Origin of the sequence: Robertmurraya beringensis (assembly GCF_042433785.1) — a bacterium.
Classification (GTDB): domain Bacteria; phylum Bacillota; class Bacilli; order Bacillales; family Cytobacillaceae; genus Robertmurraya_A; species Robertmurraya_A beringensis.
Window position 1 is genome coordinate 1 of record NZ_JBHLUU010000128.1, and the last position, 186,314, is coordinate 186,314.

The 186,314-nt window shown below is 39.5% G+C and carries 190 protein-coding genes, 1 rRNA gene, 5 pseudogenes and 4 riboswitches; of the genes and pseudogenes, 136 read left to right on the forward strand and 60 right to left on the reverse strand.

The window, feature by feature from the left end; translation table 11 throughout:
* Window positions 1–7 precede the first annotated feature (7 nt).
* A 5S ribosomal RNA gene (gene rrf / locus ACFFHF_RS23780) occupies window positions 8–123 on the forward strand.
* Between the two features lie 60 nt (window positions 124–183).
* On the opposite strand, the gene ACFFHF_RS23785 is transcribed toward rrf, so the two are convergent.
* On the reverse strand, window positions 184–1,140 hold the full coding sequence (locus ACFFHF_RS23785) for a calcium/sodium antiporter (RefSeq protein ID WP_377059300.1): 957 nt from the start codon (window positions 1,138–1,140) through the stop codon (window positions 184–186).
* Window positions 1,141–1,420: 280 nt separating this feature from the next.
* Between ACFFHF_RS23785 and ACFFHF_RS23790 the strand changes: the two genes are divergently transcribed.
* Together ACFFHF_RS23790 and ACFFHF_RS23795 are read left to right on the forward strand one after the other, a co-directional pair.
* A complete protein-coding gene (locus ACFFHF_RS23790; protein ID WP_160549550.1) occupies window positions 1,421–1,795 on the forward strand; it encodes a hypothetical protein in 375 nt (124 codons plus the stop codon).
* Between the two features lie 62 nt (window positions 1,796–1,857).
* A complete protein-coding gene (locus tag ACFFHF_RS23795) occupies window positions 1,858–2,211 on the forward strand; it encodes a hypothetical protein (RefSeq protein WP_377059206.1) in 354 nt (117 codons plus the stop codon).
* Between the two features lie 56 nt (window positions 2,212–2,267).
* Here ACFFHF_RS23795 and ACFFHF_RS23800 read toward each other — a convergent pair whose 3' ends face one another.
* The gene (locus tag ACFFHF_RS23800; protein ID WP_160549551.1) at window positions 2,268–3,161 is read right to left on the reverse strand and encodes an AraC family transcriptional regulator; all 894 of its coding nucleotides are present in this window, start codon (window positions 3,159–3,161) and stop codon (window positions 2,268–2,270) included.
* Between the two features lie 139 nt (window positions 3,162–3,300).
* Window positions 3,301–4,056, reverse strand: a complete 756-nt coding sequence (locus ACFFHF_RS23805; RefSeq protein WP_160549552.1) for a MurR/RpiR family transcriptional regulator — start codon at window positions 4,054–4,056, stop codon at window positions 3,301–3,303.
* A gap of 196 nt (window positions 4,057–4,252) precedes the next feature.
* Here ACFFHF_RS23805 and ACFFHF_RS23810 point away from each other — a divergent pair, with 196 nt between their 5' ends.
* The 17 genes and pseudogenes from ACFFHF_RS23810 to ACFFHF_RS23890 all read left to right on the forward strand — a co-directional run bounded on the left by ACFFHF_RS23810 (window position 4,253) and on the right by ACFFHF_RS23890 (window position 23,318).
* Complete coding sequence (locus tag ACFFHF_RS23810; RefSeq protein WP_160549553.1) at window positions 4,253–5,581, forward strand: 6-phospho-beta-glucosidase; 1,329 nt, start codon at window positions 4,253–4,255, stop codon at window positions 5,579–5,581.
* 120 nt (window positions 5,582–5,701) lie between these two features.
* On the forward strand, window positions 5,702–6,304 hold the full coding sequence (locus tag ACFFHF_RS23815) for a YczE/YyaS/YitT family protein (RefSeq protein WP_160549554.1): 603 nt from the start codon (window positions 5,702–5,704) through the stop codon (window positions 6,302–6,304).
* Window positions 6,305–6,456: 152 nt separating this feature from the next.
* Window positions 6,457–7,647: an N-acetylglucosamine-6-phosphate deacetylase gene (nagA, locus tag ACFFHF_RS23820; protein WP_377059207.1), complete on the forward strand. Its 1,191-nt coding sequence runs from the start codon at window positions 6,457–6,459 to the stop codon at window positions 7,645–7,647.
* Window positions 7,648–7,650: 3 nt separating this feature from the next.
* A complete protein-coding gene (gene nagB, locus ACFFHF_RS23825) occupies window positions 7,651–8,400 on the forward strand; it encodes a glucosamine-6-phosphate deaminase (protein ID WP_377059301.1) in 750 nt (249 codons plus the stop codon).
* Window positions 8,393–9,115, forward strand: a complete 723-nt coding sequence (locus ACFFHF_RS23830) for a GntR family transcriptional regulator (protein ID WP_377059208.1) — start codon at window positions 8,393–8,395, stop codon at window positions 9,113–9,115. The genes nagB and ACFFHF_RS23830 overlap by 8 nt, the downstream gene beginning before the upstream one ends.
* An 18-nt stretch (window positions 9,116–9,133) precedes the next feature.
* Window positions 9,134–9,883, forward strand: a complete 750-nt coding sequence (locus ACFFHF_RS23835) for an SIS domain-containing protein (protein WP_377059209.1) — start codon at window positions 9,134–9,136, stop codon at window positions 9,881–9,883.
* Between the two features lie 33 nt (window positions 9,884–9,916).
* Window positions 9,917–11,362 carry an N-acetylglucosamine-specific PTS transporter subunit IIBC gene (gene nagE / locus ACFFHF_RS23840; RefSeq protein ID WP_340906345.1) on the forward strand — a complete coding sequence of 482 codons (1,446 nt, stop codon included), beginning with the start codon at window positions 9,917–9,919 and terminating at the stop codon, window positions 11,360–11,362.
* Window positions 11,363–11,556: 194 nt separating this feature from the next.
* Window positions 11,557–12,756, forward strand: a complete 1,200-nt coding sequence (locus ACFFHF_RS23845; RefSeq protein WP_340905333.1) for an MFS transporter — start codon at window positions 11,557–11,559, stop codon at window positions 12,754–12,756.
* Between the two features lie 252 nt (window positions 12,757–13,008).
* Window positions 13,009–13,728 carry a UTRA domain-containing protein gene (locus tag ACFFHF_RS23850; RefSeq protein WP_160549561.1) on the forward strand — a complete coding sequence of 240 codons (720 nt, stop codon included), beginning with the start codon at window positions 13,009–13,011 and terminating at the stop codon, window positions 13,726–13,728.
* A 22-nt stretch (window positions 13,729–13,750) separates the two neighbouring features.
* Complete coding sequence (locus ACFFHF_RS23855; protein ID WP_377059210.1) at window positions 13,751–14,713, forward strand: 2-hydroxyacid dehydrogenase; 963 nt, start codon at window positions 13,751–13,753, stop codon at window positions 14,711–14,713.
* Between the two features lie 38 nt (window positions 14,714–14,751).
* Window positions 14,752–16,002 carry a sugar efflux transporter gene (locus ACFFHF_RS23860; protein ID WP_377059211.1) on the forward strand — a complete coding sequence of 417 codons (1,251 nt, stop codon included), beginning with the start codon at window positions 14,752–14,754 and terminating at the stop codon, window positions 16,000–16,002.
* Window positions 16,003–16,181: 179 nt separating this feature from the next.
* Entirely contained in the window at window positions 16,182–17,501 is a 1,320-nt protein-coding gene (locus ACFFHF_RS23865; RefSeq protein WP_377059212.1) for an MFS transporter, read from the forward strand.
* A gap of 122 nt (window positions 17,502–17,623) precedes the next feature.
* A complete protein-coding gene (locus tag ACFFHF_RS23870) occupies window positions 17,624–17,992 on the forward strand; it encodes an ArsR/SmtB family transcription factor (RefSeq protein ID WP_160546315.1) in 369 nt (122 codons plus the stop codon).
* A pseudogene (locus tag ACFFHF_RS23875) lies at window positions 17,985–20,124 on the forward strand (heavy metal translocating P-type ATPase). Before ACFFHF_RS23870 ends, ACFFHF_RS23875 begins: the two are co-directional and overlap by 8 nt.
* 126 nt (window positions 20,125–20,250) lie before the next feature.
* On the forward strand, window positions 20,251–20,583 hold the full coding sequence (locus ACFFHF_RS23880; RefSeq protein ID WP_377059214.1) for a metal-sensitive transcriptional regulator: 333 nt from the start codon (window positions 20,251–20,253) through the stop codon (window positions 20,581–20,583).
* A gap of 13 nt (window positions 20,584–20,596) precedes the next feature.
* On the forward strand, window positions 20,597–20,803 hold the full coding sequence (gene copZ / locus ACFFHF_RS23885) for a copper chaperone CopZ (RefSeq protein ID WP_377059216.1): 207 nt from the start codon (window positions 20,597–20,599) through the stop codon (window positions 20,801–20,803).
* Between the two features lie 97 nt (window positions 20,804–20,900).
* Window positions 20,901–23,318: a heavy metal translocating P-type ATPase gene (locus tag ACFFHF_RS23890; protein ID WP_377059218.1), complete on the forward strand. Its 2,418-nt coding sequence runs from the start codon at window positions 20,901–20,903 to the stop codon at window positions 23,316–23,318.
* 854 nt (window positions 23,319–24,172) lie between these two features.
* Here the strand turns inward: ACFFHF_RS23890 and ACFFHF_RS23895 are convergent.
* From ACFFHF_RS23895 to ilvD, 6 genes are all read right to left on the reverse strand, one after another.
* Window positions 24,173–25,135: an NAD(P)H-dependent flavin oxidoreductase gene (locus tag ACFFHF_RS23895; RefSeq protein WP_377059219.1), complete on the reverse strand. Its 963-nt coding sequence runs from the start codon at window positions 25,133–25,135 to the stop codon at window positions 24,173–24,175.
* Between the two features lie 164 nt (window positions 25,136–25,299).
* A complete protein-coding gene (locus ACFFHF_RS23900) occupies window positions 25,300–26,391 on the reverse strand; it encodes an iron-containing alcohol dehydrogenase family protein (RefSeq protein ID WP_160546310.1) in 1,092 nt (363 codons plus the stop codon).
* 64 nt (window positions 26,392–26,455) lie between these two features.
* Entirely contained in the window at window positions 26,456–27,298 is an 843-nt protein-coding gene (locus tag ACFFHF_RS23905) for a MetQ/NlpA family ABC transporter substrate-binding protein (protein ID WP_160546309.1), read from the reverse strand.
* A gap of 98 nt (window positions 27,299–27,396) precedes the next feature.
* Window positions 27,397–28,062 (reverse strand): methionine ABC transporter permease, encoded by a 666-nt coding sequence (locus ACFFHF_RS23910; RefSeq protein WP_377059222.1) that lies wholly within the window; start codon window positions 28,060–28,062, stop codon window positions 27,397–27,399.
* Window positions 28,052–29,065: a methionine ABC transporter ATP-binding protein gene (locus tag ACFFHF_RS23915; RefSeq protein ID WP_377059224.1), complete on the reverse strand. Its 1,014-nt coding sequence runs from the start codon at window positions 29,063–29,065 to the stop codon at window positions 28,052–28,054. Before ACFFHF_RS23915 ends, ACFFHF_RS23910 begins: the two co-directional genes overlap by 11 nt.
* A 73-nt stretch (window positions 29,066–29,138) precedes the next feature.
* Window positions 29,139–29,245, reverse strand: a riboswitch (SAM riboswitch).
* 177 nt (window positions 29,246–29,422) lie between these two features.
* Complete coding sequence (gene ilvD / locus ACFFHF_RS23920) at window positions 29,423–31,096, reverse strand: dihydroxy-acid dehydratase (RefSeq protein ID WP_377059226.1); 1,674 nt, start codon at window positions 31,094–31,096, stop codon at window positions 29,423–29,425.
* Between the two features lie 270 nt (window positions 31,097–31,366).
* A riboswitch (cobalamin riboswitch) is annotated at window positions 31,367–31,552 on the forward strand.
* 159 nt (window positions 31,553–31,711) lie between these two features.
* On the opposite strand from ilvD, the gene cbiB reads away from it, so the two are divergent.
* The 13 genes from cbiB (at window position 31,712) to ACFFHF_RS23985 (ending at window position 44,070) form a co-directional block, all read left to right on the forward strand.
* Window positions 31,712–32,677, forward strand: coding sequence for an adenosylcobinamide-phosphate synthase CbiB (cbiB, locus tag ACFFHF_RS23925; RefSeq protein ID WP_377059228.1), 966 nt, complete (start codon window positions 31,712–31,714; stop codon window positions 32,675–32,677).
* Window positions 32,652–33,731 carry a threonine-phosphate decarboxylase CobD gene (cobD, locus tag ACFFHF_RS23930; RefSeq protein WP_377059230.1) on the forward strand — a complete coding sequence of 360 codons (1,080 nt, stop codon included), beginning with the start codon at window positions 32,652–32,654 and terminating at the stop codon, window positions 33,729–33,731. Before cbiB ends, cobD begins: the two co-directional genes overlap by 26 nt.
* Entirely contained in the window at window positions 33,710–34,318 is a 609-nt protein-coding gene (locus ACFFHF_RS23935; RefSeq protein ID WP_160546303.1) for a bifunctional adenosylcobinamide kinase/adenosylcobinamide-phosphate guanylyltransferase, read from the forward strand. The genes cobD and ACFFHF_RS23935 overlap by 22 nt, the downstream gene beginning before the upstream one ends.
* A complete protein-coding gene (locus ACFFHF_RS23940; RefSeq protein WP_377059302.1) occupies window positions 34,284–34,730 on the forward strand; it encodes a bifunctional adenosylcobinamide kinase/adenosylcobinamide-phosphate guanylyltransferase in 447 nt (148 codons plus the stop codon). Before ACFFHF_RS23935 ends, ACFFHF_RS23940 begins: the two co-directional genes overlap by 35 nt.
* Before the next feature lie 26 nt (window positions 34,731–34,756).
* A complete protein-coding gene (locus ACFFHF_RS23945) occupies window positions 34,757–35,248 on the forward strand; it encodes an ECF transporter S component (RefSeq protein ID WP_160546301.1) in 492 nt (163 codons plus the stop codon).
* Window positions 35,245–35,955, forward strand: coding sequence for an ATP-binding protein (locus ACFFHF_RS23950; protein WP_160546300.1), 711 nt, complete (start codon window positions 35,245–35,247; stop codon window positions 35,953–35,955). Before ACFFHF_RS23945 ends, ACFFHF_RS23950 begins: the two co-directional genes overlap by 4 nt.
* Before the next feature lie 18 nt (window positions 35,956–35,973).
* A complete protein-coding gene (locus ACFFHF_RS23955; RefSeq protein ID WP_377059231.1) occupies window positions 35,974–36,597 on the forward strand; it encodes a histidine phosphatase family protein in 624 nt (207 codons plus the stop codon).
* A 284-nt stretch (window positions 36,598–36,881) separates the two neighbouring features.
* Entirely contained in the window at window positions 36,882–38,426 is a 1,545-nt protein-coding gene (locus tag ACFFHF_RS23960) for a cobyric acid synthase (RefSeq protein ID WP_160546298.1), read from the forward strand.
* The gene (gene cobA, locus ACFFHF_RS23965; RefSeq protein ID WP_377059233.1) at window positions 38,423–39,205 is read left to right on the forward strand and encodes a uroporphyrinogen-III C-methyltransferase; all 783 of its coding nucleotides are present in this window, start codon (window positions 38,423–38,425) and stop codon (window positions 39,203–39,205) included. Before ACFFHF_RS23960 ends, cobA begins: the two co-directional genes overlap by 4 nt.
* A 128-nt stretch (window positions 39,206–39,333) precedes the next feature.
* On the forward strand, window positions 39,334–40,110 hold the full coding sequence (aroD, locus tag ACFFHF_RS23970) for a type I 3-dehydroquinate dehydratase (RefSeq protein WP_160546296.1): 777 nt from the start codon (window positions 39,334–39,336) through the stop codon (window positions 40,108–40,110).
* Between the two features lie 131 nt (window positions 40,111–40,241).
* On the forward strand, window positions 40,242–40,703 hold the full coding sequence (locus tag ACFFHF_RS23975) for a MarR family winged helix-turn-helix transcriptional regulator (protein WP_340906341.1): 462 nt from the start codon (window positions 40,242–40,244) through the stop codon (window positions 40,701–40,703).
* Window positions 40,704–40,706: 3 nt separating this feature from the next.
* The gene (locus tag ACFFHF_RS23980; RefSeq protein WP_340905317.1) at window positions 40,707–43,742 is read left to right on the forward strand and encodes an MMPL family transporter; all 3,036 of its coding nucleotides are present in this window, start codon (window positions 40,707–40,709) and stop codon (window positions 43,740–43,742) included.
* 103 nt (window positions 43,743–43,845) lie between these two features.
* A complete protein-coding gene (locus ACFFHF_RS23985) occupies window positions 43,846–44,070 on the forward strand; it encodes a hypothetical protein (RefSeq protein ID WP_377059234.1) in 225 nt (74 codons plus the stop codon).
* 35 nt (window positions 44,071–44,105) lie between these two features.
* On the opposite strand, the gene ACFFHF_RS23990 is transcribed toward ACFFHF_RS23985, so the two are convergent.
* Window positions 44,106–44,243, reverse strand: a complete 138-nt coding sequence (locus ACFFHF_RS23990) for a hypothetical protein (RefSeq protein WP_340905314.1) — start codon at window positions 44,241–44,243, stop codon at window positions 44,106–44,108.
* A 205-nt stretch (window positions 44,244–44,448) separates the two neighbouring features.
* On the opposite strand from ACFFHF_RS23990, the gene ACFFHF_RS23995 reads away from it, so the two are divergent.
* Window positions 44,449–45,309 (forward strand): GNAT family N-acetyltransferase, encoded by an 861-nt coding sequence (locus tag ACFFHF_RS23995; protein WP_160546292.1) that lies wholly within the window; start codon window positions 44,449–44,451, stop codon window positions 45,307–45,309.
* A 24-nt stretch (window positions 45,310–45,333) separates the two neighbouring features.
* On the opposite strand, the gene ACFFHF_RS24000 is transcribed toward ACFFHF_RS23995, so the two are convergent.
* The 3 genes from ACFFHF_RS24000 to spoIIP are packed head-to-tail and all read right to left on the reverse strand — an operon-like array spanning window position 45,334 to window position 47,448.
* Window positions 45,334–46,083 (reverse strand): (S)-benzoin forming benzil reductase, encoded by a 750-nt coding sequence (locus ACFFHF_RS24000; RefSeq protein WP_160546328.1) that lies wholly within the window; start codon window positions 46,081–46,083, stop codon window positions 45,334–45,336.
* A 59-nt stretch (window positions 46,084–46,142) separates the two neighbouring features.
* Window positions 46,143–46,331 carry a hypothetical protein gene (locus ACFFHF_RS24005; protein WP_340905310.1) on the reverse strand — a complete coding sequence of 63 codons (189 nt, stop codon included), beginning with the start codon at window positions 46,329–46,331 and terminating at the stop codon, window positions 46,143–46,145.
* Window positions 46,324–47,448 carry a stage II sporulation protein P gene (gene spoIIP, locus ACFFHF_RS24010; protein ID WP_340905308.1) on the reverse strand — a complete coding sequence of 375 codons (1,125 nt, stop codon included), beginning with the start codon at window positions 47,446–47,448 and terminating at the stop codon, window positions 46,324–46,326. Before spoIIP ends, ACFFHF_RS24005 begins: the two co-directional genes overlap by 8 nt.
* Before the next feature lie 237 nt (window positions 47,449–47,685).
* Between spoIIP and ACFFHF_RS24015 the strand changes: the two genes are divergently transcribed.
* Window positions 47,686–48,858, forward strand: coding sequence for an FtsW/RodA/SpoVE family cell cycle protein (locus tag ACFFHF_RS24015; protein ID WP_160546290.1), 1,173 nt, complete (start codon window positions 47,686–47,688; stop codon window positions 48,856–48,858).
* 104 nt (window positions 48,859–48,962) lie between these two features.
* On the opposite strand, the gene ACFFHF_RS24020 is transcribed toward ACFFHF_RS24015, so the two are convergent.
* Complete coding sequence (locus tag ACFFHF_RS24020; protein WP_160546289.1) at window positions 48,963–49,940, reverse strand: ABC transporter substrate-binding protein; 978 nt, start codon at window positions 49,938–49,940, stop codon at window positions 48,963–48,965.
* Window positions 49,941–50,178: 238 nt separating this feature from the next.
* On the opposite strand from ACFFHF_RS24020, the gene ACFFHF_RS24025 reads away from it, so the two are divergent.
* The 6 genes from ACFFHF_RS24025 to ACFFHF_RS24050 all read left to right on the forward strand — a co-directional run bounded on the left by ACFFHF_RS24025 (window position 50,179) and on the right by ACFFHF_RS24050 (window position 55,492).
* Window positions 50,179–51,183 carry a FecCD family ABC transporter permease gene (locus ACFFHF_RS24025; protein ID WP_340905306.1) on the forward strand — a complete coding sequence of 335 codons (1,005 nt, stop codon included), beginning with the start codon at window positions 50,179–50,181 and terminating at the stop codon, window positions 51,181–51,183.
* Window positions 51,180–52,235 carry a FecCD family ABC transporter permease gene (locus tag ACFFHF_RS24030; protein WP_340905304.1) on the forward strand — a complete coding sequence of 352 codons (1,056 nt, stop codon included), beginning with the start codon at window positions 51,180–51,182 and terminating at the stop codon, window positions 52,233–52,235. Before ACFFHF_RS24025 ends, ACFFHF_RS24030 begins: the two co-directional genes overlap by 4 nt.
* A 25-nt stretch (window positions 52,236–52,260) precedes the next feature.
* Window positions 52,261–53,082, forward strand: coding sequence for an ABC transporter ATP-binding protein (locus ACFFHF_RS24035; RefSeq protein WP_340905302.1), 822 nt, complete (start codon window positions 52,261–52,263; stop codon window positions 53,080–53,082).
* Window positions 53,075–53,872 (forward strand): IucA/IucC family C-terminal-domain containing protein, encoded by a 798-nt coding sequence (locus ACFFHF_RS24040; RefSeq protein ID WP_377059235.1) that lies wholly within the window; start codon window positions 53,075–53,077, stop codon window positions 53,870–53,872. The genes ACFFHF_RS24035 and ACFFHF_RS24040 overlap by 8 nt, the downstream gene beginning before the upstream one ends.
* Complete coding sequence (locus ACFFHF_RS24045) at window positions 53,869–54,117, forward strand: YusU family protein (RefSeq protein ID WP_340905299.1); 249 nt, start codon at window positions 53,869–53,871, stop codon at window positions 54,115–54,117. The genes ACFFHF_RS24040 and ACFFHF_RS24045 overlap by 4 nt, the downstream gene beginning before the upstream one ends.
* A gap of 457 nt (window positions 54,118–54,574) precedes the next feature.
* Window positions 54,575–55,492 (forward strand): proline dehydrogenase family protein, encoded by a 918-nt coding sequence (locus ACFFHF_RS24050; protein WP_377059236.1) that lies wholly within the window; start codon window positions 54,575–54,577, stop codon window positions 55,490–55,492.
* 543 nt (window positions 55,493–56,035) lie between these two features.
* Here ACFFHF_RS24050 and ACFFHF_RS24055 read toward each other — a convergent pair.
* Complete coding sequence (locus ACFFHF_RS24055) at window positions 56,036–56,167, reverse strand: YuzL family protein (RefSeq protein ID WP_160546284.1); 132 nt, start codon at window positions 56,165–56,167, stop codon at window positions 56,036–56,038.
* A gap of 223 nt (window positions 56,168–56,390) precedes the next feature.
* On the opposite strand from ACFFHF_RS24055, the gene ACFFHF_RS24060 reads away from it, so the two are divergent.
* The 27 genes from ACFFHF_RS24060 to ACFFHF_RS24190 all read left to right on the forward strand — a co-directional run bounded on the left by ACFFHF_RS24060 (window position 56,391) and on the right by ACFFHF_RS24190 (window position 82,265).
* Window positions 56,391–58,775 (forward strand): 3-hydroxyacyl-CoA dehydrogenase/enoyl-CoA hydratase family protein, encoded by a 2,385-nt coding sequence (locus ACFFHF_RS24060; protein ID WP_377059303.1) that lies wholly within the window; start codon window positions 56,391–56,393, stop codon window positions 58,773–58,775.
* Between the two features lie 44 nt (window positions 58,776–58,819).
* The gene (locus ACFFHF_RS24065) at window positions 58,820–59,995 is read left to right on the forward strand and encodes an acetyl-CoA C-acetyltransferase (protein ID WP_377059304.1); all 1,176 of its coding nucleotides are present in this window, start codon (window positions 58,820–58,822) and stop codon (window positions 59,993–59,995) included.
* Window positions 59,996–60,012: 17 nt separating this feature from the next.
* The gene (locus ACFFHF_RS24070; protein WP_377059237.1) at window positions 60,013–61,797 is read left to right on the forward strand and encodes an acyl-CoA dehydrogenase FadE; all 1,785 of its coding nucleotides are present in this window, start codon (window positions 60,013–60,015) and stop codon (window positions 61,795–61,797) included.
* Window positions 61,798–61,941: 144 nt separating this feature from the next.
* Window positions 61,942–62,304, forward strand: a complete 363-nt coding sequence (locus tag ACFFHF_RS24075; protein ID WP_160546280.1) for an arsenate reductase family protein — start codon at window positions 61,942–61,944, stop codon at window positions 62,302–62,304.
* Window positions 62,305–62,339: 35 nt separating this feature from the next.
* The gene (gene gcvH / locus ACFFHF_RS24080) at window positions 62,340–62,723 is read left to right on the forward strand and encodes a glycine cleavage system protein GcvH (protein ID WP_340905296.1); all 384 of its coding nucleotides are present in this window, start codon (window positions 62,340–62,342) and stop codon (window positions 62,721–62,723) included.
* 297 nt (window positions 62,724–63,020) lie between these two features.
* On the forward strand, window positions 63,021–63,260 hold the full coding sequence (locus tag ACFFHF_RS24085; protein ID WP_160546279.1) for a YusG family protein: 240 nt from the start codon (window positions 63,021–63,023) through the stop codon (window positions 63,258–63,260).
* Window positions 63,261–63,388: 128 nt separating this feature from the next.
* Window positions 63,389–63,745, forward strand: a complete 357-nt coding sequence (locus ACFFHF_RS24090) for a toprim domain-containing protein (protein ID WP_160546278.1) — start codon at window positions 63,389–63,391, stop codon at window positions 63,743–63,745.
* Between the two features lie 14 nt (window positions 63,746–63,759).
* Complete coding sequence (locus ACFFHF_RS24095; RefSeq protein WP_160546277.1) at window positions 63,760–64,065, forward strand: thioredoxin family protein; 306 nt, start codon at window positions 63,760–63,762, stop codon at window positions 64,063–64,065.
* A 244-nt stretch (window positions 64,066–64,309) separates the two neighbouring features.
* A complete protein-coding gene (locus ACFFHF_RS24100; RefSeq protein WP_160546276.1) occupies window positions 64,310–64,660 on the forward strand; it encodes a hypothetical protein in 351 nt (116 codons plus the stop codon).
* Between the two features lie 21 nt (window positions 64,661–64,681).
* Window positions 64,682–65,995: an O-acetylhomoserine aminocarboxypropyltransferase/cysteine synthase family protein gene (locus ACFFHF_RS24105; protein ID WP_377059238.1), complete on the forward strand. Its 1,314-nt coding sequence runs from the start codon at window positions 64,682–64,684 to the stop codon at window positions 65,993–65,995.
* A gap of 105 nt (window positions 65,996–66,100) precedes the next feature.
* A riboswitch (SAM riboswitch) is annotated at window positions 66,101–66,206 on the forward strand.
* 178 nt (window positions 66,207–66,384) lie between these two features.
* Window positions 66,385–67,410, forward strand: coding sequence for a methionine ABC transporter ATP-binding protein (locus ACFFHF_RS24110; protein ID WP_160546274.1), 1,026 nt, complete (start codon window positions 66,385–66,387; stop codon window positions 67,408–67,410).
* The gene (locus ACFFHF_RS24115) at window positions 67,403–68,071 is read left to right on the forward strand and encodes an ABC transporter permease subunit (protein ID WP_160546273.1); all 669 of its coding nucleotides are present in this window, start codon (window positions 67,403–67,405) and stop codon (window positions 68,069–68,071) included. The genes ACFFHF_RS24110 and ACFFHF_RS24115 overlap by 8 nt, the downstream gene beginning before the upstream one ends.
* Window positions 68,072–68,084: 13 nt before the next feature.
* Window positions 68,085–68,933, forward strand: coding sequence for a MetQ/NlpA family ABC transporter substrate-binding protein (locus ACFFHF_RS24120; RefSeq protein WP_377059239.1), 849 nt, complete (start codon window positions 68,085–68,087; stop codon window positions 68,931–68,933).
* A gap of 115 nt (window positions 68,934–69,048) precedes the next feature.
* On the forward strand, window positions 69,049–69,420 hold the full coding sequence (locus tag ACFFHF_RS24125; RefSeq protein ID WP_377059240.1) for a carboxymuconolactone decarboxylase family protein: 372 nt from the start codon (window positions 69,049–69,051) through the stop codon (window positions 69,418–69,420).
* 167 nt (window positions 69,421–69,587) lie between these two features.
* On the forward strand, window positions 69,588–69,800 hold the full coding sequence (locus ACFFHF_RS24130) for a YuzK family famiily protein (protein WP_377059241.1): 213 nt from the start codon (window positions 69,588–69,590) through the stop codon (window positions 69,798–69,800).
* Window positions 69,801–70,057: 257 nt separating this feature from the next.
* On the forward strand, window positions 70,058–70,843 hold the full coding sequence (gene sufC / locus ACFFHF_RS24135; protein WP_160546270.1) for a Fe-S cluster assembly ATPase SufC: 786 nt from the start codon (window positions 70,058–70,060) through the stop codon (window positions 70,841–70,843).
* A gap of 16 nt (window positions 70,844–70,859) precedes the next feature.
* Window positions 70,860–72,170, forward strand: coding sequence for a Fe-S cluster assembly protein SufD (gene sufD, locus ACFFHF_RS24140; RefSeq protein WP_160546269.1), 1,311 nt, complete (start codon window positions 70,860–70,862; stop codon window positions 72,168–72,170).
* Window positions 72,170–73,399, forward strand: coding sequence for a cysteine desulfurase (locus ACFFHF_RS24145; RefSeq protein WP_377059242.1), 1,230 nt, complete (start codon window positions 72,170–72,172; stop codon window positions 73,397–73,399). The genes sufD and ACFFHF_RS24145 overlap by 1 nt, the downstream gene beginning before the upstream one ends.
* A complete protein-coding gene (sufU, locus tag ACFFHF_RS24150) occupies window positions 73,389–73,826 on the forward strand; it encodes a Fe-S cluster assembly sulfur transfer protein SufU (protein ID WP_160546267.1) in 438 nt (145 codons plus the stop codon). The genes ACFFHF_RS24145 and sufU overlap by 11 nt, the downstream gene beginning before the upstream one ends.
* Before the next feature lie 44 nt (window positions 73,827–73,870).
* Window positions 73,871–75,268, forward strand: coding sequence for a Fe-S cluster assembly protein SufB (gene sufB, locus ACFFHF_RS24155; RefSeq protein ID WP_160546266.1), 1,398 nt, complete (start codon window positions 73,871–73,873; stop codon window positions 75,266–75,268).
* Between the two features lie 84 nt (window positions 75,269–75,352).
* Entirely contained in the window at window positions 75,353–76,195 is an 843-nt protein-coding gene (locus ACFFHF_RS24160; RefSeq protein WP_377059243.1) for a DUF72 domain-containing protein, read from the forward strand.
* A 27-nt stretch (window positions 76,196–76,222) separates the two neighbouring features.
* On the forward strand, window positions 76,223–77,587 hold the full coding sequence (locus ACFFHF_RS24165) for a bifunctional metallophosphatase/5'-nucleotidase (protein WP_340905285.1): 1,365 nt from the start codon (window positions 76,223–76,225) through the stop codon (window positions 77,585–77,587).
* Between the two features lie 70 nt (window positions 77,588–77,657).
* Window positions 77,658–77,960, forward strand: a complete 303-nt coding sequence (locus tag ACFFHF_RS24170; RefSeq protein ID WP_340905284.1) for a YunC family protein — start codon at window positions 77,658–77,660, stop codon at window positions 77,958–77,960.
* Window positions 77,961–78,187: 227 nt separating this feature from the next.
* On the forward strand, window positions 78,188–79,285 hold the full coding sequence (locus tag ACFFHF_RS24175) for an HD-GYP domain-containing protein (protein ID WP_340905282.1): 1,098 nt from the start codon (window positions 78,188–78,190) through the stop codon (window positions 79,283–79,285).
* Window positions 79,286–79,570: 285 nt separating this feature from the next.
* Window positions 79,571–80,311, forward strand: coding sequence for a sporulation protein YunB (gene yunB, locus ACFFHF_RS24180; protein ID WP_340905281.1), 741 nt, complete (start codon window positions 79,571–79,573; stop codon window positions 80,309–80,311).
* Between the two features lie 332 nt (window positions 80,312–80,643).
* Window positions 80,644–82,161, forward strand: a complete 1,518-nt coding sequence (locus ACFFHF_RS24185) for a sodium-dependent transporter (RefSeq protein WP_377059244.1) — start codon at window positions 80,644–80,646, stop codon at window positions 82,159–82,161.
* Window positions 82,161–82,265 (forward strand): methionine/alanine import family NSS transporter small subunit, encoded by a 105-nt coding sequence (locus ACFFHF_RS24190; RefSeq protein WP_160546260.1) that lies wholly within the window; start codon window positions 82,161–82,163, stop codon window positions 82,263–82,265. Before ACFFHF_RS24185 ends, ACFFHF_RS24190 begins: the two co-directional genes overlap by 1 nt.
* Window positions 82,266–82,322: 57 nt before the next feature.
* Here ACFFHF_RS24190 and ACFFHF_RS24195 read toward each other — a convergent pair whose 3' ends face one another.
* Window positions 82,323–83,237, reverse strand: coding sequence for a M23 family metallopeptidase (locus ACFFHF_RS24195; RefSeq protein WP_377059305.1), 915 nt, complete (start codon window positions 83,235–83,237; stop codon window positions 82,323–82,325).
* 275 nt (window positions 83,238–83,512) lie between these two features.
* Here ACFFHF_RS24195 and lipA point away from each other — a divergent pair, with 275 nt between their 5' ends.
* Entirely contained in the window at window positions 83,513–84,430 is a 918-nt protein-coding gene (gene lipA, locus ACFFHF_RS24200; protein ID WP_377059245.1) for a lipoyl synthase, read from the forward strand.
* 50 nt (window positions 84,431–84,480) lie between these two features.
* Here lipA and ACFFHF_RS24205 read toward each other — a convergent pair whose 3' ends face one another.
* Entirely contained in the window at window positions 84,481–85,131 is a 651-nt protein-coding gene (locus tag ACFFHF_RS24205) for a YhcN/YlaJ family sporulation lipoprotein (RefSeq protein WP_160546258.1), read from the reverse strand.
* Window positions 85,132–85,240: 109 nt separating this feature from the next.
* Between ACFFHF_RS24205 and ACFFHF_RS24210 the strand changes: the two genes are divergently transcribed.
* Window positions 85,241–85,540, forward strand: a complete 300-nt coding sequence (locus tag ACFFHF_RS24210; RefSeq protein ID WP_066055444.1) for a YutD family protein — start codon at window positions 85,241–85,243, stop codon at window positions 85,538–85,540.
* A 10-nt stretch (window positions 85,541–85,550) separates the two neighbouring features.
* Here the strand turns inward: ACFFHF_RS24210 and ACFFHF_RS24215 are convergent, their stop codons facing one another.
* The gene (locus ACFFHF_RS24215) at window positions 85,551–85,850 is read right to left on the reverse strand and encodes a cytosolic protein (protein WP_160546257.1); all 300 of its coding nucleotides are present in this window, start codon (window positions 85,848–85,850) and stop codon (window positions 85,551–85,553) included.
* A gap of 54 nt (window positions 85,851–85,904) precedes the next feature.
* A complete protein-coding gene (locus ACFFHF_RS24220; RefSeq protein WP_160546256.1) occupies window positions 85,905–86,171 on the reverse strand; it encodes a DUF3055 domain-containing protein in 267 nt (88 codons plus the stop codon).
* Between the two features lie 178 nt (window positions 86,172–86,349).
* Between ACFFHF_RS24220 and ACFFHF_RS24225 the strand changes: the two genes are divergently transcribed.
* The 3 genes from ACFFHF_RS24225 to nucF all read left to right on the forward strand — a co-directional run bounded on the left by ACFFHF_RS24225 (window position 86,350) and on the right by nucF (window position 88,980).
* Window positions 86,350–87,651, forward strand: coding sequence for an EAL domain-containing protein (locus tag ACFFHF_RS24225; RefSeq protein ID WP_377059246.1), 1,302 nt, complete (start codon window positions 86,350–86,352; stop codon window positions 87,649–87,651).
* A 38-nt stretch (window positions 87,652–87,689) separates the two neighbouring features.
* Window positions 87,690–88,127, forward strand: coding sequence for a type VII toxin-antitoxin system HepT family RNase toxin (gene hepT / locus ACFFHF_RS24230; protein ID WP_377059247.1), 438 nt, complete (start codon window positions 87,690–87,692; stop codon window positions 88,125–88,127).
* An 88-nt stretch (window positions 88,128–88,215) separates the two neighbouring features.
* Window positions 88,216–88,980, forward strand: coding sequence for a 5' nucleotidase NucF (nucF, locus tag ACFFHF_RS24235; protein WP_160546254.1), 765 nt, complete (start codon window positions 88,216–88,218; stop codon window positions 88,978–88,980).
* Between the two features lie 61 nt (window positions 88,981–89,041).
* Here nucF and ACFFHF_RS24240 read toward each other — a convergent pair whose 3' ends face one another.
* Window positions 89,042–89,542 carry a phosphatidylglycerophosphatase A family protein gene (locus tag ACFFHF_RS24240; protein WP_119709804.1) on the reverse strand — a complete coding sequence of 167 codons (501 nt, stop codon included), beginning with the start codon at window positions 89,540–89,542 and terminating at the stop codon, window positions 89,042–89,044.
* A 194-nt stretch (window positions 89,543–89,736) separates the two neighbouring features.
* Between ACFFHF_RS24240 and yutH the strand changes: the two genes are divergently transcribed.
* The 4 genes from yutH to thrB all read left to right on the forward strand — a co-directional run bounded on the left by yutH (window position 89,737) and on the right by thrB (window position 94,181).
* Window positions 89,737–90,738: a spore coat putative kinase YutH gene (gene yutH, locus ACFFHF_RS24245; protein ID WP_160546253.1), complete on the forward strand. Its 1,002-nt coding sequence runs from the start codon at window positions 89,737–89,739 to the stop codon at window positions 90,736–90,738.
* Window positions 90,739–90,906: 168 nt separating this feature from the next.
* Window positions 90,907–92,199 carry a homoserine dehydrogenase gene (locus tag ACFFHF_RS24250; protein WP_160546252.1) on the forward strand — a complete coding sequence of 431 codons (1,293 nt, stop codon included), beginning with the start codon at window positions 90,907–90,909 and terminating at the stop codon, window positions 92,197–92,199.
* Window positions 92,200–92,202: 3 nt separating this feature from the next.
* On the forward strand, window positions 92,203–93,264 hold the full coding sequence (gene thrC / locus ACFFHF_RS24255; protein ID WP_160546251.1) for a threonine synthase: 1,062 nt from the start codon (window positions 92,203–92,205) through the stop codon (window positions 93,262–93,264).
* On the forward strand, window positions 93,261–94,181 hold the full coding sequence (thrB, locus tag ACFFHF_RS24260; RefSeq protein WP_160546250.1) for a homoserine kinase: 921 nt from the start codon (window positions 93,261–93,263) through the stop codon (window positions 94,179–94,181). The genes thrC and thrB overlap by 4 nt, the downstream gene beginning before the upstream one ends.
* A gap of 41 nt (window positions 94,182–94,222) precedes the next feature.
* Here the strand turns inward: thrB and ACFFHF_RS24265 are convergent, their stop codons facing one another.
* Complete coding sequence (locus ACFFHF_RS24265) at window positions 94,223–94,459, reverse strand: NifU family protein (RefSeq protein ID WP_119709799.1); 237 nt, start codon at window positions 94,457–94,459, stop codon at window positions 94,223–94,225.
* A 146-nt stretch (window positions 94,460–94,605) separates the two neighbouring features.
* On the opposite strand from ACFFHF_RS24265, the gene ACFFHF_RS24270 reads away from it, so the two are divergent.
* Both ACFFHF_RS24270 and recQ read left to right on the forward strand, forming a co-directional pair.
* Window positions 94,606–94,923, forward strand: a complete 318-nt coding sequence (locus ACFFHF_RS24270; RefSeq protein WP_340905265.1) for a YuzD family protein — start codon at window positions 94,606–94,608, stop codon at window positions 94,921–94,923.
* Between the two features lie 16 nt (window positions 94,924–94,939).
* Window positions 94,940–96,712, forward strand: a pseudogene (gene recQ, locus ACFFHF_RS24275) (DNA helicase RecQ); the annotation flags it as partial.
* A 49-nt stretch (window positions 96,713–96,761) separates the two neighbouring features.
* Here the strand turns inward: recQ and ACFFHF_RS24280 are convergent.
* A complete protein-coding gene (locus ACFFHF_RS24280) occupies window positions 96,762–97,826 on the reverse strand; it encodes an NAD(P)/FAD-dependent oxidoreductase (RefSeq protein WP_377059248.1) in 1,065 nt (354 codons plus the stop codon).
* Between the two features lie 260 nt (window positions 97,827–98,086).
* On the opposite strand from ACFFHF_RS24280, the gene ACFFHF_RS24285 reads away from it, so the two are divergent.
* On the forward strand, window positions 98,087–98,326 hold the full coding sequence (locus tag ACFFHF_RS24285) for a YuzB family protein (protein WP_160546247.1): 240 nt from the start codon (window positions 98,087–98,089) through the stop codon (window positions 98,324–98,326).
* 235 nt (window positions 98,327–98,561) lie between these two features.
* Here the strand turns inward: ACFFHF_RS24285 and ACFFHF_RS24290 are convergent, their stop codons facing one another.
* Entirely contained in the window at window positions 98,562–99,254 is a 693-nt protein-coding gene (locus tag ACFFHF_RS24290; protein ID WP_377059249.1) for a DUF2225 domain-containing protein, read from the reverse strand.
* 226 nt (window positions 99,255–99,480) lie between these two features.
* Here ACFFHF_RS24290 and ACFFHF_RS24295 point away from each other — a divergent pair, with 226 nt between their 5' ends.
* Window positions 99,481–99,843 (forward strand): HesB/IscA family protein, encoded by a 363-nt coding sequence (locus tag ACFFHF_RS24295; RefSeq protein ID WP_377059306.1) that lies wholly within the window; start codon window positions 99,481–99,483, stop codon window positions 99,841–99,843.
* Between the two features lie 32 nt (window positions 99,844–99,875).
* Here the strand turns inward: ACFFHF_RS24295 and ACFFHF_RS24300 are convergent, their stop codons facing one another.
* Window positions 99,876–100,874 carry an NAD(P)/FAD-dependent oxidoreductase gene (locus tag ACFFHF_RS24300; protein ID WP_377059250.1) on the reverse strand — a complete coding sequence of 333 codons (999 nt, stop codon included), beginning with the start codon at window positions 100,872–100,874 and terminating at the stop codon, window positions 99,876–99,878.
* Window positions 100,875–101,248: 374 nt separating this feature from the next.
* Between ACFFHF_RS24300 and ACFFHF_RS24305 the strand changes: the two genes are divergently transcribed.
* The 5 genes from ACFFHF_RS24305 (at window position 101,249) to spsC (ending at window position 104,621) form a co-directional block, all read left to right on the forward strand.
* The gene (locus tag ACFFHF_RS24305) at window positions 101,249–102,466 is read left to right on the forward strand and encodes an NAD(P)/FAD-dependent oxidoreductase (protein ID WP_377059251.1); all 1,218 of its coding nucleotides are present in this window, start codon (window positions 101,249–101,251) and stop codon (window positions 102,464–102,466) included.
* Between the two features lie 89 nt (window positions 102,467–102,555).
* On the forward strand, window positions 102,556–103,047 hold the full coding sequence (locus ACFFHF_RS24310; RefSeq protein ID WP_377059252.1) for an NUDIX domain-containing protein: 492 nt from the start codon (window positions 102,556–102,558) through the stop codon (window positions 103,045–103,047).
* A gap of 152 nt (window positions 103,048–103,199) precedes the next feature.
* On the forward strand, window positions 103,200–103,331 hold the full coding sequence (locus ACFFHF_RS24315; RefSeq protein WP_160546242.1) for a YuiA family protein: 132 nt from the start codon (window positions 103,200–103,202) through the stop codon (window positions 103,329–103,331).
* A gap of 124 nt (window positions 103,332–103,455) precedes the next feature.
* Window positions 103,456–103,779, forward strand: coding sequence for a YuiB family protein (locus ACFFHF_RS24320; RefSeq protein ID WP_160546241.1), 324 nt, complete (start codon window positions 103,456–103,458; stop codon window positions 103,777–103,779).
* A 134-nt stretch (window positions 103,780–103,913) separates the two neighbouring features.
* Complete coding sequence (gene spsC, locus ACFFHF_RS24325; protein WP_377059253.1) at window positions 103,914–104,621, forward strand: stationary phase survival protein SpsC; 708 nt, start codon at window positions 103,914–103,916, stop codon at window positions 104,619–104,621.
* Between the two features lie 83 nt (window positions 104,622–104,704).
* Here spsC and ACFFHF_RS24330 read toward each other — a convergent pair whose 3' ends face one another.
* Window positions 104,705–105,181: a divergent PAP2 family protein gene (locus ACFFHF_RS24330; protein ID WP_160546239.1), complete on the reverse strand. Its 477-nt coding sequence runs from the start codon at window positions 105,179–105,181 to the stop codon at window positions 104,705–104,707.
* Between the two features lie 124 nt (window positions 105,182–105,305).
* On the opposite strand from ACFFHF_RS24330, the gene ACFFHF_RS24335 reads away from it, so the two are divergent.
* From ACFFHF_RS24335 to ACFFHF_RS24360, 6 genes are all read left to right on the forward strand, one after another.
* Window positions 105,306–105,689, forward strand: a complete 384-nt coding sequence (locus ACFFHF_RS24335; RefSeq protein ID WP_160546238.1) for a DUF309 domain-containing protein — start codon at window positions 105,306–105,308, stop codon at window positions 105,687–105,689.
* Between the two features lie 53 nt (window positions 105,690–105,742).
* Window positions 105,743–107,248, forward strand: coding sequence for a leucyl aminopeptidase (locus ACFFHF_RS24340; protein WP_377059254.1), 1,506 nt, complete (start codon window positions 105,743–105,745; stop codon window positions 107,246–107,248).
* A 519-nt stretch (window positions 107,249–107,767) separates the two neighbouring features.
* On the forward strand, window positions 107,768–109,081 hold the full coding sequence (locus ACFFHF_RS24345; protein WP_160546236.1) for a Na+/H+ antiporter NhaC family protein: 1,314 nt from the start codon (window positions 107,768–107,770) through the stop codon (window positions 109,079–109,081).
* Window positions 109,082–109,160: 79 nt separating this feature from the next.
* Entirely contained in the window at window positions 109,161–109,754 is a 594-nt protein-coding gene (locus ACFFHF_RS24350; RefSeq protein WP_160546235.1) for a molybdopterin-dependent oxidoreductase, read from the forward strand.
* Between the two features lie 123 nt (window positions 109,755–109,877).
* Window positions 109,878–110,489, forward strand: a complete 612-nt coding sequence (locus ACFFHF_RS24355) for a VTT domain-containing protein (protein ID WP_160546234.1) — start codon at window positions 109,878–109,880, stop codon at window positions 110,487–110,489.
* Window positions 110,490–110,535: 46 nt separating this feature from the next.
* Window positions 110,536–111,372, forward strand: coding sequence for an undecaprenyl-diphosphate phosphatase (locus tag ACFFHF_RS24360; protein ID WP_160546322.1), 837 nt, complete (start codon window positions 110,536–110,538; stop codon window positions 111,370–111,372).
* A 149-nt stretch (window positions 111,373–111,521) separates the two neighbouring features.
* Here the strand turns inward: ACFFHF_RS24360 and ACFFHF_RS24365 are convergent, their stop codons facing one another.
* Both ACFFHF_RS24365 and ACFFHF_RS24370 read right to left on the reverse strand, forming a co-directional pair.
* A complete protein-coding gene (locus ACFFHF_RS24365) occupies window positions 111,522–112,583 on the reverse strand; it encodes an alpha/beta fold hydrolase (protein ID WP_377059255.1) in 1,062 nt (353 codons plus the stop codon).
* A 1-nt stretch (window position 112,584) separates the two neighbouring features.
* A complete protein-coding gene (locus tag ACFFHF_RS24370) occupies window positions 112,585–113,058 on the reverse strand; it encodes a WASHC3/CCDC53 family protein (protein ID WP_160546232.1) in 474 nt (157 codons plus the stop codon).
* Window positions 113,059–113,261: 203 nt separating this feature from the next.
* On the opposite strand from ACFFHF_RS24370, the gene ACFFHF_RS24375 reads away from it, so the two are divergent.
* Both ACFFHF_RS24375 and ACFFHF_RS24380 read left to right on the forward strand, forming a co-directional pair.
* Window positions 113,262–113,453: a hypothetical protein gene (locus ACFFHF_RS24375; RefSeq protein ID WP_119709779.1), complete on the forward strand. Its 192-nt coding sequence runs from the start codon at window positions 113,262–113,264 to the stop codon at window positions 113,451–113,453.
* Between the two features lie 165 nt (window positions 113,454–113,618).
* Window positions 113,619–113,825, forward strand: a complete 207-nt coding sequence (locus ACFFHF_RS24380; RefSeq protein WP_160546231.1) for a hypothetical protein — start codon at window positions 113,619–113,621, stop codon at window positions 113,823–113,825.
* Between the two features lie 87 nt (window positions 113,826–113,912).
* Here the strand turns inward: ACFFHF_RS24380 and ACFFHF_RS24385 are convergent, their stop codons facing one another.
* On the reverse strand, window positions 113,913–114,338 hold the full coding sequence (locus tag ACFFHF_RS24385) for a YuzC family spore coat inner layer protein (RefSeq protein ID WP_377059256.1): 426 nt from the start codon (window positions 114,336–114,338) through the stop codon (window positions 113,913–113,915).
* 177 nt (window positions 114,339–114,515) lie between these two features.
* Here ACFFHF_RS24385 and ACFFHF_RS24390 point away from each other — a divergent pair, with 177 nt between their 5' ends.
* Together ACFFHF_RS24390 and ACFFHF_RS24395 are read left to right on the forward strand one after the other, a co-directional pair.
* A complete protein-coding gene (locus ACFFHF_RS24390) occupies window positions 114,516–115,130 on the forward strand; it encodes a DedA family protein (protein WP_340905260.1) in 615 nt (204 codons plus the stop codon).
* Window positions 115,130–115,507, forward strand: a complete 378-nt coding sequence (locus ACFFHF_RS24395; RefSeq protein ID WP_160546321.1) for a hotdog fold thioesterase — start codon at window positions 115,130–115,132, stop codon at window positions 115,505–115,507. The genes ACFFHF_RS24390 and ACFFHF_RS24395 overlap by 1 nt, the downstream gene beginning before the upstream one ends.
* Window positions 115,508–115,544: 37 nt before the next feature.
* Here ACFFHF_RS24395 and mnhG read toward each other — a convergent pair whose 3' ends face one another.
* Genes mnhG through ACFFHF_RS24430 form a run of 7 tightly spaced genes read right to left on the reverse strand, consistent with a single transcriptional unit; the run spans window position 115,545 to window position 121,290 of the window.
* The gene (mnhG, locus tag ACFFHF_RS24400; protein WP_340906335.1) at window positions 115,545–115,901 is read right to left on the reverse strand and encodes a monovalent cation/H(+) antiporter subunit G; all 357 of its coding nucleotides are present in this window, start codon (window positions 115,899–115,901) and stop codon (window positions 115,545–115,547) included.
* Window positions 115,885–116,121, reverse strand: coding sequence for a Na(+)/H(+) antiporter subunit F1 (locus ACFFHF_RS24405; protein ID WP_160546320.1), 237 nt, complete (start codon window positions 116,119–116,121; stop codon window positions 115,885–115,887). The genes mnhG and ACFFHF_RS24405 overlap by 17 nt, the downstream gene beginning before the upstream one ends.
* A 47-nt stretch (window positions 116,122–116,168) precedes the next feature.
* Window positions 116,169–116,645, reverse strand: a complete 477-nt coding sequence (locus ACFFHF_RS24410) for a Na+/H+ antiporter subunit E (protein ID WP_160546227.1) — start codon at window positions 116,643–116,645, stop codon at window positions 116,169–116,171.
* Window positions 116,646–116,650: 5 nt separating this feature from the next.
* The gene (locus tag ACFFHF_RS24415) at window positions 116,651–118,132 is read right to left on the reverse strand and encodes a Na+/H+ antiporter subunit D (RefSeq protein ID WP_160546226.1); all 1,482 of its coding nucleotides are present in this window, start codon (window positions 118,130–118,132) and stop codon (window positions 116,651–116,653) included.
* On the reverse strand, window positions 118,125–118,466 hold the full coding sequence (locus tag ACFFHF_RS24420; RefSeq protein ID WP_160546225.1) for a Na(+)/H(+) antiporter subunit C: 342 nt from the start codon (window positions 118,464–118,466) through the stop codon (window positions 118,125–118,127). The genes ACFFHF_RS24415 and ACFFHF_RS24420 overlap by 8 nt, the downstream gene beginning before the upstream one ends.
* The gene (locus tag ACFFHF_RS24425) at window positions 118,466–118,888 is read right to left on the reverse strand and encodes a Na(+)/H(+) antiporter subunit B (protein WP_160546224.1); all 423 of its coding nucleotides are present in this window, start codon (window positions 118,886–118,888) and stop codon (window positions 118,466–118,468) included. Before ACFFHF_RS24425 ends, ACFFHF_RS24420 begins: the two co-directional genes overlap by 1 nt.
* Window positions 118,885–121,290 (reverse strand): Na+/H+ antiporter subunit A, encoded by a 2,406-nt coding sequence (locus ACFFHF_RS24430; protein WP_160546223.1) that lies wholly within the window; start codon window positions 121,288–121,290, stop codon window positions 118,885–118,887. Before ACFFHF_RS24430 ends, ACFFHF_RS24425 begins: the two co-directional genes overlap by 4 nt.
* Window positions 121,291–121,584: 294 nt before the next feature.
* Between ACFFHF_RS24430 and ACFFHF_RS24435 the strand changes: the two genes are divergently transcribed.
* Both ACFFHF_RS24435 and ACFFHF_RS24440 read left to right on the forward strand, forming a co-directional pair.
* Complete coding sequence (locus tag ACFFHF_RS24435) at window positions 121,585–121,797, forward strand: hypothetical protein (RefSeq protein WP_340905259.1); 213 nt, start codon at window positions 121,585–121,587, stop codon at window positions 121,795–121,797.
* A gap of 65 nt (window positions 121,798–121,862) precedes the next feature.
* Window positions 121,863–122,420: a DUF5366 family protein gene (locus tag ACFFHF_RS24440; protein ID WP_377059257.1), complete on the forward strand. Its 558-nt coding sequence runs from the start codon at window positions 121,863–121,865 to the stop codon at window positions 122,418–122,420.
* 301 nt (window positions 122,421–122,721) lie between these two features.
* Here ACFFHF_RS24440 and ACFFHF_RS24445 read toward each other — a convergent pair whose 3' ends face one another.
* Together ACFFHF_RS24445 and ACFFHF_RS24450 are read right to left on the reverse strand one after the other, a co-directional pair.
* Window positions 122,722–124,539 (reverse strand): transglycosylase domain-containing protein, encoded by a 1,818-nt coding sequence (locus ACFFHF_RS24445; protein WP_377059258.1) that lies wholly within the window; start codon window positions 124,537–124,539, stop codon window positions 122,722–122,724.
* Between the two features lie 29 nt (window positions 124,540–124,568).
* Window positions 124,569–124,853: an MFS transporter gene (locus ACFFHF_RS24450; protein WP_377059259.1), complete on the reverse strand. Its 285-nt coding sequence runs from the start codon at window positions 124,851–124,853 to the stop codon at window positions 124,569–124,571.
* A 276-nt stretch (window positions 124,854–125,129) separates the two neighbouring features.
* Here ACFFHF_RS24450 and kapD point away from each other — a divergent pair, with 276 nt between their 5' ends.
* Window positions 125,130–125,753 (forward strand): 3'-5' exonuclease KapD, encoded by a 624-nt coding sequence (gene kapD, locus ACFFHF_RS24455; RefSeq protein WP_160546219.1) that lies wholly within the window; start codon window positions 125,130–125,132, stop codon window positions 125,751–125,753.
* Window positions 125,754–125,837: 84 nt separating this feature from the next.
* Here kapD and kapB read toward each other — a convergent pair whose 3' ends face one another.
* Window positions 125,838–126,215, reverse strand: a complete 378-nt coding sequence (gene kapB / locus ACFFHF_RS24460) for a kinase-associated lipoprotein KapB (protein ID WP_377059260.1) — start codon at window positions 126,213–126,215, stop codon at window positions 125,838–125,840.
* A gap of 95 nt (window positions 126,216–126,310) precedes the next feature.
* On the opposite strand from kapB, the gene ACFFHF_RS24465 reads away from it, so the two are divergent.
* Window positions 126,311–127,027: a peptidylprolyl isomerase gene (locus tag ACFFHF_RS24465; protein WP_377059261.1), complete on the forward strand. Its 717-nt coding sequence runs from the start codon at window positions 126,311–126,313 to the stop codon at window positions 127,025–127,027.
* Between the two features lie 76 nt (window positions 127,028–127,103).
* A complete protein-coding gene (locus ACFFHF_RS24470) occupies window positions 127,104–127,307 on the forward strand; it encodes a hypothetical protein (protein WP_160546216.1) in 204 nt (67 codons plus the stop codon).
* A gap of 70 nt (window positions 127,308–127,377) precedes the next feature.
* Here ACFFHF_RS24470 and ACFFHF_RS24475 read toward each other — a convergent pair whose 3' ends face one another.
* Complete coding sequence (locus ACFFHF_RS24475) at window positions 127,378–128,544, reverse strand: MalY/PatB family protein (protein ID WP_377059262.1); 1,167 nt, start codon at window positions 128,542–128,544, stop codon at window positions 127,378–127,380.
* A gap of 87 nt (window positions 128,545–128,631) precedes the next feature.
* On the opposite strand from ACFFHF_RS24475, the gene ACFFHF_RS24480 reads away from it, so the two are divergent.
* Window positions 128,632–128,892 (forward strand): DUF1871 family protein, encoded by a 261-nt coding sequence (locus ACFFHF_RS24480; RefSeq protein WP_377059263.1) that lies wholly within the window; start codon window positions 128,632–128,634, stop codon window positions 128,890–128,892.
* Window positions 128,893–128,934: 42 nt separating this feature from the next.
* On the opposite strand, the gene ACFFHF_RS24485 is transcribed toward ACFFHF_RS24480, so the two are convergent.
* A complete protein-coding gene (locus ACFFHF_RS24485) occupies window positions 128,935–129,759 on the reverse strand; it encodes an alpha/beta fold hydrolase (protein WP_377059307.1) in 825 nt (274 codons plus the stop codon).
* A 169-nt stretch (window positions 129,760–129,928) separates the two neighbouring features.
* Between ACFFHF_RS24485 and ACFFHF_RS24490 the strand changes: the two genes are divergently transcribed.
* Together ACFFHF_RS24490 and ACFFHF_RS24495 are read left to right on the forward strand one after the other, a co-directional pair.
* On the forward strand, window positions 129,929–130,432 hold the full coding sequence (locus ACFFHF_RS24490) for an Lrp/AsnC family transcriptional regulator (RefSeq protein WP_160546212.1): 504 nt from the start codon (window positions 129,929–129,931) through the stop codon (window positions 130,430–130,432).
* Window positions 130,432–131,595 (forward strand): aminotransferase, encoded by a 1,164-nt coding sequence (locus ACFFHF_RS24495; protein ID WP_377059264.1) that lies wholly within the window; start codon window positions 130,432–130,434, stop codon window positions 131,593–131,595. Before ACFFHF_RS24490 ends, ACFFHF_RS24495 begins: the two co-directional genes overlap by 1 nt.
* Before the next feature lie 444 nt (window positions 131,596–132,039).
* On the opposite strand, the gene ACFFHF_RS24500 is transcribed toward ACFFHF_RS24495, so the two are convergent.
* The 3 genes and pseudogenes from ACFFHF_RS24500 to ACFFHF_RS24510 all read right to left on the reverse strand — a co-directional run bounded on the left by ACFFHF_RS24500 (window position 132,040) and on the right by ACFFHF_RS24510 (window position 134,654).
* Window positions 132,040–132,897, reverse strand: a complete 858-nt coding sequence (locus tag ACFFHF_RS24500) for a fatty acid kinase binding subunit FakB (protein WP_160546210.1) — start codon at window positions 132,895–132,897, stop codon at window positions 132,040–132,042.
* A gap of 122 nt (window positions 132,898–133,019) precedes the next feature.
* A pseudogene (locus tag ACFFHF_RS24505) lies at window positions 133,020–133,211 on the reverse strand (helix-turn-helix domain-containing protein); the annotation flags it as partial.
* A gap of 96 nt (window positions 133,212–133,307) precedes the next feature.
* A complete protein-coding gene (locus ACFFHF_RS24510) occupies window positions 133,308–134,654 on the reverse strand; it encodes a sodium-dependent transporter (protein ID WP_377059265.1) in 1,347 nt (448 codons plus the stop codon).
* 155 nt (window positions 134,655–134,809) lie between these two features.
* Between ACFFHF_RS24510 and yugI the strand changes: the two genes are divergently transcribed.
* Both yugI and ACFFHF_RS24520 read left to right on the forward strand, forming a co-directional pair.
* Window positions 134,810–135,208: a S1 domain-containing post-transcriptional regulator GSP13 gene (gene yugI / locus ACFFHF_RS24515; protein WP_160546207.1), complete on the forward strand. Its 399-nt coding sequence runs from the start codon at window positions 134,810–134,812 to the stop codon at window positions 135,206–135,208.
* Between the two features lie 139 nt (window positions 135,209–135,347).
* A complete protein-coding gene (locus tag ACFFHF_RS24520; protein ID WP_377059266.1) occupies window positions 135,348–136,544 on the forward strand; it encodes an ornithine--oxo-acid transaminase in 1,197 nt (398 codons plus the stop codon).
* Between the two features lie 40 nt (window positions 136,545–136,584).
* Here ACFFHF_RS24520 and ACFFHF_RS24525 read toward each other — a convergent pair whose 3' ends face one another.
* Window positions 136,585–136,818, reverse strand: coding sequence for a DUF378 domain-containing protein (locus ACFFHF_RS24525; protein ID WP_160546205.1), 234 nt, complete (start codon window positions 136,816–136,818; stop codon window positions 136,585–136,587).
* A 176-nt stretch (window positions 136,819–136,994) separates the two neighbouring features.
* Between ACFFHF_RS24525 and ACFFHF_RS24530 the strand changes: the two genes are divergently transcribed.
* The 3 genes from ACFFHF_RS24530 to ACFFHF_RS24540 all read left to right on the forward strand — a co-directional run bounded on the left by ACFFHF_RS24530 (window position 136,995) and on the right by ACFFHF_RS24540 (window position 140,208).
* Entirely contained in the window at window positions 136,995–138,158 is a 1,164-nt protein-coding gene (locus ACFFHF_RS24530; protein ID WP_377059267.1) for an iron-containing alcohol dehydrogenase, read from the forward strand.
* A 210-nt stretch (window positions 138,159–138,368) separates the two neighbouring features.
* Window positions 138,369–139,715 (forward strand): glucose-6-phosphate isomerase, encoded by a 1,347-nt coding sequence (locus ACFFHF_RS24535; RefSeq protein WP_119709749.1) that lies wholly within the window; start codon window positions 138,369–138,371, stop codon window positions 139,713–139,715.
* Window positions 139,716–139,803: 88 nt separating this feature from the next.
* Window positions 139,804–140,208: a YugN family protein gene (locus tag ACFFHF_RS24540; protein WP_160546202.1), complete on the forward strand. Its 405-nt coding sequence runs from the start codon at window positions 139,804–139,806 to the stop codon at window positions 140,206–140,208.
* On the opposite strand, the gene ACFFHF_RS24545 is transcribed toward ACFFHF_RS24540, so the two are convergent.
* Window positions 140,198–141,238 (reverse strand): potassium channel family protein, encoded by a 1,041-nt coding sequence (locus ACFFHF_RS24545; protein WP_377059308.1) that lies wholly within the window; start codon window positions 141,236–141,238, stop codon window positions 140,198–140,200. The genes ACFFHF_RS24540 and ACFFHF_RS24545 overlap by 11 nt on opposite strands.
* 50 nt (window positions 141,239–141,288) lie before the next feature.
* On the reverse strand, window positions 141,289–142,647 hold the full coding sequence (locus tag ACFFHF_RS24550; RefSeq protein WP_377059268.1) for a S8 family peptidase: 1,359 nt from the start codon (window positions 142,645–142,647) through the stop codon (window positions 141,289–141,291).
* Between the two features lie 149 nt (window positions 142,648–142,796).
* Here ACFFHF_RS24550 and ACFFHF_RS24555 point away from each other — a divergent pair, with 149 nt between their 5' ends.
* Window positions 142,797–143,048 carry a sigma-G-dependent sporulation-specific acid-soluble spore protein CsgA gene (locus tag ACFFHF_RS24555; RefSeq protein WP_377059269.1) on the forward strand — a complete coding sequence of 84 codons (252 nt, stop codon included), beginning with the start codon at window positions 142,797–142,799 and terminating at the stop codon, window positions 143,046–143,048.
* A gap of 23 nt (window positions 143,049–143,071) precedes the next feature.
* Here ACFFHF_RS24555 and ACFFHF_RS24560 read toward each other — a convergent pair whose 3' ends face one another.
* Complete coding sequence (locus tag ACFFHF_RS24560; RefSeq protein ID WP_377059270.1) at window positions 143,072–143,845, reverse strand: TraR/DksA C4-type zinc finger protein; 774 nt, start codon at window positions 143,843–143,845, stop codon at window positions 143,072–143,074.
* Window positions 143,846–144,006: 161 nt separating this feature from the next.
* Between ACFFHF_RS24560 and ACFFHF_RS24565 the strand changes: the two genes are divergently transcribed.
* From ACFFHF_RS24565 to ACFFHF_RS24575, 3 genes are all read left to right on the forward strand, one after another.
* Complete coding sequence (locus ACFFHF_RS24565) at window positions 144,007–146,091, forward strand: peptidoglycan D,D-transpeptidase FtsI family protein (RefSeq protein WP_377059271.1); 2,085 nt, start codon at window positions 144,007–144,009, stop codon at window positions 146,089–146,091.
* Window positions 146,092–146,250: 159 nt separating this feature from the next.
* Window positions 146,251–148,428 (forward strand): malate synthase G, encoded by a 2,178-nt coding sequence (locus tag ACFFHF_RS24570; protein ID WP_377059272.1) that lies wholly within the window; start codon window positions 146,251–146,253, stop codon window positions 148,426–148,428.
* Window positions 148,429–148,457: 29 nt separating this feature from the next.
* Window positions 148,458–149,222 carry an IclR family transcriptional regulator gene (locus tag ACFFHF_RS24575; RefSeq protein WP_377059273.1) on the forward strand — a complete coding sequence of 255 codons (765 nt, stop codon included), beginning with the start codon at window positions 148,458–148,460 and terminating at the stop codon, window positions 149,220–149,222.
* Window positions 149,223–149,570: 348 nt separating this feature from the next.
* On the opposite strand, the gene ACFFHF_RS24580 is transcribed toward ACFFHF_RS24575, so the two are convergent.
* From ACFFHF_RS24580 to ACFFHF_RS24595, 4 genes and pseudogenes are all read right to left on the reverse strand, one after another.
* A complete protein-coding gene (locus ACFFHF_RS24580) occupies window positions 149,571–150,104 on the reverse strand; it encodes a YceI family protein (protein WP_160546194.1) in 534 nt (177 codons plus the stop codon).
* Between the two features lie 135 nt (window positions 150,105–150,239).
* Window positions 150,240–151,364, reverse strand: a pseudogene (locus ACFFHF_RS24585) (metallophosphoesterase).
* Window positions 151,365–151,376: 12 nt separating this feature from the next.
* Window positions 151,377–151,520 carry a hypothetical protein gene (locus ACFFHF_RS24590; RefSeq protein ID WP_377059274.1) on the reverse strand — a complete coding sequence of 48 codons (144 nt, stop codon included), beginning with the start codon at window positions 151,518–151,520 and terminating at the stop codon, window positions 151,377–151,379.
* A gap of 99 nt (window positions 151,521–151,619) precedes the next feature.
* Window positions 151,620–152,471 (reverse strand): TetR/AcrR family transcriptional regulator, encoded by an 852-nt coding sequence (locus ACFFHF_RS24595; RefSeq protein WP_377059275.1) that lies wholly within the window; start codon window positions 152,469–152,471, stop codon window positions 151,620–151,622.
* A gap of 220 nt (window positions 152,472–152,691) precedes the next feature.
* Here ACFFHF_RS24595 and ACFFHF_RS24600 point away from each other — a divergent pair, with 220 nt between their 5' ends.
* A complete protein-coding gene (locus tag ACFFHF_RS24600) occupies window positions 152,692–155,778 on the forward strand; it encodes an efflux RND transporter permease subunit (protein ID WP_377059276.1) in 3,087 nt (1,028 codons plus the stop codon).
* Window positions 155,779–155,917: 139 nt separating this feature from the next.
* Window positions 155,918–156,358, forward strand: a complete 441-nt coding sequence (locus ACFFHF_RS24605; protein WP_377059277.1) for a hypothetical protein — start codon at window positions 155,918–155,920, stop codon at window positions 156,356–156,358.
* A gap of 51 nt (window positions 156,359–156,409) precedes the next feature.
* Here ACFFHF_RS24605 and ACFFHF_RS24610 read toward each other — a convergent pair whose 3' ends face one another.
* The 5 genes from ACFFHF_RS24610 to ACFFHF_RS24630 form a co-directional block, all read right to left on the reverse strand.
* Window positions 156,410–157,495 carry a DNA alkylation repair protein gene (locus tag ACFFHF_RS24610; RefSeq protein ID WP_377059278.1) on the reverse strand — a complete coding sequence of 362 codons (1,086 nt, stop codon included), beginning with the start codon at window positions 157,493–157,495 and terminating at the stop codon, window positions 156,410–156,412.
* Between the two features lie 81 nt (window positions 157,496–157,576).
* On the reverse strand, window positions 157,577–158,884 hold the full coding sequence (locus tag ACFFHF_RS24615) for a nucleobase:cation symporter-2 family protein (protein WP_340905229.1): 1,308 nt from the start codon (window positions 158,882–158,884) through the stop codon (window positions 157,577–157,579).
* Window positions 158,884–159,477 (reverse strand): xanthine phosphoribosyltransferase, encoded by a 594-nt coding sequence (locus ACFFHF_RS24620; RefSeq protein ID WP_377059279.1) that lies wholly within the window; start codon window positions 159,475–159,477, stop codon window positions 158,884–158,886. The genes ACFFHF_RS24615 and ACFFHF_RS24620 overlap by 1 nt, the downstream gene beginning before the upstream one ends.
* A gap of 121 nt (window positions 159,478–159,598) precedes the next feature.
* Window positions 159,599–159,700, reverse strand: a riboswitch (purine riboswitch).
* A gap of 184 nt (window positions 159,701–159,884) precedes the next feature.
* Complete coding sequence (locus tag ACFFHF_RS24625; RefSeq protein WP_377059309.1) at window positions 159,885–161,096, reverse strand: MFS transporter; 1,212 nt, start codon at window positions 161,094–161,096, stop codon at window positions 159,885–159,887.
* 148 nt (window positions 161,097–161,244) lie between these two features.
* Window positions 161,245–161,571 carry a UTRA domain-containing protein gene (locus ACFFHF_RS24630; protein WP_160546187.1) on the reverse strand — a complete coding sequence of 109 codons (327 nt, stop codon included), beginning with the start codon at window positions 161,569–161,571 and terminating at the stop codon, window positions 161,245–161,247.
* Here ACFFHF_RS24630 and ACFFHF_RS24635 point away from each other — a divergent pair.
* From ACFFHF_RS24635 to ACFFHF_RS24650, 4 genes and pseudogenes are all read left to right on the forward strand, one after another.
* Window positions 161,498–162,187: a PTS transporter subunit EIIC gene (locus tag ACFFHF_RS24635; RefSeq protein WP_160546186.1), complete on the forward strand. Its 690-nt coding sequence runs from the start codon at window positions 161,498–161,500 to the stop codon at window positions 162,185–162,187. The two genes, ACFFHF_RS24630 and ACFFHF_RS24635, sit on opposite strands and share 74 nt — an antisense overlap.
* 72 nt (window positions 162,188–162,259) lie before the next feature.
* A pseudogene (locus tag ACFFHF_RS24640) lies at window positions 162,260–163,064 on the forward strand (family 4 glycosyl hydrolase).
* A gap of 11 nt (window positions 163,065–163,075) precedes the next feature.
* On the forward strand, window positions 163,076–163,786 hold the full coding sequence (gene chbG, locus ACFFHF_RS24645; protein ID WP_377059280.1) for a chitin disaccharide deacetylase: 711 nt from the start codon (window positions 163,076–163,078) through the stop codon (window positions 163,784–163,786).
* 310 nt (window positions 163,787–164,096) lie between these two features.
* A complete protein-coding gene (locus tag ACFFHF_RS24650) occupies window positions 164,097–164,801 on the forward strand; it encodes a TerC family protein (RefSeq protein ID WP_377059281.1) in 705 nt (234 codons plus the stop codon).
* Window positions 164,802–164,843: 42 nt separating this feature from the next.
* On the opposite strand, the gene ACFFHF_RS24655 is transcribed toward ACFFHF_RS24650, so the two are convergent.
* Window positions 164,844–165,806, reverse strand: coding sequence for a cation diffusion facilitator family transporter (locus tag ACFFHF_RS24655; protein ID WP_377059282.1), 963 nt, complete (start codon window positions 165,804–165,806; stop codon window positions 164,844–164,846).
* Window positions 165,807–165,817: 11 nt separating this feature from the next.
* Window positions 165,818–166,126 (reverse strand): ArsR/SmtB family transcription factor, encoded by a 309-nt coding sequence (locus ACFFHF_RS24660; protein WP_119709725.1) that lies wholly within the window; start codon window positions 166,124–166,126, stop codon window positions 165,818–165,820.
* A gap of 201 nt (window positions 166,127–166,327) precedes the next feature.
* On the opposite strand from ACFFHF_RS24660, the gene ACFFHF_RS24665 reads away from it, so the two are divergent.
* The 4 genes from ACFFHF_RS24665 (at window position 166,328) to ACFFHF_RS24680 (ending at window position 170,689) form a co-directional block, all read left to right on the forward strand.
* The gene (locus ACFFHF_RS24665) at window positions 166,328–166,882 is read left to right on the forward strand and encodes a shikimate kinase (RefSeq protein ID WP_377059283.1); all 555 of its coding nucleotides are present in this window, start codon (window positions 166,328–166,330) and stop codon (window positions 166,880–166,882) included.
* 222 nt (window positions 166,883–167,104) lie between these two features.
* Window positions 167,105–167,986 (forward strand): shikimate dehydrogenase, encoded by an 882-nt coding sequence (locus ACFFHF_RS24670; protein WP_377059284.1) that lies wholly within the window; start codon window positions 167,105–167,107, stop codon window positions 167,984–167,986.
* Window positions 167,987–168,077: 91 nt separating this feature from the next.
* Window positions 168,078–169,304 carry an MFS transporter gene (locus ACFFHF_RS24675; protein WP_377059285.1) on the forward strand — a complete coding sequence of 409 codons (1,227 nt, stop codon included), beginning with the start codon at window positions 168,078–168,080 and terminating at the stop codon, window positions 169,302–169,304.
* Between the two features lie 179 nt (window positions 169,305–169,483).
* Window positions 169,484–170,689, forward strand: coding sequence for an MFS transporter (locus ACFFHF_RS24680; protein WP_377059286.1), 1,206 nt, complete (start codon window positions 169,484–169,486; stop codon window positions 170,687–170,689).
* A 37-nt stretch (window positions 170,690–170,726) separates the two neighbouring features.
* On the opposite strand, the gene ACFFHF_RS24685 is transcribed toward ACFFHF_RS24680, so the two are convergent.
* A complete protein-coding gene (locus ACFFHF_RS24685; protein WP_377059287.1) occupies window positions 170,727–171,011 on the reverse strand; it encodes a hypothetical protein in 285 nt (94 codons plus the stop codon).
* A 273-nt stretch (window positions 171,012–171,284) separates the two neighbouring features.
* On the reverse strand, window positions 171,285–172,931 hold the full coding sequence (locus ACFFHF_RS24690; protein ID WP_377059288.1) for a catalase: 1,647 nt from the start codon (window positions 172,929–172,931) through the stop codon (window positions 171,285–171,287).
* A gap of 208 nt (window positions 172,932–173,139) precedes the next feature.
* Between ACFFHF_RS24690 and asnA the strand changes: the two genes are divergently transcribed.
* From asnA to ACFFHF_RS24755, 13 genes are all read left to right on the forward strand, one after another.
* A complete protein-coding gene (asnA, locus tag ACFFHF_RS24695; protein WP_377059310.1) occupies window positions 173,140–174,144 on the forward strand; it encodes an aspartate--ammonia ligase in 1,005 nt (334 codons plus the stop codon).
* Window positions 174,145–174,342: 198 nt separating this feature from the next.
* Window positions 174,343–175,203, forward strand: a complete 861-nt coding sequence (locus ACFFHF_RS24700; RefSeq protein ID WP_377059289.1) for an EamA family transporter — start codon at window positions 174,343–174,345, stop codon at window positions 175,201–175,203.
* Window positions 175,204–175,431: 228 nt separating this feature from the next.
* A complete protein-coding gene (locus tag ACFFHF_RS24705; protein ID WP_377059290.1) occupies window positions 175,432–177,372 on the forward strand; it encodes an asparagine synthase-related protein in 1,941 nt (646 codons plus the stop codon).
* Between the two features lie 14 nt (window positions 177,373–177,386).
* Window positions 177,387–177,518 (forward strand): paeninodin family lasso peptide, encoded by a 132-nt coding sequence (locus ACFFHF_RS24710; RefSeq protein WP_377059291.1) that lies wholly within the window; start codon window positions 177,387–177,389, stop codon window positions 177,516–177,518.
* A gap of 121 nt (window positions 177,519–177,639) precedes the next feature.
* Window positions 177,640–178,596: an aldolase gene (locus ACFFHF_RS24715; RefSeq protein WP_377059292.1), complete on the forward strand. Its 957-nt coding sequence runs from the start codon at window positions 177,640–177,642 to the stop codon at window positions 178,594–178,596.
* Entirely contained in the window at window positions 178,583–178,885 is a 303-nt protein-coding gene (locus ACFFHF_RS24720; RefSeq protein WP_377059293.1) for a lasso peptide biosynthesis PqqD family chaperone, read from the forward strand. The genes ACFFHF_RS24715 and ACFFHF_RS24720 overlap by 14 nt, the downstream gene beginning before the upstream one ends.
* A 19-nt stretch (window positions 178,886–178,904) precedes the next feature.
* Window positions 178,905–179,357, forward strand: a complete 453-nt coding sequence (locus ACFFHF_RS24725) for a lasso peptide biosynthesis B2 protein (RefSeq protein ID WP_377059294.1) — start codon at window positions 178,905–178,907, stop codon at window positions 179,355–179,357.
* A gap of 20 nt (window positions 179,358–179,377) precedes the next feature.
* Complete coding sequence (locus ACFFHF_RS24730) at window positions 179,378–180,574, forward strand: nucleotidyltransferase domain-containing protein (protein ID WP_377059295.1); 1,197 nt, start codon at window positions 179,378–179,380, stop codon at window positions 180,572–180,574.
* 2 nt (window positions 180,575–180,576) lie between these two features.
* Window positions 180,577–182,379, forward strand: a complete 1,803-nt coding sequence (locus ACFFHF_RS24735; protein ID WP_377059296.1) for an ABC transporter ATP-binding protein — start codon at window positions 180,577–180,579, stop codon at window positions 182,377–182,379.
* A gap of 174 nt (window positions 182,380–182,553) precedes the next feature.
* Complete coding sequence (locus tag ACFFHF_RS24740) at window positions 182,554–183,273, forward strand: YveK family protein (protein ID WP_377059297.1); 720 nt, start codon at window positions 182,554–182,556, stop codon at window positions 183,271–183,273.
* Window positions 183,263–183,925 carry a CpsD/CapB family tyrosine-protein kinase gene (locus ACFFHF_RS24745; RefSeq protein WP_377059298.1) on the forward strand — a complete coding sequence of 221 codons (663 nt, stop codon included), beginning with the start codon at window positions 183,263–183,265 and terminating at the stop codon, window positions 183,923–183,925. Before ACFFHF_RS24740 ends, ACFFHF_RS24745 begins: the two co-directional genes overlap by 11 nt.
* Window positions 183,926–184,186: 261 nt before the next feature.
* Window positions 184,187–184,330 (forward strand): hypothetical protein, encoded by a 144-nt coding sequence (locus tag ACFFHF_RS24750; RefSeq protein WP_157077395.1) that lies wholly within the window; start codon window positions 184,187–184,189, stop codon window positions 184,328–184,330.
* A 28-nt stretch (window positions 184,331–184,358) separates the two neighbouring features.
* Window positions 184,359–186,191 (forward strand): polysaccharide biosynthesis protein, encoded by a 1,833-nt coding sequence (locus ACFFHF_RS24755; RefSeq protein ID WP_377059299.1) that lies wholly within the window; start codon window positions 184,359–184,361, stop codon window positions 186,189–186,191.
* The last annotated feature ends 123 nt before the right edge of the window (window positions 186,192–186,314 follow it).

Here is a 186,314-nt window from a genome sequence, read left to right on the forward strand (position 1 = left end):
TTTATAGTCTGGTGGCGATAGCGAAAAGGTCACACCCGTTCCCATACCGAACACGGAAGTTAAGCTTTTCAGCGCCAATGGTAGTTGAGGGTTTCCCTCTGTGAGAGTAGGACGTCGCCAGGCACCTGACAAAAAAGAGTAGTTAAATGACTACTCTTTTTTGTCATATATAAGAATATTTATTTAATTCCTTAAAATGATAAAAATCATATATATGATATAAGCAGCAGCTAGAATGATTCCTTCGATTTTTCCAATTTGTGAGTTTGACCTAGAGAAAATAAGAAGTACTATTGTTAAGATAATCATAAGTACTACATCAACAACGATTTTGGGATCAACTGCTAACGGAGAAATAACTGATGCAGCTCCGAGAACAAATAGGATGTTAAAGATATTACTTCCAACAATGTTTCCAAGTGCAATTTCGCTTTGTTTTTTTAAGGCTGCTGTTACAGAAGTAATAAGTTCCGGTAATGATGTTCCAACTGCAACGATAGTTAATCCAACTAATGTTTCACTCATCCCAAAGGAGTAAGCAATTTTAGTTGAACTGTTAACGGTTAAATCACCACCAAAAATAATGGCTGCTAGTCCTCCGAGTGTAAATAAAATGTTCTTTCCCCAAGAAGGTTCCTCAACTGCTGCACTTTCTTGCTTTATTCTATCTCGACTATGTCTAGCCACCTCAAAGATATAGTACAAGAAGATAGCGAAGAAAAGTAAGAAGATAAATCCGTCCCCTCTTGTAATAAAATTAGAGCTTAACGATTGAAGACTGATATCACTTATTAAGATTAAAAGGGAAGTACTTGCTAATAAAGTAAAGGGAATTTCTTTCCGAATGGTTTCACTTTCAACTTTTAATGGAGACAAAAGTGCGGTTAAGCCTACAACAAAAGTAATGTTGAAAATATTACTTCCGACTACGTTCCCAATAGCCACTCCAGCATTTTCCTCAAGGGCTGCAACAATACTCACGGTCGCTTCCGGTGAGCTTGTTCCAAATGCGACAATAGTTAGACCAATTAATAAAGGAGAAACGTGAAGTGCCTGTGCGATTTTTGATGCACCATCAACAAAGAAGTCTGCCCCTTTGATCAATAATGCAAAACCGATAATTAATAATAGATACGTTATCCTTTTCACCCTCTTTTTAAAATAGATATAAGAATAGTATATTACATAAATTTAGTATTACTCAATTAGATGTCTAGAAAAAAGGTACCAGATGTAAACACATGATAATGTTGGGTAGTTCTGGCTCTGTTTATCCTCCATCTCAACTTATTTATCTAATTATTAAACAAAAAATACTTCAAATCAGTTTTTTTCCACGCTTGTCCTATGATGCTTGTCCATGCAACTTTGAGATTAATTAATATATTAATCATGAGAAAACTATAAGGAGGAATTTGTAATGGGTAATGTTTGGTTTCCAGGCCGTGGGAGAAACAATGAAGAAAACAGGGGGGCGAATAGTAACAGTAAAAGTAAAAGTCGTTCTGACAGCGAAAGCAGATCTAATTCAAATGTAGAATTTGATTCTGACATCGATAATGAATTAAGAACAGATGTACAAAACGAAAATGATGTACAAAATGTTGATAAAAATACGAACATTGCTAAAATCAATAATTCAGGAAATGCAAGAATTGATCTGAACATTGACGTTGACTCTGATTCTAATGCGCGTGTTCGCTCACGTTCTAGAGCGAATGCAGATTCAGAACAAGATCAAGATCAAGATCAAGACAACAATCAAGATGTTGAACAGGATGTAGAACAAGATTAATTGTAAAATACGACAAGATTGGAAACGCCAATCTTGTCTATTTTTACAAAGGAGGGTAGACAATGATTGAAAATCCGGAACGGAATAGCAAGAAGAATGTCTACCAGTTTCGTAATAATGGGAGTTCCGATTTAGATAGTAATCAGGCTAGCATTGGACATAGTGGTAATTCAGATGTCGATGTACATGTGAATATTGAGGTAGATACAAGGCCAATTGCTTACGCCGTATTATGTTCCCTTCTTGCAACAAAACAACTGTCCCAAATAGAATTTGAAACAGCAGTAAAAAAATTGGAGGAGCTTACTGGTGGCAGTAAGAAAAGAAAAAACTTAAATGATCATTCAAATCCCCGTGAACAGGTTCGTAAAAAGGGAGCTTCACAATTACGATTGTTTGGACCTAACGTCTTCTAGCTATCTAATTAGTTTAATGAAATGATAAGAACTGTAGAGGATGTCTCTACGGTTTTTTATGCATTAACCGTCTGTTGATTAACCGGAATATAGATATCCATTACCTTGTTCTCGGTTCCATGGCATCTCTCATCATATAACTCAAAATCTAGAACCCCAGCATGTTCATAACCAGATTGCGGGAACCATTCTGTGAACACGTAATTCCATGTCGACTGAATAGAAGTGGTAAATGTTGCATCATCTGATTTCGGCGTTGTAAACACTGCATATTGCATTTCTGGAAAGCTTCTGTATACTAACCCCTCAGGTACAGGAGTTCCTTCTGCTACTTCCATGCCTATTAAATACGAAAACTCACCTGTCTCAGGAAGGAAATCAGTGCAGATGCCAAGCTCTTCTTTACAGTTTAGGGGATTTGGAATGTTTTTGTATAATTTTTCTTGAAGGTACAACTGCCAAAATTCAGGAATGTCTTTATTGTTTTGCTCGTCAATATTTTTTGTTTTCAATTCATATCCAATGAAGTGAAATTTAGGTTTGGTGAGTAACATTGGTTCCATAATATGTCCTCCTTGGACGATGATTTTATTGATATAAGCTTTTCCACGTAAGGGACCAGATAATGCATTGGCGGTTCGATATTGATAAGGTGAAACGCCATAGAACTTTTTAAAAGCCCGATTGAATGACTCATGGTATTGGAAACCGACATTCATTGCAATATCAATCACCTTTGCATCCGAATAGAAAAGTCGTTCTGCTGCACATGTAAGACGCCTTTTTCTCACATAATCCATGACTGATTCTCCGACGAGGGCTTGAAATACCCGATGATAATGAAAAGGAGAAAAGCATGCAATTTCTGCTAATGTTTCGAGTGCAATCGTTTCTTGCAGGTTTTCTTCAATGTAATCGAGCGTTCTTCCGATACAAAATACATAATCCATTCCTTTTCACCTCCCTATAGCTAATATATCAATACACAATTAGTGATTCTTAACATTTTTTGCTATCTTTAATTTAACAGAAAAAACGCTCAGAGCTTTCCCTCCGAACGTCTTCTCTGTTAAGTATTTAAACCCCTATTCACTGCATAGGAGGGGTTTCATTGTAGTTCTTCTTCCTACCCAACTCATATACGAGTCGAGCAGTTTCTTCTAATATATAGATTACGGGAATTTGTGTTGTTACATTTGAGTGATCTACAAATTCTTCAGAAACATAATAAGAAATATTCACATCAGCTAATTTCGCGATTGTGGATTGACGATTGTTGGTAATGCTTATTATTTTGCTTCCTTTTTCTTTTAACTGGTGGATATGAGAAATGGTGTAGTTCCCTTCACCTGAAACAGAAAGGGCAATGGTGATACTATTATTCAAGTTTGCGTGAATCGGCATAAATGGATCTTTAATATACATGGAGAACTTACCTAAGCTTGAAAAATATCTTGCTCCGTACTCGGCAAGAATCCCTGAACTACCTATCCCGATAAAAATAACACTATCTGCTTCGGCAATTACCTCTGCAGCTTCTTCTAATTTCGAAGTAAATTTTTCATTTTGCGTTCGTTCAAAAAACTCTGCTAACACATGCTGGCTGCTTTTTATGCTTGGCTCGTTTTTTTCATCAATTAATAGCTTGAGTTTTACTTTAAACTCGGAAAACCCTTCGCAATTTAATTTCCTGCAAAAACGCATGATCGTTGAGGTGGATACATGGGTTTCATCTGCTAGATCGCGGATTCGCATGTAGACCACTTTCTCTTTATTTTGTGTTATGTAGTTGTAAAGTAGCATCTCTAGTTCGTTGAATGTTGCAATTACTTCATTCGTAAACAAAGCCTTCTCTCCCTTACATGTTCCCGCTTTTCTTCACTTTTATTATTATACACTAAGAGAGAAACACAGTGTTATTTTTATGGAACAAATGCCTTTTCGTGTGAAACAAATCAAACGCTTCCAAAACTATATCCAAAAGTTCAATTCCCCTCTAAAATAGGTGTTAGTTAATCAGTACTTATTAGGAGGATGAACAATGAGTAAAGGTATTAAGATCGTCACTATTGGCGGAGGTTCAAGTTACACTCCAGAATTAATCGAAGGATTTATTAAGAGATATGATGAGCTACCGGTTAGAGAACTTTGGTTAGTTGATATAGAAGCTGGGAAAGAAAAGTTAGAAATCGTAGGAAATCTTGCTAAGCGTATGGTTGCTAAAGCAGGTGTTCCAATGGAAATTCATCTTACTCTAGATAGAAGAGAAGCTTTAAAAGGTGCAGATTTCGTAACGACTCAATTCCGTGTAGGTCTACTTGACGCTCGTGCGAAAGACGAAAGAATTCCTTTAAAGTATAACGTAATTGGTCAAGAAACAAACGGTCCTGGTGGACTATTCAAAGGTCTTCGTACGATTCCTATCATCCTTGATATTTGTAAGGATATTGAAGAGCTTTGCCCGAACGCATGGTTAATCAACTTCACAAATCCAGCTGGTATGGTAACAGAAGCTGTTCTACGCCACAGCAATATTAAAAAAGTAGTTGGATTATGTAATGTTCCAATCGGTATGAGAATGGGAATTGCAAAAGCATTGAAAGTTGAGCCTGAGCGCGTACATGTTGACTTTGCTGGTCTAAACCACATGGTGTATGGACTAAATGTATACCTTGACGGTGTAAGTGTAATGGATCAAGTAATTGAAGCAATGGCTGATCCAGAAAATGCAATGACAATGAAGAACATTTCAGGTCTATCATGGGAGCCTGACTTCATCAAGGGTGTAGGGGTTATTCCATGTGGATACCACCGTTATTACTACAAAACAGGTGAAATGCTTGAAGAAGAACATGAAAAAGCAGCAGCAGAAGGTACACGTGCAGAAGTAGTTCAAGCTCTTGAAAAAGATCTATTCGAGCTTTACAAAGATCCTAACCTAGACATCAAGCCACCACAATTAGAAAAGCGTGGAGGAGCATACTACAGTGACGCAGCTTGTAACTTAATAAACTCAATCTATAATGACAAGCGTGATATCCAACCAGTAAACACTCGTAACAACGGAGCGATCGCTAGCATTGAAGATGACTCAGCTGTAGAAGTAAACTGTATCATTACAAAAGAAGGTCCTAAGCCAATCGCTGTAGGAGATCTTCCAGTAGCAGTAAGAGGACTTGTACAACAAATCAAGTCTTTCGAAAGAGTGGCAGCAGAAGCAGCAGTAACAGGAGACTACAAGAAAGCCGTTCTTGCATTAACGATTAACCCGCTTGTGCAATCTGATAAGCTTGCTAAGCAAATCGTTGATGAAATGTTAGAAGCTCACAAAGAACATTTACCACAATTCTTCAAGAAAGTTGAAGCATAAAAGCACGATATGAAATGCTCTGGGGCATATCGTTCCAGAGCTTTTCCTATGGAAAAAATCAATTTACCTCTTTCTACATCGGCTAATGACGGATGAGAGTAGGTTATGGAGGAACCAGTGATGTTCAAGAAAACATCCTTCTTTTTTATGGGGTTAGTGATCGCGTGTTTAGGAGTAGGATTAATTATTAAGTCAGGTGTAGGAGCAGGACCTTGGGACGCATTTTTTGTAGGTATTGTGAATAAATTAGGCCTTACCGTTGGAATTTGGGTTATGCTAATCCAGGCCTTTTATTTAGTGTTTAATTCCATCTTAGCAAAGAAACGAATACAGTTTGAATCAGTGATTACGGTATTTTTATGGGGAATAATTATTGATTTTCAAATGGGTGTTACTTTAAAGAATGTCCAACTTGATGAGGCTGTATGGACCATGCAATGGGGTGCCTTCCTAGCTGGAATCGTTCTTACGGGAATTGGAATCGGAATCTACTTGACCTCTAAATTTCCAACCATGCCATATGATGGCACGATGCTTATTATAAGTGAGCGATTTCATATTACGCTAAATGTATCTCGAACGATTTTAGAGGGGATTGGCTTAGCTTTTGCGTGGATTGTTGGTGGTCCGATTGGTTTAGGAACTGTGATTATTATGTTGATGATTGGGCCACTCATTCAAATCTGTACGCGCTACTCAACTCTCATCTATGAAAAAATATAATTAGATTGCTAGGAGCTCCTACTATGTTTTAGGGCTCCTTTCTTATGTCGGCAGCTGTTTTTATTTGGCATAAAAATTGGTCTAGACAACTATATGTATAGAGTGATATGATAATCATGCAAAAAGGTCACAAAAGAAAGAAGGTAGAGAGGATGAGTTCTTCTCGTTCACCCCTTTTATTAAAAGGGATGAGAGTTTTTTCAGAACAGGGAATTATTGAAAGCGGTTATATTAAGACTTGTAATCAGAAAATAGTAGAAGTAGGATCACTCGAGATGCTACCTGACGAAAGTGGATTTGAAGTAATTGAACTTCCTCCTCACTTTAATCTTCTGCCTGGCTTTATCGATGTGCATATTCACGGAGCCAACGGTGCAGATGTAATGGATGCTACCGAGGATGCCTTATATACGATGGCAAATTCTCTTCCACGTGAAGGAACAACAAGCTTCTTGGCCACAACCATGACACAGTCTCATGAAAAAATTGAGAGTGCCATAGAAGCCGCTGGTAAATATATCAGAAAAAATCAAGCAACACCCCAAGCAGAGATTCTAGGTATCCATCTCGAAGGGCCATTTGTGAATCCTGATAAAGCGGGAGCGCAGCCAATGGAACATATGATGCATCCAAATACCGAGCTGTTTCAAAAATGGCAAACCCTTTCAAGAGATACGATAAAGCTTGTTACCCTTGCGTCCGAGCTTCCTGGTGGATTGGAGCTTATCAAATATTTAAGTGACCAACATATTATTGCCTCTATTGGTCATTCAGATGCAACCTTTGAAGAAGTAAAGCAAGCAGTAGAAGCAGGTTCCACTCATGTTACCCATCTTTTTAATCAAATGAGAGGGTTGCATCATCGGGAGCCTGGTGTAGCCGGTGCTGCACTTTTATTAGAAGAGTTAAAGGCTGAGTTGATTGTGGATGGTATTCATGTTCACCCAGAAATGGTCCGTTTTGCATTTCAGCAAAAGAAAAAGGATGGTCTAATCTTAATCACAGATTCGATGAGAGCAAAGTGCCTGAAAAATGGCGTGTACGAACTCGGTGGTCAAGACGTGTATGTGAACAATGAAATGGCGACGCTTTCAGATGGAACGCTTGCAGGCAGTATATTAGAAACCAAACGTGCTGTGAAAAATATGATTAAATACACAAATTGTACGCTTGAGGATGTTGTGCATATGGCATCGATTAACCCTGCCAAGCAATTAAACGTATACGACAGAAAAGGAAGCATTACTGTTGGAAAGGATGCCGACTTGGTTATTTTAGATGGAAACCTGGAAGTGGAATTGACAGTTTGTCGTGGATCGATTGCATTTCAGAGAAAGGAATAGATGATGAAACTAATTGAAGTAAAAAACTATGAGCATATGTGTGAACTAGCTGCAAGCTATATCAGTAAAAAGGTTCAAGGTAATCCAAACATTAGGCTTGGATTAGCAACAGGGGGAACACCTCTAGGGACGTATGAAAAGCTGATTGAGGATTATAAGAATGGAAAAACATCTTACAAACAAGTTGTGAGCTTTAACTTGGACGAATATATTGGGTTAACAGGACAGAATCCAAATAGCTACCGTTTCTATATGAATGATCATTTTTTTAACCATATTGATATTGATCTGGAAAATACCTTTGTGCCAAACGGAACGGCGGTAGATCTAGAGCAAGAATGTCGAAATTACGACGAGCAAATTTTAGAAAAAGGCGGAATTGATCTTCAGTTATTGGGAATCGGGTCTAACGGTCATATCGGTTTTAACGAACCGGGTGCTTCTTTTGGGTCGTATACGCATGTGGTGGAGCTAGCCGAGTCAACGAGAGAAGCAAACTCCATTTATTTTGAGAACATGGAGGACGTGCCGAAAAAGGCCGTCACTATGGGGATTGCTTCGATTATGAAGAGCAAGGAAATTCTTTTACTAGTGTCAGGAGAGCATAAGCATGATGCGTTAGCGAAGCTATTAACGGGAGATTTGACCGAGCAGTTTCCAGCTTCTATCTTAAAGCAACATCCTTCTGTCACTATTATGGCGGATGAAGCGGCCATTGGAAATTTGAAGAAAAAGGAAGTTACTTATGATTAATAAAAACTCGCCTATTCCTATCTATTATCAGCTGGAGGAGCTGATAAAGGATCAAATTGAAAAAGGGGATTTGAAGCCTGGAGATTCCCTTCCACCGGAGCGGGAATATGCGGAGACCTACCAAATTAGTCGAATGACCGTTCGCCAAGCGTTCACAAAGCTAGTGAATGACGGGTACTTATATCGCCTCCAAGGGAAGGGGACCTTTGTAGCAGAAAGGAAAGTCGAGCAAGGTCTTCAAGGGCTAACAAGCTTTACGGAAGATATGAGAGCCAGGGGCTTGGAACCAGGTAGTCAGCTTATCAATTTCGAAGTCATTCCAGCACCTGTTCGTATCGCAAAATCTCTAGCAATTGATGAAAGTAGTCCTGTGTACGAAATTAAACGAATCCGTCTCGCTGACCAAGTGCCAATGGCGCTTGAAACTACCTATATATCCGTAGACAAGATAAAGGGCCTCACAAAAGAGATTGTGAATCGATCGTTGTATGAGTATATCGAGGGTACGTTAGGCTTTCGAATAGATCATGCAAGACAAATCATTGAATCATCGGTGGCGAATCAAATTGAATCAGAGTTTTTAAGCATTAAAGAAGGTGCCCCAATTATGCTGATTCAGAGAAACACATACCTTGAAGATGAAACGCCTATTGAAGTGGTGAAGTCCTCTTACCGTGCCGATCGCTACAAGTTTATGATCGATATGAAGAGATAGAAGGGGAGGTGGGAGAACATGATGAAAGAGTATTTTCAAAAACTGAGAGACTTACTCGATGAGGTCGAAAATGAGGAACAGGGAAAAATGAGAGAAGCGGCTCATAAGATTGCTCGATGTATTCAAGATGATGGCATCATCCATGTATTTGGCTCTGGACACTCCCATATGCTCGCAGAAGAGCTCTTTTACCGTGCTGGTGGACTCGCTCCGATCAGCCCGATTCTCATAGAAGAGTTGATGCTCCATAAAGGAGCGGTTGAATCATCCAATCTAGAAAAAAAGAGTGGTCTAGCAAATAAGCATCTTTCTTCTAGCAATATTCTAGCAGGTGATATCGTCATCGTGGCTTCTACTTCTGGAAGAAATCCCGTTCCGATTGAAGTGGCTGAAATTGCGAGAGAGAGGGGCGCGTATGTCATTGCAATTACTTCCCCTCGTTATGCGGCAACACAAGCTTCTAGGCATGAAAGTGGAAAGTACTTGTTTGAGATGGCTCACTTAATTATTGATAATCACATAGAGATTGGCGACACCCTTTTGCAGCATCCTAAGAGTGCAAGTGGGTTTAGCTCCGGTTCTTCTATTATCGGTATGACAATCGTGAATGCGATCATGGCTGAAACCATACAGCTGATGCTTGAAGAGGGAAAAGAGCCACCCGTGTTTTTGAGCAATAATGCCAACAATGCGGGTTCCCATAATCAACAATTAGTTGATCGCTACAAAGAAAGAATCCCTATGTTAGTAACAAACTTATATAAATAACTTTTTGAGGAGAAAGAGGAGGGAAACGAAATGGTGATGAAGTATTTACAAAAAATTGGTCGTTCACTTATGCTTCCTGTGGCCGTTTTACCAGCAGCAGCCATTCTGATGGGGATTGGTTATTGGATAGATCCATCTGGCTGGGGAGCAGGTAGTCCAGTCGCGGCGTTCCTGATTAAAGCAGGAGGATCCATTATTGATAATATGGCGATTCTCTTCGCGGTCGGAGTTGCCCTAGGAATGTCCAAGGATAAAGATGGATCTGCAGCCCTAAGTGGTCTCGTTGCGTATTTGGTGGTTACCACCTTACTTTCAACGAACGCTGTAGCAATGCTTCAAGGGATTGATCCAGAAGATGTAAATGCGGCATTTGGAAAAATTGGCAATCAATTTATTGGTATTTTATCAGGGTTAGTCGCAGCATTCGCATACAATCGTTTTAGTCATGTAAAGCTGCCAGATGCCCTTGCCTTTTTTAGTGGAAAACGTCTCGTACCAATTATGACGGCTGTGTCTATGTTAGTGGTATCATTAGTTCTTTTCTTTGCATGGCCAGTTATATTCACTGGATTGGTTTCATTTGGTACAGCATTCAGTAAGCTTGATTTTATCGGAGCAGGGTTGTATGGATTCTTTAACCGTTTATTAATTCCAACAGGGTTACACCACGCACTCAATTCTGTATTCTGGTTTGATGTAGCTGGCATTAACGATATCGGTAACTTCTGGTCTGGAAATGGAACAAAAGGAACAACAGGTATGTACCAAGCTGGTTTCTTCCCTGTCATGATGTTTGGTTTACCGGCAGCAGCACTTGCCATGTATCATTCAGCAAAAACGGCTCGTAAAAAGCAAGTGGCTTCCTTAATGCTTGCGGCAGGATTTGCTTCATTCTTTACGGGGGTAACAGAACCGTTAGAATTTGCCTTCATGTTCGTGGCACCCATGTTATATGTCGTTCACGCCGTGTTAACAGGAATTTCTTTAGCTGTGGCAGCATTTTTCCACTGGACAGCTGGATTTGGCTTTAGTGCAGGTTTCGTAGACTTTGTATTAAGTTCAAGATTGCCACTCGCTAACCAACCATATATGCTTCTTGTGCAAGGTTTATTATTTGCCGTTATTTATTATTTCTTGTTCCGTTTCCTAATTAAAAAGTTCAATTTAATGACTCCTGGTCGTGAAGAAGAAACAGAGGAATCAGGAGAAGCTGCTTCAACTGGTCGTGACAAGTTCGCACAAATGGCAGCTGTCATTTATGAAGGCTTAGGTGGAGATGTTAACGTCACATCTGTAGACAATTGCGTCACTCGTCTCCGCGTAGAGGTAAAGGATATGGGAGCTGTTGACCAAGCGAAAATCAAATCAACTGGCATTCCAGGAATCAATATTGTTGGGCAAAACAGTATTCAGGTCATCGTCGGAACACAAGTGCAGTTTGTTGCTGATGAGGTCGAAAAAATTCGTAAGAACAAGTAATTGGTAAACTAACTTAAATAAATATGCTTTTGAAAACTGTAAACAGCGCGAATGTTTACAGTTTTTTTGGTTAAATTTTAGTAAAGTAGGTTTTTATCGTACATCTTAAAGAATGTTTGGTGGTATACTTAGGTGTATTTGAGGCGAGTGATAAAAGGTTTACCTATTTCTCGCAGGGGGATGGAGGTGCGCACGTGAGCGCAGAACAAAGGAAAAAATTAATTGTCCTTATGATTAATATGTTTATAGCCATTGGGAGCTTCGGTATTATAATCCCGATTTTACCTGCATATTTGCAATCGATTGGACAGGGAGGAACAGCAGCCGGTCTAATGATAGCGATTTTTGCTGGAGCACAGCTTATTTTCTCACCGATTGCCGGAAAATGGACGGATCAATACGGTCGAAGAAAAATGATTATTTATGGACTAGTAGGATTAACGGCATCAATGTTTATTTTTTATGCTGTTGACACCATTTGGTGGTTATATTTTTCACGGGTAATTGGTGGAATTGGGGCAGCCCTCCTTGTACCTGCTATATTTGCTTATGTGGCAGACATTACAACGATGGAGCAGCGTGCCAAAGGAAACAGTTTGATCTCAGCTGCTATGTCACTTGGAATTGTAATTGGACCGGGGATCGGTGGCTTTTTAACAGATTACGGATTAAAAGTACCGTTCCTAATCTCAGCGATTGTTTCGCTAGTAGCAGTTATATTTTCAATCATTGTTTTAAAAGAAAGCCAACAGGAACAAGCAGAAGGAGTTCATTATGATGATGAGTCGATGGTGAAGAAGCTTGTTCGATCAGTGAAAATGCCTTATTTTATTCCTTTAGTGATTACCCTTGTAATGAGCTTTGGGTTAATGGCTTATGAATCCGTACTAGGATTGTTTGTTGATAATGAGTTCGGTGCTACTCCTCAAGAAATTGCCTTGATGATAACAGCGACAGGAATCATCAGTACCATTGTTCAATTGTTTGTTGTTGATCGATTGGTGGTAAACCTTGGGGAAGAGAAAGTCCTAAATATCTTTTTAGGAGTTGCTACAGTAGGATTTCTGTTATCCATCTTTGCTTCAAGCTATGTGCTGTTCTTTGGTATTACTTTAATCATTTTCTTAGCAACATCTATTCTACGCCCTGTGTTAAACACCCTTATTTCAAAGCTTGCTGGACATGAACAAGGTTTTGCAATGGGGATGAACAATGCGTATATGAGTATCGGGAATATTCTTGGGCCAACGCTTGCTGGGCTACTTTATGATGTGAATATCATTTATCCATTTGTATTAGGGTTAATATTATTATTGTTCACATTGATGACCACAATGATTTGGGTGAAACGCTCACCGAAACAACCGAAACTGGGCACACCTGAAAAGGTTTAAAACCATGAGGTATTAAATTAAGATTTCAACTCGCTTCCCTGTTGGTGATGCGAGTTTTTTCGTGTTTTAAAACAGATAATGAAAGTGATTAGGAAAGTGGAAATAAGTGAACGATGAAGTAGTACTTCTTCTAAGAATAATTGTATATACATTTATCGGTATATGTTTATAATTATAGTGATAGAGGGAAAGGTGGTCGCATGGGCCATCTTTTCTTTGAAAGATGTAAGAGAAGATATGGTGGTGAACAGAATGATTAAATATCAACAAATATCAGATGAAATGAGAAAAAGACTGTTAGATGAATATTATCCAACCGATCAGCCGATTCCTGATGAGATATCGTTAGCTAAACAGTTCGGTTGCAGCCGGATGACGATGAAAAGAGCGTTAGATATTTTAGTAATGGAAGGTTATTTATATAGAAAGCGTGGTCACGGGACATTTATCGTTAAGTCAGCTATTCAAAAAAATAAAGTGAATGTTGTTGGAAATGACACTCTAGGATTGTCGCATTTGTTAAAAGGAAAAGGGCAAGAGATTAAAAGTAAGGTATTACAATTTGAGGTGAAGTTTCCGACACAAGAAATCGCGTCTCATCTTTCCATTGATTTAGATACACCCATATATGATATTATCCGTCTTAGGATTGTGGAAAATGAACCGTACGTTATCGAGCAAACCTATATGCCAACCACTATTATCCCAGGAATCAATGAAAAAATATTACATTCATCCATATATAACTACATCACAACCACGTTAGAGCTAACCATTGCGGGTACTCATAAAAAAATAAGAGCTTGTAAACCGAATCAAATGGATCAAACTCATCTTGATTGTCGAGAAGATGATCCCATCTTAGAAGTAGAGCAGGTCGTTTATTTAAATAACGGAATGCCGTTTGAGTACTCGTTTTCAAGACATCGTTATGACAAGTTTGAATTTACAACCGTTAATATTAGACGATAGTTCTGGAAGGGAGAGACGGAAATTGAAGCCGACGGTTTATATTACAAGGAAAGTCCCTGATGAGATCATTCAAAGGATAGAAGAGCATTGCGTGATTCTAATGTGGGAGAAAGAAGATATGGCTGTACCAAGAGATGAGTTAGAAAAAGAAATACAGGAAGTAGATGGTCTATTTTGCTTGTTAACCGACAGTATTGATCACTCTCTATTGGAAAAGGCGAAAAGATTAAAGGTAATCAGTAATATGGCGGTAGGCTATAACAATATAGATATTGAAGCAGCAAAGTTAAAAGGAATTACAGTTACTAATACACCTGGAGTATTAACAGAAACAACCGCTGATTTAACATTTGCATTATTAATGGCAACCGCACGTAGATTAATAGAGTCCTCGAGGTATTTGAGTAATGGGGAGTGGCAAACATGGTCTCCTATGCAATTGACTGGTCAAGATGTGTACGGGGCAACAATAGGTATTATTGGCATGGGGAGAATTGGAGCGGCTTTGTTAAAAAGAGCACAAGGCTTTGACATGAAAATCCTCTATCATAATCGGTCTCGAAAGTTGGACTTAGAAAAAAATTTCTCCATGACGTATGTTGAATTGGATCAGTTATTAAAGGAATCTGATTATGTATGTATCATGACTCCTTATACTCCAGATACAAAGAATTTAATTGGAGCAAAAGAATTAGCTTTAATGAAAAGCAATGCCATTTTAATCAATACTGCACGCGGTGGAATTGTAAATGAGGATGCCTTGTATAGTGCTTTACAGTCAGGTCAGATTTGGGCTGCTGGATTGGATGTATTTGAGGAAGAACCCGTTGCGCTGAATCATCCGTTATTAACATTGCCAAATGTAGTGACTCTTCCTCATATAGGGAGCGCGAGCATCAAAACACGACTTCAAATGGCCCATCTAGCAACAGATAATTTATTATTAGCATTAAATAATCAAACACCGAAGCATGTAGTTGTATAAAAGTTATAGCTTCATAGTCCAACAGAAGGATTGATGATATGAAAAAAAATGTGATTACGGCAACAAAGGAAAAGGTTTTATTTATTTGGAGAATTCCATCCTTAAAAGTCCTATTCTTAATTAACACCATCCTTGGTTTTTCAACCTCCTTCTTTATTCCTTACTCATCTCTTTTCGGAATTGATGAAGTCGGAATGAGTAACGCAGCATTTGGTATTTTTATGACCGTGCTGGCGTTAGGTGGGGTAACCATCAGCAGTTCATTGGCAAAGTTATCAGATACAAAGCTTAGTCGGAGATACTTGCTGATCCTCACAACCTTCGCTGGAGTGATTGGGTATATATTATTTGCTTACTTACGAAATTATTTTGCTTTGTCTGTAACCGCCTTCTTTCTATTAGGGGCATCAGCAGCTGCTGTTCCTCAATTATGGGCATATGCAAGAGATGCTTTAAAAGAGGCTGCTATCCCAGCGGAGGATACTCCGTTTATTATGAATATCTTTCGAATGTTTTTTGCCTTGGCTTGGACGGTGGGACCTGCTCTCGGGGCATGGCTCTTAATATTGGTTGACTTCAAGGGGCTGTTTTTATTCGTAGCTGCAGGGTACTTGCTTGCCTTTCTAACCGTTTTGTTTTTATTAAAGGAAGTATCAAAACAGAAGATTGTGAATCAAGAGGCATTGTCAGTAAAAAAATCGATCATCAAACCGCATATTTTTGCCAATCTAGCTGCGGCACTATTGCTTTCGACCGCTACTTCTATTCATATGTTAAATGTGCCTCAATTTGTTACGAAGGTACTTCATGGAACGGAAATGGATGTTGGTTTGATTTTTAGTGTGCCACCGATTTTTGAGGTTCCAATGATGATTGGGCTTGGTTTACTAGCTACAAGGATGGATGTTGCACTGCTTGTGAAAATTGGATTTGTTACTGCCTTTACGTATTTTCTCTTATTTAATTTTGTTACCGAGCCTTGGCAAATCTATCCCTTGCAAATCTTAAGTGCCGCACAGGTTTCCATTACGTCTGGGATTGCTATTTCGTATTTTCAGGATTTTATGCCAGAAGCACCGGGTACGGCAACGACTCTTTACATGAACACGACACAGATTGGATCTACGGTAGGGTATTTGTTGTTCGGTCTTATTTCAGAGTTCATCAATTATGACCATATGATTGCGGTCTATACTCTTTCTGCAGGCTTGGCATGTGTATTTATCGTTCTTTATGGAAAAGAAAGAAGAATTCAAACTACAGCACAAACAAATGCACCAGGTTTATAAAAAATAATGTTAATTTAAAAGAGAACGAATAGAAGAAATCTGAAAAAGTTAATGCCTGAAAGCCTGTTGCACCCATCCTAACGATCGGGGCAGCAGGCTTTTTTCATAAATAGAATGTAATGGGGAAAAGTAGGGAAAGAAACGTTGAACGCTGGAAGGGTGTATTCAAAGTGGGATTAATGGAATACAGAAAACTTGATCGTCCGTTGCAAATTCTTCTGTTAGGAGTATTGCTTGCCCACTTAGGGTCCTATCTTGTGATGCCAATGCTTCCTATTATACTAACCACTGAAACAGAACTAACCTTGGTACAAATTGGGACAATCTTAGCAACGATAGCGATTACTTTTCAATTTGGAAGTATTACAGGAGGAGTACTTGCGGATCGAATAGGGAGACGTTTTATCATCGGCTTGGGTGCCTTGATTACGGCAGGTGGAGTGATGTGCTTTGGCATATTTTCCGATTACCTGTTTCTTCTTGGTTCGGCAGCTATCATGGGTCTTGGAAATGGATTGAATGCTCCCTCCACGAAGGCAGCGATTGCAGCATTCGCTTCTTCAAGTGGAAACCAAACAACTGCCTTTTCTCTTCGTGGGATTGCGGCCAATGTAGGGACAGGTACCAGTGGATTTGTGATTTTTTTCCTTTTAGCTGAAGCCTCAAGAACCATCTTTTTTATCGCAGCTGCTATTTATGTAGGGCTGGCTTTAGTGAGTTGGGTCTTACTTCCGAAAAACTGCGGCGACATCCCTTGTCCATCACTGCCATTAGGAGCATATGGGGAAGCGTTAAAGCATCGGCCATTTATCATTTTTAGTGTGGTGACCGTTCTGATATGGGCACTTTATGCACAGTTCTCACTTGCACTGCCACTACGGGCAACGGTGGTACTAGATAATCCGAAAAATATCTCTTTAATTTGGACGGTCAACAGTTTTATCGTTATCACCCTGCAAGGCTTGATCACCAAGCGGTTTATTACAAAAATGAATCCGATCTCGGCATTAGGAGTGGGCGTACTATTTGTTTCGGCAGGGATATCCATGTTATTTTTCTCAAATGGGTTTGTCCTATTTATTGTTAGTGGAGCCATCTTTGTGATTGGGGAAATGATGATTTTGCCCACGGTAGATAGTACGATTTCTCAGCTTTCCAAACCAGAGCTCATCAGTTTATTTTTTGCGTTATCAAATGTGGTGTATGGATTGGGGGAAGCAGGAGGAAAAACAATAGGTGGGCGCCTGTTGGATGTAGGTGGTGTAAACAATGCCTTTCCTTCGATCGTCTTTGCGATTGCCGGACTTGTTATCTTTTTTCTAGTGATGATGTTAAAAAGGTGGGGACCGTTAACCGAGTCTTTAACAAGGGCAGCAAAGGATCCGAGAAGGCCGGAGGAGGCTCCTAGGATTTCAGCAGAACCAGCGCAGAATCGAACCCATCCGCTACACCGCTTTGAACCTGAAATCTTTTTCCGAAAAAAACCTACGACGGATTAATAGGTGAGGGGACAACGAAATTGTCCTCTTTTTATCATTATTTCTATCTTTGTCACAACTACCATTTGAATTTCATATGTTATAATATTCAAAAGAACGTTTGAATGAAATGGGGAAGTGTAATGGCGAAAGAGGATGTATGTGAGGTCACCTGTTTTGATGAGGAGAAGGTTACAAAAGTAAAAAATGAGCTTAATATGCAAAACACGATGGAGGTCTCTAAGCTTTTTAAAGCATTAGCGGATGACACGCGTGTAAAAATTGCTTATTCGCTAAGTGTGGAAGAGGAGCTTTGCGTATGCGATGTGGCTAATATTGTTGGTTGCACCGTAGCTACTGCTTCGCATCATCTCCGTCTCCTTCGAAACCTGGGTCTTGCCACCTACCGAAAAGAAGGAAAGCTGGTTTACTATTCCTTAGACGATGAGCATGTCAAACAACTCGTTAACATTGCCTTTACTCATCAAAAGGAGGTGGCATTACGTGGATAATTCAACTGGATTGACGAATAGTAAGCAAGTGTACCGCGTTCAAGGGCTTTCTTGAGCCCAGCTGTGCCAAAAAGTTCGAAACGAACGTAAAGCACCTGGATGGTGTTTTTGATGCGAATATAAACTTTGGTGCTGCCAAACTAACTGTGTTTGGTGAAGCAACGATAGAAGAAATTGAAAAAGCTGGAGCATTTGACGGTATTAAGGTTCAAGCCGAAAAGGCTCGTATTCAAGAAGTGAAGGTGCCGTTTTTTCAAAAGTATGCAATGGTTCTTGCATCCTTTGTGCTTTTGCTTATAGGATGGGCCATGGGTGAGGTCCGTGGGGAAGAATCCTTTGCATCGATGGCAGCTTATGCATCGTCCATGATCTTAGGAGGTTACCGCCTGTTCCAGACAGGATTCAAAAATCTCTTCCGCCTTGAGTTTGATATGAAAACACTCATGACCATAGCTGTTATTGGAGCTGCCATTATCGGTGAATGGGGCGAAGGGGCAACAGTTGTGATCTTGTTTGCGATTAGTGAAGTGCTTGAATCGTACTCGATGGATAAAGCTCGCCAATCGATTCGCTCACTGATGGATATTGCTCCAAAAGAAGCTATGATACGGCGTGGCACGAAAGAAATGATTGTTAATGTAGAAGACATCCAAATGAATGATGTTCTACTTGTAAAGCCTGGACAAAAATTAGCGATGGATGGGATCATCGTAAAAGGCCTGTCATCCATCAATCAGGCAGCCATTACCGGGGAATCTGTACCTGTTGCAAAGGGAGTGAACGATGAAGTTTACGCCGGGACCCTAAATGAAGAAGGTTTTCTTGAGGTAAAGGTAACAAAGCATGTGGAAGATACGACGATTGCGAAAATCATCCACTTGGTTGAAGAAGCGCAAGCGGAAAGAGCTCCATCACAGGCATTTGTTGACCGCTTTGCAAAGTATTACACACCTATCATTATGTTATTCGCTCTTGGAGTTGCAGTTGTCCCGCCGTTATTGTTCGGCGCTGAGTGGAATGAGTGGGTATATCAAGGTTTGGCTGTGTTAGTGGTTGGTTGTCCATGTGCTTTAGTTATTTCCACACCTGTTGCTATCGTAACAGCCATTGGAAATGCAGCAAAAAGAGGCGTTTTAATCAAAGGTGGTATTCATTTAGAAGAAATGGGAGCCATAAAGGCGATTGCGTTTGATAAAACCGGCACGTTAACTAAGGGCATCCCGGTCGTCACCGACTATCAAACCGCTCCGAATATTCCTGCCAACGAGACTTTTGCCATTATAGCAGCACTAGAAAAGGTCTCTCAGCATCCACTTGCCACGGCTATTTTAAAAAAGGCTGAACAATGGGAAATGAATTACGACCATTTAGAACTGGAGGATTTTACATCTGTCACGGGAAAAGGGATCGTTGGAAAAATTGCTGGAACGAACTACTATGTAGGAAGTCCAAGTTTTATTCATGAACAGTTGGAGGATGGCTTGGCAACAGTTTATCGTGAGAAAATTACTGTGCTCGAGGAACAAGGAAAAACGGTGATGGCTGTTTGTTCATCCCAACAGTTCCTAGCACTAGTGGCAGTGGCCGATGAGATTCGAGAAGAAACAAAATACGTGGTACAACAGCTTCACTCACTCGGACTGCAAAAGACTATTATGCTTACAGGAGATAATGAAGGTACGGCAAAGGCAATTGGACAAAAGGCAGGAGTAAACGAGGTAAAAGCCAATCTTCTTCCTCAAGAAAAGCTCTCTTTTATTAAAGAATTGCGTGCTACTTATCAGCGGGTAGCTATGGTTGGTGATGGTGTAAATGATGCACCGGCCTTAGCAGCTTCCTCCGTTGGCATTGCGATGGGAGGAGCAGGTACTGATACGGCCCTAGAAACAGCGGATATTGCGCTTATGGCTGATGATTTGAGAAAGCTTCCATTCACGGTGAAGTTAAGTAGAAAGGCATTAACTATCATTAAACAGAATATCACCTTTTCACTTGGTATCAAGCTATTGGCGTTATTACTTGTGGTCCCAGGTTGGCTCACATTATGGATTGCTATCTTTGCGGATATGGGAGCCACGCTAATTGTGACGCTGAATAGCCTTCGATTGCTGCGGGTAAAAGATGAATCATAGGGCTTCCTTTTGGGGAGCCTTTTCTTATAGAATCTTGTTCAAAAATTATCCATATATTTCTTTTGTTCTTTATTTACATACTATACAGGGGTATGCTATTATAAGCTCATAAAAGGAGGGAGTCATATGAATCAAGATGATTCTTTGCTAAATGAAGAGGAAATCTGCCATAGCAGTGATCGAAAAAGTCACCATTCAGATAAAGTGAAAAGCAATCTTGTCACACGACTAAATCGCATTGAAGGTCAAATTCGAGGGATTAAGGGATTAATTGAAAAAGACACCTATTGTGATGATGTTATTACACAAATCTCCGCCACTCAATCGGCTTTAAATAGTGTTGCGAAAATATTGCTTGAGGGCCATCTAAAGGGCTGTGTCGTAGATCGACTACAAGAAGGCGACATGGAAGTTTTAGATGAAGTATTGGTTACCATTCAAAAATTAATGAAAAAATAAGGAGTTGTTAGTCATGGAGAAAGTTACATTACAAGTAGAAGGTATGTCATGTGGACACTGCGTAAAAGCAGTAGAAGGTAGTGTTGGGGAATTAGCAGGAGTAGCAGCTGTAAAGGTTAATTTAGAAAATAAATCCGTTGCTGTAGAATTTGATGCTGACAAAGTATCATTGGATACAATCAAAGAAACAATTGATGATCAAGGTTATGATGTAAAGTAAATAGAAAAGCGGAGCTAGACAAAAAGACAGCGTGCTAGAAATAGCACGTTCTCTTTTCAAAAAAACATACCCTATATAGGTATAAGGAGTTTTTCATATGAGTGAAAAAGTACTAGAAAACCAATTTCAAATTACCGGTATGACTTGTGCTGCATGTTCTACTCGCATTGAAAAAGGTCTGAAAAAAATGGACGGAGTTACGGATGCCAATGTAAATTTAGCTCTCGAAAAAGCGACGGTAAAGTTTGATGCCTCTGTGACAGGACCAGCTAACATTCAAGAGAAAATTCGTGCGCTTGGATATGACGTGATTACTGAAAAAGCCGAGCTAAATGTGACTGGCATGACATGTGCAGCATGTTCCACACGTATTGAAAAAGGGTTAAACAAACTTGACGGTGTCGTCGGTGCCAACGTGAACCTCGCTCTAGAAAAAGCAGCTGTTGAATACAATCCAGCGGCTGTGTCTGTTACGGATTTGATTCAAAAAATAGAAAAGCTTGGATACGGGGCAACTGTAAAATCCGACGAAAATGAAAAGGAATCAGTCGACCATCGTTTACAGGAAATCCAAAAGCAGCAAAGAAAGTTTCTCTTCTCTTTAATCTTATCTCTTCCACTTTTGTGGGCAATGGCCGGGCATTTTTCATTTACCTCCTTTTTATATGTTCCCGAAGCGTTTATGAATCCATGGGTACAAATGGCATTAGCGACACCTGTCCAATTTTTCATCGGTAAGCAGTTTTATGTGGGTGCCTATAAAGCACTTCGTAACAAAAGTGCGAACATGGATGTGCTCGTGGCACTAGGAACATCTGCTGCATATTTCTACAGTGTGTATCTTGCCATTGGAACGATTGGCCACAACGGACACGGAGTCGGATTGTATTTTGAAACAAGTGCGGTATTAATCACATTAATCATATTAGGAAAATTGTTTGAAGTGAAAGCAAAAGGGCGATCCTCGGAAGCAATTAAAAAGCTCATGGGGCTTCAAGCAAAAACAGCTCTTGTTGTTCGTGATGGAGCGGAAGTAGAAATTCCGTTAGAGCAGGTAGTAGCTGGCGATGTGTTGCTGGTTAAGCCTGGGGAAAAGATTCCAGTGGATGGCGTTATTTTAGAAGGACAGTCTGCCCTTGATGAGAGCATGCTGACAGGTGAAAGTGTTCCAGTTGATAAAACAGTTGGTGATCTGGTTATTGGAGCCACTCTGAATAAAAATGGATTCTTAAAGGTGCAAGCAACGAAAGTCGGGAAGGACACAGCTCTTGCGCAAATTATTAAGGTGGTAGAAGAAGCGCAAGGATCAAAAGCGCCGATTCAACGCTTGGCGGATTCGATTTCAGGCATTTTTGTCCCTATCGTAGTCGGTATTGCCGTTCTAACCTTCCTTGTTTGGTTTTTCTGGGTCGCACCAGGGGACTTCCCAGAAGCATTAGAAAAGTTAATTGCCGTGTTAGTGATCGCTTGTCCTTGTGCGCTTGGTCTCGCCACACCAACTTCAATCATGGCAGGATCTGGTCGTGCAGCAGAATACGGTATTCTTTTTAAAGGCGGAGAGCACTTAGAAATGACGCACCGTATTCAAACGGTCATTCTTGATAAAACAGGTACGATTACCAATGGAAAGCCGGTATTAACGGATGTAGTAACTACCATGAATGAAGACGAATTCTTATCTTTGGTCGGTTCGGCTGAGAAGCAATCTGAGCACCCTCTTGCGCAAGCGATTGTGGAAGGAATTAAGGAAAAAGGAAGTGCGCTCGTCGATGTGTCACAATTTGAAGCAATACCTGGTTTCGGAATTAAGGCCATGGTGGCTGAAAAAAATGTGTTAGTCGGTACACGCCGTTTGATGAAGAAATACGAAATTGATGTATCAGAATCCGCTCTCGAAAAGATGGTCTTTTTTGAGAAAGAAGGGAAAACCGCGATGCTAGTAGCGGTTGATGGTGCTTTTGCTGGTATCGTTGCCGTTGCTGATACAATTAAAGAAACGTCACGTTCAGCCATTGCACGCTTGAAGGATATGGGACTTGAAGTCATCATGATTACTGGTGACAATGAGCAAACGGCTCAAGCAATCGCAAAAGAAGCAGGAGTGGATCGCGTCATTGCCGAAGTGCTTCCAGAAGGAAAGGCTGAGGAAGTGAAAAAGCTGCAGGAAGCTGGAAAGAAAGTGGCGATGGTTGGTGATGGAATCAATGATGCTCCAGCTTTGGCAATTGCTGATATTGGTATGGCGATTGGAACAGGTACCGATGTGGCGATGGAGGCTGCGGACATTACGCTCATCAGAGGTGACTTAAACAGCATAGCAGACGCCATTTTTATGAGTAAAAAGACGATCACAAATATTAAGCAAAATCTATTTTGGGCATTCGCCTACAACACATTAGGCATTCCGATTGCCGCACTGGGCTTCTTAGCTCCATGGCTTGCTGGAGCAGCCATGGCCTTCAGCTCCGTTTCAGTTGTGTTAAATGCATTACGGTTACAGCGAATGAAGCTTTAAAAATAAAGAGTGTGTGCTCCGACAACGGTCGGGGCATTTTTAATTGGTTTGGTACTTATGACACTTTGTGGAATGAAAAAGAGGGTCCTCAGGTCATAAAGTAACTTTTATGACGTGTGAGGCTAAGGAAAAGGAAGGGGAGAAGTTATAAAGTGAATGTTATGACCTCTGAAGCATGAAAAAGGGAGAGCATCTGTTATAAAAAATATAAATAGTGGAGTCTAGGTTTGATTCCCATGAACGCAGAAATCACAAGCTAGCGGTAACCAAAGAGGCAGTTTGATTCCCGTAAACGCAGAAATCACAAGCTAGCGGTAACCAAAGAGGCAGTTAGATTCCCATGAACGTAGAAATCACAAGCCAGCGGTAACCAAAGAGGCAGTTAGATTCCCGTGAAAGCAGAAATCACAAGCCAACGGTAACCAAAGAAGCAGTTAGATTCCCATGAACGCAGAAAACACAAGCTAGCGGTAACTAAAGAGGCAGTTAGATTCCCGTGAACGCAGAAAACACAAGCCAGCGGTAACCAAAGAGGCAGTTAGATTCCCGTGAACGCAGAAATCACAAGCTAGCGGTAACTAAAGAGGCAGTTAGATTCCCGTGCACGCAGAAATCACAAGCCAGCGGTAACTAAAGAGGCAGTTAGATTCCCGTGCACGCAGAAATCAAAAGCCAACGGTAACCAAAGTGACTGTTTGTTTCCCTCTAACCAAAAAAAATGGTCCCAGTGGCAACCAACCCTATCTATCAAAGCTATTAACAAAAGCCAGCTACCAAAACCCATCCCCTCAAGACAGATAAGTAGAACAAAAAAACTAAGAGGGTTAACCACTTGAGCTAACCCTCTTAGTTTTTTATTTACTGATGGCTACACGATACTCGTTTGTTAGATTTTCAAAGATTTTTTTCACAGGAAGTATCTCTTTAATTTCATGAACTCTGGCTCCTGCAAACACAAGACCATTTTCGACATCGCCAGCCATTGATTTTAAAAGGGAGTCAAGGGTACAAAATCTATACGAGCAATTTTTCAAGCAATCCAGGCATTTCGTAATTTTTAGCTTTTCAGAAGTTGTGATTAAGTCTGTAAAGTGATTAGCAATCGCACGACCGTGAAGACCAACTGTTGTTTTAACGAGCAGTGTATCTTCCTTCGTCGCTTCGACGTATTTCTGTTTAAAGGAAAGTGGGGCATCACATTCCTCGCTCGCAACAAACCGAGTTCCCATTTGTACTCCAGAAGCTCCCATGCTGATCGCTTTAGCAATGTCTGCTCCTGTCATGATTCCTCCCGCTGCAATAACCGGAATCGATACGGCCTCCACCACTTCAGGAAGAATCTCAAATAATGGACGTTCGGTCCCGAGGTGGCCACCCGCTTCATGTCCTTCAACCACGACTGCGGCAGCACCAAGGCGCTCCGACATTTTCGCTAGCTTCGCAGAAGACACAATTGAAAGAACGGGAATACCCGCTTTCTTACCCCATGCATACATATCCCGTGAAATCCCTGCACCTGAAATAATAAAATCGACCTTTTCTTCAAGTGCCGCCTTCATTTTCTCAGCAAAGTCATTCATTGCAAATAACACATTAACACCAATATATCCTGCATCCTTTTTCACAAGCGCTTTAGCTTGACGAATATGGTTTCTCATTTCTTCAACGGAAATCCCTGTGCCCGAAATTATGCCAATTCCACCTGCATTTGCAACAGCAGAGGCAAGCTTGCTAAGGGAAATGCCTACACCCATGCCACCTTGTATGATGGGAGCTTTCGGAAGCATATGTCCAATTTTTAACTGAGGAAAATTCATGATCATCACCCATTTCTTTTAATCTCCATTAGATTCTAGCATGTAGTATGGGAGAAGGATGTGATATATATTACTAGGTACTAAAATTTGATAATAATAGTTGATAACATTTTGTGAACATTGAATAAAAAAAACTCCATTTGAATAAAAAACCCCTTGTTCTGTTAGACAAGGGGATCAACAAATGTTTCCAGTGATAGAATTGCGGTTAATATATCGTCTGAAGTAAAGTCTTTCTCCAAGTAATGAATGGACTCACTAGAAGCTACCGTTCTCTCGGCAATTGCTTTGAGTTTTTCGAGATTATCGCGGTTCAGCTCTAGATCTCTTAATTGTATTGGAAGCTCTAAAGCTCTGTAAAAAGGAAGAAGGGAGGCAACCTCTTCTAAATTTTCCTCGAGCACTAGCTGAACAAGTATACCGTACGCTACTTTTTCACCGTGCAATAGATGATGGGTTTCATGAGCTACCGTTAATCCATTATGAACCGAGTGGGCAGCAGCAATTCTCCCGTACCGGTCTCCGAAACCGCCAACCATGCCACCAGCCACAATGATCGTTTCAATAACTTGAAGAAAAGCAGGTGAAGAAGTTTTTGCTTCCATCGCGTTCAGTGCAGTTTGACTATGTTCAAGTAAAACAATCTGGCAAAGCCTCGCACTTTGATGGGCGATTTTTACAGGCAACGGAAGATCTTGTAAGTCGCGTACTAACACATCAGCTTCGTACCATTTGGCCAATGTGTCTGCAATCCCTGCTCGAACATACTTAATTGGTGAATGAAGAATGATACGCGGTTCTATTAAGACGATTAATGTACTTTTCGGAAAAATGGTGTAATGCGTGAATTCGCCTTCTTCTGTATAAAACACACTTAACGGAGTCCAAGCAGCGCAGGTGGAGGCAAGAGTTGGGATAAGAATGGCTTCTTTGTTTGTTTCATTTGCCACTGCCTTTGCCAGATCAAGTACTTTTCCTCCGCCGATGCCGATGATGGCGTCGATATTTGTACCACTAACGATCGTAGAGATTCTCTGCACTTCAATTAATGAGCACTCCCCCTGATAGGAAACGAAGGTGAGTTTTACATGTGACATATTTGGAAAATAGGGTGCTGCTGCTTTCCAAGATTGTTCTCCGTGAATGACTAAGCAGTGATTAATTGAATTCAAGAGAAGTAGATTTTCAAGGTCATTTAACGAACCCTCATGACATGCATAATAGGAGGGAGCGCCACGCACTTCGAGTTTGGTCATTGTCTTCATTCCTTTCTAGTAAAAACAACGCCGGTAAGGGCGTTGTTTTTTACTAGTTTATCAATTAGCGATTTACCATCCATTCAGGTTTACCAAAGCCTTGGAAGTCCTCGTCGATGATGGTTTCAAATTCTTCTGATTCAACAACTTCTTTCAGATCTTTTGCAAATTGGCTGTCAATATTCTTTGTATCTACCGCCACACGGTTACGGTATTGATCTGGCATATTTTCAAGCTGTAATGCGTCTAGTAAGTCCATTTTTGCTGCTAAAGCGAAGTTTCCTGGTACTGCAGCAAGGTCCACGCTGTCAACCGCACGTGGAAGCTGAGCTGCTTCAATTGGTTGGAATACTAGATTTTTTACGTTCTTTTCTACGTCTTTTTCTGAAACCGTTAATGGGTCAGCATCTGCGTTTAATGAGATTAACCCAAGATCTTCTAAAATTAAGAAAGCACGTGCTGCATTTGTTGGGTCATTTGGGATAGCAATATCAGCTCCATCCGAAATTTCATCTACAGAAGTAAACGTCTTAGAGTAGATCCCCATTGGTGCAGTTGGTACGGAAATAACGTCAGATAGTTCAATCTTATTTTCTTTTGCGAAGTTTTCCATGTAGATTTTGTGCTGGAATAGGTTTGCGTCAATGTCTCCCTTGGAAAGAGCGAGATTTGGTTGAACATAGTCACTGAATTCAACTACTTCTACTTCATAGCCTTTTTCCTCTAATAAAGGCTTAATTGCGTTTGAAACCATGTCACTGTATGGACCAGACGTTGCTCCAATTTTCACTTCTTTTTTCTCAGTCGCCTTTTCCTCAGAAGAAGATGCCTCCTCAGAACTTCCACCGCAAGCTGCAAGCACGGCGATTGCAATTAAAACTACAAAACTCAAAAATAACTTTCTCATCGTAAATACTCCCCCAATAATTTTTATGGTGTCTGTCACCCTTCGTGGACAGTTGGTGCGTTTTTGTCCTTCTGGGATGGACAGTGGTTAAATGTGATTTATTTTTTATTTACTGCTTTTGCAAGTCGGTCACCGAAAAATTGGATGAGCTGGACTAAACAAATTAAGATGATAACGGTGGTAATCATGATGGTATTGTCGTATCGGTAGTACCCAAAGCGGATGGCAAGGTCTCCGACACCGCCTCCACCGACAATTCCAGCCATCGCGGAGTAAGCAACTAAGCTAATAATTGTAATGGTCACACCTTGGATAATCCCTGGTTTTGCCTCTGGAAGAAGAACTTCCTTGATGATCATCCACGGAGAAGCCCCAACAGCAACCGCTGCTTCAATCACACCTTTATCGATCTCTCGCAGTGACTGTTCTACCAATCTAGCAAAGAAAGGAATGGCAGCGACCGAGAGTGAGACGGATGCTGCTGTTGGTCCAATTGTTGAACCAGCAATCAAATCTGCTAAAGGCAAAAGTGCAATGAGCAAAATGATAAACGGAATCGAACGGATCATGTTCACTAAAAATCCAACAATTTGATTAAATAGGGAATTCTCTAAAAACAATCCGCGGTCGGTAACAAACAACAGTACTCCTACTGGCAATCCGATAATCATAGCTACTGCAATTGATATACCGACCATATAAATCGTTTCAAAAAAGGCTTTGTTCAAATCAGGTAGTAATTCTATCAAACTATCAAGCGGCATCTCGGATCACCTCCAAGCTTTCTGTGCGAGATGTGATGTATTGTATTGCTTTTTCTACTTCGGCCATATCACCTGTGAGTTCCATGATGAAGATTCCAAGTGGAGTTTCTTTTATGTACTCGATCTTGCCGTGTAAAATATTGCCCTTTACTTGGAACTTCTGAAGCGCGTCTGAAATTACTGATTCCTCTGCAATTGCCCCGCGGAAATGAATCTTTACAATTTTTCCTTTGCTTGAAGTTAGCAAGTGATCTGGTAAATCAAATTGAAGAATGGTATTAATGAATTCTTTCGTCAGTTCATTCGCTGGATTTGCGAACAAATCATAGACTGGACCTTCCTCAACAATTCGCCCGTCCTGCATAACTGCCATTCGATCACAAATCTCTTTTACAACTTCCATCTCATGTGTGATCAGTACAATCGTTAATCCTAGCTCCTGGTTAATCTTTTTTAACAAAGATAAAATCGATTTCGTCGTGCTTGGGTCCAGGGCAGAGGTGGCTTCATCACAAAGCAGAACGGAAGGGTTATTCGCTAACGCTCTTGCAATCCCCACACGTTGCTTTTGTCCACCACTTAACTGAGAGGGATACACATCACGCTTATCTGACAAGCCGACCATTTCAAGTAGATCGGTGACTCGAGTATCAATTTCTGTTTTTGATTTATATGCAGCCTTTAAGGCAAAAGCTACGTTTTCAAAAACCGTCTTCGAGCTTACGAGATAGAAGTGTTGGAAGATCATCCCGATTTTTTGACGAGCTGTCCGAAGCTCCTTTTTCCCAAGAGCGGTAAGGGACACCCCATCTATTTTAATTTCTCCTGAGGTCGGAGCCTCCAATAAATTCAAACAACGTAGTAATGAACTTTTCCCAGCACCACTATAACCAACGATTCCAAAGATTTCCCCTTTGTTCACCGTTAATGACACATGGTCCACACCCGTTACTTCACCTTTTTTTGTTTGGTAGACTTTCACCAAATCTGTTACTTCAATCATATCTGTCACCCCTTAAGCTATGAAAATACAAAAAAACCTCTTTCCAGTCAGAAAGAGGCATCGTTATATATACGACTTATCTTTCAGAATGGAATCATTCTGTAGGAAGTGGCACCGTTCCATGAAATGGAGGTTGCCGGACGTCATAGGGCCTAATCCCTCAGTCACTCTTGATAAGTAAAAGGTCTTATTAAATTTGTTACATGAATCATAAATCTAATAGGGGAGAAGTGTCAACAGCTATTTTTGGTAGAAGGAAGTAGGGGAAACGCTTACACACCTGAGGCTGTAAGTGGGGAAAAATTTATAAAAATAAAACACCCATCACAAAAAAAGTGAATGGGTGCCAAATTAAAATTAGATTTTCATAACTCCACCGGTGCTAGCAGATGTTACAAGCTTCGAATAACGAGCTAGATAACCCTTTTTCACCTTAGGTTCAAAGCCTTTCCAGTTGGCTTTACGCTCTGCCCATTCTTCATCAGAAAGAACAACGTCCATGGAACGAGCGTCAACATCGATCACAATTTGATCTCCATTTTGGATAAATGCTAATGGTCCGCCTTCAGCAGCTTCTGGTGAAGCGTGACCGATAGACAATCCGCGTGAAGCGCCAGAGAAGCGGCCATCGGTTACAAGAGCAACCTTCGCGCCAAGTCCCATTCCCATGATTTGAGAAGTTGGAGCAAGCATTTCAGGCATACCAGGTCCACCTTTTGGTCCTTCGTAACGGATTACTACAACGTCGCCTTCTTTTACTTTTCCATTAGCAATGCCGTGAAGAGCTTCGTCTTGTGAATCAAATACAACCGCAGGTCCTTCATGGCGGTTTCCACCTGTGATTCCACCAGTTTTAATGATCGCACCATCTGGAGCAAGGTTACCAAACAATACAGCTAGGCCACCCTTTTCACTATGTGGGTTATCAATGGAATGAATTACATCATGGTTCTTAACGTCACAGCCGGCAATATTTTCACCAAGTGTTTTCCCTGTAACCGTTAATGTATCTAAGTGAAGGGCTCCTTCTTTCTTAGATAATTCGTTTAGAACGGCAGAAACTCCGCCCGCTTCATGCAAATCTTCAATAAATACATCAGAAGCAGGTGCAAGCTTAGACAGGTGAGGAACACGTGCCGCTACTTCGTTGATTCTTCCGATTGGATAATCAATTTCTGCTTCATGAGCTAATGCCAATGTGTGAAGAACCGTATTGGAAGATCCACCTAATGCCATATCAAGGGCAAACGCGTTATCGATTGCTTTTTCTGTAACGATATCACGAGGCTTAATATCCTTTTCAATCAGTTCCATTAACTGTGTTGCTGATTTCCTAACGAAATCTCTACGCTCAGGCGCTACAGCTAAAATCGTTCCATTACCAGGAAGAGCCAATCCAAGCGCTTCTGCTAAACAGTTCATCGAGTTTGCTGTGAACATACCTGAACAAGATCCACATGTCGGACAGCCAAACTGTTCTAATTCTAATAGTCCCTTGTCATCAAGTTTTCCAGCTTGGTATGCACCAACGCCTTCGAATACAGAAGAAAGTGAGATCTTTTTGCCATCGCTAGTTACTCCAGCCTTCATTGGTCCACCGCTTACAAAAACAGTAGGGATATTTAAACGAAGTGATGCCATTAACATACCTGGAGTAATCTTGTCACAGTTCGGGATACAAACCATTCCATCAAACCAGTGAGCAGCGACAACCGTTTCAACCGAGTCAGCAATGATTTCACGGCTTGGTAGCGAGTAGCGCATGCCGATATGACCCATTGCAATTCCATCATCGACACCGATTGTGTTCATTTCAAATGGAACTCCACCTGCTTCACGGATAGCGTCTTTGACAATTTTCCCGAACTCTTGTAAGTGCACATGTCCTGGCACGATATCAATGTAGGAGTTAACTACTGCGATAAATGGCTTACCAAAATCCTCTTCTTTTACCCCAGCCGCACGCAAAAGGCTTCGGTGTGGTGCACGATCAAATCCCTTTTTTATCATATTACTTCTTAATTCTGCCAAAATAATTCCCTCCCAATCTATTAAAAACCAATGGTGTTAATGTTTTAAATTATTAAAAAATTTTAACAAATAGAAGGAGAATTGTAAAGAAAGATGACAAAAGATTCATTTGGTAGATTTTAAAAGTTGTCTTCATTTGTCCTATTTTGTCGCTTTTAATATTTTTATGGTGGCAGTGAATGGCGGTTCCGATTTGTCACAATGAAAAAAATATGTCAGCGATTGCCTTGTCATTCCTTTGTTACAAGATTAGTATTAAGATATGAAAAGTAAATATGAGCAAGAATAGGTGTACTTCTTTTTAGAAGTCTAGGGAAGTTGGTGAAAGTCCAACGCGGTCCCGCCACTGTAAATGGGAGCATACTGTAAAAACCACTGTGCAATAAGGAATTGCATGGGAAGGTGCAGAAAGCAATGACCATCAGCCAGGAAACCTGACTATATCTTGACACCGTGTACCTACGAGGATAGGTGGTGTGGTCGGTTTCTTACATAAGGAAGAAGCTTATTCCAACATCTCCATATCTATGTGGAGATGTTTTTTTATGGGCTACGCAACAAAGGCTTTCTTCGGGTGGAAACTGCCCAACTTGTTATTAAAAAGGAGGGTTAACCATGTTTTTTCAACATTTATTGACCATGACGATTGCTTATTTTATTGATTTACTTCTCGGTGATCCGATCGATTGGCCACATCCAGTGAAATGGATCGGATCGCTGATCTATAAGTTCGATAATAAGTGGAATAAAGGGACGCGGAAAAAATGGAAGGGAGTGGCTATGGTAGTTACGCTTCTCCTGCTCGTTGTGGGAATTACGCTCTTGATTACGATGCTAGCTTATCAAGTTCATCTCATGGTCGGCATTGTGGTTGAAGCGGTGATCATCTGGACGACGATTGCTCAAAAAAGCTTAAAGGAGGCAGCGATGACGGTGTACGGTCCGTTAAAAAAGGGAGATCTCGTGGAATCTCGCCATAAGTTATCGTATATCGTGGGCCGTGACACCGACCAGCTCGATGAACAGGGGGTGGTTCGCGCGACGATTGAAACGGTTGCCGAAAACACAAGTGACGGAGTAACTGCTCCCTTATTTTGGGCGTTTCTTGGTGGTGCACCCCTTGCGATGCTGTACCGTGCAGTCAATACTTGCGATTCGATGGTTGGGTATAAAAATGATAAATATATGGAGTTTGGCTGGGCGTCGGCGAAGCTTGATGATTGGTTAAATTTGATACCGAGTCGCCTAACCTCCATTTGTATGCTCTTAAGCAATAAGCCGGTCCGATCCTCGGTAAAAGAGTCAGCGAAAATTGTCCTTCGTGATGCAAAGAAACATCCGAGCCCAAACAGTGGATGGGGAGAGGCTGCTGTGGCTGCAATACTTGGGATTCAGCTCGGAGGAATCAACTATTATAAGGGCATTCGCTCCGATCGAGCCAAAATGGGAGAACCTTATTTTCCTGTCACTGCGGAGCATATTTTGCAAGCCAAAGGTATTTTAACTCGAACGGTACTCTCATTTTTACTTTTATTATGGATTGGAGGGATGATCGTTGAAGTGGCCTACGCACGGAGCTAATCCACAATTTTTATATAAAGCACTACATCTTGACATGCCTGAAACAGTGATTGATTTTAGCGCCAATATTAATCCGATCGGTCCACCGGCCACAGTAAAGAACAGGTGGAATGAGCTGTTTTCTCTTGTATCTGATTATCCGGATCCAACGGCAGAAAGGCTTACAGGTTTGCTTTCAAAGCAAGAAGGAGTAAGGAAAGAGCAAATCTTAGTGGGGAACGGCGGGGCGGAGCTTATTTCTTTGGTCGGACGACTGCTCACTGGTAAAAAAGTGCTCATCGTACAACCAGCCTTTTCCGAATACGAAGAAGCGTGCCGAGTGAATCAATGTGAGGTACGCTACCACTTGATGGATGTAGACAGATGGGAATTACGCATTGATGAATTACTAGTGAGCTTACGAGAAGTAGACGCTGTATTTCTGTGCAATCCAAACAATCCAACGGGAATGTTTTTTCCGAAACATACGATTGAGGTTCTTGCCCGTGAATGTGCCCGATACGGAACCTTGCTTATCGTCGACGAAGCCTTTTACGACTTTATTGAAGAGTACGAATCTATCGTTTCCTGTCTCCAACATTGCGAGAACATGATCATTCTTCGTTCCATGACCAAAATGTTCAGCATTCCAGGAATCCGCTTAGGATACTTAATGGCCAATGAAGCCCTGCTAGCAAAAATTAGGGAAAGCAAACCGCATTGGAGTGTGAATGCGATAGCTATGAAGGTGGGGGAATGGTGTTTGTCAGAAAGTGACTATATAGAACAAACCATTCAATTGATAAAAAAGGAGCGGGAGAGGCTACAGTCTTTTTATCGTGATCAGGAATTCTCTTATTCCCCTTCAAACGTAAATTTTTATTTGCTAAAAGATACGAAAGTCTCCGATCCATTTCCGTTTTTCCGTTTTTTGATGGAAAAGGGGATGATTCCACGGCATACGATGAATTTCCCAGGACTTGACGGAAAGTGGCTACGATTGGCGATTAAGGGAGAAAACGAGCATGAAAGGTTATTAGAGGTGATGAGTGCATGGCGGAGGCTGGACAGCTGATATTTATTAGTGGTGGGGTTAGAAGTGGAAAAAGCAGTTTTGCTGAGAAAACAGCCATGGAGCTAACAAAGAAAACTCAAGGAAATCTCCACTATATTGCTTCAGGAGTTGCTTTTGATGAGGAAATGAAGGACCGAATTAAAAGGCATCAACAGCAAAGAAATGAAGGCGAGCACCAGTGGGTAACTTGGGAGGAACCCTATTTTTTACATAACCTCTCCACTGTTTTTCAACCGAATGATATTGTGCTCTTTGACTGCTTAACGAATCTATTAAACAACCGTTTGTTTCAAACCGAGGAGAGGCTGATGGACCCGTCTTTTCATAAGGAAATCAGGATATCAATCATAGAGGGGATCCTTTCGGTACAGAAAAGTTGTCACACCCTCATCGTCGTTAGTAATGAAATCTTGAATGAACCGATTCACTCTAGTGACCTTGTTCTTGTGTATGCAAAGATCCTTGGAAGGTTAAATCAACAGGTCGTTGCAAGGGCAAAGGAAGCGTATCTCGTGGAAGCAGGAATTCCAATTTGCATGAAAAAGGAGGATGATGACGTTGTATTTCGTGATGGGAGGAGCATGTAACGGAAAAGCCGAGTGGGTACGTAGCCATTTTTGTTTGGGTCAGTATCCACGAGTAAGTTGGATAAAAGCTTATGAATGCTCATATTATGACTGGATTAGTGAAGATTCTACTGACTCCTTAGTGGTGGTTGAAGGAATCGAGTATTGGATCAGGGATTTATCGCTGCAACACGAATCAGATAAAGTAAGACAAATATGGAAAGAGACACTATTGAATTGGGATCAATGGGAAAAGGATGGTTGCAAGAGAAAACTCGTCATCATTGGGTCAGATATTACTAGAGGAATTGTACCTGTTGAAAAAGCAGATCGGAAATGGCGTGATGATGCAGGATGGACATTTCAGGATACGGTCCAACTATGTGATCGAGTGGATAATATTTGGTACGGAATTGGGCAACGCATGAAGTAATTGCAAATCAAAAGGAGGAAGAAAAAATGAAGGTGGAAAAAGTAACTTGGATGGCTGTGTTTATCGCTTTAACAGTTGTAGGTGGCATGTTGAAAATTCCAGCAATCATCGGAAGTGTCGCGCTTGATTCGTTTCCAGCAATCGTTGCTGCCGCGCTTTTAGGAGGAATCCCAGGGGCGATCGTCGGTGGAATAGGCCATATGGTATCAGCATTAATCGGAGGAATGCCTCTTGGACCTATGCATTTCTTAATCGCTATCGAAATGGCAATACTTACATGGATATTTGCTTATTTTTATCAAAAAGGCAGCAAGTGGACGGCGTCTATTTTATTCGTGCTAGGTAATACCTTTGCAGCTCCCCTCCCATTTATCTTTTTAATCTCAAAAGCATTTTATATTAGTCTGGTTCCCTCTTTACTCATTGCATCTATCTTTAATACCGTTTTAGCTGTGATCGTTGCTCCACGATTAGCTAGCATCATGAAACCAGCAGTAGCGGGGAAATTTCAAAAATGAGAGATGTTCAATTACTTAAAATGGGAAAAGAAACCCTTGTGGTAGCTTCTGATAATAGCGGGGCGATCGGGTTAAAGAAGCTCGATGCGGTACAGGTTCCTTACGATATCGTTGGTTATTATACTTTTCGTGTGGCAGCTATGGAATGCTACTCGGCGGGGGCTATTCCTGAAGCAGTGATTCTTCAAAACTTCTGCGGAGATGGATCTTGGGAAGAACTCGTAAAGGGAATTACGAAAGGTCTGCTTGAGCTAGATGTACCAAACGTTCCGATCAGTGGAAGCACCGAAAGTAACTTCTTGCTTGTTCAATCTGCCGTCGGATTAACGGTATTAGGAAATAGAACGAGCCATGCTCCTTTGAGTGCCATTCCCTTTCTTGAAAATACGAAAGTGGCGGTTATTGGTCTTCCTCTTGTTGGAAATGAAGTGATTGAGCAGGAAGCAGAAGTAGCTCCGTTACGATTAGTGAAGGAGCTCTCACAACTAGATGGCACTGTCTTATTGCCTGTGGGGTCCAAAGGGATCCTTTATGAATTGAATCGTCTTTTTTCAAACCGAACGTTTTTAAAAAGTGAGGTAAACTCTGTGGTTAATTTAGAAAAAACATCTGGTCCATCTACCTGCTTCCTGATTGCTTTTCCAGTTGATAAAGAGCATGAGGTGAAGGAACTCTCTGGTTATTACTATCATGAATTAACTTTTTAAATCGTAAAGGGAGTGACCATGATGATTGATTTATATATTGTTAGGCATGGACAAACCACATGGAATGTACAAAAGCGAATGCAAGGTAGATTGGATTCCGCCCTTACAAAAAAAGGAGTGGAGGATGCTAAACGATTAAGAGACTACTTAGCTACTACCCCATTTGATGAAGTGATCTCTTCTCCAAGTGGAAGGGCTTATACCACCGCGAAGCTTATCCGGCCAAATGAAACAAATATGAAAACAGACCCGAGGTTAATGGAAATTCACCTAGGAAAATGGCAGGGAAAAACGGATGACGAAATTTATCATGAGTTTCCATCAGAGTATGATCATTATTGGAATGCTCCAGAGCGATATTACAACGATGGAGGAGAAACCTTTACAGATGTGATGACAAGAGTGGAAGACTTTCTACAAGAAATAGAGAGAATGCACGGTGGCGGGAGAGTGCTAATGGTCACTCATGGAGTAACCATTATGGCATTCTTATCTATCGTGAAAAAGCATTCACTAAATAATTTTTGGTCTGCTCCTATCAGTGAGGGAACAAGTTTAACCTTGATACGGCTGGATAAAGGGGAAAGAAAACTCCTGGTTGAGGCGAGTGTAGAACATCTCTCACTAGTATCCGTTTATTAATCATATATGAAGTATTTGTGAAAAATTTATAGGCACTAGGATTTTAATAAGGAAATCCTGGTGCCGTTTTTATCGACGAGTAAATGGAATATGGAAGATATTCTTACAACTTGCTGTACTCAATTAAAGGAAAATGGAAGAATGGGTTAAGCGTTACAAGCGAAATTCTTAACAGGAACCACATTTGAAGGTTATTAGAATGGCAAGTTCGTAGGCGATATAAGTTCTTAGGAGCTGTTCTTCATTTATAGAAACTTTTTATTTCACGGTGTAGGGGGAACATCATGCGTAGAGCACAGTCCATTATGATTCAAGGAACACATTCAGATGCAGGAAAAAGCGTGATATCAACAGCGCTTTGCCGAATTTTTTCAGATATGGGCTATAAAACAGCCCCATTTAAATCTCAAAATATGGCATTAAACTCTTATATCACGTTGGATGGTAAGGAGATTGGAAGAGCTCAAGGCGTTCAAGCTGAAGCCGCACGAACAATAGCAACTACAGATATGAATCCGATTTTAATTAAACCATCGAGGGACTATGAGGCACAGATCGTTGTTCATGGGAAGCCATATAAAAATATGCAAGCAGGAGCTTATCGTCAAGATTTCTTCCAACAAGGACTAACCTTAATTAAAGAAGCGTACGAGCGACTCGATCAACAGTTTGAGCGCATTGTGATTGAGGGGGCAGGAAGTCCAGCCGAAATTAATCTAAATGATCGTGAATTAGTAAATATGAGGGTCGCGAACATGACGGAATCACCTGTCATCCTAGTAGGTGACATTGAACGTGGTGGTGTGTTTGCAAGCTTAGTCGGAACGCTTCAGTTAATTGAAGCGAGTGATCGAGACCGAGTGATAGGGGTGATTATCAATAAGTTCAGGGGAGATGTAAGCTTACTCGAACCAGGTCTTGATTGGTTTACGGAGTATACAGGGGTGCCAGTTCTAGGTGTCGTTCCTTATACGAACGTGAAGGTGGATGCAGAGGACTCCGTTGCCTTAAAGCTATACAGCACAGAAAGAGATTCAGAGAAAGAAATAGATATCGCAGTCATTCAATTTCCTAAAATATCAAATTTTACAGATATTGACCCGTTCTTATCAGAAGAAGACTGCCATGTACGCCTTGTCAGCAGCAAGGAACAGCTTCAAGATCCTGATCTGCTTATCTTGCCTGGCAGTAAAAATACCATCGAGGATTTGATATTTCTTAAGCAATCCGGATTGTATGATGAAATTCAGAGGCTCACGAAAAATGGGAAAACTTTTGTGTATGGAATATGTGGAGGCTACCAAATGCTTGGAGCAACCGTCGAGGATCCAGAGGGTATTGAATCCAAGGTATCAATCGAAGCCGGTTTAAACCTATTACCAATCTATACAATCATTACATCTGAGAAAACGACGACCCTATCAAAAGGGACCATTCAGACAAATGGCCAAACTCATTATGTGGAAGGTTATGAAATTCATATGGGAGTCACGACGTTTCTAAAGCCATGTACACCATTAATAACTCAAGGTACCACCACCGATGGAGTCATAAGTGAAAATCAACAAATAATCGGAACGTACTTTCATGGAATCTTTGATAATGATTCGTATCGTGCAGCCCTTATTAATCAGATACGGAAAGTTAAGGGGCTAGAAGAAAAACATGACCGAGTAGCGTTTCGCTCTCAACGTGAGGAAGCGTATAACCAGCTAGCGGAACATGTAAAAGAACATATCAATCTTTCATTTATAGAAGAGAAGATGCGAGAGTATTACGATAAGAAGATACGTTTAGGAATGGAAACAACGATGGAGGGATCTCAATGAAAAAAGGGAAGGTATATCTCGTTGGAGCAGGTCCTGGTGACCCGAAATTACTAACATTGTATGGGCTGGAGTGCATTCAAAAAGCGGATGTTATTTCTTATGATCGGTTAGTGAATAAAGAATTACTGAAACATGCGAAAGAAGACTGTGAACTGATTTATAGCTGGAAAAGACCGGGGAAACACCATTTGATTCAAGATGAAATCAATCACCTGCTTGTGGATCAGGCGATGAAAGGAAAGATTGTAACAAGGTTGAAGGGCGGAGATCCGTTTGTATTTGGTCGAGGGGGAGAGGAAGCGGAGTTTTTAGCAAGACATGGAATCTCTTTTGAAGTGGTCCCTGGAGTAACAGCAGGAATCGCCGCTTCAGCTTATGCGGGTATTCCTGTCACACACCGAGATTATGCCACCTCTTTTGCGATGGTAACGGGACATGGGTGTGTGGAAAAGGGAAGTGAATTTTTAAATTGGGAGGCTCTTGCTAAAGGGATTGATACGATTGCTTTTTATATGGGTGTAAACAATCTTTCAAATATTTGTAAGAACCTAATATCTCATGGGAAAAAGGCAACAACACCGGTAGCAGTCATTCATTGGGGGACGACCTCAGTTCAAAGAACCGTAACAGGAACGTTGGAAACAATTGAAGAGATTGTGAGTAAGCACCAAATCTCTCACCCTTCTATCATTCTAGTAGGAGAGGTTGTTCAAATGAGAGAAAAGATTCATTGGTTTGAAGAAAATCACGCTGAAGCGCTAGTTAAGGCAATGGCGTAAGGAATGCAAGAAAAGGGAACGGCAGGATGGAAAAAAGGGTACTCTTTTTTGTAGAGTATCCTATTTTTTTGTGGTCATAAAGAGCAGTTGTAGGATAAAGTAGAGGATAAGAATGGAGGGATCGTAACTTGGCGAATTTCATTGCGGTAAAAAATATTCGTATTGGGGTAGGAACACCTAAGATTTGTGTACCTATGACAGGGAATACAGTGGAAGACCTTTTAGCGGAGGCAGAACTTATTCAATTGAATAAGAATTTTGTCGATATGGTTGAATGGAGAGTAGATTTTTTCAATGATAGTGAAGATCTTAGTAAGGTGATGACTGCACTTTCAACGATCCATCAGCGTTTGAAAGAGCTTCCTCTTGTTTTTACATTTCGAAGCCTTGAAGAGGGTGGGGAAAAGGAAATTCATCCTTCTTATTATTTCGACTTGAATGAAGCGGCAGCAAAGTCAGGTATGGTGGATTTAGTAGATATTGAGCTACGTCATCGAGATGAGGATATTAGTCAGATTCTCTCCATCATTCATGAGAACGGCCGATTAGGGATCCTTTCTAGCCATAATTTTGCCAAAACGCCTTCAAAGGATAAAATGGTGGAAATTCTTGAACGTGGAAAGAAGCTAGGAGGCGATATTCCCAAAATAGCAGTGATGCCGACCTCTGCTAGAGATGTGCTAGCATTGTTGGAAGCCACTGTTGAAATGCAAGAAAAACATCCAGATACTCCGATTATCACCATGTCAATGGCAGGGCAAGGCGCCATTAGTCGCCTATCTGGTGAGGTGTTTGGATCAAGTGTTACATTCGGAGCGTTAAAGAAAGCGTCAGCACCAGGACAAGTTCAAGTAAGTGATCTTAGACGTACATTAGAAATCCTTCATCATAGCTTACAAAAGTAGCGAGCCAATTTGATTGGTTCGTTTTTTTTTGTTTGACAGAAAAATGTGACTCCATTATGATAATCGAGTAGATAGTTAAACAGTTGAACAATTAAATAATGAAACTATTTTCTGGAGGTGACATGCTACAGATGCCAGACCAGCATATTAAAGAGGTTGTGAATAAATATATCTCTCTATCTTTTTCCGTTAACAAGATAGGGGAAGCGCTTGTTAAGGAGCAGTTAGATTGTGATCTAACAAGTGAGCAGCATTATATGTTGCGCTATATCTATCAAAATCATTCTTGTACATCGTCAGAGCTTGCCGACGTATTTTCTGTAAAAAAAAGTGCGATTACAGCCATCATTACCCGATTATGGACGAAGGGCTTTATTCAAAGAACAAGAGATGAAAATGACCGTCGAGTGGTGTACTTAACGTTGACGGATAAAGGCAATGAGCTTTATTTAGAAACGGAAGCTAGAATTCATAAACTGGTGGAATCGATTATCACAAAATTCGACCAAAACGAAATCGAAATGTTTATCCAGTCATACGAAAAATTGTATAGCGTACTTTTAGAAACAAAGAAGAATCAACTGGAGGATTAGCCCATGTATGCGATTATTAAAAATAAGTGGTTAGTACTAGTCGCATGGATAGCTCTCATTGTGGGACTATTTATGCTGGCTCCGAACATGGCCGATCTTGTGCGTGAAAAGGGGCAAATTGATGTTCCGGAAGGATATTCCTCTACACTAGCCTCTGACATTATGGAAAACGTCCAAGAACAGGAAGGCGGAGGGGATGATACGCAGGTCGCCCTCGTGTTTCATAGTGAGGAAAAACTAACGGAAAAAGAAATACAAGAAGCTGAAAAAGCGATTCGGGCACTTGAAAACAAGAAAGAAGAGCTGGGGATTGCAGAAATTCTGACTCATTTTAATGAAGAGGTTTTAGAAGAACAGCTTGTTTCAAAGGATGGAAAAGCGATTCTGACGTCGTTAACCATTGAGTGGAAGGACCGTGAACCGAAAGAATTAAGTGAAGCCCTTTATGAAACGATCGAAGACGTGAAGATCGACCATGATTACACGAGTAATTGGTTAATTAATGAAGACTTGATGACAAGTTCTCAAGAAGGATTGAAAAAGACAGAAGGAATAACTGTTGTTTTCATCTTAGTGGTATTGTTACTCGTATTCCGTTCGGTAGTAGCACCGGTCATCCCATTGTTAACGGTTGGATTCTCGTATTTAGCCGCTCAATCGATTGTTTCGATTTTAGTAGATAAATTAGATTTTCCCGTTTCGAGTTATACGCAAATCTTTCTTGTGGCGATATTATTTGGAATAGGAACGGACTATTGTATCCTTTTACTAAGCCGTTATAAAGAAGAACTTACACATTACGAACATCGTGCAGATGCGATCGTAGCGACGTATCGTAATGCCGGCCGTACGGTATTTTTCAGTGGATTAGCCGTAATGATTGGTTTTGCTGCAATCGGGTTTTCAAAATTTGTGCTTTATCAATCAGCAGCAGCTGTTGCGGTTGGAGTAGGACTTTTGTTGATTGCCTTGTTTACGATTGTTCCATTTTTTATGGCTGTACTTGGCGGGAAAATCTTCTGGCCTTCAAAGAGTACGGCGGAGCACGGAGAAAGCAAATTCTGGGGTGTAGTTGGTCAATTTTCTCTGAAGCGCCCAGTAATTGCACTTCTTATAGTAGCAGCTGTTTGTGTACCGTTCTTGGTCACATACGATGGAAAACTTTCTTATAATTCTCTGGAAGAAATCAGTGGAGATGTCCATTCTATTCGTGCCTTTAATGCTATTGCTGATAGCTTTGGACCGGGCGAATCGATGCCAACCCAAATCGTTTTAAAAAATGATGAGGCAATGGATTCGATAGAATATATTAATTTAGTGGAAGAAATTAGTAAGCAGTTAGCACGCGTTCCACTAGTAGACACCGTTCGTTCGGTGACACGACCAACGGGTGAACCGATTGAAGACTTTTTAATCGCGAAACAAGCTGATACCTTACAAGAAGGGCTTGGGGAAGGAAAAGAAGGACTTGATCAAATTAGCTCAGGTCTAAAGGAAGCAAGCGATGGTCTTGAGAGTTCAGCACCACAACTTGAACAGGCAACAGCGGGTATCGGGGAACTCGTAACCGGAACATCGCAGGTTCAGTCAGGATTAACCGAAATTCAAACAAATTTAGCAAAAATAGAAGATGGTATTCGCCAAGGAGCAGCAGGTTCTGCTCAAATCAAAACAGAGCTTGGAAATATGAAGTCTGGTGCTGAGCAGCTGTTAGCGGAGTATAAAAAGCTTGCTGGTGCTTATGGACAAATGGGTGCTGGGTTAAACGAGCTTTCTGCGGCACTTGCTTCTACTGAACAGTATTTTGCCGCTTTAGAAACCAGTTATCCAGCGTTACAAATGGATGAATCTTATCAAAGATTAAAGGGAACGGTTCAAACGGTCCAGCCGCAATTAGCTGGAGTAGCTAGTGGCATGGCGGAGGCTAATGCTGGATTTTCAGTCATTAATGAGAACCAGCAGAAAATTGTTTCTGGTTTAGAACAGTTTATCGTGGGAATTGACAAACAGCTTGCCGGCCTTAACCAGCTTGCAAATGGTCAAGGTCAAATTGTTGATAATATGCCAAAGCTAACTTCCGGATTAGCCGGAATTCGTGACGGTCAACAGCAGCTTGCAGATGGATTTGGTGAATTAGGCGGTCAATTGGGCCAACTAACAGATGGCTTGAACCAAAGTGTGGATGGCTTAAATCAAATCTCAGATGGATTAGGCTCGGCTCAAGACTATATTAAAGGTCTTTCTGAAAATGAGAATGGTGCGTTCTATCTACCACCTGAGGTTCTTGAAAGTGAAGATTTCGTACAGGTGTTAGACACCTATATGTCTGAAGATCGTAAAGTAATGACGATCGATGTCATTCTTGAAGCCAATCCTTACTCCAATGAAGCCATCAATCAAGTGGATAAACTCAATGAAGCAGTAAAGAGTGCCACCGCGAATACGAAGCTTGAAAATGCCGTGGTTGCTGTGGGTGGAGTAACAAGAACAAATGCTGACCTTGATGCGATTTCAGGAGAAGATTACTCTCGAACGGTTGTCTTGATGTTAGTGGGGATAACCATCATCTTAGTTATTCTATTCCGATCAATGATCATGCCAGCCTATATCATTGCATCGTTGATACTAACGTTCTACACATCTATGGGAATAAATGAAGCGATATTTGTTAACCTCCTAGGCTATACAGGAATAAGCTGGGCCGTACCATTTTTCGGCTTTGTAATCTTAATCGCACTGGGAGTTGACTATAGTATCTTCTTAATGGACCGTTTTAATGAGTATAAAGATCTCACCATTCGCGAAGCTATGCTTGAATCCATGAAAAAAATGGGTACAGTTATCATTTCAGCAGCTGTCATCTTAGGTGGGACCTTTGCTGCGATGATGCCTTCAGGAATGCTATCCTTACTACAAATTGCATCCATCGTGTTAGTAGGATTATTCCTATATGCCCTAGTGATTCTTCCATTATTTATCCCGGTCATGGTCAGAACCTTTGGGAAAGCCAACTGGTGGCCATTCTTACGGGAAAAATAATTAGATTGTGGGAACCCCGCCATGGTTGGCGGGGTTTTTAGTTGGAAATAAATCAACGGATAAGAAAAAGGAGTAGAAAGATACTATACAAGAGGTGAGTGAATTGCAAAATAAAGAAAATGAAGTGGCGGCCATTAATGATGCCAATATTGAGCTAACTGAAAGACTTGAGGATAGTGAAGTTCATTCTTCAAGCCCTGGTGATACAGAAGCAACGAAAGCCAATTTAGAAATTGACAAGGCGTTCTCTCATGATCAAACGGCGGATCCTCTTCCCACGTATGTGATGTACAACACACCAGCGATTAAGATTAATCCAAAAAGATAGGTGCTGAAGAAATTCAGCACCTTTTTTCATTTTCATTAATCAAGATCGGTCTTATCGGTTTTAGCCTTATTATTACGCTTGTTACCTTTACTATTGTCTCCACTTCCATTCAAGACGCCATGGTTTTTAGGAGAATTTTGGTTTTTACTGCCTTTATTATACTTTTTAGTCATGTTATGAGCTCCTTTCAAAATACCTTCGATGATAGTTTGGCTCACAACGGGTTTCTTCAACCGTGAAAAAGAAAAAGACCTCCACTATTGGGAGGTCAAAGAAAAAGGGGGAATTACACTTGTACTATTATATTCGCCAATGTGTTACCATTTTATACATGTATAGGGAAAAAATTATATAAAAATTTGATAATGGAGAAAGTATATGGAGTTCGTAAAGAATTACAAAGACCAATTGACGCTTCGGCAAAGTTTTAATGACCTTGCATCATCGACCTTTGGTATTCAATTTGAAAAATGGTATAAAAGAGGCTACTGGAATGAACGGTATATTCCGTATTCATTTGTAGTGAATAACAAGGTAATTGCCAATGTGTCCGTAAATGTATTAACTCTTCTTATAAATGGGGAATCGAAAAAAGCTGTCCAAATTGGAACGGTAATGACGGATGACCAATATAGAAACAAAGGGTTATCAAAGGCTCTTTTACAAAAAGTGTTTGAGGATTATGACAAACAGGTAGACCTCTATTATTTATTTGCGAACCATACTGTTCTTGATTTTTATCCGAAATTCGGATTTAGTCGAAGAAAAGAACATCTTTTCAGCAAAAAACTCCCAACAAAACAACATGACAAAACGCTCAGAAAGATAAACCTAGAAAAAGACATCTATTTACTTGAAGACTACAGTACCAATAGAAAGCCACTATCACAAACATTTTCAAGTTTGCATACAGAAGGAATTAACTTTTTCCATTTTCTTCATGTGTTTTCAAACGATCTTTATTATGATGAATCATGTGAATCGATTCTTATCTATAAAGTGATCGACAGCGAGATTCATTTATTTGATTGTATTAGTAAAAGGGAAGTAGCCTTGGACGAGCAAATTCAAGCATTATCAGCATTAGGGGAAAACATGTATATACATTTTACACCTGATCAACCTGAGAATTACAGAGTTCATCCAATCGATTCGACTGATGATGTACTGTTTGTAAAAACCACTTCGCCATGTGAGTTTCCCCATTATTTTAAGCACCCAGTTACCAGTCAAGCATAAAAAAGTAGCTTCAGGAAATGGAAGCTACTTTAGTAGATTATTTACGCTATAAATTTTTCCGTTTTCAATCTCTTCAGTAAGAAGCAAGTCAATGAGTGCATCGGCAACAATTTTCGTGCTTCTTAGCATCCCATTTTCTTTATAAGCAATAAATTTATTCACCTCTTGGAAGGCATGCTCCGTTGAAGAGCGTATGACACCTTGCATATCAGTATCCATAATTCCTGGACTATAACCAATAATCGTCGCATTGTCGGAATGGTCTTGTTCTACTGCCACGGTTTTAGTAAACATATTTAAGGCTGCCTTTGTACTACAATACACACTCCATCCTTGAACCGGTCTTTCGGCAGCACCAGATGTAACATTGACAACGGTTAGCTTTGTTCCGTTTGCCTTTTGTAAGAAAAGGTTCGTCGCGAACATCGGAGCAGCAACATTGAGTTGAAGGGATATTTCAATTGCCTCATGATCTAAACTTCCAACTCGGTCAATCGGTTCAACCACACCTGCGTTATTAACGAGTAAAACTTCATTTTCTGTGCTGGAAAAAATAATCTCGGTAACTGCAGAAAATGCTTGCTCGGTCTCCATTCTATTCGTCAAATCGCACGTTACATGCTTATAAAACAATCCATTTTCCTGAGCAAGCTGTTTTAGTGCAGGATTTTCATTTCTAGAAATAGTAATGAGCCCGAATTGTTCCTGTAGAACTCTTTCGGCAATCGAGGCACCAAGTCCTTTGGAAGCCCCAGTAACAACTGCATATTTCATCACAACACGTCCTCTCATCATATGAAATATTTTACCATACGAGATAAAAAATCAGCACATCATAAGTCTTTTTCAGATTGCTGAAATTTAAGGAGCTGATCCTCAATCAGAATGTAAATCGAGGTAATAATCCCTGCTGCAAGCCAAGCAATTGTAATTAAGTGGTAGCCTAAAATGAGATACAGTAAAAAGGAAGAAATAAAAGTGAAAAATAAATAGTGGTGAGGGAGAACATGTACTTTATCCATTTACCTTCTCTGCCTTCCAATAGTATTCACTAAAGATCTCTGCAAAGGCCTCAACCGTGTTATACAGTTCGGTTAAGTCATTATCCACTCCGCCAAACTCTACGAGAATCGACCCAGATGATAAATCTTGATTGTAGACTCCATTTCCTTCCGTTAGTCCTTTTGCTAAAACCCCACGGCTCAGGTTCGGATATTTCTCATCTATCATTGCATTTAATTCTGTTGCCACTTGTAGATTCTGTTCGTAATTTTTATTTGCTTTACCGACAACAAAGAATAGCCTCGCATAAGACTTGCCATTAATCACCTGTGTTGTTTTTTCTTTTCGAAGCGCGTCTCGGTGGATATCAATGACGTAATCAATAGCATCATTGCCTCCAAGTGCTTCTTGGACGAGTTGTCGGGAAAGATCGTAGGAATGATCAGTTGTTAGATTATTTTCTTTTAATAGGTTAGGCATGCTGGTTGTATCGTGAAGAACACTAATGCCATTTGTATTTAATTCCTCTGTAAGCTTTTTCCCGACCGCAATAATGTTTGCGGATTCATTGTTACTCGTCGCTTCTTCAGGTTCCTTAGCATCTTTTAATAATGGTAAAAATGATTCCCAGCTATGTGTATGATAGATAAATACACTTTTTTTCCCTGCCACAACTGGGGTGTTACCGCCTTCCGCCTCTTTAAGCATTTCCTTTGCTATTTCTCTTTCTTGTAATAAAATTTCTACCGGTGGAGCGGATTCGATCGGAAGGTTAGTGAAATTCGTACCGCTACCAGCAACGACGATATTTGTATCAAACACGGAAAATCCAGGGAGTTCTCTGCCAAGAAACGTTCTTGTATCCTCCGGTTGGATATTGGTTGCTAGTTTTAGAGCGAGCTTTGATAAGGAGGAAACCGTTATACTCGCTTTTTCGTTGTATATATGATGGTTCTCTGACTTTACGAAATAAACAAGCCATTCATGGGTGTCAATATTCGAAATCCACTTCTTGACGGTTTCAGATGCAAAGGTATTTGTGTAGGTGGTTGTTATTCCTGCAAGTAAGAACGTAGCTAGCATGATAGCCAACCAGCCTTGAAAAAAGGTCCATAATGATAGTTTTGAAGACTTCATGTCAACACCTCCTTAGCTACTATATGAGCCTTTCCACCTTTTCAGAAGAGAAAAAAGAAACAAGCAGGTCCTTTACAGTCTTAGAAATATCAATTTCTCACTTTTTTCACATTTGTAATGTACATTAGGTAGAACCGATATGTAATCATTCCCAAACAAGAAAGAAGAGTTGTGCTTTACAAGAATTAAAAATATAATGGAGAATTGAATACCATGTTTTCAGATGGGAGTATTACTATGTCTTCAAATCAACAGCCTTCGTCTAAAATAGACTTTCATTTAATATTTATCTTAATTCTTTTGTTTCTATCGAGCTGTATTGCTATTTACAGCGCGCAATCAACAGGACAGTATGATTCAAACTTTTTATTAAAACAGATCATTTGGTATGGAATTGGAATAGGGATTATTGTTGCAGTCATCACCCTTGATTCGGACCAGCTTAAAAAGCTCTCATGGTATGCCTATGGATTTGGGGTATTTCTATTGGCCTTTCTCATTATTGCTCCATCTAGTATTGCGCCTGTAATCAATGGGGCAAAGAGTTGGTATAAGGCACCGTTTATCGGATCGCTTCAGCCAGCTGAGCTGATGAAGGTTTTTATTATCCTCGCACTTGCCAGAGCAATAGGAGATCATCATGAAAAATACCGAATCAAAACGATTCAAACGGATTTTATTTTATTAGGAAAAATTGTTCTTATTACGATGGTGCCGTTACTGCTCGTCATGCAGCAACCGGATTTAGGGACTTCTCTTGTGATGATAGCGATAATGATAGGGATGATCTTTATTTCGGGGGTATCATGGAAGATTCTTCTGCCGATCTTTTCGTCAGGAATCACTTTGATCGGAGTCATTTTCTACTTAGTACTATGGAAACCTGAAATACTTGAAAAGTATCTTGGAGTAAAGGAATATCAGTTTGGAAGAATTTACTCCTGGATTGATCCTTACAATTATCAAAGTTCTACCGGCTTCCAGCTTACCCGTTCGTTGCTAGCTATTGGTTCAGGAGAAACGACAGGGAAGGGCTACGGTACGAGAGAAGTATACTTGCCAGAAAGTCATACGGATTTTATCTTTAGTATTGTAGGAGAAGAATTTGGTTTTGTTGGAGCTAGCGTTATTATTAGTTTGTTTTTCTTACTGATCTACCATATTACAAAGGTTGGTATGGAAACGAAAAATGAGTTTTATACGTATATTTGTGTCGGAATTATTAGCATGATAACCTTCCACGTGTTTCAAAACATTGGAATGACGATTGGTCTATTACCAATCACAGGAATTCCGCTTCCGTTCATTAGTTATGGGGGAAGCTCAATAATGGGGAATTTCCTAGCAATTAGCTTAATTTTCTCGATACGATATCATCATAAAAAGTATATGTTTTCAAGTGACGATTAAAAAACCTCGCCGTTATGGCGAGGTTTTTTAGGGGAGTGCTCGATTTCCGTTGAGGGGGGTAAGAAATCAGAGCTAGTCATATATATCAAATTTAAGAAGTTAACTTATTGTAAGAAATACTTTTCGATGTCATCAAGCATCAGGTTCGCTGCGATAACTCCGCCAGCTGTATTCCAGATGGCATCGTCAATTTCATGAACATTTCCTTGCTTGGCTACTTCTAGGTTTTTAAATAATGGATCTTCAATCCATTCTTTCGCTACTTGAGTTGCTGCTCCGTCACCTGTTTCATAAGTGAAATAGAATAGAATGTCTCCATCCATCAATGGAATCTGTTCTTTTGTTGCACCTTTGATCGCGAATTCATTCACATCTTGACTTTCAGGACGTGCAAAACCTAATTGATCTAATACCACACCAGAGAATGAATCCTTTTGATAAATACGAACATCAGCTGCTAAGAAACGAACAATAGATACTTTTTTCTGAAGTTGGTCTCCAAGCTCTGTTTTCAAATCAGATACACGAGTATCGTAATCAGAAATTACTTTGTTTCCTTCATCTACTTTATTTAACGCTTTTGCGTAAAGCTCAAAGTTTTCCTTCCAATCTCCACGTAATGTTTCAGAGAATACAGTAGGAGCAATGGCACTTAATTGATCGTAAATCGATTCTTGACGCATTTTGTTTCCAATAATTAGATCCGGTTGTAATGCAGCAATGGCTTCAAGATTTACTTGTGTATCTGTTTCAAATCCAACCACTTGAACATCCTTCATATCATCAGCAATATGTTCATACCAAGGGTCTCCATTTGCTGTCCAAGATTGAACCGCTCCAACAGGTGTTACTCCTAATGCTAATAAGGCTTCAGTTCCTTCATTTGTTAAAATAACAACCTTTTTAGGTGTATCAGGAATAGTGGTTGTCCCCATTGCATGCTCAACGGTATAGCTTGTATTTTCCGTCTTTGCATCCTCATTTTTAGTACCTGTGGACGCTTCTTCGTTGCTTCCGCATGCTGCTAGAAGACTAAGAATCAAAATGGTTAACATAGTGAAAGAAAATTTAATAAGTTTCATAAGTTCCTCCTACAATGAATGTATGTAATTGTTAATGATAATCATTTTCACTTACGGTTATTATCATAAAATGAATTGTAAAGGGTGTCAATAGGTAATTGAGATTTATTTTCAATTAGATAATAAAAAACAGTTGTTTACATCATTGAAAATGATTCTCAAAATCATTGACAGTGTGTTTGGCATCCAATAGACTAAAACTTGTAAGCAGTAATTATATAGGAAAAGGATAAGAAGGATGCTGTTAAAAAATAGTTTTCAAAGAATCGCTGGACTCATTTTTATCGTTTTATTATTTCTCTATTTAATAGGTGCAAGCATTGTATATGGTTATACCGATACATCGTGGAAAATGGCATGGGAAGCATTTCAAAACAATAATGGATCAAACGAGCATTTAGTGATTGAAACCGTTCGATTGCCAAGAGCATTGATTGCAGCGGCAGTGGGGAGTAGTCTCGCCATTGCTGGTGCTTTAATGCAAACATTAACAAAGAACCCATTGGCGTCACCTAGCATTTTCGGTATCAATGCTGGAGCAGGTTTTGCTGTGGTCATAGCCGTATCGCTTTTTCAAATCAGTCATTTACAAGCTTTTGCGTGGATTGCTTTTCTAGGTGCAGCGGTTGCTGCCATCAGCGTCTATTTCATCGGGTCGCTCGGACGAGAAGGACTCACTCCGATGAAACTAACATTGGCAGGTGCAGCCATTGCTGCGATGTTTTCTTCCTTTACACAAGGTTTTCTTGTATTGAGTGAAGTTGCACTGGAACAAGTATTGTTTTGGTTAGCTGGTTCTATTCAAGGGAGAAAACTTGAAATTCTTGTGTCTGTTATCCCTTATCTCGTTGTTGGTTGGTTGGGTGCATTACTTCTTGCCTCCAAGCTTAACGTTTTATCGATGGGAGAAGATGTCGCTAAAGGACTTGGTATTCGTACCGGTTTATTAAAAATCGGAATCGGGACCATTGTCATTTTATTAGCTGGAGGGTCAGTAGCGGTAGCGGGTCCTGTCGGATTTATTGGTATTGTGATACCGCATATAACTAGAAGTATTGTAGGAATTGATCATAAATGGGTCATTCCTTATTCCGCATTTTTAGGAGCCATTCTTTTGCTATTGGCTGATATTCTTGCAAGGTATGTCATTATGCCTGAGGAAGTACCAGTCGGTGTGATGACAGCTATCATTGGGACTCCTTTCTTTATCTATATTGCTAGAAGGGGGTTTAAAGCAAAGTGAAGCAGTATCAAAATCTTCGATGGTTTCAAGGAAAAGTGTCTATATTAATAGATAGAAAAGCAAGCTTTGTGATGCTTTGCTTGCTGCTAGTGACAATGGCTATTTTTATTATTAGTACCGGATTAGGTGATATGAAAATAAACCCAGTCACGGTTGTCTCGGTATTCTTTGGCGGGGGAACGGAAATGGAACAGCTCGTGATTCAATCCTTTCGTTTGCCAAGGATCATTGTTGCTTTAGTTGTCGGAATGTCACTGGCTGTGGCTGGGGGCATTTTGCAAGGAATGATTAGAAACCCATTAGCTTCACCAGATGTTCTGGGAATTACTGGTGGAGCATCAGCTGCCGTTGTGTTATTTTTGGCCATTTTTAGTAATGAAAGTAATGCGTTAACGGTTAGCATACAATGGATGCCGCTTGCCGCTTTTATTGGTTCGGCTGTTGCTGGATTACTCGTCTATTTCTTTGCTTGGAAAAACGGAGTGTCCCCAGTTCGCCTTGTATTAATAGGAATCGGTTTATCAGCCCTTTTTCAAGCACTAACTACGATGATGATGCTCCTTGGCCCGATTTACCGGGCAAGCCAAGCGAATATTTGGATTACAGGAACGGTCCATGGCTCAACTTGGACCAATGTGTTTACGATCGTTCCATGGGCATTCGCTCTCATGTTGGTGGCCTTTTTTATGGCTAGAAAAGTGAATGTGCTCGGGTTAGGTGATGATGTAGCCACCAGTGTAGGGACTTCTGTGCAAAGACTAAGATTCGTGCTGTTGCTTATAAGTACAGCTTTAATAGGTAGTTCTGTTGCTTTTGCCGGAGGAATTGGATTTGTGGGCTTAATGGCGCCACATATGGCTCGCCGTCTTGTTGGCTCAGTCTACGGGGCATTACTCCCGGTCTCTGCTTTGATCGGTGCCATTTTAGTGATGGTGGCCGATTTGATTGGTCGAACCTTGTTCTCTCCATTAGAAATTCCAGCAGGCGTATTTACAGCAGGCATCGGTGCACCGTACTTTATTTATCTTCTTTTTAAAACTAGAAATGGATAATGTCAGGGAAGGAGTGCGAATAAAGATGAAAAAAGCCATTGAAACGAAACAATTAACGCTATCATATGGTGACTCCATCATTATAGATGAATTAAATTTGAAGATCCCGAAAGGCGAAATTACTGTATTTATCGGTGGCAATGGATGTGGAAAATCCACTCTTTTACGGTCGATTGCTCGGTTATTAAAGCCCAAAAGCGGAGAAATCGTATTAAATGGAAAAGAGATTGTAAAAATGTCCTCCAAGGAAGTGGCAAAGCAAATGGCCGTGTTGCCGCAAGGACCGGTGTCACCTGAAGGTTTGACGGTTCTTCAACTGGTGAAGCAAGGGCGCTATCCTTACCAAACATGGCTTAAGCAATGGTCTAGTGAGGATGAAGAGAAGGTCTATAAGGCACTTGAAGCAACCGGGTTGCTCGATTTAAAGGAACGGTCTGTGGATTCACTTTCAGGTGGTCAACGTCAAAGAGCATGGATTGCGATGACATTAGCACAGGATACGGACTTTATTCTTCTGGATGAACCAACCACCTATTTAGATATGACCCATCAAATTGACATACTTGATTTATTATTTGAGCTGAATGAGAGGGAAAATCGTACGATCGTGATGGTCCTTCATGATTTGAACCTAGCTTGTCGTTATGCGCATAATATCGTGGCAGTTAAGGACAAGAAAATCGCAGCAATGGGAAAGCCAGAGGATGTCGTGACAAGAGGGCTTGTGAAGAAGGTATTCGAAATGGATTGCGAAATTTCCATTGACCCACTATTCGGGACACCGCTTTGCATCCCCTATGGAAAGGGAAGAACGGTATTTAGACATGCAGGAGCAGTCAATGGATAAATTTTTTTCAGAAACAGAATTAAGTCAACTGAAGAATTACCGATTTACATTAGAAAAAGTTCATGGGGAATCTGATCTATCGATTACGTTAAATGAGCTTCTTCAAAAAGATCAGCTTCGGACCTTTATCAGTCGTGCTTCCGAGCATATTGGGTCGCCCAATGTAAAAGTAACAGCTTCCATGTTTATTAAGAGATACGCTTTTTTATCCGCCATTTATTTGTATGCAATGACCGCTTTTAACAAACGATTTCATATACAGCTCGAACATATGCATCTTCAAACAGACGAACAAGATCCACTTTGGCTACCTACGTTCTATTTTTCAAAGTGGAGAATCAGTGAACCCACTGGTGATAGAGACCAATGGAGATATGAAGCCATAGCTGACTTTTTTTCCAATATCGTAACTCCTATTGTGGAGAGTGTGAAGACGGAGTCCAAACAATCTAAACTCGTATTATGGGAAAATATTGCGATCTATATTTTTTGGCTGTATGAATCGGTGTTAGCTGAACATGAAGATGAAGAGGTTTGTGGACGTGCTGTGGAAGATTTACAGTTCATTGCTCAACTTGCACCTGGATCATTGTTTGGACATTATCATGAAAACCCCATTAAAAGACATTTTCATGATAAACGTTATATTCCTGAGCTTGGAGAAGAAGTTCGTGTACGAACCACATGCTGCTTCTTTTATGCCTTAACAGGAACACCGGACCGCTGTAGAATTTGTCCACAAACTTGTAATCGACCAAAAAATGCACTAAAGAACGGAGGGAACTCGTGAGCAATCAACTAGATGAAAAGATCAATGGATTACTAACCAAATATACCGAATTGCTACTAGGTGAGGCAGATGCTGATCATGTGGAAAAAGTAAAAGCGTGGATCCTTTACTCTCATATGAGCAAATCAATGCCTGCTCTCGTTAAGCATTGGAACGACACATATCCTGATGCGAAAAATGAGGTTAAGGAAACAATTAATGAAATCAAACAATTAAATGAAGCGCACCGACAAGCGAAAAAATAAAGATAACGGGTTCTATTACCTATCACAAAAAAACCAAAACGTATATTAAAATGACCATCAATTTGTTTGTGAATTTGATGGTCATTTATTTTGATATAACGTGAATATTTATAAAAATAGGCTTGAAACTGTAGTCCAATTTGTAAATCAAATCATAGATGATTTCGTATAGGTAAAAGAATTAATAGGCGGAGAATTTCCGGCTAATTATGTAGAGGAAGCTTAAAAAGCAGATATAAGCGGAGGAATTCCGGTTAACTGCTCTAAATAAGCCAAAATTCAAAGATTTTGATCATATAAACGGAAAAACTCCGCTTATACTTAAGAAAATATGGGGATTTCCAAATTTAACCGGAATTTCTACGGTTATTTTTTAAACATAGTGAATCCCATCAGTAAACGCTTAGCCTTTCCCATTCATATAGCTATAGTAAACGCTTGCAGGGGGGATATCAAAATGGAACAATTGATGAGAGATTTCTTTTTATTCCTTTCTAAAAATCGAGCATTAACGAAACTAGCCAAGCGATATGGATTACGATTCGGTGCGTCACGGTTTGTTGCTGGGGAAACCATTGAACTCGCAACACGCGTTATTCAAGACCTTAATAAACAAGGGCTCCTCGTTACCATCGACTATTTAGGTGAATTTGTCGACAATGAGAAAGAAGCAAATGAAATGGCCGATAACTCAATACTAGCGATAGAGACAATCGGCCGGGAAAAACTTCAATCACAATTATCATTAAAAATGACTTCGATGGGATTAGATATTTCAGACAACGTCGTTCTACACAATATGAGAAGAATACTAGAAGCAGCGAAAAAGAACGATGTGTTCGTCACAATAGATATGGAAGACTACTCACGTGCGCAGAAAACATTAGATATTTTTAAGAAATTAAAAAGGGAATACGAAAATGTAGGTACAGTTATTCAAGCCTATTTATATCGAACGGAAAAGGATATCAAGGAGCTTAATGAGTACCAACCCAATTTACGGCTTGTGAAGGGGGCATACAAAGAATCTCCGGAAGTAGCATTTCCAGTAAAAAGAGACGTGGATGAAAATTTTAAAAAGATTATTAAGATGCATATGTTAAACGGAAATTACACGGCCGTTGCCACACACGATGATGCAATCATTGAATATACAAAACAACTAGCTATTGAGCATCGTATCAACAACGCCCAATTTGAGTTCCAAATGCTCTACGGTATACGCCCGGAAAAGCAAATTGAGCTAGTTGAAGAAGGATATAAGATGAGAGTATATGTCCCGTATGGGACCGACTGGTACGGATACTTCATGCGCCGCCTAGCCGAGCGCCCAGCGAATGTAGCATTTGTCCTGAAGGGAATGTTTAAAAAGTAAGTGAGGAACTACCCATTCGTTTGAGTGGGTAGTTTTTTATGTCCTTCGAAGGATGAAGGGAGTTAAAAACTTTAAAATGAACAACATTTTGCAGCTACTTAAAGGGGGAAACGTCTTTCATCAGGTGAATGAAGAACGTTAGGAAGGCTTGGAAAGGGGGGAACGTCTTTCATCAGTTGAATGAAGAACGTTAGGAAGGCTTGAAAAGGGGGAAACGTCTTTCATCAGTTGAATGAAGAACGTTAGAAAGGTTTGAAAAGGGGGAAACGTCCTTCATCAGTTGAATGAAGAACGTTAGGAAGGCTTGAAAAGGGGGAAACGTCTTTCATCAGTTGAATGAAGAACGTTAGGAAGACTTGAAAAGAGGGAAACGTCCTTCATCAGTTGAATGAAGAACGTTAGGAAGGCTTGAAAAGGGGGAAACGTCTTTCAACAGGTGAATGAAGAACGTTAGGAAGGTTTGAAAAGGGGGAAACGTCTTTCAACTACGGCCCCAACTAAAAAAACGTACCCGACACCAATTCAGTGCGGGTACACTCCTCATTATCTCTTATACTGGTTGTTCTGGCTGTTTCTTTTTCCACCACCATCATTTTCAACAGTTGGGCCAGCATCACCCTTAACGCTAGCGGCACTTACGCCAGCCTTTGATGGGTTTTTCTTCATCTTTGCCATAGGTACACCCCCAAACTTTTTTCCTCGTGTATAACATATCCACAATCATAGGATTCTATTGGTCGCATAAAATAATGTAACTTTCAAAAAATTTTTAAATTTCAACGACAAAGGATTGCGTAAAATATTTAAATATCTTATGATAAAAGTAACCAAAAATGAATGAGTGTTCATTCAAAGTATCGAATCCACTCAAAAACGTTAAAGGGGGAGACTGAAGTTGATCCAACAAATTAAAAAAGCTGCCGTATTAGGCTCGGGGGTAATGGGGTCTGGTATTGCCGCACACCTTGCCAATATTGGGATTCCAACCTTGCTATTAGATATCGTTCCGCGCGAGCTAACTGATGACGAGAAGAAAAAGGGGTTAACTCTAGAAGATAAAGCGGTAAGAAATCGAATTAGCCAAACAGCTCTTCAAAAGCTGTTAAAACAAAAACCTGCACCATTAACCTCAAAAAATAATTTAGCCCTCATCGAAGCAGGAAATTTTGAAGATGATCTATCGCGACTAAGTGAAGTTGACTGGATCATTGAAGTGGTAGTAGAAAACCTAGCCATTAAGCAGCAGATTTTCGAAAAGGTTGATCATTATCGAAAGCCTGGCAGCTTTGTAACTTCCAATACATCGGGTATTTCTGTAGAGGCGATGGCAGAAGGCCGCTCTGAAGACTTTCAAAAGCATTTCCTTGGTACACACTTTTTTAATCCTCCTAGATACTTAAAGCTTTTAGAAATCATTCCAACTCAACATACTTCACCTGATGTACTTCATTTTATGAAGCAGTACGGGGAAGATATTCTCGGAAAAGGTGTGGTTGTGGCTAAGGACACGCCAAATTTTATCGCCAACCGAATTGGTACGTACGGTCTCTTAGTAACAGTAAGGGAAATGTTAAAAGGTGGATACAGCGTTGGGGAAGTGGATTCTGTAACGGGACCGCTAATCGGACGACCAAAGAGTGCCACTTTCCGTACGTTGGATGTGGTGGGACTAGATACATTTGCGCATGTAGCAAAAAACGTGTATGACCAAGTGGATGGTGAAGAGAAAGAAGTATTTGAGGTTCCTGCCTTCATGAATCAAATGCTTGAAAAAGGTTGGCTTGGCAGCAAATCTGGTCAAGGATTCTTCCTGAAAAAAGGAAAAGAAATACTTGAATTAGATCCGGCTACTCTTGAATATGTGGAACGAAAAAAATTAAAAACGGCCTCTATTGAAATGAGCAAACAGGAAAAAGGCTTAGCAAATAAATTGAAAGCGCTTGTATATGCGAATGACCGTACTGGAGAACTACTTTGGAATATTTTTAGTCCGGTACTTGTGTATTCTGCGAATCTACTTGGTACGATTGCCGATGATATTGTCGCGATTGACCGTGCCATGAAATGGGGCTTCGGTTGGGAGCAAGGACCTTTTGAAGTATGGGATGCGATTGGGCTAGAAAAATCGATTGCCAAAATGGAGAAAGACGGTCTCGCTATTCCAAGTTGGGTAAAGGAAATGCTAGCAAATGGTCAAACAAGCTTTTATAAGGAAGAAGACAACGGGGATGTTTTCTTCTATACCAATGGTGATTACAAGCTAGTAGAAGAAAACCCAAAGGTGATCAACCTGAAAAAAATCAAAAAACAGCGTGGTGTTATCAAGAAAAATAGTGGTGCCAGTTTGATTGATCTTGGAGATGGAGTAGCCCTTCTAGAATTCCATTCACAAAGTAATGCGATTGGGCTTGATATTGTGCAAATGATTAATTTTGCTGTTGAAGAAGTGGAAAAGAACTTCAAGGGCTTGGTCATTGGGAATCAAGGTAAGAACTTCTGCGTCGGTGCAAACCTTGCCATGATTCTTATGGAAGCACAGGATGATAATATTTTTGAAATTGATATGGTCGTTCGTCACTTCCAACAAGCGATGATGAAAATTAAGTACAGCACAAAGCCAGTCGTTGCTGCACCTTTTGCGATGACCCTTGGTGGTGGAGCAGAGGTTTGCCTACCAGCTACCCATATTCAAGCCACAATGGAAACATATATGGGACTCGTGGAAGTTGGGGTTGGTCTTATCCCTGGAGGTGGCGGTAACAAAGAGCTATACATGAAGTTTTTAAACAGCCTGCCAAACGGAGTTCCATTTGACCTTCAAAACGTGGCGAATAAAGTGTTTGAAACCATTGCAATGGCAAAGGTTTCCACATCGGGAGAGGAAGCACGTGAAAACAACTTCTTGAATAAAGCAGATGGTGTCAGTGTAAACGGAGACCACCAACTGTATGATGCGAAGCAGACGGTTCTAACTCTTTATGACAAAGGATATAAGCCGCCCATCCGAAAGAAGATTCCCGTCGTCGGTGAAACGGGCTACGCCACCTTACTTCTTGGAGCACAAACAATGCATTACTCTGGATATATTTCTGAGCACGACTTGAAGATTGCAAAGAAACTAGCTTATGTGATTGCGGGCGGAAAAGTGCCATTTGGAACGGAAGTCGATGAGCAATACTTGCTTGACCTTGAAAAAGAGGCCTTCTTGAGCTTAATTGCAGAGCCAAAATCGCAAGCAAGAATGCAGCATATGCTTTTAAAAGGAAAACCATTACGTAATTAATAGGTTAATAGACTTGTAGCATAAATAGGAAGCGAGGGAACGTGATGAGAGAAGCGGTGATCGTTGCTGGAGCACGAACTCCAGTGGGAAAATCAAAAAAAGGATCGCTTGCCAGTGTTAGACCTGATGATCTAGGTGCACTGGTTGTAAAAGAGACCTTAAAGCGGGCAGGAAATTACGATGGAAATATTGATGACTTAATTATTGGCTGTGCGATGCCGGAAGCAGAGCAAGGGTTAAATATGGCAAGAAATATTGGGGCGCTTGCAGGACTTCCTGACACAGTGCCTGCCATTACCATCAACCGCTATTGTTCATCAGGGCTTCAGTCAATTGCCTATGCGGCAGAAAAGATCATGATTGGTCATGCCGACACGATCATTGCTGGTGGAGCAGAATCCATGAGCTTAGTACCGATGATGGGTCATGTGGTAAGGCCCAATGCCAAACTGGCTGAGTCAGCACCACAATACTATATGGGGATGGGACACACAGCAGAAGAGGTAGCAAGGAAATTTGGAATATCTCGTGAAGATCAAGATGCTTTTGCGGTAAGAAGTCACCAAAAAGCAGCAAAAGCTCTCCAAGAAGGAAAGTTTGTTGATGAAATTGTTCCAGTAGACGTTATTCTACGCTCGGTTGGAAGAGACCATAAATTAGTTGAAAAACCATTCGTTTTTAGCCAAGACGAGGGAGTGCGTCCTGAGTCAACGGTAGAAACATTGGCAAAGCTTCGTCCGGCCTTTTCCGTAACAGGAACTGTTACAGCAGGAAATTCCTCACAAACAAGTGACGGAGCGGCGGCCGTCATGGTTATGGATCGTGAAAAGGCAGAGGCTGGGGGACTCACGCCACTTGTCAAATTCCGATCATTCGCCGTTGGAGGCGTGCCACCTGAAATTATGGGAATCGGTCCAGTTGTAGCCATTCCTAAAGCATTAAAACTTGCTGGATTAGAGCTATCGGATATCGGATTATTTGAACTAAATGAAGCCTTCGCATCTCAATCGATCCAAGTGATTCGTGAGCTAGGAATTGATGAGGAAAAGGTGAATGTGAATGGAGGAGCCATTGCACTAGGTCACCCACTTGGCTGTACCGGTGCGAAGCTAACCCTTTCTCTTATCCATGAAATGAAGCGCCGCAATCAACAATTCGGAGTGGTCACGATGTGTATCGGTGGCGGCATGGGTGCGGCCGGTGTATTCGAACTTTTATAAAAAATGGAGGAAAAAAGATGACTAATCACACAGATAAATTAATTAAGGGTGGAAGCTTTTTAATCGAAGATGTTTCCTATGATCGAGTCTTTACTCCAGAGGATTATACTGATGAGCAAAAAATGATTGCAAAAATGACGGAGGATTTCGTCACGAATGAAGTTCTCCCACAAGTGGAGCATATCGAAAACCATGAATTTGATCGTTCAGTAAAGCTATTAAAAGAAGCAGGTGAACTCGGTCTTCTTGGGGCTGATGTTCCGGAAGAGTATGGCGGTTTGGCTCTTGATAAAATCAGCTCTGCACTAATCGCTGAAAAAATGTCTCGTGCAGGTGGATTCTCGATCTCACACGGTGCTCATGTGGGGATTGGATCATTGCCAATCGTATTGTTCGGAAACGAAGACCAAAAGCAAAAATACTTACCTACACTAGCCACTGGTGAAAAGTTGGCTGCCTATGCATTAACTGAACCTGGCTCAGGGTCAGATGCATTGGGGGCAAGAACAACGGCTGTTTTAAATGCAGAAGGAACGCATTATGTTCTTAACGGAGAAAAGCAATGGATTACAAATGCAGGTTTTGCCGATGTGTTTGTTGTTTATGCAAAAATCGATGGCGAGCACTTCTCTGCTTTTATCGTTGAAAGAGAGTTTTCGGGAGTGTCTGTTGGTCCAGAAGAGAAGAAGATGGGAATTAAGAGTTCTTCCACTCGTACGTTGATTTTAGAAGATGCTCAAGTACCGGTTGAAAACCTATTAGGAGAGTACGGAAAAGGTCATATTATCGCCTTTAACATTTTAAATATTGGTCGTTATAAGCTTGGGGTGGGAGCCGTCGGAGGTTCAAAAGCTGCATTTGAAATTACGACGAAGTACACGAATCAGCGCCAACAATTTAAAACAAAGCTATCTCAATTCAATTTAACAAAAGAAAAACTAGCAACAATGGCTTCCAAAATCTATGCGGCTGAAAGCTCTGTCTACCGTACTGTCGGACTTTTTGAAGAGCGCATGAGCAAGCTATCGGACGAAGAAGTGAAAAATGGGAAAGCGGTAGCAGCATCCATTGCTGAATATGCAATCGAATGTTCACTAAATAAATTCTTCGCGACGGAAGTGTTGGATTATGTTGCGGACGAAGGGGTACAGCTTCACGGTGGTTACGGCTTTATGAGCGAGTATGAAATTGAACGAGTGTACCGTGACTCTCGAATTAACCGAATTTTTGAAGGTACAAACGAAATCAATCGCCTTTTAGTACCTGGCACGTATTTAAGAAAAGCATTTAAAGGAGAACTTCCTTTATTCCAAAAAGCACAAGCCCTTCAAGAAGAGCTTATGATGCTTATGCCAGAAGAGCCAGGCGATGAGCCACTTGCTCAAGAGAAGTATTTAGTGAAAAATGCGAAGAAAATCGGCCTTCTTGCAGCAGGGCTAGCGGCGCAAAAGTTTGGCAAAGCACTAGAGAGCGAGCAGGAAATCTTAGTGAACATCGCCGATATCGTATCCAATGCTTATGCGATGGAATCAGCCGTGCTACGAACAGAAAAAGCAATCGCTAAGGACGGGGTAGAAAAGAGCAAGCAAAAGCTTTTATACACACAAATCTTCTGTCAGGAAGCATTCAACGAAATCGAGCAGCATGCAAAAGAAACACTTGTCGCAACAGAAACAGGTGACGCATTGCGCATGATGATCTCCGCTCTTCGCAAATTTACAAGACACACACCAATCAACGTCATTGCGAAAAAGCGTGAAGCTTCAGAAAAACTAATCGAAGCTGAAAAATTTGTCCTATAACTAGAGCGAATCCCCCCTTCATCTATTTGAAGGGGGGATTTATTCGCAAACGAGTAAATTCGCCAAAAAATTCGTAGTCAAAGTTATGAATTTGTATCTAATTATGTTAATATGCAATTGAAAGTATAAAAGGATGGTGGTAACATGGCATTGACCTTCTATTGGTATCCGAAATGTGGAACCTGTCGAAATGCGAAAAAATGGCTGGATTCTCACAATCTTGAGTATCAAGAGGTACATATCGTAGAGCAGCCTCCTTCAAAAGCGGAACTTGAATCCTACTATAAGGCAAGTGGACTTGAATTGAAAAAATTCTTCAACACGAGCGGACAAAAATATCGTGAGCTTGGTGTGAAAGATAAAATAGCAACTTCTTCAGAGGACGAGCTTCTTGAGCTTCTTGCCTCGGACGGGATGTTAATCAAGCGCCCACTGTTAACAGATGGAGAGAAAGTAACGCTTGGCTTTAAGGAAGCAGACTATGAAAAAGTATGGCTTACAAAGTAACCAACAATTAATACATATTATGGAGGGGTTTTATCGTGAGTACACCAAAGGATCTACGTTATTCTGAAGAACATGAATGGGTAAAAACAGAAGGAAATACCGTTCGTATCGGTATTACACATTTCGCTCAATCGGAGCTTGGTGACATCGTTTTTGTTGAACTTCCAGAAGTAGGTGACACTGTAACAGCTGATGAGCCATTCGGTAGCGTTGAATCTGTTAAAACGGTTTCTGAACTTTATGCTCCAGTAAGTGGAAAAGTAGTAGAGGTAAATGAAGATTTAAACGACAGCCCAGAGTTCGTAAATGAGTCACCATATGAAAAAGCTTGGATGATTGTTGTTGAGCCATCTGACGCTAGTGAAGTGGATAACTTAATGACAGCTGAGCAGTATGAAGAAATGATTAACGAAGACTAAAACATGAGGCACCTTTCTAGGTGTCTTTTATTGTGGCTCTTTTCTAAAACATTGTTGCTATATAACACTTTTTCGGAAATAAACTATATGTTTCAACAGCCAGTCAGGATTTTATCATCCTTAGAAAAGAGCTACTTTCCAAAAAGACCAATAAACCCAGCGTTATGCGGGGGAAAATCCGGCTTCTGGGATTTTTCCAAAACAACCTTTACGAAAACAGCCTTTATTGTCTCTTTTTTTTCTAGCAAACATGGGCATGCTACACGTATAACAGAAAAGAAAGGGATGGCTAACAACATGACTTTGCAGCAAGGAAAATTAGATATTACAGACCGTGTTGTCGGAAAGCTTCAAAATGGTGAAATCGTGCTTTATCTAGAAAATGAACAAATCGGAAAGGTCCCTTTACCGAGTGGAAGTGATATTCAGCTTGAACATCATTTTGAAAGTGCTGGAGAGAAGATTTTTCAGCTGGTATCCACTCCATCTCGTGACGAACCAAGATATACAGATTGTGATGAAGGTGGATGGTGTTAATCCATGGACAGCGGGTTTCTTTCCGCTGTTTATTTTTTTATAATCGTAAATAGTTAGAGGAATTGTACACCTCTTTCGAGAATAATGAATAAAGTAAAGAAAATACAACATGTTCACAGGTGATGCATATGACTGAAGTGAGACCTGAAAAAGTAATTATTGTAGAAGGTACGTCAGACAAAAAGAAGGTGCAAAAGGTTATTAAGGAGCCTGTAGACATTATTTGTACGAATGGAACGATATCTCTTTCGAAGCTTGATGAAATCATTGATGAATTGTTTGGAAAGGATGTCTATATTCTTGTTGATGCTGATGAAGCTGGAGAAAAGCTTCGAAGACTTTTTAAACGCGAGTTTCCTGAAGCAGATCATTTATACATCGATCGAACCTACAGGGAGGTAGCTACCGCACCAGAACATCATTTAGCTACTGTACTGCTTGGGGCAAACATCGATGTCTTTACGCAATTTTTAGACAAAGTGTAAGAAGGAGTAACAACATGCAAGAATTGCTTGAAAATAACAGGGAAATACTCTTCTCGGCGGAGGAAACAAATTTTCTCTACTTGTACACACCGTTATGTGGTACATGCCAGGTAGCAGGAAAAATGCTCTCAGTCGTTGAACAGCTTTTACCACAATATAACTGGTTAAAGGCTGATCTGAATTTTGTGCCAGCATTAGCTGAGCAATATTCGATCGAGTCTGTTCCCTGTTTACTTGTTATAAGGAAAAACAAATTAGTTAAGAAAATTTATGCTTTTCAATCGGTACCATTTTTATATGAAAGCTTAAAGTCCTTATAGGAATCAGACGTTTTTTGTCTGATTTTTTTTATTTGTCGATTTCCGAATCCCTTCGACAGCAAAAGTAACTTCATTTTAAAAAGTGACATATTTCTCGGGAAATGAACTCTAATTACAGCATTCGATATAAAGCTTGTTAGGTACCCCTGACAAATGTTCGAAAATTTGTCGAAGAAATATTAAAGGTAAGGATTCTCTCCAAGTGGAATATATATATAGTTAGATGTTGAGAGGGGGAAGACCGTTGCTTTTTCATTTACAAAAAACAGTGAATGAATGGAATAGCCGAAGCCATTTACTGCCTTTTTTAAGAAAGGCATCAGTCGTTATTTGTATTCAATCCGAAGATGATACCTTCTTTATCCATATAAACAAAGGGAACGTTGAACTGTTAATCGAAGAAAATCATCATCATATTGACGCATATCTCCAAGGACAGAAGGAACATATCATCTCCTTACTCAGTGGGGAGATCAAGCTAAGGCAAGCAACCGTATCAAATGTAATTACCTTACAGGCAACCTTTAGAACAGCTCTTTACTTAGAAACCTTATTCTATCTAGTAAAACCATATAAGTATGTAAATAATATTTGAAGTTTTATGGGAGGGAATGGAATGTCAGAACAGAAGAAGTATCGGTTAGAAACGCTTGGTGTACATGGTGGATTAAGCCCAGATCCTGTTACAGGAGCTAGAGCGGTACCAATTTATCAAAATAATGCTTATCAATTTAAAGACACAGAGCATGCGGCTAATCTGTTTGCACTTGCTGAGCCTGGATATATTTATACACGTATTCATAATCCAACGACTACGGTATTCGAAGAAAGAGTGGCCCTATTAGAAGGTGGAGTCGGAGCGCTTGCCGTTTCGAGTGGAATGGCAGCAATTACACTGGCCATACTCAACTTGGCAGAAGCAGGAGATGAAATTGTTGCGGCTTCTAATTTATATGGTGGTACATATAATTTATTTGCAGTAACTCTCCCTAAATATGGGATTCAAGTGAAGTTTGTGGATTCAACTAATCCAGAGAACTTTAAACAAGCTATTACAGATAAAACAAAGGCGGTATTTGCCGAGACCATCGGAAACCCAAGTTTGCGTATCTTGGATATCGAAAAGGTTGCAAAGATTGCACATGATGCAGGTATTCCGCTTGTAATCGATAATACCTTTGCCACTCCTTATTTATGCCGACCAATCGAACATGGTGCAGATATTGTCATTCATTCGGCAACCAAGTGGTTATTAGGGAATGGGACTACTCTTGGTGGTATCATCGTGGATGGCGGAAAGTTTGATTGGAATTCGTCTAAATTCCCTGGTTTTACAACTCCTGATGTAAGTTATCATGATATTGTATATAGTGAGGCAATTGGTGCTGCAGCTTATATTGTAAAAGCTAGAGTGCAATTGCTACGTGATTTAGGTCCAGCATTAAGCCCTCAAAATGCCTTTCAATTCACACTTGGTTTAGAAACTTTGCATGTGAGAATGAAGGAGCATGTGGCAAATACTGAAAAGGTAGTAGAGTATTTAGAGGCGCATCCAGGTGTTAATTGGGTGATGTATCCAGGAAATCAAAAGCATCCAGACTTTGAGCTTGCAAAGAAATACTTACCTAAAGGAGCAGGTTCTATCGTTGTCTTTGGAATTGATGGAGGCCGTGTGTCAGGAGCAACGTTTATAAATAGTCTAAAGCTTTGGGCTCATGTTGCTAATGTTGGCGATGCAAAAAGCTTAGTCATTCATCCTGCAAGCACTACTCATCAACAGCTAGACACAGAGGGGTTAAAAGCGGCAGGAGTTCCAGAGGATTTAATTCGTCTATCGATCGGAATTGAAAATGTGGAGGATTTAGTTGAAGACTTAGAGCAAGCGATTACATTGGCAACAGGGAAAACCTCACTTACAAGCAATGTGTAATCAATAAGATTTTTGTCGAATTTTATCGTTGACACTCCAATTTTTCCATGATACGATAGCACTCGTGATTAAGACTACAAAATAAATTTCATATAGATTGATAAGCTCTTATCGAGAGAGGTGGAGGGATGTGCCCTATGAAGCCCGGCAACCGTCAAATTATTGAAATGGTGCCAATTCACACAAAGCGTATTGCTTTGATAGATGAGAGAAAGGTAACTGTTTCTGCCTTTCTGCTCATGCAGGAAGGTTTTTTTTGTTCATCTAAAAAGCTCTCATTCGAATAGGAATGGTACGGATGATGGAACCTAAGTTGTAATGGAGCTTTCTTGATGCATGATACCATGTAGTTTTATCAGAATAATCGGAAATGGAAGGAGGAGAAACCTTTGATCTCGATAAAAGATGTGAAAAAGATTTATTCTTCAAGACAAGGAAAAGTAACGGCTGTAGATAATGTAAACCTAGAAATTACTGAAGGAGAGATCTTCGGGGTAATCGGTTATAGTGGAGCAGGAAAAAGTACGCTTATTCGTATGCTCAACGGGTTAGAAATTCCTACTGTGGGATCCGTTATCGTAGCAAATAATGAAGTATCGAAAATTAAAGGTAGTAGCCTTCGAAAAGCTAGACAGGAAATAAGCATGATTTTCCAACATTTTAATCTGTTATGGTCTCGTACCGTTAGAGAAAATATTGCATTTCCACTTGAAATTGCAGGAGTTCCTAAAGCTCAAAGAATGAAAAGAGTGGACGAGCTTATTCGTTTAGTTGGATTAGAAGGAAGAGAAGACGCTTACCCATCTCAATTGAGTGGAGGGCAAAAACAAAGAGTAGGAATTGCAAGAGCACTTGCTAATAATCCAAAGGTTCTTCTTTGTGATGAGGCAACATCTGCACTTGATCCGCAAACAACCGATTCGATTCTAGAGCTATTAGTTGATATTAATAAGCGTTTAGGATTAACCATTGTCCTTATCACACATGAAATGCACGTAATCCGAAAGATTTGTCATCGTGTAGCTGTGATGGAAGGTGGAAAGGTCGTTGAACTCGGTCCTGTTCTTGATGTATTTAAGAACCCTAAGGAAGAAATTACGAAACGATTTGTTCAGCAGGTAACAGAGCCTGAAGAAACGAAGGAAACGATTGAACATTTATTAGAACTTTACCCGCACGGTACGGTTGTTCAATTAGGCTTTGTTGGAGAAGCAGCAGAGCAACCGCTGATTACCAATCTTATTCGTCATTACCATGTGACTGTTAATATCCTGCAAGGGAAAATATCACAAACACAAAATGGATCTTACGGAACGCTTTTCATCCACTTAGATGGGGAAAAAGAAGAGCTTTCAAAGGCCATTGCGTATATCGAGTCACAACAGGTTGGAGTGGAGGTGATTTCGAATGCTTGAGACACTTTTACCAAACGTAAACTGGGAAAAAATGATTGAGGCAACGAATGAAACTCTTTATATGACAGCTATATCAGTTGTTATTACATTTGTTCTTGGATTAATTTTGGGACTTTTATTATTTTTAACAGCTAAAGGTAATATTTGGGAAAATGCAATTGTAAATAAAGTGATCAGTTCTGTAGTGAACGTCTTCCGCTCGATTCCCTTTATTATATTGATCGTTCTTCTTATCCCTTTTACAAAGCTTATACTAGATACGATGATTGGTGAAAATGCCGCTTTACCGGCATTAATTATAGGTGCGGCTCCTTTTTACGCGAGAATGGTGGAAATCGGATTGCGTGAGATTGATAAAGGAGTTATTGAAGCGGCTAAATCCATGGGAGCTAAAACAAGCACGATTATCTTTAAGGTGCTTATTCCTGAATCACTGCCAGCTTTAGTATCTGGTATTACGGTTACGGCTATTGCTTTGGTGAGTTATACAGCAATGGCTGGTGTGATTGGTGCGGGTGGTTTAGGTAACCTTGCGTATTTGGAAGGGTTCCAAAGAAGTCGTAGCGACGTCACCTTGGTAGCAACAGTCATCATTTTAATTATTGTGTTTATTATCCAATTTATTGGAGATTCTATAACATCAAAACTAGACAAAAGATAGGAGAGAGACAAAAATGAAGAAATTTTTAAGCTTATTTTTATCATTAGCAGTTGCTCTAGTTCTTGCAGCTTGCGGTACAGCAAAAGAAGATGAGTCTAACGCTGGTGAAGGCGAAGAAACAGCAGAAACTACTGAGTTAGTAGTTGGAGCTTCTAACGTACCACATGCGGAAATTTTAGAAGAAGCAAAGTCACTTTTAGCGGAAAAAGGAATTGAATTAAAGATTGAAACATTCCAAGATTATATCCTACCTAACCAAGCGTTAGAGTCTGGTGATCTTGATGCAAACTATTTCCAACATATTCCTTACCTTGAGTCTCAAATGGCTGAACATGGCTATGATTTTGCTAATGCGGGTGGAATCCATATCGAACCAATGGGTGTGTACTCTAAAAAGTACAAGAGCTTAGAAGAGCTTCCAGAAGGAGCACATATCATCATGAGCAGCTCAGTTGCAGACCACGGTCGTATTTTAACTATGCTTGAAAAAGAGGGATTAATCACTCTTAAAGAAGGCGTTAATAACGTAGAAGCAACAGTTGAAGATATCGCAGAAAATCCTAAAAATCTTCACTTTGACACAGAGTACGAAGCATCATTATTACCACAAATCTTTAACAATGATGAAGGTGATGCAGTACTTATCAACTCGAACTATGCGATCGATGCAGGTCTAAACCCAATTGAAGATTCAATTGCAATCGAAGACAAAGAGTCTCCGTACGTGAACGTAATCGCGGTTCGTAAAGGTGACGAAAACTCTGAAGCAATCAAAGCTTTAGTCGAAGTACTACACTCACAAGAAATCCAAGACTTTATCCTTGAAAAATACGAAGGTGCTGTAGTACCAGTATCTGAATAATAGAAAAAACAGGTGTCTCTTATAGGGGCATCTGTTTTTTTGTGTAATAATTTGTTTCAATTCAAGGATACTAACATAAGTGATACTACATAACTTAAAGACTGGAGTGGGACAAATGGATCAAGGATTTATTGCAAGAAATCCGAGTGAAGAAGCTCTACATGATTATAAACAAGGACTTGGTACGTTTACTCAAAAAATGCCAGATATCGCTAGCCATTTTAATGCATTCACAGAAGCATGCTTCAAAGAGGGAGTCTTAACTCAAAAACAAAAGCAACTAATTGCTCTGGGAATTAGCCTGTATTCTCAGGATGAATATTGCATCATCTACCATGTGAAAGGATGCTTGGACCAAGGCGCAACCGAACAAGAGATTCTTGAAGCGATTGGTGTAACTGCAGCCTTTGGTGGAGGCGGTGCCATGAGCCAGGCTGTTACCCTTGTACAAAATACGATGGATGATTTTAATCAATTAAAACAGTGAGTTAAGCTCTTATCGAGAGGATTTAGCAAGAAAAGAATGGAAACCACAAGGTGAGTTTTTCTAACAAAGTCTTATTCGTACTCATCCTTAAATATCGTGTTTTTTCGGCTTTGTTCCAAAGATTTAACCTGTGTTACGATAGATGTGACCAAAGAAGTCGAAAAAAAGTGATAGTTGGAAGGGATGGATTCATTATTAGTCAACTAAGGTTGAACTACACGTGTGAGATGGAAAAGGCGATGTATGCAGCTCATGGAGTGGGATATGAAACCTACGGTCGGAAACATAAGGTTAGAATGAAAATTGAAAAAGTAAGGCAACAAGATTATTTGCAAAGTCAAAGGATGATTGCAGATTTGGATCGTAGGGTTCATGCCTAGTAACATATATATTTATAGAAGAAATTCGTGAGCCAGTGGAGAATTCCACTGGTTTTTCTGTTGAGCAAATGGTATCGTACATAGAAAAGATAGTCGAAGAAAAAAATAGGTAAGTAATAGCTCGATAACAGGTTCTTAAGAGTTGATATCACATTTCATTTGTTATAAGATTGTAATGAGAATAAAATGAGAATGAAAATAAAGTTTTTATAGTTAAGAGATAACTAATTTTCTTTCAAATTATGGAGGTAATAGATATGTCAGGATCAACTTTATCCATTAAGGATTTACATGTGTCAATCGATGAAAAGGAAATTCTAAAAGGGGTAACTCTTGAAATTAAAGGTGGAGAAATCCACGCAATCATGGGACCTAACGGAACAGGTAAATCTACTTTGTCTTCTGCTATTATGGGACATCCTAAATATGAAGTAACTTCGGGTTCAATCTCTCTTGATGGAGAAGATGTACTTGAAATGGAAGTAGATGAGCGCGCTCGTGCAGGTCTATTTTTAGCAATGCAGTACCCAAGCGAAATTAGCGGGGTAACAAATGCGGACTTCTTACGTTCAGCTATTAACAGCCGTCGTGAAGAAGGAGACGAAGTTTCTTTAATGAAATTCATCCGTCAAATGGACAAAAACATGGAGTTTTTAGAAATGGATCCAGATATGGCTCAACGTTACTTAAACGAAGGGTTCTCTGGTGGAGAAAAGAAGCGTAACGAAATTCTACAATTAATGATGATTCAGCCAAAGATTGCCATCCTTGACGAAATCGACTCTGGATTAGATATCGACGCGTTAAAGGTTGTTTCAAGAGGAATTAACGAAATGCGTAGCTCTGAGTTTGGTTGCTTAATGATCACTCACTACCAACGTTTATTAAACTACATTACACCTGATTTTGTTCATGTAATGATGCAGGGACGTATTGTAAAATCTGGTGGCCCTGAGCTTGCTCAACGTTTAGAAGCTGAAGGATATGATTGGATTAAAAAAGAGCTTGGCATTGAGGACGAAACTGTCGGGCAAGAAGCGTAAGTTAGGGGGACCAGACATGACTACAGAAACCGTATTACCATTCGATAAGGAATATGTGACTTCTTTTTCAAAAGAGATGGGTGAACCAGCTTGGTTAACGGAACTTCGCGTAAATGCGTTAGCCTCAGCTGAAAACCTATCCCTTCCAAGACCAGATAAAACAAATATTACAAAATGGAACTTTACTCAATTCGATAAGCATATCGTTAAGAGTGAAGATTATGCTTCACTAGCTGACCTTCCTGACGAAGTAAAATCATTGATCGGTACAGAAGAAGGCGAGAAAACCTTATACATTCAACGCAATAACCGCCCGACAATTCTTTCTGTTTCAGAAGAATTGAAAAATCAAGGTGTGGTGTTTGTAGATATCTTTACAGCAGCTCGTGAGCATGGAGATCTTTTACAAAAGTACTTCATGAAAGACGGTGTAAAGGTTGATGAGCACAAGCTTACAGCTCTTCATGCGGCATTTATGAACGGTGGAGTATTCTTATATGTTCCTAAAAATGTTGAAGTTTCAACACCGGTTCAGGCTGTATTTATCCACGATGATAAAGAAGCAACTGTATTTAACCATGTTCTTGTAGTGGCTGAAGACAATAGCTCTGTCACATACGTTGAGAACTATATTTCAACTGTGGAAGAAGCTAATTCAATCTTCAATATCATTACAGAAGTAGTTACAGGGACAAACGCAACGGTTCAATACGGTGCAGTTGATACATTAGCAAAAGGTGTAACGACATACGTGAATCGTCGTGGAGTAACTGGACGTGATGCTCGTATTGAGTGGGCACTTGGTTTAATGAATGATGGCAACACTATTTCTGATAACGTAACAAACCTTGTTGGAGATGGCTCTGTTGGCGATATGAAAATGGTAACTGTTGGACGTGGCGAGCAAACACAAAACTTCACAACAAGTGTTGTTCACTGGGGTAAACACACGGATGGCCAAATCCTTAAGCATGGTGTAACGAAAGACAGTGCCACTTCTATCTTTAACGGAATTGGAAAAATCGAGTATGGTGCAACCAAGTCAAATGCGGAGCAAGAATCACGCGTGTTGATGTTGAGTGAAAAAGCACGTGGAGATGCTAACCCAATTCTTCTTATTGATGAAGATGATGTAACGGCAGGACACGCAGCTTCAGTAGGACGTGTGGATCCACTTCAGCTTTACTACCTAATGAGCCGTGGAATTCCTAAAACAGAAGCAGAACGCCTTGTCATTCATGGCTTCTTAGCTCCTGTTGTTAATGAGCTTCCAATCGAAGGCGTGAAAAAGCAATTAGTTGAAGTTATCGAAAGGAAAGTAAGATAATGAATATCCAAGATATTCGCAGTCACTTTCCGATTCTTCATCAAGAAGTGAACGGCAAACCATTAGTGTATCTTGATAGCGCCGCAACTTCTCAAAAGCCCGTTTCGGTTATCGAAACGCTTGAAAAGTATTATAAAGAATACAATTCAAATGTGCACCGAGGTGTTCATACACTTGGTACAAAAGCAACCGATGCTTACGAAGGGGCACGTGAAAAGGTTAGAAGGTTTATTAATGCAAAATCTACCGAAGAAATTATCTTCACTCGTGGAGCGACTACCGCATTAAACATGGTCGCCCACAGCTATGGTTTAGATAATCTTCGTGAGGGTGATGAAATTGTGATCACCTTTATGGAGCATCATGCGAATATTATTCCTTGGCAGCAAGTAGCTAAGAAAACCGGTGCAACACTTAAATACATTCCTCTTCAAGTGGATGGAACCATTAGTCTAGAAGATGTAAGAGCAACCGTTACCTCTAATACAAAAATTGTGTCCGTGATGAAGGTTTCAAATGTTTTAGGTGTTATGAACCCGATTAAAGAAATTGCCAAGATCGCTCATGAAAATGGGGCAATTATGGTGGTGGATGGTGCCCAAGCTGCTCCCCATATGAAGATTGATGTACAGGATCTAGACTGTGACTTCCTTGCTTTTTCAGGCCATAAAATGTGTGGACCAACTGGAATTGGAGTTCTTTATGGAAAGAAGCAGCATCTAGAAAAAATGGAGCCAGTTGAAACAGGTGGAGAAATGATCGACTTTGTAGATTTATACGAATCTACATGGAAAGAGCTTCCTTGGAAGTTTGAAGCAGGTACTCCAATTATAGCGGGAGCTGTTGGACTTGGGGCTGCGATTGATTTCCTAGAGCAAATTGGTTTAGAAAATATAGAAGCACACGAGCATAAGTTAGCTGCTTATGCGATGGATAAGTTATCACAAATTGAAGGAATGACGATATACGGCCCGAAAGACCCAGGTCTTCGTGCTGGAGTAGTTACTTTCAATATTGAAGATGTTCATCCGCATGATGTGGCAACCGTGCTTGATGCAGAGGGGATAGCTGTTCGTGCTGGGCATCATTGTGCACAACCACTAATGAAATGGCTAAAGGCTTCTGCAACGGCTCGTGCCAGCTTTTACCTGTATAACACCGAAGAAGAGATTGATAAGCTTGTGGAAGGGCTTATCAAAACAAAGGAGTATTTTAGCGATGTCTTCTAATCATTTAGATACCCTCTATAGACAGGTAATTATGGATCATTACAAAAACCCTCGTAATAAAGGGGTTTTAGAAAACGATAGCCTAACCATCAACATGAATAATCCTACATGTGGAGACCGGATTCAGCTTACACTTAAGCTCGAGGAAGGTGTCGTAAGGGACGCGAAATTTGAAGGAGAAGGCTGCTCCATCTCTATGTCATCTGCTTCCATGATGACGCAAGCCATCAAAGGAAAAAAACTTGACGAAGCATTACAGTTATCGGAAGTGTTTTCCCAAATGATGCAAGGCAAGGAATACGATGATAGCCTAGACTTAGGTGATATAGAAGCGTTACAAGGCGTTTCCAAGTTTCCAGCGCGAATTAAGTGTGCGACACTAGCATGGAAAGCAATGGAAAAGGGCATTAAAGAAGAACAACAATAAGGGGTAGCATAAACGCATGCTCCTACGAATGGAGGAACACGACAATGGCTAAAAAAGCGCCTGAAATCGGTGATTACAAATATGGCTTTGCCGATAAAGATGTGTCTATCTTCCGCTCGAAGCGTGGATTAACACGTGAAATCGTGGAAGAAATCTCAAAAATGAAGCAAGAGCCACAATGGATGCTTGATTTCCGTTTGAAATCACTTGAGCATTTTTACAATATGCCAATGCCACAATGGGGTGGAGATTTAGCGGCATTAAATTTTGATGAAATTACGTACTACGTAAAACCATCTGAAAAGACAGAACGTTCTTGGGATGAAGTTCCTGAAGAAATTAAACAAACATTTGATAAGCTAGGTATTCCTGAAGCTGAACAAAAATACTTAGCAGGTGTATCTGCTCAGTACGAGTCAGAGGTTGTCTATCACAACATGCAGGAAGATCTTGAAAACTTAGGAATTGTGTTTAAGGACACGGATTCTGCCCTTCGTGAAAATGAAGACATCTTCCGTGAGCACTGGGCAAAAGTGATTCCTCCAACGGATAACAAATTTGCTGCATTAAACTCGGCTGTATGGTCAGGTGGATCATTCATCTATGTACCAAAAGGTATAAAGGTAGAAACTCCACTTCAAGCCTATTTCCGTATCAACTCTGAAAACATGGGGCAGTTCGAGCGTACACTAATCATTGTTGATGAAGGCGCACACGTACACTATGTAGAAGGTTGTACAGCACCTGTTTACACTACGAACTCCCTTCATAGTGCGGTTGTTGAAATTATTATCAAAAAAGATGCTTACTGCCGTTATACAACGATCCAGAACTGGGCAAATAACGTGTTTAACCTAGTTACAAAGCGTGCGGTTTGTGAAGCAAACGCAACAATGGAATGGATTGACGGAAACATCGGTTCTAAGTTGACAATGAAATACCCAGCAGTAATCCTGAAGGGTGAAGGTGCTCGTGGAATGACATTATCTATTGCACTTGCTGGTAAAGGTCAACACCAAGACGCTGGAGCGAAGATGATTCACTTAGCTCCTAACACGTCTTCTACGATCGTTTCGAAGTCGATTTCGAAGCAAGGTGGAAAAGTAACGTACCGTGGAATCGTTCATTTTGGACGTAAAGCGGACGGAGCACGTGCGAATATTGAGTGTGACACACTAATCATGGATAACCAGTCTACTTCAGATACGATTCCTTACAACGAAATCTTAAACGACAACATCTCTTTAGAGCATGAAGCGAAGGTTTCAAAGGTTTCTGAGGAGCAATTGTTCTATCTAATGAGCCGTGGTATTTCAGAAGAAGAAGCAACAGAAATGATCGTAATGGGCTTTATTGAACCATTTACGAAAGAACTTCCGATGGAATACGCAGTTGAAATGAACCGTCTAATCAAGTTCGAAATGGAAGGTTCAATCGGTTAAGAAATAAAGGAAACGTTCACCTTAGAAGGTGAGCGTTTTTTCATACATATGATATGATGATGACACATACTTGGAGGGGTGGAATTGATCTATATTGGAGTGACTGGTTGGGGCGACCAGGATCGATTGTACGGTCCACATACCTCACCCAGAAATAAGTTAAAAGAGTATGCCGGCTTTTTTCCAACTGTCGAAGTCGATTCCTCCTTTTATGCGATACAGCCTATAAAAAATGCGCAAAGATGGGTCGAGGACACCCCACCTTCCTTTCAATTTATTGTAAAAGCATATCAAGGGATGACGGGGCATTCGAGAGGAGACATCCCTTTTGAAACCAAAGAGCATATGTTTCAAGCGTTTAGGGATTCTCTTACACCATACATAGTGAGCAATAAATTAGCTATGGTCTTGTTTCAGTTTCCGCCCTGGTTTGATTGTAAAAGGGAACATGTGGAATACTTGCGTTGGTGCAAGAAACAGATGGGTGATATCCCGTGCGCTCTCGAATTTCGTCATCAGTCGTGGTTCCGTTCTTCCTTTTATGATCGTACGATTCAATTTATGAACAAAGAAGAATGGATACATAGCATTTGCGATGAACCGCAATCAGGAGAGGGCTCTGTCCCTATTGTACTTGAATCATTGGGAAAAAAGAGTGTGTTGATTCGTTTTCATGGAAGAAACGTACATGGATGGCAAAAACGTACAGAAAATTGGCGGGAAGTCAGATACTTGTATCGATATAATCAGAAGGAATTGCGACAATGGGTAGAGCATATAAAAAAGCTAGAAAAAGAAACGGAACATCTATATATTGTATTTAATAATAATTCTGGTGGAGATGCCGCAGATAACGCACTTGATTTGATTGATCTTCTTGGAATCGAGTATGAAAACTTAGCTCCTCGCCAGCTTGATTTGTTTTAGCATTTTGGTGATGAGGGGAGAAACAGTATGACCTTAGAAGATATTCATATTTATCACACAAATGACCTACATAGTCATTTTGAGCACTGGACCAGAATCAGCTCGTTCTTACAGAGAAGGAAATACCTTCATCAAAGTGCAAATGAAGAAGTTCTTCTTTTTGACATAGGTGACCATATGGACCGTTGGCATCCTCTGACAGATGCTACACGAGGAAAACGGAACACCGAGTTATTAAATGAAGTGGGATACACGGCGGTAACGATTGGAAATAACGAAGGAATTACTCTCTCCTTCGAAGACTTAGACACTCTCTATCAAAGAAGAAGATTTGATGTGGTTGTAGCAAATTTCTTTACGGCTAATGGCACACGTCCTCAGTGGGTAAAACCATACCAAATATATGAGTTGAAAAATAAAGCACGTGTGGCTGTTATCGGTTTGACCGCCTATTTCTCACATTTTTATAAACAGCTTGGCTGGACATTATCCGAGCCATTGGAAGAATTGAAGCACCAGTTAGCAGAAATAAAAGAAAAAGCAGACATGATCATTCTGCTCTCTCACCTAGGCATACATGATGATGAAGCCATTGCTGAACAATTTCCGGAAATAGATGTGATTTTAGGGGCGCACACTCATCATGTGTTTCATGAAGGAAAAGAAATAAATGGGGTCATTCTTGGGGCAGCAGGAAAGTATGGGATGTTTGTTGGCCATATCACACTGACGATTGATAGTGAAACACTTCACGTGAGGAAAAAGCGAGCCATAGCGTATGATTCCAATCAACTACCATATGTTGAAGGTGAAAAGGAAGAGGAGAATCAGCTGTATGAGGAAGGAAAGGCATTGCTACTTACCGAGGTTGCTAGAATAGGAGAACCTTATCGCTCAAGGGAGGTGCTAGCTCGCCTTCTTTGTGAAACTCTTCGCAGCTGGTGTAACGTAGATAGTGCCTTCTTAAACGAAGGGTTAATACTAAGGGATTTACCGAATGAAACAGTTACGGAATATGATTTATTATCGATTTGTCCGCATCCCATAAATCCTACGGTGGTTGACCTCTCAGGAGCTGAATATCAAGAAGTTATCAGGCTGGCATTAGAAGAGAAGTGGAGAAATATGATGATCAAGGGGCTAGGCTTTCGTGGCACGTTCATGGGGCAAATGATCTTTGAGGGTGTTGAGGTGAAGCATGGGAAAAATGGACTCTCTTTCTATATTAATGGTAAGCAAATTGAAAGAGAAGCACGCTATAAAGTAGCGATACCAGACATGTTTACTTTTGGACAGTTGTTTCCTGAAATTAGAAGAGCGGAGTATAAAGTATACTTCTTCCCAGAGTTTATGCGTGATTTATTACGCTGGAAGCTCCAAAACTTGCAATAGCTAGGCAAATGAAACTCACATTTTTCTTCCTACTACATAAGTTGATAAGGAAGAAAGGAGAGTGTAGCAAGTGATTGAGCTTTCACCAATTGAAATCAATGGTCACACTTTTTTAAGTGTATCAGTAAAACTCCCAAAAACAAATTTGCTCGTCGTGAGTAATGATAAAGGATACATCATGTGTGGTGCTCTTGATGTGGCACTTCTCAATGAAAAGCTAAAGGATAGAAAAGTCATTGCCGGTAGAGCCGTTGGTGTTAAAACCATTGAGCAACTTTTAGAGGCACCTTTAGAATCCGTTACGTATGAAGCAGAAAATTTAGGGATTACAAAGGGTATGCTTGGAAAAGATGCGATGTTAAAAATGATTTAAAAAGGTGCTGAATAGGCGCCTTTTTTATTTTCACTAGGAATAGTGGGAATAGGAAAGGGTTTGTTCTTATTTGTAAGCAAATAAAGTCATTTGACCTATTTATTTTTTCAATTAGGTACTAAAGTATGTTGAAATTAAGTCGATAATAGAGTTATCTTAGAAGATAAAGTAGGATTTTGTCAGAACTTGTTGAATAATCTCAGTCAGACGAATACAGGAGAACTATAATGAGACTAGTAGCTACCGCTAATGTAGAATCTGGAACAATACTAGGAAAAACGGTTAGAAATGATAAGGGACAGATTTTACTAAGCGAGGGAGTAGAGTTAAACGAAAAAATGCTTAGGCGATTACTTTTGCTTGGCATTACTTACATATATATAAAAGATTCTGTAACAGAAGGGATTGAGTATATCGAGGTTCTGCCGGATTCGGTTCGAAGAAAGGCTGTACAAACGATTGAAACGACCTTCCAAGAGCTTCAGAATGATAGTAAATTTGATACGTCATTTGTTATTGAAAAAGCGTCCAAAAGATTTAAAGATCTGATAAGACAGCTTTTATTTGAGTTGAAAAATAACGAAAATTTGCTAACCATGTTAGCTGACGTTTATACATATGATAACTATATCTTTACTCACTCCTTACATGTGACGATGTATTCTCTTGCGATCGGGATGAAATTGAAACTTACTCCAAAAGAACTTGAAATACTAGGGATGGGAGCCATACTTCACGATGTGGGGAAAATGAAAGTACCATTTGACATTCTACAGAAACCTGGTAAATTAACAGATCAAGAATACGATGAAATTAAAAGGCATCCTGAAGAAGGATTCCAAATGCTTCGTAATGTTCCAGCGATGTCACTTATTGTTGCTCATTGTGCGTATCAGCACCATGAACGGCTAAATGGGACTGGCTATCCACGCGGTATCGAAGGTGAAGATATACATCAGCTTGCGAAAATTATTGCGGTAGCTGATGTGTTTGATGCGGTCACCTCCAATCGAGTGTATCGGGATGCTATGCTGCCCCATCATGGTCTGGAAATATTATTTGCCGGCTCAGGAACTCTTTTTGATCCAAAAATAATAGAGGCATTTCGTAAGGGAGTAGCTATATACCCTGTTGGGATTACGGTCATACTTGATGATGGTCGAAAAGGCGTTGTGTCTAAACAAAACATGGGAGTCAGCGACCGACCGATTGTAAGGATTATTGAAGAAAATGGCAAAGACACGGATCCCTATGAATTAGACCTGAGTGTAAGTTTGTCCACAATGATTGTTGAATGTGACACGACCTTTCCAAAAAACGTGTAACTGGACAAAAGATAGGCTGTTTTCGTAAAGTTTGTTGTTTTGGAAAAATCCCAGAAGCCGGATTTTTCCCCGTATAACACTGGGTTTATTGGTCTATTTTGAGAGTAGCTCTTTTCTAAGGATGATAATATCCTGAATACCTGTTGAAACATATAGTTTATTTCCGAAAAACTGTGTATATAGCAACAATGTTTTAGAAAAGAGTCTAAAGATAAAAAAATTCATATTTTTGCGCTAGTTCCCCCCTTTATAGCATACATATAGCTTGTAAAGGGGGGATTTGTCTTGCGTAAATTTCGCGGTCGTCTGCCGCGGAGAGGTCCATTGCCGTTCAGATATGTATTTTTACTTACCTTTGTGTTTTTCATCTTCTCAACAGCAGCTGGTCTTTGGATAATAAATGAGGGGCTAAAGCCTACACTTGTTAGCTATGCAAATTCACAAACTCGAAAAATTGCTTCACTCGTCATAAATAACGCAGTAAGTAAAAAAATAACAAACGTTATGGATATAAAATTCGAAGAAACCGGTAATGGTGATGTGGTGTTTCTAAACGCAGAACATCTAAACCGTGTAAAAGCAGAAGTAACTGAGTTGGTACAGGACAATATTAAAAAGGCTGAAAAAGGAGACCTTTCAGAGCTTGAATCCTTCACCGATATTGAGATCAATACGGATAAAAAGGAAAACGGTATTGTTTATTATGTTCCATTGGGGCAGGCTACCAACAATGCCCTATTAGGTAACTTAGGACCAAAAATACCAATAAAATTTAACTCCATTGGTTCAGTAACCTCCACCTTTAGGACAGTAAAAGAAGAAATGGGAATTAATAATACTTGGGTGGAAATTCATGTTCAAGTAGAAGTGAAAGTACAGATCATCATTCCATTTGCTACGGAAATTATTACCGTTAGAGAGGATGTTCCGGTTGCGACTGGTTTAATAAAAGGTGAAGTTCCACAGTTTTATAACGGTGGCGGCGGGGATTCTGGTGCATCTATTGAGCTACCTATAGACAACTAATCAGTGAGTGAAAAGTCAGAGGATATCTGTTTTCTTCTGGCTTTTTTTCTAAAGAAAAATAGGAAGTGAGGGTGGATGAAAGGGAGAGAGGAGGAGGAATCAATATGCGAGAATAATATTCTGAAATGTTAGTTTTTTCGCATTTATCACATCTTCTACTATATTAACGTGATAAAATTTATTATTATTCTGAAAATAATGTTTTGACAGACGGACAAAAAGTAGCTATACTAACTTTAGATTAAATTAAATAATCAGAAAATATAAAAAGTTCCAATTATTTACTAAAATAAGGAAATAAGGCTGGGACACAGTAGGAGGTCATTTTTACTATGGATAATCGTCCACAATGGGGGACTCGTGCAGGTTTTATCATGGCAGCAGTTGGATCAGCTGTAGGACTAGGAAACATCTGGCGTTTTCCCGCAGTAGCATATGAAAATGGAGGAGGAGCATTCTTTTTACCGTACTTATTCGCTATCTTAACTGCTGGTATTCCGCTTCTCGTTCTTGAATTTACACTAGGTCATAAATATCGCGGATCAGCTCCGTTGACATTCGCTCGTCTGAACAAAAAAACTGAATGGCTTGGCTGGTGGCAAGTTGCGATTTCATTTGTTATCTCAACATATTATGCTGTTATTATCGCTTGGGCCATGTCATTCGCTTACTTCTCTTTCGGAGAAAAATGGGGCAAGGATCCAGGAGCTTTCCTATTCGGAGACTATTTAAAGCTTGTTGAAGCACCAGGTCAAGTTGGAAGCATCGTTCCTAGCGTTTTTATTCCATTAGTACTTGTTTGGGTAATTGCACTCGGTGTTCTTTTCAAAGGTGTTAAAAAGGGTATTGAAGCAGCGAACAAGATCTTTATTCCGGCACTTGTTATTTTATTCCTTGTAATCGTCGTTCGCGCTGTAACATTAGATGGTGCGGCTCAAGGTTTGGATGCATTCTTCAAACCGAACTGGAGCTTAATTGCAGAACCTAAGGTTTGGGTTGCTGCATACGGTCAAATCTTCTTCAGCTTATCTATTGGTTTTGCGATCATGGTTACGTATTCTAGTTATCTACCAAAGAAGACAGATTTAACAAACAATGCATTTATCACAGCTTTTGCTAACTCTGGTTTTGAATTATTAGCAGGTATTGGAGTATTTGCTGCACTTGGTTTTATGGCCCAGCAGCAAGGTGTGGGTGTTAGTGAGGTAGTTACTGGTGGAGTAGGGTTAGCTTTCGTTGTTTTCCCGCAAATCATTAGTGAATTCCCTGCATTTAATGGTTTATTAGGATCAATTTTCTTCATATGTTTAGTGTTAGCAGGGTTAACATCATTAATTTCAATCATTGAAACATATGTAGCCGGTATTCAAGACAAATTTAAAGTGTCTCGTAACAAAGCGGTAGCGATTGGTGGAGGAATTTCTGCAGTTATTTCGATTTTATTTGCTACTCAAGGTGGATTATACTTCCTTGATGCTGCTGACTATTTCATCAACCAATTTGGTATTGTAGTGGCTGGATTTGCTGAGGTAGTAATAGTTGCTTGGGTACTACGTGAAATGAAGGTTCTTCAACAGCACGCTGATAGCATGTCCGATATGCTTTTAGGTGCTTGGTGGAAAATCTGCTTAGGAGTTATTACACCATTTGTCTTAGGATATATGATGATTCAAAACTTCATCAATAACTTAAAAGAAAACTACGAAGGATATCCTACAAGCTTCCTATTATACACAGGCTGGGGAGTTGCACTAGCTGCGATTGTAGTTGGATTTGTATTCGCTGCATTCAAGTGGCAAAAAGGGTCATTAGACTTACCTTCAGCAGATAACAAGGGGGTTTCAAAATAATGTCAACAAGTGCGATTGTTATGATGGTTGTTGGTATGGTTATTCTATGGGGTGGATTAGCAGCTAGTATTGCTAATGCTTATAAAAAATCTAAAAATGCTTAATCGAAAGTAATAATAAAAGAGGACTAACCGGTTCGAACCGTTAGTCCTCTTTTTATGTTATTTCCGTCGAGCGCGTTCTTGGCGTTCCCAAAGTTTTAAATGTGGAAAAGGATCATAGCTCCATTCTGTATATCCATTATCACGATACATTCCATAATGAAGATGTGGCGGGAACTTACCTGACGTACCTGGAGGTCCATAACCAGAACTTCCGACTCCTCCAATGATCATTCCTGGTTCAACGATTTGTCCAACCTTTAAGTCCTTACTAAACCCACTTAAATGGGCAAAATAATGATAGTTATTGTTAATATCACGTATCCCAATTCGCCAGCCACCAAAACGGTTCCAACCTTTCATCTCGACAATACCATATGAGGTTGCACGAACAGGAACTCCATAATGGGCAAAAATATCTGTTCCTTCATGCATGCGTCGTCCACCCCAGCCACGAGCGTCTCCCCATGTGTTTCGATAACTATAATCGGATCTAAGTGGTACGGGAAAGGCATGACTATCAAGATCTAGTCGACCATATTTTTTGTAAATCTCGGACTTTCCAATAATAATACCTACTGTTTTGTCCCGTTTATAATAATCCCAAAGACCAATTTTTATATTATCGTGATCCGTCCCGTAAGAGAGGATGAAGTTGGCAAAGGCAAAGAGAACATCTTTGTCATCTTTCAAACTTGCCTTGCCATCTCCGTTCCCGTCTACTCCAAAACCGTTAAAGTACTTAATCGACAGCGGATTTTCATCTTCAAGATTTGGGTTTAGCGTTCCTACCCATTCCTCTGGTTTGTAGTAAATGCCAGTTAGACCCTCTGCTTTCGGCAAATCTCGTCGAGACTGCCTAAGACTTCTTTCATATTGGTCAACAGCGGCCATATAGTACCAAGGAATATTGGTAGCAGCTTCCACTTCTTTATATAGCTCAAGTCGCTTTGCATAAATGGTCTGTTGATCCATTTCAGCATGTGCGTGTCGAACAGAAGGTAATAAAGCAATAATAACATGAAAAATAAAGATTCCTTTTAGCAGTTTCCGCACGATGATCCTCCTTCAAAAGAATTAACATGCTTTAGTTTGTCTTAAAACATTTAAAACAATATATATCAATTACTGGTAATAGTAACTCTCTTGCTTGTCGTATAATCTTCGTTATGTTAAAGTGATTCAGGAGTAGTCTGAAATAGCTACATAGTGTAAAAAAACACTTATCATATAAGGATGGTGTGGGAAAGTTGAGCAAAAACCAAGAACATTTACGTAAACCCGAGTGGTTGAAAATTAAATTAAACACGAACGAAAATTATACTGGCTTGAAGAAGATGATGAGAGAGAAAAAGCTTCATACCGTATGTGAAGAAGCAAAATGCCCTAATATTCATGAATGTTGGGCTGTTAGACGTACCGCTACATTTATGATCCTAGGAGATATTTGTACTCGTGCTTGCCGTTTCTGTGCGGTTAAAACGGGTCTTCCGACAGAACTTGACCTTCAAGAACCAGAACGTGTCGCTGATTCTGTTGTGTTAATGAACCTTAAGCATGTGGTTGTTACTGCTGTAGCTCGTGACGATTTAAAAGACGGTGGTGCAGCTGTATTTGCAGAAACCGTTCGTGCCATCCGTAGAAAGAGTCCGTTCACAAGTATTGAAGTGCTCCCATCAGACATGGGTGGAGTAGAAGAGAATCTTCGTATGTTAATGGATGCACGTCCAGACATCCTGAATCATAATATTGAAACGGTAAAACGTTTATCAGATCGTGTGAGAGCACGAGCCAAGTATGATCGTTCACTTGAGTTCTTAAGAAGAGCGAAAGAAATGCAGCCGGATATTCCTACAAAGTCTTCTATTATGATTGGTCTTGGTGAAACGAAGGAAGACCTACTTGAAGCTATGGATGATTTACGAGCTAATAACGTAGATATTTTAACCATTGGACAGTACCTGCAGCCATCTAAAAAGCATTTAAAAGTTGAAAAATACTACCGCCCTGAAGAATTTGCTGAACTAAAGGAAATTGCTCTAAGCAAAGGCTTTAGCCACTGTGAAGCGGGTCCCCTTGTACGTTCTTCTTACCATGCAGACGAACAGGTAAATGCTGCTGCTAAGCACAAGCAATTATTAGGTGAAAAAGAAGCGAAAGAAGCATAATATAAAGAAAGAGGCATTACGAAGTTCGTAAGCCTCTTTTTCTTATTGGTTCATTTTCGCCCCATCTGTTGGCTTATATCATCTTTGTCCATGTCTTCATTAAGCTCTCCCTGAGCTTCACCATTCGCATTTTCACCTGTGCTCATGCTTTTTCCTTGAGGAGAAGCTAACATTTGTTTAATAAGCTGTTTGATTCCCGTTTCCGTATTTGCACTTTTTGGACCAAGGTTGGAAAAATTCTCTACATTCGGTCGTAGAGCTTCATTATCACTAACATACACATGGTACCATCGTGGCACAACGGACATGGCCATTCGCTTTACTTGGTCAGCTGTTAAATTGCGATCACTAGAATCGGTATGGTACACTATGAGAACTTCCTCATCAGTTACTAATGTGGAGATATCGTCTACATTAGGAACATCTGTGCAATATTCTCCGATGATATCGGCCACTTTTTCACGATCAATGGCAGCATAGTGATTTTGGGACTGTGTACGAGCCATTTCGTCCTTTTTATGTCTTACATAGCCAAAATCCTCAGAACCATCTTTGTCTCGATTGTATATATCCCCTGTAGGGTCATTCACGCTTAGAGCATTGCTTCGCTCATTTTGAAAATCATCACGCCCTAGATTATTTTGACAAGCAGTAAGAGTGGTCATTGCACAAATTCCAAGGATTATCATTGAGTTTTTCAAAATTTACACCCCCTCTTTTATAGAATGACCACGATAATTCTTTTTTCCTCTTAGTAATTCATGGAGAATCAGTTATAATTTAAAATAGATGAGTGAGTGAGGTGGACAAATGATCTGTATCGGGAATATATGTTACGAAGTTGTAGAAGAACGATCAAATGGATTTAATGAAGATGCCTTTAAGGCTCGTTACAGCGATATATTGACGAAGTATGATTATATCGTGGGTGATTGGGGTTACGGTCAACTCCGTCTCCGAGGGTTCTTTGAGGATAGCAATCATAAAGCAACATTTGACACGAAAATCAGTACATTAACAGAATATCTGTATGAATACTGTAACTTTGGGTGTCCTTACTTTGTAGCTAAGCGTGTAAAAAATACCAATACGATAAAAAATGACGTGTAGCGGATACACGTCATTTTTCGTCCATGAATGGATCATTCTTATAAGGAGCTTGAGTATCCCTTGTTGGATCATCATGTGTTGGGTGTGCTCCGTCCATTTGCCTAGGGAGCCCTTCGTGGAGCGTCTTATTTTCATAGTTGAATGCACTATAAGAACGCTGTTCCGTTGCCTCTGCAAGTTCCTGTTTGCCTTGTAAAGGTTCGTCTGCATTATAAGGAGAGCCATATGGACCTTCAGGTGTTTGTTGAGGAGGAATATAACTTCTCCCCACCTCTACATTTGAAAAATCTGTATAATTCTCATTACTCATGCTCTTTCCCCCTCTCTCGTTAGTATGTGAGAGGTTAAGGAAAGAATTCAAATCTTAAACCAATTCCATTAAAAAGGAACGCAATTCTTCCGCATCTTCTTCTGAAAGCTGGAAAGCATACTCTAAATATCCTTCTTCTTTTAAATCATCCGGACCAATGATCGCAAAGCGACTACCTTGAATATCTAGAACGATATGTTTGCCATAATATCTATCTGATTGAATAATGGCCAAGTCAAATCGAGTGTTTTCACCCATAAAACTTATAAAACGTGTTTTTGTATTTACTAATTCATCGTATAAAAAGAAACGATCTCCCATCCTAGTCACCCCTATGTCTCAATGTCCCACCTACTATCATCTTAACAGAACAAACAAGCCCATACTAGATGCTTGCTCCTGAAGAGAAATATCGAATGGGAAAAGCCTCTCGCACTTCCTAATTTATGTTACAATGGAAATAGTTTTCACCGTGAACTTCTGAGAGGAATGAAACGAAATGGCATGGACCACGAAGTCATTTAACAACTTATTACAGTGGAGAAAAGTAGTCTGGCCTTTAAGGTCCATTCGAATGTATCCTCCACAATTCGTCATAAGAGATCCGATTATTCAAGCGGTACAAAAATCCTTCAATCAAGGCCATGAAGTGGCTGTTATTGTGTTTAACATCTCTAATATGAAAGATATTTATGAGCAGTTAAGTGAGATGCAATATATAGATTTTATTAAGGAAATGAAAATGAGTTTTCAACAGATTATTCAAGAGCAAATTGAGGATGATGATCTGCTTTTGTTGCATGATTACAACAGTGATGGAGTTACTTTATTTATTAAGGTCGATCATGAACAACACTGTATTTCTGAAATCGATCAGGTGATGAAGAAGGTCTTACGGAATACAGAAAATAGGATTTGCGACCAATTTCCATGCTTATTCATTCAATTCGAGTCTGGATATATGTTTGTTGAAAAGAAGCAATACTCCATTCAGGAAGCGATCTTAAAAGCTGGGCAGCAAGCGTTGGCGATGGCGGAAAAGCGAGTGCAGTCAGAGTTTAATGAGCTTCTTTATAGCTTGAGCAGAATTGTCGCACAAAAGAATATTTTACTTCTTGCCCAACCAATATTTGATGTAGCCACCAAGGAAATTCGTGCCTGGGAGATGCTGACAAGAGGGCCTAAGGGAACGGAATATGAAAATCCATTACACCTATTTTCGGTTGCACGCCAAACAGGAATGTTATATGACTTAGAGCTAATCGTTCTAGAGAAAGCACTGGAACAAATTAATGATACAGGTTGTACCCATGATATTTTTATTAACTTTACCCCGATCACAGTGGGAAATCAAAAGTTTATTCGTGATCTAAAGAAGCTGATGGGGAAATATAAAAATATCTCGCCGACTCAAATTACGATTGAAATTACAGAGAGAGATTCGATCGATGGTATGGAATACTTTATTATTAATATCAACCAGCTAAGGAATTTAGGATTCCGCATTGCGGTGGATGATACGGGTGCAGGTTATGCATCCTTAAACACCATTAGTGAAATTATGCCTGATATTATTAAAATTGACCGTTCCGTCATTCAGGATATCGACAAAAACTCATTGAAAGAATCTATGCTCAAAGGTCTTCTTCTTGTTGCGCGTGAAGCAGGATCCCTCGTTGTCGCTGAAGGAATCGAGAGCGAAGAGGAAGCCTCTGTCTTATCCAGAAATCGTGTCGATTTAGCACAAGGATACTTATTTGCTAGACCAGCTTCGTTAATTCATGGACTAGCATCTGTATAAACTGATTTTTGCTCGATTAGAAAAGGAGCTGAAGATACGTGTACTTTGTTGATAGAGAATTAATTGAAGAAAGACTAATATATTTAGAAAAGCAAATACAGCAGTTTGAGGGAAAGAAAGAGTGGAATACAGCTCTTGAACAGGCTGCACTTGAGCGCCTTACACAAATGATGATTGAATCGATCCTTGATGTTGGCAACGCGATGATCGATGGATTTATCATGCGTGATCCGGGTAGTTATGAGGATATTATCGATATACTTGAGGACGAGTTGGTCATTTCGACGGATATGAGTCGGGACTTGAAAGTAATGGTCCAATATCGCAAAACACTCGTTCAGGATTATACAAGGATTGATCATGAAGATGTGAAGAATACTTTTTCACGGATCCTTCCATCGATTAAGCTTGTTACTGAATCTGTGAGACAGTACTTAACAAACGAACTCGGTCCAGTCACCGCATTTAAAAACTAAGTGAAGCCTCTGTTGTTGAGGCTTTTTTGTGCTTTCTATCAGTTTTGTGCAGAATAATAAAAAAATAAAAGATACAGGAGCGAAAAAGATGAAAAAATATAAAGGCTACCTAATTGACCTTGACGGGACAATGTATAGAGGAACTGAGTTAATTCAAGAAGCAGCAGATTTCGTAAAGCAGTTAGTGGAGCAAAACATCCCGTATTTATTTGTAACCAACAATTCCTCAAGAACACCTAGTCAAGTAGCAACCAAATTACGTGATTTCGGCATTCCAACGACCGATGATCAAGTATTTACAACTAGCATGGCAACGGCAAACTATATTGCTAAGCAAAAACCTGACGCAACCGTGTATTGTATAGGAGAAGAGGGACTTCAAACCGCATTAGCTGAAAAGGGATTTCAGCAAGCTGAGACAGATGTTGACTATGTGGTATGTGGAATTGACCGTGACATTACATATGAGAAGCTTGCAACTGCTTGTTTAGCGGTTCGAGCGGGAGCAACCTTTATTTCAACGAATGCAGATATTGCGATTCCAACGGAGCGTGGATTGTTGCCAGGGAATGGATCACTTACATCGGTGATTGCTGTCTCAACAGCAACAAAACCAATTTTTATTGGAAAGCCAGAGGCCATAATAATGGAACAAGCGCTTGAGGTTCTCGGGACAGGAAAGGAAGACACCATCATGGTAGGAGACTATTATGACACGGACATTCTCGCTGGAATGAACGCAGGACTGGACACATTATTGGTTCACACAGGCGTTACGACGAAGGAGTTGCTACAAGGGTACGAAAAGCAACCAACTTATGTTCTTGACTCGTTGGATCAGTGGGAAGTTTAAGTGAAAAGAAAGGGATGAACAAACTTGTTCATCCCTTTCTTTTGTCTAGCTTTTTCGGGTCTCATTCCGTATTCTGAGCACGATGTGCTAACCGGCTAGAAGCAGCAGCGGCAACTGCACCAACGATGTCATCTAAGAAAGTGTGGCATTTTCCTGAAGACTTGTCATTGAGGTCTTTTAGTATCCCAGGTTTTAACTTATCAATGTATCCGTAATTCGTAAAACCGATGGAACCGTACACATTGACGATCGAGAAAGCCAGAACCTCGTCAACTCCATAAAGACCTTCATCCACCTCAATAATGGACTGCAATGGCTCTTCCATCAATTTTTTTTCAGCCATAATGTCTAACTGTATCCCGGTTAAAATGGCATTTTGAACTTCTCTTTTAGAAAGAACTCGTTCTACATTTTCGATGCAGTCTTTCATCTGTAAATCAGGATGATACTTTTCCTGTAGAAAATAGACAAGGTCAGCAATGTCTTGAACTTCCACGCCTCGCTCGTGTAGCCATTTACGTGCTGTTTCTTCTGATAGACTCATCTTCTTCTCTTCAGCCATTCGCTTCACCTTTTCTCTCTCATTTTCACTATATATATAACTATATCATTAAAATTATGCACGGAACCAACTTTGGGTGCACGGTCTACCTTTGAAGCATTTGTCACTTCGTTCGCTCTTATACAACAAAACACAAGTTTTCTTTAATATGAACATATACATAGGTAGTAAATCAAACAAAAGTGGGTGAACGTATGCTTCCAGAAATATTAAATGAACATTTTCAACTCCAAATTGAAGAGCCACTCTCGGTAGGGCGTTATGAGTCCGGAAGAATAAAAAACCAAATGTATATGCTCGTACCTGTAAGCTCCATGGCAGAGGATCATTTATCTGAGCTCATGCAGCTTTCTACACATGTCATAAATCAAGGCGATCGGAGCACTTGTCAGTTTTTGCAAAAAGAATCAGGAGAATCGGTAATTGAAAGTCAGCAGGGAAAGTATGTGGTCCTTGTTTGTCAGATGTCTACAAATAGAATTCAGCAACATATAGGTCGCAAACTGTCTAAATTTCATTACAGGGGAAGAACAGTAAATTTTCAAACAAACAAAATCAATCGGATCGGGAAATGGAAGCAGTACTGGGAACAACGGTTAGATCAAATGGAACGGGTATGGAATGAAATGCTTTATAAGCAGCCAGACCATGAATTTGAACGATTGTTTTTAGAAGCATTTCCTTATTATATGGGCCTTGCGGAAAATGCAATTCAATATTTAGTTGATACAGAGCTTGATGATGATCCACAAGCAGTTGATAGTGGAACAGTCTGTCATGTTCGATTTACAAAACATACATGGGGAAATCAAATCTATATGAAAAATCCATTTGATTGGGTGTTTGACCACTGTAGTCGGGATTTAGCTGAATGGACAAGAGAACGATATTTTGCCAATATTAAGTTATATGAGCCAGAGGTAAGTCAGTTCTTCCAGGATTATCAAACCGTGTTGCCTCTATCCTCTTTCTCATGGAGACTGTTGTACGCTAGATTGCTATTCCCCCTTCATTTTTTTGATAATGTTGAGAATTATTATATCACCAGCTCAGAACAGGAGAAAAATAGGCTTCAGGATCAGTTCGTCAAAAGTCTGGATCAAACAAAGGAGCACGAAGAATTTTTATCGTCCTTTTATCAACTGGCCGAGGTGCCAGTCCGTAGAATGAAGATACCAAAGTTGGATTGGTTATAATATAGAAAAAATATATTTCTCGAAATAATCAAATAATACAAAGGGTGAAGCGTTTGCAAACAAATTATCCCTACAATTACCCCTTGTAATATTGTGCCCCTCCATCTATAATGTCTACTATACACAAACAACTGTTCATTCCAGAAATACACATAGGAGGGGAAAAGGATGAAAGCTATCTCAATTGGATTATTAGGATTAGGCACGGTCGGTACGGGTGTAGTGAAAATTATTGAAAATCATCAAGACAAACTCATGCACCAAGTTGGCTGTCCTGTTCAAATAAAAAAAGTGTTAGTAAAAGATATCGACAAACAAAGAGATGTAAGTTTAAATAGAGAAATGTTAACAACAAATCCTAATGATATACTACAAGATCCGGAAATCGATGTAGTTATTGAAGTAATGGGTGGGGTAGAAGACACGAGACAACATCTGCTATCAGCTCTAAATAACAAAAAACATGTGGTAACAGCAAACAAGGATTTAATGGCACTCTATGGTTCGGAACTACTCACTGCAGCTTCTGATAATGGCTGCGACTTATTTTATGAAGCAAGTGTAGCAGGTGGAATTCCTATTTTAAGAGGTCTAGTAGATGGTCTAGCATCTGATCGAATTACGAAAATGATGGGAATTGTAAATGGAACAACCAACTTCATACTAACGAAGATGGCACAGGATGGAAGTGCGTATGAAGAGGTACTAAAAGAAGCGCAAGACCTTGGTTTTGCTGAAAGTGATCCAACGGCTGATGTAGAAGGGCTTGATGCTGCAAGAAAGATGGCCATCCTTTCAACACTAGGTTTTTCAATGAAAATTGATTTAGATGATGTAAAAGTAAAAGGAATTACCGATATTACTGAAGAAGACTTAGAATACGGAAAGCAGCTTGGATATACAATGAAGCTGATTGGTATTGCCGATCTTGACGATGATAAAGTTGAGGTAAGTGTTCAGCCAACGTTCCTAGTAGAGTCGCATCCGTTAGCATCTGTTCATAACGAATATAATGCAGTGTACGTATACGGGGAAGCAGTAGGAGAAACGATGTTTTACGGACCAGGAGCTGGGAGCCTTCCAACTGCGACAGCTATCGTATCAGATCTAGTTGGAGTGATGAAAAACATGCGTCTTGGTGTAAATGGTACAAGCGCGGTTACTCCACAATACCCAAAAAAGCTGAAAGAAGCTCATGAAATCAGATCGAAGTACTTCTTACGTCTACTAGTGAGAGATGAAGTAGGGGTATTTGCAAACATCACTTCAATTTTCTCAGAGCATCATGTTAGTTTTGAGAAAATTCTTCAGCTTCCAGTGAAGGAAAAGGGTTTAGCTGAAATTGTGTTAGTTACACACCATGCTTCTTTACAGGATTACGAGGATATTTTAGTAAAATTAAGAGACCTAGAAACAACAAAGCAAATCAAGAGCTCGTATCGAGTGGAAGGGAGCAAGTAGAACATGAGGTGGCAAGGGCTAATTCAAGAATATAAAGAGTTTCTTCCTGTAAGTGAGAATACTCCGAAATTAACATTAAACGAAGGAAATACTCCATTAATTTATCTTGAGAATCTTTCAAAAGAGTGGGGAGTAGAACTTTACGTTAAGACAGAGGGAACAAATCCAACTGGTTCTTTTAAAGACCGTGGAATGGTTATGGCAGTTGCTAAGGCGAAGGAAGAAGGCAGCGATACAGTTATCTGTGCATCTACAGGAAATACGTCTGCAGCAGCAGCGGCATACGCAGCAAGAGCGGGAATGCGTTGTATAGTTGTCATTCCTGAAGGTAAGATTGCCATGGGTAAACTTGCGCAAGCGATCATGTACGGAGCAGAGATTATCTCTATCGAAGGGAACTTTGACCAAGCTTTAACAATGGTACGTAAAATCAGTGAAACGGAGCCTGTTGCATTAGTTAACTCGGTGAATCCATACCGACTTGAAGGGCAAAAAACAGCTGCGTTTGAAGTGTGTGACCAGTTAGGTGGAGCTCCAGATATTTTAGCTATTCCTGTTGGGAATGCGGGAAATATCAGTGCGTATTGGAAAGGCTTTAAGGAATACCATGAGGCAAAGGGAACGGCCCTACCAAAGATGCATGGTTTCGAAGCAGAAGGGGCAGCAGCAATCGTTCATAACCGTGTGTTTGAAAATCCGGAAACCATTGCAACTGCCATTCGTATCGGAAATCCAGCAAGCTGGCATTTAGCTTCTGCTGCTGTCGAGGAATCAGCAGGAAAAATTGACGAAGTGAGCGATGAAGAAATTCTTGCTGCTTATCAAAAGCTTGCATCTACAGAAGGTGTATTTGCAGAGCCTGCATCATGTGCGTCAATTGCTGGTGTGTATAAGCAATTACAAAATGGTACTATCGCTAAGGGCAGTAAAATTGTTGCCATTCTAACTGGAAATGGATTGAAGGATCCTAATACAGCGATCGAATGCAGCCCAATAAAACCTGTTTTATTACCAAATGATGAAGAAGCCGTTGCTAACCATATCCGAGGGGTTGTTCATCAATGAGTGAGGAAGCTGTACTTATCATCGATGTACCAGCAAGTACGGCCAATCTAGGACCTGGTTTTGATTCTGTCGGGTTAGCCTTAAATCTTTATTTATCACTTGAAGTGGAAAAAGCAGACAAATGGCAAGTTGAAATGCTATCAGAAGAGCTTGAGGTATTTCCGAAGGATGAAACAAACTTTGTTGTTTCAACCGCTATTAAAATTGCTGACACATATGGAAAGAGTTTATCTCCATGTTTGATTAAGATGAAAAGTGATATTCCATTAGCGAGAGGTCTTGGTTCAAGTGCTGCAGCGATTGTTGCAGCGATTGAACTCGCTGACCAAGTAGCTGAGCTAGGTTTATCAAAAGAAGAAAAGATGAAGCTTGCTTCTGTTATGGAGGGGCATCCAGATAATGCTGGTGCAGCCCTATACGGAGGTTTGATCGTAGGTACGCAAATCGGGGAAGAGGTTGATTTTTTAACCTATACAAACCTTGCTTTTGATATAGTCATGGTCGTTCCAAAAGAAGAATTGCTAACAAAAGCCTCCCGAGGTGTCTTGCCTTCAGAGCTTTCATATTCTACTGCTGTACGTGCTAGTTCTGTATCGAATGTGCTAGTGGCAGCCCTTTTACAAGGGAATTTGACTTTAGCAGGTAAAATGATGAGCAAGGACTTGTTTCATCAGCCTTACCGAAAAGCGATCGTACCTGAACTCGAGCAAGTTGAAGACTTAGCCCTTCAATACGGTGCGTTTGGAGTTGCACTAAGCGGTGCTGGCCCAAGTGTCATCTGTTTTGTAGAAAAAGGGCTTGGACAAGAGGTAATTGGTCGTATGGAGCCGTATTTGCCTCACGTATCGTTTTACTCTTTGCAAATAGACAAAGATGGAAGCCGTGTGCAAAAAAAGGTTAAAAGATTAGAAAAATAAGAAAAAGCGATTTCCTGCGAAATCGCTTTTTCTTTAAATCATTAAAAGACTTGTTCTACTTCTACTACACCTGGAACCTCCTCTAATAAAGCACGCTCAATTCCAGCTTTTAAAGTAATTGTTGAGCTTGGGCAGCTACCGCATGCGCCTAACAAACGAAGCTTAACAATGCCATCCTCAACGTCTACTAATTCACAGTCCCCACCATCACGAAGAAGGAATGGACGTAATTTATTTAGTACCTCTTGAACTTGTTCAAACATTTCTTGCTCTGCCATCTAAATCGCTCCCTTCATACCCCTTATTATAATCATTTTAATTAAAAAAATCTATTGGTAAAACTCAAATCCAAAAATCGTCAAACTAGTGTGTCTGTTCCTTTTATCATGTAAAATAGACATAGTGAATAGAAGGGGGAAGGAACATGATTGAGCTTGTAGTGTACGGGGCAGAAGTACTTTGCCCAAGCTGTGTGAATTTACCATCATCAAAAGAAACCTACGAATGGTTAGAAGCGGCAATTGGAAGAAAATATCCGAACCAACCATTTCAAATAACATATGTAGATATTTACCAACCACCAAACGATGAAAAAAAGCAAGCCTTTGCTGAACGTGTCATTGAGGAAGATATGTTTTATCCGGTTGTTGTTCTAGAAGATGAAGTGGTAGGGGAAGGAAACCCGAAGCTTAAAACGATCTATGCAGCAATGGAAAGACATGGGTATAAGACAAGTGAATAGAAAGGAGATTTGAGTTTTGATCGATCAAGCAGTACATTTGCTCCAATCTTATTTTGGATATTCTAGCTTTCGAAAGGGCCAAGAACAAATTATTCAAACCGTCCTAAACGGAAATGATGGAATTTGTATTATGCCAACAGGTGGAGGGAAATCACTTTGTTATCAGATACCGGCGCTACTGTTTGAAGGAACAACCATCGTTATTTCTCCATTGATTTCTTTAATGAAAGATCAAGTAGACACGCTTCTACAAGCCGGTGTTTCAGCGACTTATATAAACAGTTCGTTATCGAACAAAGAGATACAAGAAAGATTAACCGGAGCGAAGGAAGGGAAATATAAACTTTTGTATCTTGCACCAGAACGACTGGAGTCAAGTGAGTTTCGACAAAGTCTTCAAATGATTACCATTCCGTTTATCGCGATTGACGAGGCACACTGTATCTCGCAATGGGGGCACGATTTCCGTCCGAGTTATTTACAAATTCAAAAGTTTATTCGAAGCTTACAAGAAAAACCAGTCGTATTAGCATTAACAGCGACTGCAACTCCACAAGTAAGAGAAGACATCTGCAAAACCTTACAGATTAACGATGCTAACAGTGTGATTACCGGATTTGAACGTGAGAATCTAACCTTTTCGGTTGTCAAAGGCCAAGATCGGAATGCTTATATAAAGAGTTATGTTAAGAAAAATAATAAAGAAAGTGGCATCATCTATGCGGCCACAAGAAAAATGGTCGATCAGTTGTATGAACGATTAAAGAAAGAAAAAATTGCCGTTACACGATACCATGCGGGCATGAGTGACGAGGAACGGAATTCAGAACAGGAATTATTTTTAAATGACGAAAGTACGGTTATGATTGCTACCTCTGCTTTTGGAATGGGAATCGATAAATCCAATATTCGATATGTGCTGCACTTTCAGCTTCCGAAAAATATGGAAAGCTATTATCAAGAAGCAGGACGTGCGGGTAGAGATGGTCTTAAAAGTGAATGTGTCGTTTTATATTCGCCTCAAGATGTTCAGATTCAGCGCTTTTTAATAGATCAATCTGCTGATCGCAGCCGCATAAGTCAAGAGCTCGAAAAGCTTCAATCAATGATCGACTATTGCCATACAGAATCATGCCTGCACTCACATATATTAGAGTACTTTGGTGAAGAAGAGGCAACCGATTGTGGACGCTGTGGCAACTGTAAAGATACGAGAACGAGCGTGGATGTTACAAAGGAAGCTCAAATGATTTTATCGTGTATCATTCGTATGGGGCAGAAATATGGAAAAAACCTTGTAGCTCAAGTTCTAACCGGTTCAAAAAATAAAAAGGTTTTTGACTTTCGTTTTAATCAGCTCAGCACGTACGGAATATTAAAGACCAAAAGTGCGAAAGAGGTTAGCGAAGAAATTGAGTTCCTCATTACCCGTGAATTGATTGGTGTCGAGCATGGATCTTATCCAACGATATATGTCACACCTGCTGGAAGAGAAGTATTAGTTGGGAATGAGATAGTACTGAGAAAAGAAGCCGTAAAGACGAGTAGTATTACGGAGGTGGACAACCCTCTTTTCGAAGAGCTTCGTGCCAAAAGAAGAAGCCTGGCCGAGAAAGAAAAAGTTCCACCGTTTGTTGTTTTCTCGGATGCTACCTTAAAGGACATGTGTGCAAAAATGCCGCAAACACCGGATGAATTTCTAAACGTTAACGGTGTTGGTCAAAATAAACTGAACAAGTATGGAGAAGAGTTTATAGAGGTAATTCGTAGCTTTTCTAGTAAAGTACCTGTTCAATAATAGAAAGCTCTCCTACTAAGGTAGGAGAGCTACTTTATTATTAGCCATTATGATATTTATACATCCATAGAATACCTGATTTTAATAGTCTTGCCACTCGTCCTGTGATCGGGCGTTCTGCTACTAGCCCAAAGCCATGCTTTTTACCTAGAGAGCCTAGGACTCCCTTTAATTTAATAACTGGCATAGTTTCAGGCAGCGGTTCATTTGCCCATCTTTTTAAAAGAATTTGAACAATCTGTTCCGCTTGTCCTTCAGCTAATTGAGCGCTAGGTGCGTGCGGTAGACTTGCACAGTCACCCACGACATACACATGTTCATCATCAGGTAAATTGTGATGAACCGTTAGGACCACTCGACCTTGATGGTCCTTTTCGACATCAAGGTTTCGTATAATTTCTACGGGCTGTATCCCTGCAGTCCAAACAATCGCATCCGAGTGTAATGGCTCATCGTGATTGTATAGAGTATTTTCTTCTACCTTTGTGATATGTGAATTGTTAACAATTTCTACTCCGTGATTATCAAACCAATTTTCCACATACGTTCCTAAACGAACAGGGAAGGCAGATAAGATATGATTTCCGCGGTCGAATAACTTTACCTTTAAATCCGGTCTGCTTTCATTTAATTCACTTGCTAGTTCTACACCGCTCAAACCAGCCCCAACAATGCTGACAACAGAGCCAGGGGCTAGGTTATTCAATGCTTGATACGTTGTTCTGGACTTCTCAATCGATTGAATGCTATACGTATAACGGTCAGCACCTGGGACATTGTGGTATTTGTCTTCACAACCTAATCCAATAACTAAATCATCGTAAGTGATAACATCATTATTCACGAGAACGGTTTTCTCTTGAAGATTAATATCTTTAACCTCTCCGTATTTGATGGTAAGCCTAGAGTGCTCAGGGAAAGCTACCCTTACATGCTGATCGGAAATGGTACCAGCTGCAAGAGCGTAATATTCTGTTTTTAAACAGTGGTAAGGAATTTTATCAACTAGCGTGATGGTCACATCGTCTGGAAGTTGAGAGGGTAATAAGCGTGCGAGTATTCTCATTCCCCCGTAGCCTCCGCCGAGAATAACGAGATTCTTCATAATCAATTTCCCCTTTTTCTCTACAGTTGAGTTGCTATTCTCTCTTATAAAAACGTTTTCAATATGATGACATATTATAATGATAAATCAATAGATAAACATGATATATGTTTCAAAACACCATAAAAAGTATAACGAAATTGTGACAAAATCACAACACATTCAGTACAATTTCTTGACAATGAAAATTTTTGGAAGGAAACTCCCTACTTGAACTTTTTGGTTGGACAAGGTACATTTACTTAGTAGAGGTGGGAGAAATGATAAAACCAATTATAGAGTTTTGTATAAGCAATTTAGCAAGCGGCGCTCAAAAAGCATTTGAACAGCTAGAAAAGGATTATGACTTAGATATCATTGAATATGGGTGCCTTGGCTATTGTGGCAAATGCGCATCAACACTGTATGCACTAGTAAATGGAGAAGTTGTTACTGGGGATACACCTGATGAACTAGTAGAAAATATTTATCAGTATTTAGAAGAAAATCCGATGTTTTAACAGGGCTCTTTTCTAAAACATTGTTGCTATATACACACTTTATAGGAAATAAAGAATATGTTTCAACAGCCAATCAGCATATTATCATCCTTAGAAAAGAGCTGCTCTTCAAATAGATCAATAAATCCAGCGTTATGCGGGGAAAAATCCGGCATTTGGGATTTTTCAAAACAACAAACTTTACGAAAATAGCCTTTACCATTCAAAAAAAGGGTCACCATACAGGTAGACCCTTTTATATTTTAGTTTTTTGCTTTTCACGAATTTCCTGCCAACGATCTCTGGCCATTTCAACGATCTTTGCCTCATTAAAGCTGCCTTGTTTTTCGATGACTTTTGAAAAATATTTTACCGATTGGTCAATCTGACCTGTTCGTTTAGAAAGTTCCGCAATCATATAGAGAAGTCGAAGCTCGGTCATTTGTGTTCCTCGATAATCATCGGTAATATACGCTTCCATATACTCGTCCACAGCAAGCTTCATAAATCGTTGTTCCTGCTCGTGATCTAGCAATGCTCTGTAAATCCAAGCCAGTCTCAAATACAAACCCGCAATGGATACATGCTTTTCCTTTTTCAATGTGCCACAGTAGGCGGCAAGTTTAATGGTTTTTGCAGCCTCTAGATACGTCCTTACTTCACCAAAACTGCGGGGCAACCACTGTTGGGCTATTTTAGAATCGATGATTTCCTTGCTGCCTGGTGGAAAATAAGGAGCAAAGTCATCTGTAAAAGAAAACCCACATTTCGGACATACTGCAACAAAATAAAGATTAGGATCATTCTCTATATTTTCATATGTAGGGGCAAAGTCAGTGTCATAGGACTTTACTACCACAAAACGGGAGCGAAGTTTCTTAGTCGTAAACTTAGTTTTACACATCATACACTCACATTTTTTATCATAAAGTGGCTGTAGTTCAATCATACTCTCACACCCCTTTTATTTTTCGTGACGGTTTATATAATACTATTGTACCTTATTGTTTGTGATAAAAGAACTATAAAAACATAATATTTAAAAAGAAGTAGGTTTAGTTTCAAGTGAGATGAGGGAACTAAAACAATTCCATTTTTATAAGTCCGTTCAGTTGAGTATAAAGACATTGCTGTATATACTAAAAGTAAGATGTTCGAGGGAGGAATGAATGATCATGAAAGATATTATTATTGTGACAGAATCAGCTGCACTTCAAATAAAAGATATGATGAAAGAAAACGAAGAGGAAAATGCGTACTTACGCGTATCGATTAAAGGTGGCGGCTGCAGTGGCCTATCATACGGTCTTGGATTTGCGCATGAGGTGGAAGAAGGGGACACGGAGCTTGTTCAACATGGAATTACGTTCTTAGTTGATAAGGAAAGTGCACCTGCGTTAGTAGGAACCGTTATCGATTATAAGCAATCCCTGATGGGTGGAGGCTTTACCATCGAAAACCCTAATGCTATCGCTTCATGTGGATGTGGGTCCTCTTTCCGTACAGCAACGAACCAAGGTACACCAGAAGAATGCTAAAAAGTGCAAGGATCACCCTTGCACTTTTTTCTTTATTTAAACATGGAAGAGCTATGAAGCGGCTGTGCCTTTGCCTTTGGATCAATAAATGTTTTGGCGTTGTTCACGGCTGTTGGTGCTTCACCAAAGCCGCAGGCAATCAGCTTTACTTTTCCTTCATACGTACAGATATCGCCCGCTGCATAAATGCCTGGAATATTGGTTTCCATCTTTGAATTCACAACGATGGAGTTTTTTGAAATCTCAAGTCCCCATTCTTTGATAGGGCCAAGGGAGGATACGAATCCGTAGTTACAAATGACAGCATCTACTTCAACGGTCTCTTCTGTTTTATCATTCACATTCTTTAATACGACTTGAGCAATGTCTCCTTTGCTGTTTGAAAGTAGATCAGCAGGGACGTAGGGAGTTTTTATCTCTACCTTGGAATGTTGAAGGTTTTGTACGCTGTGCTCGTGAGCCCGGAACTTATCACGACGATGAACAATCGTTACTTTTTCGGCAATTGGTTCGAGCATTAAAGCCCAATCAACCGCTGAATCTCCTCCTCCGAATATAACCACCTTTTGACCAACAAATTGGTGTAGATCATCAATAAAATAGTATAAGTTTTTTCCTTCGTATTGGGAGGAGTTTTTTAACTCTAATCGTCGGGGTTGAAAGGCTCCATTGCCGGCGGTGATGATGATTGTTTTTGAAAAATGGACTTCTTTATTGGTGGTTAGTTTGAAGATACCGTTCGTTTGTTTCTCAATTTTCTCAACGGATTGCTCCAAGCAAATGTTTTGATTAAACGTAGCCATTTGTTCCTTTAAGTTATTAACTAACTGCTGTGCTCGGACCTTTGGAAATCCAGCAACATCATAAATATATTTTTCAGGGTATAAAGCAGACAACTGTCCACCTAACTGGGGCAAGCTTTCAATCAATTTAACAGTAGCATGCCTCATTCCTCCATAGAAGGCAGTAAATAGTCCAGTAGGTCCTCCGCCAATAATGGTAATGTCGTAAACTGTCTGGTCCTCTTTCATTCTATGTCCTCCTAACTATGTGTAGGATTTATCATGTCATACTACCAAAAGTATTAAAATTAGCTAGGAGTTATGACTAAATATTGATACTCCCACTGGAATAAGTCACTAATAGCGAGAGGATTGTCAGAAAAATTTACTATTTATATGATCGATTTTTGTTAGATTTTCTGCTTGAAAAAGTGAATGAAAAGGAATATGATGATATGTAGACATATTGTTAACTTTTTGTGTCTTTTTTTCAACATTTTCTTGTCTTCTTTCGTGAAAAACATCACAAACTTTTCGTTGTTATTATAAAATAAATTCCTTCATAGAAGCGGAAGATAAAAAAAACACAAAAACTATATATAAAAAAGGTGGGTTTGAACGTCTTGAGAAAACCAAAAATCGTAGTATTAGGTGCCGGATACGGTGGATTAATGACAGTAACAAGATTACAAAAGCAAGTCGGAGTAAATGAAGCGGATATCGTTCTTATTAATAAAAATGATTACCACTATGAAACAACATGGTTACACGAAGCATCAGCTGGTACATTGCACCATGACCGTGTTCGTTACAATGTGACGGATGTTATTGACACGAACAAAGTGGAGTTTATCAAAGGTACGGTTCTTTCTATCAACTCGGAAGAAAAGAAAGTGGTTCTTGAAAAAGGTGAGGTAGAGTACGATTACCTTGTTGTATCACTAGGTGCAGAGCCAGAAACGTTCGGAATTAAAGGATTAAAAGAGCATGCATTTGCGATTGCTAATATCAATGCTGCACGTCAACTTCGTGAACATATTGAATACCAATTCGCTACGTACAACATGGAAGAAGAAAAGAAAGATGAAAGATTAACCATCGTTGTTGGTGGTGCAGGATTTACAGGAATTGAGTTCTTAGGTGAATTAACAAACCGTGTACCTGAACTTTGCCGCGAGTACGATATTGATTTCGGTAAAGTGAAATTAATTTGTGTTGAGGCAGCTCCAATGGTACTTCCTGGATTTGATCCAGAGCTAGTGAGCTACGCAACTGCTCAATTAGAGCGCAAAGGTGTAACATTCATGATCGGTACGGCTATTAAAGAAGCAACTGAAAATGGTATTGTTGTTGGTAAAGGCGAAGATGAAGTAGAAGAAATTAAGGCTGCAACAGTGGTTTGGGCTGCGGGAGTTCGCGGTAGCTCAATCATTGAAAACTCTGGTTTTGAAGCAATGAGAGGTCGTGTAAAGGTTCAACCTGACCTACGTGTTCCAGGACACGACAACGTATTTATTATCGGTGATTGCTCACTAATCATCGATGAGAAGGTAAATCGTCCATATCCTCCAACTGCTCAAATTGCGATGCAACAAGGGGAACTTTGTGCAAGCAATCTTGTCGCTCTTATTCGTGACAAAGGTGAGTTAGGTCACTTTACTTTCGATAATAAAGGAACAGTGTGCTCACTTGGACATGACGATGCAATCGGAGTAGCCTTTGGTAAAAAGATGACTGGTGGAACAGCTTCATTCATGAAGAAGATGGTTGATAACCGTGCATTATATATGATCGGCGGACCTTCACTAGTCCTGAAAAAAGGTAAATTCAACGTTCTATAATAGACGAGAAAGAACAAGCTGCTTAAAACAGCTTGTTCTTTTTTTGTTGTTATCGGTGATATAATTATTGTATAAGTGGGGTGTGGAATGTGAAGAAAGCGGAAAGAGGAAAGGTCTGGCTAGCAGTGGCTGGTTTGGTTATAAATGAACATGGTGAATGGCTTGTGGTAAAAAAGAAGTATGGGGGATTGAAGGGGAAGTGGTCCTTACCCGCAGGATTTGTAGATGAAGGGGAAACAGCAGACGAGGCTGTTATTCGGGAGGTAAAAGAGGAAACAGGCTTAACCTGCCGTGTGGACCAGTTGCTTGGAGTACGAACAGGGGTCATCAAGCATGAAATTAGTGACAATATGATTATGTTTCTTTTGCAGCAAACAGTCCTTGAGGAAAGTATTGTCATTCAAGAAAATGAGCTGTATGAGGCTGCTTTTATCCTTCCAGACCAGTTGCTCGATGAGAATACAGCTTCCATCATGCTCGCATATATGGTTGAAGCGATGAGATCTCAAGAGAGGATGAATGTCGATAGCATTGATCCAGGACAGCAGTTCGGATACACATCATACAAATTGTTTTTGTAATATTAAAATATTTAGAAATAGCATGAAAAACAGAGAAAAGAACACTTGTATGCGTTTCCACCATTTGTTTTTGGTAGATTTTCTTACTTTCCCTTTTTGTTTTTTCATGATATATTATCTGAAAATTCAGTCGTTTGGAAAGGTTGAGGAAAATGAGTGCAGTGAAGGTTGAAACAAAGGAATGTCTTTATTGCTCAGGTAAGGGCTATTTCCAGCTATTACTTGGTGGTTCAGAAACATGCCCAAGCTGTGGGGGAACTGGAAAACAGAAAGAATCAAAATAACCAAACTTCCTCCGTGTATGATGCGGAGTATTTTTTTGTCCATCTTTCCTCCGGTCATTTTATTGACGAAAAACGTTTGCTTTTAGTACACTAAAAGTTGATGTGTGAAGGGGGAAACAACCAAATGCCAATGACGATATTTGTTCTACCAATATCCATGCTTTTGTTCTTTGTTTTATTTTTTGGAATCGGATTCATCTTAAATATGCTACTAAGAATGTCGTGGATTATGGCAATCATTTATCCAATCGTTTCAATCCTCATTGTGGATGTAGTTAGCTTCAGTGAGTATTTTACAAATAGCGCTGCTGCATTTCAAGACTTGGGAAACCGATTTATGAATCTAGCACTTGCAGACATTCTCATTTTAAGCAGTGGAATGGCAGGAGCCATACTTGCAGGAATAACGATAAAAATGTTAAGAAACAGGGGATATCGCATGTTTTAGCCTTCACATCAGTGGAGGTTTTTTTATTTTATATGCCTACTTGTTAAAATATACCAAACTCTACTAATTCACTAAAATATGAATACTTCTCTCGGAAATGGGAAATGACTATTTTTGGGAGGAGTGAACAAAAGATGAAAATAGTGAAATTGTTTATAAGGCGTGCCATGTTGATGGTGTTATTTTTGGGAGCTATAGGTGCAACATTTCAAAGTATCTCAGGTGTAAAAGCTGAATCTCTACTGGCAAATACAAATTTTGGTGACGAAGTGGACGATGAGGATTCTGTCATTGATCACACCGTAAAAAAGATCGGATTGGCATTTAAATTTTTAAATAATATAGCTAGTGAAAAAACATTAATCTCATCAAGTGAAGAAGTAATGGGTGCTCCGCCAAAGCTTGAAGAAGCATTTGATTGGGGACAATACCCGAAAGCGACGGTAACAGCTACTGGCTACACTGCAGGTGTTGAATCGACTGGGAAGAATCCTGGGCATCCAGAGTTTGGAATTACATATTCAGGTGTGAAGGTAACAAGAGACTTATTTTCAACAGTAGCTGCGGATTTAAATGTTTTTCCAATCGGAACCATTCTCTTTATTCCTGGTTACGGATACGGAGTTGTAGCCGATAAAGGTGGAGCGATCAAAGGCAATAAAGTAGACCTTTACTATGAAACAGTTGAAGATGTGTACAACAACTGGGGTAAGAAAACAATAGAAGTGTATGTGCTTGAAAAAGGCGATGGTAAGCTGACAGAAGAAGACCTTCGTGCCTTAAATGAGGACAAGGCATTACAAGTGTTTCGTCAGCAATATACGAGTTCAGAAAGTAAGTAAGTAAAAAGGCGAGTTTCCCATAGGAGGAACTTGCCTTTTTAGTTTTCCAATCAATCTTAAAAAGTTAAGTGGAAATATTATGTTTATGAAGTGATGAACCGAAGGAAGAACGCAACGAGCACACCGGTGATTCCTCCAAAGAATACTTCAATTGGTTTGTGCCCAAGAAGCTCCTTTAACTCTTTTCGTTTCTCTTGTTCAGGTTTATTTGGCCACCCTTTTGCTTCATCTAAAAATTTGTGAAAATCATGTACAAGCTGATTTAGTACAATAGCCTGTTCTCCCGCTTGCCTTCGCACACCTGTCGCATCAAACATGGTTATTATAGCAAACACAGCTGATACAGCGAATATAGGGGAGTCAATTCCAGTTTCGAAAGCGACACCGGTAGACAATGCGGTTACAGCAGCTGAATGGGAGCTGGGCATTCCTCCTGTACTTGTAAGCAGGGACCAATCAATCTTCCGTGTAGCGAGATACTGAATAGGAACCTTCACAAATTGAGCAAAAAAGATGGCAATCAAGGAAGCGATAAATGGGAAGTTAAATAAAAAGTCCATATAGTATATACCTCTTTTCTCCATCATGAATCCATACCACAAAATTTTCTAGTTTATCACATGATTTTCCCATTTTCCTTTGCTAAGATAGTGGTAAATGAAGCACCGTTTAGGGGGGAAGTCATTGTCACACTATCCAGCTGAATATTATGAGTTTTTTATTTCTTTTAATGAAGGTGATTATTATACATGTCACGATTTACTGGAAGAATTGTGGATGACTGATAAAGGAAATTATTTTTTAAAAGGCTTATTACAAATGAGTGTAGCGATTTATCATTATGAATACGGTAATGTTGTTGGTGCAAGATTGATGATGAAGGTGGCTTATGAGTATTTAGACTCGTATCGTCCCAAGCACTGGGGTTTAGACGTGGAAAAGCTCCATGCATTTATTTACCAGTGTCTTACTATTATACCACAACATATCGATCGAATTCCGTTTGAAAAAGTAGGGACACTCCCACGCCTACCCCAGTACTATTTATTTTTAGAAGAAGATAATTAGATATTCGAAATATTTTTTTATATAATAGTTTTATAAATGTTGGAGGTGACGGTATGTTTTCCGTACATAATAAAATGGATTTATCCGCGAAGTTGGACGCACTAGTCGTAGGCTTTTTTGATAAGCCAGTAAAGTTTGACGGTGAATTAAAAGAGCTAGATAATCAATTCGAAGGCTATTTAACTGAATTAGTAAAAAGCGGTGATTTATCCGCGAAAAAGAAGAGCATAACGAAAATACATACATTTGGAAAAATTGGTGCAAGAAATTTATATATCGTTGGTCTTGGAAAAGAGAATCAAGCTACTTTTGCGACTATACGTGAAGCATTTGGAGCAGCGTGTAAACAAATTCAATCCGCAAAGCTTGTTGAGATGGCTGTTCACTTAGATTCTTTCATTGGGAAAGAACTAGACGCGTTGGATGTGGCTCATGCAGCCGGAGAAGCACTTGCTTTAGCTACGTATGAGTTTAAAGGCTATAAGCAAAAATCGAATGAGCCAGAAAAAAGGATTGAACATGTCCATGTGTACAGTGAGCAGTTAGAAAAAGAAGACAATCAGGCAGCGTTAACCGTAGGATATGTATACGGAAAAGGAACAAATTCTGCCCGAACACTAGTAAACTTACCTGGAAATATGCTGACGGCTACCGATATGGCTAAATACGCAATGGAGTTAGGTGAAAAATACGAATTTGAAATAGAAATTCTTGAAAAGGAGGATATGCTAAAGCTTGGTATGGGTGCGATGTTAGCCGTTAACCAAGGTTCAATCGAGCCGCCAAAAATGATTGTTCTGAAGTATCAGGGGAAAGAGGAATGGACAGATGTAATCGGTTTAGTTGGAAAGGGGATTACCTTTGATACGGGCGGATACTCGATCAAGCCAAAGGATGGCATTGTTGGGATGAAAACCGATATGGGAGGTGCCGCGGCGGTCCTTGGAGCAATGGAAATCATCGGTGAATTACGTCCTGAGCAAAATGTCGTTGCTGTCATTCCTTCGACAGATAACATGATTAGTGGTACAGCCTTTAAGCCAGACGATGTGATTACGTCTATGAGTGGAAAAACGATTGAAGTATTAAATACGGATGCGGAAGGCAGATTAGTATTGGCAGATGCTCTCACATATGCCAAGTTCCATGGAGCACAGTATTTGGTTGACGTAGCAACTCTTACTGGTGGAGTGATCATCGCGCTTGGTACAGATACAACTGGTGCAATAACAAATCATGAAGGATTATTTGAGCAAGTACTTGAAGCCTCTTCTGAAGCGGGTGAACCTATGTGGCGACTTCCTCTTTTTGAAAAGGATAAAGAACGAGTAAGAAATAGTAAAATTGCTGATCTGAACAATTCACCTGGCCGAGAAGGTCATGCGATCATGGGTGGAGCCTTTGTCGGTGAGTTTGCCGAAAATACTCCATGGGTACATTTAGATATTGCAGGAACAGCTACCACTTCTAAAGCATCCGACTTAGGCCCAGACGGAGCAACCGGTGTCATGACAAGAACACTCGCCCTTTTTGTCGAGCGATTTGAAGCAATTAAATAGTGGGTAGCAGTCCAATTCACAACTGAATTGGACTGCATTTTTTTGTTGAAAATCAAGGCTTTATAGGCGGAGAAATTCCGGTTAATGTGCATAGTAGGGGCTCAAGAAGCAGATATAAGCGGAAATTTTCCGATTAACTTCTTTATTTATACCTAAATCTAAAGATTTGGTTCATATAAGCGGAAAAACTCCGCTTGTTTTTCGGGAAATGTCGGTATTTCCCGGAATAAACGGAATTTCTCCTTTTATTTTTCAAGCTGAGTGAAAACAGTCTAAAAAATGCTTGGAGACACAATGTCCCAAGCATTTTTGCTTATCAAATGGCACTGTTACTTAAAGTGTGAATTACCGGTTGAATAACAAGGTTAGTTCTAATTTTGAACTTCAAGTAAACGTCCATAGAGTTTTTTATTTCCTTGACAGGCTATAAAATTCTATGCTATTTTAATTCTTGTGTTTTATCACTCTACCAATTTACCAAACTAAAGTATTGAATATAGAAAGGAGCACATAAACAACATGAATGCAGTCATCCTTGCCGTGCTTGTTATGCTACTATTAAGCTTATTTCGCGTAAATGTCGTGTTATCCCTCATTATCGGAGCGATTGTCGGTGGACTAACCGGAGGATTATCGATCGAAGAAACAATTGAAATTTTCTCTGGAGGATTAGGAGGAAGTGCGGAGGTTGCCTTAAGTTACGCTTTATTAGGTGGCTTTGCGATTGCCATCTCAAAGACTGGTCTACCGAATGTATTGGTCGATGCCGTCTTAAAAATGGTTCAAAAGAATGGGGATTCCAAAGCTAAGATTTATTCAAAAGCGTTGATCGTATTTGCTATTTTATTAATGGCCTGCTTCTCGCAAAATCTAATTCCCATCCATATTGCGTTTATTCCCATTCTAATTCCACCTCTATTAAACGTGATGAATGAGTTGAAAATAGATAGAAGATTAATAGCGTCTGTATTAACATTTGGGTTAACAGCCCCTTATATCCTTTTACCAGCAGGTTTTGGTAAAATTTTTCACGATATACTAGCTACTAATATGTCTGATAGTGGATTAACCATTGACCCTACTGATATTCCGACAGCCATGCTCATTCCGACAGCGGGTCTTTTAGTAGGATTATTAATTGCTATTTTCTTTTCTTACCGTAAAGGAAGAAACTATGAAACACATGATTTAATTAAAGTTGAAAAGCAGGAACAAAGTAAGTTTGCCATTATTTTTGCCGTTCTAGCTATCATTGGTGCATTGATCGTGCAAATTCTCCTCGATTCTATGATTATTGGTGCTCTTACAGGAATCATCATTATCTACTTGAGCGGTTCCGTGAAATGGCGTGAGGCGGACGAGCTTTTAACAGATGGAATGAAAATGATGGCCTTTATCGGATTTGTGATGTTATCGGCCTTTGGATTTGCCGAAGTATTAAAAGCCACGGGAGCTGTGGATGAACTTGTTCAACAGTCTGCGAATGTGATTGGTGGAAACCAGGGGCTGGCTGCTTTATTGATGCTAGTAGTAGGTTTGCTAGTTACTATGGGAATTGGTTCTTCATTTTCTACCATCCCTATCATTGCTACCATTTTCGTGCCACTTTGTATGGAACTAGGCTTTAGTCCGATGGCTACGATCGCATTAGTAGGGACAGCCGCAGCGCTAGGGGATGCTGGCTCTCCAGCTTCTGATAGTACACTCGGTCCTACAGCAGGATTGAATGCAGATGGTCAGCATAATCATATTTGGGATACATGTGTGCCAACCTTTGTTCATTACAATATCCCACTTGTCATTTTCGGTTGGATTGCCGCTATGGTATTATAATAGATGAAAGTGCAGCTTTCTTTATGAAGGCTGCATTTTTTGATAGGCTCTTACATATTAACAATAGGGGAGTGCTTGTATGTATTTTGGAAAAATAAGCAAGAAGACGAATGATCGTGTTCCTCCTAATCAAAATGTAACCACCACTTTTCCTGTGTTGCATCACGGGAATGTTCCATATTATAAAAACTTAAATGAATGGACTCTCCGTCTTTTTGGTGAAGTAAAAAACGAAGCAATTTTCACTTTTTCTGAACTCATGACCCTGCCACAAACCGAATATCAAAACGATATTCACTGTGTGACAGGGTGGTCGAAGCTTGATACTACTTGGAGTGGAATAAGTACGCGTGCTGTGCTGAATACCGTCGAATTGTTAGAGGGTGTGGAACATGTCATTTTTCATGCGGAAGAAGGCTGGTCAGCTAATATTCCTTTTGAAGACTTTGCAAAAGAGACAAGTCTGCTCGCACACAGCTTTAATGGAGTGCCTCTGACAGCTGAGCATGGATATCCGCTTCGCGCGGTGATCCCACATTTGTATTTTTGGAAAAGTGCCAAATGGCTTCGGGCCATCGAGTTTTCCAAAAATGATAAACCGGGTTTTTGGGAGAAAAATGGCTATCACAACTATGGGAACCCATGGAAGGAAGAACGTTTTACTTGGGATTAGAAGAGGGAAATTCAACCATATTTTAAAAAGAAGGTAGACAGGGCATTGCACAAATGATTACAATTATGAAGTTGAAGACAGAACTGATTGATTTGAAAAGGGCTGTTTGGCAAGGAGGATATTATGGAAGAATGGATTTTTAATATTATTGAGAACTATGGGTATCTTGGTGTATTTTTAATTATTGTCATAGAAAATGTGTTCCCACCCATTCCATCTGAACTTGTTTTACCGTTTAGCGGATTTATGACAACCAAAACTGAATTGTCGGTAGCGATGATGATTGTTGCGTCAACGGCCGGATCAGTGGTTGGTGGAACGATTTTATACTATATTGGTACGATTTTGGATGTTGAACGTTTGGAAAAAATTGTGGATCGTTGGGGTAAATATCTTCAACTAAAAAGAGCAGATGTATACAAAGCGGATGCGTGGTTTGACCGTTACGGAATTTGGACAGTATTCTTCTGCCGAATGGTTCCGTTATTAAGAAGTCTTATTTCTGTTCCTGCCGGGATGTCTAATATGAAAATGCCATTGTTCCTACTGTTCACACTGTTAGGAACAGCGATTTGGAACACACTTCTAATTGTTATTGGTGCAAAGCTCGGAGAAAATTGGACGCAGATTTTAAGTTACACTGAAGTGTACTCCGATATTATATATGCAGTAGGTGCGATTGCGATTTTAGCGGTACTTATCTTTTTCGGAAGAAGAATTTTTTATAAAAAGTAAGAGTTTATACATGGAACACATTAATAGAAACAGAGGTATGTAATTGATGAATGTATGGGATATATTTGTTGCGATTATTTTAGGCCTTGTAGAAGGGTTAACGGAATTTGCTCCAGTTTCCTCAACCGGTCATATGATTATTGTGGATGATATGCTTTTTAAATCAAAAGAATTGTTTGGTAGTGAAGTGGCAAACACGTTCAAGGTTGTTATTCAGCTTGGTTCCATTTTGGCAGTTGTCATTGTGTTCAAAGACCGTTTTATTCAGTTATTGGGGCTTTCATCAAGAAAAGCTAAACAAGAGTATGGTGGGAAAAAGCTAAGACTTTCTCAAGTTATCGTCGGTCTTCTTCCAGCAGGTATTCTAGGTGTGTTATTTGATGACTATATTGATGAGCATCTTTTTACAACCGAAACGGTATTAATCGGACTTGTTGCTGGTGCGGTTCTCATGATTATTGCCGATCTAATGCCAAAGGATAAAAAGCCAAAGGTGGAAACGGTCGATCAGATTACGTACAAGCAAGCCATTATTATTGGTTTATTCCAATGTATCGCACTATGGCCAGGATTTTCTCGCTCAGGCTCGACGATGTCTGGTGGAGTCATTTTAGGATTAAGTCACCGTGCAGCAGCTGATTTTACATTCATTATGGCTGTTCCGATCATGGCTGGTGCAAGTATGATTTCTCTATTAAATAGCTGGGAATACTTCACTATGGATGCACTGCCATTCTTTATTGCAGGCTTTATTAGTGCGTTTGTGTTTGCGCTTATCAGCATTCGTTTTTTCCTGGCGTTAATCAATAAAGTTCAATTAATTCCATTTGCCATTTATCGAATTGTTTTGGCAACGATTATTTTTGTTGTATTTATTCTATAAAAGTGAAAGGCCTCCATTTGGGGGCCTTTTCCTATTAGTCGAAAAAGTCGAAATAAAATACATCGTATCCTCTTTCAAAAAACAATTGGAATACAATATAAGCAAATCCTAAATATTCATAAACTCCTTCATACATTCCAATTTCCAATTTAAATTAACTCCTCGCTTTCTATGTGTACTGGATGAGAACGGCTAGATAGCCAATGAAAAAGATTGGTGGGTAAACCTGCTCCGGATGCTATACCGGTATGTCCATTTGGCAATTGAATGAGCTCCTTATCTTTGCTGCCTGATAATGTGATCATAGGCAAAGCTTGCTCTAGTGGTACAAGTTCATCATTTGTTGATGCAATGACTAAAAGGTTAGCAGATATTTGTTGCAATCGAGCTGGTTCTCCTCCAATTTTAAACTTTCCTGTCATTAACTTATTGTGAATGATTAAGTCATTCACGATTTGCTTAAGAGCGGCACCTGGAAAGGCGATATGCTCCTTTGTCCATTTATTGAATAGTGACCATTTATGTGCATATTCCTGGTTATGACCTTTTTCTAATAACGATAAATACGGAGAAATATAAACAGGGGAAGTGATCAGGCGAACTCCGTAATTGATAAAGGCTGCTGGAATTATTCCTAGCGCATCAGTAAGAGGTGATAGGTCGATTCTTTCATCCTTGATCGCTTGGTGCAGCAGATCAAACTTTGGAAAATACGAAAAGTCGACAGGAGTAACAAAGAGAATAAGATTCTCGATTGGTTCCTTGGCCATAGCTGCGTAAATAGCAGCGAGTGTTCCTCCAAGGCAAAATCCCATGACAGTAATGCTATTGCTATTAGAGTGTTTCAATGCGTGTCTTGCACCTGGTTGAATATACTTGAGAACATAATCATCAATGGTCATGTCGCGATCCTCGTATCTTGGAATACCGAAGTCGATTAAATACACCTCATAGCCAGCCTTTGTAAGAGCACCGATTAAACTTGTATTTGGCATTAAATCTAATATCGTGGGCTGATTCACTAAGGAGTAGACTAAATATAGAGGTGTATGATATTTTTTTACTGGGGCAGGGTAGTACCATAATGTGGCTTTGTTTCTTTTCCAGAGTGCTTGTCTATGTGTGGATGCTGTGATGGAAGCTCCGTCGGTAAACGCACGGAACAGTGAACTCCATCGAGTTTTCTCTAGGGAAAATCGTTCTGCTTCCATATTACTCACCAAGCTTTGACTGATTTAATAAAGCATCTGAGAGCCTAGCAAGGTTTTCTTGAACAAGCTTTGCTCGTTCTTTGCGGTCAAGAGGTCTTCTGCTTGCTTTTTGTAAGGGCGCTTTTTTAGAAGATGAAGGGGTTGTGCCTATTGCAGCTTCTAAACGCTGTAGAGTTGTTTCTATTTGTGTTAATCTTTGCTGAATATCCTCGAGCCGATCTTCGTTTTGAATCGTCAGTTTTGCCACACTTGCCACATCTCTTTTGGTAGGAATGTTCAATGGAACCGAGGCCGTTTCCACAGCGTCTTGAATTTCTTTAATCAGTTTCCCATACCATTGAGTTCTTCTGCCTAGTAGTCCGACGATGTCCTCTTTATTTACTCGGTTTTTTATCCATTCGTTTACTAAAGTCTCCGCTTTTGATCCAGTCAATTTAATTTGGCTATATAAATCATCAAGCTGTTCGCTGCGCAATGATCTCAGCTCCCTTTTTTAAAAGTACAAAAAATATCACTATATATTATAGACAGGCATTAAGGGAAGGTGCCAAAAAATAGATATTTGCCTTTGCCTTATTTTTCAACGGTCAAGAAAATGTCAATACTTTGAGGGTTGGAAAAGCATATTCTACTGCAAACGGTAAATAATATCTCCGTACCATATTTAAGGAGGTTTTTTTGCAGAAAAATGCTAGAGGATATGTTCAAGATTCAGTAAGTGCTTTATCAGAAGCAAAGGATTGCTTACAAAATGCATTAAATACAGTGGAAAAAGGATCGAACCGTGACCGCATCGAGCAAACTTTGCAACAAGTAAACTCAGCCCTACAATCATGTGACCAAACAGCTGGAGTATTAGGTCAGGAGTAAAAGGGTACAGGCGTGAATTCTTATGGAATTCACGTTTTTTTTGTATAAAGTAGCTTATGTTTTTAGGATATATTTCCATATGATGGACATTTGCCTATCCCAACTAGGTGTTTGTTGCATATGAAGTAGTGTAGGGAAGTACAGACACGAAAAGGAGGTATACGAATGCAACATCATTACGTTGGACCGTATCATCGTGGAGATAATAGATTCTTCTTTGGCGCACCGTTTGCGGCTAGTTTATTAGGTGGTTTTGCTGGGGGGTTGCTAGGTACCGCGTTTTTTCGGCCAAGGCCATTCTACCCATATCCATGCCCATACTATCCACCAGTATATGGCTATGGATACGGATACGGATACCCATACTACTAAAAATAAATTATGTTAGAAAACTAAAATCACGACGAAAAGGTTGAAATCACAATGAATGATTTCAACCTTTTTATGGTGCAAACACCCTTACATCCACCTGACTGTAAGAGTCAAGTTGCAACAATTCATTGTATCTATATCTCTGCTGAAGACTAGTTTTAACCCATCAGGTGTATAGCTCACAACGGGGATGTTCTGAATTCCCGTATGCTTGATTTGATCCTCGACAAGCTTCTGCTTTGATTCTTGTGCGTTACTCATAAGCTGTTTGGCAAACTCCTTTGAATCGGCCATTCTTTCAAGAAGCATACTTGCATCTTTCATCAGTGATTGCATATATTTAGCTGAAGTCATAAATACCTGTGGATTTACCTCTTGAAAAGGCCTGAGGTAATAAGGTTGGTAATAGAAAGGTGACTGACGTGTACCTACGGAGTAATAGAGCGAATAGTGTGGATAGGCTTGAAAGGGTAAGGCATAGTATGGAAAGCTTCTAGGATCGTAGCAGTACAACCATTTCACATCCTTTATAAGAAAATAGGGTAGATTTCCAACATAATATATGCGTCCGAAAGAATGTCTAATGATAACATTACAAAAATGTTAAAATAACCTAGTTGGTTCTATATTTTGCTATAATGAATTTACTTAGTTACTAATGTTGTTAAAGTGGTTTTGGGAGGTGAAAGAATGGAGTTAGATTTTATTCTTGATTTAATTGAGGAAAATGGATATATAGGGCTGTTCCTTTGGCTTTGGTTTGGAGTTGTAGGCATGCCAGTACCTAATGAAATCATAGCCATGACGGTGGGGTTAGCGGCATCCCTAGGTACCTTAAATCCAGTATGCATCTTTCTTTCTACGTATCTAGGAATAGTCGCTGCACTAACGACAAGCTACCTCGCAGGAAAGTACATAGGTGTTAGACTCCTTCCATTCTTTCAAAAAAGCAAACGGATCGCTCGAACCATTGACCGTTCCTTCCAATCCATTGAGAAGTACCATGCTTTTTCCCTTCTGTTTAGTTACTTTATCCCTGGATTACGAAACTTTGTCCCATTTATTTATGGACTAAGCAAACTGTCCTATAAAGTTTTTGCTCTGTTTGCCTATAGTGGGGCTTTTATTTGGCTGAGTATCGTTTTTTCAATAGGATATTGGTTTGGTGATCAGAAGGAGATTCTCGTCGAGTATGAAACCGAATTACTCTTCATGGGAAGTATCGTTTTTGTATGTGTGTTTCTTTTATTAAAAGTAATCAATCGAAAAAAAATAAAAAAGCTTAGGAGGTCTTCCACTCTATGATGGGAAACTCATTAATTCAAACGCTAGGAATTGAATTTAAACAGATTGAAAAAGGAAGAGTCGTCGCTACGATGCCTGTAGATGACCGCACACGCCAACCGTTCGGCCTTCTCCACGGCGGTGCTTCTGTTGCACTGGCAGAAAGTGTTGCTTCAATCGGTGCGTACGAATTGGTTAATAAGGAAAAGGAAGTTGTTGTTGGCTTAGAGATTAATGCCAATCATATCAAAGGTAAGAGAGAAGGTATCGTTACCGCTACTGGAACGGTACTTCATCAAGGTCGAACAACCATGGTGTGGGATATTAAAATAACAGACGAACAAGACCAGCTTATAAGTGTCTCACGCTGTACAATAGCTGTTATCGAAAAAAGATAAAAAAATCCATGTGTGAAGTTCACACATGGATTTTTTACTATTCCCTAGCACGTTCTTTTTTTACTGTAGCTAAATCGTCCTGAACACTGTTTTCCCAAAGCTTCCCATTTGTATTGTACGCAGCTCTAGCGATCAGATGGCCCGCCACTGGCGAGGTCATAAAAATAAACACAATTCCAAGAATCAGTCGAGAATTCATATGGCCCTCTAATAGATAGAAGTAGAGAAAGGTACCTGCTAAAACAAACATAACTCCTAATGTAGCGGCTTTAGACGCAGCATGTGTGCGTGTATACACATCTGGCAATCGGATAAGACCGACAGCTGTAACAACGGTTAGGAGTGCTCCAAGTGCGATGAATATCCCGATAATAACCTTAACTATTTCGATCACGTTCAAGGATGACCCCCTTTTCTAAATACTTGGAGAAAGCAACTGTCCCAATAAAGGCTAATATTCCGATCAACAAGATAACCTCTAGGAAAGCATTCGATTTTAACATGATGGAAACAAGTGCAATGATGGCAACTAAGCAGATTCCTAGAGCATCAAGTGCAACCACCCGGTCTGGTGTTGTAGGACCTTTAATGACCCGGTACACCATAGCAAGCATGGATAGGGTAATACAAACTAAAGAAATGGTTATGACCCACTGTAACACTACCTGCTCACCTCCATGATGGCTTTTTCAAATGTATTTTTGATACTAGAAATGGCAGCCTCCACATCTGAAGCGTCCATTGCATGGATATAAAGAGTTCGATTATCATCTGAAATATCCACCACTAATGTCCCGGGTGTTAATGTAATCAGATTGGCTAACAAAGTGATTTCCCAATCATTTTTTAATTCCGTAGGAAGAGCGAAAATTCCTGGCTGAATATCAAGCTTGGGTTTAATGATTACCTTTAAAACAGCAATATTTGAAAGAAGAAGCTCTTTTATAAAAATGGCAATCAGATTGACCACCGCTACTACTCTTAATAAGTAAAAGCGGGAAGGGAAAAAACGTCGAAACGTAAAGACGAGCAATAACCCGAAAAAGTAGCCAACAAAGAAATCGATCGGTTCATTTGAGACCTTTAAAAACATCCAGACAAGAGCTAGAAAAACATTTAATAAAATTTGAAATGCCATGGTTATCACTCCTTCATGACGGCATTGATGTAGGTGGAAGGATTAGCCAATGTTTCCGCAGCTTCTAAAATATACGGGTAAACAAGCTCCGCTCCAACTCCATACAACACAGAAATAATCACTAAAATAGCGGGAGAGATAAGCAACCAGCTAACAGGAGCTTTTTCTTCCTTTTCGTAAGTGCGATGAATGCCCCAAAATCCATTAATGAAAATTTTCATAACAGAAAATAGAACAAGGAGACTCGACATTAACACAATTCCAGCACCCCAATAGGCTTCTGCGCCAAAACCACTCTTAATGATCAACAGCTTACCGACAAAGCCACTGAGCGGGGGAATTCCAGCTAAAGCAAGGGCAGATAGTAAGAACATCCATCCTAGTAATGGATAATTTTTAATCAATCCACTGATTTTCTTTAAGTTGCTTGTTCCTGTGATCGCAATAACGACTCCAACAAGCAGGAATAATGCGGCTTTTATCAGCATGTCATGAATTAAATAAAAAATCGCACCTGTCAAAGATTCGGTTGTATTTACCGAAACCCCAAACAAAATTACACCAACGGCAACGATAATGTTATATATAATAATCTTTTTAATATCCCAGTACGCTAAGGCTCCTATAATGCCGACAATTATCGTAATGACGGCAAGTACCCCTAACAGCTCATGAGTATAGCCAGGGTCATGAGGGAAAAAGAGTGTATACGTCCTCATGATAGAGTAGACCCCAACCTTGGTTAAAAGGGCACCGAACAACGCCAAAACAGGTGCAGGAGGAGCGTAATACGAACCAGGTAGCCAGAAATAAAGAGGGAAAATGGCTCCTTTTAAGCCGAAAACGATTAAAAATAACACGGCAATGACTGTTAAAATACCAGGCTGTCCCACTTCTGCAATTCTTGTGGAGATATGTGCCATATTTAGCGTTCCAACCACTGAATATAGGTAAGCAACGGTAATAACAAACAACGAAGAAGAGATAATATTCACTAATATATATTTCACCGATTCGCGAAGCTGCGCCTTTGTTCCCCCCAAGACCAATAGCACATAGGAGCTCATTAGCATCACTTCAAAGAAGACGAAAAGGTTGAAAATATCTCCTGTTGTAAATGCACCATTAATCCCGACAATTAGGAATTGCAAAATAGAATAATAGTAGAACTTTTCTCTTTCCTCTCCAATTGCTCGGAAGGAATAGAGACAACAAGCGAATGCAATCACACTTGTTGTCAAAACAAGAAGGGCAGATAGCATATCAGATACTAACGTAATCCCAAAAGGTGCTTCCCAGTTTCCTAAGTTCAATGTTTGAATTCCATCTGCTCGTACCTTTTGAAAAAGGAGAACCGACACAAATACGGTGGATAATAGTGATAGAGCCGACACCCACCTAGAGGCGATCGTAAAGCGATTCAGAAAGATTAGTATAACCGCTGTTAAAAGCGGAATCAGTATAGGTAATAAAAGCAAATTATTCATTGATCTTCGTCCCTCTCAAGCGATCCATGTTGTCCGTTCCTAGCTCCTGGTACGCACGATAAGCTAATACTAGAAAAAAGGAAGTAACACCAAAGGCAATAACGATAGCCGTTAATATTAATGCCTGAGGCAATGGATCATTGTACTGGGCAGCATGTTCTCCAAGTAAGGGAGCAGCACCATTCTTTAGGCCTCCCATCGTTAAAACCAATAAATGTGTGCCATGACTTAATAGTCCCGTTCCGATAATAATTCGAAGTAAACTTTTAGAAAGCATTAAATAAGTGGCTGCCATAAAAATAATACCAACTACAAACGCCATAACGATTTCCATTATTCGTCCTCCCCTATTGTTTGAATAATGGTCATTGTGACACCGATAACGACAAGATACACACCGATATCAAACAACACTGCTGTATGCAAAGATGTTTTGCCAAGGAGAGGCAAGTAGACATCACTAAATGCATGAGTTAAAAATGGAACATTAAACAGCAATGCACCAGCTCCAGTTCCAATGGAAAAAAGAAGCCCAATTGCTGTCATAATACGGTAGTTGACGGGTAATATATTAGCTACCGTCTTCATATCAAACGCTAGGAGCAAGAGTACTAGAGCCCCTGCGGTCATCAATCCTCCAATGAATCCTCCACCCGGATAATAATGTCCAGCAAAGAAAAGATGAATAGAGAAGAGGAGAATGATGAACAAAATCACTTTTGTTACGGTTTGTAGAATGAGGTCATTCGTTCTCATCCTTCTTTCCCCCTTGTTAGACGTAGTTTAATCATTGCAAAAATACCAAGTGAGGCAATCGCAAGTACACAAATTTCAAATAGTGTATCAAAGCCACGGAAGTCAACGAGAATGACGTTAACCATATTTTTTCCTGCAGCTCGGATATACGTATTGTCTACGTAAAATTGAGAGATAGAGTCAAAAAGCTTTGTACTATTGGCGGAAAGGGCGATGGCTGTGACAATCGCACCCACTCCGATAGAAATAATAGCATTTGTAAGTTTAAAAGGAATTTTTGATTCTTCCTTTTTGAATTTCGGTAAATGATAGAAACAAAGTAGAAACAGTGCGACTGACACCGTTTCAATCACCAGCTGAGTAAGTGCTAAATCAGGCGCACGGAAAACGACAAAGAAAAGGGCAACCGTATACCCAACTGCTCCAAGTAAAATAATAGAGGTGAGTCTTGATTTAGCAAACAAAATGGTAATGGTGGCTACGACGATAAGCAAGGAAAGAACCAGCTCATAAAAGCCAATGCTAGATACATTTGCGGTATCGATCACAAACGCGTCTTTCTTATAAAGTGTGTAGCCTAAAATCAGAATGAAAAAGGCGAAAATATAAACCAAGTACGTCCGGATATAGCCATTCATATAAAATCTGGTCAGCTTAAACGACCCAGACTGAATCGCTTCTAGTCCCTTGTCATACAGCTTGTTTAAGGTTAATTTTTCAGGAAGTAAGTCATAGGTTCTTTCCCATTTCGGTAACGTCAAATACAGAATGATCCCCAGAACCACAACCCCAATGGTCATAAATAATTCGATGGTTGGTCCATGCCAGAAATAGATATGAACGTCAAAAATATCTCCTGGAGAAAGCAGGCTAGGTAAGATAGAAGCCATCGCCGGTGAAATTAAATTATGCGAAAGGATATTCGGAAATAATCCAAAAATGATGACTAAAGAGCCGAGTACAACTGGTGAAATGAGCATCCCAAGTGGTGCCTCATGCGGCTTCTTCTTTAATCCTTCCGGTTTGTATTTGCCAGTAAACGTTCTAAAGACGAGCTTCATGCTATATATGAACGTAAATACACTGGCGATCCAAGCGAGGACAGGAAATAATAATCCCCAAGTGCTTAAAGAGAAAAGGTCCAATTTTAAAATATTCACCATGCCGGTAAAGAACATTTCTTTACTTAAAAATCCGTTAAATGGTGGCAAGCCAGCCATAGAAAACGCACCGATAATTGCCAGCGTAAAGGTAATTGGCATCAAATGCATCAATCCGCCAAGCTTCCGAATATCACGTGTTCCCGTTTCATGATCAACAATTCCTACAACCATGAACAAGCTTCCTTTGAAGGTAGCATGATTAATTAAGTGGAAAACAGCGGCTGTTGTTGCCACGGTAAACACATTATCGTCTATTCCATCATAGTGTAGAGCAGCAGCACCAACACCTAATAAAGACATAATCAAACCTAATTGGCTTACGGTAGAGAAGGCAAGTATGCTCTTTAAATCTGTCTGTTTGACAGCTGAAAAAGAACCCCAGAACAATGTGACAATACCGAACCCTGCAACAAGCCAGAGCCAAACAGGTGATTCAGCAAACACAGGACTCATTCTAGCAACAAGATAAATACCCGCCTTAACCATGGTAGCCGAATGAAGATAGGCACTAACAGGCGTTGGTGCTTCCATTGCATCAGGTAGCCAAATATGGAATGGAAACTGAGCTGATTTAGTAAAAGCACCAAGTAAAAAGCAGAGTATGGCTGGAATAAGCAAGTTGTGATCTAACACAACGTCCGATTGCGCAACAATTTCTGAAATGCTAAAGGTTCCTGTCATGAGGTATAGGAGGATGATGCCTCCTAGCATGGCAAGTCCACCGAAAACGGTGATTAACATAGACTTTTGTGCACCATATCTCGACTTTTCACGGTGATACCAGTAACCGATAAGTAAAAAGGAAGAAATACTAGTGAGCTCCCAAAAACCGTACATAACGATTAAATTATCGGATAAGACCACACCAAGCATAGCTCCCATAAATAAAAGAAGATACACATAGAAGCTGCCGAGCTGTTCCTTATCCTTTGCTAAATAATAGATCGAATAAAGAACAACTAAAGCCCCAATTCCTGAAATAAGCAAGGCAAAGAGCAGTCCAAGTCCATCTACTTTAGCAGCAAAATTAATGCCAAGAGAAGGAATCCACTCGAAGCTTTCATATACCGTACCTTGGTGCGAAGTGGTACCGATAAACGAAAGAAAATAGATAAATAATACAACTGGTAAGGGTAGTACAAACCACCCCGTATGAATCTGTCTAATGCTTTTGGAAAAGGTAGGTATGATGACCGCAAGCAATAGAGGTGAAACAATGGCCAAGTGTAGCAAAGACAAAACAAAACCCCCTCTTTATATGTAAGTAATAACTGTTTTATGAAAGTAATACTGCCTATTACTATTTCCATAATTTTCTCCGAACATGCTTCCTCTTTCTTTTACCGAAACAGCCATATAAAAAAGTATAACGTAAAAAAACCGACCTTGCATGCCTCAAGCGCACAACATCCCTTACTTGAAGCAAAACTAATAAATAGGTAGAAACGCAGATCAAAAGGTGAAAATTTTTTTATTTTTTTTGAATAAAATCAGACTTTTATCCTCAAAATAATTTTAAAGTGAGGTGTGAGGATGAAAAAGAAAATACTAGCATCATTGTCCATTTTTCTCCTCTTAGTGTCCTTAGCATGGGCATTAGATAAAAAAGATAAGCGTGAATTTTATAGTCCTGATGAGGAGGGCGAAGTGGTGCAAATCTATACCACTGACCCAGGATTGGATATTCAGAAAAAGAAGTATCGTATGTTTAAGGCAAGAGAGTATGTAAGAATTGAAAGACCATAAAGACTTGTAATCTGTTCTCCTATCTTTCATAATAATGGAAGACAAAATCATATGTGGAGAATTCAATGAAAAATACGTATTTAACTAGTTACTTTCCTTTGGTATCAATTTTATTATTTAGCTTGTCCTTTGCGATGCTAGTTGAGGTGCATCTTTTTAAATTTTTAAATGCTACCGGCATTTATGTAGGAATGCTAGAATTCTTTTCTAGAAGTGGAATTAAGCTGGCGTTACTTATCTTATTGATGGTTGTCTTTTTTATGGTTTTTGCGGCATTAAAGTTAATTGTAGATACCATCAATCAGCTTTCTTTGCTTTTCTTCTCGAAGGATTTTAATGGGGAAAGCTTAAAGGATGTCCGTGCGGGGGCGATTATTTATTTTTCTGGCTCAGTACTATCTCTTTTAGGCTCTGCCCATGTAACGATACTGGCTTTCGTTTTTGTTGTAACAACGATAAGCTATTTTGTGTTTTTTGTGTATAAGGTAAGCTCGAAGCTTTCGCTGTCTGGTATTATTGGGCTGATTTTCTTTCAGGTGCTAACCTGGTCAACGCTCGTGTTAGGTGTCGTATTTATTGCGTTAAAAGTTTACAACAGCATTGTTGCTAGTTTACCAGTATAAAGAGCCCCGGATGTAGAAAGTCATCCGGGGTTTCTTGTGAGGTGCATGCTGCTAAAGCGGGTTTGAAAAAATAAGAGGAGAATTTCCTCTTAAATAGAAAATTACACTGAAAATAGTCAAAATAGACGGAAGGATTCCGTCTATTAACTCGAAAAACGTTAAAATGGGCTATTTTGGTTTGCTTAACCGGAAAACCTCCGCTTATTTCCTCTGAATCAGCTCTAATCTGGAGTTTAACCGAAAAATCTCCGCTTATTTTTGTCATGTAAACCCATTTGAAGGAGCTTATCCGTGATTTTTGTTACTGCGACATAATCGCTTTCCATATATAAAGATGTGGAGAGTACTGCTCAATATTTTCAATGCTGGATGGCATGTCTCTTCCGACCCAAACCCCAACCGTTAGCGTATCTGTTAAACCAACAAACCAGTAGTCTTGGTAATTATTTGTTGTTCCTGTTTTTCCGCCTTGGTATGTTACTCGTGATATGTGGGCTTTACGGGCGGTTCCAGAGGAAATCGTTTCAGATAAAAGACTGCGCATGGTGTTGACGGTTTCAGCTGACCAGACTTGTTTTTTCTCTTCCTTCCACTCGTAAAGAACGTTTCCTTGTAAGTCGGTTACCTTACGAATCGCACGAGGCTGTTGGTACCCTCCATCATAAAAGGAAGTGTAAGCTCCTGTTAGCTCTAATGGTGACATTCCGTACGTAAAACCACCAACGGCAGCTGGTAATACATGATCCTCTGCTACTAATTTCTTAAAAGGGAAGGATGTAAGATATCGAAAGCCCGTTTCTACACCAATTTCGTTTAACAGTCTTACAGCAGGTGTATTGTATGAGTTGGCAAACGCACGTTCAAGCGTTACATTTCCATATACTTTTCCACCGTAGTTTTCAGGGCAATAGTTACCAATGCAAAGCTCTCCTGCATTTACTGTTTTAGATAAAGAGGATTGTGTCTCTTGTAAATAAGGAGCGTAAACGAGTAATGGTTTAATTGATGAACCAGGCTGACGATAAGCTTGGAATGATCGATTGAATTCACCCTTTTGATAGTTTTTTCCGCCAACAAGTGCGAGGATCTGTGCATTAGTATGGTCAATGACGGCTACAGATCCTTCCACGTCAATAAATGGTAGGTTATCACTAACCGCTGTTTTTGCTCGATTTTGTAGACTTTGGTCTAATGACGTTTCAATACTAATTCCGGAAGCTAGCACTTCTTTTACTCGATTGTCAATCTGTTCCTCGTCAGTTAATCCTTCGGAAAGGGCAATTAACTGTGATAATTCATTTTGAACATAGGTCATGTAATCTGGTGCTTGATCAACTCGTTCATGCACAGTCAGATTGATAGGTGAATTTTTTATTTCTGTTGCTTCTGAAGCGGTCAGCTTGTCTTTTTTCACTAATAAATCGATGAGACGTTCTTGACGCGCTTTTGTACGATCGAAATGTGTTAATGGATCATAATAAGTCGGATTGTTCGGAACAGCAGCGAGAAAAAGTAACTCTGCTTTTGAGAGTTCTAGTGTTCCACGGCTAAAGTAATGCGTAGCCGCCGCTTCAATTCCGTAGGCCCCATTTTGAAAATAAATAGAATTAATATATAAATCTATGATTTCCTTTTTTGAGTAAGTTTTCTCTAGCTTGTAGGCATAAAGAATTTCACTAAGCTTTCGATTGTAGGATTGCTCATGAGTTAAATATAAATTTCGAGCAAGTTGCTGTGTAATCGTACTTGCTCCCTGCTCAATCCCGTTTGACTGAATATTGATCGTAAGGGCACGGCCCATGGCTGTTAAGTCAAAGCCAATATGCTCATAAAAATGCTGATCCTCTGATAGAACAAACACCTCACGCAATAGCTCCGGAATGTCCTCAGATGGTAAGATGATCCGATTTACCGTGCTATACCATTCTAGAACGGTTTCCCCATTGCGATCTTTGACCAAGCTTGTTTGTGATAGATTGGTTTTATCTAACTGAATCTGTTTTTCTATCACATGATCGAAAGTATCAAAAGAGCGCACTTCTTTGCTAGAAAAGTAGGCAAGTAGGAAAAAGACGGGGAGAAGCAGGATAATAAACAAATAACCAGTTGCTGCTTTCATGTAGGACCGATTCCCTTTCTATGAAAAAATTATGATGAAGATAGAAGTGTTTCTGTTTTTCTCACACTCCACCATAATAAGGCAAAAGCAGCAAGGAATAAAGCACTAGTGACAAAAAAGACAGTTGAGATATTATACCACCCCGAAATAAGTCCACCCATTACAGGTCCAATGACGTTTCCTAAAAATCGAAAGCTTACGTTATAGCCTAATACTTCCCCTTGCATGGAGAGGGGAGCGACTTGTCGGATATAAGCAGTCATACAAGGAATGATTCCCCCAACCACCATTCCAAACATAAAACGGAACAACACAAGCTGCCATAACTGGGTAGCAAATTTCTTTTTTGATACAAAGCAAAAACACCTTCTTATGGTTATTATTTCGTTTTACTAAATATTAGCTTATGGAAATTATAGCATATTTTTGGGCTGATATTCCTTTTCGTACTTTATTTGAATGAATTAAACAGAAAAATGAAAAAATTATCAAAAAACATGATATAATAAAAAAACATTCATGTTCATTTTTTGGAATGGTTATTTCATATAATGGTAGTGATAGTCAAAGGAGGAAAGAGGGTACGTAAGATGAGGAAGGAGCATCAGTATTTATTTATTGATTTTGAGTTTACGATGCCTGAGAGATCTGAGAGGTTTAAAGGTTTTTATCCAGAAATCATTGAGGCTGGCATTGTGTCGGTTGTAAATGACCAAATCTGCGAGAAATTTTCTTCGTATGTCACTCCTAACCGTTTCCCTATGCTATCGGACCGCTGTAAATCATTTTTGAAAATTTCACAGGAGCAAGTCAATTCTGGCATTAGTTTTACAGATCTTGTGAAAAAGTTTGAGCAGTTAAGTTCCCCATCATTAGACCTTACCATCGTTACGTGGGGGAATATGGACATGAGGGTTCTTCGCAATAACTGCGAACAAGCCGGTCTACCTTTTCCTTTAAAAGGCGAAGAACTCGATTTATCGATGGAGTACAAGCGATTCTTCGGAGACCAAAATCAAACGGGCTTATGGAAAGCGGTGCAAGAGTATGGCAAAGAAGGAACGGGCAAGCACCACAAAGCACTGGATGATGCATTAACCACATACAATATTTTTCGTCTAGTTGAGAAGGATAAAAAGTACCTTCAAGGACATGCACCAACCACGATTGGTGACCGCATTGATTTCTCCCAAGTACTTAATAAGTTCGCATAAAAAGCCAAATCCCTCATATTGGATTTGGCTTTTATGTGTTAAGGCTGTTTTCGTAAAGTTTGTTGTTTTGGAAAAGAGCCTTTGTTAAAAATATTCTTTCTCAAGTGTTGAAATATTTTCAAGGCTCTTTTTAGCCCACAGGGAGTCATCGCCAGATAATTGGTCTCTTAATTTTTGAATCGCATCTTTTAATGACTCTTTGTATTCAGGAATTTCGTCTGAATAGGGTTTTACCATTTTGGCAGGGATGTTGGCTTGTTCTCGGTAAGCAAGTGCTCGTCTTTCATGAAAAAGAGGAACATCTGCATCCTTATGGCTATGTAAATCTCCTTGTGTCGGATGAGTTACAACAGCGAGGACCCGGACAAGAATAGTCTCTGGGCGGAGGTTGGTTACTTCACCAATATACTTTCCGGTTTTATAAATAGCTGTGACTTTGTCACCGATTTGAATGTCGGACATTTTATGTTTCTCCTTTCAAATTGGGCTAGAACTGTATATGATAATAATTATGACGTAAGCATTATGAAAAACAAAGTATTTTGGAGGGTGATGACATGAAGAAATTCTTAGCGAGTTTACTATTCGTTGTTTTCCTAGTTGCTGGATGTGGGACAAGCGATGAAGAAGGTACGGAAAATTCGAACGGCAATGCAGGCAATAATGAAACCGCTAACCAAGAAAATATTGAGCTTCCACAGGCAACTACAGAGGTTGGCGAAAAGGAAAGACTAGTTGAAATGGAAACATCCATGGGGAATATCAAAATCAAGCTCTTCCCAGAACAAGCTCCAAAGGCTGTAGAAAACTTTATTACACATAGTGAAGAGGGATATTACGAAGGAGTGATTTTCCACCGCGTGATCAATGACTTTATGATTCAAGGTGGAGATCCCGATGGAACAGGGATGGGTGGAGAAAGCATTTATGGAGATCCATTTGAAGATGAGTTCTCTAATCAGCTTTATAATTTTAGAGGCGCCTTATCGATGGCTAACTCAGGTGCGGACACGAATGGAAGTCAGTTTTTTATCGTTCAAAATAAAACCCTCGATCCTGGCTTAGTAGACCAAATGAAGCAGGCTGGTTACAACGATAAAGTGATCAAGCAGTATGAAGATGGTGGTACTCCATGGCTGGATCAAGCACATACTGTGTTTGGTCAGGTGATTGAAGGAATGGATGTGGTGGATAAAATAGCGACCACTCCAGTTGGTGAAGGGGATAAGCCAGAAGAAGAGGTTGTCATCAAGAAGATTACAGTGTTGAAGTAATCGTCCTTGGACGATCGGTAAGAACCTTGATATAATAGGCATGAATGACTGCTTGTTTGCAGAAAGGAAGATCGTTATGATCGATGGGTTTATTTTATCATTGTTTCTATATTTCCCTGAAGATAAGTCTGAATATATTCCAGCGGCTATTTCTTTTACCATCTTCTTAATCCTTTGTATTTTCACGATGCGATTTATCGTGAGAATTTCACGAAAAGAAGAAGCGAAAGCAAAAGAACTAGAGAACCAAATTATGAGTGAGCAGCAAAACAAAGGATAACGTACACTTTTTTCGAAAAGTGTGCGTTTTTTAATAAAAAGACGGAAGAGCTCACTCTTCCGTCACACTTTTAAGATAATGCTGCTTTCAGTCGCTTCAACCCTTCTGTCACATGTTCCTTTGAACACGCAATATTCATGCGGACAAAGCCTTCTCCACCAGTACCGTACTTTGGTCCAGGCTCGAGTCCTATTTTTCCTTTTTCAATTAGCGCTTTCTTTAACTCATCATCGGAAAGTCCAAGCTCCCGACAATCCATCCAGATTAAGTACGTCCCTTCTGGCTGCATCATCTTTATTTGTGGAAGCTCAGCTTCTAGGTACTCCTGAACATAGCGAATATTTTCTGCCATATAGGCAAGTGCTTCGGTTAACCACGTTTCCCCGTGAAGATAAGCGGCCTCCATTCCGACGATGCCAAACGTATTTAAGGTGTGAAACCCTTGCTTTTGCTGTTCGGCTTGGAATAAGTCTCGAAGTTCCTGATTGCTAGTAATAACTGCAGAAGCCTGTAACCCTGCTAAATTAAAGGTTTTACTAGGAGCGATACAAGTGACGACGAAATCAGCAAAGTCCCCTAAGCTTGCAATCGGGACATGTATATTTCCCTCAAATACAAGATCTGAATGAATTTCATCTGCTAAAATTAAGCAATTGTACTTTTTGCAAAGTTCACCGATTTGAAGGAGCTCTTCTTTTTCCCACACTCTTCCGCTCGGATTGTGAGGATTACATAATAAAAACAGTTTTACTCCTTCTTTCAGCTTTGCTTCAAAATCCTCAAAGTCAATTTCGTAACGGTTATTTACATTTTTTAATGGAGAGTTCACGACCACACGCTCATTTTTTTCAACCATGGAAAAGAACGGAGTGTACACAGGAGATTGAAGCATCACCTTGTCTCCAACAGAAGTAAACGCTCGAACGGCCGTACTGATCGTTGGGACGACTCCTGAACTGTATGTAATCCATGCCTGACGAATTTCCCAATGATGCCTTGTTTTTACCCAAGCCTGAATGGCTTTTCCAACAGAAGGGGGAACAAAAGTATAGCCGAAGATTTCATGCTCCAATCGATTTCGAATGGCAGTTGTTACTTCAGCAGGTGGGGGGAAGTCCATATCTGCCACCCACATCGGATGAAGATCACTGCTTCCGAACACATCGTGGAGGAGCCCCCATTTGACAGATCCAGTATTATTTCGGTCAATCACTTTATCAAAATCATACGTAGTCATAAAGCACCTCGCCTTTTACCATTTTATTTGATCTATGTAATATGATAAGATATGTGAAAGAAAAGATAAAATAAAAGGTGATTTTACATGGAAATGCTCGAAATGAATTTAAGTTTGTTACAGCGTCTAATGGAGTGGGATCCACTCGGATATGGGGAAGACAGCTATGATCCAGAAATTGCAGATACGATTCAAGCGGTACATGTTTTGTCATCTCCAAAAGAGCTAGCACGAAAAATCCAAAGCATATATGAGTTTTCTTTTGAAGAAATCATTCCTTTATCTGAATGTACAATCATGGCCGAAGAATTGTTAGCCATCAAAAACGAAAGCTCTTGCTCGTTGTAATCTTAAAAAGCTTCAAGCGAAGACTTCGCTTGAAGCTTTTATTTATACAAGAAACTCTTTAATATACTTGTGAACAATTTCAGGTCGTTCTTCAGGTACTAGATGTCCTGTCTCTTTTAACACAATGAGCTCTGAGTTCTTTAGATCTTGCTTTAATCGTTTTCCAACTCTGAGTGGGACGACTCTGTCATGCTCGCCCCAAATGAGCAGACATGGAGTCTCAATTTTCTTTAGATCGTATTCATCCAGCTCGTCCTCTCTATGCCGTATCATCCGAGTTAAGGCTGGGAAAATATCTCCTTTTAAAAAAGGGACTAAATATCCGTTCAACATATCATCATCAATCATTGAATGGTCATGCACGACATTGACCAGATTTTTCATGACTCCTGACTTAGCTAGATGTCTTTTCACATACAAGTGGAAAAAGGGAAGATAACTAGATAAAACAAGAGGGAGTTTCATTCGCTTTAAGTAACCAGAGCTGCATAATAAAACCGTCCGTGCCACCAAATCAGGACGGAGATGGGCGATTTTTAACGCAATCTGCCCTCCCATAGAGTGTCCAATTATGGATAGATTTTTGATCTGTAAATGCTCAACAAAGGAGATAATGGAACGGGCTATGTTCTCATACGAGTACATGAATTTCTTTGATTTCCCGCTTTTACCGAATGGTGGGAAATCAATGGCGATGACGTTAAATTCCTCACGAAGAAGAGGTATCAGCCTACGGAAACTAAAGGTAGACGAGAGAAACCCATGAATAAGCAAGAGTGTATCTGTTGCTTGAGAATGTTTATAATGTTCATAATACAGGTCGTTTCCGTTAATATTGATTGTACCGGTGATGCTTGCGTCATCCATAATCGTAATCACTCCCTTATTGGCATTTTGTTTTTTCATAGAATACCCATCTATGACAAAAACAATCATAAAAAAAGAGATGATAAAATTTGAAAATTAAATTATTTTTCACGCATTTTTGTTATAATGTAACTATTTTAAGCGATAAACCAGAAAAGGATGTTAACGCATGAAACTTTCGGAAAAAGAACTCGAAGTTGTAGAAATTCTTGAAAAGGATGCCCGAATTTCCTCTGAGGATGTAGCGAAAATGATCGGTCTAAGCTTGCAAGAAACAGACGAGCTTATTAAGAAGCTTGAAAAAGAGAAAGTTCTTGTTCATTACACAACTGTAGTAGATTGGTCAAAAATTGATGGTCATGAAGGCGTTACGGCTATGATCGATGTGAAGGTCACACCGAAGCGAGGAGTAGGCTTTGATGAAGTAGCTGAGCGCATATACCGATTCAAGGAAGTAAAGTCCGTCTATCTTATGTCAGGAGCTTATGATCTTAGCGTGATTATTGAAGGGAAATCGATGAATGAAGTAGCTAGATTTGTCTCCAATAAGCTATCAACTCTCGATTCTGTCTTATCAACAACTACCCATTTTATTCTGAAGAAATATAAGCATGATGGGACCATATTTGAACCATTAGCAGACGATGATAAGAGAATTGTGGTGTCACCATAATGAAACAGACAAAATCTTATTTGGCAAAAACGGTAGAAGACCTTAAGCCATCTGGTATTCGAAAGTTTTTTGATCTTGCCGCTGGAATGGAAGGGGTTATTTCCTTAGGGGTCGGTGAGCCTGACTTTGTCACCTCTTGGTCAGCAAGAGAAGCAGCCATTCTTTCCCTTGAACAAGGTTATACCTCTTATACAGCCAATGCTGGATTATTAGAGCTTCGTAACGAAGTGTCCTCGTATATGAAAAAACAATTTCATGTGGATTACAATCCGAAAAGCGAGATCATCATTACGGTTGGAGCGAGTCAAGCATTAGACATTGCCTTACGTGCGATCCTTGACCCAGGTGATGAAGTCATTGTCATCGAACCAAGCTTCGTCTCCTATGCACCCCTAGTGTCACTTGCAGGTGGAAAGCCGGTTGCGGTTCAGGCAACAGAAGAGTACGATTTTAAAATTCAAACTCATCAGTTAGAAAAAGCGGTTACTGACCGAACGAAGGCAATTATGCTTTGTTCTCCGAATAATCCAACCGGCACGATGTTGGGTGAAAATGAATTAATTGAGCTTGCAACATTCATTGAGAAACATGACCTTCTCGTGTTATCGGATGAAATTTACGCAGAGCTTGCTTATGATGAACCATACGTAAGTTTTGCTGCGATTGAAGGCATGAGACATAGAACAATTCTGATTAATGGTTTCTCGAAAGGTTTTGCGATGACAGGTTGGAGACTTGGTTTTGTTTGTGCGAACGAAGAACTAACGGCAGCAATGTTAAAAATTCATCAGTATGCCATGATGTGTGCTCCGACGATGGCACAGTACGCGGCTCTTGAGGCCTTAAAAGGCGGCAGAGAAGACGTAGAAGATATGAAAAAAAGCTATCGTAGACGAAGAAATTATTTTGTTCAGTCACTTAACGATATCGGGCTTTCCTGCCATATCCCTGGTGGTGCATTCTATGCATTCCCATCCATTGTAAGTACAGGTCTGTCATCAGAGCAATTTGCTGAACAATTATTGATTGAAGAAAAGGTAGCTGTGGTTCCAGGGAATGTATTTGGAATTAGCGGGGAAGGGCATATTCGCTGCTCGTACGCTTCATCTATGGAACATTTACAAGAAGCGGTGAAACGAATCAAACGGTTTGTTGAGAAGTAATACCCTATAAGATAGGACAACTGGTGCTTTCTGATTTAAAAAACACAAGAAAAGACGTATGAATGTGGTGGACATACGTCTTTTCTTTATTTATTAAAGTTTCTACTAAAGCCCCTTAACTTTGACATAGCAATTGACATCACTATAAGTAATCCATCTAGCTTCAAGAGATTCTGCACTTATCGGCTGGTGGATAAGGTTAGGCACCCTAGCTGATAGACGGAGAAATTCCGCTTAATTAGTAATTCTTATTAAAAAAGGCTTAAATAGGCGGAGAGATTCCGCCTATTGGCTCGAAAAATTCGAAAATGAGAGATTTTTCTTTGCTTAAGCGGAAAACCTCCCCTTATATACCCCGAAACGCGCTCCATTCTGCATTTAACGGAAAAATTTCCGTTTATTTGACTTTTGCTGGTTACAGAACAGCACTTCAAAACGGAACCCTTAATCCTTCATAATGTATGACAAAGCAATAGTTCCCACTCCTGTATGAACACCAGCAACAGGAATTAAGGGGAGAACTTCAATCTTCAATGACTCAAATTCGGTCGTGATTTTTGCGAGTACCCCTTCCGCGATCTCCTTTTCACCTGCATGCATAATGCCAATTCGATCGTATATACCTTGATTGTAGGCATCACGCAAGCGTTCAATGAGAGCCTGCTCTGCTTTTCTCATCGTTCGAATTTTTTCAACGATATTTACTTTCCCTTCCTTAAAAGCCAGTAAGGGTTTTATTTGTAGAAGATTTCCTAAGATAGAACCAAAATTGGAGACTCGTCCACTTTTTCTTAATTGATCTAAGTTTGCAGGGATTAAGATCAAGCGGCATTTCTCTCTTAACGAAAGAAGTTCTTTCACAATCTCAGAAGGCTTGTGACCCTCATGATACAAGGTGATGCCTTCTTCTATTAAAAACTTTAACGGAAAAGAACCGATCCACGAATCAACTGGGTGTACAGGGAAACCGACGATCTCTGCTGCTTGTGTGGATGTGGAGTACGTTCCAGAAAGTTCACTAGAAACATGGATGATGATCGCTTCATCGTAATTTTCTTTTAATTGGGTATAAAGGTCAATAAAGTCCCCTAGTGCAGGCTGTGAGCTAGTAGGCGGAATGTCCGAGTTACTCATCATTTCATAAAATTCTTCGGTGGTTATATCTACACCCTCTTTAAAGGTTGCGTTTCCAAACGTAAACGAAAGGGGAACCACGTATATATGATTGTCTTGTAACCAGGTTTGATCTTTTTCTGAGAAACTGGCTGTCGAATCGGTTACCCAAGCAATTTTCTTTGCCATAATGACCTCCATAAGATACTATATAAGTATTATGCTAATAAGGAATAATCTCCAAAATAAAACAAACGAATAGCGAGGAACAAATCCCTCGCTTAACTCACCATTTATATATGACTTTCTTCTTGCATCAATTCTGAGACCGGAATATCAAGTACAGTAGATATTTTTAAAATGGTTTGTGTGTCAGGAGTTTGAATGCCTGACTCATATTTGTCAATCGTAGCAGAGCCAACACGGATCTTCATAGCAAGCTCCTGCTGTGACATTTCTAGTTCTTCCCGAAAGCGTTTCATGTTGTGCCCAATTGCAGTCATGGCTCATCCATCCTTTCGAAAAAGATAATATCTTATTATTTATTTTATCACGATTAGGATTAGGAATTGATCCCAATCGTGAACGTTTCGTTACAGTTACAACAGTCCAATTGATTTTAAAAATACAAAGATAATGGCAACGGGAACGATAAATCGGATGGTGAAATACCAGATCGTAAACAGCTTATTCATATTCCCGAAGGTTCCTAATGTTAATTCACTTTTCAATAGCTTATACGGAAGCCGGTACCCAACAAATATAGAGATTAAAAAGGCTCCTAACGGCATGCCGATATTACTTGCGATAAAATCAGCGAAATCAAAGATGGTTTTCCCAAAAATAAGTACATCAGACCACACCCCGAAAGATAAGGCGCTAGGAATGCCAAAAATAAAGATTACAAAACCAGTTTTCCAAGCCCACTGTTTGCGCAGTTCTGTTTTCTCTTTAACAATAGCCGCTACAACAATTTCTAAAATGGAGAAAGCTGAGGTTAATGTGGCAAACAAAAGCAGCACAAGGAAAATCGTTAAAAAGAATGCCCCAAATGCCATTTCGTTAAACACAGCAGGGAGAACCACAAACACTAAACCAGGTCCTGCCCCAGGTTCAAATCCAAGTGCAAATACCGCTGGAAAAATAACGATCCCAGCAAGTAGAGAGATAAAAATATTTAGACCAACGACTGAAAAAGCGGACTTAGTAATGTTTTCCTTTTTAGAAAGATAAGATGCATACGTAACCATGACGGAAATACCAACGCTTAATGCAAAAAAGGATTGTCCAAGCGCTAGCAAGATGGTGTCAGGAGTTAGAGAGCTCCAATTCGGCTTAAGTAGAAACTCTACCCCTTTTGATGCTCCATCAAGAGTTAAGGAACGAATGGCAAGTATGATAAAAAGAATAAATAAAGCTGGCATCATATACTTACTAGCTTTCTCAATTCCTTGCTGAACCCCACCTTGGATAACAAAAATGGTTAATATCATAAAGACTGCTTGTGCAATAATGGCTTCAATAGGGTTACTAATAGTCGTACCGAACAGTGAACCATACTGATCTTGAGACAGTCCAGATAAACTGCCAGTAACACTACGGATGAGATAAGATAAGATCCAACCGCCTACCACACTATAAAAAGACAAGATAAGTCCAGAAATGATGACTCCTAAATATCCGATAACCTTCCAGTTTGAGTTAGGAGCAAGAATTTTATAAGAGGTGATTGCATCCTTTTGTGTATTTCTACCAATAATAAACTCAGCAATAAGGATCGGTGCACCGATGAATATAGTTAACAATAAAAAAAGAAGGAAAAAGAGTCCTCCGCCATTTGTTCCTGCCATATATGGGAATTTCCAAATGGCTCCGAGACCAATTGCAGAACCAGCTGCTGCAAGAATAAAGCCAATCTTTGATGTCCATTGCTCATGTGTTTTCATTACTGTTTTTCCACCTACTATTAAAAGATATTTTCCCATAATACTATATTTTCGGACTATTGTGTAGTAAATTTTTTTGAATAAGATGTGACATTGTGATATAATCTTATATTGCGTATAAAAAAGATAAATAAACTATATTTAGGAGTGTTTCTATGTCAGAGAAAATTGAAGTTGGAAGTGTTGTTACAGGTAAAGTTACGGGAATTCAAGCATACGGTGCGTTCGTTGCACTTGATGAAAATACTCAAGGGTTAGTTCATATTTCAGAAGTTACACACGGATTTGTTAAAGATATTAACGAGCACCTTAAAGTAGGAGATGAAGTTCAAGTAAAAGTTCTTTCTGTCGATGAGAATGCTGGGAAAATCGGTCTTTCTATCCGAGCGACTGTAGAAGCACCTGAAGCACCAGTAGCTGCACAAAAGGCAGCAGCAAAGAAACCAAGAAAGCGTACAGCTGCAGCTGCTATCAAGCAAGATACAGAAGCACCACAAGGCTTTAACACACTAAAAGATAAGCTACAAGAGTGGATTGAGCAATCACAAAGATAATAAGGAACTATAGTGTGGGAGAAATTCTCCCACTTTTTTTTATGTTTTTTCTCGAGGAAGGACATAAGTTATTCTTTTAAGATACACTAAGATAAGGTAGTTTTTTCACCATGATTGAATCTGATCGGAGGTAAAAAATATGGCGAGTAAGTCACAAGAAGTCATTGAGCAAACGGAAAAGTTTGGGGCTAATAATTATCACCCGCTACCGATTGTTATTTCTAAAGCAGAAGGTGTTTGGGTGGAGGATCCTGAAGGGAACAAATATATGGATATGCTTAGCGCGTATTCAGCTGTGAACCAAGGTCATCGTCATCCGAAAATTATTGAAGCATTAAAGGAACAAGCGGATCGGGTAACGCTGACCTCACGTGCGTTTCATAATGACCAGCTTGGACCATGGTATGAAATGATTTGTGAAATGACCAATAAAGAAATGGCATTGCCAATGAACACGGGTGCGGAGGCGGTGGAAACAGCGGTTAAGGCAGCCCGGCGGTGGGCGTATGATGTGAAGGGTGTAGAAGATGATCAAGCAGAGATTATTGCATGCTTAGGAAATTTTCACGGACGAACAATGACGGCGGTTTCTTTATCCTCTGAAGATGAGTATAAGCGTGGATTCGGACCGATGTTACCAGGAATTAAGCTCATTCCATACGGAGACATGGAAGCATTAAAAGCTGCCATTACTCCAAATACGGCTGCCTTCTTGATCGAACCTATCCAAGGTGAAGCAGGCATTGTCATTCCGCCTGAAGGATTTATGCGTGCTGCTTTTGATCACTGTAAAGAAAACAATGTCCTATTTATTGCCGATGAAATTCAAGCTGGTCTGGCACGTACGGGGAAAATGTTTGCTTGTGAATGGGAAGGCATCGAGCCAGACATGTATATTTTAGGAAAGGCACTGGGTGGGGGCGTATTCCCAATCTCTTGTGTCGTCGCAAACAAAGAAGTTCTCGGCGTCTTTAATCCAGGGTCACACGGATCCACATTCGGTGGTAACCCGATGGCCTGTGCGGTTTCCGTTGCTGCTTTACAAGTACTGACGGAAGAGAAGTTAGCCGAACGTTCTCAGGAGCTTGGGAGCTATTTTCTATCAAAATTACAAGAAATCAAGAACCCAATCATTAAAGAAGTTCGCGGTCGCGGTCTGTTTATTGGTGTAGAACTAACCGTCCCGGCTAGAAAATACTGTGAGCAGCTAAAAGAAGAAGGACTGTTATGTAAAGAAACACATGACACTGTGATTCGTTTTGCTCCACCACTAGTAATTAGCAACGAAGACCTTGACTGGGCGATTGAACGAATTAAGAAAGTATTAAGCTCATAAAAAAATCCTTGCACTTTTTGGGTGCAAGGATTTTTTAAAATTAGCGAGTTGGTCTTGGTTCTGGGTCTCTCACTGTTTGTTCATTTGGTTTAAAGAGGAGGCCAAGATTTAATAATCCGGCGATACCAACTAATCCGTAGATAATTCTAGAAAGAGCAGAACCTTGTCCGCCAAAGATAGCTGCTACTAGGTCAAATTGGAAGAATCCAATTAGTCCCCAGTTGATAGCTCCGATAATGGTAAGTACTAGTGCAATACGTTGAATGGTACTCATGCTTTTTTCCTCCTTAGGATGGTTTGTTTATATAGTTTATCTATATAAAGTTACACAATCTTATCGTTTGATTGTTGCTGCCCTTTTATGCATTTTCAAGTAAGAATTTTGGAGTCTATTTTTTTGCATTACCTCTCTTTTTGGAACATAATAAAGATTGAATAGGAGGATGAAGTATGGATAATTTTACATTTTTTAATCCGACGAAATTGATTTTTGGTAAAGACACTGTCGAACAATTGAAGGCTGAAGTACCTCGATATGGCAAGAAAGTGTTACTTGTTTATGGAGGGGGAAGCATTAAACGAAATGGCCTATATGATCAGGTCTTGTCATTGTTAAAAGAAGTAGATATTGAGGTATTTGAGTTACCAGGTGTAGAACCTAACCCTCGTATCTCTACCGTGAAAAAGGGAGTAGAAATCTGCAGAAATGAAGGCATTGATTTTCTATTAGCCGTTGGCGGTGGAAGTGTGATCGACTGTACAAAAGCGATTGCTGCAGGTGCGAAGTATGAAGGTGACACATGGGATCTTATGACTCGAAAAGCCGTTGCCAAGGAAGCGCTTCCGTTTGGTACGGTACTAACTTTAGCTGCTACAGGCTCCGAGATGAATTCAGGATCTGTTATAACCAACTGGGAAACAAAAGAAAAATATGGATGGGGCAGTCCAGTCACTTTCCCGCAATTCTCTATCCTTGATCCTGTCAATACATATACGGTTCCAAGAGATCAAACAGTTTACGGTATTGTGGATATGATGGCACATGTGTTGGAGCATTATTTCCATTTAACTGAAAGCACAGAACTTCAAGATCGTATGTGTGAAGGATTACTACTTACCGTCATGGAGGCAGCACCTAAGCTTCTTGAAGATCTTGAAAGCTATGAACATCGAGCAACTATTCTTTATAGTGGAACGATGGCACTAAACGGAATGCTTTCTATGGGATACCGTGGAGACTGGGCAACTCATAATATCGAGCACGCAGTTTCAGCTGTATACGATATCCCACACGGTGGAGGTCTTGCAATTCTATTCCCTAACTGGATGAAGCATAACTTAAAAGTGAAACCAGAACGCTTTAAGAAGCTTGCTGTTCGCGTATTTGGAGTAAATGCAGAAGGCAAAACAGACGAGGAAGTAGGTTTAGAAGGAATTGATCAACTTCGTAAGTTCTGGAACTCCATCGGTGCACCATCACGCTTGGCGGACTACGAGATTGACGATAGCCAAGTCGAAGTGATGGCTGACAAAGCAATGGTATACGGCGAATTCGGAAACTTTACAAAGTTAAACAAAGAAGATGTCATGGCGATTTACCGCGCTTCTTTATAAAAATAAAACACGTGCAATTTTCGTAATTGCACGTGTTTCATTTTTTATCGGGTGGAAATACTACGGTAAGAAGGTGGGTTTTTGAGCATTTCTTAACAATTAACACATTTGTTCAAAATGTTTACGCTTACATAAGTAGACAGTTCTTGATTCCTTAACCAGCTTTCGATAAAGTGATATAGTAAACAACAAATCATTGGAGGATCATTCATGACACACGTTCGTTTTGATTACTCAAAAGCACTTAGTTTTTTTGGGGAACATGAAGTTACTTATTTACGTGATTTTGTAAAAGTTGCTCATCATTCATTACATGAAGCAACAGGAGCTGGAAACGATTACCTAGGTTGGATTGACCTTCCAGTTAATTACGACAAAGAAGAATTTGCACGCATCCAAAAAGCAGCAGAAAAAATCAAGCAAGACTCTGATGTTCTATTAGTTTGTGGAATTGGTGGTTCTTACTTAGGTGCACGCGCTGCCATTGAAATGCTGCAACACAGCTTTTACAATGCATTGCCAAAGGAAAAGCGTAGCACTCCACAAATTATCTTCATCGGAAACAACATTAGTTCTACATACATGAGAGACGTGATGGATCTTTTAGACGGAAAGGATTTCTCCCTTAACGTCATTTCTAAGTCTGGTACAACTACAGAGCCAGCTATCGCTTTCCGTATTTTCCGCAAGCTTTTAGAAGAAAAGTACGGAGTAGAAGAAGCGAAGAAGCGTATTTATGCAACAACTGACAAAGCAAGAGGCGCATTGAAAACGCTAGCTACTGAAGAAGGATACGAATCATTCATCATTCCTGATGATGTAGGTGGTCGTTATTCTGTTCTAACGGCTGTAGGATTACTTCCGATTGCTGCAAGTGGGGCAGATATCGAAGCAATGATGAAAGGTGCAGCAGCTGCACGCGATGATTTCGGAAGCTCTGAGCTAGAAGAAAACCTAGCATACCAATATGCAGCAGTTCGTAACGTTCTTTACAACAAAGGGAAAACAATCGAAATGCTGATTAACTATGAGCCAGGATTGCAGTATTTTGCAGAATGGTGGAAGCAACTGTTTGGAGAAAGCGAAGGAAAAGACCAAAAAGGAATTTACCCTTCTTCTGCAAACTTCTCAACAGATCTACACTCTTTAGGTCAATACGTTCAAGAAGGTCGACGTGACCTATTTGAAACCGTTGTCCTTGTTGAAAATCCTCGTCATGAGCTAACGATTGAAGAAGCTGACAGTGATTTAGATGGATTAAACTATCTTGCTGGACAAACCGTTGACTTTGTTAACAACAAAGCATTTGAAGGAACATTGCTTGCTCATACAGACGGCGGAGTTCCAAACTTAGTGGTGACGATTCCACAAATGGATGCTTACACATTCGGTTACCTTGCATACTTCTTTGAAAAAGCATGTGCAATGAGCGGATACCTACTTGGTGTAAATCCATTTGACCAGCCTGGTGTAGAAGCATACAAAGTAAACATGTTCGCATTATTAGGCAAACCTGGATTCGAAGAGAAGAAAGCAGAGCTTGAGAAGCGTTTATAATTAAAAAAGTGTTAGTCAAAGGAGATTTTCTCTCTTTTGACTAACACTCTTTTTTTTGTGAGAAACTAAAAGAAAAAGGGGGATGGCTATGATTCAAATTCCTTCACAGATTGAAGGTAAGCACTTTGATTTGTATAAGCTAGAGCAATTATTGAAGCCGCTTGGTTATACGATTGGCGGTAATTGGGACTATGATCACGGATACTTGGATTATAAAATTGACGATGAAAAAGGGTATCAATTTTTAAGGGTTCCGTTTCGAGTCGTTGATGGACAACTTGACGCAAGAAATTGTACGGTAGCGATTGAAAGACCATTCTTGCTATCGCATCTGTTTCAAGATGACCTAGACGACCATGCATATATTGGGAATGCATCTGCATCCTTTGACCAGTTTCAGGAACCGGTGGATAAAGACGCAAGCGTTCCTGAAAAATTTGTAGATATCGGTAAGGCACTCGTTCAAGAACTCGAACAAATTCTTATTGACTAAGACTGTCAATAATTAGTAACTCATCCTGTTTTTCAATAACGGTTTCTTGAGGAGGATTCACCATTGTGTTTTCTCCTCTTTTAATGCCGATTAAAAGCTTTCCATCTTTAAGTAAATTCCCATTCGCGGTATAAAATGATTGAGAGACATAGTCATTACTTGGATGGAAGTGAACTCTACTACCGTGAAGTTCATCAAGTACCTCAACAAAAGTCGATACAACTCGATCGGTGGCAATGCAATTAGTCATAATATAACTCATCATCCGGTTGGATTGAATAATCTCGTCAGCTCCAGCTCTTTTCGCATTTGCCATCTGTTCACGGGTAAGAACTTCTACAATGGCAGTAATGTTGGGATTTAGGCCTTTGATGGTCAGTAACGCAAGAATCGTATTCATGTCCGCATCAAGCTCATCCTTGTGTTGGTCGGCTGTAATAAGGACCTTTTCGGCTGTAGCAATATTTGCTTTTATTAAGACATGATCTTGAGAAGCCCTTCCTCTAATAAAGTGCACCTTTGCATCCATAATTGGATTGGATTCTAAGGTTTCATCGATTAAAATAATATCTGTAAATTGGTCGAGTGTTCGAATTGTTTGAATAATTTCTTTTGACCGTTCATTCCATCCAATGATAATCAAATGTTTATCTCCTCTAAAATGAACTTTTCCTTCTAAATAATTGTTTTGCCTAGATACGGCCGTTGTAGCAAGCGTAATAAAATAGGTGGATAAGAATCCAGCGCCCACAAAAATGAGGAGAATTCCTACGATTCTTCCCAAAAATGTTTCTGGAGAATAGTCTCCATATCCAACAGTTGATGTAGTAATGACGGCCCACCAGATTCCTTCGAAGACAGTAGGAAAACTGTCTGGCTCAATGATATGGATTATAATTCCAAAAAAAAGAACGAGTAAAATGGCCATGGTTAATATTCGGACAAGCGTTGGCAATCGTAAAAAACTAGTATAAATTCGGTGGTGCATACCCTCACCTCTCGGTAGTCTCTCTAAAAGTATAGACCATATCGATTGGTATTAAACTCGAAGAAAGACCCTCAGGGATGAGGGTCTTAATCTTATTTTTGTTTAGCCGCAGCCAATGCCCTATTCACATCAATTAATCCTTCGCCAAAGTATTCATCTTTCCCAACTTCTCCAATGTCATAGCTGGAAGAACGAATAATGTCCATAACTTCCTTATTGGATAAAGTCGGATTGGTAGATAAAATTAATCCAGCTAATCCTGTCACATGTGGAGACGCCATGGATGTCCCCGAAAGGGCAGCATATTGGTTTTGGAAATAGGTGCTTGGAATATCAACACCTGGTGCGACTACATCGATATAATTTCCATAGTTTGAGAAAGAGGCGCGTTCTCCTGAATAACCAATCGCTGATACGCTTAGTACTTGATCAAAGGCTGCAGGGTAACTTGGTTGGTTCGTATTGTCATTACCTGAGGCTGCAATAAGAACGACCCCTTTATCGTATGCATATTGAATGGCTTCTTTTAATACGGTAGCCGGTTGATAATTGCCTAAGCTTAGATTAATTACATCGGCTCCATGGTCTGTGGCCCAGACAATGCCTTTTGCAATATCGAACGTATAACCATAACCGTCCTTCGCTAATGTTTTTACGGGCATAATTTGATTGTACCATGTGATTCCAGCCACTCCCTCGTGATTATTTGTCTCAGAAGCGATGATGCCTGCAACATGTGTCCCATGACCATTATCGTCATCTGGGGTAGCCTTCTCATCGATCGCATTGTAGCCTTCTACCAACTTATGCTTTAAATCCGGATGATCCAAATCGACCCCTGTATCCACAACCGCGATCACGACATTTTTATCTCCCTTTGAAATATTCCACCCTTTTTCTGTTTCGATTACGGGAAGATTCCATTGGTACTGCTCTTGATAGTAAGTGTCATTTGGGACAACGGCTTCATTTTGTAAAAGAATGAAGTTCGGTTCGGCATACTCCACTTCCTCTAACCCACGGAAGTAAAGGAGCATTTGGTGTGTCGTTTTGGAATTAGAACGGAACATGTATAGGTTGGCTAATTTGTCACTTTTACTTGCGTCAATCTCTTTGTTAATTTGAGCAAGCCGTTCATCACTAATCTCTGTTTTAAATTTAACGGTTGCTTCGTGCTCATAGTAATGACTTTGATCGTCTTCATTATGGTTAATAATTTGAACTTCTGAATGATGATTAAGTTTTGAAACTAAGCGGTTGTTCGATGGATCATTATTTAGATGCATGAGTCTGGATGTTGGTTCTTGAGAAGGTTCAACATTCACTTTTCGCATATCTATCGTATTTCGATCGAGCGTTCTTATTTCTCGATCGGGCATCATTCGAGCAACCCCTATAATCAACAACAAGGCTAATCCAATAAGCATAAGCGGTCTTGTTCTTCGAAACATCCTTCTCACCTCATCGTTTATTTCCTACTATTAGGATGTTCAGTCACCCGCCTAGTATTGATGGTAATTTTAAGGAAACAAGAATCATACATAAATCTCGAGGAAAACAGTAAAAATGTACGTATGTGCCAGATAAAGGAGGGAAACGAATGAACAAGCCATTAGCTTATTTAAGAGAAATTTTATCGAATTATACGGATCGATCTGACACAGCTGAATTCATATTCAATAAGATAGAGCAAGGGAATTTTTCAAGTGAAGAAAGCTTTGCTCGAAGCTTATCTGATGAAGAAAATAATTTTTTAAACAGTATTTTGCCGGAAGAAATTAAGCATGCGAACAATGAAGATGATGATACTCGTGCAAAGCAATTAAACGAAGTGTTTGAACAACTCTTTTAACAAGGAGAAAAAGGACAATGAAATCATTGTCCTTTTTCATCTCTCTCTAGAGCTTCTTCCGTATAAGGGTCATGCTCCACCGCCGGAAGATCACCAAAGGTTGTCATAATGCCTTCTTCATCGAGTTCCTCTTCATACTTTTCATGTTGTTTATTTGGATAGACAGTAACATGCTTTCCAGTAATATCAACACCGACAAAGTTTTCGTAATCTTCCACATAGCCAACATTTTCTTGGGATTCAATATACATGTCATCATAATGATCCACTTGCTCAACTAAATCAGAAGGGCTCTCAGATGTTCCGTAGCTTGCCACATCCTGCCATGAATCTTCCGCATCATACGAGACATTTTCATCGGTCTCATCCATATCAAATTTTCCAAAAGGAGGCATTAATACGCCCTCTTCAATCGGTCTTTCGTGAGAAGTCACTTTATCTGGAGTATGCTCAATGCAATAAAGTGTATTGGGAAGAGCTTCTAAACGCTCCACTGGGATCTCTTTATGACATACCACACATGTACCATATGTTCCGTTTTTGATGGCTTCTATGGCTTCAAGAGTATTGCGATATTCCAATCGATAATGTTCGTTAAGGGCGAGATCTTTTTCTCGTTCATATAATTCGGTTCCAGCATCACCAGGGTGGTTGTCGTAAACAGAAAGTTCACTTACCGAATCGGAAAGACTTCGTTGCAAATTGAAATGATCATTGTTTTCAAATTCCTCTTCTATCTGTGCTTTACGGTCTTCTAACATTTGCTTAAATTGCTGTAGTTGTTGACTTGATAGCATCTCAACCAATCCTTTCGCTGGTCTGGTACAAGTTTTAGTATTTACTGATACATGTAGGAACATAAAAGGTAAAATGTGCTTAGAAAAAAATGTCGAATCGTCTCCTAGTTCTCCCGAAAAGTTTGATATAATTAGTTGGGTATGGAAGGGAGAACTGAAAATTGGGAAATAGGGAATTACTAAAAAAGAATTTAAAAAGTAGATCATTTCGGTTAAACCTACTGTTCTTTGTTATATTTTGTCTATTTACACTTCTCATTATCCGTTTAGGATTAGTACAAATCGTATTCGGGGAATCATATAGTAAAGAAGTTTCAAGACTTGATGCAACGGTTGTGAGTTTGCCAGCACCACGGGGCAAAATGTATGATCGACATGGACAAGTAATTGTCGATAATGAAGGAATGGATGCTGTCGCCTTTTCAGAAGAACCAGGAATGACAACTGAAGATAAAATCGAAGTAACACGAAAACTTGCAAAACTATTAAGCTTAGAAAAAGAGAGTTATAAAGAAAGAGATTTAAAAGATTACTGGTTAGCGGCTTATCCAGATGAAGCGGAAAAGCTTTTAAAAGAAAAAGAACTTTCGCTTACAGGGAAAGAACAATATGCCCTGCAAATTGAACGTGTTCCTGAAAAAGCTGTGAAAGAAATAGAAGAAAAAGAGCTTGAGGAAGCCATTATTTACAAGCGCATGACAAGTGGCTATATGTATGAAATCCAAACGATTAAATCTGAGGGTCTCACTCTTGAAGAGATGGCAACCGTCTCAGAAAATCTCAGCTATCTTCCGGGTGTAGAAATTATTACAGATTGGAATCGTATTTACCCATATGGTGAAATGTTAAAGCCGGTTTTAGGCAGCGTAACAACAGCCAAACAGGGAATATTAGAAGAAAGAAGCAATTATTACTTGTCTAGAGGCTACTCGCGTAACGACCGAGTGGGAAAAAGTTATCTAGAATACCAATACGAAGAATTACTGCATCCGAATAAAGGTCAAAAGAAATACGTAACCGACCGAAGTGGAAATGTGGTTGATGAAGTAATCGTTTCTGAAGGATCAAGAGGAATGGATTTACGCTTAAGCATCAATGCAGACTTACAAAAGGAAGTCGAAAAGATTCTAGAAGAAGAAATTCGGGATGCAAAAGCAGGAAAAGGGAATCACCTCCTTGACCGAGCGTTCGTGGTTATGATGCACCCGTATACTGGTGAAGTGTATAGCATTGCTGGAAAAATGGTGAATCAGGAAAATAAGAGCGAGCTACTCGACTACTCTGTTGGAGCGTTTGCGAGTCAGTATGAAATGGGATCGACAGTCAAAGGAGCAACCGTTCTCGCTGGATATCAAACAGGAGCCATTAAGCATGGTTCATACTTCTACGATTCACCGATCCTTCTAAAAGGGGCAAAACCAAAGTCGTCATGGAAAAACTTTGGAAGCTTGAATGACTTAAAAGCGCTAGAAGTATCCAGTAACGTGTACATGTTCCATACCGTTATGAAAATGGCAGGCGTAAATTATGTGGCGAATTCTCCTATATCCGTTCAACAAGAGGATTACACAAGATTAAGAAACATTTATAAGCAATTTGGTCTCGGTGTATCAACGGGAGTGGACCTTCCGAATGAAGCAACAGGATTCCAAGGGAACCCAGATAATCCTGGATTGCTACTCGACATGGCCATTGGTCAGTACGATACGTATACACCGCTTCAAATGGCACAATACGTCTCAGCGATTGCAAATGGCGGTATGCGTGTGAAGCCTCATCTTGTGGCGAGTGTCCATGAACCTATTAGTGAACAAGGACTAGGGCCAGTCGTTCAGAACATTAAGACGGAAGTATTAAATCGTGTATTAAACACAGATGAAGATTTGGCTCGTGTTCGTGAAGGGTTTTACCGAGTAGTCAATGGATCAAATGGTACGGCCAAAGGCTCCTTCACCATGGACGTATCAGGGAAAACAGGAACGGCACAAACCTATTATTATGGTCCTGACCGTTCGAAGTGGGGACAAGCAACCTATAACCTGACGTTTGTTGGTTACTATCCATCTGAGAATCCTAAAGTAGCGTTCTCCGTCGTCGTTCCATGGGCGTCCAATGACAAACACCCAGTAAACAAACACATTGCTAATCGGGTGGTTGAAGCGTTCATTAAATATGAAGAACAACGAGCGATAGAAATACCTACAGATGTGGAAGGCGAAGAAGCATTGTTAACAGAAGCACAATAAAATGATGAGAAACCTAGATTCGGTTGGATCTAGGTTTTTTGCCTTTGAAAAAATATTGTTTGAATAATCTTACAATGTTGTGTTAGGATAAAATCATACAAAATAACAAACAGCGTTGCGTAATAAGAAACAGACTATTTTTCATAGGGAGGAAAGAGAATGTCTATTTATGTAACAAAGGGGAAATTAAAGATTGCCGCAGAGCTTTATCATTTCTTTCAAAAGGAAGCGCTGCCACAAACACAGCTCGATGAAGAATCCTTTTGGGAGGGGCTTTCAGAACTGGTCCATGATTTAACACCGAAGAATGAAGCGCTTTTAAGAAAAAGAGATGAACTTCAACAGCAAATCAACACATTCCATAAACAACAAGCATCCTTCACACCTGAGTCCTACAAAAACTTCTTAACGGAGATCGGCTATTTAGAACAAGAAGTACCTGATTTTGAAGTAACAACAGAAAGTGTAGATGAAGAAATTAGCCTTCAAGCAGGTCCTCAGCTTGTTGTTCCAGTTGATAATGCCCGATATGCACTAAATGCGGCCAATGCAAGATGGGGAAGTTTGTATGACGCCCTTTATGGAACGGATGTTATTAGTGAGGAAGGTGGAGCATCAAAAGCAGGAGCTTATAATTCTATCCGTGGAGAAAAAGTAATCTCTTTTGCAAAGCAATTTTTAGATCAAACGGTTCCCCTTCAGGAAGGTTCCCATTCAGACGTAACTAATTATCATATTTCTGAAGGCCAGTTAATCATGACCTTAACAAATGGAAATAAGACACAGCTGATGAACCAACAGCAATTCGTCGGATACCAAGGTGGAACGGAAAATCCATCAGCAATCTTGTTGAAAAATAACGACCTCCACTTTGAAATCCAGATTGATCGCCAATCACCCATCGGTGCGTCAGATGCGGCTGGTGTAAAAGATATTGTCATGGAATCGGCCTTAACCACCATTATGGACTGCGAAGATTCCGTTGCTGCAGTAGATGCAGAAGACAAAGTACGTGTGTACCGAAATTGGCTAGGATTAATGAGAGGGGACTTAACTGCCACCTTCCAAAAAGGATCGACTACAATCACACGGAGCCTACAACCTGACCGAGAGTATATGAGTCCAACAGGAAATTCATTCACATTAAAAGGTCGTTCCCTTATGTTTGTTAGAAATGTCGGTCATTTAATGACGACCAACGCCCTATTAGATCAAGCAGGAAATGAAGTGCCAGAAGGGATCATGGATGCCGTGATCACCAGCTTAATTGCAAAGCACTCTCTTTTAGGAAATGGCTCCTACCAAAATTCCTCTAAGGGCTCTATCTATATTGTAAAACCAAAAATGCACGGGTCTGAGGAAGTCGCTTTTGCCAATGAATTATTCAATCGAGTCGAGGACTTAATCGATGTTCCGAGGAACACGATAAAGATTGGGGTAATGGATGAAGAAAGACGTACGAGTCTCAATTTGAAGAATTGCATACATGAAGTAAAGGAACGAATTGTGTTTATCAATACCGGATTCCTTGACCGTACGGGAGATGAAATTCATACCTCCATGGAAGCTGGACCGATGATACGAAAAAATGAGATGAAAACATCCACCTGGCTTCAAGCCTATGAAAAGTCCAATGTGTCAACAGGACTATCTGCGGGTCTTCAAGGAAAAGCGCAAATTGGAAAAGGAATGTGGGCAATGCCGGACTTGATGGCTGAGATGATGAAACAAAAAATAGGGCATTTGAATGCAGGTGCAAACACGGCGTGGGTTCCGTCACCGACGGCCGCCACTCTGCATGCTCTTCATTATCATCAAGTCCATGTAGGTTCAGTTCAAGATGAGCTGAAGCAAAAACTAGAAAGCTATAAAGATGAAATTTTAAGAATTCCAGTGGCAACAGATAGAAGCTGGAGTAAAGAAGAAATTCAAGCAGAGCTAGACAATAATGCACAAGGAATACTAGGATATGTAGTGCGTTGGGTCGAGCAAGGGGTCGGCTGTTCTAAAGTTCCAGATATCCATCATATCGGCTTAATGGAAGACCGAGCAACATTAAGAATTTCAAGTCAACATATGGCCAACTGGCTACATCATGGAATTTGTACAGAGGAACAGGTATTAGAAACCATGAAGCGGATGGCAAAAGTAGTGGACGAACAAAATGGCGGAGATGGAAATTACCGGCCAATGTCTGAAAGATACGAGGACTCTGTTGCCTTCCAAGCAGCATGTGAGTTAGTGTTTAAAGGATACGAACAGCCGAGCGGGTACACTGAACCCATTTTACATCGTCGAAGAATTGAAGCAAAAAGAAAATTTGCCCATCAAAGATAATCAACCGATCAGGGCGTGAGGTGAAGAAAATGGAAAGAGACAATATGGTCAAATCGGTGAGTCGCGCCCTTGATATTATTACCCTTGTTTCTATGAAAAAAGAAGGTCTTGGCGTAACAGAAATCGCCAATCAGATGGATATTAATAAAAGTTCCGTCTACCGTATTCTAACGACGTTGGCGCAATACGGGTATATTGAGCAATATGCTGATAGTGGTCGTTATCGGCTGGGTTATACCTTTTTGGATATTAGCTCCAAGCTTTTAGATTCCATCGATATCCGAACAGAAGCAAAGCCATACTTACAAGAGCTAGGAAAGGTGACTCATGAGGTGATCCACTTAGTGGTTTATGATCATGATGAAGTCGTTTATATTGAAAAATTTGAAGGTACAGAAACACTTCGTATGCACTCAAAGGTGGGAAGACGAGCACCTATGCACTGTACAGGAGTAGGGAAAGCCATTTTAGCCTACTTACCGACTAGCACCACTGAGGAGATTATTGAACGAAAAGGCTTACCTGCTCATACAAAATATACCATTACCGATCGTGAAAATTTTCTATCTGAATTAGAAGCAGTTAAACAAAGAGGGTATGCTTTAGATTTGCAGGAAAATGAAGTGGGCATCACATGCATTGCCGTTCCCATTTTCGACCATGCCGGGAATCCAGTGGCAGCGTTAAGTGTATCGGGCCCAACGATTCGAATGACGGACGAACGAATGGAAGAATTGAAACCACATGTTCTTGAAACAGGTGCAAACATTTCAAGACGGTTAGGATATCGATAAAAGTTGAGCTTCAGGAAACGTTTGAAATCGAGTAACTAGCAAATAAGCGGAGATTTTCCGGTTAGATGCAAAATGGAGCTCATTTTAGGGTAAATAAGGGGAGAGTTTCCACTAATGCAGTGCAAATTCCCCCGTTTTCGAAATTTTCGAGCCAATTGGCGGAATCTCTCCGTTTATTTAAGCCTTTTTTAAAAAAATTATTAAGTTAAGCGGAATTTCTCCGCCTATTCATCAGCTCACGTTTGCTATGTCAATTTCTTAGAAACGTGAAAAGACGTATGACCAATTCATACGTCTTTTCCTGTGTCTTTTAATAAGAAAGTAACAGCCCTTAGTTATCAGTAGGTATTACTCAGCTTTTGCAGCTTCTAAAGAAATAGAAAACTTCACTTTATCCCCAACAAGAACTCCGCCTGTTTCAAGAGCAGCGTTCCAAGTTAGACCGTAATCACTACGGTTTACTGTACCTTCTGCACTGAAACCAACTTTTTCATTGCCCCAAGGATCTTTACCTTGACCCTCGAAAGTGACTACAAAAGTTTCAGATTTTGTTACGCCGTGAAGAGTAAGGTCTCCAGTTACGTTGTACTCATCTTCGTCTTTTCTTTCAATTGAAGTAGATTTGAAAGTCATAGTTGGATAGTTTTCTACATCAAAAAAATCAGCAGAACGAAGGTGGTTGTCACGATCCTCATTACGAGTATCAATGCTTGCTACATCTACGTTAAATACGATGTTTGCAGTAGTTAAATCAGTTGGATCTGCTTCGATTTCTGCGTCGAACTTATGGAATGCACCATTTGTTTTAGCGATCATCATATGTTTGATTGAAAAATCTACGTTGCTGTGTGCTGTGTCAACTGCCCATTTTGCTTTTGTCATTTTAATATACCTCCAATAGTTTTTGTTTCAGTTCATATATCTTGAATTAAATATATTTTATTTCGAAGTAATTATATGATAGGGATCAAACCTTTGTCAATAAATAAATTTTCAAATAAATAAAAACAGTTTGCGCTACGAACGCAAACTGTTTTTAGTAAAAGTAATATCAATCAAAAGGATCTCCGAACGGCTCCCAATCCGGAGCGGTGGACCCCAAAAGCCAAAGCCTGAGGAGACGAATGCATGAAGTTGACTTTTCTTCAAATATCCCCAATCAAGCTCGAAAATTCTTTTAGTTATCAAGTGGTTCGGTGCCATCTGTCCACGATGAGTATGTCCAGACAACATTAAATCGGCTCCGTGCTCTGCTGCTTGAACAAGTTCTAGTGGTTGATGATCCATAATAAAGATGGGCTTTGTCTCATCTAAGCTATCTAGCAGGTTTTCAATGTGTTTACGGTTACGATCGGTCTTATCTTTTCTCCCAACGAGCTGTATACCGCCTTCAAGGACAACTGTCTCGTCCATTAAGATAGGAATTCCAATACGCTGCATTTCTTCTACATACAAGGGAATTCCGCCACCATAATATTCATGATTTCCTAACACCCCGTATACACCATATGTAGCAGATAGCTTTTCCATAATGGAACCGAATCCTTTTTGAATAAAAGGCTCAGGGTCATCATCTATAATATCTCCTGGTAACAGAATTAGATCGGGCTGTAGTGAATTCACTTCTTGAACCAATCGATTTGCGTGAGTTTTACCGGATAAATGGCCAAAGTGCATATCGGAGGCCATGACGACCCGAAGAGAGGAAAATGAAGCTTCTTTATCTATTTCAATCTCATGCTCCCGAATCACAGGATTATAGGCGTTGAATGTACCAAGTCCTAAAATACCGATCATCACCAAGAGGACAACGGTACCTACTCAAAAAATTACGCTGTTAGGTGAAAAGCCAGCAAAAATAAATAACCAACCGATAAAATCAGCAATTGGAAGAAGCAACAAGGTGTATTGAATAATTCCGAACCAATAAGAACCTATATATTTGAGAACTAATAATTGTTTAAAAAATCTCGCTAGAACATAGCTGTAGGATAATAGAAAAATAACAGCAACAACGATTCCGAAAATTTCTATAGAAAAAGTGGACTGTAACCACAGATGTACATTCCAGCTGATATAAAAGGTGAAGACGCTATATAAAATAATCGTTAGGACAAGCCTACTGTACATGGCTGTTTTCAAAGTATTCTACTCCTATTCATGTGTGACAAGGCGCTTACAAAGTGAAGCCTGGATTCCTTGTTTTTGCAGCTTTTCAACAATTTGCGCACTCGTTAATCGTTTACTTATTATCATTGTTTCACGAACTGCCTGTTTTACTACCTCATTTAGCTTCATCTTTACCCCTCATTTCATATGACTATATGGTCAGGATAAGTATATCTTTTAAATGACTAACTGGTCAAACTGGGTAAAAAATGTTCAATCTCTGAACGTTTATTTTCTTGAATAATATTCTGAAATGAGATTTTTATAGTGATCTAGGCTAGGATAACCACTGAAGTTTGATAGCATTCCTTGAATGACAGGAGCTCGCGGCTTTTCTTTTTCAAGTTCCTCTTTTAATACTTGAAAAGTGACGAGTAGTTCGTCTTCTCCTATTTTATCTATCTCTTCTTCTAAGTTTTTTAATACATTTGATAACGATGGCTGATCAGACGAAAGGAAGAAATGGATGATTTCTTCGACTTTGTCGTTTGTTAAGAAGGGACTGTCCTCATAAATATCCTTCACTATACTATCTGTTCTTTTAAGAATAAACTCAGTAACCTGTTTGATATTAAAATCTGGGGAAGAAAATAATAAAACGCCCATATATGATTTAATCATGCCTTCAAGGATGATCGTTATGTCCCATGAGTACGGTTCAATGTCAAGGCCGTAGATATCAATAATGCTTTGGCGATAGTGTTGATGAGATTCCATTTGCTTCCCTAGTAACAAATGTTTGATTGTTTCATTTCTCGGTATCGCTTGCTCTTTTGTGAGCATAATAAGAAATTCTCTATGCGTAAGAAAATGTGAATATAATGCCATCTGTTGAGAAATAAACTTTTCTCGAGGACTTTGTGAGCTTGTTATTACTTCTGAGAAAGCTTGCTCTATCATCTCAAAATGGTATTGTAAAATAGCTAATAGTAAGTCATCTTTTGATTTAAAGTGTAAATAAAAGGCTCCTTTAGAAATTCCACTTTCTGTTGCGATTTCTTGGATAGATGTGGTTGAAAATCCTTTACTAGCAAAAAGCCTCATGCTTACTTCGATTATTTGCCTATCTTTTTCGTTCATAGAAATACCCCCGTTAAAACAAGTTACGATCATGATTGTCATCTTTTTATTATAAAATTTGAATCTTTATTTATAGTAGTCCGTATTAACACATTGTGAGTACAAACAAGTTGACGACTGACCGATCAGTCAGTTATATTGTAATAGTGATGACTAATTGGTCATTTATTGTTTTATTATAACAAATCACTTGAAATTAATCAAAAGGGGAGAAAAATGGTTGAAAAGTTTAGTTAATTTCGTCCTGAAAAATAAACTTGCTGTGTGGTTATTAACCATTATTGTAACAGCTGCTGGCATATACTCTGGCACAAAGATGAAGATGGAAAGTATTCCAGATGTGTCGATTCCATATTTGATTGTCATGGATGTGTATCCAGGTGCAACGGCTGAACAAGTAATGGATGAAGTATCGATACCGATGGAGCAGACGATTGAGGGGCTTGAGGATGTGAAGGCGGTCTTTTCAAACTCATCTGCAAACGTAGCTCAATTACAAATTGAGTACGACTATGGCGTTGATATGGATGAGAAAAAACGTGAACTTGAATCTGCACTAGATAATATCACGTTACCGGAAGCTGCTGAAGAGCCAACGATTATGGCGCTTAGTATGAATATGATGCCTGTGTTGGCTTTATCCATATCCAGCACAGAGGAAGATATTGTTGAATTATCAACAACGGTTGAAGAAACCATCTTACCAGACATAAACAATATTGATGGTGTTGGATCCACAACCATTACAGGTCAACATATCGAAGAAGTGCAATTCACGTATGACCAAGAGAAGATGGAAGCGCTTGGTTTAACGGAAGATACCGTGAAACAAATGGTTCAAGCAAGCGATATGGCGTTATCACTAGGTCTCCAACAGTATGAAGAAGGAGAAGAAGCGGTAGCCATTGATGGTGATATAAAAACGGTTGATGAACTAAAAGAGATGCTCATTCCTGTAACACCTACGGCAGAAAATCCAACTCCGTTTGTTACATTAGGAGATATCGCTACGATAGAAACAGTTGGAAAAGTACAATCCATTTCCCGTACAAATGGGGAAGAGGCCATTTCTATTCAAATCACAAAAGGCCAACAGGCAAATACAGTTGAAGTAGTTAATGAAATTAAAGACTTAATTGAGGACGAAAAAGAAGCCATTGATGGATTAGTCATTGATGTAACGTTAGACCAAGGAAAACCAATCGAAGACTCTGTTTTCACAATGGTCGAAAAAGCATTATTTGGTGGTTTATTTGCGGTCATCATCATTCTTTTATTCCTGCGTGATGTAAAATCAACACTTATATCCATCGTATCGATTCCAGTGTCAATCTTTATGGCATTCTTGCTATTAAACTGGCTTGATATTACCTTAAACATTATGACTTTAGGTGCTATTACGGTAGCGATTGGTCGTGTGATTGATGACTCAATCGTTGTTGTAGAAAACATCTATAGACGAATGAATTTGGAAAATGAAAAGCTTAGAGGTCGTGCATTAATTCGTGAAGCAACGATTGAAATGTTTAAACCAATCCTGTCATCTACTCTCGTAACAGTGGCGGTATTCGCTCCACTTATGTTCGTAGGTGGGATGGTTGGCGAACTCTTTAGACCGTTTGCGTTAACGATGGCATTTGCCTTAGGTGCGTCACTAATTGTTGCGATTACGATTGTTCCAGCATTATCACATTTCTTATTCCGAAAAAATTTATACGGAGAAAAGAAAGTTAAACAGCACAACGAGGTTGGAAGATTAGCAACATGGTACAAAGGTGTGCTAGCTAAAGCGTTAAATCATAAGATCATTACCTCTCTAATTGCAGTAGTATTACTTGGAGGATCTCTTGCATTAACTCCAATCATTGGTTTTAGTTTTATGGGTTCTGAAGAAGAGAAAACCATTTACCTAACGTACACACCAGCTGCTGGTGAACTTGAGGCAGAATCGCTAGAAAATATTGAAGAAGTTGAACAAGAACTGATGAAACGTGACGATATAGACATTGTTCAAATTTCTTACAACAATAGTGCGTCTACAGACATGTCGGCTATCATGACGGGTGGGGCAAAAGGTGCGTTAATGTACCTGATTTTTGATCCTGACATGAAGGATTTTCCTGAAGTGAAAAAAGAAGTAGAAGATTATGTATTTAATATTGATCATTCTGGTGAATGGAAATCGCAAAATATGGCGATGGGTAGCATGAGTTCAAATGAAGTCAGCTACACATTGTACAGTGAAGATTTAGAAGACTTAAATAAAGCAGTGAACCAAGTGGAAGAGGCACTAAACGATGTTAAAAACTTGGAAGACGTTACATCTGATATGGAAAATCCATATGTGGAGCATGTGTTAAATGTGGATCAACAGGATGTGTTACAATACGGTCTAACCACCGCACAAATTGTTGGAGCACTAGCAAATACAGGTTCTGAAGACGTCTTAACAACCGTAGAAAATGACGGTGAAAAAATTGATGTCATCGTTCAACGTGAAGCAAAAACAGACGCAAAATCAATCGATGAATTGTTGGAAACTCAAATACCAACTGCATTGGGTACGACCATGCCGTTGTCTGAACTTGTAACCGTAGAAGAGGGAACAACCTATAACACATTAGCTCGTAGTGAAGGGGAATACTACTCTACCGTTTCTGGAACAGTAACAACAGATGATGTTTCTGCGGCAACCTCTGCAGCAGACAAAAAGATCGATGAACTTGATTTGCCTAAAGGAGTAACACTTGGAGTTTCTGGGGTAGCGGCGGATATGCAAGAAACGTTCACGCAACTTGGGGTAGCGATGTTGGCAGCTGTACTGATTGTGTACTTCATCTTAGTGGTCACATTCGGTGAAGGGTTAGCGCCATTTGCGATCCTATTCTCTCTACCATTTGCGGTGATTGGTTCCTTCGTAGGATTATGGATAGCTGGTGAGACAATCTCAGTATCCGTAATGATGGGACTATTGATGTTGATTGGTATCGTTGTTACGAACGCAATTGTACTCGTCGACCGTATTATTCATATGGAACGTGAAGGAATGTCGATCCGTGATGCAATCATTGAAGCGGGAGCAACAAGATTACGTCCAATTCTAATGACCGCCATCGCAACAATTGGTGCAATGGTACCGATGGTATTTGGCGCTGGTGGATCTGGCTTAATCTCAAAAGGATTAGCCATCACGGTCATTGGTGGTTTAACATCATCCACACTTCTCACACTAGTGATTGTACCGATTGTATATGAAGTACTTTCAAAGATGTTGAAGAAAAATCGTAAAGAAATTGAAGAGAACTAAGCATTGTTGAAGCCCTCAATCCTTTGATTGAGGGTTTTTTATTTTAGGGGAAGGAATATTTAATATTGTTGTTCTTAATTAAGAACAATTAATGCTATAATAGTAGTAAAGTATGACATGATAAAAGGAGGTGATCTTCTTGAAGAGCTCTTTAAAATACTGGACCATTGTGATGCTAATCGTTGGTCTTCTTTTCCCATCCTCTGCTTTAGCAACATCCAGTTACTCTTATAGTGATTCATCATCAACAACAAAGTCTTTTTTTAGTTTCCTCTTTTCCTTTTCTAGTTCGAAAGGGAGTAACGATTGGGATGACCACTGGGGAGATGAGGATTGGGATAAGGATTGGGACGATGATGACTGGAAAGATTGGGATGGCTGTCTAAGGGAAAAGAAAGATAGTAGCAAATGTATAGAGTCAAAGGACGTTTGGCATGATTGGTACTGCTGGGAAAAAGGAGACCATGATCATGACCATGATGACCACGATGACAAAGATGATTATGATTGGTATGACAAAGACTGGGATGATGACAAAAAATACTCCTGGGGCGATTGGTCATTTTGGAAATGGTGGTAACACAAAACATCCATCCTGAATAAATGCAGGATGGATGTTCTAATAATTCACTTACTTAACCCTCAAAATAAATTCGGATTTTGCTTTTTCCTCACCATTTATAAGAATAGCTAGACCGTGCAAACCTTCATAATGCTTACGTGTACTCAAATTCTTAAATACATGTTCTCGGGTCAAGTGGGTCGTTCCACTTGGATAGGTCTTCTGTGATAAATGAAAAATCTTTCGGGCTTGTTTTCCATTCGCTTTCATAAAATCAATCCCGTATTCAATCCGAAGATTTTGTGATTCAATGGATTCGTTAATAACGTCAAATGAAAACGTTAATGTCTCACCAAGTGACAGTTGATCACATGAAAGAGTGAAATTTTGAACACCTATATTAGCCGCAGATGTGTATCCAAATAGTTGAAGAGTCTCAACATCCCCTTTTTTCAGTAAACTGCGACTAGCATGCTTTAAAATCCAATCGGTGTGCGGATGTTTTCCTCTCCATTCACGAACGATTTGCTTTAACAGGTTGGGGTGATCTTTTGAAATATCGTTTAAATTATTTGCTACAGATTTCCTTACATATAGGGAAGGGTCTTCCTTTAATGTTTCAAGGATAGGTAAGATGGGAGTGGGGTCTTCCTTTAAAGCAGTCAAAACTGGAGCCCAAGGGAGACGCGGACGGCAGCCCTCACTCGCTAATCTTCGTATATGCTCATCCTCGTCTAATGCCCAATGCTGCATTTGAATCATCATTTTTGATTGATCTTTCAAAATAAACGGTCGAACCGCAAACTCAGAACTCGAATATTTAGTGAATTGCTCTAGTGCAAACATTGAGGTTTGCCAATGATCTAGACCGTACACTTCAACAAAATCAGGAAAAAACAAATATTCTACACCCTTGCATTGTGGAGCGATCGTCAGCAATATTTCAATAGAAGAATCATACGGTTGCGGTAAGGACTCTCTTAATGCGAGTGTTATATGGCGAATTCGTTGCTTGAATTCCCGCTGTTCCCATTCGTCATTATAAATAAAGGTTAAAAACTGGTTTTCATCAAAATCCGGATAAGCTGACTTCAATATTTTGATAAATTGGTTAAAAAATGAAGGGCTATATCTATCTTTAATTAACTCTGCCATATAAATCCTCATTTCCATTTTCGTTTCTTACATAATAACAAAAAAACCACCCCACATCAGTGGGATGGCCGAATGTCTAAATTAAGATGCTTTCTGCTCATTCAAAACCGGTTGAACGCGTTCTGCTTTCGGAGCAACATTAAATACAATATTTAATAAAATGGCTGTAATACTACCAGCCACAATTCCATTGTCAGTCAAAATACGGATGCTTGATGGCATTTGAGCAAAAAGGTCAGGAACAGCTGTGACACCAAGACCAATTCCAACCGAACAAGCAATAATTAATAAGTTCTCTTGTGACGCGAAATTTACCTTGCTTAACATTTTAATACCATACGCGATAACCATTCCGAACATCGCAATCATGGCTCCGCCTAGAACAGATGTAGGAATGATCGTTGTTAACGCACCGATTTTAGGGATAAATCCTAATAGAATTAACATAGCTCCCGTTGTATAAATCACATTTTTGCTTTTTACTCCCGTGATTTGTAAAAGACCAACGTTTTGAGAATAAGTAGTGTAAGGGAAAGCGTTAAATAATCCTCCAAGAAGAATCGCTAAACCTTCCGCACGATAGCCATTGGCTAGATCCTTTTCCGTAACTTCCTCTTCACAAATATCACTTAAAGCAAAATATACTCCAGTTGACTCAACCAAACTTACCATCGCAACAAGAATCATCGTTAAAATGGCTGTGATTTCAAATGTTGGCATTCCGAAATAGAAAGGAGTGACCATATGGAACCAGCTAGCTTCAGCTACTGCTGAAAAATTAACCATTCCCATAAACGCAGCAACTACTGTACCTGCTAATAAACCTAAAAGAATCGAAACCGAACGAACAAAACCTGTGAAAAAGCGGTATAAAACAATAATAAAAAGAAGAGTTCCAAAAGCTAAAGAAATGTTCGTCATCGAACCAAAATCAGGGCTTCCTTGACCACCAGCCATGTTGTTAATAGCAACAGGAATTAAGGTAATACCGATAATCGTTACAACTGAACCTGTTACAACAGGTGGGAAAAATCGAACGAGCTTTCCAAAAAACTTCGCAATCAAAACTACGAATAAACCAGAAACTAAGATGGATCCATAGATAGCTGAAATCCCGTATTCTCCACCAATGGCAATCATCGGACCAACAGCTGTAAATGTACAACCAAGAACAACAGGTAACCCGATTCCAAAGAATTTATTTTTCCAGACTTGTAAAAGTGTTGCCACACCGCACATTAAAATATCGATTGAAACTAAGTATGTTAATTGCTCGCCAGTTAATCCAAGTGCTCCCCCAACAATTAGTGGAACAATAACTGCCCCTGCATACATGGCAAGCACATGTTGAATTCCTAAAGAAGTAAGTTTGAACGGATTTGTTTTCATTATACCGATTCCTCCACCTTGTCTTTTACAAATTTGACCTCTCCATTTGAAAGGGACTCTACTCTTGCTAGTGACTCAACCTTCAAGCCTTGTTCTCTTAATTTATTTCCACCAGCTTGGAACGATTTTTCAATGACGATTCCAATTCCAGCAATCGTTGCTCCTGCCTGTGTAACAAGTTCGATAAGACCTAAGGCGGCTTCCCCATTTGCTAAAAAGTCATCAATGATAAGAACGTGATCTCCTTTTTCAATAAACTTGTTAGAAATAGAGATTTCGTTCGACTCTTGTTTCGTGTATGAATAAACAGTGGCCGTTAGTAGATCATCTGTTAATGTAAGAGACTTACGCTTTCTAGCAAAAATAACAGGGATGCCAAGCTTTAATCCTGTCATCACCGAAGGAGCAATTCCTGAAGACTCGAGTGTGAGAATCTTTGTAATACCTTCATTTGCAAAAAGCCTTGCGAATTCCTCACCAATTTCTAGCATGAGCTGAGGATCTATTTGGTGGTTTAAAAACGAATCAACCTTTAAAACAGACTCCGAGAGTACTTTTCCCTCTTGTAAAATCTTATCCTGTAATAACTTCATATGTCCTCCCTAAGAAAGAAAAATAAAAAAGCCTAACTTCATTGCATTCACATCAAATTGAGTGAAGCAATGACCTTAGGCTTTAAAGGCGTGGTTTGCATAGATAAAACAAATATCATAGCAATTCCCATTGCTCACTCATAGTCGAATCATTTACGGTGATTCGGTAGAAACTTGCGAGCCATATTCTCGCTATTATATGAGTGAATCCTATGAAGTTAGTTATTATTATATCACCATTATATTGTAGTTCAATAGAAAAATCACGATTAATTCCGAAAATTTATGGTAAAAAGATGCATTAATATTCGTGTTAAGGGTTTCAATAGTCAGATAAATACGAAAAAATAGCAAACTGTCCATAAAATACGAACAAAGAGGTGCCCGTTTCGGACACCTCAAGTCTATTATTTGGTAACAGTAACAGTTTCTACCTCTAACTCAACTGGTTGCTGTTTATGTTTACTATAGAAAATTCCTGTGGTGAGCAACGAAATGGCTCCGAAAATAAGCACCATGATTTGTAGTCCGACCACATCTAATAAAAAACCGGTACCCAGGAGTACGACCTGAAACATGATTCGATCAAGCATATTTCTGAATGAGAAGAAGCGGCCATGGAAGCTCTTTGGAACCTTTGTTTGAAAAAGCGTAGAAACCGTTGGGTAAAAGCAGCCAACCGCAAAACCAACTATGGCAAAAGAAAGAATGGCAAGTGCCTTGTTCTCAACAAAATATAGTGATATTTGACCCAAACCGATCACGGTTGAAAAAACAAAAATAATGGTAAAAGGAGACCATTTATCATTGAGCCTTTTGATCACAAACGTTCCTAACATAAAGGCGATTCCTTCTGCTGTATATATCAAGCCTTTAATCGAGGAATCATCATGAATTTCACTAATATTGATGACCATCAAATTAAACCCACTTAGAAACAACAAGGGAACAAGGGCCATAATTAGGGTCATCAAGACAACGGGCATTCCTTTGATAACAGGGAGAACATCTTTAAATCCACTAGATCCGTTCGTGTTTAGCGCGGAGTTGGACAACTCCGGCTCTTCCATTTTTAAAAAGAAGGTGAAGACGAGTAAAATGCCGTAAGCAACAAAAGATGCAACATACAACATGGATAAGGGCATAACGACAAGCATGGCGCCCGCCAAAGCCGTACCTAGTACACGTGAAATGGTCGACACATTCATATGTACGCCATTCAGTTGGAGAAGCTGATTTTCTTGAACGATTAAAGGGATAGCTGACTGTAGTGCTGGAAAATAAAAAGCAGCGGAAAGCTGAATGCCAATCATAAATACGACCATCCACCAGACCGAGCCGGTATATAGCGCAAGGAACATAAAGATGACACTAAACATACGGGCAATACCCGAATAAATCATAATTGTTTTTTTACTATACTGATCGGTCATTCTTCCTGCAAGAGGGCCAACAAGAATTCCTGCTAATAAGCCAGTAGCGAGGATAAGAGACTTAAGAAAATCAGAAGGTACCTTCGCTTGCATAAATTCTAAGTTTCCGATAATTCCAGTCCATAATCCAACCCCAGCAATAAACTCGCCAATTAAAATAATCCATACATTCCGATTTTTCCACATCATTTTATAGCCTCTTTTTCATTTAATATATTCTTCATTTAATGAAAAATTTCGTATCTCGAAGATTATTATAGAGGTTTTTGTAAAATCTGTCATGGGTAAAAATGATGGAAACGTATATTGTCACTACAAATAAAACAACAGAGCTCTACACTCTGTTGTAATTTCTTTCAATAATAAAATGGGTTAAATCTCCCCGAAATATGGTTTTTGAGTACTCAATAATGGATCCATCCTCTAAGTACGCATGTGTGTCTAAAGAAAAGCAAGGGCTGCCCACAGGGATTTGCAGCTTTTTCGCTATTTCCTCATCCGGCTGATACAATTCTAAGTTCTCAATGGTTTTACTTACGTGAAGGTCATATTGAGTTTGCAACAGCTTGTACAGGGGGAATAGGTGGATGATGAATTTTATTGATAAATACATCATGCCGGTGGCGAACAAGTTGGGGAATAACAGGCATTTACTTGCCATTCGTGACGCGTTGGTTGGAATGATCGCGATTACGATGGTCGGTTCTTTGGCCGTCCTGTTAAACAACTTAGGTTCAGTACCAGGAATTGGGAAGCCGTATCAAAAAATGATGGTTGCCTTATTCGGAGAAATATGGAACACACTTGGCGGAGACATCTGGTGGGGGACGCTTGCGTTCATGACCGTTTTTGCCGTCTTTGGAATTGCCTACAAGCTTGCGAAGTCTTATGGAGATAATGGATTTGAAGCGATGCTTGTTGCTGGAGTTGCTTTCTTTGTACTCATTCCCCAAATAGGAAATGTGACTCTCACACCTGAGGGAGGAGAAGCCGTCTCTGGTGGCGCATGGGGCTTTATTAGCTGGAATTATTTTGATGCTACTGCACTTTTTACAGGTATTATCTTTTCTATTTTTGCGACTGAAATTTTTGTACGATTAGCGAAAATCAAGTACCTGGTGATCAAATTACCAGATGGAGTACCCCCAGCTGTTGCAAGATCTTTTTCAAAGCTTCTACCTGGGATGGCGACCATTTTTACGATGGGGTTATTTGGTCTTATTTTACGAAAATTCATTAGTGAACTTCAAGCACCATCTGATACTTTGAAAATGTAAAAATGATTCCCTGGGCAAAGTGATTTATCTTCCCAGGGAGTTTCTTTTTTTAAAATATAAGGAGGCCAAAGTCTGAATAAAGGCTTAAAAATTGTAACGATTGGCGGAGGATCTAGCTATACGCCAGAATTAATTGAAGGATTTATTAAGTATTATGACGAACTACCAATAAGAGAAATATGGCTTGTGGATATAGACGCAGGAAAAGAAAAGCTCGATATTGTTGAAACTAAGCTAAACGAATGGTCGAAAAATCAGGGCTTCCTATCAAGGTTCACTTAACACTCGATCGAAGAAAAGCGTTAGAAGGAGCAGACTATGTCACAACTCAATTGCGAGTTGGCTTATTAGAGTCTCGTAAACTGGATTAAATCATCTGGTGTATGGATTGGATGTTTTTGTTGATGGAAAATCGGTGAAAAAGGAAGTTATTTCTCTTTTAACAAATCCAGAAAAGGCAATTACGATGCAAAATATCCATGCAATGGGATGGGAACCAGAATTTTTGCAAGCCGTTCGATTGATTCACTCGATGTATACAGATAAGCGAGATATCCAAGCAGTGAATACAAGAAATAACGGAGCTATCTCTAATCTTCCTGCCAATGCTGCTGTAGAAGTAAGCTGTGTTATTACGAAAGACGGTCCGAAGCCGATTAGCGTAGGAGAGCTACCAGTAGCGGTAAGAGGACTGGTTGGGTATATGAAATCTTTTGAAGAGGTTGCCATTGAAGCAGCGGTAACAGGCAACTACAACACAGCGCTTCTGGCCATGACGATGAACCCGTTTATTCCAAGTGATCAAACAGCGAAGACGATTCTCAATGAAATGTTAGAAGCGCATAAAGAGCATTTGCCGCAGTTTACTTTAAAATAAGGAGAATGTACATGATTCAATTAATTGTTAACGCAGACGATTTTGGTTTTAGTTCTGGAGTGAATTATGGAATTATTGACACACATCTGAATGGAATTGTGAACTCCGCCACAATGATGATGAATATGGAAGGAACGGAGCATGCCATTCAGCTTTCAAAAGAGCATCCAAGCCTTCAAGTCGGGATTCATCTTGTCCTTACATGTGGAAAGCCTCTTTTACAAGATGCTTCTTCACTTACGAATGAAGAGGGATTCTTTCATTCCCTGTCAGATCTCCACTCGAAAAAAGAGACGATACGTGTTGAAGAGGTGGAAAGAGAATGGACCGCTCAAATTGAAAAGTTTTTGAGCTCAGGTGTTCCCCTTACACATATGGATAGTCATCACCATGTTCATACGATTGGGGAGTTATTACCGGTTGTTCAACGATTAGCTGAAAAATACAACTTACCGGTTAGAGCCAATGGATTAGATCAAATTCAAGGTGTGGCGCCATTTTCAGATGTGGCATTATTTGATTTTTATGGAGATGGATTGGAAGCAGAGTATTTCAATAAGCTTGGGGAACGATTCAGCCAACCAACAAAAGTTGAAGTGATGACACACCCAGCTTACTTAGATACAGCCATTTTAAATGGTTCTTCCTATACGTACAAACGCATAGAAGAGGTGGATCTTCTAAAAGCGGTGGTCCTCCCAGAAGGCATCCAATTATTATAAAAAGGGAAAATGTTACAAATATTATAGTTGCATATAGTAATAAACTTATGTAATATAGTCATATATTCATTTTGTTTTGACTATAGTTGTAGTATAGTACAAAAGAATATTATCGGTTTTCCTTTCTCAGTAAAGGGGAGTAGCGTCAGGATTTTTCCTGAAACAAAAGTCGTCATTCCATGGAGCAATCCATCGGCTTTGTTGGCATTTTACTTGTGCTTAGCGAGACCTTTGCCTACAATGGCAAGGGTCTCTTTATTTTGTAGGCAAAAAAATCGATAAGAACTTAATTTTTAGGAGGGAATCATGTATGGAACTAGAATTTTTAACCGCACTACTTACTATTATTGCTATTGACTTAGTTCTTGCCGGTGATAATGCCATCCTTATTGGATTAGCAGCTAGAAATCTTCCAAAAGAACAGCAGAAAAAAGTAATTTTTTGGGGCTCAATCGGAGCGATTGTCATTCGTGTAGTGGCAACACTTGCTGTTGTTTGGTTACTGAAGGTCCCTGGTTTACACCTAGTAGGTGGACTATTACTTGTTTGGATCGCTTATAAGCTATTGACGGATGACGATAGCCACGGTGACGTAAAAGCCGGAGACACATTCTGGGCAGCCATACGTACGGTGATCATCGCTGATGCGTTAATGGGACTAGACAATGTACTGGCAATTGCAGGTGCATCTCATGGGAATATGACGTTAGTAATTATTGGATTGCTTGTTTCCGTGCCTGTTGTTATGTGGGGTAGTACAATGATTATTAAATGGATCGAACGTTACCCAGTTATCGTAACCATTGGTTCAGCTATTCTAGCTTGGACAGCAGCGAAAATGATCGTTGGAGAAGGATTCCTAAATGGAATTTTTGCTAACGGATTTATCAAGTATGGTTTTGAGATCCTAGTCATTGCAGCTGTTTTATTTGCGGGTCATATGACCGTGAAAAAGAAACAGCTTGCAGCTCAGAACGAAGAAACATTTGAACTGAAAAAAGCTGGTTCTCACTAAGATATGCAAGGTGCTCCCTATTTAGAAAGGGAGCACCTTTTTTTATATTTTTAGCGCTTGATGTAAATCGGTTGATGTTTCAATTTGTATCGTAGAATGGTCAATATGGAATCGACTGCTTAGTGTCCGAATCGCCTCTTGTAAAATCGTTTGTGAATGGTGTTCCTCTTTCACCAGTAAATGACAAGTAAGAGAGTGAAGTCCAGATGTGATCGTCCAAATATGGAGATCATGTACATCGATCACACCATGTATGGATTCAAGAGCTTTTTTTACATCCTCTTGATTCACAGATGATGGTGTTCCCTCCATTAGTATATGAAGAGAATGAGAAATGACACCCCATGCACTACGTAAAATTAATAAAGCGACGATGACAGAAATAATAGGATCCGCGATATACCATCCAAACAGCAGCATGACGATTCCAGCAATAATCGCTCCAACCGATCCTAACGCATCTCCTAATACGTGTAAATAGGCACTTCTCACGTTCACATTATCTTTCACATCACCATTTCGTAATAAAGACCAAGCGCTAATTAAATTAGCTCCAAGACCAATACAAGCGATGAGGATCATCGTTCCGCTGGCAACGGTTGGAGGTTCCATAAACCGTTCAAATGCTTCCCAGATGATAAAACCAGCAATGACAAATAGAGTGACACCATTAAACAGAGCGGCTAACACTTCAAACCGGTAAAATCCAAAGGTTTTCTTTGGAGTAGCTGGACGAGAAGCCATCCAAAGAGCTACCAAGCTAAGTAACAAAGAGCTCGCATCACTAAGCATATGCCCCGCATCTGATAAAAGTGCAAGACTATTAGTCATTAATCCTCCAAAAAACTCCGCAAACATAATTCCCGTTGTAACCAATAAAGCAATGAGTAACCCCTTTTTGTTTCCTTCCCGCTGCGAATCAAAATGATCATGGCAATGGTCATGAGCATGATGGTGATGATGATGACCATGACCATGACCGTGATGATGATGGTGATGACCCATGTGAATTCCTCCTAATTACAATTAATATGGGAAAGGACTTGTTGAAGAATCGTGATAACATGTTCGTCATCATATGAATAGTACAAGGTGCTTCCTTCCCGACGATATTTGACTAATCGAAGCTTTCTCAGCGTGCTTAGTTGATGGGAAACGGCCGATTGAGTCATCTCCAGTACTTCCGTAATATGACTCACAGAACATTCCTCTTGGGAGAGTAAGTATAAAATTTTTATTCTTGTTGGATCAGCTAGTGCTTTAAATATCCTTGCTGCTTCATCCGCTGTTGTTTGGTTAAGAAAAGAATGATCCGTACGTTCCATCATCTAGCTCCTTTAATCAGTAATTTAACATATGAGCATATGTTCATATATGTATAGTATCATAAAGTTGGTCATTTGGTGATAAAAAAACTTGAATTCTCAGAAATTTACTTTGGAACAACTGTGAAAAAGTGATAACATGGTAGAATACAATATGCTTTAGTCCGATTAAGTATTGGAGTGAACGTTGGAGTGATGACAGTGACAGTAAGAGAAGTTCCATTAAGAGAGAAAAGTATTGTATTTATCGGTTTTATGGGTGTGGGGAAAACAACCATTGGAAAATTAGTAGCTAAAAAGCTATATCGTGATTTTATAGATATCGATCAAGTGATCGAAGAAGAATACGGTGCACCAACTTCAGAAATTTTTAAGCAAATTGGGGAAAAAGCCTTCCGTGCCAAAGAAAAAGAAGTGATTACTAAATTAAGCAAGAAGAAGCTTTCAGTACTTTCTTTAGGCGGCGGTGCATTTCTTCAAGAAGATATAAGGGAAGCGTGCACGAAAAATTGTATCGTATTTTTCCTAGACCTATCGTGGGAATATTGGAAAGATCGTATTAGTTTAATTATTGATTCAAGACCAGTTCTTCAAGGTCGAAATATTGATGAAATTTTGGAGCTTTTTAATAGTAGACAAGAGATCTACCAATACCATCATTCAAGGGTAAAAACCGATTCTCAGGAAGCAGAAGAGATTGCCGATTATATCGTCGATTCATTAAAGGTTGCTTGGGATATTTATGAGCCAAGATAATTTATGACGAAAAGCCATTCAAACTGAATGGTTTTTTCTTTTTATTTGGAATTTTTAATAGGGACAGCCTATGAATCAGGTTGTTTTTTTCAATTAGACTTTCCTTTCTTTCCCCCATACAATTAAGGTATAACATGAATTCATGAAAAAAACTTTATTATTCTTGTGAATCATTTCACAATCAAACAACTAGGAAAACAATTTCAATGGGAGGCAAGGATCATGGCAGATTTAGGACGCATCGATGGTAGAACAAAATTAATTGGACTTTTAGCAACCCCAATCGGACACTCATTATCACCAGCTATGCAAAACATGTCATTAAGAGAGCGTGGGTTAAATTATTCATATATGGCATTTGAGGTAGGAAATGAGCAGTTAGCTGATGTGGTAACAGGAATGAGAGCGTTAGGCGTACGAGGCTTTAATGTATCTATGCCCAATAAGACGAAAATTCTTCCATTATTAGATGAGCTTTCTCCTGCTGCTCAGTTTACGGGTGCAGTGAATACAGTGGTGAATGAAAATGGAAAGCTAATCGGTCATATTACAGATGGAACTGGATATATGAGAGCCTTAAAAGAAGCAGGTGTGGACGTCGTTGGCAAGAAAATGACTTTAATGGGTGCTGGTGGAGCTGCGACGGCGATTGCGATTCAAGCTGCCCTGGATGGAGTAACTGAAATCTCGATTTTTAACCGTGAGGACGACTTTTATCATCGTGCTTTAAAAAATGCCCAAATTATTAACGAAGAGATAGAAGGAATCCGTTGTAAGGCGACGGTTTACAATCTTGATGATGCCGATCGTTTAAAGGAAGAAATTTCAACTAGCGATATTCTTACAAATGCAACAGGTGTAGGCATGAAGCCGTTAGAAGGAGAGAGCGTGGTGCCAGATGCATCTTGGTTACGACCAGAACTCATTGTATCTGATGTCGTATACATTCCACGTAAAACGAGATTACTAGAATTAGCAGAAGAAGCTGGTTGTGCGAAAGCAATCAATGGATTAGGAATGATGCTTTGGCAAGGAGCTGCAGCCTTTAAGCTTTGGACCGGGGAAGATATGCCTGTTGAGTATGTAAAAGAGGAAATGTTTTAAAAGAGAAAGGAAGGGTATTCCTTTCTCTGATAGATAAATTTTTTTCGTAAATAATGTGAAGTGATTCACAAATTTGAAAGGAGAAGAAAGTATGGAGACAAATAAAAAGTATTATCCAATCGCTTTTGCACTTTATTTTACTTATTTAGTTCACGGAATTGGCGTATCCATCTTAGCGCAATACAAACAGAATTTTGCGGAAAAATGGGGGGCTACCACATTAACGGACGGTACATTTGACGTGAGTATGGTGCTCACAGTTATTGCCGCATTAGGGTTAGGACGTTTAATCTCGCTTCCCATTGCAGGACCACTGTCAGATAAATTTGGACGAAGAGTATCTGGTTTAATTGGCATTACAGCGTATGTCACTTATTTTATCGGTCTGGTATTTTCACCAAGTATGTATGTTGCCTATGCATTTGCATTACTAGGTGGGGTGGCGAACTCTTTCATAGATACAGCCGTTTATCCAGCCATCATGGAAATATTTAAGAAAAAAGGCGATGTGGGCAACTTGTTTGTAAAATTCTCGATCTCCATTGGACAATTTTTGCTTCCATTTATGATTGGTTTTGTAGCGGCAAACACGATGCCATTTACATCATTATTCTATTTATCAGCGATTCTTTTAGCAGTAGCAGGCGTATTAATGGCGGTTTTACCATTCCCTCCAATGTTGGCGAAAGTGGAAAAAGCAGACTCTAAAAAATCAGAAAAGTTAAAGCTAACAGGACCAAGTTTGGCGATTGTGATCTTAGGATTCACGGTTACTTCTACCTTTATCTTGTGGTTAAATGCGAATCAGGAATTAGGAAAACTTTACGGTTTAGCGGACCCAAGTAAAATTCAATCGTATTATGCACTTGGAACAGTGATTGCGATTTTGATCACATCCTATTTAATTAACAAAAAAATTCTTCAATCGGTTCAAGTGGTTGCCCTTTATCCAGCAATTGCTGCCGTCATGTTGCTCGTGATTTACTTTGTGAAAGTACCTTCTATTTTATTAGTCGGTGGTTTCGTGCTTGGTTTTACTGCTGCAGGTGGAGTTCTTCAATTAGTCACATCTCTAGCTGTTGAGTTATCTCCAGCAAACGGTGGTAAAATGACATCAATCGTTATGATCGCTTCAAGTCTTGCCAACTACACGATTTTAACAGCTGCAGGAGCGATCACGAGAGCTGGTGGAGTGGACGGACCATTGTATCTTCTATTGTTTAATTTTGTCATCACAGCCATCGGTGTCGGACTTGCCGTATATGTGAACAAGAAGTATGCAGAAAAGACGATAGCTCAGGTTAAACTGGCAAGCTAAAAAAGGAAATGGCACTAATCGTACGTATTAGTGCCATCCCCTATGATTCTAAAAAGTTCTCAATTTAGACAATTTGATTTCAATAAGTAGACGTATTTACACCGTAATAAGTATCTTAATATTGATATAATATGCTCAAGTTCTCACAAAGTGTACTAAAGAAGAAAGGAGTGCTGAAAATGAACAATAAATACTCTTTTACGGCAATTGGCTGCTACATGAACTATTTTGTCTTTGGCATGGCCTATATTATGATTGCACAAAATATGTCTTTCTTAACAGAACAATTCCACACAGATAAAGCCGGAGTCAGCTTTATCATTTCGGCATTTGGACTCGGTCGGCTACTGTCCCTTTATTTAGGTGGGGTATGGTCTGATAAGATTGGTAGAAAACCATTTATCGTCGCTGGTTGTCTGTTGTTTGCTGTGTTCCTAATCGGTATACCTCTTAGTCCAAACTATGTAATGGCGATTGTGTTTGCTTTTTGTGGTGGATTAGGCAATGCATTTTTAGATGCAGGAACGTACCCGACGGTAATGGAGGTTTTCCCAAAGACAGCCGGATCAGCTACGGTTGCATTAAAGGCATTTATTTCTTTCGGCTCTGCTTTACTTCCATTACTGATTGCCTTATTTATTCAGCATGATATTTTTTATGGTATGTCGTTTTTTATCCCAGCCTTCATCTTCTTGGTATCAGGTTTCATGTTAGTGAAGGCAAAGTTTCCTAATCATAAGGTTAGCGCAGAAAATACGGAAAGCGGCCCACCTGTCGTGTTCTATACAAAGCCTAATTTTATGATCGAAGGAGTGGCCATTATCGTTATTGGTTTTACTGCTCCTGCTCTTCTTTATTTAATGAATATTTGGATCCCCACTTACGGGCAGGAAATGATAGGAATGCCATTAGTCGATTCGTTAAAACTGATGTCGTATTACAGCTGGGGAGCCCTTCTCTCCGTCATCTCTTTAGCCTTGTTAGTAAGAAAGACCATTCGTCCCGTCACCATTGTTCTTGTTTATCCAATACTATCATTCTTGTCGATTTTGGCATTATTGACTTTTAAAACACCCGTGCTCGCAATGATCTCAGCATTCCTTATCGGCTTCTTTCTAGCAGGTGTCCTTCAGCTTGGATTAACCGTATTATGTGAGTTCTTCTGGGATCGCAAAGGCTCAGTAACAGGAATTATGTACACCGCAACAGGATTAGCAACGACCCTTATTCCGATGGTTTCTGGATTCATTACCAGATATGTGGATATTCATGGCGTATTTGTGTTTGCGCTTTTCGTCAACTTCATAGGAATCCTTGCAGCAGGAGTCGTCTTCTACCAATATCGTAAACTAACAAGCTTCAAACAACAGCAACTAGCCGCATAAGAAAAGGCAGCCACTTTTGAATATGGGCTGCCTTGTTTTATTTTGATTGAAATTTCCTTTGAAAAAGATCGAATAGCATCATTTTGTCTCGCAACAATCCGGAACATGGCTGCTGGCCCATAGGATATGTCAGAGTGTATTTGTCACAAACAGGACATTTCCCGTCTTCTTTAAAATAATGAATAATGTTCATTGGAAAGTTGAAACCGCCTCCCCCAACTAACATTTGATAAGAGTGGCCTTTCACTTCAAAAAGCACCTGATACCCACTAAAGATGGATAATTTACTAATCTTAATATTCGTAGCAGAATAATGGCTCATTTATTTTACACATCCTAAAGTAAATTCAGTAGAAGACAAGCTTATGGTTTAATTATAGCTTAATATGGATGGGGTTTCATGGAATTTTGTAACAAAATGGGGGAGAAAGGGGTGTGGTGAGTGGGGAACTCTGCGAGTTTGGGGTGATTTATCCGCGAGGTCGAGTTCTTTTAGGAGCGACAATCAATAAAAAAACGAGCCACACCCCGTGCAGCTCGCCTCTCTAAAACTAACTAAAGATCACCATATCGACACTCAATACTCAAATAATCATTAATAAGGATCAGCTTCGTGACTTTTCTTTACCGCTTCTTCTGTTGCTTCATTCGCAGCTAATGTACCTTGTCCATATTTTGATTGACCTGATTCACGACCTGGAACTTCCCCTGCTTTCATACCATCCATTTCTTTCAGTTTCATTTGAAGACCTTCTCGCACACGGTGTCCATACTCTTCATCGGCTTGTGTGAAGTGTTCAATCATAGCATCTTGAATTTTTGGGTCGCATACGGCAAGTGCTTCGGATAAGTTTTTAATTAATTCATCGCGCTCCCAATCTTCCAAGCTTCGATAGGTATGACCTGCCTGCCCGTAGTTGTTAGGTCGATCGATTGGCGCACTCATGGCTGCTGCATTATACATTGGTCGGTGTGGTGTACGACCTTCTGTACTTGCTTCCTTAAAACCGCCGAGCATCGATGGTTCATAGTTAATATGTGGATTGTCCCCTGACTCTTTTGGGTCACGTACATCCATTTGCCCGCGTTGCTGATTGGTATGCACAGGTGCTTTTGGAGCATTTACAGGCACTTTTAAATAGTTTGCTCCCACACGATAGCGTTGCGTGTCGGAGTAAGAGAAGGTACGACCTTGCAACATTTTATCATCTGAAAAGTCCATTCCATCAACAAGAACCCCTGTACCGAAAGCAGCTTGCTCAATCTCCGCATGAAAATCCACTGGATTGCGATCAAGAACCATTCGCCCTACCGGTAACCATGGGAACTGCTCTTCTGGCCACAGTTTCGTATCATCAAGTGGGTCAAAATCGAGTTCTGGATGATAATCATCTTCCATGATTTGAACAAAAAGCTCCCATTCTGGATACTCCCCACGCTCAATGGCTTCATATAAATCTTGTGTTGCATGACCAACGTTCTTTGCTTGAATCTCGTTTGCCTCGTCTTGTGTTAAATTTCGGATTCCTTGCTTCGGTTCCCAGTGATATTTTACCAACACTGCCTCACCCTCGGCATTCACCCATTTATAAGTGTTCACACCAGAACCTTGCATATGACGATAGGTAGCAGGAATTCCCCATGGAGAGAAGAGGAAGGTAATCATATGTGTCGCCTCAGGTGTACGGGAAACAAAATCAAACATCCGCTGTGGATTCGGAACGTTGGAAGCAGGATCCGCTTTAAAAGCGTGAATCATATCAGGAAACTTCATCGCATCACGAATAAAGAAAATTTTCAGGTTGTTCCCAACAAGATCCCAGTTACCGTCTTCTGTATACATTTTTACAGCGAAGCCACGCGGATCACGTGCGGTTTCCGGTGAATCCTTCGCTCCTGCCACTGTAGAGAAACGAACCATTAATGGTGTTTTCTTCCCAGCCCCAGAAAATACTTTGGCACGTGTATACTTTTCTACGGGTTCATCTCCCACTTTTCCATACGTTTCAAAATATCCAAAAGCTCCAGAACCACGTGCGTGTACCACGCGCTCTGGTATCTCTTCACGATCAAAGTGCGATATTTTTTCAATAAAATGATAATTCTCAAGTGTAGCGGGTCCACGATTTCCAATCGTACGTATATTTTGATTATCTGGCACAGGATGGCCCTGACGTGTGGTTAACGTCTCACGATTCTCATCTTGTCCGTTTGAAGCATTTTTATCTTTGTTCTCTGCCAAAAAGATAACCTCCTAAATATGTATTACTATCATAGAATGTCCATTTTAAGGTGATGTATGCAAAGTTTTCCATATGGTCCAAAAAGAAACAATAAACAGGACATTCACCACCCTTTATCCAGTTCATACACTGTACGTGAGTGTGTGTTCTTCAGCCGTTTAAAGCGAAAGAGGCGGATATTATGGTAGAAAAAGGTGATGTGAAGTGATAAGGAAAATCCCTGCAGGTTATAAATCAAAGCTCGATTTATTACAAACAGAACAAGCGATTAAAAAAGTGAAGGATTATTTTGAGAACAATTTGGCAGAAGAGCTGAATCTTATTCGTGTTTCAGCGCCAATCCTTGTAAAAGAAGGCAATGGGATTAATGACAACCTAAATGGTGTGGAACGTATTGTTTCCTTTGATGCTTTAGATATAAAAGACACCCAAATCCAAGTCGTACAATCTTTGGCCAAGTGGAAACGACTCGCTCTAGCAAAGTATGGAATTGGTTTAGGCAAGGGACTGTATACGGATATGAATGCCATCCGACGTGACGAAATCCTAAGCAATCTTCATTCCCTATATGTGGACCAATGGGACTGGGAAAAGGTCATTACAAGAGAACAACGCAATGTCCAAACCTTGCAGGCGGAAGTACGAAAAATTTATAATGTGCTTCGTTCCACAGAGATTTACCTTAATGACTTTTTCCCAGAACTAACACCATCCCTTCCGATGAATATTCATTTTGTCACTACACAGGAACTCGAAGATGAATTTCCAGAGTTAACACCGAAGCAAAGAGAAGATAAGGTTGCAAAGGAATATGGCGCTGTGTTTATCTTTCAAATTGGGGGTGAGTTGAAGTCAGGTAAAAAGCATGACGGTCGTTCACCTGATTATGATGATTGGACGTTAAATGGAGATATCGTCCTTTGGAATCCTACTCTTGAAATGGCTTTTGAAGTGTCTTCTATGGGTGTTCGAGTAGATGAAGAAGCCTTGAAACAGCAGTTAATACTAGCTGGTGCTGAGGATCGTATGAATTTAGAGTTCCACCAAGCAATACTAAAAGGGGAAGTTCCATATACAATCGGTGGGGGAATTGGGCAATCAAGATTGTGTATGTTTTTCCTTCAAAAAGCTCATATTGGTGAGGTTCAAGTGTCGATTTGGAATGAGGAGATTTTACAAGCTTGTAGAGAGGCGAATATCCAACTATTATAATGTGACTAAAAGGAAAGCTTGTGGCCTATGTCCACAAGCTTTTTAATAACAAAAGAATATAACCTAGATGGTCGAATTCTAATTTTAATTTGGTACAAACTGGACGAATGTTTAGAAATTGGCGAAAATAAGATAAAGAAGAATTTCAATATCGAACGATGAGATAGTAAGTATATAAAAAGAAAAAGAGCTGATACAATGAGTATTATTTTAGCTTTACTTGCTGCTTTATTCGCAGCACTAACCGCTATCTTGGCCAAAATCGGAATTGAAAATGTGAATTCCAACCTTGCTACAGCTGTACGAACTGTGGTGGTACTGATTATGGCCTTTCTCATGGTTCTCATCACCAAACAAACAGATGCCTTGTTTGAGGTTTCGGGAGAAGCACTGTTTTACCTCGTTCTGTCAGGGTTAACAACAGGTCTATCCTGGTTGTGCTTTTTCAAAGCGATTCAAATCGGTGATGTATCGAAGGTCGTTCCGATTGATAAAGCAAGTGTTGTTTTAACGATCATTCTTTCGTTTATTGTTCTTCAGGAGCCAGCGACTACCCTTGTCGTAGCGGGAGGAGTCATTATTTCTGTCGGAACATTTGTGTTAATTGGAAGAAATAAAGAAAAGAAAAAAGTTCGAGTAGGTCAGTCGTATATTTGGTTGGCGGTTCTATCAGCCATCTTTGCATCTTTGACAAATATTTTAGCTAAGATCGGAATCGAAGACGTGGACTCAAATGTAGCCACCTTTATCCGAACCGTAGTGATCATCCTGTTTGCGTGGGGCATTGTCTTTTATCAAAAGACAGGTAAGGAGTTAAAAACGATTTCGAAACAATCGTACATATTTTTGATTTTATCTGGAGCGGCTACAGGGCTTTCATGGCTCTGTTACTTTGCAGCGCTCGCCTTCGGGAAGGTGAGTGTGGTCACGCCGATTGATAAGTTTAGTGTCGTGATTACACTGGTACTAAGTTTTATTATTTTGAAGGAGAAGCCGTCGAAAAATACGATTGCTGGAGCGGTATTGATTACGATTGGGACTGCGTTGCTGATTTTGTAGACATCCATTTTTGGATGTCTATTTTATTTTTTTGTAAATTAAGAAAAGTAGATTGACTAAAGGGATGGAAGGTGGTATTTTTATTTTATCAAATGTAGTTCTTAATAAAGAACTAGTTAATGCTTCTATTTAGAAAAAATGGGAAGTGAATTTTTTTTGGAATGGTTGTTCTTTAATAAGAACGTTGTGATATGCATGAATACATATTGTTTGTAATCAGGAGGAAATATGAGCGCAATTGCTGGAATCTTAAACCTTAACGGGGAACCCGTCTCAATTGAACAAAGTACTGGCATGATGAAAGCTCTAGAAAAATTTCCTGCCAATGACATACAAACCTGGCATAAAGATAATCTGTTCTTCGGTTGCCATGCTCAGTGGATCACACCAGAATCGATTGGCGAACAGATACCATTCTATGATTATGAAAGACGTCTGGCCATTACAGCCGATGCGATTATTGACAATCGGGAAGAGCTTTTCCAGCTTTTGCAGATTGATAGAGAAGATCGTAAGAAGATCACTGATAGTCAGCTAATTCTACTTTCCTATCATAAGTGGGGAGAGGAATCACCAAAGTTTTTAGTTGGGGATTTTGCTTATGTGATTTGGGATGAGAAAGAAAAAAAAATATTTGGTGCAAGAGATACTTCTGGCTATAGAACACTTTACTATTACTTTAATCATTCGAAATTTATATTTTGTTCAACTATAGGACCATTTTTCAAACTACCTCATATTGAGAAAAGATTAAATGAAGAGTGGCTGGCAGAATACTTAGTTATTGCCGGAATGATTGATACAGTACATTCACAAACCACTCCTTATCAGAACATTTATCAATTTCCTCCTGCAACTAGTTTTTCCATAGTTGGCAAGGATATGAAGTTTACTAAGTATATAAAATTTCAATTTGATCAGAAAGTAAAGCGTAATTCAATTAATGAATACATAGAGGAATTTCAAGAAATTTTTAATACAGCTGTAAAAGCAAGGCTTAGAACTCATAAGAACATAGGTGCTCAGTTAAGTGGTGGATTGGATTCAGGAGCTGTAGTAGGTTTTGCTGGTAAGCAATTAAAGAATGAGAATAAATTGCTTCATACATTTAGTTACATACCTCCCAATGACTTTAAGGATTTTACACCAAGCAATCTAATGCCTGACGAGCGTCCGTTTATTAAATCAACCGTAAATTATGTCGGGGGTATAAAGGACCACTATATTGACTTTGAAGGAAAAAGTTCCTTTTCAGAAATAGATGAAATGATAAGTGTTCTTGAAATGCCTTATAAATTTTTTGAAAACTCATTTTGGCTTAAAGGAATGTTTGAAGAGGCTAGTAAAGAAGATATTGGGATATTACTAAATGGGGATAGAGGGAATTACTCTGTTTCGTGGGGATACGCACTAGATTATTATTCTATCCTCCTGAGGAAGATAAATTGGATTCAATTATATAGAGAACTAGATTCATACAGTAGAGTGGTAGGAGGGGCAAGGTTAAGATTGCTACCAACGATAGCTAGTATTAGTTTTCCTAATATAAATCAATTATTAACAAAGGAAAAAAAATTTATTATGCCTAGAATGATAAATCCAAATTTTGCATTGTCTACTGGAGTTATCGAAAAACTTAAAAGGTATGATATTGGAGAAACGGGATGGCTTAACGCATCAAACGTTTATGAAGAGCGTGAAAAAATATTTCAAAATCTCTTTCCATGGAATGCTGGTAATACCTTAACGTCCAAGTTATCATTACGTCATTTACTTTGGAAACGGGATCCTACAAATGATATTCGTGTGGTTCGTTTTTGCCTTAGTGTACCAGATGAGGTTTACGTTAGAAATGGTAGGGATAGAAACCTTATCAGAGAAGCTACTAAGGGGTTTCTACCGGAAAAAGTAAGATTGAACCAAACTGTAAAGGGTGTTCAAGGAGTTGATTGGGTACATCGTTTAAATAACCAATGGTCTACTATTTTAGAAGAATTTACTCAAATAGGGTCTGATAAAAGATTATTAGAATATTTTGATCCACAAGTAATTAAAGATACTTATACACATGTAAAGGGGAAACCCAGGAACGAATTAGCTACTAATCCCTATTATAAGGTTCTTATCCGTACTTTAATCCTGGCTAGATTTATCCAAAAAGAGTTTTGAAAGGAGGTGATCGTATGAAGCAAGATTGGAAGAAGCCCGTTTTAGAAGTACTAGATGTAAAAATGACAATGCTCCAAGGAGAAGGTGAATATACAGATGCTGATTTCCCACAAAATACTCCAAAAAGCCAATTAACATTTAGCTAATATTGGAAGTGTTTATAAGGAAGGCCTTGCTAGTATAGTTACTAAGATGTTCAAGTAATGGCCTTTATACCAAAAAGTATAAAGGCTTATTACATAATTGTATTTTTAATGGAGTGGACATATGAATAGTATTGCCAATAAGGTTATAGCTTTCGAAGCCTTTGGACTTAACATTTTAAGTGAAATTCCATTAAAGGAGTTATCACAGAGATTAGTAGATCAAACTAGTATTGATATTTGTATAAAAGAAAAGTGTTTGAAAAATCAGTGGAATACACTTGATGATCAAGAAAATGCGTTTGTTATAACAGAAGATAAGGTCATGTTTGAGGTTCCTAACGTTGCTATCTTCTCAGTTGAGAATGGAAATAGTATATATGTTACACCTTTAAAGGACTATGATGAAGATGTTGTTCGTTTGTACCTTTTAGGAACCGGAATGGGCACAATTCTATTACAAAGAAAATCACTTCCTCTACATGGTAGTGCATTGGAATTTGAAGGGAAAGCTATTGCAATTGTAGGGGATTCAGGGGCTGGAAAATCTACTACTGCTTCCGCACTCATGAAAGAAGGGTTCAATCTACTTAGCGATGATGTTATAGCACTAGCTCTTACAGATGATATGGATGTAATGGTTACTCCAGCCTACCCTCAACAAAAGCTATGGATAGAAAGTATAGAGCATTTAGGGATGAGTACGAATAACTATCGTTCTATATATGGAAGAGAAACAAAATTTAATGTGCCTGTGAATGAACAATTTGTCAATAGAACAATCCCTCTTTATGGAATATTTGAGTTGGTTAAATCCAGCACAAATGAGGAGGTGGAATTTAAAAAATTAGATAAACTAGAGTCGTTTTACTCCATTTATTCTAATACTTTTCGAAACTTCTTAATTAGACCGCTCCATTTACTAGACTGGCATTTCGAATTTTCAGCGAAGATTTTAGATCGTGTGCCAACCTATAAGTTGGTTCGACCAGATAACCAAAGTTATTCTGTTAACAAGTTATTATCAATAATTTTGCAAAATGTGAAAGAAGAAGGAGGAGTGAACGATGTTAACAAGTAAAGGGATTCAAGTTGAAGATTTGGTATTCCAAGTAGAAGGGAATATTGTTAGTGTAATGGGGAAAGAAAAAGTGATGCTTAATGTTGAAAAAGGAAAGTATTTCAACTTGGGCGAAATTGGTGGGGAGATATGGGATTTAATAAAAGAGCATCATAAGGTTTATGATATTACACAATTACTTATGGAAAAATACGAAGTATCAAGAGAAGAGTGTCTCAATCATGTTCTTTCTTTTTTAAATCAACTGTCCTCAGAGGGCTTAATTAAGATTATTAAAGAGATTCGTTAACTAAAAAGGTGTAATGCATATGTTAAGGAAAATTGTATTATTTCTAAAGTTAGATAATAAGAGAAAACTAATTTTTCTTGAGGCTTTTTACTTTCTTGGCTGGGCACGTATTCGTAAAGCAGGCAAATTCTCCACTCTTGCTTTCTCACTTGGAGAACATATGAGAGTAACGAATGAAAATGTACCCGAAAACATAGATGAAGTATATGAATTAAAGAGAATTAGTGAGGTCTTAAAAGTTGTTAGTAAGTACACTATTTGGCAAAGTGTTTGCTTTGAACAGGCAGTGGCTGCAATGAAAATGCTTGAAAGAAGGAAAATAGAAAGCACAGTTTATTTTGGAACAGCAAGAGATGAAAAAGGAAATTTTGTAGCACATGCTTGGCTAAGAAGTGGTCCATTTATTATTACAGGTGGAGAGGTAAAGGATCAATTTACAATTGTAAGTATGTATGCAAAATTTATTAAGTAATTAGTATTGTAGGTGTAATCGTGGAACATGTTGCTGATTTTGATGTTAAAAATATACCATGTGAATTAACGGTAGCTTTATCTATATTGAAAAGTAAAGACTTACATTCATTGCAATCATTGATTTCTGAAATACCTTCTGATTTTAATTGGGATAGATTTCTTGACTTAACAATACACCACAGAATATTTCCAATAGTCTATCCGAAATTAATAGACATTAACAAAGACATTTTTCCAAGTAGTATATTTAATCAACTTAAGGGTCTTTACGAGCATAATACTCTTAAAATGCTATACCTTAGTAGTGTAATGAAAGATGTTTGTAATCTTTTCACTCAAAATAATATTAACACTCTTGTTTTAAAGGGACCTATTTTAGGTAGCGATTTGTACGGAGATATATCGCTTAGAACGTCTGGAGATTTAGATGTATTAGTTCCGATTAAAGAATTGGATAAAGTGAATAAACTATTAGAGGACTTAGGTTATGAAAAGGACGATTATATACAAACTATCTTAGGAGACTGGAGATGGCGACATCACCATGTAACTTATATCCATCCGAAAACGGGTGTTAAACTTGAAATCCACTGGAGATTAAACCCTGGCCCTGGAAGAGAACCTTCATTTAAGGAACTATGGAATCGGAAGAGGACAGAAAATATTTCTAAGCAGCCTATTTATATCCTTGGTAGAGAAGATTTATTTCTTTTTTTAGTTTCTCATGGAGCGAGGCATGGCTGGTCAAGATTGAGATGGTTATTAGATATTTACCAGTTATCAAATAAAAAACTTAATTGGGGAGTACTAACAAAATTGCTAGTTACGTATAACTATACTCAACTAGGCGGCCAAGCAATTTTGTTAAATATGGTACTACTAGATATGATCCCTATAAAGGAAATGAGTGAAATAGCTCGGGATTCCCATGCAAGAAAGATTGCAAAATTAACAATTTACTATTTAGAAAGAATGGTCAATTTGCATAATGAACCTGTACCTTTGGAAATTGCAACCTACCATAAATCTTATCTGTTTCAGATAAAATCATTAAAACAGAGATTTTTCTTTGTTTTCAGTTTCTTATTTCCATATCCCGAGGATGCTGATGTACTGCCACTTCCAAAAAAAATTCATTTTCTATATTTTCCTTTAAGGCCATTTTTATGGATCTGGCGTAAATCAAAAAAGTACCCCCAATTAGAAAGGGATTGAAAATGACATATATTCTTCATTTTATTAAAAACCTCTTGTCATTTGTAGGAAATATAATTTACCTTAACTTAATTGGTATGGTACTCATTAGTTTTTTAGAGGGAATTGGGATATTACTTTTAGTTCCATTAATAAGTTTAACGGGATTGATTAGTTTTAATGATATGGGGTTACCCATAAATTTGAAGTGGTTAAATGAGTTTCTAATTAATTTACCTTTAGAGATAAGTCTAATTGTTGTCCTGTCTATCTTTGTAACTATTATGGTCAGTCAGGGATTCTTTCAAAGACAACAGTCAATTCTTAATGGGCAAATTCAACAGTCTTATTTAAAAAATCTTCGAGAGAGAACCTATATAGATTTTTTACAGTCAAATTGGTCCTTTTTCCTAAAAACTAGGAAAACAGATATTGTAACTGTTATGACGACAGAAATACTAAAGGTTAGTAATGGGATAAGCTTAACTTTAAATTTTGTGGCTTCTATAATTTTTACTATCATACAAGTATTCTTTGCCTTTTGGTTATCTCCTTATATGACTATTTGTATATTAATATTTGGATTTGGTATGATTTTTGTATCTAAAAAGTTTATTAGGAATTCCAGTAACATTGGAGAAGAAACAGTATATTTATCAAAAACATACTTAGCTGGTATTACAGACCATTTTAATGGTATTAAAGATATTAAAAGTAATTCTATTGAGTATTCCTATATAAATTGGTTGGAGAAATTTGGCGTTAGGTTTGAAAATAATGTAAATAATCTCATTAAATTGCGATCTTCTTCTCAATTATTATTCAAATCTGTCTCGGCTTTTTTAATAGCAGGTATGATCTATGTATCAATTTTAATGTTCAAGGCCCAACCAGCGCAGGTTCTTCTTGTTATAGCGATATTTATGAGAATATGGCCAAGGATTACTAGTATCCAAAGTCACTTAGAGCAATTTGGAGAAATCATACCATCCTTTAAGAATTTATACCATTTGCAACAAATTAGCCAAGATGCGAAGGAATTTAATAAATCTACTTATGAAAATAGTAGGCCGCTAGTTATTAAATCAGGTATTGAATGTAGAGACATAAGCTTCAAATATAATAAAGATGAAGAAGAATACATTTTAAATGGGATTAATATGTTTATTCCTAGTCATGGAATGACTGCTATTGTTGGTCCTTCAGGTGCTGGAAAAAGCACCTTAGTGGATTTAATTATGGGTTTAAATAAGCCGGATGAAGGTAAGGTTTTAGTTGATAACCAAGTATTAACAGAGGATAAGATTTTATCTTTAAGGAAATCTATTGGATATGTTCCTCAAGATCCATTTCTATTTAACACGTCTATTAAAGAGAATTTATTAATGATAGAACCAGATGCAAGTGATAAGGATATTTGGGAGGCTTTAAGTTTTGCATCTGCAGATGAATTTGTTAGAAATTTACCACATGGTCTGGATACCATAATTGGAGATCGTGGCATTAGGTTATCAGGTGGAGAACGGCAAAGAATTGTATTAGCTCGTGCAATACTAAGGAAGCCGTCAATTCTTGTTCTTGATGAGGCAACAAGTGCTTTGGATTCGGAAAACGAAAGAAAAATACAGGCAGCAATTGAAAAGTTAAAAGGGAAAATGACAATTATTGTAATAGCACATCGATTATCGACTATAAAAAATGCAAACCAGGTAATTGTTTTAGATCAAGGGAGAATTATTCAAACAGGTGAATTTAACCAATTGACCTTAGATAGAAAGGGTATGTTTAGTCAACTGCTAGGAAAACAATTAGAAGCTTCAATTTAATATTTACTTTTTCTTTATAAATTTATAAAAAAAACTCATTGACTTGTTCTCTTTAAAGAACTAAAATTATTAATATAAAGAATATTTGTTTCGAAAAATACTCAGATATATATTTTTTTGATTCGAATGTTCTTTATTTAGAACTATCTAACATAAGGGAACAAGGTGATATATATGGGGCGTTTTCAAACAGATCGACGCATTGCAAAGGAAATAAATTTAAGAGAGATACTTGGAGTTCTAAAGAAACGTGCTTGGATCGGAATAACCATCACTATACTAGCAGCCCTTTTTGGTTATTTTTACAGTTCGATTAATCAAACAACATTGTTATATAGTTCATCTACTAATATTATTATTAATGCGGATGGAGGGCAAAGAAAGACACTTGAAGTGATAATTAAGGACAAAACGGTATTAGAGAAGGTAATTAATCAACTTGGTATTGAAAGAACACCAGAATCTTTAGCTCAAAGTATACAGGTTGGAAGTATTGATGAGACGCAAGTGGTAAAAATCAGTGTCATTGATGTAAACCCAGAACTAGCTGCAGAAATTGCCAATACTACTGCAAATGTCTTCATTCAAGAGATTCCTAATATTATGGATTTTGATGATGTTAGAGTACTATCTGATGCACAGGTAATTCCAATTCCTATTAATGATAGTAATGAAAACAAGATATTGGGGGCCGCCATTATTGGAGGCATCGTCATAGGGCTTGGCTTAATATTTTTAGTTGACTCGCTTGATGAATCTATTCGCTCAGAGCAGGAAGTGGAAGAACTTTTGGAAGTCCCTATTTTGGGAAGTGTGTCCATAATGTCCAAAAAGAATATTAACAAAACCAAAAAGATAAACGTGAATAATCGAGGTGACTCTATTGGTATTTAGTAGACGTAAACAATTAACTAAGATTAAGAAAAGGAACTTAATTACCTACTCAAATCCCGAATCAATCATTTCTGAACAGTTTAGAACGATTAGAACGAATATTCACTTCCTAAATGAAGATGAGAAAAACAATTTGCTAGTGGTTAGTTCTCCAGGGCAATCTGAAGGAAAATCAACCATTATTGCTAATACAGCGATTTCCATTGCTCAACAAAAAGAAAAAGTCCTTCTTATTGATGGAAACCTTAGAAATCCAAGTATTCATCAACTATTTAAAGTGACTAATGAAGTTGGATTGACAGATGTTCTAAGTAAGAAAACACCTCTTTGTGAAGCAATTACAAAATGTAATATCAATAATCTAGATTTATTAACAAGTGGGCCAATTCCATTGGACCCCGCAGAGCTACTTGAATCAGAGAAAATGAAAGAATTGTTATTGCATATAAAACCACTCTATGATCTTATTTTGGTTGATTCACCATCAGTACTTGAGGTAACAGACACCAAGGTACTAGCAAACTTGTGTGACGGAGTCATTCTAGTTGTACAAAAAGCAAAAACCAAACTGGTGGCAGCTCAAGAATCTAAGAAGGTCTTAGAATTTGCGAAGGCACCTTTAGTTGGTGTAATTGTAAACCAAGTAAGCTAGTCTCTTTTTTTTATCAGATTGTTCTTAATTAAGAATATTTGTGTTCACAATAAAACAATGTAAAAGGTGATGCCTCCTAACCTATATCAATGGAGGCACTCGGTTATGCTGTGGGTGGAAAACCTTAGACGCGAGTCGTCGAAAGTGTGATGTGAGGTAGGGTTAGATGCCCTGTTTTATTATTAAAAAACTTAACTACACGTTTTTACACAGAAAAACGTGTAGTTAAGTTTTTTATTTTATTCCTAAGGAGTTCGATCAGTGATGGGTAATATTGATAAGTTTCCGAAGTCACTTAAAAAGACAGTGAGGTACATAAAACAAGAGGCAACACGTGAACAGCTAGAAGAAATTAGGAAGATCATTGACTATGCCATTCAACGAAGAAATGTGACATTAGATTAAGTAGTAAGACGAATAGGGGGGATTATAATTGTCTTATAAGAAACGATTGTCATTATTTATATTAATTGACTCCTTCATTGTTTTAACAGCCATCTTCTTTGGGTTCTTCCTTACGAATGCAAGTACTGGTGTCATCACAACACCAATTGTATTAAGTTCATTAGCGATCGTGCTTAGTCATCATGCCTATTCATTGCTTTTACATGTCTATAAAAAAGCATGGGAATATGCAAGCGTAGGAGAAATGATCATCATATGTAAAGTGGTGACGTTGTCTATACTGACAGCAGCACTTACTCAACAGATGATGCTTGGAGAGATCTTCTTCCGTCTTTTGGCCGTTACATGGCTTCTTCACATGTCCATGATTGGTGGCTCAAGATTTTGTTGGAGAGTGTATCGTGATAACTACTTGCATTCCTCTGAAGAAAAAAAGAGAGCATTAATTATAGGTGCGGGTTCTGCTGGAACAATGGTGGCAAGACAGTTACTAAGAAGTAGTGATTCGGTATTAAAACCAGTTGCATTTATAGATGATGATCTCAACAAACATCAATTAGACATCCTAGGGCTACCGGTAGTTGGAAGCATCAACCAAATAACTAAAACAGTTGATTCACTAGGTATAGATAATATCATCATTGCTATTCCTTCTTTAGGAAGAAAAGACTTGAACATCATTTTCCAAGAATGTGCGAAAACAAAGGCAAAAACACAAATTCTTCCGATGTTAGAAGATATTGTGACGGGAAGAGTTTCAGTTAATGGCATTAGGGATGTTGAGGTAGAGGACTTACTAGGTCGTAGTCCTGTCGTTCTTGATATGGATCGTATCTCGGAATATGTTACGGATCGGGTCGTACTAGTAACTGGAGCAGGCGGTTCCATTGGATCAGAACTTTGCAGACAGATATCCTTGTTCTCACCAAAGAAACTTGTGTTGCTTGGTCACGGTGAAAATAGTATTTATTCCATTGAGCAAGAGCTAAAAGAAAAGTTTGGACACCTTCCAATTGAGTATGTGACGGAAATTGCTGATTTACAGGATGCGAAGAAAATGATGAATGTGATGGGGACTCACCATCCAGCAGTGGTCTATCACGCAGCAGCTCATAAGCATGTTCCGTTAATGGAGCGAAATCCAGAAGAAGCAGTCAAAAATAATATTATTGGTACAAGAAATGTGGCGGAAGCAGCCAGCTGGCATGGGGTTGAAACTTTTGTCATGGTTTCAACAGATAAGGCTGTGAACCCAACGAGTGTGATGGGAGCAACGAAAAGACTTGCAGAAATGATCGTTCAAAACATGGATCAAAAAAGTAAGACGAATTTTGTTGCAGTACGGTTTGGGAATGTCCTTGGAAGTCGAGGTAGTGTCATTCCATTATTTAAAAAGCAAATTGCCAAAGGTGGACCAGTTACGGTCACCCATCCAGATATGATTCGATATTTTATGACCATTCCTGAAGCCTCTCGACTAGTCATTCAAGCAGGTGCACTAGCCCGTGGAGGAGAAATCTTCGTATTAGATATGGGAGAACCCGTAAAAATTGTAGACTTGGCCAAGAATTTAATCAAGCTTTCAGGCTATACAATAGAAGAAATAGGAATTGAATTCACGGGAATCCGCCCTGGTGAGAAGTTGTTTGAAGAGCTATTAAAGGACGATGAAGTACAGGAAAAACAAGTGTTTCCGAATATATATATAGGAAAACCGGCTACGCTATATCTTGAGGATATTGATAAGATTGTTCAAACCTTCCACACTATGGAGAAGGAAAAGTTAAAAGAAGTGTTAGTTAGCTTAGCGAACAATAAAGTGAAGAGAAAGAAAGCAACTGTTGTATCTATTTCAGGATAGGTAGTGTCAAAAGTTCTATGAAAACTATGTAAAGTATTAGATCACTTCCATTGGGGGGACGTGAGGCCCCGCAATCGCTCTTGACAAACAGTCGAAAAAGGTTGCGATAAAAGTATCAAGGGC

Excerpts from the sequence above, each read along its gene's own strand:
- sufC (WP_160546270.1), top strand. The coding sequence starts at position 70,058 with ATGTCAGGATCAACTTTATCCATTAAGGATTTACATGTGTCAATCGAT.
- sufB (WP_160546266.1), top strand. The coding sequence starts at position 73,871 with ATGGCTAAAAAAGCGCCTGAAATCGGTGATTACAAATATGGCTTTGCC.
- ACFFHF_RS24035 (WP_340905302.1), top strand. The coding sequence starts at position 52,261 with ATGAAAAAAGCCATTGAAACGAAACAATTAACGCTATCATATGGTGAC.
- ACFFHF_RS24550 (WP_377059268.1), bottom strand. The coding sequence starts at position 142,647 with ATGTTTCGAAGAACAAGACCGCTTATGCTTATTGGATTAGCCTTGTTG.
- ACFFHF_RS24470 (WP_160546216.1), top strand. The coding sequence starts at position 127,104 with ATGATCGATGGGTTTATTTTATCATTGTTTCTATATTTCCCTGAAGAT.
- ACFFHF_RS23935 (WP_160546303.1), top strand. The coding sequence starts at position 33,710 with ATGGCGGAGGCTGGACAGCTGATATTTATTAGTGGTGGGGTTAGAAGT.
- spoIIP (WP_340905308.1), bottom strand. The coding sequence starts at position 47,448 with ATGAAGTCTTCAAAACTATCATTATGGACCTTTTTTCAAGGCTGGTTG.
- ACFFHF_RS24555 (WP_377059269.1), top strand. The coding sequence starts at position 142,797 with ATGAACAAGCCATTAGCTTATTTAAGAGAAATTTTATCGAATTATACG.
- nagB (WP_377059301.1), top strand. The coding sequence starts at position 7,651 with ATGAAACTAATTGAAGTAAAAAACTATGAGCATATGTGTGAACTAGCT.
- ACFFHF_RS24615 (WP_340905229.1), bottom strand. The coding sequence starts at position 158,884 with ATGAAAACAAATCCGTTCAAACTTACTTCTTTAGGAATTCAACATGTG.
- ACFFHF_RS24670 (WP_377059284.1), top strand. The coding sequence starts at position 167,105 with ATGGCAGATTTAGGACGCATCGATGGTAGAACAAAATTAATTGGACTT.
- ACFFHF_RS24290 (WP_377059249.1), bottom strand. The coding sequence starts at position 99,254 with ATGATTGAACTACAGCCACTTTATGATAAAAAATGTGAGTGTATGATG.
- ACFFHF_RS24360 (WP_160546322.1), top strand. The coding sequence starts at position 110,536 with ATGAATGTATGGGATATATTTGTTGCGATTATTTTAGGCCTTGTAGAA.
- ACFFHF_RS24015 (WP_160546290.1), top strand. The coding sequence starts at position 47,686 with ATGTCTTCAAATCAACAGCCTTCGTCTAAAATAGACTTTCATTTAATA.
- ACFFHF_RS24705 (WP_377059290.1), top strand. The coding sequence starts at position 175,432 with ATGAGCGCAATTGCTGGAATCTTAAACCTTAACGGGGAACCCGTCTCA.
- ACFFHF_RS24365 (WP_377059255.1), bottom strand. The coding sequence starts at position 112,583 with ATGGAAGCAGAACGATTTTCCCTAGAGAAAACTCGATGGAGTTCACTG.
- ACFFHF_RS23960 (WP_160546298.1), top strand. The coding sequence starts at position 36,882 with ATGCGTAGAGCACAGTCCATTATGATTCAAGGAACACATTCAGATGCA.
- ACFFHF_RS24025 (WP_340905306.1), top strand. The coding sequence starts at position 50,179 with ATGCTGTTAAAAAATAGTTTTCAAAGAATCGCTGGACTCATTTTTATC.
- nucF (WP_160546254.1), top strand. The coding sequence starts at position 88,216 with ATGAAAAAATATAAAGGCTACCTAATTGACCTTGACGGGACAATGTAT.
- ACFFHF_RS24040 (WP_377059235.1), top strand. The coding sequence starts at position 53,075 with ATGGATAAATTTTTTTCAGAAACAGAATTAAGTCAACTGAAGAATTAC.
- ACFFHF_RS24590 (WP_377059274.1), bottom strand. The coding sequence starts at position 151,520 with ATGAAGCTAAATGAGGTAGTAAAACAGGCAGTTCGTGAAACAATGATA.
- ACFFHF_RS24535 (WP_119709749.1), top strand. The coding sequence starts at position 138,369 with ATGACACACGTTCGTTTTGATTACTCAAAAGCACTTAGTTTTTTTGGG.
- ACFFHF_RS24295 (WP_377059306.1), top strand. The coding sequence starts at position 99,481 with ATGAAAGATATTATTATTGTGACAGAATCAGCTGCACTTCAAATAAAA.
- ACFFHF_RS24710 (WP_377059291.1), top strand. The coding sequence starts at position 177,387 with ATGAAGCAAGATTGGAAGAAGCCCGTTTTAGAAGTACTAGATGTAAAA.
- ACFFHF_RS24165 (WP_340905285.1), top strand. The coding sequence starts at position 76,223 with ATGACCTTAGAAGATATTCATATTTATCACACAAATGACCTACATAGT.
- ACFFHF_RS24000 (WP_160546328.1), bottom strand. The coding sequence starts at position 46,083 with ATGAAATATGCAGTTGTTACTGGGGCTTCCAAAGGACTTGGTGCCTCG.
- ACFFHF_RS24685 (WP_377059287.1), bottom strand. The coding sequence starts at position 171,011 with ATGAGCCATTATTCTGCTACGAATATTAAGATTAGTAAATTATCCATC.
- ACFFHF_RS24415 (WP_160546226.1), bottom strand. The coding sequence starts at position 118,132 with ATGAATAATTTGCTTTTATTACCTATACTGATTCCGCTTTTAACAGCG.
- ACFFHF_RS23860 (WP_377059211.1), top strand. The coding sequence starts at position 14,752 with ATGAAAAAAAATGTGATTACGGCAACAAAGGAAAAGGTTTTATTTATT.
- ACFFHF_RS24725 (WP_377059294.1), top strand. The coding sequence starts at position 178,905 with ATGTTAAGGAAAATTGTATTATTTCTAAAGTTAGATAATAAGAGAAAA.
- kapD (WP_160546219.1), top strand. The coding sequence starts at position 125,130 with ATGAGGAAGGAGCATCAGTATTTATTTATTGATTTTGAGTTTACGATG.
- ACFFHF_RS23915 (WP_377059224.1), bottom strand. The coding sequence starts at position 29,065 with ATGATTGAAGTAACAGATTTGGTGAAAGTCTACCAAACAAAAAAAGGT.
- ACFFHF_RS24635 (WP_160546186.1), top strand. The coding sequence starts at position 161,498 with ATGATGAATTTTATTGATAAATACATCATGCCGGTGGCGAACAAGTTG.
- cobA (WP_377059233.1), top strand. The coding sequence starts at position 38,423 with ATGAAAAAAGGGAAGGTATATCTCGTTGGAGCAGGTCCTGGTGACCCG.
- ACFFHF_RS24620 (WP_377059279.1), bottom strand. The coding sequence starts at position 159,477 with ATGAAGTTATTACAGGATAAGATTTTACAAGAGGGAAAAGTACTCTCG.
- ACFFHF_RS24095 (WP_160546277.1), top strand. The coding sequence starts at position 63,760 with ATGCAAGAATTGCTTGAAAATAACAGGGAAATACTCTTCTCGGCGGAG.
- ACFFHF_RS24610 (WP_377059278.1), bottom strand. The coding sequence starts at position 157,495 with ATGGCAGAGTTAATTAAAGATAGATATAGCCCTTCATTTTTTAACCAA.
- ACFFHF_RS24300 (WP_377059250.1), bottom strand. The coding sequence starts at position 100,874 with ATGAAAGAGGACCAGACAGTTTACGACATTACCATTATTGGCGGAGGA.
- ACFFHF_RS24495 (WP_377059264.1), top strand. The coding sequence starts at position 130,432 with ATGAAACAGACAAAATCTTATTTGGCAAAAACGGTAGAAGACCTTAAG.
- ACFFHF_RS24215 (WP_160546257.1), bottom strand. The coding sequence starts at position 85,850 with ATGAGTAATGAGAATTATACAGATTTTTCAAATGTAGAGGTGGGGAGA.
- ACFFHF_RS23975 (WP_340906341.1), top strand. The coding sequence starts at position 40,242 with ATGCCAGACCAGCATATTAAAGAGGTTGTGAATAAATATATCTCTCTA.
- ACFFHF_RS23940 (WP_377059302.1), top strand. The coding sequence starts at position 34,284 with ATGACGTTGTATTTCGTGATGGGAGGAGCATGTAACGGAAAAGCCGAG.
- ACFFHF_RS23910 (WP_377059222.1), bottom strand. The coding sequence starts at position 28,062 with ATGCCGCTTGATAGTTTGATAGAATTACTACCTGATTTGAACAAAGCC.
- ACFFHF_RS23890 (WP_377059218.1), top strand. The coding sequence starts at position 20,901 with ATGAGTGAAAAAGTACTAGAAAACCAATTTCAAATTACCGGTATGACT.
- ACFFHF_RS24330 (WP_160546239.1), bottom strand. The coding sequence starts at position 105,181 with ATGGACTTTTTATTTAACTTCCCATTTATCGCTTCCTTGATTGCCATC.
- ACFFHF_RS24525 (WP_160546205.1), bottom strand. The coding sequence starts at position 136,818 with ATGAGTACCATTCAACGTATTGCACTAGTACTTACCATTATCGGAGCT.
- ACFFHF_RS24020 (WP_160546289.1), bottom strand. The coding sequence starts at position 49,940 with ATGAAACTTATTAAATTTTCTTTCACTATGTTAACCATTTTGATTCTT.
- ACFFHF_RS24540 (WP_160546202.1), top strand. The coding sequence starts at position 139,804 with ATGATTCAAATTCCTTCACAGATTGAAGGTAAGCACTTTGATTTGTAT.
- ACFFHF_RS24225 (WP_377059246.1), top strand. The coding sequence starts at position 86,350 with ATGGCATGGACCACGAAGTCATTTAACAACTTATTACAGTGGAGAAAA.
- ACFFHF_RS24530 (WP_377059267.1), top strand. The coding sequence starts at position 136,995 with ATGGATAATTTTACATTTTTTAATCCGACGAAATTGATTTTTGGTAAA.
- ACFFHF_RS24445 (WP_377059258.1), bottom strand. The coding sequence starts at position 124,539 with ATGAAAGCAGCAACTGGTTATTTGTTTATTATCCTGCTTCTCCCCGTC.
- ACFFHF_RS24660 (WP_119709725.1), bottom strand. The coding sequence starts at position 166,126 with ATGGAACGTACGGATCATTCTTTTCTTAACCAAACAACAGCGGATGAA.
- ACFFHF_RS23900 (WP_160546310.1), bottom strand. The coding sequence starts at position 26,391 with ATGACCAAACTCGAAGTGCGTGGCGCTCCCTCCTATTATGCATGTCAT.
- ACFFHF_RS24105 (WP_377059238.1), top strand. The coding sequence starts at position 64,682 with ATGTCAGAACAGAAGAAGTATCGGTTAGAAACGCTTGGTGTACATGGT.
- ACFFHF_RS23905 (WP_160546309.1), bottom strand. The coding sequence starts at position 27,298 with ATGAGAAAGTTATTTTTGAGTTTTGTAGTTTTAATTGCAATCGCCGTG.
- ACFFHF_RS24075 (WP_160546280.1), top strand. The coding sequence starts at position 61,942 with ATGGCATTGACCTTCTATTGGTATCCGAAATGTGGAACCTGTCGAAAT.
- ACFFHF_RS24625 (WP_377059309.1), bottom strand. The coding sequence starts at position 161,096 with ATGTGGAAAAATCGGAATGTATGGATTATTTTAATTGGCGAGTTTATT.
- ACFFHF_RS23815 (WP_160549554.1), top strand. The coding sequence starts at position 5,702 with ATGTTCAAGAAAACATCCTTCTTTTTTATGGGGTTAGTGATCGCGTGT.
- ACFFHF_RS24570 (WP_377059272.1), top strand. The coding sequence starts at position 146,251 with ATGTCTATTTATGTAACAAAGGGGAAATTAAAGATTGCCGCAGAGCTT.
- ACFFHF_RS24395 (WP_160546321.1), top strand. The coding sequence starts at position 115,130 with ATGGGAAACTCATTAATTCAAACGCTAGGAATTGAATTTAAACAGATT.
- ACFFHF_RS24175 (WP_340905282.1), top strand. The coding sequence starts at position 78,188 with ATGAGACTAGTAGCTACCGCTAATGTAGAATCTGGAACAATACTAGGA.
- ACFFHF_RS23830 (WP_377059208.1), top strand. The coding sequence starts at position 8,393 with ATGATTAATAAAAACTCGCCTATTCCTATCTATTATCAGCTGGAGGAG.
- ACFFHF_RS24270 (WP_340905265.1), top strand. The coding sequence starts at position 94,606 with ATGATTGAGCTTGTAGTGTACGGGGCAGAAGTACTTTGCCCAAGCTGT.
- ACFFHF_RS23870 (WP_160546315.1), top strand. The coding sequence starts at position 17,624 with ATGGCGAAAGAGGATGTATGTGAGGTCACCTGTTTTGATGAGGAGAAG.
- ACFFHF_RS23795 (WP_377059206.1), top strand. The coding sequence starts at position 1,858 with ATGATTGAAAATCCGGAACGGAATAGCAAGAAGAATGTCTACCAGTTT.
- ACFFHF_RS23980 (WP_340905317.1), top strand. The coding sequence starts at position 40,707 with ATGTATGCGATTATTAAAAATAAGTGGTTAGTACTAGTCGCATGGATA.
- ACFFHF_RS24720 (WP_377059293.1), top strand. The coding sequence starts at position 178,583 with ATGTTAACAAGTAAAGGGATTCAAGTTGAAGATTTGGTATTCCAAGTA.
- ACFFHF_RS24420 (WP_160546225.1), bottom strand. The coding sequence starts at position 118,466 with ATGGAAATCGTTATGGCGTTTGTAGTTGGTATTATTTTTATGGCAGCC.
- ACFFHF_RS24355 (WP_160546234.1), top strand. The coding sequence starts at position 109,878 with ATGGAAGAATGGATTTTTAATATTATTGAGAACTATGGGTATCTTGGT.
- ACFFHF_RS24630 (WP_160546187.1), bottom strand. The coding sequence starts at position 161,571 with ATGGCAAGTAAATGCCTGTTATTCCCCAACTTGTTCGCCACCGGCATG.
- ACFFHF_RS24490 (WP_160546212.1), top strand. The coding sequence starts at position 129,929 with ATGAAACTTTCGGAAAAAGAACTCGAAGTTGTAGAAATTCTTGAAAAG.
- chbG (WP_377059280.1), top strand. The coding sequence starts at position 163,076 with ATGATTCAATTAATTGTTAACGCAGACGATTTTGGTTTTAGTTCTGGA.
- ACFFHF_RS24580 (WP_160546194.1), bottom strand. The coding sequence starts at position 150,104 with ATGACAAAAGCAAAATGGGCAGTTGACACAGCACACAGCAACGTAGAT.
- ACFFHF_RS23990 (WP_340905314.1), bottom strand. The coding sequence starts at position 44,243 with ATGACTAAAAAGTATAATAAAGGCAGTAAAAACCAAAATTCTCCTAAA.
- ACFFHF_RS24320 (WP_160546241.1), top strand. The coding sequence starts at position 103,456 with ATGCCAATGACGATATTTGTTCTACCAATATCCATGCTTTTGTTCTTT.
- thrB (WP_160546250.1), top strand. The coding sequence starts at position 93,261 with ATGAGTGAGGAAGCTGTACTTATCATCGATGTACCAGCAAGTACGGCC.
- ACFFHF_RS24145 (WP_377059242.1), top strand. The coding sequence starts at position 72,170 with ATGAATATCCAAGATATTCGCAGTCACTTTCCGATTCTTCATCAAGAA.
- ACFFHF_RS24735 (WP_377059296.1), top strand. The coding sequence starts at position 180,577 with ATGACATATATTCTTCATTTTATTAAAAACCTCTTGTCATTTGTAGGA.
- ACFFHF_RS24440 (WP_377059257.1), top strand. The coding sequence starts at position 121,863 with ATGAAAAATACGTATTTAACTAGTTACTTTCCTTTGGTATCAATTTTA.
- ACFFHF_RS24520 (WP_377059266.1), top strand. The coding sequence starts at position 135,348 with ATGGCGAGTAAGTCACAAGAAGTCATTGAGCAAACGGAAAAGTTTGGG.
- ACFFHF_RS24480 (WP_377059263.1), top strand. The coding sequence starts at position 128,632 with ATGGAAATGCTCGAAATGAATTTAAGTTTGTTACAGCGTCTAATGGAG.
- ACFFHF_RS24700 (WP_377059289.1), top strand. The coding sequence starts at position 174,343 with ATGAGTATTATTTTAGCTTTACTTGCTGCTTTATTCGCAGCACTAACC.
- ACFFHF_RS23810 (WP_160549553.1), top strand. The coding sequence starts at position 4,253 with ATGAGTAAAGGTATTAAGATCGTCACTATTGGCGGAGGTTCAAGTTAC.
- sufD (WP_160546269.1), top strand. The coding sequence starts at position 70,860 with ATGACTACAGAAACCGTATTACCATTCGATAAGGAATATGTGACTTCT.
- ACFFHF_RS24055 (WP_160546284.1), bottom strand. The coding sequence starts at position 56,167 with ATGGCAAAGATGAAGAAAAACCCATCAAAGGCTGGCGTAAGTGCCGCT.
- ACFFHF_RS23865 (WP_377059212.1), top strand. The coding sequence starts at position 16,182 with ATGGAATACAGAAAACTTGATCGTCCGTTGCAAATTCTTCTGTTAGGA.
- ACFFHF_RS24250 (WP_160546252.1), top strand. The coding sequence starts at position 90,907 with ATGAAAGCTATCTCAATTGGATTATTAGGATTAGGCACGGTCGGTACG.
- sufU (WP_160546267.1), top strand. The coding sequence starts at position 73,389 with ATGTCTTCTAATCATTTAGATACCCTCTATAGACAGGTAATTATGGAT.
- ACFFHF_RS24380 (WP_160546231.1), top strand. The coding sequence starts at position 113,619 with ATGCAACATCATTACGTTGGACCGTATCATCGTGGAGATAATAGATTC.
- ACFFHF_RS24345 (WP_160546236.1), top strand. The coding sequence starts at position 107,768 with ATGAATGCAGTCATCCTTGCCGTGCTTGTTATGCTACTATTAAGCTTA.
- ACFFHF_RS23800 (WP_160549551.1), bottom strand. The coding sequence starts at position 3,161 with ATGGATTATGTATTTTGTATCGGAAGAACGCTCGATTACATTGAAGAA.
- ACFFHF_RS24065 (WP_377059304.1), top strand. The coding sequence starts at position 58,820 with ATGAGAGAAGCGGTGATCGTTGCTGGAGCACGAACTCCAGTGGGAAAA.
- ACFFHF_RS24195 (WP_377059305.1), bottom strand. The coding sequence starts at position 83,237 with ATGGATCAACAGACCATTTATGCAAAGCGACTTGAGCTATATAAAGAA.
- ACFFHF_RS24220 (WP_160546256.1), bottom strand. The coding sequence starts at position 86,171 with ATGGGAGATCGTTTCTTTTTATACGATGAATTAGTAAATACAAAAACA.
- spsC (WP_377059253.1), top strand. The coding sequence starts at position 103,914 with ATGAAAATAGTGAAATTGTTTATAAGGCGTGCCATGTTGATGGTGTTA.
- ACFFHF_RS24265 (WP_119709799.1), bottom strand. The coding sequence starts at position 94,459 with ATGGCAGAGCAAGAAATGTTTGAACAAGTTCAAGAGGTACTAAATAAA.
- yutH (WP_160546253.1), top strand. The coding sequence starts at position 89,737 with ATGCTTCCAGAAATATTAAATGAACATTTTCAACTCCAAATTGAAGAG.
- ACFFHF_RS24650 (WP_377059281.1), top strand. The coding sequence starts at position 164,097 with ATGGAACTAGAATTTTTAACCGCACTACTTACTATTATTGCTATTGAC.
- ACFFHF_RS24435 (WP_340905259.1), top strand. The coding sequence starts at position 121,585 with ATGAAAAAGAAAATACTAGCATCATTGTCCATTTTTCTCCTCTTAGTG.
- nagA (WP_377059207.1), top strand. The coding sequence starts at position 6,457 with ATGAGTTCTTCTCGTTCACCCCTTTTATTAAAAGGGATGAGAGTTTTT.
- ACFFHF_RS23895 (WP_377059219.1), bottom strand. The coding sequence starts at position 25,135 with ATGAATTTTCCTCAGTTAAAAATTGGACATATGCTTCCGAAAGCTCCC.
- ACFFHF_RS23995 (WP_160546292.1), top strand. The coding sequence starts at position 44,449 with ATGGAGTTCGTAAAGAATTACAAAGACCAATTGACGCTTCGGCAAAGT.
- ACFFHF_RS24340 (WP_377059254.1), top strand. The coding sequence starts at position 105,743 with ATGTTTTCCGTACATAATAAAATGGATTTATCCGCGAAGTTGGACGCA.
- ACFFHF_RS24715 (WP_377059292.1), top strand. The coding sequence starts at position 177,640 with ATGAATAGTATTGCCAATAAGGTTATAGCTTTCGAAGCCTTTGGACTT.
- thrC (WP_160546251.1), top strand. The coding sequence starts at position 92,203 with ATGAGGTGGCAAGGGCTAATTCAAGAATATAAAGAGTTTCTTCCTGTA.
- kapB (WP_377059260.1), bottom strand. The coding sequence starts at position 126,215 with ATGTCCGACATTCAAATCGGTGACAAAGTCACAGCTATTTATAAAACC.
- ACFFHF_RS23880 (WP_377059214.1), top strand. The coding sequence starts at position 20,251 with ATGAATCAAGATGATTCTTTGCTAAATGAAGAGGAAATCTGCCATAGC.
- cbiB (WP_377059228.1), top strand. The coding sequence starts at position 31,712 with ATGTTTTTTCAACATTTATTGACCATGACGATTGCTTATTTTATTGAT.
- ACFFHF_RS23790 (WP_160549550.1), top strand. The coding sequence starts at position 1,421 with ATGGGTAATGTTTGGTTTCCAGGCCGTGGGAGAAACAATGAAGAAAAC.
- ACFFHF_RS23945 (WP_160546301.1), top strand. The coding sequence starts at position 34,757 with ATGAAGGTGGAAAAAGTAACTTGGATGGCTGTGTTTATCGCTTTAACA.
- ACFFHF_RS24115 (WP_160546273.1), top strand. The coding sequence starts at position 67,403 with ATGCTTGAGACACTTTTACCAAACGTAAACTGGGAAAAAATGATTGAG.
- ACFFHF_RS24070 (WP_377059237.1), top strand. The coding sequence starts at position 60,013 with ATGACTAATCACACAGATAAATTAATTAAGGGTGGAAGCTTTTTAATC.
- ACFFHF_RS24500 (WP_160546210.1), bottom strand. The coding sequence starts at position 132,897 with ATGGCAAAGAAAATTGCTTGGGTAACCGATTCGACAGCCAGTTTCTCA.
- ACFFHF_RS24595 (WP_377059275.1), bottom strand. The coding sequence starts at position 152,471 with ATGAACGAAAAAGATAGGCAAATAATCGAAGTAAGCATGAGGCTTTTT.
- ACFFHF_RS24405 (WP_160546320.1), bottom strand. The coding sequence starts at position 116,121 with ATGCTTGCTATGGTGTACCGGGTCATTAAAGGTCCTACAACACCAGAC.
- ACFFHF_RS24485 (WP_377059307.1), bottom strand. The coding sequence starts at position 129,759 with ATGGATGACGCAAGCATCACCGGTACAATCAATATTAACGGAAACGAC.
- ACFFHF_RS24680 (WP_377059286.1), top strand. The coding sequence starts at position 169,484 with ATGAACAATAAATACTCTTTTACGGCAATTGGCTGCTACATGAACTAT.
- ACFFHF_RS23950 (WP_160546300.1), top strand. The coding sequence starts at position 35,245 with ATGAGAGATGTTCAATTACTTAAAATGGGAAAAGAAACCCTTGTGGTA.
- copZ (WP_377059216.1), top strand. The coding sequence starts at position 20,597 with ATGGAGAAAGTTACATTACAAGTAGAAGGTATGTCATGTGGACACTGC.
- ACFFHF_RS24575 (WP_377059273.1), top strand. The coding sequence starts at position 148,458 with ATGGAAAGAGACAATATGGTCAAATCGGTGAGTCGCGCCCTTGATATT.
- ACFFHF_RS23835 (WP_377059209.1), top strand. The coding sequence starts at position 9,134 with ATGATGAAAGAGTATTTTCAAAAACTGAGAGACTTACTCGATGAGGTC.
- ACFFHF_RS24005 (WP_340905310.1), bottom strand. The coding sequence starts at position 46,331 with ATGGATAAAGTACATGTTCTCCCTCACCACTATTTATTTTTCACTTTT.
- ACFFHF_RS24090 (WP_160546278.1), top strand. The coding sequence starts at position 63,389 with ATGACTGAAGTGAGACCTGAAAAAGTAATTATTGTAGAAGGTACGTCA.
- ACFFHF_RS24350 (WP_160546235.1), top strand. The coding sequence starts at position 109,161 with ATGTATTTTGGAAAAATAAGCAAGAAGACGAATGATCGTGTTCCTCCT.
- ACFFHF_RS24475 (WP_377059262.1), bottom strand. The coding sequence starts at position 128,544 with ATGACTACGTATGATTTTGATAAAGTGATTGACCGAAATAATACTGGA.
- ACFFHF_RS24280 (WP_377059248.1), bottom strand. The coding sequence starts at position 97,826 with ATGAAGAATCTCGTTATTCTCGGCGGAGGCTACGGGGGAATGAGAATA.
- ACFFHF_RS24390 (WP_340905260.1), top strand. The coding sequence starts at position 114,516 with ATGGAGTTAGATTTTATTCTTGATTTAATTGAGGAAAATGGATATATA.
- ACFFHF_RS24655 (WP_377059282.1), bottom strand. The coding sequence starts at position 165,806 with ATGGGTCATCACCATCATCATCACGGTCATGGTCATGGTCATCATCAT.
- ACFFHF_RS24425 (WP_160546224.1), bottom strand. The coding sequence starts at position 118,888 with ATGAGAACGAATGACCTCATTCTACAAACCGTAACAAAAGTGATTTTG.
- ACFFHF_RS23850 (WP_160549561.1), top strand. The coding sequence starts at position 13,009 with ATGATTAAATATCAACAAATATCAGATGAAATGAGAAAAAGACTGTTA.
- ACFFHF_RS24410 (WP_160546227.1), bottom strand. The coding sequence starts at position 116,645 with ATGGCATTTCAAATTTTATTAAATGTTTTTCTAGCTCTTGTCTGGATG.
- ACFFHF_RS23955 (WP_377059231.1), top strand. The coding sequence starts at position 35,974 with ATGATGATTGATTTATATATTGTTAGGCATGGACAAACCACATGGAAT.
- ACFFHF_RS24240 (WP_119709804.1), bottom strand. The coding sequence starts at position 89,542 with ATGGCTGAAGAGAAGAAGATGAGTCTATCAGAAGAAACAGCACGTAAA.
- ACFFHF_RS24085 (WP_160546279.1), top strand. The coding sequence starts at position 63,021 with ATGACTTTGCAGCAAGGAAAATTAGATATTACAGACCGTGTTGTCGGA.
- ACFFHF_RS24190 (WP_160546260.1), top strand. The coding sequence starts at position 82,161 with ATGTCAACAAGTGCGATTGTTATGATGGTTGTTGGTATGGTTATTCTA.
- ACFFHF_RS24050 (WP_377059236.1), top strand. The coding sequence starts at position 54,575 with ATGGAACAATTGATGAGAGATTTCTTTTTATTCCTTTCTAAAAATCGA.
- ACFFHF_RS24125 (WP_377059240.1), top strand. The coding sequence starts at position 69,049 with ATGGATCAAGGATTTATTGCAAGAAATCCGAGTGAAGAAGCTCTACAT.
- ACFFHF_RS24210 (WP_066055444.1), top strand. The coding sequence starts at position 85,241 with ATGATCTGTATCGGGAATATATGTTACGAAGTTGTAGAAGAACGATCA.
- yugI (WP_160546207.1), top strand. The coding sequence starts at position 134,810 with ATGTCAGAGAAAATTGAAGTTGGAAGTGTTGTTACAGGTAAAGTTACG.
- ACFFHF_RS24120 (WP_377059239.1), top strand. The coding sequence starts at position 68,085 with ATGAAGAAATTTTTAAGCTTATTTTTATCATTAGCAGTTGCTCTAGTT.
- ACFFHF_RS24740 (WP_377059297.1), top strand. The coding sequence starts at position 182,554 with ATGGGGCGTTTTCAAACAGATCGACGCATTGCAAAGGAAATAAATTTA.
- ACFFHF_RS24285 (WP_160546247.1), top strand. The coding sequence starts at position 98,087 with ATGATAAAACCAATTATAGAGTTTTGTATAAGCAATTTAGCAAGCGGC.
- ACFFHF_RS24560 (WP_377059270.1), bottom strand. The coding sequence starts at position 143,845 with ATGCTATCAAGTCAACAACTACAGCAATTTAAGCAAATGTTAGAAGAC.
- ACFFHF_RS24315 (WP_160546242.1), top strand. The coding sequence starts at position 103,200 with ATGAGTGCAGTGAAGGTTGAAACAAAGGAATGTCTTTATTGCTCAGGT.
- ACFFHF_RS24465 (WP_377059261.1), top strand. The coding sequence starts at position 126,311 with ATGAAGAAATTCTTAGCGAGTTTACTATTCGTTGTTTTCCTAGTTGCT.
- ACFFHF_RS24675 (WP_377059285.1), top strand. The coding sequence starts at position 168,078 with ATGGAGACAAATAAAAAGTATTATCCAATCGCTTTTGCACTTTATTTT.
- ACFFHF_RS24510 (WP_377059265.1), bottom strand. The coding sequence starts at position 134,654 with ATGAAAACACATGAGCAATGGACATCAAAGATTGGCTTTATTCTTGCA.
- ACFFHF_RS24185 (WP_377059244.1), top strand. The coding sequence starts at position 80,644 with ATGGATAATCGTCCACAATGGGGGACTCGTGCAGGTTTTATCATGGCA.